The organism is Micromonospora sp. HM134, assembly GCF_007833915.1.
In the GTDB taxonomy this organism is placed as follows: Bacteria; Actinomycetota; Actinomycetes; order Mycobacteriales; family Micromonosporaceae; genus Micromonospora; species Micromonospora wenchangensis.
On sequence record NZ_CP041061.1, the window covers coordinates 2629467 to 2860152 of the forward strand.

The 230686-nt window shown below is 71.1% G+C and carries 154 protein-coding genes, 1 tRNA gene, 5 pseudogenes and 2 riboswitches (1 of these 162 running past the window's edge); of the genes and pseudogenes, 89 read left to right on the forward strand and 71 right to left on the reverse strand.

Annotation, left to right across the window (positions count from 1 at the left end; all coding sequences use genetic code 11):
- From FJK98_RS11745 to FJK98_RS11825, 17 genes are all read left to right on the forward strand, one after another.
- Nucleotides 1-1276, forward strand: the 3' portion of a protein-coding gene (locus FJK98_RS11745; protein ID WP_168222427.1) for an ABC transporter substrate-binding protein. The gene continues 308 nt to the left of window position 1, outside the view; the window shows 1276 of its 1584 coding nt (coding positions 309-1584); the start codon falls outside the window, past its left edge; its stop codon occupies nucleotides 1274-1276.
- A 114-nt stretch (nucleotides 1277-1390) separates the two neighbouring features.
- Entirely contained in the window at nucleotides 1391-3451 is a 2061-nt protein-coding gene (locus tag FJK98_RS11750) for a hydantoinase/oxoprolinase family protein (RefSeq protein WP_205789419.1), read from the forward strand.
- Nucleotides 3448-5478, forward strand: a complete 2031-nt coding sequence (locus FJK98_RS11755; RefSeq protein WP_145919055.1) for a hydantoinase B/oxoprolinase family protein — start codon at nucleotides 3448-3450, stop codon at nucleotides 5476-5478. The genes FJK98_RS11750 and FJK98_RS11755 overlap by 4 nt, the downstream gene beginning before the upstream one ends.
- A gap of 90 nt (nucleotides 5479-5568) precedes the next feature.
- Complete coding sequence (eutM, locus tag FJK98_RS11760; protein WP_117230296.1) at nucleotides 5569-5868, forward strand: ethanolamine utilization microcompartment protein EutM; 300 nt, start codon at nucleotides 5569-5571, stop codon at nucleotides 5866-5868.
- A 36-nt stretch (nucleotides 5869-5904) separates the two neighbouring features.
- The gene (locus FJK98_RS11765) at nucleotides 5905-6690 is read left to right on the forward strand and encodes a hypothetical protein (protein ID WP_145919056.1); all 786 of its coding nucleotides are present in this window, start codon (nucleotides 5905-5907) and stop codon (nucleotides 6688-6690) included.
- On the forward strand, nucleotides 6687-7847 hold the full coding sequence (locus tag FJK98_RS11770; protein ID WP_145919057.1) for a class I SAM-dependent methyltransferase: 1161 nt from the start codon (nucleotides 6687-6689) through the stop codon (nucleotides 7845-7847). Before FJK98_RS11765 ends, FJK98_RS11770 begins: the two co-directional genes overlap by 4 nt.
- A gap of 1 nt (nucleotide 7848) precedes the next feature.
- Nucleotides 7849-8481 carry a hypothetical protein gene (locus tag FJK98_RS11775; RefSeq protein ID WP_145919058.1) on the forward strand — a complete coding sequence of 211 codons (633 nt, stop codon included), beginning with the start codon at nucleotides 7849-7851 and terminating at the stop codon, nucleotides 8479-8481.
- A gap of 19 nt (nucleotides 8482-8500) precedes the next feature.
- Complete coding sequence (locus FJK98_RS11780) at nucleotides 8501-8788, forward strand: EutN/CcmL family microcompartment protein (protein WP_145919059.1); 288 nt, start codon at nucleotides 8501-8503, stop codon at nucleotides 8786-8788.
- Nucleotide 8789: 1 nt separating this feature from the next.
- On the forward strand, nucleotides 8790-9317 hold the full coding sequence (locus FJK98_RS11785) for a BMC domain-containing protein (protein ID WP_145919060.1): 528 nt from the start codon (nucleotides 8790-8792) through the stop codon (nucleotides 9315-9317).
- Nucleotide 9318: 1 nt separating this feature from the next.
- Nucleotides 9319-10143, forward strand: coding sequence for an alpha/beta fold hydrolase (locus FJK98_RS11790; protein WP_145919061.1), 825 nt, complete (start codon nucleotides 9319-9321; stop codon nucleotides 10141-10143).
- On the forward strand, nucleotides 10136-11557 hold the full coding sequence (locus tag FJK98_RS11795) for an FAD-dependent oxidoreductase (RefSeq protein WP_168222428.1): 1422 nt from the start codon (nucleotides 10136-10138) through the stop codon (nucleotides 11555-11557). Before FJK98_RS11790 ends, FJK98_RS11795 begins: the two co-directional genes overlap by 8 nt.
- Nucleotides 11558-11747: 190 nt before the next feature.
- On the forward strand, nucleotides 11748-12920 hold the full coding sequence (locus FJK98_RS11800) for a CaiB/BaiF CoA-transferase family protein (RefSeq protein WP_240762761.1): 1173 nt from the start codon (nucleotides 11748-11750) through the stop codon (nucleotides 12918-12920).
- Nucleotides 12921-12931: 11 nt separating this feature from the next.
- Nucleotides 12932-13570: an isochorismatase family protein gene (locus tag FJK98_RS11805; RefSeq protein ID WP_145919064.1), complete on the forward strand. Its 639-nt coding sequence runs from the start codon at nucleotides 12932-12934 to the stop codon at nucleotides 13568-13570.
- The gene (locus tag FJK98_RS11810; RefSeq protein WP_145919065.1) at nucleotides 13570-14583 is read left to right on the forward strand and encodes an ABC transporter permease; all 1014 of its coding nucleotides are present in this window, start codon (nucleotides 13570-13572) and stop codon (nucleotides 14581-14583) included. Before FJK98_RS11805 ends, FJK98_RS11810 begins: the two co-directional genes overlap by 1 nt.
- Entirely contained in the window at nucleotides 14576-15442 is an 867-nt protein-coding gene (locus tag FJK98_RS11815) for an ABC transporter permease (protein WP_145919066.1), read from the forward strand. The genes FJK98_RS11810 and FJK98_RS11815 overlap by 8 nt, the downstream gene beginning before the upstream one ends.
- Nucleotides 15439-16479, forward strand: coding sequence for an ABC transporter ATP-binding protein (locus tag FJK98_RS11820; RefSeq protein ID WP_145919067.1), 1041 nt, complete (start codon nucleotides 15439-15441; stop codon nucleotides 16477-16479). The genes FJK98_RS11815 and FJK98_RS11820 overlap by 4 nt, the downstream gene beginning before the upstream one ends.
- Complete coding sequence (locus tag FJK98_RS11825) at nucleotides 16476-17435, forward strand: ABC transporter ATP-binding protein (RefSeq protein ID WP_145919068.1); 960 nt, start codon at nucleotides 16476-16478, stop codon at nucleotides 17433-17435. The genes FJK98_RS11820 and FJK98_RS11825 overlap by 4 nt, the downstream gene beginning before the upstream one ends.
- A gap of 33 nt (nucleotides 17436-17468) precedes the next feature.
- Here FJK98_RS11825 and FJK98_RS11830 read toward each other — a convergent pair whose 3' ends face one another.
- Nucleotides 17469-18125 carry a GntR family transcriptional regulator gene (locus FJK98_RS11830; RefSeq protein WP_145919069.1) on the reverse strand — a complete coding sequence of 219 codons (657 nt, stop codon included), beginning with the start codon at nucleotides 18123-18125 and terminating at the stop codon, nucleotides 17469-17471.
- Between the two features lie 75 nt (nucleotides 18126-18200).
- Here FJK98_RS11830 and FJK98_RS11835 point away from each other — a divergent pair, with 75 nt between their 5' ends.
- Together FJK98_RS11835 and FJK98_RS11840 are read left to right on the forward strand one after the other, a co-directional pair.
- Nucleotides 18201-19109, forward strand: coding sequence for a hydroxymethylglutaryl-CoA lyase (locus FJK98_RS11835; RefSeq protein WP_145919070.1), 909 nt, complete (start codon nucleotides 18201-18203; stop codon nucleotides 19107-19109).
- A gap of 209 nt (nucleotides 19110-19318) precedes the next feature.
- A complete protein-coding gene (locus FJK98_RS11840; protein WP_168222429.1) occupies nucleotides 19319-20374 on the forward strand; it encodes an FAD-dependent monooxygenase in 1056 nt (351 codons plus the stop codon).
- 48 nt (nucleotides 20375-20422) lie between these two features.
- On the opposite strand, the gene FJK98_RS11845 is transcribed toward FJK98_RS11840, so the two are convergent.
- The 18 genes from FJK98_RS11845 to FJK98_RS11930 form a co-directional block, all read right to left on the reverse strand.
- Nucleotides 20423-21298: a TauD/TfdA family dioxygenase gene (locus tag FJK98_RS11845; RefSeq protein ID WP_145919072.1), complete on the reverse strand. Its 876-nt coding sequence runs from the start codon at nucleotides 21296-21298 to the stop codon at nucleotides 20423-20425.
- A 21-nt stretch (nucleotides 21299-21319) separates the two neighbouring features.
- Entirely contained in the window at nucleotides 21320-22015 is a 696-nt protein-coding gene (locus tag FJK98_RS11850) for a hypothetical protein (protein ID WP_194820794.1), read from the reverse strand.
- Entirely contained in the window at nucleotides 21978-23045 is a 1068-nt protein-coding gene (locus FJK98_RS11855; RefSeq protein ID WP_145919073.1) for a GSCFA domain-containing protein, read from the reverse strand. The genes FJK98_RS11850 and FJK98_RS11855 overlap by 38 nt, the downstream gene beginning before the upstream one ends.
- Nucleotides 23042-32218 (reverse strand): non-ribosomal peptide synthetase, encoded by a 9177-nt coding sequence (locus FJK98_RS11860; protein WP_145919074.1) that lies wholly within the window; start codon nucleotides 32216-32218, stop codon nucleotides 23042-23044. The genes FJK98_RS11855 and FJK98_RS11860 overlap by 4 nt, the downstream gene beginning before the upstream one ends.
- The gene (locus tag FJK98_RS11865; RefSeq protein WP_145919075.1) at nucleotides 32218-36267 is read right to left on the reverse strand and encodes a non-ribosomal peptide synthetase; all 4050 of its coding nucleotides are present in this window, start codon (nucleotides 36265-36267) and stop codon (nucleotides 32218-32220) included. The genes FJK98_RS11860 and FJK98_RS11865 overlap by 1 nt, the downstream gene beginning before the upstream one ends.
- The gene (locus FJK98_RS11870) at nucleotides 36264-49763 is read right to left on the reverse strand and encodes a non-ribosomal peptide synthetase (protein ID WP_168222430.1); all 13500 of its coding nucleotides are present in this window, start codon (nucleotides 49761-49763) and stop codon (nucleotides 36264-36266) included. Before FJK98_RS11870 ends, FJK98_RS11865 begins: the two co-directional genes overlap by 4 nt.
- A 194-nt stretch (nucleotides 49764-49957) precedes the next feature.
- Complete coding sequence (locus tag FJK98_RS11875; RefSeq protein WP_145919077.1) at nucleotides 49958-50605, reverse strand: SpcZ; 648 nt, start codon at nucleotides 50603-50605, stop codon at nucleotides 49958-49960.
- Nucleotides 50602-53859 carry a non-ribosomal peptide synthetase gene (locus FJK98_RS11880; protein WP_145919078.1) on the reverse strand — a complete coding sequence of 1086 codons (3258 nt, stop codon included), beginning with the start codon at nucleotides 53857-53859 and terminating at the stop codon, nucleotides 50602-50604. Before FJK98_RS11880 ends, FJK98_RS11875 begins: the two co-directional genes overlap by 4 nt.
- A gap of 1 nt (nucleotide 53860) precedes the next feature.
- Nucleotides 53861-59335 carry a non-ribosomal peptide synthetase gene (locus tag FJK98_RS11885; RefSeq protein ID WP_145919079.1) on the reverse strand — a complete coding sequence of 1825 codons (5475 nt, stop codon included), beginning with the start codon at nucleotides 59333-59335 and terminating at the stop codon, nucleotides 53861-53863.
- 21 nt (nucleotides 59336-59356) lie between these two features.
- Nucleotides 59357-59575, reverse strand: a complete 219-nt coding sequence (locus FJK98_RS11890) for an MbtH family NRPS accessory protein (RefSeq protein WP_145919080.1) — start codon at nucleotides 59573-59575, stop codon at nucleotides 59357-59359.
- A 70-nt stretch (nucleotides 59576-59645) separates the two neighbouring features.
- Nucleotides 59646-60944, reverse strand: coding sequence for an MFS transporter (locus FJK98_RS11895; RefSeq protein WP_168222431.1), 1299 nt, complete (start codon nucleotides 60942-60944; stop codon nucleotides 59646-59648).
- A gap of 272 nt (nucleotides 60945-61216) precedes the next feature.
- Complete coding sequence (locus FJK98_RS11900; protein WP_240762763.1) at nucleotides 61217-61834, reverse strand: class I SAM-dependent methyltransferase; 618 nt, start codon at nucleotides 61832-61834, stop codon at nucleotides 61217-61219.
- Between the two features lie 174 nt (nucleotides 61835-62008).
- Nucleotides 62009-63067 (reverse strand): hypothetical protein, encoded by a 1059-nt coding sequence (locus FJK98_RS11905; protein WP_145919083.1) that lies wholly within the window; start codon nucleotides 63065-63067, stop codon nucleotides 62009-62011.
- A 125-nt stretch (nucleotides 63068-63192) separates the two neighbouring features.
- Nucleotides 63193-63435 carry an acyl carrier protein gene (locus FJK98_RS11910; RefSeq protein WP_145919084.1) on the reverse strand — a complete coding sequence of 81 codons (243 nt, stop codon included), beginning with the start codon at nucleotides 63433-63435 and terminating at the stop codon, nucleotides 63193-63195.
- A gap of 113 nt (nucleotides 63436-63548) precedes the next feature.
- Nucleotides 63549-64616: a nitronate monooxygenase family protein gene (locus FJK98_RS11915; RefSeq protein WP_145919085.1), complete on the reverse strand. Its 1068-nt coding sequence runs from the start codon at nucleotides 64614-64616 to the stop codon at nucleotides 63549-63551.
- Nucleotides 64600-65457, reverse strand: a complete 858-nt coding sequence (locus FJK98_RS11920) for an aminoacyl--tRNA ligase-related protein (protein WP_145919086.1) — start codon at nucleotides 65455-65457, stop codon at nucleotides 64600-64602. The genes FJK98_RS11915 and FJK98_RS11920 overlap by 17 nt, the downstream gene beginning before the upstream one ends.
- Before the next feature lie 50 nt (nucleotides 65458-65507).
- Nucleotides 65508-66392, reverse strand: coding sequence for a diiron oxygenase (locus FJK98_RS11925; protein ID WP_145919087.1), 885 nt, complete (start codon nucleotides 66390-66392; stop codon nucleotides 65508-65510).
- The gene (locus FJK98_RS11930) at nucleotides 66389-67798 is read right to left on the reverse strand and encodes a condensation domain-containing protein (protein WP_205789420.1); all 1410 of its coding nucleotides are present in this window, start codon (nucleotides 67796-67798) and stop codon (nucleotides 66389-66391) included. Before FJK98_RS11930 ends, FJK98_RS11925 begins: the two co-directional genes overlap by 4 nt.
- Nucleotides 67799-68427: 629 nt before the next feature.
- Between FJK98_RS11930 and FJK98_RS11935 the strand changes: the two genes are divergently transcribed.
- The 3 genes from FJK98_RS11935 to FJK98_RS11945 all read left to right on the forward strand — a co-directional run bounded on the left by FJK98_RS11935 (nucleotide 68428) and on the right by FJK98_RS11945 (nucleotide 72840).
- On the forward strand, nucleotides 68428-70353 hold the full coding sequence (locus tag FJK98_RS11935; protein ID WP_145919089.1) for an ABC transporter ATP-binding protein: 1926 nt from the start codon (nucleotides 68428-68430) through the stop codon (nucleotides 70351-70353).
- Complete coding sequence (locus tag FJK98_RS11940) at nucleotides 70350-72137, forward strand: ABC transporter ATP-binding protein (protein WP_145919090.1); 1788 nt, start codon at nucleotides 70350-70352, stop codon at nucleotides 72135-72137. The genes FJK98_RS11935 and FJK98_RS11940 overlap by 4 nt, the downstream gene beginning before the upstream one ends.
- A gap of 238 nt (nucleotides 72138-72375) precedes the next feature.
- The gene (locus tag FJK98_RS11945; RefSeq protein WP_205789421.1) at nucleotides 72376-72840 is read left to right on the forward strand and encodes a hypothetical protein; all 465 of its coding nucleotides are present in this window, start codon (nucleotides 72376-72378) and stop codon (nucleotides 72838-72840) included.
- 146 nt (nucleotides 72841-72986) lie between these two features.
- Here the strand turns inward: FJK98_RS11945 and FJK98_RS11955 are convergent, their stop codons facing one another.
- The gene (locus FJK98_RS11955) at nucleotides 72987-76049 is read right to left on the reverse strand and encodes an AfsR/SARP family transcriptional regulator (protein ID WP_168222433.1); all 3063 of its coding nucleotides are present in this window, start codon (nucleotides 76047-76049) and stop codon (nucleotides 72987-72989) included.
- A 223-nt stretch (nucleotides 76050-76272) separates the two neighbouring features.
- Between FJK98_RS11955 and FJK98_RS11960 the strand changes: the two genes are divergently transcribed.
- Entirely contained in the window at nucleotides 76273-77241 is a 969-nt protein-coding gene (locus FJK98_RS11960) for a hypothetical protein (protein WP_145919092.1), read from the forward strand.
- A 169-nt stretch (nucleotides 77242-77410) separates the two neighbouring features.
- On the opposite strand, the gene FJK98_RS11965 is transcribed toward FJK98_RS11960, so the two are convergent.
- Nucleotides 77411-81631, reverse strand: coding sequence for an FG-GAP-like repeat-containing protein (locus FJK98_RS11965; protein ID WP_168222434.1), 4221 nt, complete (start codon nucleotides 81629-81631; stop codon nucleotides 77411-77413).
- Between the two features lie 403 nt (nucleotides 81632-82034).
- Here FJK98_RS11965 and FJK98_RS11970 point away from each other — a divergent pair, with 403 nt between their 5' ends.
- The 5 genes and pseudogenes from FJK98_RS11970 to FJK98_RS11990 all read left to right on the forward strand — a co-directional run bounded on the left by FJK98_RS11970 (nucleotide 82035) and on the right by FJK98_RS11990 (nucleotide 86736).
- On the forward strand, nucleotides 82035-82328 hold the full coding sequence (locus tag FJK98_RS11970; protein WP_145919094.1) for a hypothetical protein: 294 nt from the start codon (nucleotides 82035-82037) through the stop codon (nucleotides 82326-82328).
- Between the two features lie 247 nt (nucleotides 82329-82575).
- Entirely contained in the window at nucleotides 82576-83724 is a 1149-nt protein-coding gene (locus FJK98_RS11975) for an IS3 family transposase (protein ID WP_145919019.1), read from the forward strand.
- Nucleotides 83725-83848: 124 nt separating this feature from the next.
- Nucleotides 83849-84748 (forward strand): annotated as a pseudogene (locus FJK98_RS11980) (ATP-binding cassette domain-containing protein); the annotation flags it as partial.
- Between the two features lie 144 nt (nucleotides 84749-84892).
- Entirely contained in the window at nucleotides 84893-85078 is a 186-nt protein-coding gene (locus FJK98_RS33955) for a hypothetical protein (RefSeq protein ID WP_240762765.1), read from the forward strand.
- Nucleotides 85079-85524: 446 nt separating this feature from the next.
- Nucleotides 85525-86736: a pectate lyase gene (locus tag FJK98_RS11990; RefSeq protein ID WP_145919095.1), complete on the forward strand. Its 1212-nt coding sequence runs from the start codon at nucleotides 85525-85527 to the stop codon at nucleotides 86734-86736.
- 132 nt (nucleotides 86737-86868) lie between these two features.
- On the opposite strand, the gene xylB is transcribed toward FJK98_RS11990, so the two are convergent.
- A complete protein-coding gene (xylB, locus tag FJK98_RS11995) occupies nucleotides 86869-88266 on the reverse strand; it encodes a xylulokinase (RefSeq protein ID WP_145919096.1) in 1398 nt (465 codons plus the stop codon).
- A gap of 120 nt (nucleotides 88267-88386) precedes the next feature.
- Nucleotides 88387-89367, reverse strand: a complete 981-nt coding sequence (locus FJK98_RS12000) for a YafY family protein (protein WP_145919097.1) — start codon at nucleotides 89365-89367, stop codon at nucleotides 88387-88389.
- Here FJK98_RS12000 and FJK98_RS12005 point away from each other — a divergent pair.
- From FJK98_RS12005 to FJK98_RS12020, 4 genes are all read left to right on the forward strand, one after another.
- Nucleotides 89323-90369, forward strand: a complete 1047-nt coding sequence (locus FJK98_RS12005) for an alpha/beta fold hydrolase (RefSeq protein WP_240762767.1) — start codon at nucleotides 89323-89325, stop codon at nucleotides 90367-90369. The two genes, FJK98_RS12000 and FJK98_RS12005, sit on opposite strands and share 45 nt — an antisense overlap.
- A gap of 350 nt (nucleotides 90370-90719) precedes the next feature.
- Nucleotides 90720-91895 carry a Cmx/CmrA family chloramphenicol efflux MFS transporter gene (locus tag FJK98_RS12010; RefSeq protein ID WP_145919098.1) on the forward strand — a complete coding sequence of 392 codons (1176 nt, stop codon included), beginning with the start codon at nucleotides 90720-90722 and terminating at the stop codon, nucleotides 91893-91895.
- A 119-nt stretch (nucleotides 91896-92014) separates the two neighbouring features.
- The gene (locus FJK98_RS12015) at nucleotides 92015-92452 is read left to right on the forward strand and encodes a hypothetical protein (RefSeq protein WP_145919099.1); all 438 of its coding nucleotides are present in this window, start codon (nucleotides 92015-92017) and stop codon (nucleotides 92450-92452) included.
- 279 nt (nucleotides 92453-92731) lie between these two features.
- The gene (locus FJK98_RS12020) at nucleotides 92732-94219 is read left to right on the forward strand and encodes a thrombospondin type 3 repeat-containing protein (RefSeq protein WP_145919100.1); all 1488 of its coding nucleotides are present in this window, start codon (nucleotides 92732-92734) and stop codon (nucleotides 94217-94219) included.
- 62 nt (nucleotides 94220-94281) lie between these two features.
- Here the strand turns inward: FJK98_RS12020 and FJK98_RS33960 are convergent, their stop codons facing one another.
- Nucleotides 94282-96858, reverse strand: a complete 2577-nt coding sequence (locus FJK98_RS33960; RefSeq protein WP_240762769.1) for a LuxR family transcriptional regulator — start codon at nucleotides 96856-96858, stop codon at nucleotides 94282-94284.
- A gap of 760 nt (nucleotides 96859-97618) precedes the next feature.
- Entirely contained in the window at nucleotides 97619-98251 is a 633-nt protein-coding gene (locus FJK98_RS12030; RefSeq protein WP_370517041.1) for an alpha/beta fold hydrolase, read from the reverse strand.
- Here FJK98_RS12030 and FJK98_RS12035 point away from each other — a divergent pair.
- Both FJK98_RS12035 and FJK98_RS33965 read left to right on the forward strand, forming a co-directional pair.
- Nucleotides 98142-99212: a helix-turn-helix transcriptional regulator gene (locus FJK98_RS12035; RefSeq protein ID WP_145919102.1), complete on the forward strand. Its 1071-nt coding sequence runs from the start codon at nucleotides 98142-98144 to the stop codon at nucleotides 99210-99212. The two genes, FJK98_RS12030 and FJK98_RS12035, sit on opposite strands and share 110 nt — an antisense overlap.
- A gap of 85 nt (nucleotides 99213-99297) precedes the next feature.
- A pseudogene (locus tag FJK98_RS33965) lies at nucleotides 99298-99424 on the forward strand (IS5/IS1182 family transposase); the annotation flags it as partial.
- Between the two features lie 126 nt (nucleotides 99425-99550).
- Here FJK98_RS33965 and FJK98_RS34800 read toward each other — a convergent pair.
- The 8 genes and pseudogenes from FJK98_RS34800 to FJK98_RS12080 form a co-directional block, all read right to left on the reverse strand.
- Nucleotides 99551-100081 (reverse strand): annotated as a pseudogene (locus tag FJK98_RS34800) (N-acetyltransferase family protein); the annotation flags it as partial.
- A gap of 83 nt (nucleotides 100082-100164) precedes the next feature.
- A complete protein-coding gene (locus FJK98_RS12050; RefSeq protein ID WP_145919103.1) occupies nucleotides 100165-101646 on the reverse strand; it encodes an NAD(P)/FAD-dependent oxidoreductase in 1482 nt (493 codons plus the stop codon).
- 17 nt (nucleotides 101647-101663) lie between these two features.
- Nucleotides 101664-103493: an ABC transporter ATP-binding protein gene (locus FJK98_RS12055; protein ID WP_145919104.1), complete on the reverse strand. Its 1830-nt coding sequence runs from the start codon at nucleotides 103491-103493 to the stop codon at nucleotides 101664-101666.
- Nucleotides 103490-104260, reverse strand: a complete 771-nt coding sequence (locus FJK98_RS12060) for a class I SAM-dependent methyltransferase (protein WP_145919105.1) — start codon at nucleotides 104258-104260, stop codon at nucleotides 103490-103492. Before FJK98_RS12060 ends, FJK98_RS12055 begins: the two co-directional genes overlap by 4 nt.
- Nucleotides 104257-104823, reverse strand: a complete 567-nt coding sequence (locus FJK98_RS12065; protein ID WP_145919106.1) for a hypothetical protein — start codon at nucleotides 104821-104823, stop codon at nucleotides 104257-104259. Before FJK98_RS12065 ends, FJK98_RS12060 begins: the two co-directional genes overlap by 4 nt.
- Nucleotides 104820-106706 (reverse strand): alpha/beta fold hydrolase, encoded by a 1887-nt coding sequence (locus FJK98_RS12070; RefSeq protein WP_145919107.1) that lies wholly within the window; start codon nucleotides 106704-106706, stop codon nucleotides 104820-104822. Before FJK98_RS12070 ends, FJK98_RS12065 begins: the two co-directional genes overlap by 4 nt.
- Nucleotides 106707-106811: 105 nt before the next feature.
- Nucleotides 106812-107039 (reverse strand): hypothetical protein, encoded by a 228-nt coding sequence (locus tag FJK98_RS12075; RefSeq protein WP_145919108.1) that lies wholly within the window; start codon nucleotides 107037-107039, stop codon nucleotides 106812-106814.
- 38 nt (nucleotides 107040-107077) lie between these two features.
- Entirely contained in the window at nucleotides 107078-107302 is a 225-nt protein-coding gene (locus FJK98_RS12080; protein ID WP_145919109.1) for a hypothetical protein, read from the reverse strand.
- Between the two features lie 159 nt (nucleotides 107303-107461).
- Between FJK98_RS12080 and FJK98_RS12085 the strand changes: the two genes are divergently transcribed.
- From FJK98_RS12085 to FJK98_RS12095, 3 genes are read left to right on the forward strand one after another with little or no spacing between them, the layout of a single operon-like run.
- On the forward strand, nucleotides 107462-107938 hold the full coding sequence (locus FJK98_RS12085; protein WP_145919110.1) for a helix-turn-helix domain-containing protein: 477 nt from the start codon (nucleotides 107462-107464) through the stop codon (nucleotides 107936-107938).
- Nucleotides 107928-108440 carry a hypothetical protein gene (locus FJK98_RS12090; protein WP_145919111.1) on the forward strand — a complete coding sequence of 171 codons (513 nt, stop codon included), beginning with the start codon at nucleotides 107928-107930 and terminating at the stop codon, nucleotides 108438-108440. Before FJK98_RS12085 ends, FJK98_RS12090 begins: the two co-directional genes overlap by 11 nt.
- Nucleotides 108441-108455: 15 nt before the next feature.
- Nucleotides 108456-109634 carry an MAB_1171c family putative transporter gene (locus tag FJK98_RS12095; protein ID WP_145919112.1) on the forward strand — a complete coding sequence of 393 codons (1179 nt, stop codon included), beginning with the start codon at nucleotides 108456-108458 and terminating at the stop codon, nucleotides 109632-109634.
- 257 nt (nucleotides 109635-109891) lie between these two features.
- Here the strand turns inward: FJK98_RS12095 and FJK98_RS12100 are convergent, their stop codons facing one another.
- Complete coding sequence (locus FJK98_RS12100) at nucleotides 109892-110449, reverse strand: dihydrofolate reductase family protein (RefSeq protein WP_145919113.1); 558 nt, start codon at nucleotides 110447-110449, stop codon at nucleotides 109892-109894.
- A gap of 108 nt (nucleotides 110450-110557) precedes the next feature.
- Nucleotides 110558-111067, reverse strand: coding sequence for an AAA family ATPase (locus FJK98_RS12105; protein WP_145919114.1), 510 nt, complete (start codon nucleotides 111065-111067; stop codon nucleotides 110558-110560).
- Between the two features lie 501 nt (nucleotides 111068-111568).
- Between FJK98_RS12105 and FJK98_RS12110 the strand changes: the two genes are divergently transcribed.
- Nucleotides 111569-112510, forward strand: a complete 942-nt coding sequence (locus FJK98_RS12110; RefSeq protein ID WP_145919115.1) for an AEC family transporter — start codon at nucleotides 111569-111571, stop codon at nucleotides 112508-112510.
- 114 nt (nucleotides 112511-112624) lie between these two features.
- Here FJK98_RS12110 and FJK98_RS12115 read toward each other — a convergent pair whose 3' ends face one another.
- On the reverse strand, nucleotides 112625-114022 hold the full coding sequence (locus tag FJK98_RS12115; RefSeq protein ID WP_145919116.1) for a transposase: 1398 nt from the start codon (nucleotides 114020-114022) through the stop codon (nucleotides 112625-112627).
- Nucleotides 114023-114235: 213 nt separating this feature from the next.
- Nucleotides 114236-114538 carry a hypothetical protein gene (locus FJK98_RS12120; RefSeq protein WP_240762773.1) on the reverse strand — a complete coding sequence of 101 codons (303 nt, stop codon included), beginning with the start codon at nucleotides 114536-114538 and terminating at the stop codon, nucleotides 114236-114238.
- A gap of 79 nt (nucleotides 114539-114617) precedes the next feature.
- Here FJK98_RS12120 and FJK98_RS12125 point away from each other — a divergent pair, with 79 nt between their 5' ends.
- The 3 genes from FJK98_RS12125 to FJK98_RS12135 all read left to right on the forward strand — a co-directional run bounded on the left by FJK98_RS12125 (nucleotide 114618) and on the right by FJK98_RS12135 (nucleotide 117716).
- The gene (locus FJK98_RS12125) at nucleotides 114618-114929 is read left to right on the forward strand and encodes a hypothetical protein (RefSeq protein WP_145919117.1); all 312 of its coding nucleotides are present in this window, start codon (nucleotides 114618-114620) and stop codon (nucleotides 114927-114929) included.
- A 66-nt stretch (nucleotides 114930-114995) separates the two neighbouring features.
- Complete coding sequence (locus FJK98_RS12130) at nucleotides 114996-115583, forward strand: ATP-binding protein (RefSeq protein WP_145922705.1); 588 nt, start codon at nucleotides 114996-114998, stop codon at nucleotides 115581-115583.
- A 681-nt stretch (nucleotides 115584-116264) separates the two neighbouring features.
- Complete coding sequence (locus FJK98_RS12135; protein ID WP_145919118.1) at nucleotides 116265-117716, forward strand: RCC1 domain-containing protein; 1452 nt, start codon at nucleotides 116265-116267, stop codon at nucleotides 117714-117716.
- Between the two features lie 428 nt (nucleotides 117717-118144).
- On the opposite strand, the gene FJK98_RS12140 is transcribed toward FJK98_RS12135, so the two are convergent.
- Entirely contained in the window at nucleotides 118145-118657 is a 513-nt protein-coding gene (locus tag FJK98_RS12140) for an O-acetyl-ADP-ribose deacetylase (protein ID WP_145919119.1), read from the reverse strand.
- A gap of 501 nt (nucleotides 118658-119158) precedes the next feature.
- Here FJK98_RS12140 and FJK98_RS33170 point away from each other — a divergent pair.
- A complete protein-coding gene (locus FJK98_RS33170) occupies nucleotides 119159-119323 on the forward strand; it encodes a hypothetical protein (RefSeq protein WP_168222436.1) in 165 nt (54 codons plus the stop codon).
- Nucleotides 119324-119450: 127 nt separating this feature from the next.
- Nucleotides 119451-119609: a hypothetical protein gene (locus FJK98_RS12145; RefSeq protein ID WP_194821458.1), complete on the forward strand. Its 159-nt coding sequence runs from the start codon at nucleotides 119451-119453 to the stop codon at nucleotides 119607-119609.
- A gap of 511 nt (nucleotides 119610-120120) precedes the next feature.
- Here the strand turns inward: FJK98_RS12145 and FJK98_RS12150 are convergent.
- Both FJK98_RS12150 and FJK98_RS12155 read right to left on the reverse strand, forming a co-directional pair.
- Complete coding sequence (locus FJK98_RS12150) at nucleotides 120121-121377, reverse strand: hypothetical protein (protein WP_145919120.1); 1257 nt, start codon at nucleotides 121375-121377, stop codon at nucleotides 120121-120123.
- Nucleotides 121378-121819: 442 nt separating this feature from the next.
- A complete protein-coding gene (locus tag FJK98_RS12155) occupies nucleotides 121820-122626 on the reverse strand; it encodes a hypothetical protein (protein ID WP_145919121.1) in 807 nt (268 codons plus the stop codon).
- A 921-nt stretch (nucleotides 122627-123547) separates the two neighbouring features.
- Between FJK98_RS12155 and FJK98_RS12160 the strand changes: the two genes are divergently transcribed.
- The 3 genes from FJK98_RS12160 to FJK98_RS12170 all read left to right on the forward strand — a co-directional run bounded on the left by FJK98_RS12160 (nucleotide 123548) and on the right by FJK98_RS12170 (nucleotide 125001).
- A complete protein-coding gene (locus FJK98_RS12160) occupies nucleotides 123548-123952 on the forward strand; it encodes a VOC family protein (protein WP_145919122.1) in 405 nt (134 codons plus the stop codon).
- Nucleotides 123949-124230, forward strand: coding sequence for a helix-turn-helix domain-containing protein (locus FJK98_RS12165; protein ID WP_145919123.1), 282 nt, complete (start codon nucleotides 123949-123951; stop codon nucleotides 124228-124230). The genes FJK98_RS12160 and FJK98_RS12165 overlap by 4 nt, the downstream gene beginning before the upstream one ends.
- 108 nt (nucleotides 124231-124338) lie before the next feature.
- Nucleotides 124339-125001 carry a hypothetical protein gene (locus FJK98_RS12170; protein WP_145919124.1) on the forward strand — a complete coding sequence of 221 codons (663 nt, stop codon included), beginning with the start codon at nucleotides 124339-124341 and terminating at the stop codon, nucleotides 124999-125001.
- A 224-nt stretch (nucleotides 125002-125225) separates the two neighbouring features.
- Here the strand turns inward: FJK98_RS12170 and FJK98_RS12175 are convergent, their stop codons facing one another.
- Both FJK98_RS12175 and FJK98_RS12180 read right to left on the reverse strand, forming a co-directional pair.
- Nucleotides 125226-125930: a hypothetical protein gene (locus FJK98_RS12175; RefSeq protein WP_145919125.1), complete on the reverse strand. Its 705-nt coding sequence runs from the start codon at nucleotides 125928-125930 to the stop codon at nucleotides 125226-125228.
- 295 nt (nucleotides 125931-126225) lie between these two features.
- Nucleotides 126226-128379 (reverse strand): 2Fe-2S iron-sulfur cluster-binding protein, encoded by a 2154-nt coding sequence (locus FJK98_RS12180; protein ID WP_240762775.1) that lies wholly within the window; start codon nucleotides 128377-128379, stop codon nucleotides 126226-126228.
- A gap of 170 nt (nucleotides 128380-128549) precedes the next feature.
- Here FJK98_RS12180 and FJK98_RS12185 point away from each other — a divergent pair, with 170 nt between their 5' ends.
- Nucleotides 128550-129179: a TetR/AcrR family transcriptional regulator gene (locus FJK98_RS12185; RefSeq protein WP_145919126.1), complete on the forward strand. Its 630-nt coding sequence runs from the start codon at nucleotides 128550-128552 to the stop codon at nucleotides 129177-129179.
- A gap of 86 nt (nucleotides 129180-129265) precedes the next feature.
- Here FJK98_RS12185 and FJK98_RS12190 read toward each other — a convergent pair whose 3' ends face one another.
- Nucleotides 129266-130537: a DUF4153 domain-containing protein gene (locus FJK98_RS12190; RefSeq protein ID WP_168222437.1), complete on the reverse strand. Its 1272-nt coding sequence runs from the start codon at nucleotides 130535-130537 to the stop codon at nucleotides 129266-129268.
- Nucleotides 130538-130616: 79 nt separating this feature from the next.
- Between FJK98_RS12190 and FJK98_RS33175 the strand changes: the two genes are divergently transcribed.
- On the forward strand, nucleotides 130617-131051 hold the full coding sequence (locus tag FJK98_RS33175; protein ID WP_168222438.1) for a hypothetical protein: 435 nt from the start codon (nucleotides 130617-130619) through the stop codon (nucleotides 131049-131051).
- A 52-nt stretch (nucleotides 131052-131103) separates the two neighbouring features.
- Nucleotides 131104-134760 carry a PD40 domain-containing protein gene (locus tag FJK98_RS12195; protein ID WP_145919128.1) on the forward strand — a complete coding sequence of 1219 codons (3657 nt, stop codon included), beginning with the start codon at nucleotides 131104-131106 and terminating at the stop codon, nucleotides 134758-134760.
- Nucleotides 134761-134890: 130 nt separating this feature from the next.
- Here FJK98_RS12195 and FJK98_RS33555 read toward each other — a convergent pair whose 3' ends face one another.
- The 3 genes from FJK98_RS33555 to FJK98_RS12210 form a co-directional block, all read right to left on the reverse strand.
- The gene (locus FJK98_RS33555; protein ID WP_205789574.1) at nucleotides 134891-135223 is read right to left on the reverse strand and encodes a hypothetical protein; all 333 of its coding nucleotides are present in this window, start codon (nucleotides 135221-135223) and stop codon (nucleotides 134891-134893) included.
- A gap of 193 nt (nucleotides 135224-135416) precedes the next feature.
- Complete coding sequence (locus FJK98_RS12205; RefSeq protein WP_145922707.1) at nucleotides 135417-135944, reverse strand: DUF6244 family protein; 528 nt, start codon at nucleotides 135942-135944, stop codon at nucleotides 135417-135419.
- Nucleotides 135945-136192: 248 nt separating this feature from the next.
- The gene (locus tag FJK98_RS12210; RefSeq protein ID WP_205789422.1) at nucleotides 136193-137341 is read right to left on the reverse strand and encodes a glycosyltransferase family 4 protein; all 1149 of its coding nucleotides are present in this window, start codon (nucleotides 137339-137341) and stop codon (nucleotides 136193-136195) included.
- Between the two features lie 306 nt (nucleotides 137342-137647).
- Here FJK98_RS12210 and rfbB point away from each other — a divergent pair, with 306 nt between their 5' ends.
- Both rfbB and FJK98_RS12220 read left to right on the forward strand, forming a co-directional pair.
- Complete coding sequence (gene rfbB / locus FJK98_RS12215) at nucleotides 137648-138664, forward strand: dTDP-glucose 4,6-dehydratase (protein WP_145919130.1); 1017 nt, start codon at nucleotides 137648-137650, stop codon at nucleotides 138662-138664.
- A complete protein-coding gene (locus FJK98_RS12220; RefSeq protein WP_145919131.1) occupies nucleotides 138661-139515 on the forward strand; it encodes a sugar nucleotide-binding protein in 855 nt (284 codons plus the stop codon). The genes rfbB and FJK98_RS12220 overlap by 4 nt, the downstream gene beginning before the upstream one ends.
- A 268-nt stretch (nucleotides 139516-139783) precedes the next feature.
- Here the strand turns inward: FJK98_RS12220 and FJK98_RS12225 are convergent, their stop codons facing one another.
- Both FJK98_RS12225 and queC read right to left on the reverse strand, forming a co-directional pair.
- On the reverse strand, nucleotides 139784-140533 hold the full coding sequence (locus FJK98_RS12225; RefSeq protein ID WP_145919132.1) for an FkbM family methyltransferase: 750 nt from the start codon (nucleotides 140531-140533) through the stop codon (nucleotides 139784-139786).
- Between the two features lie 78 nt (nucleotides 140534-140611).
- Entirely contained in the window at nucleotides 140612-141334 is a 723-nt protein-coding gene (queC, locus tag FJK98_RS12230; RefSeq protein ID WP_145919133.1) for a 7-cyano-7-deazaguanine synthase QueC, read from the reverse strand.
- Nucleotides 141335-141598: 264 nt separating this feature from the next.
- Between queC and FJK98_RS12235 the strand changes: the two genes are divergently transcribed.
- The 4 genes from FJK98_RS12235 (at nucleotide 141599) to FJK98_RS12250 (ending at nucleotide 144555) form a co-directional block, all read left to right on the forward strand.
- Complete coding sequence (locus tag FJK98_RS12235) at nucleotides 141599-141961, forward strand: 6-carboxytetrahydropterin synthase (protein ID WP_145919134.1); 363 nt, start codon at nucleotides 141599-141601, stop codon at nucleotides 141959-141961.
- A gap of 154 nt (nucleotides 141962-142115) precedes the next feature.
- Nucleotides 142116-142724, forward strand: coding sequence for a 7-carboxy-7-deazaguanine synthase QueE (locus FJK98_RS12240; RefSeq protein ID WP_370517079.1), 609 nt, complete (start codon nucleotides 142116-142118; stop codon nucleotides 142722-142724).
- Nucleotides 142721-143293 carry a GTP cyclohydrolase I gene (gene folE, locus FJK98_RS12245; RefSeq protein WP_145919135.1) on the forward strand — a complete coding sequence of 191 codons (573 nt, stop codon included), beginning with the start codon at nucleotides 142721-142723 and terminating at the stop codon, nucleotides 143291-143293. Before FJK98_RS12240 ends, folE begins: the two co-directional genes overlap by 4 nt.
- Nucleotides 143294-143316: 23 nt before the next feature.
- Nucleotides 143317-144555, forward strand: coding sequence for a glycosyltransferase (locus tag FJK98_RS12250; protein WP_168222439.1), 1239 nt, complete (start codon nucleotides 143317-143319; stop codon nucleotides 144553-144555).
- 47 nt (nucleotides 144556-144602) lie between these two features.
- Here FJK98_RS12250 and FJK98_RS12255 read toward each other — a convergent pair whose 3' ends face one another.
- The 3 genes from FJK98_RS12255 to FJK98_RS33560 form a co-directional block, all read right to left on the reverse strand.
- A complete protein-coding gene (locus tag FJK98_RS12255; protein ID WP_240762776.1) occupies nucleotides 144603-147428 on the reverse strand; it encodes a LuxR family transcriptional regulator in 2826 nt (941 codons plus the stop codon).
- Nucleotides 147429-147532: 104 nt separating this feature from the next.
- Nucleotides 147533-148492, reverse strand: a complete 960-nt coding sequence (locus tag FJK98_RS12260; protein WP_205789423.1) for a class I SAM-dependent methyltransferase — start codon at nucleotides 148490-148492, stop codon at nucleotides 147533-147535.
- A 91-nt stretch (nucleotides 148493-148583) separates the two neighbouring features.
- Nucleotides 148584-149042 carry a hypothetical protein gene (locus FJK98_RS33560; RefSeq protein WP_205789424.1) on the reverse strand — a complete coding sequence of 153 codons (459 nt, stop codon included), beginning with the start codon at nucleotides 149040-149042 and terminating at the stop codon, nucleotides 148584-148586.
- 150 nt (nucleotides 149043-149192) lie between these two features.
- On the opposite strand from FJK98_RS33560, the gene FJK98_RS12270 reads away from it, so the two are divergent.
- On the forward strand, nucleotides 149193-149414 hold the full coding sequence (locus FJK98_RS12270) for a hypothetical protein (protein ID WP_240762777.1): 222 nt from the start codon (nucleotides 149193-149195) through the stop codon (nucleotides 149412-149414).
- Between the two features lie 818 nt (nucleotides 149415-150232).
- Here FJK98_RS12270 and FJK98_RS12275 read toward each other — a convergent pair.
- Nucleotides 150233-150814, reverse strand: coding sequence for a TetR/AcrR family transcriptional regulator (locus FJK98_RS12275; protein WP_145919138.1), 582 nt, complete (start codon nucleotides 150812-150814; stop codon nucleotides 150233-150235).
- 86 nt (nucleotides 150815-150900) lie between these two features.
- Between FJK98_RS12275 and FJK98_RS12280 the strand changes: the two genes are divergently transcribed.
- Together FJK98_RS12280 and FJK98_RS34805 are read left to right on the forward strand one after the other, a co-directional pair.
- Nucleotides 150901-151647 carry a siderophore-interacting protein gene (locus tag FJK98_RS12280; protein ID WP_205789425.1) on the forward strand — a complete coding sequence of 249 codons (747 nt, stop codon included), beginning with the start codon at nucleotides 150901-150903 and terminating at the stop codon, nucleotides 151645-151647.
- Between the two features lie 93 nt (nucleotides 151648-151740).
- Nucleotides 151741-151845, forward strand: a pseudogene (locus tag FJK98_RS34805) (IS5/IS1182 family transposase); the annotation flags it as partial.
- Nucleotides 151846-152059: 214 nt separating this feature from the next.
- Here the strand turns inward: FJK98_RS34805 and FJK98_RS12295 are convergent.
- Nucleotides 152060-152533 carry a hypothetical protein gene (locus tag FJK98_RS12295; protein ID WP_240762779.1) on the reverse strand — a complete coding sequence of 158 codons (474 nt, stop codon included), beginning with the start codon at nucleotides 152531-152533 and terminating at the stop codon, nucleotides 152060-152062.
- Between the two features lie 651 nt (nucleotides 152534-153184).
- On the opposite strand from FJK98_RS12295, the gene FJK98_RS12300 reads away from it, so the two are divergent.
- The 14 genes from FJK98_RS12300 to FJK98_RS12365 all read left to right on the forward strand — a co-directional run bounded on the left by FJK98_RS12300 (nucleotide 153185) and on the right by FJK98_RS12365 (nucleotide 173854).
- The gene (locus tag FJK98_RS12300) at nucleotides 153185-153463 is read left to right on the forward strand and encodes a hypothetical protein (RefSeq protein WP_145919140.1); all 279 of its coding nucleotides are present in this window, start codon (nucleotides 153185-153187) and stop codon (nucleotides 153461-153463) included.
- Nucleotides 153464-153589: 126 nt separating this feature from the next.
- On the forward strand, nucleotides 153590-154108 hold the full coding sequence (locus tag FJK98_RS12305) for a SigE family RNA polymerase sigma factor (protein WP_145919141.1): 519 nt from the start codon (nucleotides 153590-153592) through the stop codon (nucleotides 154106-154108).
- The gene (locus tag FJK98_RS12310) at nucleotides 154108-154590 is read left to right on the forward strand and encodes a hypothetical protein (RefSeq protein ID WP_145919142.1); all 483 of its coding nucleotides are present in this window, start codon (nucleotides 154108-154110) and stop codon (nucleotides 154588-154590) included. Before FJK98_RS12305 ends, FJK98_RS12310 begins: the two co-directional genes overlap by 1 nt.
- A gap of 1403 nt (nucleotides 154591-155993) precedes the next feature.
- Nucleotides 155994-158783, forward strand: coding sequence for a helix-turn-helix transcriptional regulator (locus FJK98_RS12315; protein ID WP_240762781.1), 2790 nt, complete (start codon nucleotides 155994-155996; stop codon nucleotides 158781-158783).
- A gap of 81 nt (nucleotides 158784-158864) precedes the next feature.
- On the forward strand, nucleotides 158865-159101 hold the full coding sequence (locus FJK98_RS12320) for a DUF5988 family protein (protein ID WP_145919144.1): 237 nt from the start codon (nucleotides 158865-158867) through the stop codon (nucleotides 159099-159101).
- Between the two features lie 142 nt (nucleotides 159102-159243).
- Nucleotides 159244-160737 (forward strand): acyltransferase domain-containing protein, encoded by a 1494-nt coding sequence (locus FJK98_RS12325; RefSeq protein ID WP_168222441.1) that lies wholly within the window; start codon nucleotides 159244-159246, stop codon nucleotides 160735-160737.
- A complete protein-coding gene (locus FJK98_RS12330; RefSeq protein ID WP_145919146.1) occupies nucleotides 160734-166673 on the forward strand; it encodes an SDR family oxidoreductase in 5940 nt (1979 codons plus the stop codon). The genes FJK98_RS12325 and FJK98_RS12330 overlap by 4 nt, the downstream gene beginning before the upstream one ends.
- Before the next feature lie 16 nt (nucleotides 166674-166689).
- Complete coding sequence (locus tag FJK98_RS12335; protein ID WP_145919147.1) at nucleotides 166690-167709, forward strand: 3-oxoacyl-[acyl-carrier-protein] synthase III C-terminal domain-containing protein; 1020 nt, start codon at nucleotides 166690-166692, stop codon at nucleotides 167707-167709.
- Between the two features lie 3 nt (nucleotides 167710-167712).
- The gene (locus FJK98_RS12340) at nucleotides 167713-169155 is read left to right on the forward strand and encodes a cytochrome P450 (RefSeq protein ID WP_145919148.1); all 1443 of its coding nucleotides are present in this window, start codon (nucleotides 167713-167715) and stop codon (nucleotides 169153-169155) included.
- 11 nt (nucleotides 169156-169166) lie between these two features.
- Nucleotides 169167-170309, forward strand: coding sequence for a Rieske 2Fe-2S domain-containing protein (locus FJK98_RS12345; protein ID WP_145919149.1), 1143 nt, complete (start codon nucleotides 169167-169169; stop codon nucleotides 170307-170309).
- A 51-nt stretch (nucleotides 170310-170360) separates the two neighbouring features.
- Nucleotides 170361-171254, forward strand: coding sequence for a 3-hydroxyacyl-CoA dehydrogenase family protein (locus FJK98_RS12350; protein ID WP_240762783.1), 894 nt, complete (start codon nucleotides 170361-170363; stop codon nucleotides 171252-171254).
- Nucleotides 171251-171553, forward strand: coding sequence for an acyl carrier protein (locus FJK98_RS12355; RefSeq protein WP_145919150.1), 303 nt, complete (start codon nucleotides 171251-171253; stop codon nucleotides 171551-171553). The genes FJK98_RS12350 and FJK98_RS12355 overlap by 4 nt, the downstream gene beginning before the upstream one ends.
- Complete coding sequence (locus FJK98_RS12360) at nucleotides 171543-172673, forward strand: acyl-CoA dehydrogenase family protein (protein ID WP_145919151.1); 1131 nt, start codon at nucleotides 171543-171545, stop codon at nucleotides 172671-172673. Before FJK98_RS12355 ends, FJK98_RS12360 begins: the two co-directional genes overlap by 11 nt.
- A 71-nt stretch (nucleotides 172674-172744) precedes the next feature.
- Nucleotides 172745-173854 carry an HAD family hydrolase gene (locus FJK98_RS12365; RefSeq protein WP_240762785.1) on the forward strand — a complete coding sequence of 370 codons (1110 nt, stop codon included), beginning with the start codon at nucleotides 172745-172747 and terminating at the stop codon, nucleotides 173852-173854.
- Nucleotides 173855-174067: 213 nt separating this feature from the next.
- Here the strand turns inward: FJK98_RS12365 and FJK98_RS12370 are convergent, their stop codons facing one another.
- Together FJK98_RS12370 and FJK98_RS12375 are read right to left on the reverse strand one after the other, a co-directional pair.
- Nucleotides 174068-174538: a hypothetical protein gene (locus FJK98_RS12370; protein WP_145919153.1), complete on the reverse strand. Its 471-nt coding sequence runs from the start codon at nucleotides 174536-174538 to the stop codon at nucleotides 174068-174070.
- Nucleotides 174535-175131: an RNA polymerase sigma factor gene (locus tag FJK98_RS12375; RefSeq protein ID WP_240762787.1), complete on the reverse strand. Its 597-nt coding sequence runs from the start codon at nucleotides 175129-175131 to the stop codon at nucleotides 174535-174537. Before FJK98_RS12375 ends, FJK98_RS12370 begins: the two co-directional genes overlap by 4 nt.
- Before the next feature lie 181 nt (nucleotides 175132-175312).
- On the opposite strand from FJK98_RS12375, the gene FJK98_RS12380 reads away from it, so the two are divergent.
- Both FJK98_RS12380 and FJK98_RS12385 read left to right on the forward strand, forming a co-directional pair.
- Nucleotides 175313-175645 carry a Fe-Mn family superoxide dismutase gene (locus FJK98_RS12380; protein WP_240762789.1) on the forward strand — a complete coding sequence of 111 codons (333 nt, stop codon included), beginning with the start codon at nucleotides 175313-175315 and terminating at the stop codon, nucleotides 175643-175645.
- A gap of 5 nt (nucleotides 175646-175650) precedes the next feature.
- Nucleotides 175651-175920, forward strand: a complete 270-nt coding sequence (locus tag FJK98_RS12385; protein WP_145919154.1) for a superoxide dismutase — start codon at nucleotides 175651-175653, stop codon at nucleotides 175918-175920.
- Here the strand turns inward: FJK98_RS12385 and FJK98_RS33975 are convergent.
- The 4 genes and pseudogenes from FJK98_RS33975 to metE all read right to left on the reverse strand — a co-directional run bounded on the left by FJK98_RS33975 (nucleotide 175896) and on the right by metE (nucleotide 180095).
- Nucleotides 175896-176084, reverse strand: a complete 189-nt coding sequence (locus FJK98_RS33975) for a LysE family transporter (RefSeq protein WP_370517043.1) — start codon at nucleotides 176082-176084, stop codon at nucleotides 175896-175898. The two genes, FJK98_RS12385 and FJK98_RS33975, sit on opposite strands and share 25 nt — an antisense overlap.
- Before the next feature lie 172 nt (nucleotides 176085-176256).
- A complete protein-coding gene (locus FJK98_RS12395; protein ID WP_145919155.1) occupies nucleotides 176257-176769 on the reverse strand; it encodes an acyl-CoA thioesterase in 513 nt (170 codons plus the stop codon).
- Between the two features lie 115 nt (nucleotides 176770-176884).
- Nucleotides 176885-177105: riboswitch (cobalamin riboswitch) on the reverse strand.
- A 133-nt stretch (nucleotides 177106-177238) separates the two neighbouring features.
- A pseudogene (locus FJK98_RS34810) lies at nucleotides 177239-177379 on the reverse strand (ECF transporter S component); the annotation flags it as partial.
- A 478-nt stretch (nucleotides 177380-177857) separates the two neighbouring features.
- Nucleotides 177858-180095: a 5-methyltetrahydropteroyltriglutamate--homocysteine S-methyltransferase gene (gene metE, locus FJK98_RS12405; protein WP_145919156.1), complete on the reverse strand. Its 2238-nt coding sequence runs from the start codon at nucleotides 180093-180095 to the stop codon at nucleotides 177858-177860.
- 113 nt (nucleotides 180096-180208) lie between these two features.
- Nucleotides 180209-180422, reverse strand: a riboswitch (cobalamin riboswitch).
- 295 nt (nucleotides 180423-180717) lie between these two features.
- Here metE and FJK98_RS12410 point away from each other — a divergent pair.
- The gene (locus FJK98_RS12410; protein ID WP_145919157.1) at nucleotides 180718-181395 is read left to right on the forward strand and encodes an HNH endonuclease family protein; all 678 of its coding nucleotides are present in this window, start codon (nucleotides 180718-180720) and stop codon (nucleotides 181393-181395) included.
- Nucleotides 181396-181718: 323 nt separating this feature from the next.
- On the opposite strand, the gene FJK98_RS12415 is transcribed toward FJK98_RS12410, so the two are convergent.
- The 3 genes from FJK98_RS12415 to FJK98_RS12425 all read right to left on the reverse strand — a co-directional run bounded on the left by FJK98_RS12415 (nucleotide 181719) and on the right by FJK98_RS12425 (nucleotide 184348).
- Nucleotides 181719-182081: a hypothetical protein gene (locus tag FJK98_RS12415; protein ID WP_145919158.1), complete on the reverse strand. Its 363-nt coding sequence runs from the start codon at nucleotides 182079-182081 to the stop codon at nucleotides 181719-181721.
- A gap of 25 nt (nucleotides 182082-182106) precedes the next feature.
- Complete coding sequence (locus tag FJK98_RS12420) at nucleotides 182107-183321, reverse strand: extracellular solute-binding protein (RefSeq protein ID WP_145919159.1); 1215 nt, start codon at nucleotides 183319-183321, stop codon at nucleotides 182107-182109.
- 262 nt (nucleotides 183322-183583) lie between these two features.
- Nucleotides 183584-184348, reverse strand: a complete 765-nt coding sequence (locus FJK98_RS12425) for a hypothetical protein (RefSeq protein ID WP_145919160.1) — start codon at nucleotides 184346-184348, stop codon at nucleotides 183584-183586.
- A 352-nt stretch (nucleotides 184349-184700) separates the two neighbouring features.
- On the opposite strand from FJK98_RS12425, the gene FJK98_RS12430 reads away from it, so the two are divergent.
- The 6 genes from FJK98_RS12430 to FJK98_RS34545 all read left to right on the forward strand — a co-directional run bounded on the left by FJK98_RS12430 (nucleotide 184701) and on the right by FJK98_RS34545 (nucleotide 199485).
- On the forward strand, nucleotides 184701-194432 hold the full coding sequence (locus FJK98_RS12430) for a pre-peptidase C-terminal domain-containing protein (RefSeq protein ID WP_145919161.1): 9732 nt from the start codon (nucleotides 184701-184703) through the stop codon (nucleotides 194430-194432).
- A gap of 59 nt (nucleotides 194433-194491) precedes the next feature.
- Nucleotides 194492-194932 carry a hypothetical protein gene (locus tag FJK98_RS12435; protein WP_145919162.1) on the forward strand — a complete coding sequence of 147 codons (441 nt, stop codon included), beginning with the start codon at nucleotides 194492-194494 and terminating at the stop codon, nucleotides 194930-194932.
- A gap of 3 nt (nucleotides 194933-194935) precedes the next feature.
- Nucleotides 194936-196423, forward strand: coding sequence for a hypothetical protein (locus FJK98_RS12440; RefSeq protein WP_205789426.1), 1488 nt, complete (start codon nucleotides 194936-194938; stop codon nucleotides 196421-196423).
- A 386-nt stretch (nucleotides 196424-196809) separates the two neighbouring features.
- Nucleotides 196810-196937: transfer RNA gene (locus FJK98_RS33180), tRNA-OTHER, on the forward strand.
- 55 nt (nucleotides 196938-196992) lie between these two features.
- Nucleotides 196993-199152, forward strand: coding sequence for a hypothetical protein (locus FJK98_RS12445; protein WP_145919163.1), 2160 nt, complete (start codon nucleotides 196993-196995; stop codon nucleotides 199150-199152).
- 207 nt (nucleotides 199153-199359) lie between these two features.
- Nucleotides 199360-199485 (forward strand): hypothetical protein, encoded by a 126-nt coding sequence (locus FJK98_RS34545; RefSeq protein ID WP_255470169.1) that lies wholly within the window; start codon nucleotides 199360-199362, stop codon nucleotides 199483-199485.
- An 85-nt stretch (nucleotides 199486-199570) separates the two neighbouring features.
- Here FJK98_RS34545 and FJK98_RS12450 read toward each other — a convergent pair whose 3' ends face one another.
- From FJK98_RS12450 to FJK98_RS12465, 3 genes are all read right to left on the reverse strand, one after another.
- Entirely contained in the window at nucleotides 199571-201472 is a 1902-nt protein-coding gene (locus tag FJK98_RS12450; protein WP_145919164.1) for an alpha-L-fucosidase, read from the reverse strand.
- Nucleotides 201473-201522: 50 nt separating this feature from the next.
- A complete protein-coding gene (locus tag FJK98_RS12455) occupies nucleotides 201523-202992 on the reverse strand; it encodes an arabinofuranosidase catalytic domain-containing protein (protein WP_145919165.1) in 1470 nt (489 codons plus the stop codon).
- A 1315-nt stretch (nucleotides 202993-204307) separates the two neighbouring features.
- Nucleotides 204308-205366, reverse strand: coding sequence for a LacI family DNA-binding transcriptional regulator (locus FJK98_RS12465; RefSeq protein ID WP_145919166.1), 1059 nt, complete (start codon nucleotides 205364-205366; stop codon nucleotides 204308-204310).
- Between the two features lie 597 nt (nucleotides 205367-205963).
- Between FJK98_RS12465 and FJK98_RS12470 the strand changes: the two genes are divergently transcribed.
- From FJK98_RS12470 to FJK98_RS12500, 7 genes are all read left to right on the forward strand, one after another.
- Nucleotides 205964-207352: a glycoside hydrolase family 43 protein gene (locus tag FJK98_RS12470; protein ID WP_145922713.1), complete on the forward strand. Its 1389-nt coding sequence runs from the start codon at nucleotides 205964-205966 to the stop codon at nucleotides 207350-207352.
- 14 nt (nucleotides 207353-207366) lie between these two features.
- Nucleotides 207367-208731: a glycoside hydrolase family 43 protein gene (locus FJK98_RS12475; protein ID WP_145919167.1), complete on the forward strand. Its 1365-nt coding sequence runs from the start codon at nucleotides 207367-207369 to the stop codon at nucleotides 208729-208731.
- A gap of 80 nt (nucleotides 208732-208811) precedes the next feature.
- Nucleotides 208812-210149, forward strand: a complete 1338-nt coding sequence (locus tag FJK98_RS12480) for a cellulose binding domain-containing protein (RefSeq protein ID WP_145919168.1) — start codon at nucleotides 208812-208814, stop codon at nucleotides 210147-210149.
- A gap of 108 nt (nucleotides 210150-210257) precedes the next feature.
- Nucleotides 210258-211541, forward strand: a complete 1284-nt coding sequence (locus FJK98_RS12485) for a cellulose binding domain-containing protein (protein WP_145919169.1) — start codon at nucleotides 210258-210260, stop codon at nucleotides 211539-211541.
- A 90-nt stretch (nucleotides 211542-211631) separates the two neighbouring features.
- On the forward strand, nucleotides 211632-214403 hold the full coding sequence (locus FJK98_RS34645) for a cellulose binding domain-containing protein (protein WP_145919170.1): 2772 nt from the start codon (nucleotides 211632-211634) through the stop codon (nucleotides 214401-214403).
- 211 nt (nucleotides 214404-214614) lie between these two features.
- Nucleotides 214615-216636, forward strand: coding sequence for a family 43 glycosylhydrolase (locus FJK98_RS12495; RefSeq protein ID WP_145919171.1), 2022 nt, complete (start codon nucleotides 214615-214617; stop codon nucleotides 216634-216636).
- 368 nt (nucleotides 216637-217004) lie between these two features.
- Nucleotides 217005-218471: an RICIN domain-containing protein gene (locus FJK98_RS12500; protein ID WP_240762791.1), complete on the forward strand. Its 1467-nt coding sequence runs from the start codon at nucleotides 217005-217007 to the stop codon at nucleotides 218469-218471.
- 298 nt (nucleotides 218472-218769) lie between these two features.
- Here the strand turns inward: FJK98_RS12500 and FJK98_RS12505 are convergent, their stop codons facing one another.
- The gene (locus tag FJK98_RS12505) at nucleotides 218770-219600 is read right to left on the reverse strand and encodes an oxidoreductase (protein WP_145919172.1); all 831 of its coding nucleotides are present in this window, start codon (nucleotides 219598-219600) and stop codon (nucleotides 218770-218772) included.
- A gap of 106 nt (nucleotides 219601-219706) precedes the next feature.
- Between FJK98_RS12505 and FJK98_RS12510 the strand changes: the two genes are divergently transcribed.
- Entirely contained in the window at nucleotides 219707-220282 is a 576-nt protein-coding gene (locus FJK98_RS12510) for a TetR/AcrR family transcriptional regulator (protein ID WP_145919173.1), read from the forward strand.
- A 245-nt stretch (nucleotides 220283-220527) separates the two neighbouring features.
- Here the strand turns inward: FJK98_RS12510 and FJK98_RS12515 are convergent, their stop codons facing one another.
- The 5 genes from FJK98_RS12515 to FJK98_RS12535 form a co-directional block, all read right to left on the reverse strand.
- Complete coding sequence (locus tag FJK98_RS12515; protein ID WP_205789427.1) at nucleotides 220528-221247, reverse strand: beta-ketoacyl synthase; 720 nt, start codon at nucleotides 221245-221247, stop codon at nucleotides 220528-220530.
- Between the two features lie 198 nt (nucleotides 221248-221445).
- Nucleotides 221446-222660 (reverse strand): TIGR02679 domain-containing protein, encoded by a 1215-nt coding sequence (locus FJK98_RS12520; RefSeq protein ID WP_145919174.1) that lies wholly within the window; start codon nucleotides 222658-222660, stop codon nucleotides 221446-221448.
- 3 nt (nucleotides 222661-222663) lie between these two features.
- Entirely contained in the window at nucleotides 222664-227652 is a 4989-nt protein-coding gene (locus tag FJK98_RS12525) for an SbcC/MukB-like Walker B domain-containing protein (RefSeq protein ID WP_145919175.1), read from the reverse strand.
- On the reverse strand, nucleotides 227649-228932 hold the full coding sequence (locus FJK98_RS12530; protein ID WP_145919176.1) for a DUF2398 family protein: 1284 nt from the start codon (nucleotides 228930-228932) through the stop codon (nucleotides 227649-227651). Before FJK98_RS12530 ends, FJK98_RS12525 begins: the two co-directional genes overlap by 4 nt.
- Nucleotides 228929-230476: a DUF2397 family protein gene (locus FJK98_RS12535; protein WP_145919177.1), complete on the reverse strand. Its 1548-nt coding sequence runs from the start codon at nucleotides 230474-230476 to the stop codon at nucleotides 228929-228931. Before FJK98_RS12535 ends, FJK98_RS12530 begins: the two co-directional genes overlap by 4 nt.
- Between the last annotated feature and the right edge of the window lie 210 nt (nucleotides 230477-230686).

Genomic DNA, 230686 nt, shown 5'->3' on the forward strand with positions numbered 1-230686 from the left:
TGAGGCCAAGAGCCAGTTCGGCAACACCCTGACCGCCGAGGACGTGAAGTGGTCGGTCGACCGGATGGTCAAGAGCACCGGTGTGCCGATCGCCAAGATCCTGATGGGGGTCGGTGGCTGGGACATCGCCAACCCGATCACCGTCACCGACGACAGGACCTTCACGATCAACGTGGCCAAGCCGAACGCGGTGAGCGTCACGATCCTGAGCACGTTCTTCATGACGATCTACGACTCGGTGGAGGCCAAGAAGCACGCCACCGCCGACGACCCGTTCGCCTACAAGTGGCTGGGGGAGAACACCGCCACCTTCGGCGCCTACCAGGTGCGGTCGTTCGACCCGGGCAAGGAGGTCCGGCTCACCGCCAACCAGAACTACTTCCGGGGTGTGCCCAAGGTCAAGGACGTGGTGGTGCGGGCGGTCGCCGACACGTCGAACCGGCTCCAGCTGGCCCAGAGCGGCCAGGTCGACGTCGCCACGGCGATGACCTTCGACCAGCTCTCGTCGTTGAAGAACAACAGCGACGTACGACTCGAACGGGTGCTCTACCCGAACATCGACGTGCTGGTGCCGAATCTCAAGGCCAAGCCCTTCGACGACAAGCGGGTCCGCCAGGCACTCTCGTACGCCATCGACCGCAAGGCGATCGTCGACTCCGCGTACCAGGGCTTCTCGGTGGCCTCGACCGACTTCATGCACGACGACTTCGGCGCGCCGGCGGCGGGTCAGCCCCTGACCACCGACGTCGACCGGGCCAAGCAGCTGTTGGCCGAGGCCGGACTGCCCAACGGGTTCCCGATGGAGCTGGCCTACAACGCGGCCAACGTCGGCGCGCACAGCGAGCAGGTGGCCGTGCTGCTGCGGTCGCAACTGGCCAAGGTCGGCATCGACGTGAAGCTGAACAACGTGGCGTCCGGTGCGGACTTCGACACCGCCAAACGCGAGGGCAAGCTGCAGACCTGGCTGGCCACCAGCACACCGCTGATCCCCGACCCTGCCTACTACCTGCAGGTCTTCTACTCCACAGGTGGTCTGACCAACCTGCAGAACTACAGCTCACCGACGCTCGACGGCCTCTCCCGCAAGATCCTCGAAACCCAGCCGGGAGCCGAGCGGGAGGCGTTGGTCAAGCAGGTCAACGACTTCATGGTGGGCGACATGCCGGCCGTCCCACTGGTCGACGCCCAGAAGTACTACGTGTTCAAGAAGAGCGTGACCGGGTTCGTGAGCTACTCCCAGGGTCACGTCAACTACTACGACATCTCCATCGGCTAGCCCGGGCGGGTGTCCCCGCCACCGCGGTGACGGGGACACCCGCCCAGCCGGACGCCCACCGAGAAGCTGGAATATCCGACGAAACCGGCACTCGAGAAAGCAGGATGTTCACTGATGTACCGACTAGGCGTTGATGTCGGTGGCACGTTCACGGACGTTCTTCTGATCGAAGAGGCGACCGGGAGGACCCGCCGGACGAAGGTGCCCTCGACGCCCCAGGACCAGTCCGTCGGGGTGCTCGAAGGCGTGACCCGGGTGCTCGCGGACGCCGCGGCCCGTGCGGCGGACGTCCGCCAGTTCCTGCACGGAACGACCGTCGCCACGAACGCGGTGCTGGAGCGGCGTGGGGCCCGGGTGGGCCTGGTGGTGACCGTCGGCTACCGACAGGTCCTGCACATCGCCAGGTCCTTCGTGCCGGGCGGACTCGGCGGCTGGATCGTCTGGGACCGGCCGGCCGAACTGGTTGCGCTGGAGGACGTCCGCGAGGTCGGGGGCCGCCTGGATGCCCGGGGTGAGGAGATCGAACCGTTGGACGAGGCGGCCGTGCGCGACGCGGTCCGCCACCTCGTCGAGCGCGGGGTGGACGCCCTCGCCATCGGCTTCGTCAACTCCTACGCCAACCCCGCCCACGAACTGCGGGCGGCCGAGATCGCCGTGGCCGAGGCACCCGGCCTGCCGGTCTCCACCTCCGCTGGGGTCCTCCCCGAGTTGGGCGAGTACGAGCGGACGCTGACCACCGTGGCCAACGCCTACGTCCGCCCCGGTGTCGGCTCGTACCTGCGCAACCTGAGCGTCAAACTGACCGCCGAAGGGCTGGTCGGTGAGCGCCGGGTGCTCCGCTCCGACGGCGGTCTGATGACCTTCGAACGGGCCGAGGACATCCCGGTCAGCCTCCTGATGAGCGGTCCCGCCGGAGGGGTGGCGGCGGCGGTGGCCCTCGGGCCGGCGGCCGGCCACCCGGACCTGCTCACCCTGGACATGGGCGGCACCTCCACCGACGTCGCCCTGATCGAGAACGGCACCCCGGTCATCCGACGCGAGACGACGGTGGCCGACCTGGCCGTCCGGGCCCCGTCCATCGACGTGCAGACGGTCGGCGCCGGTGGGGGTTCGATCGCGCACGTGCCCGAGCTGACCGGCGCGCTGCGGGTCGGACCGGCCAGCGCCGGTGCCCTGCCCGGCCCGGCGACCTACGGTCGTGGCGGTGTGCTTCCCACGGTCACCGACGCGAACGTGGTGCTCGGCTACCTCCCGCACGCGTTGCTGGGCGGTGCGATGCCACTCGACGTCGACAAGGCCCGCACGGCGGTAGGCTCCGTCGCGTCCCGGCTCGGGGTGTCCGTGGAGGCCGCCGCCGCCGCGATCGTCGACATCGTCAACGAGAACATGCTCGGTGCGCTGAGGCTGGTCTCGGTGCAGCGCGGTTACGACCCGCGGCGGTTCGCGCTGTTCGGCTTCGGCGGTGCCGGCCCACTGCACGTCAACGCCCTGGCCAAGCTCCTCGGATCCTGGCCGGTGGTGATCCCCCAGTCGCCGGGGGTGCTCTGTGCCTACGGAGACGCCTCGACCGGGGTCCGGGCAGAGGCGAACAAGTCTCTGGTGCGCCCGCTCGACGACCTTGACGAGGAGCACCTCGGGCGCGAGTTCGCCGAGCTGGCGGCCCGTATCGGCGCGGAGTTCGACCGGGCCGAGGTGCCCGCTGAGGCTCGCACCATCCGGTACGAGGCGGACGTCCGGTACCACGGCCAGGGCTTCGAGGTCTCCGTCGACGTCGGCTCGTCCCGGCGGGAGGCGCTGCTTCCCAAGCTGCGCCACGGCTTCGACGAGGCGCACCGGCGGCTGTTCGGCTTCGCCCTCGACGAGCAGCACGAGATCGTCAACATCCGGGCGGTGGGGGTCTCGGACGCCGAACGGATCAAGCCCGTCGAGATCGAGCAGGGTGACCGTGATGCGTCCCGGGCGGTGATCGGCCGGCAGCAGGTGTACGTCGACGGTGGTTGGCAGGAGGCGTCGCTCTACGACCGGACGGCGTTGCGGGCCGGCAACGAGCTGCCCGGGCCGGCGATCGTCGTCGAGATGGATTCGACCAGCCTGGTGCTGCCGGGCTGCGTCGCGCGTGTCGACAGGCTGGGCAACCTGCTCATCCTGCCCGCCGAGGAGGGAGTGGCGCGATGAGTGCGGTCATCGTCGAGACCCCACGTCCGCAGGGTCCGGTCGGGGTCGAGACCGCGGTGCTCGACATCGTCGAGAATGCGCTGCGCAACGCCCGGTTCGAGATGGACGCCGTGGTCCTGCGGACCGCGATGTCGCCCGGCATCCGGGAACAGCACGACGCCTTCCCGCTGATCGCCGACCGGCACGGTCGGATGGTCGCCGGCCAGTTCGGCTCATTTATCGACGGTTTTCTGTCTGGATACGACGGAACCGTCGAGGAGGGCGACGTCTTCTTCACCTCCGACCCCTACGCCTGCGAGGGCGCCATCAGCCACGCCAACGACTGGCTGGTGCTGCTGCCGATCTACTTCGAGGGGTCGCTGGTCGGCTGGGCGGCGATGTTCGGCCACATGAGCGACGTCGGGGGCAAGGTGCCCGGCAGCCTCCCCACCGACGCGGTGTCGATCCACGAGGAGGGGGTGATCGTCCCGCCGGTGAAGCTGCTGCGGGGCGGCACGCTCGACCAGCAGCTCCTCGACACGATCCTGAACCAGGTTCGCCTGCCCAGCTGGAACCGGGCGGACCTGAACGCGGTGCTGGCCTCCTGCCGGACCGCCGAGACCCGGGTACGCGAACTGTGCGAACGGTTCGGCGCGGACACCTACCTGTCGACGCTCGACCTGCTGCTGGAGCGCAACCGGCAGGCGATGGCGAAGCTCTTCCGCCAGGTCGTCCCGGAGCAGCCGGTCACCTTCGAGGACTTCGTCGACGACGACGGGCGCGGTCAGGGGCCGTTCCGGATCCGGTGCACCCTGTGGCGTACCGGCGACCGGGTGGTGCTCGACTTCACCGGGACCAGCGAGCAGGCCGAGGGCTCGATCAACTTCTTGCTCAACGAGAACGTCCTGCGGATGTTCTTCGGGGTCTACACGATCATGGCGGTCGACCCGATGATCCTGTTCAACGACGGGTTCTATCCCCTGGTCGACGTCCGGATCCCGGAGGGCAGCCTGCTCAAGCCCCGCCGACCGGCGGCCATCTCGTGCCGTACCCACGCGCTGGGCCGGCTCTTCGACGTCCTTGCCGGACTGCTCGGGCAGTGTCAGCCGGAGTTCCTCGCCGCCGCCGGCTTCTCCTCCAGCCCGCACCTGATGTACTCCGGGCTGGACCGTTCCGGCACCTGGTTCCAGCTCTACCAGATCGGCTTCGGGGGCGTTCCCGCCCGGCCGGTCGGCGACGGCTTCGACGGGCACTCGATGTGGCCCTCGTTCACCAACGTGCCGAACGAGTACCTGGAGGCGTACTACCCGCTGCGGATCGAAGCCTACGAGTCGGTCCCGGACTCCGGGGGTGCGGGCCTGCACCGGGGCGGCAACGGCATCCGGGTCGGCTACCGGTTTCTCGAACCGGGCGAGGTGTCGATCCACGACGACCGTTGGTTCACCAAGCCCTGGGGGGTGCTCGGCGGTGAACCGGGCGAACGCGGGACCAAGATCCTGGAGCGGCCTGACGACTCGCGGCAGGTCGTGCCGGCCAAGTGCGATCGGCTCGCCGTGCGCCCCGGTGACCTCCTGCACTTCGTGACCTGGGGTGGTGGCGGCTGGGGAGACCCGCTCGAACGGGACCCCGAACTGGTTCGACACGACGTCGAGCGGGGCCTGGTCACCGCCGAGGGTGCCCGACGGTACGGGGTGGTCCTCACCGGCGGTGCCGTCGACCTCGACGGCACCCGCGCGTTGCGGGCACGGTTGGCGGCCGGCCGGGGGGAGCTGCCCCGCTTCAACCGGGGCGGCACGCTGGAGGAACTGGCCGCCAGGTGCCTGACGGAGACCGGGCTGGCGGCCCCGCGTGATCCGTCGCGGACGCCACGGCCGCAGGAGCCGACCGCCGGCCCGCCCGCCGTGGCCACCCGGGTCCGACCGACCGCCGCGGAGGCGGGGCCGGGCGGCGGGCGGCCCGCCGGGTCGACCGCCCGGCCGGAGTCGGCGGCGCAGTCGCCGCTGGAGGTGTTCGTGCATCACATCGCCCGGCAGTTGACCGGGCGATGATCCACCACCGCTTCGGGCCGCTACGGCCCTGGGCGAACGACGGGCACCCGCCCGTCGACGAACTCTCGAAGGAGAACTGTCATGGCTGACCTGCAGATGTCCGCGCTCGGCATGATCGAAACCCGTGGCCTGGTCGCGGCGATCGAGGCCGCCGACGCGATGGTCAAGGCTGCCACCGTGGTCCTGGTGGGTACCGAGTACGTCGGCGGTGGCCTGGTCACCGTGGTCGTCCGGGGTGACGTCGGTGCGGTCAAGGCCGCCACGGACGCCGGGGCGGCCAGCGCCTCCCGGCTCGGTGAGGTCGTCTCCGTGCACGTCATCCCGCGTCCGCACGGCGAGGTCGAGGCGATCCTGCCGACCGGGGCGACCCGGGGTGGAACGAAGGCCTGACCGGGGCCGCCGCGTGCTCACCGAAGGAGTTGACACATGAGTCGGGTATGGACTGCTGTCGATATCGAAGACGTCGCCCGATCGCACGAGCCGCGCGAGATCCTGCTGGGCCCGCGTGACCTGATCTCGCCGCACGCGGCGGACATCGCCCGGGGCCTGGGCATCGACATCCGCCGCGCCGGGCAGGACGCGCCGACGACACCAATCGGGCCGGTCCGCGACGACGACAAGGCGGCGGACGGCCCGGGCGCGACGACGGGTGGATGCGACGACGCCGACGGCTGCTCGTGCGGCTGCGAGGGTGCGCAGGAGGCGGAGCGGACCATCCGTACCATCGCCGCCGCCGTCCAGTCGGCGAACCCGGACGCGGACGCGTCGACGGTCGCCAACGAGACCCTGCGGGCGCTCGGCGCGTTCGGTGGGCCCGGGGTGGGCAGCCCGGAGCAGGCGCAGCCGCTGCCCGGGCAGCAACTGCCCAAGAAGGCCAAGGGGGCACGTCCCCAGTTCTTCGCGGAGCCGGGCATGGAGGCCGTCGTCTCGACGCTGGTGACCCTCTCGTCCGAGGTATGGGTGCTGCGCGAGCGGGTGATGACGCTGGAACAGCTGCTCGCCGACCGGCGCGTGCTGGACCGTGGCGCGGTGGACGACTTCACCGTCTCCGCGCAGGACGCGCAGGTCCGCGACACCGAGGCGGCGGCCTTCGTCGCCCGCGTGCTGCGGGTCTTCTACGAATGGCGTGAGGAGATCGTGCGGGAGGAGACCCCGGAGTCGTACCGGGAGGTCATCCGACGGGCTTTCACGCAGGTGGGGGAGGGACAGTGAAGCAACAGCAGCGGCACGGCCTGTTGCCGCAGGAGAACCACGACGAACTCGCCCGGGAGAACTTCGTCCGGGCACTGAAGTCGCACATCTCCACCGACGTGACGCCCGGGGTGCGGGAGCTGTACGTGCACCGCGTGGCACCCCGGTACCAACGCGAGATGGGAGTCGCGCCCCGGGACCGGGAGACGGTGCGCCGGGTGATGGAACCGGAGCCGTACTACCAGCTCTGGAGCTCCGTCCGCCGGGCGAGCCAGGATCTGCTCTGGAACGTGGTGTCGGACAGCATCGCCCGCCAGCTCGACGACCTGAAGGCGCGGGCGGACACCGCAGGGCGGAAACTCGGTTCGCTCGAACTCGATCCCGACTTCACGCTGCCCTGGTACTTCTGGGGCATCGACATCCACGCCATGCCCGGTGGCTACCGGGGCGAGTACGCACCGGACGACCTCACCGTCGGGGCCCTCTACGACCGGGGCGTCTACGTGTACGCCATGGGCCAGATGGGTGCGCTCAACGACGACTACGGCCAATCCGTGGTCAACAACTACCTCAAGAAGGAGCACCGGGACTTCCGTCCCCGCCGCATCCTGGAGGTCGGATGCGGGGTGGGCAACTCGACACTGCCGTACGTCGAGGCCTACCCGGACGCCGAGGTGCACGGCATCGACGTCGGCGCGGCCCTGCTCCGGTACGCCCACGGTCGGGCGGAGTCCCTCGGCCGGAAGGTGCACTTCTCGCAGCAGAACGCCGAGGCGACGACGTTCCCCTCGGGCCACTTCGACCTGGTCGTCTCACACATTCTGCTGCACGAGATGCCACCGGACGCGGTCCGCGCGGTCCTGAAGGAGTGTCACCGGCTGCTGGCCCCCGGCGGCATCATGATCCACGCTGACTTCCCGGGCTACGCGGGGCTGGACCCGCTGGTGCAGTTCCTCATCGACTGGGACACCTGGAACAACAACGAGCCCTTCTGGGGCCCGATGCGGGACATGGATCTCGTCCAGGCCGCCCGGGACGCGGGATTCACCGGCGACTGCTCGGAGCTGTCCTGCAAGCGGGAGTGCGTCGAGGAGGTCACCGCCCCGACCGGTCGGGTGCTACAGAGCGGCGAGCGGCAACGCAGTGGCACCCTCGCGCTGCTGGTGGGCAGGCGCTGACATGCCGCACAGCAATGTTGAACTGCGGACGTACGCGTTCGTGGACCGGCTGCAACCGCAGATGGCGGCCCTGCTCGGTAGCGTGATGTCGGGGGACCCCGTCGTCGAGGGGATGTCCCAGCTCTATCTGGAGATCTCCCCGGGCAGTGACGTCTACGCGCTGGTCGACGCGGCCGTCAAGGCCGCCGGGGTCCGTCCCGGTTCCCAGGTCGTCGAGCGGCAGTACGGCATGACGGAACTGCACTCGGTGTCGCAGGACGCGGTCCACCAGGCCGGCCGGACCATCCTCGACCTGCTCAAGATGACCGAGGCGGACGCGCGACCGGCGGAACTGGTGTCGGCCAAGATGATCTCCAACATCGACGCCTACCAGGCGCAGCTGGTGAACCGCTCCCGCAAGGGTTCGCTGCTGGTGGCCGGTGAGTCGATGCTCGTCGTCGAGTGCGAGCCGGCGGCCTACATCTCGGCCGTCGGCAACGAGGTGGAGAAATCGGCGGACATCAAGATCGTGGATGTCCGGGGGGTCGGTCAGTTCGGCCGGCTGTGGGTCTCGGGCCTGCACTCGGAGGTCGACTCGGCGCGGGACGCCGTCCGGCAGGCCTTCGACACCAAGCCCTGGTCCAAACGACGCTAGTGAAACGAGGTGATCCGGAGTGCGTATCGCCCGGGTGATCGGATCGGTCGTCAGCACCGTCAAGGCCGACGCACTGACCGGAGCCAAGCTGCTCGTCGTCGTGCCCCTGGGGGAGACGCCCGCTGCGGAGCCGTTCGTCGCGGTCGACACGGTCGGCGCCGGTCGGGGAGAGGTCGTCCTCATCGCCACCGGTGGAGCCGCGCGGCTGGCCGATCGGCAACCCACCCAGGCGCCCGTGGACTCCACCATCGTCGCGATCGTCGACCGGCTGGAGACCGACACATGGGTCAACTACGTAAAGGACTGACGTGGACCTCTGGGATGCGGGTGCCCTCGGCGTCGTCGAGACGCAGGGACTGGCCGCCGCGATCGTCGCCGTCGACGCGATGACGAAGGCTGCCGAAGTGACAGTGATCGGCGTGCGACGAATCGGTGGCGGTCTCGTCACGGTGTCGTTCATCGGTGACATCGCCTCGGTGACGGCGGCGGCCGAGAGCGCCCGGCAGGCCGTCACGGCAACCGGTGGGTCGCTCACCTCGACCGTCATCGGCCGACCCGCCGTGCCGGCGGATCTCTTCCGAGACACCGCCCCGGGCGAGCAGCGCCCGCCAGCCACCAGCGCGGCCGAGGCGCCGAGCCCGCCGGCTGAACCCGCCGCACCCGAGCCGACCGGCCCACCGGACCGGGCCACGGGCACCGGCGATCCCGGCGCGAGCGGCACCGTCCCGAAGCGGCGGGCCACACGGCCGGGCACCCGCAAGCGGCCGGCGCCACCGTCGACCGGCGGGCCCGGACCGTCACCCGGCGCACCGACCGACCAGCCAGGAGGGACGTGACATGCGCGGATACGTCGGCCCGGACGGTGCGCAGATCCACTACCGGGCCAGCGGCGTCCAGGGGCCCACGGTGGTGTTGTTCCACGAGTCGCCGCAGGCGTCCAACGTCTTCGCCCCGGCCATGCCCGCCCTCGGCCGGTCGCTGCGCGCCTACGCCTTCGACACCCCCGGCTACGGGCTCTCCGACCCGCCCCCGCATCCCCTGGACATCCCCGGCTACGCCCGCCTGCTGCTGCAGGCGATCGACACGCTGGGCATCGAGACGTTCGCCGTCGTCGGTCAGCACACCGGCGCCTCCCTGGCACTCGCGGTCGCCCACCTCGCGGCGCCCGGCCGGGTCACCCACGCGGTCCTGTCCGGACTCGTCCTCGACCGGGCCGAACGTGAGGAACTGGGTGCCTCGTGGGCGCCGGACCGGCCGATCGATCCGGACGGTGGGCACCTGCGGGACCTGTGGACGCGGTACGCGCAGCTGTGGGAACGTCCCCCGGAACTGGTCAACCTCGCCGTGGCGAACATCGCGTCGGTCTTCGGCAGGTACAACTGGTCGTACCGGGCCGCCTTCGGGTACGACCCGGTGGAGCCGTTGCGGGCCCTGCCCTGCCCGGTGCTGCTGCTGACCGCCGAACGGGACATGCTCGCCCACTGCGACGCGCTCGCGCTGACGATCCGTCCCGACGCGAAGGCCGTCCGGCTCACCGACACCACCGGCCAGCTGCCGTGGCGGGTGCCGGAGGAGTTCGCCTCGGTGCTGTCGTCCTTCGTCACCGGTCCGGAGCCACCGACCCAGCGGCCGTCTCCGACTGAGGAGGGGCGTCGTGGCTGAGGACGCCGATGTGCTGGTCATCGGGGCCGGCACCGCCGGCCTGCCCTGCGCGGTCGAGGCCGCCCGGGCCGGGCTGCGGGTCGAGCTGATCGAGGCGGACGCCGACATCGGCGGCACGCTGCGGGTGTCGGCAGGGCACCTGAGCGCTGCGGGTACCCGCCGGCAGCGGCGGGCGGGCATCGACGACGACTCGGACCGGCACTACGCCGACGTGCTGCGCATCGGACACCAGCAGGGGGACCATGCCCTCATCCGGCTCGCCGTCGACGAGGCCGCCGGGGTCGTCGACTGGTTGGACGACAACGGCTTCCCGTTCGCCCCCGGCACGCCGGTGGTCTACCACGGGCACTCGCCGTACTCCCGGCCCCGGACGTACTGGGGTGTCGGGCACGGGCGGTCGATCCGCGAGACGCTGCGGCCCATGCTCGACGAGCAGGTGGCCCGGGGGAGGATCCGGCTGCGGCTGCGTTCCCGCGCCGAACGCCTGACCAGCGGGGGCGGGGCGGTCACCGGTGCCGTCGTGCGCACCCCCGAGGGGCCCCGGGAGCTGCGCGCGGGCGTCACGGTCCTCGCCTCGGGCGGCTACGGGGCCAATCCCGACCTGTTCGCCGCGCTGACGCCGGGCGGACCACGCCTGGTGACCAACGCGGTCCCGACCTCGACGGGTGCCGCGATCGACATGGCGGTGCCGCTGGGGGCGCATGTCCGCTTCGGCGACCTGCACACTCCCCGCCTCGGCCTGCTCGAACGCCGCTCGCAGCCGGGTCGGGTGGACTTCTGGTCGGAGCTGGCGAGCCTCGCGCCGGCGGAGCGTCCGCCCCGGGAGATCTGGGTGAACGCGGCCGGGGAACGCTTCGTCGCCGAGGACCTCGACGACGTCACGCGCCACGAGCGGGCCGTGCAGGAACAGCGCGGGGCCGAGTTCTGGATCGTCGGCGACGAGGCCGGCGTGGTGGCGGGCGCGCCGTTGGTGCCGGCGTGGGACGCCGGGCGGTTTCGGGCCGAGGTGGCCCGGGGGGACACCGCCTGGGTCGCCGACGACCTCGTGGGTCTCGCCCGCCGGGCGGGGATCGACCCGGCAGGGCTGGCGCGCACGGTGCGCGAGTACAACCTGGCGGTCGACCGGGGCGAGGATCCGTGGGGGCGGCAGGCCCTCGACCACCGGATCGGCCGACCGCCCTTCTACGCGGTGCGGTCGGTGGCCGCGCTGTTGTGCAGCTTCGGCGGATTGGACGTCGACACCGGTCTGCGGGTCCGGCGTGCCGGTGGCGGTGTGGTGCCCGGGCTGTTCGCCATCGGGGAGGCCCTCGGGATGGGGGCCACCAGCGGGGCCGCGTTCTGCGGCGGGATGGCGGTGACCCCGGCGCTGGCGTTCGGGCGGCTGCTCGGCCGGCGGCTGGGCGGGCAGACGTGATCACCGCAGCCTGATCCCGACTGTTCTGTATGCACGAATGTCCGACTGTGTACCCCCTTGTGTTCACGACTAGGAAAAACCGTTGTTGACAGCGAGTGGGATTGAGTTGTTGTATACAACGACCACTCGGCGGTTGCTATGAGAGGTGTTCATGTCCAGCGATTTGCACCCCGACGGACCGCTTCACGGCGTGCGCGTGGTCGAGTTCGGCTCCCTGCTCGCCGGCCCCTTCTGCGGCCAGCTGCTAGCCGACTTCGGCGCCGAAGTGATCAAGTGCGAGCCACCACGCCAGGGCGACCCGATGCGCGACTGGGGTCAGGAGAAGCCGCACGGCAAGTCGCTCTGGTGGCCGATCGTGGCGCGCAACAAGAAGTCGGTCACCGTCGACCTGCGGACACCCGAGGGGCAGGCCGTCGCCCGGCGGTTGATCGCCCAGTGCGACGTGGTGGTCGAGAACTTCCGCCCCGGCACGATGCAGCGCTGGGGACTCGGCTACGAGCAGCTGTCGGCGGACAACCCCGGCCTGGTCATGGTCCAGGTCTCCGGCTTCGGGCAGGACGGCCCCTACTCCGCACGACCCGGCTACGGCTCGGTCGGAGAGGCGATGGGTGGCCTGCGGTACGTCGTCGGCGACCCCCGCACCCCACCGAGCCGGGTGGGCATCAGCCTCGGCGACTCGCTGGCCGGCACCTTCGCCGCGCTGGGCGCGCTGCTGGCGCTGCGGGTGCGTGACCGGACCGGCCGCGGTCAGGTCGTCGACTCCGCCATCTACGAGGCGGTGCTGGCGATGATGGAGTCGCTGCTTCCCGAGTACGCCCTGGCCGGTCACGTCCGTGAGCGCACCGGTGCGATCCTGCCCAACATCGCCCCCTCCAACGTCTATCCGACCCGCGACGACGGGCTGGTGCTCATCGCGGCCAACCAGGACACCGTGTTCCGGCGGCTGGCGACGGCCATGGAAATGACGGAGCTGGGCACCGACCCGCGCTTCGCCACCCACGCCGCCCGGGGCCACCACCAGGCCGAGCTGGACGGGATCATCGCGAAATGGTCTGAGCAGCACGACACCGAGCAGCTGATGGCGGTGATGGTGACGCACGACGTGCCGGTGGGCCAGGTCTACCGGGCCCCGGAGATGCTGCGCGACGAACACTTCGCCGCCCGCGAGGCGATCGTCCGGGTCGCGCACCCCGAGTTCGGCGAGTTCCCCATGCAGAACGTCGTACCGCGGCTGTCGGCCACTCCGGGGCGGGTCAGGTGGACCGGGCCGCAGCTCGGCGAGCACACCGACGAGGTCCTGGCCGCCGTCGTCGGCCTGACGACGGCGGAGATCGACGGGCTGCGCACCAGCGGCGTGATCTAGAGGCGGACACGGTGAATGACCTTCAGGTGGACTACCGCAGGGCCGGCTTCGGCGCGGACCTCGGCCGCGGCTCACGCCGGGCACTGCTGCTGGTCGACTTCGTGCAGGCCTACCTCGACCCGGCGTCGCCGCTGTTCGCCGGTGACCAGGACCCGCCGGCCCTGCGGGCCTGCGCCACCCTCCTGGACACCGCCCGGCGCACCGGCGTACCCGTGATCCACACCCGCGTCGAACTCGCCCCCGGTAGCCAGGACGGCGGCCTGTTCGTGCGGAAGGTGCCCGCCCTGAGGGTCTTCGAGCGCGGCGGCGCGTTCGCCGTCGCGCCGCCGCGACTGGCCCCGGCCGCCGGCGAGACGGTCGTGACCAAGCAGTACGCCAGCGCGTTCTTCGGCACCAGCCTGGCCAGCACCCTGCGGGTGCTCGGGGTGGACGCCCTGCTCGTCGGCGGCTGTTCGACCAGCGGCTGCGTACGGGCCAGCGTGGTGGACGCGTTGCAGCACGGGTTCGTTCCGCTCGTCGTCGCCGACGCGTGCCTGGACCGGGACCCACGCCCACACGAGGCCGCGTTGTTCGACCTCGGCGCGAAGTACGCCGACATCGTCGGCCTCGACGAGGCGACGACGCTGCTCGGCTCGGCCGGAGGTGTGTGATGCGGGTCCTCGGCTACGCGCGACGGCGGGTGCTGTTCCTGCCGCTGGGGCTGCTCTCCGTCATCGCGCTGGCGTTCCTGCTGGTCAACGCGTTACCGGGCAATCCGGTCGGGGTCATCGCCGGGCCGGCCGCCTCACCGGAGGAACTGGCCGAGATCGAGCGGCGGCTCGGCCTGGACCGGCCGATGTGGGAGCGGTTCGTCGACTACCTCGGCGGCCTGCTCCGGGGCGACCTCGGTTCGTCGTACTACACCGACCGGCCGATCCTCTCCGAGATCCTGCGGTTCGCCCCGGCCACGCTCGAACTGGTCCTCCTCTCCCTGACCGTCGCCGCGGTCCTCGGCGTGGGGCTCGGCACGCTGGGCGCCTACTACAAGGGCACCATGGCCGACCGGACCTCCCGGTTCGTCATCACCACGTTCCAGTCGATCCCCGACTTCTTCCTGGCCCTGCTGCTCATCTACCTCTGCTTCTACCTGGCCGGGTGGGCACCGGCACCGGTGGGTCGGCTCGGCCTGATGGACGAGCCACCGCCGACCGTGACCGGGGCCCTGCTGCTCGACTCGCTGCTCGCCGGTGACATGGCGATCTTCCGGTCGGCGCTGGCGCACTCGATGCTGCCGGTGCTCACGCTCGGGATCTACTACTCGGCGTACTTCGCCCGCAGCACGTACGCCTCACTGGTGCCGGCGCTGGAGTCCAAACAGGTCGAGTTCGCGCGGGCCTGCGGCCTGTCCGAGCGGACCGTCCTCGCCTACGCCTTCCGCCAGGCGCGGACCCCGATCCTGACCTACGGTGGCATCCTGCTCGCCGCGCTGCTCGGCGGCGCGGCCATCATCGAGACCATCTTCTCGTGGGGTGGCTTCGGGGAATGGGCGATCGACTCCATCCTCCAGCTCGACATGCCGGCCGTGCAGGGCTTCATCCTGGCCGCCGGCCTCGGGACCCTACTGGCCTTCACCGCACTGGACATCCTGGTCGCGGCGCTCGATCCGAGGGTGCGTTATGACTGAGACGCTGACCGCAGACCCCACCACCGTCGTCGCACCGGCGGCGACGCGACGGCGCAGGAGCGGCCGGCGACTACGGCTGTGGATACCCACCGGCATCCTGACCGGCATGCTGGCGGCCGCCTACGTCGCGCCGCTGCCCTACGACCCGGCCGTGCCGCTGCCCGACACCCTCGCGGCACCCGACGGCGAGCACTGGATGGGCACCGACAAGTTCGGCCTCGACGTGTTCAGTCGCCTGGTGGCCTCGGCGGGGGTGGACATCCCGCTGGCGCTCGCCGGCATGCTGATCTCCCTGGTGATCGGCGTCCTGCTCGGGCTGGCCGCGCTGCACCGGGGCCCCTGGGGTGAGCGCGTCGTCCGCGCGCTCGACGTGTTCCAGGCCTTCCCGTTGCTGATCCTGGCGATCGCCCTGGTCGCGCTGATGGGCAACAACATCGAAAACGTCGTGGTCGCCATCGCCATCATCAACGTCCCCCGGTTCGTCCGGCTGGTCCGCAGCGAGGGCCTCACCATCCGGGAGAGCCGCTACATCGAGGCGGCGCACGCCATCGGCGCGAGCGGACCCCGGGTGATGTTCCGGCACGTCCTGCCGAACATGACCGGCATCATCCTCGCCCAGGCGTCCCTGGCGGTGGCGCACTCGATCGTGGTGATCGCCTCGCTCTCCTTCCTGGGCATCGGCATCAACGCCGCCGACGCCAGCTGGGGTGCGATGATCCAGACAGGAGCGCAGAACATGACCACCGGCCAGTGGTGGGTCTCGGTGTTCCCGGGACTGGCCATCTTCCTGACCGTGCTGTGCTTCAACGCCATCAGCGACGAGTTGCAGGACTCGTTCGGCCGGGCGAGGCAGCGATGAGCGCCCTGGACGCACTCCGCCGGTCGCGTACCCGGTCCGCCGTGCCGGACGCCGGCCGCCCCGAGGGTCGCCACCTGCTGGAGGTGAGCGGGCTGACCACCCGGTTCGACACCCCGGCCGGCCTGGTGCACGCGGTCAACAGCGTCGACTTCCACGTCGACCGGGCGGAGATCGTCGGTGTGGTGGGCGAGAGCGGGTGCGGCAAGTCGGTGACCATCCGGTCGATCCTCGGGCTGGTGCGCCCGCCGGGGCGGGTGGTCGACGGCACCGCCCGCTTCAACGGTGTCGACCTGCTCGCACTCAGCGGCGCCGAGTTACGCCGGCTGCGGGGCAAGGAGATCGGCTTCATCGCGCAGAACCCGTTCAGCGCCCTCAACCCGGTGATGCGGATCCGGCGGCAGTTCGCCAAGATCATGGCGGCGCACGGCGTCAGGTCCGAGGGCGAGGCCCACGACCGGGCCCGCGCCGCACTGGCCGACGTCGGCATCGCCGGCCCGGACCGGGTGCTCGACGGATACGCCCACCAGCTCAGCGGCGGCATGGCCCAGCGGGTCGTCATCGCGATGGCCATGCTGCTCAACCCGACCTTCGTCATCGCCGACGAGCCGACCACCGGCCTCGACCTGACCGTGCAGCGGCAGATCCTGGACCTGATCCGCGCGATGGTGAAGGAACACGAGCGTTCCATGCTGTTGGTCACCCACGATCTCGGCGTGGTCGCCCAGTACTGCGACCGGGTGGTGGTGATGTACGCCGGCCAGGTGATCGAGCACGGCACCGTCCGGGAGGTGCTGGGCACGCCCGGCCACCCGTACACGCAGGCGCTGATCCGGGCCATTCCCCGACCGGGCCAGCCCTTGGTGCACCTCACCGGGCGGCTGCCGGACCTGGTCGACTACCCGGCCGGGTGTCCCTTCCAGGCACGCTGCCCGCACGCCTTCGACCCGTGCGCCCGGGTGGTTCCCGAGCCGGTGACGACGGCGTCCGGTCACACGTACCGCTGTCACCTGCCGCAGGAGAAGGAGGCCGTACGGTGAGCCTGCTGGAGTTGGCGGAGGTCAGCAAGGAGTTCCACCTCGGCGGCGCCACCACCGTCTACGCGCTCGACGACGTGTCGTTGACGGTGGACGCCGGGGAGACCCTCGCGATCATCGGGGAGAGCGGATCCGGCAAGTCGACGCTGGGCCGGCTGGCACTGCGGCTGATCGAACCGACCCGGGGACGGGTCCACTTCGAGGGCGCCGACGTGCTGGCCCTGCCCGCCGCCGAACTGCGGAAGATGCGCGCGAAGCTTCAGATCATCTTCCAGGAGCCGTTCGAGTCGCTGAACCCCCGCATGCGGGTGGGCGACATCGTCGGTGAGCCCCTCGCCATCCACCGGCCCAGGACCCCGGTGCGGGAGCGTCGGGACCGGGTCGCCCGGGTGATCGAACAGGTCGGCCTCTCGCCGGACATGGCCCGGCGGTATCCCGGCGAACTCAGCGGTGGACAGCAGCAGCGGGTGGGCATCGCGCGGGCCATCGTGACCGAACCGTCCCTGATCGTGCTGGACGAGCCCACCTCCTCGCTCGACCTCTCGGTGCGCGCCCAGATCCTGCAACTCCTCGCCGACCTGCAGGCGGAGCTGGGCATGGGATACCTGTTCATCTCCCACGACATCCACACGGTCCGGTACGTCAGCGACCGGATCGCCGTGATGTACCGGGGACGGGTCGTGGAGACCGGCCCCTCCGAGCGGGTGTTCGCCGACCCCCAGCACCCGTACACCCGGGCCTTGCTGGCCGCGGCGCTGCCCGTCGACCCCGACCAGGAGCTGCCGCCGGCGCGACTGGTCGGTGACCCGCTGAGCCCGACCCAGCTCGTGCAGGGCTGCGTGCTGTACGGACGGTGTCCGGTGGGTGAGGACCGTTGTGTACAGACTGAGGTGAGGCTGACCCCGATCGACGTTGGCCGCGAGGTGGCCTGCATCAAGCCGGGCGCGCCGGGGAGCTGACGTCGGCTCCCCGGCGCGGGCCGGCCGCCCCGCTCAGAGGTCGGGGCTGTTCACCATGGCGTCCAGCAGGACCCGGCGCGCGGCCAGGACGTGGGCCCGCATGGTGCTCGACGCCCACTCGGCGTCGCGGGCCTTCAACGCCGCGACGAGGTCGCGGTGGTGCGCCATGCTGCGGGCCAGCGCGTCCGGGGTGTAGAGGCGGAAGGCCCGGACGATCAGCGGCACCTCCACGACCGCTGACAGCAACGAGGTGAGCCGCTGGCTGGCGGCGGCGCCGATGACGATGGCGTGCAGTTCGGAGTTGAGGGTGGCGATCTCGTCCAGGTCCTGCGGGCTCATCCGTTGCGCCCGCTGCTCCATCTGGTCACAGAGCAGGCTCAGCCGTGGCAGGTGCTCGGGGTCGATGCGCTGGGCGGCCAGGGCGGCACCGTAGCTCTCCAGCCGGGCCCGGATCTCGTAGGTCTCCTGGAGGTCGCTGAGCGACCACTCGGCGACCCGGGCCCCCCGATTGGGCTGGAAGACGACGAGGCCCTCTGCGGTGAGCCGGCGCAGGGCCTCCCGGATCGGGGTCCTGCTCACCCCGAACTGCCGGGACAGCTCCACCTCGCCGAGCCGTTCCCGAGGGCGGATCGCGCCACTGAGAATCGCCCCCCGCAATGCCTCGTAGGCATCCTCTGCGGCATTCGTCACTCGTGCCTCCGTGATGTGAGCGGCGTGCGGCAGTTCTCCTTGCCGCCTACCCCGACGGCCTGAGATTGTATACACATGATGGTGAACGTGGTGGAGGTGTCCCCTCGGGACGGCCTGCAGAACGAGTCCGAGATCCTGCCGACGTCGAGCAAGATCGAGTTGATCCGGCGGTGTGTCGACGCGGGTGCCCGACGTGTCGAGGCGGTGTCGTTCGTCCGCCCGGACCGGGTACCCCAGATGGCCGACGCGGAAGCCGTCATGGCCGGCGTGCCCCGGCGCAGCGACGTGTCGTACATCGGCCTGGTGCTCAACCGGCGCGGGCTGGACCGCGCGCTCGCAACCGGGGTCGACGAGGTCAACTGCGTCGTCGTGGCGACGGAGACCTTCAGCCGACGCAACCAGGGTGCCTCCGTCGACGCGATGGTCCGGGCCTGGTCCGACATCGCCGAGGCCGCCCACACGGCCGGCCTACGGGCCAGCGTGACGGTGGCCGCCGCGTTCGGCTGCCCCTTCGAGGGAGACGTCGCCCCGGCGGCTGTCGGTGACCTCGTCCGTCGGCTCGCCGCCAGCGGACCCGACGAGATCGCGTTGGCCGACACCATCGGGGTGGGGGTACCCGTGCAGGTTCGGGAACTGGTCGCGGCGGCGATCACGGCGGCTCCGGGCGTACCGCTGCGCGCCCACTTCCACGACACCCGCAACACCGGCATCGCCAACGCCCTCGCGGCGGTCGAGGCCGGTGTCACGGCGCTCGACGCGAGCGTCGGCGGCATCGGCGGCTGCCCGTTCGCCCCCGCTGCGACCGGCAACGTCGCGACCGAGGACCTGCTCTACGCCCTGGCCCGCTCCGGGCACTCGACCGGTCTCGACCCCCGCGGCGTCACCGAGACGGCGGCATGGATCGGTGCGCAGCTCGGCATGACCAGCCTGCCGGGTGCGCTCGGTCGGGCCGGCTGGTTCCCGGGACCGCCCCCGCAGGGCTGACCGGTGTGATCGCCGACCAGCCACCCGCCCCATCCCGCCGGGCGGGCCGCCCGGCACCGGTCACACGGTACGTCCCACCGACACGCCGGATCGGTGCGCGGCGGAGATTCGGGACTCCCTTGTGGTCTCGCCGGAATGGGAGACTGGGGCGTGCCGCGTCACGCCGTCGGAAACCCAGCGGAACACCACCGCGTCAGTTCGGTGCCGGCGTGATCGCGGGCCACTGGGAGGTCGTCGTGGTCGGCGGCCGGATCGCCGGGGCGTCCACCGCGTGGGCGCTCGCGCCGTACGCCGAGCGGGTCCTCGTCCTGGACGCCTCGCGGCCCACCACGTTCTGGCCGCAACAGTCCACCTGGGACCGGTCCGGCAACCTCGCCTGGTCCGCACTCGGCCTGCTGGAGACGGTCCTGGCCTGCGGTGCCCCGCGTACCTACGGCGACACCCAACGCATCGGCGAGGACGTGGTCGAGCGGGTCTACCCGTGTGAGGACGCCTATTCGTTCCGGATGAGCGTGCCCCGCGAGGTGCTGGACCCGGCGCTGCTGGCCGCAGCGCGCAGCCGGGGCAACGTCACCGTGTCGCGTCCGGCCCGGGTGCGGGACCTCACGATCGAGGCCGGCCGGGTACGCGGGGCGACCGTGCGCCACGGCGCGGTGGACAGCCAGGTGACCTGCGACCTGCTGGTGCTCGCCGACGGCCGGCTGTCCCGCAACGCCGAACGGGTGGGGGCGGTCGCCTACCGGGTTGTGGAGTCACCGTGGTTCGCGCTGCTGGCGTACTACGAGAACCTGCCGCTGCCCACCGACCGTTCGTACTTCTCCCTGCAGGACCGCAGCGTGCTCATCTCGACCCCCTGCGGTGACGGGCGGTGGTGCGTGGCGCTGGATCTGCACCAGAGCCTGATCGACGCGACCGGGCAGCACCCGGCGCGGTCGTTCGAGCGGCTGGTGCGCGACGACCCGTACCTCGGCCCGGCCGTCGCCGCCGGCCGCCGGAGCACCCCCATCGGCGGTGCCGGGCGGATGCGGATGCTGCGCCGGCCGATGAGCGGGCCCGGGTGGTGCCTGGTCGGCGACGCCGGATACCACCTGGACCCGGTCACCGCCCAGGGCACCCGGGCGGCCCTGGTGACGGCCCGGATCCTGCGCGACCGGGTCGCCGGGGCCGGCGGCGTGCGGGGCGCGGACCTGACCGGTCTGACCGAGGAACGCGACGGCGCTCTCGACGACGACTGGGCCTACACCGAGCAGATCGTGCGCGGCTGACCCGTCGTCGAGCCGGCGTTCAGCTGCGGCCCGCGACCCCGGGGGCGGTCATCCGGCCGGCCGGGTGCCGTTGACGGTCACCCGCTGGCCGTAGCGGGAGTGCGGGTAGTAGTCCCACACGGCGTGGTGCTGGGTGCAGCGGTTGTCCCAGAACACCAGCGTGTTGGGTGTCCAGCGGACCCGGCAGCTCAGGATCGGCTGCTGGGCGACCCAACCGAACAGCATGTCCAGCAGCGCCCTGCTCTCGTACCGGGAGAGCTGCACGATGTGCGAGGTGAAGCCGGCGTTGACGAAGAGCAGCCGACGGCCGGTCTCCGGGTGGCGTACGACGACCGGGTGTTCGCTCTTGGGCACGACGTACTCCGGCGGGGGAGTGTGACCCTGCCAGGGGATCAGCCCGTCGTGGATCGCGGTCAGGCCGTCGAGGAAGGCCCGCATCGGTGGGGAGAGCATCTCGTACGCCAGGTGCATGTTCGCCCAGAGGGTGTCGCCGCCGACGCCGATCTGCGGTGTCCGGGTGACGTAGAGCATCGAACCCAGCGACGGTTCGGCCTCGGCCGTGCCGTCGGTGTGCCAGTCCTCGCCGGCCACGAAACGGGAGTCCGGGCCGGCGCTGATCTCCAGGATGGCCGGGTCGCCGCCGTCGAGGTCGGCCAGGGGCTGCTGGCGCAGCTCGCCGAAGTGGCCGGCGAAGCGTTTGTGTTCCTCGGCGGTGAGCACCTGGTCGCGGAAGACCAGCACGTGATGGGTGAGGAAGGCGCGCCTGATCTCGGCCAGTTGCTGCTCGGTCAGCTCGCCGGCGAGGTCGACGCCGGAGACCTCCGCGCCGATGACCGGGGAGATCGGTTGGACGGTGATGGTGTCGTAGTGCTCGGGCGGGCGGGTGGTCGCCCGCTCGACGGCGGCAAGGACGTGCTCTTCCACGTGCTCCTCCTGATTCCGGTGTCACAGTCCACGGGCCAGCAGATCGGCCACGATCAGCCGGCCGAAGGCGAGATTGCCGTGGATCGGGTCGTCCGGCTCGCAGAACGCGGCGCGTTGCCGGCCGGCGGCGTCGGTGACCCGTGTGCGGAGGTCCACGATCTCCACGCCCAGCCCGGTCAGCGCGCGGCGGATCGTCTCCTGGGCCGCCGCGAAGACCTGCGGGTCGGACATCCCCGGCACCCGCTGCGGTGGCAGCACCGCGAGGACGCGCAACCCGAGGTCGCGGACGTGGCGGTAGAAGGCGAGCGCGTCGCGGGCCATGGCGCGCACGATGTCGTCGAAGAGGCCGCCGGTGAGGAAGCCGGCCGGGAAGTCGCCGTCGCCGGTGCGGTAGATCTGCCAGTTCGCCGTGGTGGCGTAGAAGTGGATGCTGAGGCCGAAGGTCGAGACGAGCGGGACGGCGAGCCGGCCGAGGCGGGGCACGCCCGCCGCGGTCAGGAAGCTGCGGTGGTGTTCCTGCACGGCGGTGTCCCGGAACACCACGTCGTCGTCGTGGGCGTCGAAGAAGCCGACGGTGAAGTCCCGGCCGGAGCCGACCGGCCCACCGACGAACGGCAGCCCGGCGGCGGTCGCCGCCCTGGCGATCGGGCCGGCGTGCGAGTCGCCGAGCAGCAGGAACCTAGCCGGCGCGGTAGTGGTCGAGGACGGCGTCGTCACAGAACAGGTCACCTCCGTCGGGGGCGTCGGCGCGCCGGTCCGGTGCCGTGGCACCGATCCCGGTCGGCCCGGTCGGGTTGCGGTCGCGGGTGAGGGCGGCGAAGAAGTGACGCATGACGAAGGAGACCCCTGCCGGCGTCACGGTGCGCAGGTTCGGCGCGAAGAAGACCCCCCGGAACGGGAAACCGGTGATCAGCTCGTACGAGGGGAAGTAGTCGACGTGGTCGTGCTCCTGGGCCAGCTGACCCGCGGCGGCCCGCAGCACGGACTTGGAGTACCCGGTGGCGGCCAGCACGTGCGCCCCGGTCGCCGTGGCGGTGAGCGGCACCGGCGACACGGTCAGCAGGACGGTCAGCCGGGGGTTGGCGGCGCGCAGCGACGCGACGGTGGCGGTGAGGTCCCGGTGTACCTCGGCCACGGTGAAGTTGTGGAAGGCGTGCCGCCCGGCGTCGAAGGTGCCCCGGACGGTGCCCGGGCAGACCGGGTAGACGGTGCCGGTGGCCACGTCGCGCCAGGCCTCGGTCAGGCCGAGGGTGAAGATGAGACAACCCGCCCCGGCGACCGTCCGCCGGATCGCGGCCAGGGTCGACCGGCGGGCGGTCAGGGTCGCCTCCGCCGATTCGTAGCCGTCGGGTTCGACCGACGGACGGTACGGGTCGAAGTAGCGGTCACCGTCGCGCCAGACCTCGTCGGGCCCGGTGTCGTCGGTCAGCGCCCAGCTCAGCCACTGCCGCAGGGCGGCGGCGGTGTAGACGGTGCCGGTGCGGAAGGAGTACGCCCCGTAGTGGCGGGCCCGGCGTTCGGCCGTGGTCAGCCCCGGCGGCGGCAGCTCGGCCTCACCCCAGTTCATCCCCTCGTCGCGCAGGGCGGGACCGAGGTGGCGGGCGAAGCACGAGCCGGCGGTGAGGACCGGATCGTCCTGGGCGATGTCGAACTTCGGTGTCCACACCTCGTCGATGGCCAGCATGTCCGGTTCGGCGACGGCGGACCGCCAGAACGACCGGGCGGGCAGCGCGCCGTACGGGTTCATGGTGCTCCCGTCAGGTCGGTGGACGGGTGCGCGCCGCCGATGGCCTCGGCCACCGGCCGGACGTGTGCTGCCGTGACGATGCCGTGGTGGGTGGTGTCCACGACGTGCCACCCGAGCGTGGGCAGGTGGGCGTGCCACTGTCGGGCCTGCTCCTGCGGGGTGGCCGGTGCCGGCAGGTCGGGCGTCGGCCGGCCGGCGAGCCAGAGCCGGGCGGGTGTGCGGGTCAGCCGGGGCGGGGTGTGCTGCGCCATGCTGGCCAGGTTGGCGCGGCAGCAGCGCGCCAGCGCGTCCGCGTACGTTGTCGCCGCCGTGTCGGCGTCGGCGGCCCCCAGTTCGTGGGCGAAGAGCGTGGCGAGGTGCTGCTCGTCGTACGCCCGGAAGGTGGGGGCGGCGTCCGGTGGTGGCGGGTCGATCAGGTGGAGCTGGTCGGCGGGCTGGCCGGCCACCTCGGCCTCGGCGGCCATGCCGAGGGCCACCCACGCCCCGAACGACCACCCGCCCAGCTGCCAGCGCCACCGGTCGCGGGGGAAGCGTTCGCGCAGCGCGGCGTGGTACCGCGCGGCCCGCTCGGTCAACGACCAGGCCGGTTGTCCGGGGTGGGTCAGCGCGGGATCGGCGATGACGCAGACGGTGAGGTCCGGGTCGAGCGCCGACACCAGTGACCGGTAGGCCTGCACGTCGCCGCCGACCGGATGGACCAGGCAGAGCACCGACCGTCCCCGGCCCGGCTGCCAGAGTTGCACCGTCACGGCGGCTTCGGTGGTGTGGGCGGGGTCGCCGAGCAGGTCCAGCACCTCGGTCAGGCTCACCCGGTGGCTGAGCTGGGACAGGCTGAGGCTGACCCCGAAGTGTCCCTTGACCTCGTCGATCAGGTCGAGCAGCAGGAGCGAGTCGGCACCCAGGTCGTAGAGGGACGCGGCCGGGTCGAGCCGGTCGGTGCCGAGCCGGTCGCGTAGCCAGTCGCTGATCTCGTCGCCGGCCGAGAGGGGCGGTGCGACGGGCGTCGCCGCCGGTGCGTCGGCCGGTGGCGCGTAGAACTGGGGTGCCCGGTCCAGGGCGGTGGTGCAGACGAGCAGCTGCGGCAGTCGCAGCCGCAGGGCCTGCGCGACGATCCGCAGCGCCTCGTCCACGTGGAGGCCGACCGCCAGGTGTGCCCGGTGCCGGGCGTCGGTGGGCAGCGCGTCGGTGGCCAGGCCCACCTCGGTCCAGACGTCCCAGTCGAGGCAGATCCGCAGGGTACTGTCGGTCGGGTCGGTGCGGTGCCGGGCGAAGCCGTCCAGCAGCGCGTTGCTGGCGGCGTAGTCGAGTTGGCCGACCCCACCGAGCTGCACCGCCATCGACGAGCAGTAGACGACGAACGCCGGCCGGTGCCGCGCGACGAGCCGTTCCACGAGCAGCGCGCCGTGGGTCCGGGCGGCGGTCGCCCGTCGCATCGCGGTCGGGTCCCGCCGGCTGATCAGCGCGCCGGCCGCGACTCCGGCGGCGTGGACCACGCCGTCGAGACGTCGGGTGCCGAGCCGGGTCACCAGGTCGTCGGGGTCGGCTTCGGCCAGGTCCACCTCGACGAGGTCGACGCGGTCGGCCCACGGCGTCAGGTCGGCAGGTACCGGCCCGTGTCGTGCCAGCAGGACGACCCGGCTGTCATCCTGCTGCTCCAGCAGCCAGGAGGCGATGCTGCGTCCGATGCCGCCGGTGCCGCCGAGGATCAGGTAGGTGGCCGGACCGGACGGCAACGCCGGTGCCGCCGGCCCGGTCGCCGGGTGGACCGGCAGCAGTGCCTGCTCCCACCAGTAGCCGTCCCGCAGCGCCAGTCGCGCCGGTGGCGGGGTCCCGTCGGTGAGCAGGGCCGCGAGTGCCGGCGCCCAGTCGGCCGGATCGGCGGCGGGCAGGTCCACCCAGTGGCTGTCGACGTCGCTCTCCTGCGGTGCGACCGCGCACACCCCGGCGAGCAGGGTCAGCTCCGGCCGGCGTACGTCGCCGGACACGGGTTGGGCCTGCCGGGACAGCCACCAGGCCCGCAGCCGGGGCCGGTGGGGCAGGCCGGCGGCAGCGGCCAGCAGCGCCGCCGGGGTGTCCACGCAGGCCCGGTACGCGTGGTCCAGGGTGTCCGCGTCGACCTGCCCGTCGACGGCCAGCGGCAGCGTGTGCAGCCACTGCACACCGGTGCGCGCCGCGTCCGGTGCGGTGGCGTCGGTCAGGATGGTGAGCAGCCGGCGTAGCGAGTCGGGATCGGCGGGATCAACCTGGTAGCTGTCGGGTCCGAGGCGGGCGAAGCCGGTGGCGGCGGTGACGGTGACCACCCGGGCGTGGGACGCCGCGAAGGCGCGCAGCGCGGCCGGCGGTGGTGGCTCCGCCGCCATGATCACGAGCGTCTCCGGGCGGCGACCGGCGGGTGTGGTCCCGGCGTGCCGCCAGCGCACCCAGTGCGGCTGGTGCAACCACCCGGTCTCGGGTAGCCGCGCCGGCCACCCCTGGTCGACCGTCGTGTCCCGGGACGACGACGTGCCGGTCGGTCGGGTCGGGGCGGTGGGCGGTGTCGGCGCGGCGGCGCGGGCGAAATCGTGGTCCCGGAGCGCGAACGCCGGCGGCGGAAGGTCCCAGGGCGGCTGGGCCGGTCCGGCCGGCCAGCGGACCGGCCGGCCGGCCAGCCACGCGGCCACGAGGTCGGCCGGCGACGCCCCGGTGACCTCGACGGGTGCCGCCTCGACGGGGGTGACCTCGACGGCGGTCACGGTGCGCAGCCAGGCCACGGCGGCGGTCACGTCGGCGCAGACGGCGGCGGCCCGCCAGCGGCCCGCCGCCCGCCCGGCCTGCAGGTGACGTCGCACCCGGGGATACGTCTCGGGTCGGGCGGTCAGGTAGTCGGCGAGGCGGTCGGCGTCGGTACGCAGGGCGGCGGCGCTGCCGCTGCCGAGCACCACCACCGGCACCCCGGCACCGGGTGGCGTCGCCGGGTGGGCGCCGGCCGGTGCCTCGCAGACGAGGTGGGCGTTGGTGCCGCCGATGCCGAAGCTGCTCACCGCCGCCACCCTCGGCCGGTCGACCGGCCAGGGGCGGGCCTTCGCGGGAACGTAGAACGGGGCCGGATCGGGGCCCAGCCGGGGATTGAGGCGGCGGAAGTCGACGTTCGGGGGGATCCGCCCGTGGTGCACGGCCAGGACGGCACGTACCAGGCCGACCACGCCGGCCGCCGCGCCGAGGTGGCCGAGTTGGCTCTTCACCGAGGTCAGCGCGGTACGCCCCGGCTCGGCCAGGTCGTACGCCTGACGCAGCGCCGCCACCTCGACCGGGTCGCCCAGTTCCGTGCCGGTGCCGTGCGCCTCCACGTAGCCCACGTCGCCGCTCGCGTGTCCACTGCGACGAAGCGCGGTACGGATCACCTCACGCTGCCCGGCGACCGACGGGGCGGTGAAGCCGAGTTTGTCCGCGCCGTCGTTGTTGACGGCCGAGCCGGTGATCACCGCGTAGACGGTGTCGCCGTCGCGCCGGGCCAGCCGCAGCGGTTTGAGGACGACCACCCCCACCCCGCTCGCGCCGACGGTGCCGGCGGCGTCGTCGCTGAACGGCCGGCAGTGCCCGTCGGGGGAGAAGATGTGCTGCGGCTGGTAGCGGTAGCCGGCGGTCAGCAGCGGGTCCACCAGCACCCCGCCGACCAGCATCACGTCGCTGTCGCCCTGCCGCAGCAGCCCGGCGGCGAGGTGGACCGCGACCAGGGAGCTGGCGCAGGCCGCCTGCACGGTGAACGCCGGCCCGGTCAGGCGCAGGTGGTAGGCGACCTTGGTGGCGAGGAAGTCCTTCTCGTGGTGCAGCGCCCACTGGAAGGGATCGGGCAGCCGTGCCGGGTCGGCCTCGCGCAGCATCGTCTGGAAGTAGGTGTTCTCGCCGCAGCTGGCGAGCAGCCCGACCCGCTGCCGCGCGGGATCGGCGATGCCGGCGTGCGCCAACGCCTCGACACAGCTCATCAGCAGGTGCCGTTGCTGCGGGTCCATCAGCCGCGCCTCGTGGCGGCTGATGCCGAAGTGTCCGGGGTCGAAACCGAGCAGCCCGGCCAGTTGGCTGCGGGCACCGACCAGGCCCTCGGCGGCGTCGAAGTGGACGATGCCTCGGTCGCCGGCCTCCACCATCGCCCAGAACGCGGCGAGGTCGTCGGCGCCGGGCAACCGCACGGCCATGCCGACCACGGCGACCGGCTCGTCCGGCGGACCCCCGGCGGATTCGTCCCGGCCGGCCGTCTCTGGTCCGGCCGTGTCCTGCCCGGCCGTGTCCCGGGCCGGATGGTCGGTCCCCGGTCGGGTCGACCCGGTGACCCCCTGCTGCGCGGTGAGGAACCGGGCGAGACGGCGGATGGTGACGTGCTCGAAGAGGGCGGGGATGGTCAGCGGCAGCCCCTCGGCGACGCCCCGCAGGTGGAAACGCATCAGGTCCAGGCTGCCCGCCCCGGCGTCGAAGAAGCGCTGGTCGGGTGCGATCGGTGCCCCGACGACCTCCACGAAGAGCCCGGCCAGCCGCGCCTCCAGGGCCGACACGGCCACCGCCGGCGCGGCGCGTCCCGGCTGCAGCTCCCGGCCCGGCGCGGTCAACGCCCGGCGGCGGTCCAGCTTGCCGCTGGCGGTACGCGGCAACTCCGGCAGCCACCGGAACCGGTCCACCCGCACGTAGGCGGGCAGCAGCGCCGCGAGATGACCGGTCAGATCCTCAGTGGTCGGCGGGTCGGCCCGCACCTGCAGGCAGGCCACCAGCCGGGACCGGTCGCGGACGACCACGGCGTTGACCACCGCCGGATGGGTGAGCAGCGCCGCCTCGACCTGACCCAGCTCCAGCCGGTGCCCGCTGACCTTCACCTGCTGGTCGTCGCGGCCCAGGTAGTGCAGCAGGCCGTCGTGGTCGAAGCGGGCCCGGTCGCCGCTGCGGAAGAACCAGCCGAGGCCGGGCAGCTCGACGAAGCGGGCCCGGTCCAGCGCCGGGTCGTCCAAATAGCAGGGGGCCACCAGGTCCCCGCCGATCAGCAGTTGCCCGGGGCAGTCCGGCGGCACCACCTCGTCGGCCGGGTCCACCACCCGCAGCCAGGTGTTGGTGACCGGCCGGCCGATGGCTGGGCGGGCCGGCCAGGTCGCCGGGTCGCCGTCGAGGCACAGGCCGCTGACCACGTGGGTCTCGGTGGGGCCGTAGTGGTTGAACAGGCGGGCGTCGGGCAGCCCGGCGAACCAGCGGCGGATGCTGTCGGTGCAGATCAGTTGTTCGCCGGCGGTGACGACGTCGCGTAGCCGCGACGGAAACCGCCCGAGGCGTACGCCGTGCTCGGCCAGGAGTTGCAGGGCGACGTACGGCAGGAAGAGCCGTTCGATGCCGGCGGTGTCGAGGTGCTCCAGCAGCGCCGGCATGTCCTGCCGCCACCCGGACCGGGGCAGGTGCAGGGTGCCGCCGCCGCAGAGGGTGCCGAAGATCTCCTGGAAGGAGACGTCGAAGGAGAGCATGGAGAACTGCAGGGTCACCGCCGCGTCCGCCAGCCCGCCGGCCCCGCCCTGCCAGCGCAGCAGGTTCACCAGCAGGGCGTCGCTGACCTGGACCCCCTTGGGAGTGCCGGTCGAACCGGAGGTGAACAGGGTGTACAGCGGCCGGCCGGCGTACGACGGGGCGACGGGTTCGGTCGCGGTGGACAGGACCACCGGGTGGCGGGGGTGACCGACGTCGTCGATCGCGTCGAGCGCGGGCCCGTCACCGGGTGCCAGCAGCACACAGCGGGGACGGACCTGGCTCAACACCTGACGCAGCAGCGTCGGCGGGTAGGCCCGGTCGAGCGGCACGACCGTGAGGTTCAGCCGGGCCGCCGCCAGCAGCGCCACCACGTGCTCCACCGACGGTTCGAAGAACAGGGCGACGTGGTGCCGGCCGTCGGCCGGCACCGGATGCCGTCGGGTCAGCTCGGCGGCGAGGCCGGCGGCGTACCCGTCGAGGTCGGCGTAGCTGAGCCGGCGGTCACCGGCGACCAGCGCGGTCGCGGCCGGCTGCGCCCGCACCCGCCGGGCGAAGCTCTCCGCCACCGTGGGCAGGTCCAGGGGGGTACGTACGCCCCGGCCCGGGTCGGGCAGCGCCCGCCGGTAGGGGCGTACCAGCTCGGCGAGGGTGTGCGTGCCGGTGCCGGTCAGCGCGTCCAGGCCACGCCGGAACAGGTCGGCGGCGGCGGCGACGTCGGCTTCGGTGAAGTGGTCGTCGGCGTACTCCCAGAGGCAGTCGAAGCCGCCGTCGTGGGCCACGACGGAGAGGGTGAGCGGGCACTTGGCGTCGGTGGGGGCCAGCCACACCGGACGCGACGTGCAGCCGCGCAGCGCCAGTGTGGAGAAGTCGGTGTTGTCCAGGACGAAGAGGAAGTCGAACAGGGGCGTGTCGGTGCCGAAGTCGTGGTCGGCGACGGCGTGCGCGAGGGCCACGTCCTGGGCGTCGAGCACCGGGCGGATCGCCTGGGCCTGCCGTCGTAGCTGCGCCCGCAGCTCCTCCCGGGGTGCCAGGGCCAGGGGCAGCAGCACGGTGTTGGCGAACATGCCGACGCTGGCGTCGAAGTCGGGTACGGGTCGGTTGGCCACCGGGCTGGCGACGCGCGGGTGGGTGCGTCCGGTGATTCCGTGCACGGCCCACCCGAAGAGGGTCAGCAGCAGCGGGAAGCGGGTCAGCCCCAGTTCGTCGCCGAGCCGGTCGAGGGCGGTGCGGTCGGCCGCGTTGATGGTGGTCCGCAGCAGGTGGTCCCCGCCGTCGCCGCGCTGCCGGCCGGGCCGCAGCGGTGCGTCGGTCTCGTCCACTGTGGCGTAGTGGTCGCGCAGGGCGTCGCGATGGGCCCGGTAGGTGGGGTGGGTGAACCAGTCGGCCTGCCACCGGGCGTAGTCCAGCGGGGTGGCGACCGCCTCGTCCTCCTCGACGGTCGTGCCGTCCAGCGCCGCCGCGTAGGCGGCGGACAGGTCACGGAACAGCATGTCGAGCGACCAGCCGTCGACCGCGATGTGGTGCAGGTGCAGCAGCAGTACCGAGCCGTCGTCGTGGGTCAGCCGGTACGCCCGCAGCAGGCGCGGCTGACCGAGGTCGAAGGGGACGGCGAACAGGGTTCGTGCCTGTTCCCGCCAGCCGGCCGGGTCGGCGTCGTCGGGTTCGCGCCACGGGTCGTAGGGTTCGGCGACCTCCTGGCGCAGCCCCTGCGGGGTGGCCCGGAACGCGGTCCGTAGCGCCGGGTGCCGTGCCACCACCCGGCGTAGCGCCCGGCGCAGCGCGTCGACGTCGACCGGGCCGCGCAGCTCGAAGGCGAGCCCCACGTGGTAGGCGGTGGAGGACGGTGACCGTTGCTGCAACAGCCAGAGCCGCTGCTGTTCGGAGGTGGCCGGCGCGGTACGGGCACCGGCCGGGGCGGGTGGCGCCGGGTACGGCGAGCCGGTGGTGGTGCCGGCGGTGGCGACCGCTGCGGCCAACGCGGCGAGATCGCCGTCCAGCACCGCCGCCGGTGGCACCTCGCGGCCCCAGCGACGCTGGATCGCGAAGCGTAGCCGCAGCGCCTTCAGCGAGTCGCCACCGCTGGCGATCCACCTGTCGTCGGGTCGCAGGTCCGGCACGCCGAGCACCTCGCCGGCCAGATCGAGGACGGTCCGCTGCCATGCTGTGACGGGCGTGCCGGTGGGGTCGTCGTCGCGCCAGGGCGGGTCGTCGCGGCGCAGCAGCGCAGCGGAGTCGACCTTGCCGTTGGGGGTCAGTGGCAGTGCCCCGACGCGGTACACCCGGTGCGGGCGCAGGTACGGCGGCAGGGTCGCGCTCAGGTGCCGGTCGAACTGCGCGAACGACAGATCGGCGTCGGTCACCACGTACGCCAGCAGTTCGTTGGTGCCGTGGGCCGGGTCCCGTCGGGTGCACACGTACGCCTGCCGGACTCCCGGGTGGGTGAGGATCTGCCGTTCCACCTCACCGGGTTCGACCCGGAAGCCCCGGACCTTGACCTGCCGGTCGACCCGACCGACGTACTCGATCAGACCGGCGGGGTCGGCGCGCACCAGGTCCCCGGTGCGGTAGTGGCGGCCGACGCCGCCGTCGAGCCAGGGCAGCCGGACGAAACGGGCGGCGGTCTCCGTGGGCAGGTCGCGGTAGCCGGCCGCCAGCGCCTCGCCGCCGAGGTACAACTCGGCGACCTCCCCGGGGGCGGCGACCCGGACGCCGTCGACGACCAGGTGCGCGTCGGTGCCCGGCAGCACCCGGCCGATCGGCACCACCTGCGCGTCGAAGTCACGCGGCACGGGGTGGCACAGGGCGAACGTGGTCGCCTCGGTGGGTCCGTAGACGTTGTGCAGCCGGGTGCGGCTGGTGGGGTTGTCGCGGTACCAGCGGCCGATCAGCCGGGCGTTGAGCTGCTCGCCGCCGACCAGCACCTGACCGACCCCGGCGAAGCAGTGCGGCAGTTCGTCGACGACCGCGTTGAACAACGCCACCGTGATGAAGAGCGTGTCGATGCGTTCCCGGCGCAGTGCGGCGTCGAGCAGGTGCGGTGTCGTCGCCGTCTCGTCGTCGAGGACGACGCAGCAGCCGCCGGTCAGCAGCGGCACCCACACCTCGAAGCTGAGCGCGTCGAACGCCGGGTTGGCCAGGCTCGCGTAGCGGGCCGCCGAGGGCAGATCGAGGTAGCCGGGCCGGGCCAGCCGCAGGATGCCCGCGTCGCGCACCTCCACGCCCTTGGGTCGGCCGGTGGTGCCGGAGGTGTAGAAGACGAACGCGACCGGCGCGGGCAGCGGCTCCCCGGGCGCGTCGGGTGGGGTGTCGGTGGACAGCAGCGTCCACACCGGCAGCGGCCGGATGCCGTCGGGAAGGTCGCCGGGCGCGTCCGGGCCGTGGACCACGGCCACGGCGGCCGAGTCGCGCAGCATGTGGTCCCGGCGTGCGGGTGGACTCTGCCGGTCCAGTGGCACCACGGTCGCGCCGAGCCGCAGGATGCCGAGCATGACGCCGACCAGTTGCCAGCCACGCGGCAGGTGCACCGCGACCGCCTGCCCGGGGCGGACCCCGGCCCGGTGCAGGGAGCGGGCCACCCTGGCGCTGGCGGCGTCCAGGTCGGTGTAGCGCAGCCGTCGGTCGCCGTCGACCACGGCGACCGCGTCGGGGGTACGACGGGCCTGGGCGAGCACTGCGGCGGCGAGACCTCCGTGGGCCATCACACCTCCCCGGGGGCCGGCGTGCCGGCGTGCGGGATCCGGTCCACCTCGCCGCACAGCAGCGCCGCGACCTGCGGCACCACCGCACCCTCCAGGATGTCCCAGTGGTCGCAGTGCACCTGCGTCAGCAGGAAGTCGGTGGCGTTGCGGCGACGCCAGAAGGCGCGTACCTCCCGCAGGAAGCCCTCCTCGCGGCCGGCGGTGGCCTGCAACAGCACCAGCCGGGCCGGTGACGCCGGCGTCGGGTAGTCGCGCATGGTCGACCGGTTGTGGTTGTAGATGCGGTGGTACTGGTCGATCTGCTCGTCGTCGATGCCCGGGTACATCCCGTTGAACTTGACGAGCTTGTCGCGGAACTCGGCCATGTCCACCGGTTCGATCGCGCCACGGTGGGCCGGGTCGTCCGTGCCGAGCGTGTCGAGCAGGACCACGCTGAGCCGGTCGTGCCCGGCCAGTGCCAGCCGGCGTCCCATCTCGTAGGCGACCAGACCGCCGTAGGACAGCCCGGTGAGCACCACCGGCCCGTCCAGCAGGTGCGCGACCTGCCGCAGGTACGCCTCGGCCATCGCCCCGACCGTGGGCAGGAACTCCTCACCCGGGTTGACCCCCGGGGACTGGACGCCGTGCACGCCCAGGGACTCCGGCAGTGCCTTGGCCAGCGCCAGGTAGCAGAACGCGGTGCCACCGGCCGGGTGCACGCAGATGACCTGCCCGCCGCCGTCGCCGGCCCGGAACTCGATGAGGTTGCTCGGTGGCCGGCCCGCCGCGCCGCGCCGCAGCCGGCCGCCGAGCGCCTCGATCGTGGGGTGCAGCATGATCTCGTGCACCGGCAGCGGTTCGCCGAACGCCTCGCCGATCGCGTGCGCCAGTTTGATCGCCGAGATCGAGGTGCCGCCCACGTCGAAGAACCGGTCGTTGATGCCGATGTCCGGGTGCAGCAGCAGACGCTTCCAGATCTGGTAGAGGGTCAGTTCGATCTGGTCGCGGGGGCTGGCCAGGTTGACCTGCCAGGGCGCGTCGGCCCGGGCCCGCCGCAGCACCTCGGCCCGGTCGAGTTTGCCGTTGACCGAAAGCGGTAGCCGCGGCAGCTCCACGAACAGCGACGGGATCATGTAGCCGGGCAGCCGCTGCGACAGCTCCTCACGCCACTCGCTGACCAGCAGCGGGGCCGCCGCGTCCCGGACGACTGCGGCGACCAGCCTCGGTTCGCCGGTGTCGGAGTCGACCAGCACCGCCGCCTCGCGTACGTCCGGCCGGTCCAGCAGCGCGGTCTCGACCTCGCCCAGCTCGATGCGGAAACCCCGGATCTTGACCTGGCCGTCGCGCCGGCCGAGGTACTCGATGTTGCCGTCGGGCAGGAAACGGCCCAGGTCGCCGGTGCGGTAGACCCGTTCGCCGGCAACGAACGGGTCGGGAACGAACCGTTCGGCGGTCGCCCCCGGCCGGCCCAGATAGCCCCGGGCGACCCCGACGCCACCGATGTGGATCTCGCCGGTGACCCCGACCGGCACCGGCTCCAGTCGCTCGTCGAGCAGGTAGACGCGGGTGTTGGCCACCGGCCGGCCGATCGGGCACTGCCGGGCCCACGGCTGCGGGTCGAGGTAGGCGGTGCTGTAGACGGTGGTCTCGGTCGGCCCGTACCCGTTGAGGACCCGCAGCCCGGGCCGGGCCTGCTGGATGCGGTGCAGGCCCCGCTCCGGCAGCGGTTCCACCCCGACCAGCAGGTGGCGCAGCGTCGACCCGGCCAGCCGGGTCACCGGGTCCTCGTCGAGCCACCGGACGAACGCCGGCGGCAGGTACGCCTGCACGACGCGGTGCTCGCGCAGCCACCCCATCAGGGCCGTCGGGTCACCACGCAGCGGTTCGGGTACGAGGTGCAGGGTGCCACCGGTGGTCAGCGGCAGGAAGATCTCCTGCACGGAGACGTCGAAGCCGACGCTCGACCACAGGGCCGCCGACGCCCCCGGGACGGCACCGAACCGCGACACCCAGTCGTCGAGCAGGTTCGTGATGCCGCCGTGCGCGACGGCGACGCCCTTGGGCCGGCCGGTCGAGCCGGACGTGTAGATGACGTAGGCCAGGGCGGCGGGGTGCACCGCGACGTCGGGGGGCGTGTCGTGGCGTCCCTCGGCCTCGACGGCGGCCAGGTCGTCGTCGCCGAGCACCAGCGCCGGGGCGGCGTCGGCGACCATGCCGGCGAGCCGCTGCGCCGGCAGCGCCGGGTCCAGCGGCACGTACGCGGCACCGGCCTTGAGCACGCCCAGGATGGCGACGATCAGCCCGGCCGAGCGGCGCGCCCGCAGTCCGACCACCTGGTCGCCGCGCACGCCCCGGGCGATCAGGGCGTGCGCCACCCGGTTGGCCCGGCGTTCCAGCGTGGCGTAGTTGATCCGTTCGTCCTCGTCGACCACGGCGGGCCGGTCGGGGTGCTGCCGCGCCCGCGCCGCGATCCGCGCCACCACGTCCGCCGGCCGGGTGGGCGCTCGCCCGGTGTCGTTCCACTCCACCAGCAGGCGGTGCCGCTCGTCGGGGCCGGGCAGCCGCAGCGCGCCGACCGGCGTGGCCGGGTCCGCCGCCACCTGGCCGAGCAGGTGGACGAAGTGGCCGGTCAGCCGGGCGATCGTCGTCGCGTCGAAGAGGTCGGTGTCGTACTCGACGACGACGTGTAACGCGTCCGGGTGCTCCATCACCTCGACCGACAGGTCGAACTTCGCCGCGCCGGTGCTGCTCGACAGGGGCCGCAGCGCCAGCCCCGGCAGCTCCAGTTGGCCGCGGGGGATGTTCTGCAGCACCAGCATCACCTGGAACAGCGGCGAGTAGCTGCTGTCGCGCTGCGGGTTGAGCGCGTCCACGAGCTGCTCGAACGGCAGGTCGGGATGGGCGTACGCGTCGAGTGCGTGCCGGCGGACGTCGGCCAGCAGCGCCGCGAAGGACTGCCCCGGGTCCAGCCGGTTGCGGATCACCACCGTGTTGACGAAGTGGCCGATCAGGCCCTCCACGTCCCGGTGGTTGCGGTTGGCGAACGGGGTGCCGACACACACGTCGTCCTGCCCGCTGTAGCGCCACAGCAGCACCGACAGGGCGGCCATGAGCGTCATGAACAGCGTCGCGTCGCCCGCCCGCCCCACCTCCCGCAGGCCGTGCAGCACCGCCGCGTCCACCGTCGTGGCGTGGCAGTCGCCCCGGTAGCGCTGCACCGCCGGGCGGGGCCGGTCGGTCGGCAGGGCCAGCAGCGCGGGCGCGCCGGCCAGCGTCCGCGTCCAGTAGCCGAGCTGACGGTCCCGTTCACCACCGTCGAGCTGCCGGCGCTGCCAGAGCACGTAGTCCGGGTACTGCACGGGCAGTTCGGTCAGCGCGCCGGTCCCGCCCCGCGTGTACGCGCCGTAGAGCGTGGCGAGTTCACCGAGCAGGATGCCGACGGACCAGCCGTCGGCCACCATGTGGTGCACGGTGAGCAGCCAGCGGTGCTCCTCGGGGGCCAACCGGAGCAGGCTGCTGCGCAGCAGCGGACCGGCCGCCAGGTCGAACGGGGTCCGCGCCTCGACCACGGTGGCCTCGTCGGCGTGACGGGAGCGCTGCGGGCCGGGCAGCGCGGTGAGGTCCGTGACCGGCAGGGTGACCGGCCCGGCCGGCCGCACCACCTGGCAGGGTTCCCCGTCGACGAGCGTGAAGACGGTGCGCAGCGCCTCGTGCCGGCGCACCACCTCGGTCAGGGCGCGGGTCAGCGCCGCGGTGTCCAGCGGGCCGGTGAGGTCGAAGGCGATCGGGTTGTTGTAGAACGGGTTGCCCGGGGCGAGCTGGTCGAGGAACCAGAGCTGCCGTTGGGCGAACGCGACCGGCACCGGCATCCCGGGGTGCGGCCGGGGGTCGATGGTGTCGGTCGCCGGGCCGGCCAGGATCGCGAGCAGCTCCTGTTTGTGCCGCTTGACCTGAGCCAGCAGGTCGGGGGTGAGGATCTCCCGGGAGCCGGTGAGGCGCAGGCGGTCGCCGTCGACCCGCAGCCCCACCGCGTGCCGGTGCAGCGTCGCGAGCAGGTCGACGGCGTTCACAGTTCCACCGTGATCGTGTCGGCGGTGGCGGGCCCGGTGGTGTCCGCTGCCGGTCGTCCGCCGCCGACCAGCGTGTAGACCAGCCGGTGTGCGGGGCCGAGGTCGAACAGGGCGGCCAGCTCGGTCGGGTCCAGCGCACCGATGCCGCACAGGCCCAGACCGTGCTCGGGGGCGGCCATCGTCAGCAGTTGCGCCATGGCGCCCGCCTCGATGGCGGTGAACCTTCCGCTCTGCTCCTGGTACAGCGGCTCGATGGCCGCCTCCTGCGCCACCAGGAACAGCGCGAACGCGGCGGCCTCGAAGACCGGCCGGTTGACGAAGTAGTCGAAGGCGTCGGGGCTCAGCGTGCGGTCCCGGCCGAGCGCCAGCAGCCGGTGCTCGGTGGGGTCGTGGTAGTACGCTCCGCCCGGCACCCCGTCGATGCGTCCCGCCTTGACCAGCACGTACGTCTGCACGGCGTAGGTGCTGCCGGCCGAGCCGTACTGGAACACCGCCCGGCCGTCGACGGTGCGTCGGGTGAGGGTGGCCAGGAGCCGGCCGAGCGCCCCGGCCGGCAGCGGGTCGGCGGTGAAGCGGCGCACCGAGCGGTGGTCGGTGTAGCGCCGGTCGTAGGCCGGGTCGGCCGGTGCGGCCAGCGCGACCGCCGGGGTGCCGGGCGGGACGTCGCGGTGACCCCGGCCGGCTGCGGTGAACGCGGCGCGGGCCACCGGGTCCTCGACCACCGTGGCGGCCTGCCGGGTGGGCGCGGCGACGGCCTGTCCGGCGGTGTGCTCCCGGAACATCCGCAGCAGGTCGCCGAGGGTCGGTTGGCCCATCAGCCGGGCCAGCCTGGGTCGGAAACCCAGCTCGCCGGAGAGGGCGTTGGCGATCCGCACGATGTCGATGGAGGTGGCGCCGAGCATCAGCAGGTTGGCGTCGGGCGCGATGACGGGCAGGCCGAGGATCCCGGCGACGATCTCCACCAGCCGGTGTTCGGCGGCACCGGTGAGCGCCGGTGCGGCGACGGCCGCGTCCGCCGTCGGCGCCGGGTCAGGGAGCAGGCTGCGGTCGACCTTGCCGTTGGCCGACAGCGGCAACGCGTCCAGGACGGTGATCGACGACGGCACCATGTACGCCGGCAGCGCCCGCTCCAGGTGGGCGACGAGTACGGCCGGGTCGGGCGCGGTGCCGTCGGGCACCACGTACGCGGCGAGCCGTTTGGTGCCCTGCGCCTCGCCCAGCAGCCGCAGCGCGGCGGCACGTACCGTCGGGTGCGCCTGCAACGCCGTCTCGATCTCGCCCAGCTCGATGCGGTAGCCGTGCACCTTGACCTGGCCGTCCTCCCGGCCGAGGAACTCGATCGTGCCGTCGGGACGCAGCCGGCCCAGGTCTCCGGTGCGGTAGAGCCGGACGCCGGTGACCGGGTGCACGACGAAACCCGCCGCGGTGGCCTCGGCGTCCCGCCAGTAGCCCTGCGCCAGTCCGACGCCGCTGATGTAGAGGTCACCTGTGGCCCAGGTGGGGCGGGGCCGCAGCGCCTCGTCGAGCACGTGCACCCCCTGGTGGGCCAGCGCCCGGCCGTACGGGATGCTGCGCCACGCCGGGTCGACCTCCCCGACCGGGTGGTGGATGGACCAGATCGACGCCTCGGTGGCCCCGCCGAGGCTCTCCACCCGGATCCCGGGCAGCGCCGCGCGCAGCCGGTCGGGCAGGGCGAGCGGTATCCAGTCACCGGAGAGCATGGCCAGCCGCAGCGACGTGGGCAGCGGGTGGCCGGCGTCGGCGTGGTCGAGCAGCAGGCCGGCCAGCGCCGGCACCGAGTTCCACACGCTGACCCGGTGGGTGCGGGCACGATCCGCCCAGTGAGCCGGATCGCGGGCCAGCTCCGGGTCGAGCGTCACGACCGCCGCGCCGGCCGCGAGCGTGCCGAAGATGTCGAAGACCGACAGGTCGAAGCTGAGCGCGCTGACGGCCAGGACCCGGTCGGTCGGCCCGACGGCGAACCGTGCGGTGACGTCGAGGAGGGTGTTGACCGCGCCGCGGTGGTCGATCGCCACCCCCTTCGGGACGCCGGTCGACCCGGACGTGTAGATCACGTACGCGAGGTCGGTCTCCGCCAGGTCCACCGGCCGCACCGGTGGCCCGCCCGCGCCGAGGGTGGTCGCGTCCACCACCAGCCGCTGGGTGCCCCCGGGCAGGGGCACCCGGGCCGATTCCACCAGGACCAGCTCCGCCCCGGCCCGCTGGAGCACCCGGGCCGTCCGCTCGGTGGGCCACTCCGGGTCCAGCGGCAGGTACGCGCCGCCGGCGTACAGGACCGCGAGGGTGGCGACGACCTGCTTCCAGCCCCGGTCGAGCAGCACCGCGACGAGCTGGCCGGGGCGCACGCCCCGGTCCTGGAGCCGTCCGGCCAACCGCCGTGCCTCGCCCTGCACGCTGGTGTAGTCGAGTTGCCGGTCCACGGCGAGCACCGCGGGCGCGGTGGGGGTCGCCGCCGCCTGCCGGTCGACCAGTTCGTGCAGGAGGGCCCGGCCGGTCGGCGGGGCCGCCGGCACCGGCGGGGCAAGCGGTCCGTCCACCGTGGTGTGCCAGGCTTCCGGGATCTCCAGCCGCCCGAGCAGCGCCCGGTACGCGGCGAACATCTCGGCGACCAGGCCGGCGGGGAACAGTTCGTCGATGCTGTCCCAGTTGAGGTGCAGCCGCCCACCGGCCTCCACGACCGTGTGGTCGATCCACACCTGCGGGGTCTGGGTGATGCCGTGGACGACCTCGCCGCCGAGCGCCGCCGCGAGGCCGCTGTCGCCGACGTCGGGGGCCGCCTCGGCCAGCGTGCTGTTGAACACGACCGGCAGGGCCGCGTGGCGGGTGCCCCGGGCGCGGGCGAGTTCCCGGTTGACCCGGACGCCGCTCGCCGCCGCGTGGTCGATGTCCTGCCAGAGCTGCTCCTGCACGGTGCGGGCCCGGGTGACGAAGTCGACTCCGGGCGTCACGTCGACCTCCAGCAGCACCAGGGAGGTGAAGTCGCCGATCACCGTGTTGATGCCCGGGTGCAGCGGCAGCCGGTTGAACAGCGGCAGGCTCAGCGTGAACCGTGACCGGCGGCTCCACCGGGCCAGCACCTGGGCGAACGCGGTCACCAGCAGCACCGACGGGGTGACTCCGTGCCGGCCGGCGGTCTCCTTCAGCCGACGCCACCGCGCTGCCGGCACCACCTCGTCGTAGCGGGTGAACCGGGGCTGTCCGACGCTGTCGGGCTGCCGTCGCAGCGGTAGCTGCGGTGCGGGCGGCAGGGTGGCGACCCGCTGCCGCCAGTAGTCGAGCGCCCGCTGGTAGCGCGGCGTGTCCCGCAGGGCCCGTTCGGCCAGGACGTAGTCGCGGAACGTCACCGCGAGCGGGGGCAGGTCGACGTCCGGGTCCGCGTAGAGCAACGCCAGTTCGTGTTCCAGGATCTGGCCGCTGGCCGCGTCGAGGATCAGCGCGTCGATGCTGACGTGCAGCCGGGTCTCGTCGTCGAGCAGCGTCACCGCGAACGCGAACAGCGGCCAGCGCCCGGCGTCGAGCACCTGGTGGGACATCCGCTGCCGGGTTTCGTCGAGCCGCTGACGGGCGGTGTGGGCGTCGAGGCCGCGCAGGTCCTGCCGGGCCATGACGTACGGCGGCACGTCCGCCAGGACCTGCTGGACGCCGTCGTGGAAGACCGCGCGGAGCATGTCGTGGCGGTCGATCAGCCGGTGCAGCGCCCGGGTGAAGCGGTCCTCGTCGAAGTCACGTAGCCGCAGCTCGCTGTAGCCGTGCGCGCCGACGCCGCCGAGTTCGAGGGTGGAGCCGCGGCCCACCCAGTACGCCTCCTGGATGTCGGTGAGCGGGAACGGCTCGTGCCGGCCGGCCGGGTCGGCGACGAGCGGTGGGAAGACGTCGACGGTGGGGGCGTCGGGCCCGGCCAGCTCGGCCGCCAGGTCCGCCAGGACCGGTTTGCGGAACAGGGTCCGCAGCGACAGCCGCGCCGACATCCGTTCGTTGATTGCGTGGACGAGCCGGGTCGCCAGCAGCGAGTGCCCGCCGAGGGCGAAGAAGTCGTCGTGTGCGCCGACCCGGTCGCGGCGCAGCACCTCGGCCCAGATGGCGGCCATCCGGGCTTCCCGCTCGTCGCGGGGCGCCACGTAGGTGGTGGCGACGTCGGCCTGCTCGGGCGCGCGCAGGGCCCGCCGGTCCAGTTTGCCGTTGGCGGTCAGCGGCAGCCGGTCCAGCACCACCCAGCGGGTCGGCACCAGGTGTTCGGGCAGCCGACGCCGCAGCTGGTCGCGGGCCGCCTCGGCGGTGACGTCACCGACCAGGTAGCCGACCAGGTGCGGGTCGCCCGGAGTGTCCTCGCGCAGCAGGACCGCAGCTTCGCGGACCCCCTCGACGTGCCGCAGGGCGCTTTCCACCTCACCGGGCTCGACCCGGAAACCACGGACCTTGACCTGGTCGTCGACGCGCCCGGCGAACTCGATGGTCCCGTCGCTGCGACGGCGGGCCAGGTCGCCGCTGCGGTACATCCGCTGGCCCGCCCCGGCGAACGGGTCGGGCAGGAACCGGGCCGCGGTCGCCGCCGGCTGGTTGAGGTAGCCCCGGGCCAGGCCGGCACCGCCGATGTACAGCTCGCCGAGCACGCCCGGCGGCACCGGTTCGCACCTGTCGTCGAGCACGTAGAGGAGGGCGTTGGCGATCGGCCGGCCGATCGGTGGCAGCGCCGGCCAGTCGGCCGCCGCCGCGGTGGCCAGGGCGTGCTGGCTGACCACGTGGGTTTCCGTGGGGCCGTACTGGTTGTAGAGGTACCGGCCGCCCAGCCCGGTCACCAGGGCCCGGACGTCGTCGTTGACCCGCAGCGCCTCGCCGGCGGTGACGATCTCGCAGCCTTCGGCCAGCGGGGCGTCGCCCGTGGTGAGGCCGGCCATCTGGTGCAGCACGGCCGCCGGCAGGAACGCCCGCCGCACCCCCTGCCCGGCGAGGACGTGCCGCAGCTGGCCGAGGTCGCGGGCGTGGTCCTCGCCGATCAGCACCAGCGTGCCGCCCTGACCCAGGGTGCTCCAGATCTCCTGGGCGGAGACGTCGAAGCCGATCGAGGCGAACTGGAGCACCCGCTGGGGCACCGGGCTGCCGGGTGCGGCGTAGCGCAGCTGCCAGTCGATCAGGTTGTCCAGGCACCGCCAGGTCTGCGCCACGCCCTTGGGGCGGCCGGTGGAGCCGGAGGTGTGGATGACGTAGGCGAGGTGGTCGGGGCGGGTGCCGGGGTCGGGGGCGGTGGTGGGGTGTCCGGTGAGGTCGGTGGTGTCGAGGTTGATCAGTGGGGTGGTGGTCAGGCCGTCGAGGGTGGCGTGGGTGGCGGTGTGGGTGAGCACGGCGACCGGTGCGCCGTCGGCCAGCAGGTGACCGAGGCGGTCGGTGGGGTGCGCCGGGTCCAGGGGAAGGTATGCGCCGCCGGCCCGGGCGACGGCCAGCACCGCGACGATCAGCTCCGGTGACCTGCGCAGGCAGACGGCGACGAGGGTGTCGGGTCCGACGCCGTGGCCGCGCAGGTGGTGGGCGAGTCGGTTGGCGTGGGTGTCGAGGTCGCGGTAGGTGAGCGAGGTGTCCTCGAAGGTGACCGCGACCGCGTCGGGGGTCGCCGCGACCCGCCGGGCGACGCGGGCGACGACGCCCAACTCCACCGGGGACGGCACCGCCTGGCGCAGCGCCTGTGCGCGCTCCCGTTCGTCGAGCAGGCTCAGCTGGTCGATCGGCTGGTCGGGGTGGGTGACGAGTTGGCTGAGGACGTGCCGCAAATAGCGGATGTGCCGCTCGGCCGTCGTCGCGTCGAACAGGGCGGTGGCGTATTCGAGGCTGCCGGTGATCCGTCCGTCGTGTTCGGCCAGGGCGAGGGTGAGGTCGAACTTGGCGGTGGTGTGGGGCGGCGGCAGGGCGGTGACCCGCACACCCGGGAGGGTCAACTCGCCGTCGTCGGTGTTCTGCCAGGCGAACATGACTTGGAACAGGGGGGTGTGGGCGAGGTTTCGGGTGGGGTTGGTGAGTTCGACGATGTGTTCGAAGGGGAGGTCTTGGTGGTCGAGGGTGGTGAGGGTGAGGTTGCGGATGTGGTGCAGGAGTTGGGTGGTGGTGGGGTTGTTGATGAGGGTGATGCGGAGGGGGAGGGTGTTGACGAAGAAGCCGATGAGGTTTTCGAGTTCGGTGCGGCGGCGGTTGGCGGTGGGGGTGCCGATGGTGAGGTCGTGGTGTCCGGTGAGGCGGGACAGGACGATGGTCCAGGCGGTGAGGAGGGTCATGTAGAGGGTGCTGCCGTGGCGGGTGGTGAGGGTTTTGAGTGCGGTGGTGAGGTCGGTGTCGATGGTGATGGGTAGGTGGTTGCCGTGGTGGTCTTGTTCGGGTGGTCGGGGTCGGTCGGTGGGTAGGGGTAGGAGGGTGGGGGTGTTGGTGAGGGTGGTGCGCCAGTAGTTTTCTTGGTGTTTGAGGGTGTCGTCGGTGAGCCATTGGTGTTGCCAGGTGGCGTAGTCGGCGTACTGGATGGGCAGGGGTGGCAGCGGGTCGGGACGACCGTCGTGACGGGCGGCGTAGAGCGCCCCCAGATCGCGGATCAGGACGCCGACGGACCAGCCGTCGGAGACCACGTGGTGCATCGTGACGAGCAGGACGTGCCGGTCCGGGGCGAGGGTGACCAGGCGGCCCCGGATCAGGGGACCGGTGGTCAGATCGAACGGGGCGGTGAACTCCTCGTCCTGGAGGCGGGCCAGGGCGGTGCCGGCGTCGGGTGCTCCGGTGAGGTCATGGGTGTGCAGGGTGAACCCGGTGCCGGGCGGGTCGATGTGCTGGTGGACCTCGGCCCCGGCGGGCACGAACCGGGTACGCAGCGCCTCGTGCCGGGCCACCAGGGCGTCCAGGGCGGCCCGCAACGCGTCCCGGTCGAGCCAGCCGGCCAGCTCCAGGGCCAGCGGCATGTGGTAGGTGTGGCCGAGCCCGCCGAGCCGCTCCAGGAACCACAACCGTTGCTGCGCGAAGGACAGCTCCAGCGGGGCGCTGCGGTCGGCCGGGTGGATCGGCGGCAGCACGTCGCGGCCGTCCGGGGTCAGCCGGGCGACGAAGGCACCGAGGGTCGGCGCCGCGAACAGCGCCGCCGGTGACACCTCCCGCCCCAGCACCTGCCGGATCCTGGCCACCAGCCGCATGGCCAGCAGCGAGTGGCCGCCCAGGGCGAAGAAGTCGTCGTGCCGGCCGACCCGCTCCAGCCCCAGCACCTCGGCCCACAGGCCGGCGACCATGCTCTCCAGCAGGCCGACCGGCTCGACGTGCCCCCGCTGCCCGAACGCCTCCCCGTCCGGTGCCGGCAGCGCCGCCCGGTCGAGCTTGCCGTTGGGGGTCAGCGGCCACGCGGCCAGCCGCACGTACGCCGCGGGCACCATGTGGTCGGGCAGTTCACCGGCGAGCCGGTCACGTAACCGGGCGGCGTCCGGCACCGACGACCCGGCCAGCACGTACGCGACGAGCCGCTGGTGGCCGCCGGCGTCCGGGCGCGCCACGACGACCGCCTCCCGCACCCCCTCGACGGCCGCCAACCGGGCCTCGACCTCACCCAACTCGACGCGGAAGCCCCGGATCTTCACCTGGAAGTCGTCACGGCCGAGGAACTCCAGGTTCCCGTCCGGCAGGCGACGCCCCAGGTCACCGCTGCGGTAGAGCCGTTCACCCGGCACGAACGCGCTGGCGTGGAAACGTCGGGCGGTCAGCTCCGGCCGGTTCAGGTAGCCACGGGCCACGCCCGCCCCGCCGATGTGGATCTCACCCACCACCCCGTCGGGGACCGGCTCACCCTCGGCGTCGAGCAGGTAGACCCGCACGTTGGGCAGCGGCCGGCCGATCGGCAGGCAGGTCGCCTCGTCGAGGCCGTCGGTCGGGAGCACGTAGCAGGTGCTGTCGACGGCCGCCTCGGTGACGCCGTACGCGTTGACGATGCGCACCCGGGGGCCGCACACGGCGCGTAGCTGGGCGGCGTTGGCGGCGGTCCAGGCGTCCGAGCCGCAGACCACCGTCTCCAGCCCGGCGAGGCTCCCCCCGGTCGACCCCAGGTGGGCCAGCAGCGGGATGAGCACCGCCGGCACGAAGTCGGCGAAGTCCACGTCGTGCCGGCGCAGCAGGGCGTCCAGGCCGGCGCTGTCCAGCAGCAGCGGACGCGGGCAGAGCACCAACCGCCCGCCGAAACCGAGCGCCCGCACCACGTCGGCGGTGAAGACGTCGAACGAGAAACTCGCCATCTGCAGGTGCACCAGACCCGGACGCAGGTCGAACAGGTGCTCCCAGGCGGCGGCGACGGCCATCAGCTGCCGGTGCTCGACCAGCACCCCGTTGGCGGTGCCGGCGGTGCCGGAGGTGTAGATCACGTACGCCAGGTGGTGGTCGGCCAGCCCGTCGACGACCGGATCGGACGCCGGCCCCCGCGCCCACGCCGTCGCGTCGAGGTCCAGGTCGACCACCGGGGTGTCGATTCCGGTCAGCGCGGCGTGCAGCCGCTCGCGGGCGGGGCCGTGGGTCAGCGCCGCCACCGGCGTGCTGTCACGCAGCATGGCGGCGAGCCGGTCGACCGGGTACGCCGGGTCGAGCGGAAGGTAGGCGCCCCCTGCCTTGAGGACCGCCAGCAGTGCCACCACCGAGTCCGGTGACCGTTCGACGCAGATCGCCACCAGCCGGTCCGGGCCGACGCCCCGGGCGCGCAGGTGGTGGGCCAGCCGGTTGGCCCGGCCGTTCAACTCGCCGTAGCTGAGCCGCTCGTCGTCGAGGACGAGGGCCACCGCGTCCGGGTCGCGGGCCGCCTGGGCCTCGACGAGATGGTGCACGCAGCGCCCCGGCGGGTACGCCACCGTGGCGTCGTTGCCCTCCTCCACCAGCCGGCGTCGTTCGCCGGGCGGCAGCACGTCCAGCCCGGCCACCGTGGCGTCCGGGGTCCGCTCCAGCGCGTCGGCCAGCGTGTGCAACGCCCGCTCGACCATCGCGCAGACCCGCTCGGGCGTCACCCCGGTCGCGGCGGCGACGGTCAGCACGACGTCGTCACCCAGGTCGTCGACGTCCAGGGCGAGCGGGTAGTTGCCGCGTTCCTGCGCGGTCAGGTAGGTCAGGTCGTCGGCGTCGGGGGCCGGCGTGGGAAGGTCCGACTCGGCGAGCACCTCGGCGTGGCGGTAGTTGAGCAGGGCGGTGAACAGGGGCGCCGGGGGTGCCACCGCGCTGCACGACTGCGCCGACGCCAGCGACGCGTGCTCGTAGCGGATCAACCCGGTCAGCGTCTCGTGGGTGCGCCGCACGCAGTCCGCGGCGCCGGTGTGGTCGAGGGTGATCCGCAGAGGGAGCGTGTTGAGGAACGGCCCGAGGATCCGGTCGTTGCCCGCGCCGCCGTCGAGGCGGCCGGAGAGCACGGTGCCGAACACGACGTCGGGCCGGCCGCTGGCCCGGGCCAGCACCTGCCCCCAGGCGACGTGGAAGAGGCTGGTCACCCCGACCTGGAGGGTCTGGGCCCGGTGCCGCAGTCGCCGGGTCAGCGCCGTGCCGAGCCGTACCCGGGCGTCGCGCATGCTGTGCCCGTCGCCGTGGATGTCGCGCAGGCCGAAGGGCACGGTCGGGCTGTCGACGTCGGAGAGCATCCGGCGGAAGAACGTCTCCTGCCCGGCCCGGTCGGTGTCGTGGCGGATCCGGGCGACGAAGTCGCGGAAGGGCAGCGGCCGGGGCAGCCGGTCGCCCGCGCCGGCGAGGTACGCGTGGACCTCGGCCCGGAGCTGTTTGAGTGAGGTGTTGTCGTCGATGATGTGGTGGATCAGCTCCACGGCCAGCCACCCGCCGTCGCGGGGGTCGCGGGCGACCAGCAGCCGCAGCAGGGGCGCCCGGTCGAGGGGGAGCCGACCGTACCGCTGGTCGACGTGCTCGCGGAGCTGCCGCAGCGGGTCGTCGCCCGCCGGGTCGAGCGGGACCTCCTCCACCGGCAGGGCGGCCCGCCGCCACACCACCTGCACCGGCTCGGTGATCCCGTGCCACACCACCCCGGTACGCAGCACGTCGTGCCGGGCGATCACCGACTCCAGCGCGCTGCGGTAGCGGTCCAGCCGGTGCCGGTCGGCGAAGCGCAGGACGGTGGTGACCAGGTAGGGGTCACGGTCGCGGGCCATCAGGTGGTGGAAGAGCATCCCCTCCTGCACCGGGGCCAGCGGGTAGATGTCCTGCACGTTCGGGGCCCCGCCGGCGACCGTGGCGACGACCGTGTCGATCTCCGGCTGGCTGAGCCGGACCAGCGGCAGCAGGTCCGGAGTGATCCGTTCGCAGCCGGCCGGGATGGGCTGCCCGGTCTCGTCGGCCCGGTCCGCGTCGGCACCGACCGCGGCGGCCAGGTCGGCCAGGACCGGTGCCCCGAAGAAGGTGCGGACGTCCGCCGTGAGGCCCTGCCGGCGCATCCGCTCCAGCACCCGCAGGGCCAGCAGCGAGTGCCCGCCCAACGCGAAGAAGTTGTCGTGCCGGCCGACCCGTTCGACGCCGAGCACCTGCGCCCAGATGGCCGCGAGCGTCTGCTCCACCGCGCCGACCGGTGCGGTGTAGTCGGGGGCGGCGAAGGCCGACCCGTCCGGGGTGGGCAGCGCCCGGTGGTCGAGTTTGCCGTTGGGGGTGAGCGGCCACTCGGCGACCCGCACGTACGCGGCGGGCACCATGTGCTCCGGCAGGACGGCGGCCAGTCGGGTGCGCAGCGCCTCGGCGGTCAGCCGACGCACCGACGCGGTGAAGTAGCCGACCAGTCGCGGCTCCCCCGTGGTGTCGGTCGTGACCGTCACGACCGCGTCGCGGACGCCCGGGCAGGCGGCCAGGCGGGCCTCGATTTCGCCCAGCTCGACGCGGTAGCCCCGGATCTGCACCTGCGAGTCGTTGCGGCCCACGTATTCGAGGCTGCCGTCGGGGCGGTGGCGGACGAGGTCACCGGTGACGTAGAGCCGGTCCCCGGCCACGAACGGGTCGGGCCGGAAGCGTTGCGCGGTCAGGGCGGGACGGTTGAGGTAGCCGCGGGCGACCCCGGCACCGCCGACGTGCAGTTCACCGACGACCCCGGGTGGCACCGGTTCACCCCGCCCGTCGAGCACGTAGAGGCGCAGGTCCCCCAGGGGCCGCCCGATCGGGCTCACGCCCGCGCGTTCGGCGTCGGCCGGGGTCAACGGCCGGTAGGTCACGTGCACGGTCGTCTCGGTGATGCCGTACATGTTGACCAGTTCGGTGTCGCGGTTGCGGGGGTCGGCGTACCAGGGGCGCAGCATCGTCGGGTCCAGCGCCTCGCCGCCGAAGACCACCGTGCGTAGCCGGTGGGGCCGGCCGCTGTCGGCCTGCGCGGCGATCAGGCCGCGGAACGCGCTGGGGGTCTGGTTGAGGACGGTCACGCCCTCGTCGCACAGGAGCCGGTGGACGTCGGCGGGGGAGCGGGTGGTGAGCCGGGGGACGATCACCAGTCGGCCGCCGTGCAGCAGCGCTCCCCAGATCTCCCACACCGAGAAGTCGAACGCGAAGGAGTGCAGGAGGCTCCACACGTCGGTCGGGCCGAAGTCGAACCAGCCGGCCGTGGCGGAGAAGAGCCGGGTCACGTTGGCGTGGGTGACCATGACGCCCTTGGGGCGGCCGGTGGAGCCGGAGGTGTGGATGACGTAGGCGAGGTGGTCGGGGCGGGTGCCGGGGTCGGGGGCGGTGGTGGGGTGTCCGGTGAGGTCGGTGGTGTCGAGGTTGATCAGTGGTGCGGTGGTGAGGCCGTCGAGGGTGGCGTGGGTGGCGGTGTGGGTGAGCACGGCGACCGGCGCGGTGTCGCCGAGCAGTTCGGTGAGGCGTTCGGTGGGGTGGGCCGGGTCGAGTGGCACGTACGCGCCGCCGGCCTTGAGGACGGCGAGGAGGGCGACGATCAGCTCCGGTGCGGGGTGCAGGCAGACGGCGACGAGGGTGTCGGGTCCGACGCCGTGGCCGCGCAGGTGGTGGGCGAGTCGGTTGGCGTGGGTGTCGAGGTCGCGGTAGGTGAGCGAGGTGTCCTCGAAGGTGACCGCGACCGCGTCGGGGGTCGCCGCGACCCGTTCGGCGAACAGCGCGGGGATCGTCCGTTCCACCGGACGGGCGGTGGTCTCGCTCCACGCGGTGAGCAGGTCGCGTCGCTCGACCGGGTCGAGCAGGCTCAGCTCGTCGACCGGCCGGTCGGGGTGGGCGACGAGTTCGGTGAGGACGTGCCGCAGGTGCCGGATGTGCCGCTCGACCGTGGACGCGTCGAACAGGGCGGTGGCGTACTCGAGACTCCCGGTGATCCGTCCGTCGCGCTCGGCCAGGGACAGGGTGAGATCGAACTTCGCGCTGGTCCACGGGCTGCGCAGCGCGGTCACCTCGACACCCGGCAGGTCCAGGCTGACCTCGTCGGTGTTCTGCCAGGCGAACATGACTTGGAACAGGGGGGTGTGGGCGAGGTTTCGGGTGGGGTTGGTGAGTTCGACGATGTGTTCGAAGGGGAGGTCTTGGTGGTCGAGGGTGGTGAGGGTGAGGTTGCGGATGTGGTGCAGGAGTTGGGTGGTGGTGGGGTTGTTGGTGAGGGTGATGCGGAGGGGGAGGGTGTTGACGAAGAAGCCGATGAGGTTTTCGAGTTCGGTGCGGCGGCGGTTGGCGGTGGGGGTGCCGATGGTGAGGTCGTGGTGTCCGGTGAGGCGGGACAGGACGATGGTCCAGGCGGTGAGGAGGGTCATGTAGAGGGTGCTGCCGTGGCGGGTGGTGAGGGTTTTGAGTGCGGTGGTGAGGTCGGTGTCGATGGTGATGGGTAGGTGGTTGCCGTGGTGGTCTTGTTCGGGTGGTCGGGGTCGGTCGGTGGGTAGGGGTAGGAGGGTGGGGGTGTTGGTGAGGGTGGTGCGCCAGTAGTTTTCTTGGTGTTTGAGGGTGTCGTCGGTGAGCCATTGGTGTTGCCAGGTGGCGTAGTCGGCGTACTGGACGGGCAGGGGTGGCAGCGGGTCGGGACGACCGTCGTGACGGGCGGCGTAGAGGACGCCGAGTTCCCGGGTGAGGATTCCCAGCGACCAGCCGTCGGACACGATGTGGTGCATCGTCAGCAGCAAGACGTGCCGGTCCGGGCCGAGGACCACCAGCCGGCCACGGAACAACGGACCGGCCGCCAGATCGAATCGGGCGGTGCTCTCCTCCCGCTGTAACCGGGCCAGCGCGGCCGGGGCATCGGCGTGCCCGGTCAGATCGTCGTAGCGCAGCGGGAACCCCACCCCGGGCGGGTCGATCTGCTGGAACGCCTCGTCACCGTCGCCGACGATCCGGGTACGCAACGCCTCGTGCCGGGCCACCAGGGCGTCCAGGGCCGCCCGCAACGCGTCCCCGTCGAGCCGGCCGTCGAGTTGGAGGGCCAGCGGCATGTGGTAGGCGTGACCGACCCTGCCGAGCCGCTCCAGGAACCACAACCGCCGCTGCGCGAACGACAGCGGCAGGAGACCGGACCGGTCCGGCAACCGCTCGATGTCGGCGGGTGTGCGGGGCGGCGGGACACGACCGGGAGTAGGGAGACGGGTCGGGCTGTCGTGCGGCACAGGTGCCCCCTCGGGTCCCCATCGGCTCGCCACGCCATCTGACATCGGCCAATGTGGATCCACACTAGATCAGTCGACCGGCCCAGACCAGGGACCGACGGGCAGGACCCGCCACCTCAGTCCGGCACCGCCCGCAGACTTTCGGTCAACGCCCCGACCAGCCGTCCGTACGCCGCCCGACGGACGTCCGGGGCCGCCGCCACGTCGGCCCGGTTCGCCACCGCCAGGGTGTACGCGCGCACCAGTGCGGCGGGATACGCCCGGGCGAACGCCTCCCCGTCCATCAGCGCCAGCGCACCGGCCAGGGCGTCGGCGTTGGCGACGGCGTTGGCATCGGCGAACGCCTCGACGCCCGCCCCGGCGCTCAGGTCGGCGTACTGCTCGGCGAACGCGACCACCTCGTGCGGGGGGTAGCCGTTCGCGGTCGCGTAGGCGTGGGCGTTGGCGTACGCGACCGTGCGGGCCTCGGCGTACGGGTAGGCGGCCCCGTACAGCTCACGCAGGGCGGGCCGCAGCGCGTCGCGCCACCGGTCCACCCCGGCCCGGTCCCCGGCCAGCGCCCGCCGCAGCAGGTCACCGACCACCCGGCCGGCGTCGCCCGGCGTCGAGACGAGCATCCGCGCGGCCGTGTCGTACACCACCCGCACCGGCACCCGACCGGCGAGCCGGTCGAGTTCGACGTCCACCCGCTGCCGCCAGTGCGTCGGGTCGTCGCCCTCGGCCAGCGCGGCGAGCACCGCCGCCAGCCAGGCCGGCGTGCTCACCCGTCCCACCGCGACGGCCGGTCCATTCCGGCGAGCAGATCGTCGACGTCGTCGTCGGTCAACGTGTCGAGGTACCCGCCGGTGTCGCCCCCTGCGGGCGTCGTGCCGGTGCGGGTGGCCCCGGCGGCGGTGACCGCCGCGGCCAGGCCGGCCACGGTCGGGTCGTCGAAGAGCGTCCGGACCGGCAGGTCCACCCCGTACGCCGTCCAGATCCGGGCCATCAGCTGGGTGGCCTTCACGGAGTGCCCGCCGAGGGCGAAGAAGTTGTCGGCGACCCCGACCGGGTCGGGTAGATCCAGCAGGTCCGCCACCAGCACCGACAGTTCCCGCTCCACCGGGGTACGCGGGGCGACCGGCGGCGCGCCGGCGACGGCACCCCGCTGCGGCGGGGGCAGGGCGCGCAGGTCCAGCTTGCCGCGAGAGGTGCGGGGCAACTGCGGCAGCGCCACGAAGACCGCCGGCACCATGTGCGCGGGCAGGAACCGCCGCGCGTACGCGGACAACCCGGCCGGTGCCTGCGCCGCGCCCGGTTCACCGACCACGTACCCGACCAGCCGCACGTCGTCGTGCTCCCCGTCGGAGACGGCCGTCACGACCACGTCGCGGACCTGCGGGTGACCGCGCAGCACCGCCTCGACCTCCGCCGTCTCGACCCGGAACCCCCGCACCTTCACCTGCCGGTCGGCCCGACCCAGCGGCACGATCCGTCCACTCGGCAACCACCGGCCCAGGTCACCGCTGCGGTAGAGCCGCCCGCCCGGGGTGAACGGGTCGGGCACGAACCGTTCGGCGGTCAGGCCGGGCGCCCCGACGTAGCCCCGGCCGACGCCCGCGCCGCCGATGCAGATCTCACCGACCACACCGGGCGGCACCGGGCGCAGCCACCGGTCCAGCAGGTACACCCGGCTGCCGGCGACGGTGTGGCCGAGATCCGGCGGCGTCGACCCCGGCGGCACCTGCGCCCCGGTCGAGTAGACGGTCGTCTCGGTCGGGCCGTACAGGTTCCACAGCCGGCTGCCCGGCCCGGTCACCGCGTCGGCGAGGGCCCGGGGCAGCGCCTCCCCGCCGCTGAGACGCAGCCGCACCCCGGCCGGCACCCCGCCGGCCGCGACCAGCATCCGCCAGGTCGTCGGCGTCGCCTGGAGCATGGTGGCCCCGGTGGCGGTGAGCAGCCGCCGCAGCCGGTTGCCGTCGATGACGTCGTCGTCGCCGGCCACCACCACCTCTGCCCCGCACAGCAGCGGCAGCAGCAGGTCGAGCAGGGCGATGTCGAACGCGAACGGGCTCACCGACAGCACCCGGTCGGCCGGTCCCAGCGGGATCATCTCGCGGAACGCGTGCAGCAGGTGTGCCACCGCCCCCTGGGTGACGGTCACCGCCTTCGGCCGGCCGGTGGAGCCGGAGGTGAACAGCACGTACGCCGCCGCCGACGGTGGCACCACGCACGGCGGCGGCACCGGCGGGGCCCGCGTGGGCTCCGGTGCGGCCAGGTCGAGCAGGGTCACCGTCGGGGCCAGTTCGGCCAGCAGCGACGCGGCGACGGCGCTGCGGTCGGTGACGACGACCCGTACCCCGGCGTCGGCGAGCATGCCGCGTAGCCGCGCCGGCGGGTGGGTCGGATCGAGCGGCAGGTAGGCCGCGCCGATCCGCCAGACGCCCAGCAGCGCCGGCAGCGGCCGGGCCCCCCGGGGTAGCACGATGCCGACGGTGTCCTGGGCCCGTACGCCGAGCCCCCACAGCCCGGTGGCCACCCGGGCGGTCAGCCCACGCAGCGCGGTCCCGGTGAGGCTCACGTCGTCGCCCCGGATCACCATCCGCTCGCCCGGGTCGATTCCGGCCACGAGCGCCGCGGCGGTGCTCCCCGGCGGCGGGACCGAGCCGGTCCGGGGAGCCGGCCACACCCCGGTGACGAGGTGCGCCGTCGCCGGGGACAGGACGTCCACGTCGGCGACGCGGGTCTGCGGTGCGGTCGCCAGTGCGGTCAGGATCGCGGCCAGGGCGTCGGCGAACCGTGCCGCGCTGTGCGGGGTGAACAGGTCGGTGAGGTACCGCAGGCGCACCGTCAGCTCGTCCGGGCCGGCGACGGCGGCCAGTTCCAGCTCGAACTTCCCGGTGCCGGTGGGCACCAGCTCGGGCCGCCAGCGCAGCGCCCCCCGCCCGAGCGGCGGCAGCGCCTCCTCGACCGTGCACATCACCTGCACCAGCGGCGCCCGGGACGGCTGCCGTTGCGGGCGGCACAGCTCGACGACCCGCGCGAACGGCAACTCCTGGTGGGCCTGCATGCGGGCGGTGGCGGCGTGCAACCGGTCGAGCAGTTCGGTGAGCGTCGGGTCACCGTGCAGCGCTGCCCGGACCGCGACGGTGTTGGCGAACAGGCCCAGCATCGGCTCGGTCTCGATGCGGGTACGCCCGGCCACCGGCACGCCGACGAGCACCTCGTCCACGCCGCTCACCCGGGACAGCAGGGCCGCGTACCCGGTCACGAGGACGGTGAACAGGGTGCTGCCGTGTGCCCCGGCCAGGCGGCGCAGCGCCGCGGCCAGCTCCGCGTCGACCGGGACCGCCACCTCCGCGGCGGCCGGCGACAGCCGCCCGGGGTACGGGTGGTCGACCGGCAACGGCACCTCCGAGGGGGCGCCGGCGAGTTCGGCCGACCAGAAGCGCTCCGCCTCGGCGTGGCCGCCCGCGTCGACGTTCTCCCGTTCCCACAGGGCGAAGTCGGCGTACTGCACCGGTGGTTCGACCACGGCCGGCGGACGGCCGGCGCACAGCGCCTCGTAGTCGGCGTACAGCTCGTCCAGGAGCAGCCGCAGTGACCAGCCGTCGACGACCGCGTGATGCGCCACCAGGGCCAGGACGTGCCGCTGCGGACCGAGGCGCAGCAGACGGGCCCGGGCCAGCGGGGCACGCTCCAGCGACATCGGCAGGCGGGCGTGGTCGCGCGCCGCGATCCGGGCCGCCGCCTCCCGGTCGGCCTCGGGCAGATGGTCGAGGGCCACCACCTCCAGGACGGGTGCGGGGGCGTCGTCGTGGATCACCTGGATCGGCCGCCCGCCGTTGGCACGGAAGGTGGTGCGCAGGATCTCGTGCCGCGCGACCGCCGCCGCCCAGGCCCCGCCGAGAGCGGCGGTGTCCAGCGGGCCGTCGAGCCACACCGCCGCGCCGACGTGGTAGGTCGGCTGGCCCGGGTCCAACTGGTCGAGCAGCCACATCCGCCGCTGCGCCGCCGAGGCCGGGAACTCGAAGACCGCCATCTCAACGCCCCTGCCCGTCCACGGCGACGACCCGCAGTTCCGCCGTGTACCGGCCGTCGGGCCCGGTCAGCCACAGCTGCTCCGGTGTCGGCAGCATCTCCACCACACCCACCCCGGCGTCGTCGCCGCCGTGGCGGCGGGCCCGGCGGACCGCACGGGACACCAGGTCCACCGAGGCCAGGCTGGTCAGGTCGGCGTGCACCGGCTTGCGTTCGCCCGCGCAGCGCAGGAACACGTGACGCGGCAGATGGTGGGCGGCGGCCCAGGCCCGCACCTGCCGGAACCGCAGCGCCTCGTCGCGGGTGTCGGCGAAGGCGAGGTCGGCGGCGGTGAACGTCCACGCCTCCCGGCTGACCACCAGCGAGTCGACGGTGACCCTCGGCTGGTGTGCGGCCGGGGGCAGGATGCGGAACAGCTGGGACAGCCCGGCGCCGACCACGTCGCCGAGGACGTCCATCAGGTCGCCGTCGAACCGCCCGTCGCGTGACCGTACCCGCAGCCCGCCGGCCGTACCGACCAGGTCGCACTCGCCGACCCGCAGGCTGCGGCGCGGGTCGTGCCCGAACGAGTCGTGCGCGAACACCAGCCGCACGTCACCCGCGCCGGTCAGGGCGTTGCTCTGCCGGGTCGGCACGCCACCCTCCTGGCCGGTCTCGGCCGGATACACCACCCCGGTGCCCACGTCGTGGCCCATCGCGGCGCGCAGCGCGTCCGCCTGCGGGTGACAGGCCACCCAGGTGGCGTACCGCAGGGTGTTGACCCCTGGATGCAGCTCACCCAGGACCCATTCGTCGCCGGCGCGCATCAGGTCCGGGCTGTGCTGCCGTGCCGTCGGCCAGCCGGGCCGCCCCGCAGGGAAGGCGACGGCCACCGCCGGGGCCAGCTCCGCCGCCGTGAACCTGACCCGCCGCTGGCCCGCCGGCAGGGTCAGCACGTCGGCCCAGCGGCGGTGCAGCGCACCGGTGAGCAGGGCGGTCAGCCGCTGCGGCGGGTGGAAAAGCGCCTCGCCGGCCAGCAGCCAGAAGTCGACCAGCGGGATCACGTCGGTGCCCAGTTCCGTCGCGCGACGCCGGTAGATCTCGGTGCACAGCCGCCGGTAGAGCGTCGCGCCGGCCGCCGTGAACCACCGTGCGGCCTCCAGCACCAGGGCCAGCGCCGCACGGATCGGGTCGAGGCCTGCCTCGCCGACGGCGACGGTGCCGGCCCGCAGGCACTCCTCGTAGACGGGGGTGCGCCCGGCGTACATCGTGCCGGCGCGGCGGGCTGCCGGGACACCGGCCAGCCGTTCGAACGTGGCCTCCAGGTGGGACATCGCGGCGGTCACCCCGTCCGGGTCACCGGCGGACGCGGCGAGCGCGTCGCGGGCGGCGCACAGGTCGTCCAGGGCACCGAGGGCGGGGGTGCGCACCTCGTCGTCGGTGACCCGTTCCAGCAGGGTGCGCAGGGTCCGCTCGGGGTGGGTGTCGTGTGGTGCCGGCTCCGGCTGCCAGGCGATCCGGTGGGTCGCGGCCAACGTGTCCAGGACCTCGTGCACCTCCCGCGTCGTGCGCAGCCCCGACCCGGGGTCGGCCAGCACGACGGCGGCGACCGAGTTCGCGTCGCGGATCCCGTCGCAGGCACGCAGCACCGCCGCCTCGGTGTCGCCGACCGTGACCGGCGCGGCGAGCGGCACCCGCAGCGTCGTCCCGGTCAGGTCCAGGAAGGGCATGACCCGGGGTACGAGCCACGGGCGCAGCCGGACCGCGTACGGGGCGAGCACCGCCGCGACCGCCCAGCCCTCCAGGTAGACCGTCCGTCGGGCGAGGAGCGCCGGCGGGTCGGCGGGGTCGACCCGTACGCCCGCACCGGGCTCGATCCGGGCCCAGCCGACCGGCCCGAAGAAGCCGATGGTGTCGTTCTTCAGGCAGTAGCGCTGCAGGTAGCTGGTGACCAGCGCCTCGTGCTGGCGGTGCCTGGTGTTGCGGGTCCGGTGGTCGGGGCCCCGGCGCAGCAGCGCGTCGACGCCGGTGCGCAGCGCGTGCGGGTTCTGCCAGGCCACCGCCTCGCGGAAACGCGGGTGGGCCGCCACCGCGTGCAGCGCGGCCGTGAGCCGCCCCACCGCGTCCGGGTAGACGGCCGCGTACGCCGCCTCCGCGTCGGCGAGGCCGGCCGGGTCCCCGGCGGCGGCCACCACCCGGTCGGCGGCGGCGGCGAGTTCCGCGTCGCCCAGCGCGGCCATCAGGTCGGCCGGGAGACCGGCGCCCCGCAGGCAGACCGTCCGCCACAGGGACCACCCGTCGGTCAGCCGGGTGAGATGTCCGGGCCGGTCCCGCCCGGCGAGGTGCGCCACCCGCTCGCGGCGCACCAGCGCCGGCCCGCTCTGCTGCCCCCGGCCCTCCACGGGTGCGACCGCCGCGTCGAGCCATGCCGCCGTCGCGGCCAGCGTCGGCGCCCGGTAGAACAGGCCCACCCCCGGCTCCACGCCGAACGTCTCCCGGATGCGGAACATCAACCGGGTGGCCGTCAGCGAGTTGCCGCCGAGGGCGAAGAAGCTGCTCTCCCGGCCGATGCCCGCGGGTGGCCGCCCGCCGGGCAGCAGCCGGGACCACAGCCCGGCCAGCCGGTGCTCGGTCGGTGAGGCGGGGCCGGCCAGGTGCGGGGTCGCCCCGGTGAGGTCGGGCACCGGCAACGCCGCCCGGTCGACCTTTCCGTACGCGGTCGTCGGCAGCCGGTCCAGGACGGTGAACACGGCGGGCACCAGGTGCGCCGGCAGCCGGGCGGCGACGTGGTCACGCAGACCGGCCACGGTGGGGACCGCCGCGCCGGCCGGCGTGACGTAGCCGGCCAGGTGCCGCTGCGTCCCGTCGTCCAGGACACCCACCGCCGCCGCCCCGACCGCCGGATGGGTCCTGAGCACCGCCTCCACCTCGCCCGGTTCGACCCGGAACCCCCGGATCTTGACCTGGTCGTCGCGGCGGCCCAGGAACTCCAGCACCCCGTCCGCGCGCCAGCGGACGACGTCACCGGTCCGGTAGAGCCGCCCGCCCGGCACCTGCGGGTCCGGCACGAACGCCCGCGCGGTCGCCGCCGGATCACCGAGGTAGCCCCGGGCCAGCCCGTCCCCGCCGGTGTACAGCTCGCCGGCGACCCCGACCGGCACCGGCCGGCCGTCGGCGTCGAGCACGTGGACGGTGGTCTGCGGCACGGGACGGCCGATCGGCACCCGGTCACCCACCGGCGCGGTGCCGCTCATCCGGTGGCAACTGGTCAGCGTCGCGTTCTCGGTCGGCCCGTACGCGTTGACCAGCGGAAGCCCGTCACGTGCGGCGAGCACGGCACCGACCGTGCCCGGGTCGGCCACGTCCCCACCGGTGAGTAGCTGCCGCACTCCCGCCAGCGCCGTGACGTCGGTCTCGGCGAGCTGCCGGAACAGCCCGGCGGTGAGGAAGGCGACGGTGACGCCACCGTCGCGGATCAGCGCGGTCAGGGCGGTCAGGTCCACCGGGTCCGGCGGTGCGACCACCGCGGTGGCGCCGGTCAGCAGCGCACCCCAGATCTCCCAGGTGGACGCGTCGAACGCGGTCGGGGCGAACTGGAGCAGCCGCTCGCCGGGGCCGAGGGTGGCGAAGTCGGGGTCGGTCACCAGCCGTACCACGCCCCGGTGGGTGATGCCGACCCGCTTGGGTGCGCCGGTCGAGCCGGAGGTGTGCAGGACGCAGGCGAGCTGCAACGGATGGATCCGTGGCGGCGGACCGGCGGGCACCGGTTCCCCGGGCGGCGGGTCGACGTCCAGCACCCGGACCGGGCCCAGGTCGGGCAGGCCGGCGGCGGTCGCCGGGGTGGTCAGCAGCAGACGGGTGCCGCTGGCGGCGAGGAGGCCCGCGATCCGGGCCGGTGGTGCGGCCGGGTCCACCGGGAGGTAGGCCCCGCCGGCCTTGAGGACACCGAGCAGAGCCCGGATCAGTGGTTCGCCCCGGGGGAGCAGCACGGCGACCGGGCTCTCGCCGGTGACCCCGTGCCCGCGCAGCGTCCGGGCCAGCCGGTCGGCCGCGCGGTCCAGTTCCGCGTACCCGATCGTGCGGCCACCGACCGCCAGCGCGGTGGCGTCCGGGTCGTCGGCCACCCGGGCCGCGAAGACCTCGGGGATCGACGCCTGCCGGGGATAGGGCCGTCGGGTGGTGTTCCAGGCGGCGCGCAGCGGCGCTTCGGCGGCGGCACCGAGATCCAGGTCGGCCAGAGCGGCGTCCGGCCGCTCGGCCACCTCGCACACGGTGCGGTGCAACTGGGCGAGGATCCGCCGGGCCGAGACGTCCAGCAGCCGGGTGGCGTCCCACGTCACGCCCAGGCGCAGCTCCGGTTCGTCGAAGGCGTGCACCGTCAGGGGATGACCGGGCATCCGGTGCACCCGCGCGGAGCGTCGGGCCGGCTCCGGTCCGCCCTCGGCCAGGGCGGTGGCCAGGGTCTGCCGCTCGAACACCACGAGGCTGTCCAGCAGCGGCGTGTCGGGTGTCAGCCCCGCCTGACCGAGGATGTGGTGCAGCGGGGTGAGCTGGTGCTCGCGGAGCTGCCGGATCCGGTCGGCCACGTCGGCGAGCAGCTGTCGCACCGGCCACCGCCGGTCGAGCCGGACCCGCAGGGGCACCGTGGTGAGGAGCAGCCCGAGGATCTGCTCGGCATCCGGGACGCTGCCGTACCGGCAGGATCTGGTGACCGCGACGGTGACGTCGTCCACCCCGCCGTACGCGCCGCGCAGCAGCGCCCAGGCCGCGTGGACCAGCACGCCGACGCTGACGTCGGCATCCGCGGCGGCGGCGCGGACCCGGTCGGAGTCCGGCCGGGTCAGGACGATCTCGTGCGACGCCGGCACGCTGCGCGCGCTCGCGTCCCGGGCGGCGTCGATCCGGCCCGGGAGGGCCCGGGGGATCGGGGCGTCGGCGAGGTACCCCTTCCAGAACGCGTCGTCGGGGGCCGGGTCGCGTGCCTCCCACCAGCGCACGAAGTCCACGAACGGCGGCCGGTGCGGCGGGTGCGGCAGCCGGCCGGCGCGACGCGCGGCGTAGTCGGCGAGGATCTCGTCGAGCAGCATCCGGGTGGAACGGCCGTCGAGGACCGCGTGGTGGAACGTGACGACGACATGGTGGTCGCCCAGGACGGTGACCCGCAGCAGGGGTGCCCGGCCGACGTCGAAGGGCTCGTGCCGGTCGGTGGGGAGGAAACCGTCGACAGTCGTCTCCCGCCACCGCAGGTCGGGGGTCACGGCGGGGTGGACGACCTGGACCACACCGTGCTCACCGTCGACCTCGAAGGCCGTCCGCAGCACCGCGTGCCGGCCGGTCGCGGCCTGCCAGGCGGCGACGAACGCGTCCCGGTCCGGCGGACCGTCCCAGGCGAGGGTGACCTGCTGGACGTCGACCCCGGCGTCGGGCTGCCGGAGCGTCTGCAACACCATCCCGCGTTGCACGGCGAGGGCCGGATACCGCTGGAGACTGCCGTTCATGCGCCCTCGCCCGTCACGACGTCAGCCGGTGGTGGCGTGCTCGTCCATCCACCGCCGCAACGACAGCGGCCGCATGTCCGTCCACACCTCGTCGATGCGGGCGAGGCACTCGTCGCGTGACCCGGTGGTGCCCTCGCGACGCCAACCGGCGGGCAGTTCCCGGTCGTCCCACCAGATCGAGAACTGTTCCTCGTCGTTCACGACCACGGCGTACGTCCGGGTGTCGTCGTCAGCGCTCATCGGACCCCCTTCCGCCCGAAGGATTTCAACGCGTCGATGTGCTGTCAAGGAGTCCGCCGGTCCGGCGTCGTCAGCGCGAGACGGGGCGTAACGCGGTGCCGGCATCGGGATCGGGTCCCGCCGTCGCCGCGCCGGTGTGCCCATCGGTGCGGGGCGTGCGGGCCACCCAGCCGACGACCGGCCCGGCGGCGAGCGCACAGCCGACGAAGACCGCGGCGACGACCCACCAGCCCCAGCCGCCGGTGCCGACCGCGAGCAGGGTCAGGCCGACCGGGGCGAAGACGTCCGCCGCCGAGTTGATGGTCTGCGCCGTGCCGAGGTACGCGCCACGCTCGGCGGCGGGCGGCACCGTGGTCTGGAAGTACCACAGCGCCGCCGAGAACCACAGTTCCGTCGTCGTCACCAGCACCACGACCCCGATCAGCGCGACGACGGTCCACCCGCCGCCGGTCCGCCCGGCGACTGCGGCAACCGGGCAGGCGACCGCGGTGACCAGGGCGCCGCGGCGGATCAGGCGGGCCGCGCCGGGAAGCGAGTCCGCACCCCGCGACGCCGGCACCTGCAACGTGATCACCAGAACCGTGTTCAGGGCCAGCATCGCGCCGAGCAGCGGCTTGGGAGCGTCGGTGTGGGTGATCGTCCACAGCGGCAGGATCTCGATGAGGATCACCGCGTGGAACATCATGACGGCGAGGAGCACCGCCGACGTCACGTAGGGCACGTCCCTGAGGACCGCCCACCGGGAGGTGCCGGCCGTGCGTTCGTGCCGCACCACCGGCGCGGCCGGCAGCCGGGCCACCAGGACGGCGTTGAGCAGTGACAACGCCGAGTTGAACAGCACCATGGCGACCAGCGCGGCGGTCGAGTCGAACGCCAGCGCCAGCGCGCCGAGGCCGGTGCCGACGGTGAACCCGGCGTTGAGGTAGGAGCGTGCGTACGCCATCGTGCGCACCCGGTCCGCGGCCGGTAGGGCGGCGGCGGTGTAGATGGTGCGCCCGGCGTTGGCGAACGAGGCGGTGACAGCGGCCACCACCATCAGCACCACGAAACCGGCGAAGGACGTCACGAGCGGGTAGGCGGCGAACGTCACCGCCGCGCCCAGCGCACCGACCGTCCAGGACCGCTGCCCGCCGATCCGGTCGGCCAGCGTGCCCAGCGGCAGCGAGGTGACCACCCCGGCGAGCCCGGCGACCGAGAAGCCGATCCCGATCTGCACCGGGGTGAGCCCGAGCACCTCGGTGAAGAACACGATGCTGCCGCTGAGGAACGTGCCGCTGCCGACAGCCACCATGGCGGTCTGGTAGGCGATCGCCCGGGGCAGCCCGGGTGGCGGCAGGAGCCGGGACACGGCGAATCGGTGACCGTCCATGGTGTCGGTCAGGCTACCCGGGCTGCGGGGCGAACCCCACCGCCGTCGACTGCGCATCCTGACCGGCGCGCTGCCGAACCGGGCGTGGTCCCCGTCGGACAGGATCGTCGTGCGTCCCTGGACCCGCACAGAACTCTCCGCCCACCACCCGATGTTGCCGGTTGGGGGGCCACGACCGGTTCGGCGCGGGAGGCGCCCCGTCACAGCCGTAGGTCGCCGCGTCCTCCAGCAGTACCGAGCCGGCGGCGCGGGTCTCCCGGGCGGCGACGAGGTCAGATCAGGACAAGGAGGTCCATCCAACTGGTGGCAGGTTCGGTGGGGTCAGCCTCGGCGGCGGCGCGGAGTCGGGCGAGGCCGCGGGCGTAGACGTCGTCGGGGAGGGCGCGGAGCTTGGAGTCCGCAGCGCGGCGGAGCCCGTCGGCGTAGGCGGTCAGGGTGGGTGCGCTGCGTTGCGGCAGCGGGCGGAGCGAAACCTGGGCGAAGCCTGCCGTGGCGAAGGCCGCGCAGACCCGGTCGACGGTGGGGTAGTTGTCGACCAGACCCGCTGTCTCGGGGAAGAACCGCACCCGCAGGTCCCGGTCGCAGCGGCCGGGGAAGGAGTTGCGAATGAGCACCGGAGCGCCTGGTTTGAGTGCCCGGCGTAGCTCGCGGGCCGATGCCTCCAGATCGTCCAGATGGTGGATCACGGAGCCGAGCCATGCCGCGTCCGCGCAGCCGTCCGGGACCGGCAGCGACTCCGCCTTCCCGTCGAGCGCCCGGATCTCCTCGGACGCAGGAATCAGCGCCCGCATCGCTGCGGCCGGCTCGACGGCCAGCACCCGGACTCCGAACCAGGCGTGGAATGCGCTCGCGAACGCTCCGGTCCCCGCACCCACGTCGAGCACCGTCATGCCAGGTGCGAGACCGGCCGCTGCGGACACCGCGGTACGCCATGCATCCAGGCCCTCCCGTGGGACCTCCCGAGCCGCCTGATAGTCGGCGGCTGCCTGGCTGTCGTAGCGTGTTTCAGCCATGCTCGTCTGCTCTCCGTGCTCCACGTCCGACGTGCTGCCTACAGGTGTCGATCAATGCCCGGACAGTCTCTCGGTGATCTCCCCGAGTTCCGCGTCTGCCTCGCCGAAGACGGCGTAGAAAAGCCAACCGCGAGGAGGAACCAGTGTGCTGGCCGCCAGCGGAAGGATGCCGTCACGGCCACTGGTCGCGAGCCGTCCCGCATCATCCAGCAGGTGGACCAGTCGCTCGAAGTAGTCGTCGCCGCCGATCCGGACGAACGCCAGACGCAACCGCACGCCCAACTGCTGGGCGATCATCCCGGGCGAGAGGCGGGCGTTGACCTCCAGCACCGGGATCAGCTCCCCCGACGCGGTGGTCATCGAGTCGACGGACAATGGCCCGCGATAGCCCTCCGCCGCTGCGGCCCGGGCCACCGCCTCCACGCATGCGCGGTACTCCGCACGGTCGAGCCGCTGCATCAACTGCGGCGTCGGAGACGACGAACCCCGGTAGGAGTGACCGACGTTGAGGATCTGGCGAACGCCGTGCCACACCAGTTCCCCTTCCGGGTCGATCGTCAGATGCGCGGCGAAGTCGTCGGACCGTTCGTACAGCGGCTGGACCACCAACTCGATCATGTCCGCCGGTCGCCGACTCAGGCTGCGTTCGACCAACGCGAGTCTGGTGGGTGAGTCGAGGATGACATTGCCCTGCCCGGACACTCCATAGGGGTCTTTGACCACGCACGGCAAGACCGCCGCCTCGCGCAGTTCCTGCAGCGAGGTGACGACCCGTCCGGAGCCGGGTAGCCCCAGCCGCGTCGACCAGGTCTTGGAGTTGACCAGCCGGACGGCGTTCAGGTCGGGCAGCGCCGCGTCCAGTCCGAGGCTCCTGACCGCAGCGGCCGTCCCCGGCAGCACCGCATACGGTTCGGGCCTCGCGCCGGTGAATCCCGGCAGGCCGACGACAGCCAGGCGCTCCTCGACGGGGAGCGCCAGATCGCCGGGAACCGGCAGGTGCCGGGCACCGAAACCTGCGGCACGCATCACCTCGCCGAAGGCCGCGGGCGGCTGGTAGTGAGTAAGCAGCACGTCATCGGGGCGGCAGAGGACGGCCTGTAGCTCATCCATCCCCCGCAGCAATCGCTCGGCGTGTGGATCGCGGAGGGCTGGCAGCCGCGCCAACCCGGTCGGCCGCCACCGGTGCTCCGCGTCACAGCTGCCGAACCTGACGACCGGGGCCGCCGGGGCAACAGTCACGACGTGGTTCCGGCGTCGGGACGCAGGAAGCGGTGCTCGATGCGTTCCAGGGTGCGGAAATCGTCGACGCTCACCTCTTGCAGGTCGATGGGCCTCCCGGAGAGGTCTTCGAGCAGGTAGATGAACTCCAGGAAGTCCAGGGAGTCGATGAGCCGGGCCTCGATCAGGTCCTCCGTCGGGCTGGGCTCGCGGTCGAGTTCGGGGTTCTTGGTCTGGATCCATTCGGCGATCCGCTTCACGACTGCTCCATGTTGTTTGTCGAACGGTGGGATGACGGATCCGAGGAGCCAGACCTCGGTCAACAGCGGCGGCGGCCCACTCCCCGTCGGGGGTGACGGTCAGCGGCCACTGGTCATCGCGGCCTCCCGATCGGGACCGGGACGGCCGCTGCCGTCCCGTCTTCGCGTAGGGCGGCGAGGGCCGCGGCGAACTCCGCGCGGAAACCGGCGACGTAGGCCGCGGCCGGCCGTACCGTCCGGAGTGCGGCGCACCCGAGGCCCGCATACCGGGCCATCTGCTCGACGTGACCCTCGGCCTCCTCCGTGGGTGCGGCGGCGGAGCCTCGCGGGACCGGTCGGCGTTCACCCATCACGCTGGTCCAGGCGATCAGCGTCGCGGGCAGCGGCTGCGGCGCGTCGGTGACGGGGCTGCGCAGCACCCGGTGCGGACGTCCCGGCCAGCCGATCGAAAAGCGGTCGGTAACGACGGTGTCCTCGGCGCCGGCCTGCAGGAGTGCCGCCTTGTAGGAGGGGTGCGCGGCCGACTCGGCAGTGACCACGAACGCTGTGCCGCACAGCGCGCCGGACGCACCGGCGCGCAGGGCATCGAGCAGGTCGGCGCCGGTGGCTATCGCGCCGGCGACGAACGCCGCAGGCTCCTGGTCGTACTGGGCGAGCAGTTCGCGTATGCCCAGTATCCCGAGGTGGTGGCCGCCGGCCTCGATGCCCTGGAGCACCACGCCGTGCGCGCCCAGTCCGGCCGCGACCGACGCGTCGGCGGCGGTGCCCACCTGGATCAGCAGGCGGTGTCCGGCGGCCAGCACCCGTGCCGCCTCCGGCTCGGGGAGCAGGCCGTAGCTGTTCAGAAGAAGTGGCCGGTCCGCATTGGCGAGCAGCGCGCCCACCTGATCGGTGAGCAGCCGTCCGGCGACCTCGGGGATCACGTTCACCGCGAAGGTGCGCCTCGTGCGCGCGGCAGTGTCGACCACGAGTGCAGCGCTCTGCTCCGGGTTGCTCTTGTAGAGGGCGACGGTGCCGAGCGCGCCGCTGTCGCTGACCGCTGCCGCGAGCGCCGGCCCGGCGATGCCGCCCATGCCTGCCTGGATGAGTGGGAATTCGACTCCGAGGGCTCGCGCCCCCCGCTCCGCCGCCGCCGTCACCCTCGCAGCCGGAACATCGGGAAGGTCAGCCACGAACATCATGGACCTGCCGTAGCGCCTTCTGTGGCGTGCCGTGCGCCTGCAGCATCGCGTGTATCCAGCGTTCGACACCGAAAGCAGTGCAGCTGCTGTGTGCGACAACGCCGGCGCTGGTGATACCGAGCCGTTCGCCGAAGAAGTTGCGGTGCCTGTTCACCGACGCGATGGCGGTGCCGTCGGGAGCGACGAACTCATATTTGACGGGGTCGAGGGCCATCAGTTTGGCCCGGGAGCCGCTCTTGTCGTAGAACGGGTCGCTCGCGGGCTGGTACGACAGTTCGATGCCGAGTCGGCTGGCCAGAGTCTCCACGAGCTCCTTCGAGCGGGCCAGGTGTTCGCGGGCTCCCTCGGCGGTGCCGAAGTAGACGATCTCGCGCATATGGAAGCCCCAGAGGCGGCGCAGACCGTCGTAGTGGTCCTCGTTGCGGAAGCAGCGGCCGATCGAGGTCAGCCTCAGTCCTGGGCCGACATCCTGGCCTTGCAACGAGAGCAGCAGGCCGTAGCAGGTGGCCGACGGCAGCAGGTAGCCGGTGGGTCGAACCGGCTGCTCCGCCACCGGGGCCCCGGATGCCAGTGCCTCGACCGCACCGTCCGAAAAGCGGGCGGCGGTCACGCCGAGGTGCGGGAAGTTGCGGAAGTAGTCGAGCCGGGCCAGGCCCTCTGCGGGCAGAAGTGGCGGCCCGACCACTGCGGAGGCGCCGAGTTCGTCGGCCATGTCGGTGAACAGGGCGTCGAGTTCGAGCATGAGTGCGGCTCGCTGTGGTTCGAGGACGACCAGGCCGGGGCCGGGGTTCAGTAGGGTGAGATCTCCGGCCGGGGCGGCGGGTGGTGTGCGCAGTGCCATGGGTGACCTGCTCCTGTGGAGGTGGGCGGGACAGGGAGCGGCGGAGTCGCTCAGGCTGCGGCCTGGTCGAACAGGCCGATCCGACGGTAGAACGCGTCGGTACGGGCCGTGACTGCGTCGTGGGCGGCGCTGCGGGAAGGGTCGGCGAGGACACGGCTGCGGAAGGCGAACGGATTGGGAATTCCCGCGTTGCGGTAGGCGTCCACGCTGTAGAGCTGTTGTAGCGAACTCGCGATGTACCTCTCCACGTACTGACGGGCCACGGCGATCTCCTTGTTGTCGCCGTCCGCACGCAGTCGCACCCACAAGGCACGTACCAGTTGAGCACCGAAGGCGATGTGCCGGGACTCGTCCTGGTGGTGCACCCGGTTGATGGCGCGAATGGTCTCCGGGAGGGCGGCGTCGGCAGCCATCCTGCTGTTGAAGTGATCGACGATCTGTTCGAAGATCAGGATCCGGCTGAACACGATGAAGTTGTCCAGCAGAGCGGAGTGCTGCTCCTGGGGGAAAGCCATGGACCGGTTGGTGAACAGCTTTCCGCCGTAGCGTAGGCAGAACTCGGCGAAGAACCACATGTGCTCGTTTTCCTCGCCCAGGAAGTGATGGAAGAACGGGGTGGGGATCTCGAAACCGGGGGTGTGGATCCGCTGTACCACCTCCTGCATCAGCTCGCGGATCCCATGCACGTTGAGGCTGTAGAAGTTGATGCTCTCCCACTTCGACAGGGCGAGATACTGCTCGCGGTCCAACTCGGCGGCGGCTGCGGTGCCGTACACCGTCACCAGATCCTCGCTCATCCACAGCGCGCCCTCAGGGATGCTCTCGGGCCACTCGAAAGTCTGGTAGGGGTTGTAGTACTCGTCCTCGGCCGCTGCGGTGAGCCGAGTGACGGCGATGGCGACCTCGTCGTCCCAGATGGTGGCGTTAGTGGTCATCCGGCGATCTCTCCAAGCTTCTTCTCGGTACTGGTTGTCGCACGCGTCGAGCGGAAGCCCGCCAGGTCGAGAGTGCCTGTGGCGCTGTCGATCAGGAGAATCTCGAAGGCGCGCAGCAGGAGGTCGATGTCGTGGCGCGGTATCAGTTCGGTGTCGGCCATCAGATAGAGCAGGCAGGTGTCGGGCGCGTATCCGGTGTGCAGGAAGAAGGTGGCGTCCTGGCGCTCCCACGAACCCACGAAGGTGACCGTGGTGCGGCAGAGGAGCGCACGCAGTCCGTCCGGGCCCGCATCGGTGTGCGGTAGGTTCTCCCAACGGTCGTGCATACGTTTGTCGTTGAAGAAGCAACCGAGGTTGAGTGCGCCGTGGCTGCGTTTGCGCGCCTCGTCGAGAATCTCGTCCACGGCCGACGGGTCGTACTGGGCATGACGGTAGGCGTTCATTCCGGTCAGAAAGGTCCGGCGCACCGTCTGTTCAAAGGTGTCGTCGTCGACGTTCAATGCGAACAGCGCGTTCTCCACCATGGGGGCCACGAGCCGACGGCTGCGCTCGTCATGCCGGTTGACCGCGATGAGCTGCAGCGCCACGGTGTCGTGCCCGGTGTAGGCACCGAGTACGGCCGCCGTGGCGGCCAGCAGCACGGTGCCGGTGCTGACCTGGCAGCGTTCGGCAAGCACGGTCGTGGCGACCGCGACGGCGGGGGAGTTCATCCCCAGCCGGACGAAGCGCTCGGGTCTGCCCTCGCCGGTGACCGTACGAAACAGCGTCGGCGGCACGGTGTGCAGCGTTCGACGCCAGTACTCCGCCGCGGCCGCACCGCGGGCGGCACCAGGACCCTCCGTCTCAAAGCGTGCCTGGTCGAGCGGCTGCCACTGTGGTTCCGGGGGCCCGCTGCCGTCGAGCAGTTGCTGCAGATCGCGCTCCAGCTCGCGTACGCCCCAGAAATCGACAGCCAGGTGCGAGAACACCAAGACGGCGACGGCTGGACGTCCGTCCTGTAGGACGAGCGCGCAGCGGAAGGGCCATTCCTCGGCGTGGCGAAAGGTCAGGCCCACCAACTCTCGTGCCAGCTCGACGGCAACGTCATCGGCGGCGCCGGATGCTGCATCCGCCACCGTGAGGGACAGCGCGCCCTCTGCCCAGACCTCCTGGACGGGCCCGTCGCCCTCTTCGTGAAATCGGGTACGCAGCACTTCGTGCCGCGAGACGAATGCGCTGAGCGCCGTCTCGACCTGTTCGGTGGAGATACCGGCCGGGATCTTCGCGATACGGCGGATGTTGAAGTAGTGGGCATCGTCACCGAGCCAACGAATGGCCTTCCAGATGGCGCGTTGACCCCACGTCATAGGGGCGGTTTCGGATCGTTTTCCTCGGAACGTCAACGAATGGGCACCAGGGTGCTGCATTGCCAGATTCCTCAGGTCGGGCATCGCCCGGGGCGACGCGGGTGGAGGTGCCAAGATGACGGAAGAGCGATGTTGCGGCGACGGCCGGTGGTCAGCGCCGCACGGAAATCGCGGAGAATCTGGCATACCGGTCAGGCGCTGACGAGAAAGCGTTGGTAAGGGAGCGGGGTGCCTCGACACTGAGGCTGGGCTCGGAACGGCCCTGGGCTCGCGCACGAACTGTCTCCGGGTAGGGCGGAAACGTCGGCGAACAAGCCCGGTATCGCGGCGCACCACCTCCGATAACGCGAAGGGTGCGAAGCGGCCCGGACTGGACATTCGGAGCCGGACGAACACGGAGTGCAACGGTAACCACATCGATGCAGGTCTGTCTAGACCGATCCGTGTGACGGATCAGAGATCCAATCCGTTGTACAGAACCGCTAGATGACCATCAATGAAATTCTTGACGTCACACGAGGTCTGAGCCAGACTCTGGACCGCGAGCTTCCCCGGCTACAGTGGCGTTCCCGGGTTCGCGGGAGTCCGCTGTTTCCCTCCTCCGATCGCAATCGGATCCCGGCGAGATGCCCTTTCACCTGTGCCGTTTGCTCGTCCTGCGTGCCCTGACGTACTCGGGGGAGTTCCTGATGCCTTCCACGACGCCCGACCCGGGCGCCGGACCGCTTCGACGACGCGCCGTTCGATGGCTCGCCACTGTGCGGCTGCTGCGCTACGCACACCCGGGACTGATCGCCGGCGCGGGTGGGCTCCACCTTGCGGTCGGCCTGCTCCCGATCGCCTTCATCCTCGCGACAAGTACCCTGATATCGAGAATCCCTGATGCCATGTCAGGTTTCGGTGACCATGGTGGCATAGGTCGGATCGGTCTCGCGTTGATGCTGGCCGTTGCCGCTTTCGTGCTGCAACAGACTCTTGTCCCGTTCCAGTCGGTGCTGGCTGAACTGGTGATCCGTCAGGTCGACGGCGCGTGCATCGTCCGACTGATGGCGTGTGCGCTGCGTGATCTCCCGGCCGCGGACCTGGAGCGGCAGGAGGTGCTCGATGTGCTCTCGGACGCCCGTAACGGCTTCGAGCGGGTGGTCCCCACCCCGGGCGATGCCGCTGCCGGAACCCTGGCTCTGATCGCCCGCTACACCCAACTTGTCGGGGCTGCGGTCATGGTGTCCGTGGTATTGGGACCTGGCACCGGTGTGCTGGTGGCCGTAACGGCGATCGTGATCAGGTTCGGCCAACGCGGCTCGCTGAGCCGCTTCGGCGCGGTACGGGCGACCCTGGCCGGTCCGCGGCGGAGACTGTCCTACCTGCGGCGCACGGCGACCGGAACCGGGCTGGCCAAAGAGGCACGGGTGCTCGGCCTGGTCCCCTGGCTCCGGCAACGCCATGGCAAAGAGGCACGCGGCTACCTGGAGCCGCTGTGGGCGACCCGCCGCAGGCTGCTGTTCTGGCCTTTCGTCGCGCTGGCAGGGTTCGGCCTGCTCGGCGGCGGCGCGGCGCTGTCGGCCCTGGCCGAGGACGGCACGAACGGTTCGCTGACGCTGCTCCAACTGTCTGTTGCCCTTCAGGCCGTGCTGATTCCCATGCGCTTCGGCGTCTTCTTCCCCGAGAGTGACATGCAGACGCTCTACGGGTTGGCCGCCCACGACGCACTGACCCGCCTGGAGCAGGTCGCTGCGGATGGGGGCGGCCACGATCGGCAGTACGACCCCGGTCACGTACCTGATCCGGTCGAGGCCGTGCGCTTCGAGGGCGTCGGTTTCCGCTACCACGACGGTGCTCCCGCCGTGCTCGACGGGCTCGACCTCGAACTCGCACCGGGGACTTCGACGGCGATCGTCGGCCTCAACGGCGCAGGGAAAACGACGCTGGTGAAGCTCCTGACCAAATTGCACGAACCCACCAGTGGTCGGATCACCGCTGGCGGGACCGACATCGCCGGGATCTCGCCGTCGGCCTGGCACCGGCGCATCGCCGTGATCTTCCAGGACTTCACCCGCTTACACCTCACCGCGGCCGAGAACATCTGGCTGGGCCGACCGGACCTCCTCGGTGACCGCGACGCGCTCCACACTGCGGCCCGGCGCGCGGGCGCACAGGAGATCATCGACGGCCTCCCGCACGGCGTGGACACGGTCCTCAGCGCCGAGTACGAGGGTGGCACCGACCTGTCAGGCGGCCAGTGGCAGCGGATCGCTCTGGCCAGAGCCTTGCTGGCACTGGAGTGCGGGGCGTCCCTCCTGGTGCTCGATGAGCCCACCGCCCAACTCGACGTCCGTGCGGAAGCCGCGTTCTTCGAGCGTTTTCTGGACATGACCAAGGGCGTGACCAGCGTCATCGTCTCGCACCGCTTCTCCAGCGTGCGCCGAGCCGACCGCATCGTCGTGCTCGCCGACGGCAGGGTGGCCGAATCCGGCACGCACGAACAGTTGATGGAACTCAACGGAAGCTATGCCGAGCTCTTCAGGATTCAGGCGGAACGCTTCACGGCGGACGAAGCCGCCGACCCGTCGACGACTGAACGCCTCCTGCCGAGGATCGATGGAGCGGCCCGATGACCACGATCCTTGCGGTCCGACACCTTCTGTGGCTCGCCTTCCGCTGTGATCCAGGGCGTCTCGCGCGTGCCTCAGCGATGCTGGCCGCAGGATTCCTGTCCACCCCGTTGATCGCGCTATGCCTCAAGTCGCTCACCACCGCAGCGGTCAATCATGACTCGGGCACCGCCGCTCGGCTGGCGCTGACAACGGCAGCACTGCTGGTCTTCGAGCTGATGATGAATCACTTCGCCCACCTGTCCTACTTCGAACTGGGCGACCTCAGCGAGGTCGAACTCCAGAACGAGCTGATCACGCTCGCCCACGGTGTCGGCAACCTCGAACAACTGGACACTCCGGCCTACGCCGACACCCTCGCGTTGGTCCGCGAGGAACTTCCACGCACCCGCGCCTCCCTGGAGGCCGTTCTGCAGCTCGGGGGGTTGGTCCTGCAATTGGGCCTGACCGCGGTCCTGCTCGGCTCGCTCAACGCGTGGCTGCTTCTTCTTCCCCTCGCCGGAGCAATCCCCGTCCTGGCAGGCAACCGGGCTCAGCGTCTGGTGGATCGTGCGAAGGAGGACACCGCCGCGCTGACGCGTCTCGGCCGGCACCTGCTGGAGACCACCACCATGCTCGCGTCGGTCAAGGAGATCCGCCTGTCGGGTGCCGAGGCCATGCTGATCGAACGCCACCAGCGCGACTGGGCCACCACCACTACCGCGCTACGCAGGGCCCAGACCGGAGCCGCCCTGCTGCGTGCGGCGGGGCAGCTCACCTTCGCCGTCGCCTACGGCGGTGCGATCTATCTGGTGGTTCGGCAGGCGTTGCAGGGCGGCTCGGGGCTGGGCGACGTGATTCTGGTGATCGCTCTGGCCGCCCAGATTTCCTTCCAGGTGTCCAATGGACTCGGCCTGCTGACGATTGTCCAGGCGGCGGGTTGCACGATGGAGCGGATCCGGACACTCCGCACTGTCGCCGCCGCGTCGCCCGAATCTGCCGGACCCGGGTCGGGGAAACTGCCCGCCGTCCTCACTCGCCGCATCCGTCTCGACCATGTCAGCTTCCACTACCCGAACAGCGACCGGAAGGTCCTCGACGACGTCACCCTCGACATCCCGGCAGGCACCGCGCTTGCCGTGGTGGGCGAGAACGGGGCGGGTAAGAGCACCCTGGTCAAACTGCTGTGCGGGCTGTACCGGCCGACCTCGGGGAGGATTCTGGTGGATGACGTCGACCTCGCGTCCGCCGCCCCCGCCGGGTGGCAGCGCCGGGTGTCGATCCTCTTCCAGGACTTCGCCCGGCTGGAGCTGCGGCTGCGGGACAACACCGGCATCGGCGACCTCGACCGAATCGACGACGACCAGGCCCTGCACCAGGCGATCGACAGGGCCGAGGCGGCCCCCGTCCGGGCCCTGGTCCCCGACGGTCTGGACGGCCTGCTCGGCCGGGGGTACGGCGACGGCACCGAACTCTCAGGCGGCCAGTGGCAGAAGCTCGGGCTGGCCCGCACGCTGCTGCGCCGAGGCCCGCTTCTCGTCGCCCTGGACGAACCCGCCTCCGCCCTGGACGCGACCGCCGAGCAAGCGCTCTTCGAGCGCTTCGCCGACCTCGTCACGGAAGCCCGTGCGGACACCGGCGCGATCACCGTACTGGTTTCGCACCGCTTCTCCACCGTGCGGATGGCCGACCTGATCGTGGTCCTGGAACAGGGCAGCGTCTCGGAGGTCGGCACCCATGCGGACCTCGTCGCGAGTGGTGGCCTCTACGCGGAGCTGTACCACCTTCAAGCCCGTGCCTACGCCTGACCTCGGTCCTTCCGGGTGGTCGTTCGCGCGGGGATCGGAGGTGACGGTCCTTCATCGCGGTTGGTCCGGTCCGACACAAGCCGACGTACGAGCGATCATGGGACCGCGAGAACGTCGACGACCTGCGGCGGCTGGCCGACAGGGGCCGTGAGACGTCACGGTCGACGCGGCAGGCCGTCGTCGAGGCCGCTGGTCGGTCGGATCCGCCGTTGACTCTCCAGCGGCTTGAGACGTCAGGGTGGTGGTCGCCACCGCTCATCTGGCGCTCGTCGAGCGGCAGATGGGGCAGTCGCGTACCCGGCGTGCCGTGCTGCGGGCGGTGGTGCGGCAGGACAGCAACGCCGGGCAGGTGGGTCTCGTGCACCGACTGGCGTCGATGTCCGACGACGACCGTGAGCAACTCGTGGCGGAGTTCTGGGCCGAGGTCACCGAAGGCCTCGACGTGGGGGAGTCCGTCGACCACCTGCGCCCGTGGCGGCCCCGGCTGCCGGCGGACCCCACCGGTGAGCAGCTCGACGCGTGGATCGAGCTGGCCGACATGGTGCGCGACGCCGGGTTCCGGCGGGCGGTCCGCGAGTACTTCGGTGAGACCTTCGCCGACGCGGCGGACCACGGGGGATCGTCCTCACCGAGCTGGTGGCATGGGGCCGGCTGCCTCCCGGGATCCCCGGACGGCCCCTCCTGGTCGGGGGCGGGCTGTTGATGCTCGTGGTCGGCGGTGTGTGGGGTGCGGCCCTGCGGGTGGTACACCTGGCGGCGCGGCGCGCTGGGACCGGACGACAACCGCTGACCACCCGCACCGACCCGGCTCGGTGGTCGCCCGTCCGCACCCGGCACTGCTGACTCGTCTCACCGGTGGCCGGGCCCGCGCGTGGCGCCCGGCGGGGACTCCGACGCGAGAAGGGCGAGCAGCTTCTCGACGCGCTCCGTGCCCGGCTGGTGGCCGGTCCGGGCGTGTGACTGTGCCGCCAGCCGTGCGCTGCGCCAGGCGGCGGCCATGTCACCAGCCCGGTACTCGGCTGCGGCGCGGGCGGCGAGCGCCCGGCCTTCGAGCAGCAGATAGCCGCACTGCCGCGTGATGGACAGCGCCGCATGGCACCAGGAGGGTGCCGCAGGCTCGTCGACTTCGGCGAGGCTGACGGTGATGTCGGCCTCGATGTACCGGTCCGCGGTGGTGCGTGCCGTTCTCAGGGCATCCAACAGGGTGCCGGGTTTCCCCTCGACGATGCCCAGGATGTGGAGGGCGAGCGCTTCGACCCGGGGCTCGGCCGGCGAGCGCGCCATGTCGAGCGCCTGCCGGGCGAGGCTGGCGGCCTGCGGCTGGTCACCACGATCGCAGTGGACCCGGGCCAGCGCGCACAGGGTGGTGGCCCGGCCGCGGCTGCCCGTCTGCTCGTGGAGTTCCAGTGCCTCGGTCAGCGTCTGTAGTGCGTCGTCGGAGCGGCCGAGAAGGTGGTGGACGACGCCCAGGTTGCTCAGGATGAGGGCCCGGCTGGAGGTTGCCCCGCCCTGGTGTGCCAGGGTGAGCGCCGCGTGGTGATGGTCTGCGGCTTCGCGGAGTCGTCCGAGGTCGGCGCAGACCAGCCCGAGATTGTTGTGGTTGACGGCGACGCCTGCGGTCCGACCGTTGCGCCGGTTGAACTCCAGTGCCTGCTCCATGACCCGCAGGGCCTCAGCCGGCTGGCCGGTCATCCGGAAGACGGGGCCCAGGTTGCCCAGCGCGGCTGCCTCGCCGTCGTGCCATCCCGAACGGTTCGCGCAGTGCAACGCCAGCCGGTACTCGTCGATCGCCTCGGGGAACCGTTCCAGCCGCCAGTGCAGGGCGGCGAGACTCAGCCGGGCCGCCGCCTCGGCCTGCTCGTGCCGGTCGGCCCGGGCCGCGGAAAGACCGATCCCCGCGACCTCGGACCATTGCGTGGTGTGCATTCCCAGCCACAGGTATCCGCGTAGCGCGTCCGCCAGCGACCAGGCGACGGTGTGCAGTCCCTGGTGTGCCGCGTGGCGGGTCACGGCGACGAGGTTGTGCCGGTGCGCGTCGAGCCAGGCGAGAGCGTCGACGTGGGCGGCGAATCGCATCGGTGCACCGGCGGGCGCGGGAAGCTGCGTGGGCACGCGTAACACCTGGGGATACAGCCGGTCGGCTGCGGCGTACACGCTGAAGAGGTACCACGACAGCAGGTCGCCCAGTCTTTCCCGGTTGTCCTCGATCTCCGCCAGTTCGGTCACGTACCGGCCGAGCAGGTCGTGGGTGCCGAAATGACCCGGCGTCCGCTCCTGTGCCAGGTGCGCGTCGGCGATACGGGAGAGCATGTCCGCCGCCTCGTCGGCTCCGCACCGCAGCATCGCGGCGGCCGACTCCGCTGTCACGTCGCAGCCGGGCACCAGGCCGAACAGCCGGAAGAGCTGCTGGAGTCGCGGTGGCAGCGTCTGGTAGGAGGCGGCGAACGCCGAACGCACCGCCGTCTGTTCGTCGTCACGGACGGTCAGCATGGTCAGCGGGTCGCCCGCGCGGAGCCGCGCCAGGTACCCGCTGACCATCTCCTGTGGTCGGCCGTGCAGGTCTGCTGCGGCGATGCGCAGGGCCAGCGGCAGGTGTGCGCAGTCACGGGCCAGTTCCGTGAGAGCGTCCCGCTGCCCGGCGACCCGTTCCGCGCCGATGACGCGGGTCAACAGTTCGGTGGCCTCCTGCGGCGCGAACACGTCCAACGACAGCCGCTGCGCGTCGTGCCGGGCGGCCAGCCCGCCGAGGCGGTCACGGCTGGTCACGATCACCAGGCAGCCGGCGCCGCCGGGCAACAGCGGCCGGACGTGCCCGGTGTCGCGGGCGTTGTCGAGCAGGATCAGCACCCGCCGGTCGGCGAGTACGCTGCGGTAGAGATCCGTCGCCTCGTCGACGTCGTCCGGCACCTGGGTGGGCGGCACACCGAGTGCGCGGAGGCAGCGCGACAACGCGTCCAGCGGCGCTACCGCCGCTCCGGGGGAGTAGCCGCGCAGGTCCAGGAACAGCTGCCCGTCGTCGAAGAGGGGCCGTACCCGGTGCGCCCACCGGATCGCCAGCGCCGTCTTGCCCACCCCGGCCGTCCCGATGATCGCGACGACCGTCAGGGCGCCGCTTTCTTGGGCCTGGCTCAGCATCGTGTCCATCGCGGCGAGTGCGTTGCCACGGCCGGTGAAGGTGGCCAGGCCGGCGGGCAGTTGGGCGGGGCGCAGACCAGGTCCGGTCTCCCGGGTCGCTGGCGCGGGCCTGCCCGGCGGAAACTGTTGCCGCAACACCCGCACGTGGGCCTCCGCGAGCCGCGGTCCCGGCTCGATGCCCAACTCATCGGCGAGCAGGCGGCGGATCCGCTCGAACACCCGCAGCGCCTCGGCCTGGTGCCCCGACCCGGCCAGCGCCGCCATCAGCCGCACCGCGAGACCCTCGTGCCACGGGTTCGCGGTGACCAGCTCGCGCAACGGCGCCACCGCGGCGGCGTGCCGACCGAGCGCGAACTCGGCGTCGAACAGGTCCTCGGAGGCGGCGAGTCGCTTGTCGTGCAGGCTGGCGGCGGCTGCCGGTACGAACGCGGCGGACGCGCCCGCGAGCGCCGGGCCACGCCACAACGCCAACGCCTGCCGCAACAGGGTGGTGGCCCGCTCGTGCCGGCCGGAGTCGGCGTACCGACGCGCCGTTTCGGTCAGCCCGGAGAACACCGCCACATCCAGGTCGTCGCCGGCCAGCTCAAGTCGGTATCCCCCGGAGTCCGAATAGATTGTTTCGGGTATACCGGCCGCGCGGGTCAGTTGTCGTAACCGGGAGACGCAGACCTGGACCTGTGCCCGTGCGCGGGTGGGCAGAGCTCCGCCCCACAGCGCCTCGGCCAACTGTTCCGCCGACACCACCACGTTGGCGTTGAGCAACAGAAACGCCAGCACCGCGCGTTGCTGTGGTCGCCCCAGCGGCACTCGCTCGCCCCGCACCACGGCCTCAACCGGGCCGAGCAAGCGCCATGTCATCCAGCCCCCACATCGATGTATCGAACATGATTCTATGTGTCGCCGCCAGGGCGGCTATCGGATGGCTAGCCGATGGCAAGCGGGGCCGCGCAGCCTGATGGAGCCGGGCGGACGGCCCGGAATCCGAGATAAAGGAGCTTCAATGGGACGAAGAATCCGCGCGGTTCTCCTCGCGATGACGGCGCTCAGCATGGTCGTCGCATCGTCAGGGGTCGCGCAGGCCGGCGCGTCGCGGCAGCCGTCGCAGCCATCGCAGTCGTCACTGCGCGACGCACGGGCCGCCGCAGCGGCGTCGAACGGACTGGGCCCCGCCGCGAAGGGCGGGATCGGCACCGCCGCGGCGTGGTTCACCGGCACCGTCGCGGCCGGCGGCACCCAGGGCTGGACCTGGACCAACGCCCCGGCCGACGCCGCCTACGTGGTCGGCTACAACCCGGCCGGCGCCACCACCTCGGCCACCTGCCAGTTCGAGACGATCAGCAGCCGGTATGTCCAGCTGTCCACCGGGGAGCGGCAGTTCCAGTTCACCCTCAAGAACGTCGGTTCGATCGCCTGTGGTGCGACGGTACAACTGGCGGCGGTGACCAGCACGTCCCTGGTCTCGACCGGGGGCGTCAACCCGGGTGGCACCCAGACGTACCTCTGGAACGTCCCCTGGAACACCATCTGGGTGGCCGGTCTCAACCCGAACGGCGCCACGAGCTCGGCGGCCTGCCAGTTCCAGGTGACACGCATCTGGACCGTGCAGCCGGGCAGCTCGCTCCGGCAGATCTGGGTGGAGGTCAAGAACGTCGGGACCATCACCTGCCAGGCCGACGTCCGGCTCGGCTCCACCACCATCGGGTCGCAGTTCACCATCGGAACCGTGGGCGGCGGTGGCACCTGGTCCACGACCTGGAACAACGCGAATCCCGTCACCTCGGCCTACGTGATCGGCCCGTCGCCCCAGGGCAGCGCCCCCACCTACTGCCAGTTCGAGGTCACGCGCGTGGTCTACATCCAGCGCATCAACAGTGACGGCTCCTCGCAGCGTCAGCTCGCGATGTGGTTCAAGAACCTCAGCACGCTCTCGTGTGGCGGGCTCGCCTACCTGCAAACCATCGCGGCCTGATCCCGCACCCGTCCCCGCGGTCATCGCGCGACGACCACCGTCGTCGCGCGGTGGCCGCGCCCCCTTGTCGCCGCCACTCGTGCCCGGGCTCCGCGCGGACTGCTTCGCCGGGCACCGACCCAGGCCCGCCACCGCACGAACCTGGTCGGCGGCGGCTGCCCCGCCCGACCTAGCGGCGTAGCCAGGCCCGGACCGCGCTGTCGGCACCGACGATCAGGTAGTCGGCCCGACGGTCGCCGTTCAGGTCGGCCAGGCGGACCTGGTCACCGGAGGCACCGATGCCGGTGGCGATCTCCCCCGCGAGGGTCCACCCGCCGGCGGGATCGTTCAGCCAGGCCCGCAGCCGGCCCGCCTCGTCGACGGCCAGGTAGTCGGCGCGGCGGTCGCCGTTGACGTCGGCGAAGCGGACCTCGGCGTCCGTGGCCCCCACCCCGGTGGCGATCAGGCCCAGATCCCCCCAGGGCGCCCCGGAGCCGCCGCGGTTGTTGTGCCAGGCCCGCACCCGGCCCGCGGCATCGACCACCAGGTAGTCGGCCTTGCGGTCACCGTCCACGTCGGCGAAGCGCACCTGCGAACCGGCGACGCCCACCCCGGCCGCGATCTCGCCCACGGAGTTCCAGACCCACCGGCCGTTGCCGTCCTTCCCGCCGTTGAGCCAGGCCCGGACCCGGCTGGAGTCGTCCACCACCAGGTAGTCGACGCGGCCGTCACCGTCGATGTCGGCCAGCCGTACCCGGTCACCGGTCGACCCCACCCCGGGTGCCGCGATGCCCTGGTAGACCCAGCCCCAGTTCTGGTCGCCGTCCCGGCCGGCGTTCAGCCACGCCGCGATCCGGCCGGTCTCGTTCACCACCAGGTAGTCCTCGCGGGCGTCCCCGTCCAGGTCGGCGAACCGTACCTGGGCCCCGGGCACGCCGGCACCGGGAGCGACCGTTCCCTGCCAGGCCCACCGGTCGACGCCGCTGAACCGGTCGTTGAACCAGGCGGTGATCACGCCGTTCTCCCGGATCGTCAGGTAATCGGCCCGGCCGTCCCCGTTGATCTCGGCCACGGCGACCCCGGACCGGGCCACCCCGACACCGGAGGCGATCTCACCCTGGTACTTCCATCCGCCTACGCGGGTGGCGAAATCGTTGAGCCAGGCCTTGATCCGACCGTTGTCGTCGATGACGAGGTAGTCGTCGCGGCCGTCGGCGTTGAGGTCCCTGAGCACCAGCCCGTCCCGGGTGACTCCGGCGGCGGCGGCGACCTGTCCCTGACCGATCCAGGCCGACCCCGTGCCGCCCCGGTTGTTGAACCAGGCCGTGACCGTGCCCTGGTCGTCGACCACGAGGTAGTCGTCGCGGCCGTCGCCGTCCAGGTCGGCGAACCGCACCCGGTCCCGGGTGGCGCCGACGCCGGTGGCGACGACGCCCGCCCCGGTCCAGCGTGAACCGGTGCCGGGCTGGTAGTCGTTGATCCACGCGCTGACCCGCCCGGCGTCGTCGACCACCAGGTAGTCGGCCTTGTGGTCGCCGTTGAGGTCGGCGAAGCGCACCTGGTCGCGGGTCGCGCCCACTCCCGAGGCGACGACGCCGGCGTACTTCCAGCCCCATCCGTTCGGTCCCGGAGCGTTCAGCCAGCCCGAGACCTGGCCTCCGGCGTCGACCACGAGGTAGTCGTCGCGGCCGTCTCCGTCCAGGTCGGCCAGCCGGACGTGGTCCCGGCTCGCCCCGACGCCCGAGGCCACCACGCCGGCCCAGTCCCAGCCGTCGTCGCCACCGTCGCCCGGCGACGGCGTCTCGGCGGCACACGCCTTCGCGGTGCCGGACACGGTGGCCGGCGGGGCGATCCAGCGCTCGCGCAGCGCGTCGCCGATCGCCGCCCGCCACGCGGCGGCCATCTTGCCGAACCCGGCGGCGTTCGGGTGGAGGTTGTCGGTCATGTCGGCCGCGGTGACGGCGGACATGTCGACCGTCCGCACGTACCTGCCCTGCGCGCGCAGGTTCGCGACGATCCCCGGGATCTGCCGGTTGTAGTCCTGCACCCGCGCGTTGACGGCCGGATCCTTGGACAGGATCAGGGTCGCCACCAGCACGGTGGTCTCCGGGGCCTGATCGAGCACGTCCTCGATCAGCCCGCGCAGGCGCTGCGGGGCACCCTCGGCGCCCTCGGAGCTGCGCATGTCGTTGGTGCCGATGTGCAGGGTCACCACGTTCGGGCGGTAGGACGGGATCGAACAGCTCGTCGCCAGCTTGTCGATCTGGTCGATCCGCCAGCCGGGGTGACCCTCGTGGTCGGGGTCGGCGAAGTCGCCCTGGCGCATGGAGCCGACGAAGTCGAGCGAGGTCGTCACCGACTCCAGGGAGTCGAACAGCTCGCGCCGGTACCCGTTGTTCCCCGCCGCGCCGACGCCGTAGGTGATGGAGTCGCCCAGCGGCATCAACCGCAGGTCGGTGCTGGGATCGGAGCGTGGCGGCAGCCGGGTGGGGCGCGGCAGCGGGTCACGGTCCGGCGGGGTCGTCGGCCCCGGGCCCGGGGCCGGGCTCCGCGGACCGATGCGCCAGCGTTGGGAGTGGCTGTCGTCGCAGACGGCGGCGATAGCCGGGGCCTCGGCCCGGTCCGAGGCCTCCAGGCACAGGTGGGTGGCCTCGTTGCGGAACGTCACCTCGGTCGGGAGGTCCGGGTCGTCCGGTTGCGAGTCGGCGACGTACTCCACCCGCCAGCGGTGCCCCTCACCGTCGTTGGTGGATCCCGGGTCGTCGCAGCGGTAGACCACCGCCTGCTTGGGCTGCGCGTCGTCGTCGCTGCGGTAGACGTCGAGGCAGTCCTCGGTGGCGTGCTCGGGCCGTAGCCGGATGAGGTTGTCCGCCGGGTCCACGGTCTCGAGCCGCCAGCGCTGGTTGCTGACGTCCCGGGGCGGATAGGTGATCACGGGGGAGTCGTCCCCGGACAGTCCCCGGAAGACGTCGAGGTAGCTGCCGGAGGTGACGGACTGGATCGTCTGGTTGGTGACCGTCGTCTCCCACTGGCTCTCGGGGATGCGGGCGGCGACCTCCCAGATCCGCTGCGGCCTCTTGTCCGGGTCGCAGTACTCGGTGACCATCGGCTGGCCGTCGAGCTCGGGCATGCTCAGGCAGGCGTCCGGGTACGAGACGTTGCGCCACATGGCCGGGCCGCCCTCCGCCGGTGGGTCCTCGATCGCCCACCGGGCCCCCGGGTCGTCGCAGTCCACCGGCAGCACCGGGTTCAGCGTCCGGTCCTCCAGCGGCTTCGCCATGCCCACGCACTGTTTCGTGCGGCGGTTGCGCAGGACGTTCCAGAAGTCCTCGGCGAGCAGGTGCTCGAACACCTGGTTCTCGTTGTTCTGCCGCCGGTAGGCGACGAAGGTGCCGTTGGCGGTCTGATCCAGGAACTCACCGTGATCGCTACGGATCAGCACCGGGTTGACGTGGATCGGCCGGACCGGTGCCGGCGGGGTGCGTACCGTGTTGTAGAAGACCGGGCGGTGGTCCGAACGCGGTGTGTCGGGCGACCAGGCGACGAGACGCAGGCCGGGAACGTTGCTGACCGCGTAGTCGTATTCGCTCCGGCTACCCGTGCGGGAGTCGTAGTGGGTCCACTGTCCGGTGCGGAAGAGATGCTCGTCCGGCTCGAGGTGCAGGGTCTCGTCCTCCGCCTGCGCGGTGGTGCGGTTGGTGATGTCGACGTTGTAGTCACCGGCCAGCACGAAAGACTGCCCGGGCCCCATTCGGGCCCGCGCCCGGGCCAGCAGGTCCTGCACGTCTTTGCCGCGCGCGTGGACGTTGAAGTACCAGACGTTGCCGAACCGGAGCCCCAGCAGCGGCCGGTAGCGGTAGGCGTTCGGGTCGCCCGTAACGGGGTCCGCCCGGAAAAGGGGGTTCTCGACGACGATCACGTCGTCGGCGGGCTGGTCGGTGACCGTGACGAGGTTGACCCGGCCACCCTCCCAGAGCATCTCGTTGGTGCTCTCGATCCACTGGGGGTCGGTCTGGAAGAAGTAGACGTGGTGGAGGGGGCCGCGTGAGGAGCCCTCAGGGGCCCACCGGGAGTGCTGTACGTACTGGACACCGCGGGGCACGCTCGGCCGTCGGATCGCTATGTCCTCGACTTCCCCGTTGAAGGGAACGGGGAGGCTCGGTCCGGCCTCCTGGATCATGACCACCGGGAAGCGGGCCGCCATGTCGGCGACCTGGTGGCGCCACCGGTTGCCGTTGTCGCTGCCCTGCATGTTGTAGCTGACGAAGGGCGACAGGCCGTTGGGGTCGACGGCGTGTGCCGGCGCCCCACCGCCGATCGCCACGGCGAGGCCGGCCAGCAGGGCGGCGACCACTCCGGCTGCCAGGCTGCGACGGGACGCCCGTTGCGGCCGGCCGGTTCGGGCCGTCACCGATGGATGCTGGGACGACGACATGGACGCCTCCGCCTGCCGGGCCGGTCACGGACGGCCACCCGCTCGGCGCTCCTGCGCCGTCAGCGGGGAAGGCGGACGGCGGGGCCGGCGCGGTTTCCCTGCCGCCGGAGAGCGTATCGCCCGTCGCGTGATCAAGCTGACCCGCAAGGCTCGGCTCAGCGGTTGGAACGGACCACGGCGACCGGGCCGTCCGCCGATCCCGTCGACGGGGCTGGCCGGGAGCCGGCGAGGCTATGCCGCAACGAACTTGAGTTCGATGAACCCGAACCTCAATTGATGAAGCGAGGCCGAGAGCTAAGCGTGGACCGTCATTGCTATTCCGGCCGGTGCGGCTTGTGGCCACAATGGACGGAGCGCTAACTACTCCGAAGGGACCCCGGTGAACCGCCGACTTCTGTCCGTACTGACGATCGTGGCTGTCAGCCTCACCGGCGCGGCCGTGGTGGCCGCACCGGCCCATGCCAGCGATGCGCCCGGCTTCGTCTGCAATTTGACGCAGAACACCTGGCTGCGGGCCGCACCGCACGGCTACGTCCTGCGTACCCTGACCGCCGGTCGCGGGTTCCGCGCGCACGCGGGCTGGGGCGAGGACAACGACAACTGGGTCTACGGCCATGGCGCCGAGGACCCGTCGCTGGATGGCTGGGTCCCGCTGGGCAACACCACCTGCTGAGCGGACGCGACTGAGCGGAACCTCTGGAGCCAGCCGGTTGGATGCCCACGCACCAGACAGGTCGGACACGCTAGTGGCGCTGACCGGGAAAGGCGGCCGGAGCGTCGGCCACCCCAGGCGCGCGGTGGACGGCGATCGGTTGTTCGGGCGTGAGGTTCCCCCGGTGGCTCGGAGGCTTTGATGTTCCCCGGGTTCGGTGGAGTCAGGTTGGTTGACTCGTCAGGCTCGTCATTCGTTGAGGAGAGACGTGCCGAGGAGATACCCACCCGAGTTTCGTCGTAAGGTCCTCGATCTACTCAAGGCTGGCCGATCGGTAGCGGAGCTGGTCCGTGACTTGGACATCAGTGATCAGACGATCTACAACTGGCGCCGCCAGGAGCTGATCGACACCGGTCAGATGCCAGGCGTGAGCTCCGCTGACCAGGCGGAGCTGGTCGCCGCTCGGCGGCGTATCGCCGAGCTGGAGACCGAGTTGGCCGTGCATCGCCGTGCGACCGAACTGCTCAAGGAGGTGGTGCCCCCAAAAGGCCGGTACGCGGTCATCCACCGGATGGCCGCTGAGGGGTTGCCTGTCGAGGTCTGCTGCCGTGTGCTCGAGGTCTCGGCTTCCGGGTACTACGCCTGGCGCAACCGGCCACCGTCGCAGCGGGCGCTGCGGCACGCGTGGCTGACCGAACAGATCCGTGCGGTGCATCTGGCCTCCAGGGGAACCTACGGTTCCCGCCGCGTGCATGCCGAACTACGGCTGGGCCGTGGACTCGTCGTGGGCTATCACGCGGTCGAGATGCTGATGCGCCGCGCCGGCATCCGCGGGCTGCCCGGTAGCCGGAGGCCGCGGCCCAAGCACCAGACCCCAACCGCGGCGGACTTGGTCAACCGCGACTTCACCCGATCGTCGCCGAACCAGTTGTGGGTCACCGACATCACCGAACACCCGACCCGGGAGGGCAAGGTCTACTGCGCAGTCGTGCTGGACACCTTCTCCCGAAAAGTCGTCGGCTGGTCCATCGACGCCACCCAGACCGCCACCCTGGTGACCAACGCCCTGAGCATGGCCATCAGCAACCGCCAACCTACCGGCACCGTGATCCACTCGGACCACGGAGTCCAGTTCACCTCATGGGCCTTCACCCGCCGGGTCCAGGAAGCCGGCCTGGCACCGTCGATGGGATCCATCGGCGACTGCTACGACAACGGCATGATCGAGTCGTTCTGGGGCCGAATGCAGACCGAACTGCTCAACCGCCGCCGCTGGCGCACCCGCATCGAACTAGCCAATGCGATCTTCGAGTACCTAGAGATCTTCCACAACCGGCAACGCCGCCACAGCTCACTGGGCATGCTCACCCCGAACGAGTATGAGAGGCTCCACCCGATCGCCCTATCCGTCGCCTGACGCCAACCAACACGGCTCCGAGAAACCCGGGGAACATCACTTTGATTCCCGGGTTTCACGGGATTCTCCGGCGAACCGGGGGAACCTTACCGGGATGTCGAAAAGCCGCAGGACTCGGATGAGCCTGCGGGGGTTCCTGCTCGACCAGTACGACCGGGTCATGGCCGTCGGGACCGGCATCCAACTCGCCCTTGCCCGCAGGGTCACCACGACCACCACCATCGGCGCGGTGATCGGCGGCGTGGCGACCGCCGTGGTCTACATCCTGCTCGGTGTGCTGCTCATCGACGGGCAGATCCCCTCTCGCCGCCGCCGCGACCCGTGTCACCGCCGTCCAGTCCGCCCAACGGTCCCTCGCGGTGGTCACCTTCCAGATCGACCGCGTCTACACCGAAATACGCCAGGCCCGGACCGACCGGCTCTGGCAAGTCCACCCTCGCCGCCATGCTCGCTACCCTGCGCACCCCCACCGGCGGCGCCATCCACTACACCGGCCGACCGGACGGCGACTGGGACACCGATGCGCTGCGGGCGCGGATCGGGGTGATGACGCAGGACTACCACAAGTGGCCGTTCACCGCCGCCACGAACATCGCCGTCGGCGACGTCACCACCCACGCCGAGCAGACCCGCATCGAGGCCGCCGCCTCCCGCGCGGTCGCCCACGACATGATCACCGAACTCTCCCACGGGTACGAGACACTGCTCGACCGCACCTTCGCCGGCGGGCAGGACCTCTCCGGCGGCCAGTGGCAACGCATCACCGCCGCCCGTGGGTTCCTGCGCGACGCCGACGTACTGATCATGGACGAGCCGTCGTCCGCCCTCGACCCCCGCGCCGAGGACGCCCTCTTCCGAGCCATCCGGGACCGGCAGGGACACGCCATCACCATCCTGATCACCCACCCATGGCCACCTGATGGACGCCGACGGACGGTACGCGGAGCTGTTCACCCTGCAAGCCGCCGGCTACGACACCACCGGGTCCGCCGCGACGGTGCCCCGCCGAACCGTCACGGCATGACGGAGCACGCCATGACGAAGCCGAACCCCACGAAGCCGAACCCCACGAAGCCCTCGCCACCAACGCTGGTGATCATTCGGGGGAACTCCGGCAGTGGGAAGACCACGACCGCCCGCGAGGCTGCACACCGAACGCTACGCGGCCGTGCTGCACCAGCTCATCGACGATCATCCCGGCCCGGCCGCGGTGTTCTACCTGGACGTGTCCTTCGACGAGACCGTCCGCCGCCACCTCGGCCGTGAGGAGCCGATTCCCGTCACCCCCGACGAGATGCGCACCTGGTACCCACCGCGACCTGCTCGACATCCCCGGGGAAACCGTCATCGATGAGACCAGCACCCTCGCCCAGACGGTCACCGCCATCCCGCACGCCAGCGGCCTCACCACCGTCGCGCCGCAGACGCCCTGCCCACGACGACGCCCACACTGCGCCCGCACAACCGACCACACGGTCATGGGGGGTGGAGCCGGCGTGTTGGCTGGATCGGCCGGGCCGGGCGTGGCGGCCCAGCCTGGCCGAACCGCGATCCTTCGACGGCCGAGCACGTAGGGAGCATCCGCGGAGGCGCCCGACCGGACTGGGCCCTGTCCCGAAGTCGGTCACCGCCGGTCATTGATGTCGGCGAGGTGGGTGGCGGCTTCGTGGCGGGCGGCCAGTCCTTACGGGACAACTCCGACGAAGGTGGTGTGACCCTTGCCTCACCATCGACCAGTCTCTATTGTTGTTGGAAAGCGCTTTCCCGTCCCAAGTGCTCATGCTCGAAGGGTGAAATCAGATGAGACGCAAAGTCGCCTCGCGGTGGCTGGCCGGCGGTGTCACCGTGGTCGCAGGTGCCGTCGTCGCCCTGGCGCTGCAGATTCCCAGCGCCTCGGCCGCCACGAACCTGAGCCTCGGCGCCGGCGCCGACGGCTCCAGCAAGGCCAGTGGCACCAGCTACGGCAACGTCATCGACGGCAACGCCAGCACCTACTGGTCGCCGAGCGGCTCGACCGGCACGGTCTCGGTCAAGTGGGACAGCGCCACCACCGTGTCCTCGGCCGTCATCGTGCAGGCCTCGGGCGGCGGCTCGATCAGCGGCTGGCAGCTCAAGAACTACGACACGGGCGCCGTCCTGGCCAGCGGCAGCAGCGCCCCGAGCACCATCAACTTCTCCTCGACGTCGCTGAAGAAGGTCTCCTTCGTCATCACCAGCGCGTCCGGCACCCCGCGGATCGCCGAGTTCGAGACGTACTCCAGCGGCGGGTCGAACCCGACCACCGGTCCGACCTCCGGCCCCACCAGCGGTCCGACGTCCAGCCCGACCAGCAACCCGGGCACGCCGACCGGCGCGTGGCCGTCGTCGACCGGCTCGGTCAGCATCTCCGGCACGGTCAACGTCTCCGGCACCTTCGACGGCGGGATGAAGACCTACTGCTGCATCGGTGACGGCGGGCAGAGCGAGTCGCAGGACCCGATGTTCAAGATCGCCAACGGCGGCACGCTGCAGAACGTCATCCTCGGCTCGCCCGCCGGTGACGGCGTGCACTGCGAAGGCACCTGCACCCTGCGCAACGTGTGGTGGAACGACATCGGTGAGGACGCCGCCACCTTCAAGCAGACCAACGGCGGCACCTCGTACGTCATCGGTGGCGGCGCGCGCAGCGGCAGCGACAAGACCTTCCAGCACAACGGCAACGGCACGGTCAACATCTCCGGCTTCTACCTGAAGGGGTCCGGCAAGCTGTACCGCGGCTGCGGCAACTGCACCACCTCGTACACCCGCCACGTGCGCATCGACAACGTCCTGGTCGACGACATCGACATGCTCGCCGGCATCAACAGCAACTGGAACGACACCGCGACGATCACCCGTGTGGTCGTGATCGGTTCGGCCACCATCTGCGGCAAGTACAAGGGTGTGCCCAAGGGTAGCGAACCCAGCTACCTCGGTGAGGGCTGGAACGACGCCAACTGCAAGGTCAACAGGAGCGACGTCACCTTCCGGTAGCCATCCCGGACGAGTGGGGCACCCGCCGCCGGGCGGGTGCCCCACTGCGTCGCATCGGGCGGGATGCAACGCCTCCGACGTCCGCGACCGAGCAGCAGGAACGGAAACAGGAGGCCCCGGACGCTGTCAGCGTCACGTCAGCAGCGGGAGTGCCTGCTGGCGGACGTCGACGTAGCGTTCGTACACCCCGGGGGTGCCGGCGGCGGTGATCTCCTCAGCCTCGACCGGCCACGGCGGCGGCTCGGCGTCGCCGGACAGCGCCCAGGCCGCCTGCCGCGCCGCGCCGAGCGCCACGTACTCGGCGGGGCGCGGCACGCTCACCGGTGCGCCGAACAACGCCGGCGCTATTGCCCGCACCGCGCGGGACCGGGCCGCGCCACCGATCAGCAACACCCGGGCGACCGGGACGTCCTGAGCGCGGAGCGCGTGGAGGGCGTCGGCGATGCCGCCGAGCATGCCCTCCACCGCGGCCCGCGCCAGGTTCGCCGCCGACGCGTTCGCCCGCGTCAGGCCGGCGAGCAGACCGCGTGCGTCGGGCAGATTGGGGGTGCGTTCCCCGTCCAGGTACGGCAGCAGCGTCAACCCGCCCGCGCCGGGTCGTGCCGAGAGCGCCAGGTCGTCCAACTCGGCCAGTGACCGACCGAGCAGGTCGGCGACCGCGACGAGCACCCGGGCCGCGTTGAGCGTGCACACCAGCGGCAGGAACCGGCCGGTCGCGTCGGCGTACCCGGCCACCAGGCCGCTCGCGTCGGCGGTCGGTCCGTCACTGAGCCCGTACACGCACCCCGAGGTGCCCAGCGAGACCAGCACGTCACCCGGCCGCAGGCCGACGCCGAGCGCCCCGCCCATCGTGTCACCGGTGCCGGCCGAGAGCAGCGCGCCGGAGGCGGTCTCCCCGACCACCTCGGCCGGGCCGGCGACCCGGGGGAGTGCCACGTCCCGGCCGAAGGCCAGCCGCACCAGGTCCCGCCGGTACGCGCCGGCGGCCGGTGACCAGTAGCCGGTGCCGGACGCCTCGCCCCGGTCGGTCGTCGGCTCGCCGCCGTCCGCGCGCAGCCGGTGGGTGAGCCAGTCGTGCGGCAGCAGCACCGTGGCGGTGCGGTCGGCGAGTTCGGGCTCGGCGCGGGAGAACCAGCGCAGCTTGGTGACGGTGAAACTGGCCACCGGCACCAGCCCGACGGCGTCGGCCCACGCCTTCGGGCCGCCGAACTCGGCGGTCAGGTCGACGGCGGCGCGCGCCGAGCGGGTGTCGTTCCAGAGGATGGCGGGGCGCAGCACCTCGCCGGCCTCGTCGAGGCAGACCATGCCCTGCTGCTGTCCGGCGACGCCGATCGCGGCCACACCGTCCAGCAGGCCGGCGCTGGCCTGCTGGTATGCGGCCCACCACAACCGTGGATCGACCTCGGTGCCGTCGGGGTGTGGGGCGCGGCCTTCGCGGAGCACCTCGCCGGTCTCGGCGTCGCAGACCACGACCTTGGTCGACTGGGTCGACGAATCGACCCCGGCGACGAGGGTTCTCGCGCCACGCATGGCGGTGCCTCCGTAGCTCGGTGGGACCCGACCCTACGTCCGGCGACCGTATTAGTTCAATGGCTTGACAAAATTAGCCGTCGCGACAGCGGTGCCCCGACCGTGCAGCGCCGACCCCGATCACCGTTCTGCCGTCAGGGTTTCCTGCCGCTCCGGGCCGTACCGCTCGACGAGCACGGTGCCGATCGCGGACAGGTGGTCCAGCACCCCCGCAGGGCCGGTCACCTCCAGGTAATCGACCAGCCCGGCAAGCTCACCGGCGAGTTTGTGTTCGTCGTTGCCACGGATCACGACCTCGACGCGGCCGTCGGTCGTGGCACCTCCCACGTCGAGGCGGGCGCCGAACCCCATCCGGAGCACGCCGATCCCGTGGGGCACGCACCTCGCGTATGCCTCGACGGGTGTCCGCCGGCGTTCGACCTCGTCGGCGATCTCGCGCCAGCTCCCGGCGAGGTCGAAGTCCTCAGGCCGGTGCACCGGATCGGCGGTCGGGTCGACGGACGACACGCGGTCGATCCGGAAGGTCCGCCGGCCGGCCTCGGTGCCGGCGACGAGATACCACGACGGGCCTTTGGCGACGATGCCCAGCGGGTGGACGGTTCGTCCGGTGACGTTGCCGTCGCGGTCGACGTAGCCGAGCCGGACCTGGACGCCCCGGATCACCGCGTCCTGGAGTTCGTCGACGAAGCGCGGCGGTCGGGGTTCGACCCGGCTCGACCCCCATCGTTGCGGGTCCATGACGAGCGCCGCCGCCGCTGCTTCGGCCTGCGCCCGGAACGGCTCCGGCAGGGCGTGGACGAGCTTGCGCAGCGCCGCTTTCACGGCCGGCGTGACGGTCGAGGCCGGGCCGGCGATCAGGAACAGGGCGCGGGCCTCGCCCGCGGTCAACCCGGACAGGTCGGTACGGGCACCACCCACGAGACGCCAGCCGCCGCCCCGGCCCTGCACGGAGTACACCGGCACGCCGGCCATGCCCAGGGCGTCGAGATCGCGGCGGGCGGTGCGTTCGGAGACCTCCAACTCCCGGGCGACCTCCGCCGCGGTCACCTGCCCGCGATGTTGCAGCAGCAGGACGAGGGCCATCAACCGGTCGGCGCGCACCCGGACAACACTGGCACGGAAACCGGTCAGGAGATGACCGGTATCGGTCCGCAGGATGCCGACATGACATTCGACTTTCCCGAGCCCACCCACATTGCGGTCAACGGCGTGCACCTCGAAGTCTTCGAAGCCGGCCGGCAGAACGCGGGCAACCCCGTCGTGCTCTGCCACGGCTGGCCGGAACTCGCCTACTCCTGGCGCTACCAGGTGCCGGCCCTGGTTGAGGCGGGCTACCACGTCATCGTCCCGAACCAGCGCGGCTACGGCACCTCGTCCCGTCCCGCCGACGTGACGGACTACGACATCGCACACCTGTCGGGTGACCTCGTCGCCCTCCTCGATCACTACGGCTACGCCGACGCCACCTTCGTCGGCCATGACTGGGGCGCATTCGTCGTCTGGGGCCTGACCCTGCTGCATCCCGACCGGGTCAACGGCGTGGTGGCGCTGAGCGTGCCCTACCAGGAGCGCGGAGAGACGCCCTGGATCGAGGCCATGGAGGCCGGGCTCGGCGGCGACTTCTACTTCGTGCACTTCAACCGGCAGCCCGGCGTCGCGGACGCCGTGTTCGAGGAGGACACGTTCCGGTTCCTGCGGAACCTGTACCGCAAGAACCTGCCCCCCGCAGCGCCGCAGCCGGGCAACACGCTGATCAACCTCGCCCGGGCGGAAACCCCACCCGGGGAGCCCGTCATGAGTGACAGCGACCTGGCCGTCTTCGTCTCCTCCTTCGCGTCGACAGGATTCACCGGCGGCATCAACTGGTACCGCAACCTGGACCGCAACTGGCACCTGCTGGCCGACGTGGACCCGGTCATCCGACAGCCCACCCTCATGATCTACGGCGACCGCGACCCGGTCGCGAAGGCGGAGAGGCTGACGGCATTCGTGCCGAACGTGGAGGTGGTCAGTCTGGACTGCGGTCACTGGATCCAGCAGGAGAAGCCGCAGGAGACGACCGAGGCGATTCTGAAGTGGCTGGGCCGGCGGGGGACCGCCTAGCACCTCCGCTGGACACGCGTTCCACGATCCGAGGGATCGCGTGTGCTCGCCGCTGGTCATGTCCCCCCGGCGTGGTGGGTTGGTGGGGTCGCCACCAACCCACCCGCGAGCGTCGTCGTTGCGCGCCCACCAGCGACGACGGGCCTTTGGTAGCCTCGCGAGGTGAGTGCTCCCCAAGCGGACTGGTCAGGGCTGCCGGCCTCCCGGTAGCCCCAGATGCCCCAGTCCCTCCACTGACGATCCGCACCGATCCGGTCGGCGGCGACGTCGTTTGAGTTCCTGCGCATCCGAAGCACCGGCAGTGCCACACGCCTGCCACTCGTCACGTTCCTGCTTCGGAAGGCACGCTCATGCCCGTCCTCCTCTACCTGCTCGCCGTCGCGGTGTTCGCCCAGGGAACCTCGGAGTTCGTCCTCGCCGGCATCCTTCCCGGCATCGCCAGCGGCCTGGAGGTATCGCTCGGCCGAGCCGGGTTTCTCACCTCCGGCTTCGCCCTGGGAATGGTCATCGGCGCGCCGGCGATGGCCGCCGCTGCCCGCCGGCTCTCACCCCGCTGGACCCTGACCGGGTTTCTGGCCCTGTTCATCGCCGCGCACGTCATCGGCGCGGTCACCGACAGCTTCGCCATCCTGCTGGCCTCACGGATCGGAGCCGCGTTGGCGAATGCCGGGTTCCTCGCCGTCGCACTCTCGACCGTGACGCGCATCGTCCCAGCCGAGCGGCACACCCGCGCGCTGGCAGTCATCCTCGGCGGCACCACCCTCGCGCTGATCGCCGGAGTGCCCGCCGGCGCCTTCGTCGGCGACGTACTGGGCTGGCGTGCCACGTTGTGGGCCATCGCGCTGCTGTGCCTGCCTGCGCTCGTCGCGATTCTGGCGGCCACGCCGACCCACCCCCGGCAGAGCGCCGGAACGGGAGCCGGGAGCGCCATCGGCCGCGAGTTGGCGAGTCTGCGTCGGCGTCCGGCGCAGGTGAGCATCGTGCTGGCCGTGCTGGTCAACGCCGCGACGTTCGGCACCTTCACCTACCTGGCGGCGATCGCCACCGGGCCGGCCGGACTCACCGACCGCGCCGTACCGCTGCTGCTCGCTGTCTTCGGGATCGGCGCGTTCCTCGGTGTGAACGTGGCCGGGCGGTTCGGTGACCGGCACCGGCGACCCCTGATCACTGTCACCGGGCCGCTGCTCATGGCGGGCTGGGCGCTGCTGGCGTTCACCGTTGCCAGCCCCGTGGCGTTGTGGTTTCTCGCCCTGACCCAGGGCGCGTTGTCCTTCGCGTTGGGCAGCACGCTCATCGCCCGGATCGTCGCCACCACACGCGACGCGCCCACGATGGGTGGTTCCTTCGCGACCGTCGCGTTGAACATCGGTGCGGTCATCGGACCCATCGCTGGCGGTCTCACCATCGGAGCGCTCGGCGTGCGCGGCCCGATCGCCGTCAGCTGCGTGCTGGTGATTCTCGCCGTCGGCGTCTGGTCCACCTGTCGAGCTGCGCATCGGCAGGATCGAGGTTCACCGGGGCGGTGACACCGAATGGGCACGGGTGCACGCGGCGGGCGCCAAGGCGCAACGCTGTGGGGCCAGGGTCACCGGGCCCGCGATCCTCCTGAGGAAACGAGGATCCTGCCGCTCTGTAGCATGCGTTCATGTATGCGCTCTACGCCTGGGGAAACTTCATCAGCGAGGTCGGACTCGACCGGCGGCCGGCCTGGCTCGACCCGGCGGTGCTCCGCGGCGAACGACAGATCGTCGACGACAGCCTGATGATCGGCGACACCGACACGCTACTGGTCGACGGTCCCGGCACCCTCTTCGCGATCGATGACGACGACAAGAACCTCGTGCCCGGTAGTGAGCTCATCGGCCGCGACCTCAGCGGTGTCACGTGGCGGGTCTCCCGCATCCGCGCAGCCACCGACGGCACCCGCGAGGACGCCCTGCGCATCGTCGCGGCGGCCGAGGAGGATGGCGACTTCTACGAGGAAGACGAGCGGTACGAGTACAACTCGGTCCCGGTCGGCGAGATCGTCACCCTCTGGGAAGACGCTCACGGCCAGTGGACGCTGGCCCTGGTCGAGCTGTGAAACAGGGTGACCACGGACGGCACCGGCGTCAGCCGGACAGGCTGCCGTGCGCATCGTGACCAAGGCAGCCTGAGCAGGTAGGCAGGGGTGTCTCGGTGGTGCGGACAGGACGAGGCTCCCGGTAGGACAACAGTCGACACAACGTGAGCCTCGTTCCCCCGGCGACCAGACTCGGTGGTGGAACCCGGCGTCGCGCCCTGCCGGAACGGCGCGGTACGGCGGACGTTTGAGTACGCACTACTCAGGACATGCCTGCGACGGCTACCTAGGTTCGCCCTCATGATGTCCTCTCCCACTATCGCTTCCGCACATACCTGGTTCCGGCGCGCACTGACGACCATCGCCTGCGGTGCCCTTCTGCTCCCCACGACCCTCGCCTCGCCGGCCAGCGCCGACGACGATCGACGCCACGACCGGCTCTCCGACCTGCGGGTGTGCGACCTGTCCGCCTGCTACCTGGCGGTGGGGGTCGTGGACTCCGACGGTGACGGCGTCGCCGACGCCGACGAGACCGCCCTCGGCTACGACCCGCTCGACCCGGCGAGCACCCCGCCGCTGTCCCTCGTCCTGGACGCGACGATCGACGGGAAACTGCCGACCTACGAACTCGGGTACGGCACGTGGGCCGTGTTCCCGGAGGACTTCGTCAAGGGCCTCGAAAAGAAGTGGCTCAACCTGCAGGAACTGCCCGGGGGTATCGAGCCGAGCCTGCCGTCGGAGGTCTTCGGGATCCCCACCCGTAGGGGCAGCATCGCGCTCGCCGGGATCGACGACGGGCTGCTCAAGGGCCTCGGCATCGAAGCGCCGTGGAAGACCGGCCTGACCTTCGGCCTGACCCTCGACAGCGGCGGCAAGGAGATGGGGATCGACCTCGGCCGGTTCAACGGCAGCTGGTACGGCGCGTACGACGGTGTGACCGCCTGGTGGGCAGCCAGCCACGGCGGCGAGAAGAACACGAGCACCGACAACGGGACGAGGTACACGGAGTACGGCGACGGGTCCTCGTCGACTACCAAGGCCGGCACGCCGGGGTGCGAGGAACTGTGTACGTCGAGCAGCCGGACCGAGTACTACGACCCGGAGCTGAACAAGGCAGGGGAGTCGACCGACGAGGCGTACTACGACCTGAGCGGCAGGTACCACACCGAACGGACGCAGCGCGACCAGAACGGGAAGACCGTCAGGGAGACGGAAACCGTCCACACGAAGAACAAGGACGGCAGCACCACGATCACGAAGGACACCACCGAGTACGAGCGCGACAAGAACGGCAAGACCACCGGGACGACGAAGACCCGCACCGAGCGGACGGTCGACAAGAACGGCAAGGAGACCTCCTCGACCACCAAGACCCAGAAGTGCGACGCCAAGGGTGAGAACTGCACCGATGCGATGACCACCGGTGATGAGGGCACCGGCCTGGCCCTGCCCGGCACGGCCTGGCTCTCGCACAAGGAGGCGGCCGCCGCGCTCGACAAGCTGTTCACGATGAAGGGCTCGACGGTCACCCCGGTCCAGGACGCACCCTCCGTGATCGGCGTCCTGACCGACGACGACGTCAAGGCGGCCCTGCGCCACCGGGACCTGATCTCCCTGTTCGCGGGTGACGACATCAGCACCCACGTCGGGGCGACGGTCCTCGGGACCGGCTGGAACACCGCCGCGCCAGAGAGCCGCCCCGACCTGCCCAGTCCGCTCGACGGGGCGACCGGCGGCGGCGGGGCTCCCGGCAGCGGAGGCTGCTCCTCCGGCGGCGGTACCTGCTGAGAACGCTGTCCGACGGCGGTGCGGCTGTCGTCGCCGTGCCGTGCCGCCGTCGGACGGCGTGACTACCGGCGCGGGACCCCGTACCGGGCGAGGTCACCCCGGGAGTTGATCCCGAGCTTCGCATAGGCACGGGACAGGTGGTTCTCCACCGTCCGTACCGACAGGACCAGGCGCCCGGCGATCTCGGCGTTCGTCGCCCCGCCCGCGGCGAGCTCGACGACGAGGCGCTCACGGGAGGTCAGCGGGTCGGCGGGCACGGGTGACCGGCCCAACAGGGGGGTCGGCGGGTCACCCACCTGGTGCGCGAGCTCGTCGGCCCGTCGTCGGGCCGCCGCTGCGGTCCGGCCGGACGCGCACCGGGACGCCGCCGCCGCGGCCTCCGCCGCGTACAGGGGTGAACCGACCGCCTCGAAGGCCGCCGCGGCCTCCAGCAGGGTCGCGGGGCAGGCGCGTTCCAGCCCGGTGGCCAGGGCCAGCCGCGCCGCGCCGACCGGGGACCCGACAGCGAGTGACGCCAGCCGGGCGCGCACCCCGGTGCCGTCGTGCATCCGCAGGCGCTCGTGCAGGATCCAGGACTCGGCGGCCACCGCCCGTTCCCGCGCGGCCCTGGCCTGACCCTGCCGCAGCAGGTCACAGGCCAGGGCATGACGACCCTCGGCGTACGCGGCCCAGCCCAGCGCGATCGGCACGGTGTGGCGCAGGAACCCCAGGCCCGCCTGGGGTGAGCGCAGGTGTGTCACCCACGCCGGCTCCGGGGTCAGGCCGCGTGAGCCGTGGGCCACGGTCAGCACGGACAGGCTGACCCGGGTGCAGTCGGTCATCCCGGCGGCCACCGAGGTCACGAGGCTGCGCCGCGCCCAGAGTGTCGCCTCGTCCAGGTGCCCCGCCTGCAACCGGGCCGCGCCGACGCACACCGCGGCCCAGGCGCGCTCGAAGACCACGCCGTCGGCCAGCGCGCCGTGGTAGGCACGCTCGGCGGTGTGCGCGGCGTCGTCGAGCCGACCGTGCTCGCGCAGCGCGTGGCTCGCGTACACGAGCAGTTTGTCGCGGGTCCCGGCGGTCGCCTCCGGCCCGGCGGCCGTGACCTGGTCGAGCAGTTCCTCGACCACGGCGACCGCCTCGCCGGTCCGCCCGAGGTGGGCCAGGGCGTTGCTGCGGCTCGTCGCCAGCATGGTCCGGACCGGCAGCGGCAGCGTGGCGTCGTCCCCGATGACGGACGTGAGCGCCAGCGCCTCGTCCGGGAAACCGGCGTATGCCAGGGCGTCGGCCTCGGCGACCGCGAACAGGGCCCCGACCGGTGCGCCGGTGGGATAGCGGGCGGACTGCTGCCGCAGCACGTCCCGGGCGGCGGGCAGGTCGTGGCAGCCCCAGAGGATCACCTTGTGCAGGGTCACGGCGAGCAGGGCGGCGTCCCTGCCGGGTGGGGTGCGGCCCAGCGCGTCGCGCAGGACGACCACGGCCTCGTCGGCGCGCCCGGTCTCCCAGAGGTTGACCGCGAGGACGAGGGCGGCACCGACGGCGACCTCCGGGTGGGCGGTCCACACCTCGGGGACCCGGTCGAGGCACGCCCGGGCCAGCCGTACCGCGACGTCCGTCGCGCCGCCCGCGGCGGCGACCCGCGCTGCGGCCAGCAGCGGCCCCGGCTGCGCGGCCTCTCCGGCGTCCAGGCTCAGCACGGTGCACCGCACGTGGTCGTGTGGCGCGAGACTCCGGGCGACCGCGAGGTGCTCGCGGAGCACCGCCCGCCGACGGGCCGGCGACAACCCCTCCCACAGCACCTCGGCGAACAACGGGTGCACGAACCGCACGGTCTCGGCCGCCCAGACCGCGATCCCGTGGGCGACCAGGTGCTCGGTTCCGCCGAGGTGCCCGGCCTGGGCGATCTCGTCGTCGTGCGCCCGGCCGGTGGCGGCCAGGAAGCGGGCGGCGGCGACGGCGTCGTCGGGCAGGCCCGCCAGGCGGGCCGGCAGGAGGCTGCGCAGCCCGGTGGGGACGGGCAGTGGCCCGACGGCGTGCCAGCCGACCGCCGAGCGGTGCAACGCGCCGCTGCGCCGCGCGCCGTCGAGCAGTTGGGTGACGAACAGGGCGTTCCCGCCGGTCCGCCGCCACACGTCGTCGACGACCCCGGCGTCGACCGGCCCGTCGAGCAGCGCGTCGACCAGTTCCTCCGTGCGCGTCCGGTCGAACGGCGCGATCGGCAGGAGCACGGTGTTCGACGACGCCGCGAGCTCGGCCACGGCGGGCGGCACCCGACCGTCGGCGGTCCGCACGGTGCCGACCAGTGTGCGACCGGCGTCGCGGGCGACCCGTACCGCGACGGCCAGGGAGACCTCGTCACAGCCGTCCAGGTCGTCGACCGCGAGCACGGCTCCGGCCGGGACCGCCTGGAGCACCTGGGCGACCATCTCCGGAAGTGACGTCGTCGCAGGGTCGACCAGGTGCGCCAGGGCCGCCAGCGGGACGTGCGACAGTCCCCGCGTGCCCCAGGCGCGGACGGCGGGAACAGCGGTGGACACGGCGTCGAGCAGTCGGGTCTTGCCCACGCCGGCCTCGCCGGTGACCAGGACCACGTCCGTCTGTGGATCGTGTACCGCAGCGAGGACGTCGCTGAACTCCCCGGCCCGGCCGATCATCGTCATGCCGGGATCATCTCCCCATCCCCTGGTGGTGCGTGAAGCGTGCGGCTGGTCCACTCGTGGTGGCAGCCGGCACTGTGCTGCCTGCATTGTGGCCTCGGTGAACCGGTACGCCAACAATGCGCCTCCATCGCAATTCCGACTGGCCGGCGGGGGTGACCACGGTGTCCGCCGCCGGGTCCATACGCGATCGTATGTTCTGGCCAGGTTCTGTCGGAATTCTGGGTAAAGGAAAACGCCGCGCCGAATTGGCGGGATTGGCCCGGCATGCTCGATCTGCGTCCGCCAGGGAATCCGACGTTGGCCGGGCATCAAACAACAACGATATTATCGATCACATTAGATTTCCGGACTGTCGAAGGGACGAATATGTCTACATTGGTTCGCGCGGCCATCGCGGCTGCCGCGCTCGCATTCGTCGTCGCCGGTGCCCAGGCGGCGCTGGCGTCGGCGCCGTCCGGTGACGTGGTTGCCATGTGCGCCCACGCACCCCGGGGCTGCCACAGCTGACCCACCCTGCTGCGGCCGTCGCTCGACCTGCGGAATCGGGTGGTGCCTCGCCTGAGGTGCCACCCGATGTCCGTCGAGGCGGGCAGGGGCGGCCGGCGCGGGTGGTCCGCTCCGGGGTCACCGTGCCCGGCACCGCACTGCGGCGGGAGTGTCAGTCGGGTGACGACGGCCCGGCCGAAGTGGCCGGGGGCCGGACCGCGCCCTGCGGTGCCGACCCGGAGGACTCGGCATCGCTCACGACCCCGCAGTACGGCTACCGGACCAGTACGGCGGTGCGGAGTCGTTCCGGGGCCTCCAGTTGTGGCAGATGACCGGCGTCCGGCAGCAGTGTGAACCGGGCACCCGGGATGGCATCGGCGTAGGCGCGGCCGTAGGCGGCCGGCGCGATGCCGTCGGACGCGCCCCAGACCACGTGGGTCGGCACGTCGATGCCGGCGAGCCGATCGCGCAGGGCCGGGTCGATCATCCGCATCCCCGTGTACGTCCGCAGCGCCGACAGATCGGGCCCCGGACGATCCGGGTCCAGCGGGATCCGGGCGGGGTCGTGGAAGGACAGCGCGGCAAGTCGCTGCGGGGTCAGCCCGGACACGTCACTGAGCGGTTGCTCGGGCACGTCGAGCCCGACCGCGTTGACCAGCACCACCCGGCCGACCCGTGGGCTACGCAGCGCCGCCATCTCGGCTGCGGTCCATCCGCCGATCGAGTTCCCGATCACCGTGACGTCATGGATGTGCTCCTTTTCGAGCAGCCTGTCGTAGTGTCGGGCGAGCGCGGCGATGCTGTCCAGGCCGGCCTGTGGGGGCGTTCCCGCGAACCCCGGGTGCGTCGGCACGATCACCCGCGCATCGGGAACCGTGGTCCGCAGTAGCTCCCCGAAGGGCGCCATCGTGTGCGGCCCGGCGCCGCCGTGCAGCAGTAGAAAGCTGGTATCGGTCACCCACCCAGAATTCGGTGCCGGGGCTGCTGCCGGGAGAGGATGGTTCATCGTGGGACCCACACCAACACCCTCTTCGCCGACGTCGAAGGCCCGCCGTGCGGCCCTCGCGGACTTCCTGCGCACGCGCCGCGCGGCGCTGCGCCCAGTCGATGTCGGCCTGGATCCGGGTCCCGGCCGCCGCCGCACCCCGGGTCTGCGCCGCGAGGAGGTCGCGCAACTCTCGGGTGTGGGTTTGTCCTGGTACACGTGGCTCGAGCAGGGCCGCGTCGTCACTCCGTCCGGGCAGGTACTCCTCGCCCTCAGCCGCGCCCTCGCCCTCACCGCCGCGGAGCGCGACCACCTCTTCCACCTCGCCGCCCTGCCCCCACCACCCCCCGGCGACGCCCCGGTCGACGCCGACACCACCGCGTTGATCGACGCCCTGCTGCCGCACATCGCCTTTGTCCTGGATCCCCGCTTCGACGTGGTCGCCCACAACCGCGCCGCCGCGCTGATCATGGCCGGCCTGGTCGCCCCGGTCTCGAGCCGCCGCAATCTGCTGCTGTGGCTCTTCGACCCGGTCACCTGGCCCACCGCCCCACCCGCGTGGCACCGCAACGCCCGCGCGAACATGCTGGACTTCCGCAGCGAGTTCGACCGCCACTCAGGCGACCCCGCCTTCGTGACCCTGGTCGAAGAGCTCACCACGACCAACCCCGTGTTCCGCAGCTGGTGGGCCGACCACGACGTGCAGGTCCTGGAGCCCACTCGCAAGCTCATCCCACACCCGACCCTCGGCCCCCTGGCCTTCCTGTCCACCCAGACCCGCCCCTCCCACGCCCCGTGGCTCCGGCTGCGGATCCTGGTCCCCGCCGACGCCGGGACCCGGGCGGCCCTCGTTGCGGCATCGGCCGGGTCGGATCCGCTCTGACGGGGGTACCGACCGCCGACCGTGCCGACCGACGTACAGCCGGCTGACGTTGCTTCAGTGGCGACGGGCCCGCCGCTGGCCCGGCGGCGTGAACGTGCGGGTCGTTGCCGGGGCGGCCGGGGCGTCTCGTCTGGGCCTCAGCCGCGCAGCCCGGGTCGACCCACGACCTGACCGCCGCCCGCACCCTCGGCATCATCGACGCGCTGACCCAAGGCCTGACTCAGGCGTTGTTGCAGGACCTGGCCTGGCCATGATCCGGATGGCCTGGCAACGTCGAATGCCTCGGTCGCAGTGAAACCCTCCTTTTCGTAGTAGCGGACCAGCGCCCGGTCCGGGCCTGCGTAGCAGTCGACTCGTAAGAGGTCCACGCCGGCGGCCCCAGCGACCGTACGAGCGTGTTCGAGCAGCTGGCGGCCGATCCCGCGCCCGGCACAGGCCCGATCGGTCACCAGTAGCCGAACGTAGAGTTCAGGTTCCGTCGCGGGTGGCACGTAGTCCGGCGCTGAGCCGACGGCCACTGCGCCGACCACGATGTCCGTGCTGACCGCCACGTACAACTCCCTACCGGCGGCCATGCCCGAAATGGCAGCCGTGGACCGTGGGTTGGCGGAGTAGGGTTCGACTCCCCACTGCCCGGTGCGGCCTGCGGCGACCAGCCATGCGACTGCGCCGTCCATCAAGCCGACAACCGCAGACACGTCGTGTTCGTCTCCGGGGCGAATCGATACCTCACCGCAGCGCACATCCATGCCGGCATCATCGCAACAACCGACGCTCTTGGGGTGTTCGGTGATGTCGGCCAGCCGCAACCGGTTCGGGCCGTGGGCGGGTGCGCTCAGCCATCGCCTGTCCGGCGGTGCGGGCCTCATCGACCAGGAACCGGTACCCGAACTCCGGGTCGTCGCGGTGCCGACCGACGCCCGCCCGCCTCGGTCGACGCCGCCCGGACCGGTCAGCGTCCGCCGCGGATCAGGTCGAGGGGGGCGGTGCGGATGCCGAACTGCTGCCGCAGGGCGCGGCCGGCGGCGTGCAGCCCGGACATGCCGTGCACGGCCGGGCCGGGTGGGGTGGAGGCCGAGCAGAGGTACACGCCGGGCAGCGGGGTCCGGTACGGGTCCCAGCGGGCCGCCGGCCGCATCACCAGCTGCCACCCGGTGACCGCCCCGCCGGAGATGTCTCCGCCGACGTAGTTCGGGTTGTGTGCGCCGGCCTGCGCCGCCGGCACCACGTGGGTGGCCAGGATCAGGTCGCGGAAGCCGGGCGCGAAGCGTTCCACCTGGGCGATGATCTGGTCGCTGACGTCGCGTGGGGAGCCGTTCGGCACGTGCGCGTACGTCCAGAGCACCTGCTTGCCGGCGGGTGCGCGGGTCGGATCGACCACGCCGGGCTGCACCGCGAGCACGTAGGGGCGTTCCGGGTGCCGGCCGCGTACCGCAGCGGTTTCGGCGATCCGGGCCTCGGCGGCCGAGCCGACCAGGTGCAGGGTGCCGGCGCGGGCGCAGTCCGGCTCCGCCCACGGCACCGGCCCGGAGAGCGCGAAGTCGACCTTGCACGCGGCCCCGCCGTACCGGAAGGAACGCAGACTGCGCGCGTAGCCGGCGGGGAGCCGGTCGCCGGCGATGCGCAGCAGGCCGGCGGGGGAGACGTCGAGCAGGACCGTGCGGGCCGGCGGCAGTTGGGCCAGGTCGTCGATCCGGTCGCCGGTGACCACCCGGCCGCCGAGTTGCCGTAGCCGGTTCACCATCGCGTCGGTGATCGCCCGGCTGCCACCTGCGGGGACCGGCCAGCCGACCGCGTGTCCGAGGGTGGCCAGCAGCAGGCCGGCCCCGGCCGGGGCGAGCCGGCGCGGTGGGGCGATCGCGTGCGCCGCCACCCCGGCCAGCAGCGCGGCGGCCTCCCCGGTGCGGAACCGGGCCGCCGCGGCCGGGGTGCCCTGTTCCAGGGTGCGGAGCCCGAGCAGCAGGGCGGCGAGCGGGTCGCGGGGCACCCTGCGCAGGTCGGACATGGCCGTGTCGACCACTCCCGACCAGCGTCGGACCAGCGGCCCGAGCAGGGACCGCCAGGCCGCCCCGTCGGGACCCAGCCCCTCGGCGGTACGGTCCAGGTCCCGCCAGGCCAGCGCCGCCCGTCCCCCGTCCAGCGGATGGGCGTACGGGATCTCCGGCTGCAACAGCCGTACGCCGTGCGCGGTCAGGTCGAAGGCGCGGAAGAAGGGCGAGGCGAGGGCCATCGGGTGCACCGCCGAGCAGACGTCGTGGTGGAACCCGGGCAGGGTCAGCTCCTCGGTCCGGGTGCCCCCGCCGGTGGTCCCGGCGGCCTCGTGAACCTGGACGCTCAGCCCTGCCGAGGCGAGCACCAGTGCGGCGGCCAGCCCGTTCGGGCCGGAGCCGACCACCACCGCGTCGAGCCCGCCGGCTGCCGTCTGTGCTCCCATGGTGTGCCCTCCCGTCCTCAGACCAACGCCTGTTCCGCAGCCAGGCTGGCGTAGAGCGCATCGGTGCGGACCAGTTCCGGATGCGAACCCACGGAACGGGCCGTGCCATTCTCCAGCACGACGATCTTGTCGGCGGCGAGGACCGTGGAGAGCCGGTGCGCGACCACGACCACGGTGGTCCGGCGGGAGATCTCCTGGATCACCTCGCGCAGGGCGGCCTCGTTGGCGGCGTCCAGTTGCGAGGTCACCTCGTCGAGCAGCAGCAGCCGGGGACGGCGCAGCAGGGCGCGGGCCACCGCGATCCGTTGCCGCTCGCCGCCGGACAGGGAGAGCCCCCGGTGCCGGATCGGGGCGTCCAGGTCACCGCCGAGCCGGTCCAGCAGGGTGCTGAGCCGGGTGGTCCGCAGCACCGCCCGGATCTCCTCGTCGGTGGCGCCGGGGGTGGCGTACGCGACGTTCTCCCGCAGTGTCCCGGCGAGCACCGCGACGTCCTGCTCGACGTACCCGATGGTGGCGCGCAGCTCGGCCAGCGGCCAGTCGGCCAGCGGCCGGCCGTCGACGAGGATCCGGCCCTGTTGCGGCTCGGTGAAGCGTTCGATCAGGGCGAGCACCGTGGTCTTGCCGGAGCCGGAGGGCCCGACCAGGGCGGTCAGCCCGCCCGCCGGCACGGTCAGGGTGAGGTCGCGCAGGGCCGGTTCGTCCCGGTCGGGGTACCGGAAGCTGACCTGTTCGAACACCACCTCCGCCGGTTCGGGAGCCGACCGCGCCCCGGTCGTGGTGGTCGGCCCGCCGGTTCCCGTCGGCCCCGTCGGCACCCCGGCTCCGGCCGTCGCCGGGACGCCGGCCCTGACCGGTGGCGCGGGGGGCAGGTCGATCGGTTCGGTGGGCAGTGCGTCGATCTCGGCGATCCGGGTCAGCGCCGCCCGCCCGATCTGCAGGTAGGTGCCGGCGCCGACGAGCTGCATCACCGGGTGGCTCAGGTAGGCCACGTAGAGCAGGAAGGCCACCAGCGCCGAGACCGGCATCGCGCCGCTGGCCACCCGTGCGCCGCCGACCCCGAGCACGACCAGGAACGCGACCTGGATGGCCAGGCCGGCGCTGGTGCCGGCGACCGAGCCCCAGCGGGCCAGGCTCACCCCCTGGCGGTACGCGGTCAGCGCCGCCGCGTCGATCCGGGCCGCCTCGGTGGCCTCGGTGCCGGAGGCCTTCATGGTGGTGAACGCGCCCAGCGCCCGTTCCAGGGCGGCGCCCATGTCGCCCACCGACTCCTGGGAACGCAGCGCGGCGGCACGGATGCGGGGCATCAACAACCCCATGATGACCACCAGGAGCACCACCACCACGGCGGTCACCCCGAGCAGGGTCAGGTCGACCACCGCCATCAGTGCTACCGCGCCGAGCAGCATGACGCCGCCGGTGAAGATGTCGATCAGGGACTGGCTGGCGATCTGCCGCAGCAGCATGGTGTCCCCGGCGACCCGGGCCAGCAGGTCACCGGGGGCCTGCCGCTGCAACGCCGGCACGGTCAGCCGCAGCAGGTGCCGGACCAGGCCGCGCCGGCCGTCCAGGGCGACCGCCTCGGCGGTGCGCAGGATCAGGTAGTTGCCGACCCCGAGCAGTACGGCGGCGATGATCACCAGCCCGGTCAGCACGACCAGCGCCCGACCCACCCCCTGACCGGCGGTGAGGCCGTCGATGAGTGCCTTGGCGGCCAGCGGCTGGGCCAGCCCGAGCAGGCTGGAGGCGAGCAGCAGCACGGCGGCGGCCACGAACGGACCCCGGTGCGGCCGGACGTATCCGGCGATCATGCGCAGCCAGTGCCGCTCACCGGCGGCCGGGGTGCTCACCGGTCACCCGGGGCGCGGTAGACGTTGACGTACATCGGTTCCGCGCCGGTGAACTCGGTGCCGGCCCAGTCGCTGTGCCGGGCCACCCGGACCAGTCCGGCCCGCTCGGCGTACCCGTCGACCTCGTCGGGGGTGGTGAGCCGGCTCAGCTCCGAGGCGATCCGGGACCGGCCCTCGGAGATCCAGATGTGCGCCAGGTGCCAGATCCCGTTCGCCACGTCGATGGTGGAGTACGACAGCAGCCCGGTGTCCCGGCCGGGGTAGGGCACGAAGAAGGAGTCCCGGGCCCGGCCCTGGTTGAGCACGGCCAGCGCGAACTGCGGGTTGTGGGTCTCCACCACGAGGAGCCCGCCGGGGGCCAGCCGGGCGGCGGCGGCCTGCACCGCCCGTTGCTGTTCCTGCGGGTCCAGCAGCATCGACAGGGTGCCGCAGACGCAGTAGACCAGCCCGTACCGGCGGTCGTCGGACCAGTCGCGGATGTCGCCGTGCACCGGGGTGACCGGGCAGGGTCGCTCGGCCAGGGCGGCCCGCAGCGCGTCGAGCATCTCCGGTGACGAGTCCACCCCGACGATCTCGCCGACCCGGTCGGCCAGCGGCAGGGCGATCCGGCCGGTGCCGACGCCGAGCTCCAGGGTGGGTGCTCCGCCGCCCGGGTGCAGGCCGGCGAGGTACGCGACGGCCGGCTCCGCCGCCGCCCCGCCGGGGAAGAGTTGGTCGTAGAAGTCGACGAACTGGCGTCCGTAGCCGCTGTCGGCGATCTCAGTCATCTCGGGGTGCCCTCCGGCAACGGTTCGAACGGGGAGACCAGCAGGTAGTCCGGCTGGTGGGATTCGTCGTAGCCGGCGCTGCGGGCGATCACGAACTGGAATCCCCGGGGTACGTCCGCGCCGGCGTACTGCCGGCGTACGGCGTGCGCGACGAAGTCCCGCAGCACCTCGTACGGCGCGGTGGCGGTGATCTCGACGCCGGGGGTGCCCAGGTGCACGATCAGGTCGGCACAGATGTCGAAGATCGCCTTGTCCTGCCGGCGTTCCGGGAACCAGACCACCTGCCGCCAGTGCCGGCGCGGGATGTGGGTGGTCTCCACCCAGCGGGTCTGCGCGCCGTCGGCGGTGAGCACCCGGTGCAGGACGTGGAAGTCGTGCTGCGCCGGTTCGGGGGCGAAGAAGCGCCAGTTGCCGATGAGCAACCCGGGTACGTCGTAGCGGCGGAACCGGTCGAAGACCTGTTGCGGGTGCTGGCTGAGCACGGTCACCCCGAACCAGCCGACCAGGCCGGCGGTGATCGCCGTGGTCAGTGGCCGCAGGTCGGAGCCGACCCGGCGGCTCATCGCCGGACCTCCGACCCCGGCGCGGTGACGTCGTCGACGAACGCGGTGAGGATCGTGGCGACCTCCGCGGACCGGTCGGCGTCGGTGAGGATCTCGTCGTGGTCGGCGTCGGCGATCAGGTGCCGCTGCGCCCGGGGTGCCGCGGCGGCGAACTCGTCGTGCAGGTCGGCCTGGACGGCGTCGGCCCGCGCGGTCCGCCCGGCCGTCACCACCACCAGCGGTACGTCGATCCGGGGCAGCCCGGTGCTCTCATCCTCGAAGCGTTCCTGCACCACCCGCCACTCCCGCCGGGCGGCGGCCCACAGTTCCGGGTCGCGGTACTGGGCCAGGGCCAGCGGGCGGACGGACTCGGGCAGCCGGTCGATCCAGGGGGCCCGGGGCAGCAGCGAACCGAACCCGGCCCGCAACGAACCGGGCATGATGGCCAGGGTGCTGGTCAGCGCCCGGCCGCCCTCGGCCTGCCGCAGGGAACGGCGTAGTTCGGCGGGGTGGCTGGAGTCGACCAGGGCCACCCCGCGTACCTGTCCGCCGAGTTGTTCGGCGGCGAGCAGGGCCAGGTAGCCGCCGAGTGAGTGGCCGACCAGGACCACCGGGCGGTCGCCGGCCACGTGCCGGGTCAGCTCGACCAGGTCGTCAACCATCGTCTCGAACCGGTACTCCCCGGTGCCCCGGTAGCGGCTGGCGCCGTAGCCGGCCCGCTGGTAGGTGACCGTGGTGAACCGGTCACCGAGCGGACCGGCGATCCGCTCCCAGTGCTCGGCGGTGGCGGCCATCCCGCTCTCCAGCACCACCACCGGCCCGTCACCGCCGGACCCGCCGGACCGCGCCTCAGCCCCGCCGGACAGCGGGTTGCCGGCGTACCGGTAGGACAGGACGTTTCCGGCGGCGGTGGTGACGGTGCGCTCGTCGCCGCGCCCCCGCTCGATCAGCCGACGCCGCCGGATCCGGGCGACCTGGCCGGCGGTGAAGAGCACCAGACCGGCGGTCGCCGCCACGGCGGGCAGGGTGTCGTCGCGCCGCACGCCGGCCGCGTCGCCGGTGCGTTCCCGGGGCCGGGTGGTGTACGCGACCGCCGGATAGGTGGAGGTGAACGCCCAGAAGAACCGGCCGAGCCCCATCACCCGCGCGTTGACCAGGTGAAACGCCCCGGCGGTGGCGAGCAGGTACGGCGCGGGACGACCCTTCGCGGCGTAGGCCAGCGGGAACGCGCACTCCATCGCCAGCACCCCGTGGGCGGCGAGTTTCGTCAGCCGGGGGTAGCGGCGCATCAGCTGCCAGACCTGCGGGTCGCCGTAGGTGAGGGTCCGGGTGATGCCGGGCAGGGCGCGTCCGCTGCGCCAGGTATCGCTGGGCAGCTTCGCCCAGCCGGAGACCGTGTACGACAGCACCGACTGCAGGGCGACGAACCAGAGGCAGGCGTCGACCACGGCTGGCCGGCGCTGGCCGGCGCGGGCGGCGGTGGTGAGCGCCTGGACCAGGAAGGAGACCTGGTCGGCGCCGTCGCTGCCGTAGAGGTGCTGGGCGTGCAGCGCGGCCTGGCTGCCGGTGAGCACCGCGTTCGCGGCGACCCGCTGCCGGCGGCCCAGCGGCAGCCAGAGCGCGGCCGCCGCGACGGCCCGGCTGACGTGCAGCGCGGTGGCCACCCGGTCGTTGGCGGCCAGGTCCAGGGCCCGGGTCAGGCGGGGGGCGTGCTCGTGGAAGGTACGCCGGTTCACCGCCCAGTTGTTCGCCCCGCCCCGCTGCCGGTCCCGGCGGCGGGTGAGGTATTCCAGGCTGGCGAAGAGGTGGGTCACCGAGCTGATCCGCTCGGTCCAGCTCAGCACGGCGGAGCGGTCGAACGTGGCGGGCGGCCGGAGCCGGCGGTGCCAGGGTGCTCTCTTCATGGGTCAGCGCTTCCTGATGGTGCGGGGAGGACCGGGCGGGACGGGTGGGCCGGTGGACCGCCGCGGCGGTCCACCGGCCCGGGTGCTGCTACCGCGATCGCGTCATCACTTCGGGACCGGCCGGGTCCCGCCGAGGTTGCGCCCGGCGACGTAGCCGGCGCCGAAGAGCGCCGCCACCGAACCGACCAGGCCGACGCCGGCCGCCACGCTGACGATGGTTGCCGGAGTGGCCAGCACCGGCATCCCGCCGACGTGGTTGCGTGCCTCGTCGCTGTGGATCGGGATGGTGGCGAGGGCGGGGTCCGCGTTCACCCTGTTGGCGAGAACGGACATGGATCACCTCCTGAACGGGGGTACGGGTTGTCGGGCGGCTACTTCGGCTGTGGCCTGGTGCCCTCGGCCATGTTGCGGGCGATGCCCACCATGTAGCCGGCGTGGAACGCCACGGCGCCGACGGCGACGCCGAGCGCCACCGCCGTCGGGGTGGCGAGCACCGGGGTGAGTCCGGCCAGCCCGTGGGCGGTCCGGTCGGCCTCGGTGAGCTCACCGAACATCTCCAGGGAGATGTCGTTGGTGTGGTCGACGAGTGCGGTCATCTGGTTCACCTCCTCCGGAAGCTCTCAGCCAGTGTGAAAGGCGGCGCGCACGCCGTTCATCTCAGCTAAAAATCATGAATCGCTAGGATGTCCGAGGGGGTCGCCGCCGTCAACCACGGGAAACGGGGTCCACCCGATCCGACGAGGGGAGGGCACCACATGGACCACCCGAGCACGGGCACCCTCGCCGAAAAGATCAACAGACTCTTCGAGATGGTCCGCCGCCCCGACCGGGAGCAGTACCGCAACGAGGAGGTGGCCACCGCCTGCCGCGCGGCCACCGGGGAGAGCTTCTCCACCACGTACCTCTGGCAGTTGCGCAACGGCCGGCGGACCAACCCCACCAAGCGGCACCTGGAGGCCCTCGCCCAGTTCTTCCAGGTGCCGGCGGCGTACTTCTTCGACGACGAGCAGAGCGCGCGGATCGTCGAGGAGTTGGAGCTGCTCGGCGCGCTGCGCGACAGCGCCGTCCGGCAGATCGCGCTGCGTGCGGTCACCCTCTCCCCGGAGGGGCTGGACACCATCAGTGACATGATCGAAGCCATCGGGCGGCGGGAGGCACGCCGCGCCGGGCCGGCCGGCGTGCAGCTGCCCGGGCCCGGTACGGGCGGGCCGGTGGAGCGCGATGGCGGTTGATCGGGGCATGTGGCGCCGGTGTCAGCGGATCGTCGACGCGCTGTCGATCCCGACGCCGTTCGAGCCGACCCGGTTCGTCGACGCGCTGGCCCACCAGCGGGGCCGACCGGTCGAGCTGGTGCCGATGCCCGGTGGGGCCAGCCAGTGCGGCGCACTGGTCGCCACCGACCAGGCCGACTACCTCTTCTATGCCACCAGCACCACCCGGCTGCACCAGGAGCACATCCTGTTGCACGAGGTCGGGCACCTGCTCTGCGGCCACGTCGACGACCGCTCGCTGGCCACCCTGCCCGCCCTGCTGCTGCCGAACCTCTCCACCGACCTGGTCCGCCGGGTACTCGGCCGATCCGACTACTCGGCCGACCAGGAGCAGGAGGCCGAACTGGTCGCCTCGATGATCGCCCACCGCGCCCGCCGGGGCCCGACCGGCGGCACCGGCCCGGTCACCCCCGAGGTCGCCGACGGGCTGGCCCGACTCGGCTCGATCTTCGACACCGGCTGACCAGGGCCGGGCACCATGCTGACCTGGCTCAACTTCACCGCCCTGGCGCTCGCCGTCGTGGTCGCCGCCTACAAACTCATCCCGGTACCCGGCCGTCGGCGTGCCGCCGGCACCCGCTACCTCTCCGCCTTCTTCCTGTGCATCGGCCTCGGCCTGGCGGTGATGGCCCACCCGGTCCTGATCGCGATCAGCCACGTCGAGCCCGTGCCGAACCTCAGCCGACTGCTCGGCAACGGCCTGGAGATGCTCGCCGCGTACTTCCTCGGCGCGCTCGGCCAGAGCATCGCCCGCCCTGCCGGCACCCGCCGCTGGCTGCGCCGGCACGGTGCCCTGCTGGTCGGCGCGGTCCTGGTGATGGCGGTGCTGCTGGCTTACGCCGACACCACCTTCACCCTGAACTTCGTCAACGCGTACTCACGGGATCCGGTCGTCGTCGGCTACCTCGTGGTCTTCTTCAGCTACATCGCGGTCTGCCTGACCACCTTCATCACCAGCGTGGGCGGCTACCTACGGCACGTGCCGGCCGGCGTCCTACGGACCGGGCTCAGCTTCGTGGTCACCGGCACCGCCCTGGGCATCGTCTGGGCGGCCTGGTCCGGAGTCCGGCCGGTCGTCACCCTCCTCACCGGCCGGTCCCTGGCCACCACGCTGCCGATCGGCGCCACCCTGGGCTCGGTCTGCATGCTGCTCTGGCTGATCGGGGCGACCCTGACCGCCTGGGGCGACCGGATCACCGCGCCACTGCGCTGGCTGCGCGCGCTACACCGGCTGCGCCGGATCGACCCGCTCTGGCGGGCGCTACGGACCGCGCTGCCGCAGATCGCCCTCAACACCAGCGGCGGCTGGCCGTTGCCCGGCGCGGAGTTCGCGCTCTACCGCCGGGTGATCGAAATCCGCGACGCGCAGCTGACGCTGCGTCCCTACGCCCATCCCGACGTGCCCCGCTGGATCGACCCGGCAGCGGACCCGGCCACCGTGGAAGCGGCGGTGATCGCCGCCGCCCTCGTCGGACACGCGCACCGCCGGGACTACCGCGCCGAGCACCCGTTCCAGGACGTGGACGCCTCACTGGCCTCGGAGAGCGCCTGGCTGGCCCGGGTGGCCCGGCAGTTCGCCACCTCGACGGAGGTGGCCCGGGTCCGCCAACTCGCCGCCGCCGAAGCCACCAGGCCCCGGAACGCCGACCAGGCGTAGGCCCCTTGCCGTGGGGTTTCGGCCGGCCCGTGAGGCTGCGCGGTCCCTTCGCCCGCGTCAACCGTCGGCGGCCCCCAGGCACCGGCCAGAACCGACGGCCCGGTTTGCCGGAATGCCAGTGTGGCTGCCTGATCCCAAGACGCATCGCCACCGGCGACTGCCCGCACTGACCCAGCACCGTGAAGTGACCCCCTGAGACCGGACCTCCTCCTGACTTGGCATCCTGCCGGCTGTGGACGATCCCGGGACTCCGGTGATCAGTCTGCGCGGCGGTAATGCACGGCCACTACCCCATTGCGCATCGGCTTGGCCGAGAGCAGTTCGAGCCGGCGGGTGCTGGGCAGCCCGCCCTGGTACAGGGTCGGGCCGTGACCGGCGATCCGAGGCTGAACGAGCATCCTGTACTCGTCGATCAGGTCCAGCCGGTCCAACTCGGTCGCGAGGTTGCCGCTGCCGAGGAGGACCCCGTCCGGGGTCGCGTCCTTGAGCTTCTGCACGCCCTCGCGCAGATCGCCGGCGATGTGGTGGCTGTTGGTCCACGGGAAGTCCGTGCGCGTCGACGACACCACGTACTTGGGTTTGGCCTCCAGCTTGGCCGCCCACTCCTGCATCGCCGGCGGCGCCTCCTGGTCACCGCGGGCGACGGCCGGCCAGGCGCTCTCCATCATCTCGTAGGTGACCCGACCCCACAGCATCGCCCCGGCCTCGTCCATGAGCCGGATGAAGAAGGCGTGCGTCTCGTCGTCGGCGATCCCCTCCTGGTGGTCGGCGCAACCGTCCAGGGTGATGTTCAGACTGAAGGTAAGCAGTCCCATGACCGGCGAGTCTAACGCCGGTGACGCCACGGTCCGGGCGCGACAGGCAATTCGAGAACAACGCCGGAGGTAATGACAAGAGTCGTCTACCGACGAGGTGCTGTTACCTCACTGTGGTGACCGATCCGGCTCCGGCGGGTACGAGGTGGGCAGCGTCCCGTTCGCGGCAGACTGGTGCCCTTCCCTGACCAGGCCTTCGATGGTGTCGGCCAGGTCGGAGACTCTCCGACGTCCGTCGAGTTCGATGGTGGCTCCCCGTCTGAGCAGTGGCTCGACGGTCTGGACGTAATGCTCGATCTCCGCCTGCTGTTCGGGCGTTCTTCCATAGGGGTTCGTTCGGCAGGTGACCCGTTGGAGAAGAACCTCCAACGGCGCGCTGAGCAAGACGATGTGGTGAAAGCGGTGGTAGAAGCGGACCTGGTTCTCCACCGTCCCGGACACGATCAGATCGCGGTACCGGTCAAGCAACCGGCTCATTCGCGGCTCGTCCCAGGTCCCGTCGGGCAGTTCCCAGCCGCCGTAGTCCGTATCGACAGTGCGGAAACCCCGCAGGCGAAGCTCGTCGAGGACCGTGGTCTTGCCCGCGCCCGACATGCCGGTCACCAGTACCCGTGCCACGTCCGTACGGTAGCGGGCAGCGCGACCGACGACAGGAACTCCTCGCGATCCACCGTGCGGTACGCGGATCGCATGACACGAGACCACGCCCTACCACCCAGACGGTTGCGGTGGTGAGCCCGTTGCTGACCGAGCCAACAAAGGCTCGCCGGGATCTGCGTCCGGATTGACCCGTGGACGCAGTGGCCCATAACGGAGGCCCGGCCGGAACGGTGTGGCTGACACCAACGAACCCACACCACCAAGAGGATCCGAGTTACACCGTTCGTTCGACAGGCCCTAGGGTGGCGAGCGACCAGACACGAGCCAGCCAGTGGCAGGCTCCGGTGGCGATCGTGCCGTGGGTAACGCGGATCGAGGCGATGCTGATGGCGGGGCACAGGGGGACGCCGACCATCGAACGCGGCGATCCCTCGTCCTCCCGGCGGGAAGGCTGCCGTGGGTCGCAACCAGACAGCTGGACGCCCGCCGTTGCCTGGGCCGGCGGCTGGTGACACCCGGATGAGCCTGGTGTCGGCGTTCGTGCCGATCTGGATTCTCACCGTGATCGGCTATGCGGCCTGTCGATGGGGACTGCTGGGCGAGGCGGGGGCGGCGGTGCTCGGCCGCTTCGTGTTCCAGCTGGCGATGCCGGCCGCACTGTTCCTGGCACTGTCCCGGATGCCGCTGTCCGGGTTCGCCGGCCCCCCGCTGCTCGCCTTCGCGGCGAGCACCGCCGCGGTGGTCGGGTTCGGGTGGTTCGGTGCGAGCCGGCTGTTCGGCCGCGAGCCTGGCGAACGACCTATCTGGGGCATGGCCGCCGGGTACGTCAACTCGGCGAACCTCGGCATCCCCATCGCCACCCAGGTACTCGGCGACGTGGCGTTCCTGGCGCAGGTGGTGCTGCTACAGGTGCTGGTGGTGGCACCCGTGATCCTGGTCGCACTGGACCGGCACCGCGACCCCGCCGGGCGGATACGGGTCCGCCGGATCGCCTCCCTGCCGGTACGCAACCCGGTGATCCTGGCGTCGCTGCTCGGTGTCGCCTGTTCGGCTGCCGGCCTGCGGCTGCCGTCGGCGGCCGACGCGACACTGACTCTGCTGTCGGGCGCCGCAGCTCCGGCCGCCCTGGTCGCGCTCGGCGCGTCGCTGCACCACACGACGCCGTCGCGCGACGATCGGGCCGCGCCGGCTGGCCGGGCCGCGCCGGCCGAGCTGGCCGTGATCACCGCGCTGAAGCTCGTCGCGCAGCCGGCCGTCGCGTACGCGGCAGGGCTGGCCCTGCACCTGCCCGCGCCGCAGCTGCTCGCAGTGGTGGTGTGCGCGGGCCTGCCGACAGCGCAGAACACGTTCATCTTCGGCCAGGAGTACGGCGTCGGCGAGGCGGTGACCGGCCGCGCGGTGCTGCTGACCACGACACTGTCGCTCGCCACCCTGGCCGCGGCAGCGGCCCTGCTCAGGTAGGTCCGTCGACGGAGACGTCCGGTAACCATGCTGAGCGACACCGACCGTGGCGCTGGCGGCCGGACCTTCCGATCATCGCCCGGCGAACTGGTCCGGAGTATCTGGTCGGGGGGCCTAGCCCAGGATCGCCTCGATCAGGCGCATGGTGCCGTCACGCTCCCAGGTCGACTGGTAGTTGGCGACGGTCGGGCCGGGTGGATAGTGCGCCGGCATGTTCGCCCAGGTGCAGCCGGTGCGTCTGCGGTGGTAGATCGCTTCCACGATCAGCCGGCGGTCGTGCAGCCGGCTCCGGTGCGAGTCGCCGCCCGGCAGGATCGCCTCGACCTGCCGCCACTGCTCGTCGGTGATGCCGACCAGAGTCGACCGTCCGCGCTGCTCGCCCCGCTCGGGCCGGCGGGATGGTGGTCGCGGCACCTCGACGGCTCTCGGTGCCTCGACCGGTTCCGGCGGTTCCGCACCGCCCTGCCGGCTCTCCCTGGACAGCAGCCGGGCCCGCACCGCCGCCGCGATCTGTTCCCGAACCGGCAACGGCTGGGCCGGCGGATATCCGGTGAAGCCGGGTTCGAGGGCGGCGGTGAGGAGCCCGCATGCCTGGCGGAGCTGCTCCCACTCCGGGGCGAGGGCCAGCAGGTGGGCGGTCTCCGGATCGTCGGGCTGCCCCTGCGGCCCGCCGAACGCCTGGAGGCGACCCAGGATCACCGGTTGACGGTGGGCGTACCAGGCCAGGACGCGGGCGATGGCATCGTGCACCGACGACCGGTACTCCTCCTGGTACGGCCCGGCCAGGTTGAACGCGTACGCCTGCGTGTTGTAGTCGGCCATGTCGGCGGCGAGGTCCGGGCAGTCCGCCAGCGCCTGCGGGAACTGGGCGGGGTCCAGGTAGTCCAGCCACCGGGGCGCCGGCTGGTCGCCGCCGTCGGGTGCCGGGTCCCCGGGCTGACCGGGCAGGTCCGGTTGCGCGACGGTGGCGGTCAGATACCACTGCCGCAGGTGCTCGTCACAGGCTGCGGCGAAGTACGGCAGGTACGCCTCGGCGACCTCGCCGGCGAGGGCCTCGGCGGCGACCGACCAGAGGGCGAACGTGAACCCGGTGTCCACCTCGAACACCTGCGCCAACCGGGCGACCAGCGCGTACATGTCGTCGATCTGTGCGAACTCCGCGACGAGCGTCGGATCGACTTCCCTGAACGCCACCGCCAGGGGGTGGTCGACCCACGGCGGCCGGACGGTGTCCACCAGCGCGACGACGAGGTGGTCCCGGTCCAGCTGCCCACTGGCGTGCTGCTGGAGCAGCGTGATCGTGGCCAGGCTACGGCGCAGCTGGTCGACGCCGGTGTGGGCGGCCTGCTCGTCGGCCCAGGCATGGAACATCGCCAGGCAGGTGCCGTTCTGCTGGGTCTCGGCCCAGGTGAGGCGCTGGAAGTACGCCGGCTCGTGCTCGGCGATCCAGGCGAAGGTCGTAGCGAACGTGTGTTGCCATGGCGCCGGCTGGACGTTCTGATGGGGATGCACGCCTGTCTCCCGGTCGGTGGGCGGGTCCGCACCAGCGTGCGCCGGATCTGCCGGCCCGTTCCCCGGTCGCCGGCCGGTCCTGCGGGCAGTCCGGGTTGCCCCTACGGGCAGCGCGGCGCCGGCCAGTGCGGGCGCGGCGACGTCGAGACGCGGTGCCCACCGCTGAAGGCCAGTTGAACAGATCCGTCTAGACGAGTAAGTCCGACGTCCGGGTCAGTGGTCGTAGGCGATCAGGGACCTGGTCTCGGGCTGGCCGGTGGCCCGGTTGTGCCGGATCGCGGTGGTCGTCGCGAGGATTCGTTGCGCGACCCACAGGTCAGTGTCCGCAGCGATCGCCCGGATGGCGCGTTTGAGCAGTGGTACCGCCGCCCGGAGGCGTTTGTTGTAGCCGGACTCGGGCAGGTACGGAAACGCCCCGGGCAGATGCCCGGGGACGAACCGCAGCCAACGGACCTCGGAACGCACCCCGAGCAGCACCTGCGCGACCGTCAGGGTCAGCAACTCCGCGTCGGACAACGTCGGTGGCTGCCCGGTCCTCGCATGTACAGTGCGGTCAGAATGGTGTTGAGGTCTGTCGTCACGCGATGATGGTGGCGTGAAGGCGATCTACCCTGACGACGGCGGTGGCGACCGAAAGGCGGATCCCGGGGCCGTGCCCGGTCTGCGCCCCGCGCCCGAAGCTTCGGCCGACGCCGCGTCCCGCACGCTTGAGGTCGATGGGGAGACGTTTGTGCTCCGCTCGAACGGGCTGGGCGGCACCGACTACGCCTGGGTCAGCGGGCCGAACCCCGGCTACGGTTTTGGCGTCAGCCCGACGACGAACCTGTCGCTTGACGAGCACACCAAGAACATCCGTGACTTCCTGAACACCGTCGACCCCGGCACCGGATACATCGAAGACGAGTGAGCCGGTACGACGGCTCGGCCGTGCCGGCGTGAGCCTATGATCAGCGAGATCGTGAAGGGTGGGGCAATGAGGGTCGCGATCTCCGGGACGCACGGAATCGGAAAGACCACCCTTGTCGAAGCGTTGTGTGCGCGTCTGCCGGGACATGCCATGCTCGACGAGCCGTACTACCTCCTGGAGGAACAGGGGTACGAGTTCGATTTCCCGCCGTCGCGGGAGGACTACCGGGCGATGCTGGCCTGCTCGGTGCGGAGCATGCGGTCGCCGTCACCCTCCAAGGTCGTGTTCGACCGCACACCGCTCGACTATCTCGCCTACCTGGCCGCGAGCGGAGCGGACCCGGTGGAGGAGGCTGACGCCTCCGCGTTACGTTCCGCGTTCGCGACGCTCGATCTACTGATCATCGCGGTGATCACGCCGGAGAGCGAGCGGGTTCTGCCCGCCCCGGAGCTGCCCGGCCTCCGCTCGCGAATGAACGACGCGCTTCGGGAACTCGTCTACGACGACCCCCTCGATGCCTGGAACGACACTCCTGTCCTGGAGTTGAGTGGACCGCTCGACAACCGGCTGAAGGCGATCCTTGACGTCCTCGAACCACCAGCGGCGGGTCCGGGGACGACCGAAGGCGGTGCAGGAAGGCCCTGGCCAGGGTGACGATGCGCCCCTGCCCCGTACGACGCACCACCTGATCGCGCACCCCATGTGGTGGATCCGGACGTTGTCGGGGATCTGGAGCCCGGTCGGAGTGCTACCGAGGCTTGACGGTCACCGCGGCACGACGCGACGGATCGCCGCGATCTGGCTGGCCAGTTCGGAATCGTGAGCGATTGTCATCGAGCTCAAGGGCTCCTGAGTAGGTGCTCAGCGGCGTGTCGTTGCTTCAGGCAGGACGGAGCCCTCCGGGTGGGGCAGCGGTTGGCCAAGACGCGCTGCCAGGCGCGGGGGCATCATGGCTGTTCCTGCGAGCATTCCGCTGTCCACGTGCAGTCTGACCTGCCTGATCACGCGATCGAGGCGGGTGCGCGATGGTTCGACGCGAGAAGAACACGCGACCGTTCGCGAGTATCTAACTTATTCGACTCCGCTATTTATCTCCGCGTTGCATGGGTCTATATTCTGGGTCACGAATCCCTGTTGCTTGAGCTGCTTGCCAGGGAGGTGAGATCTACTCCAATTCTCGTGGCATCCCTCCCGCCCCTCACCCCTGTCCCCGTTCTGGTCTTGCCTGTGCGGCGTGCCGGATCCGGGGTCTGTGCAGCTGCGCGCCTGATCCGCCGTCAAGGTCCGGGCAGTCAGGTGGCCAGGAATTGAATTTGCCTCGGTCAGGAGAGGGAGATGGGTGGATTCTGTTTTCCCGAAGACATGTCGGCCGTGATGATCGGCACTGCCCGACGCGCTGCCGTCACTGGCGTGCTGGTGGTGCTGGCTCTGGTCGTGGTAGTCGGTGACGCCTCGGTCGGTGGGGCGAGGGAAGCGCCGGCCAGTCGAGCCGCTGCGCCTGTGGTGGCCCAGCGACCAGTGGCCCAGCAGGCTCCGGCCGAACTCGGCGCAGTGACCGCCATCGCCGCCGGCTACGGACACAGCCTTGCCCTGCGCTCGGACGGCACCGTCCTCGCCTGGGGCGAGAACAGTGAAGGTCAGTTGGGTGACGGCACCCTCGATCCGAGTGTCACTCCGGTGCGGGTGTGCGCCGTCGGTCAGGTCGCCCCCTGCACCCGGTTCCTCACCGGAGTGATCGCCATCGCTGCCGGGTTCGTGCACAGCGTGGCCCTGCTCCGGGACCGCACGGCCGTCGCCTGGGGCCAGAACGTGACAGGCCAGCTTGGCGACGGCACCTTCACGAATCGTTCGGTTCCGGTGCGGGTGTGCGGGGTGGGGGAGGCCGCGCCGTGTGGCCAGTTTCTCAGCGGGGTCAGGGTCGTCGCCAGCGGCGGCGGCGGCCACAACCTCGCTCTGCTGGGTAATGGTGCTGTCGTCGCCTGGGGTTCCAACACCTTGAGTCAGCTCGGTGATGGCACCTTCACGAATCGTTCGGTTCCGGTACGGGTGTGTGCGGTGGGTGAGACCGCCCCCTGCGACCGGTTCCTGACGGGGGCCAGGTCCATCGCGGTAGGGGAAGATCACAGTCTGGCCGTGGTGGGGACCGGCCACGCCGTCGGCTGGGGTTTCAACGGCGCCGGTGAGGTCGGCGATGGCACCAACGACGAGTTCCGTCCTATTCCGGTGCGGGTGTGTGCGGTGGGGGAGACCGCCCCCTGCGACCGGTTTTTGTCCGGGGTGAGCGCCGTAGCGGCCGGCACTTTCCACAGCATGGCGTTGCTGGGCAGCGGCAGTGTCGTTTCCTGGGGCTACAACGTCGAGGGCCAGGTCGGTGACGGCACACGCGAGAACCACCGGCTCGTTCCGGTGCGGGTTTGTGCGATGGGGGAGGTCGCACCCTGTGATCGGTTTCTGTACGGGGTGCGGCACATCGCCGCGAACGGCTTTCACAGTATGGCGCAGCTGAGTAGCGGAGGCGTTCTGACATGGGGCTACAACGGCCGTGGAGAACTCGGCGACGGTACCCGGGTGAATCGTCTGACGCCGGTGCGGGTGTGTGCGGTGGGGGAAGTCGCGCCCTGCGGTCGATTTCTGATCGGAATACGGGCGATCGCCGCCGGCATCGCCCACAATCTGGCGCTACAGCCGAACTACACCGTCGTCGCCTGGGGGTTGAACAACTACGGTCAGCTTGGCGACGGCACTACTAGTGACCGTCCCGTTCCGGTGCAGGTCCTGGCATCCTAGAGTCCCGACAAAGTCGCCAGGTGATGCCAGTGGTGCCAGCGGGCGGGTGCTGTCTCGGGCGTGATGTCGGTTGGCTCGCGGCACGCGGTCAAAAGTGGCTGAGGTCCCTACGGCAGGCCGGCGCCACCGTGACCGGCCGGCTACGGCGAAGGCGTGAGCGAGCGGCTCACCACCCTGGCCGCTGGCCGCATCGACCGGGCTCTGGACGCCACCCCGATCGCTGGCCGGGCCGACCGCCCCGGCGAGGCCAGACCGTCCGGTAGTGCGCTGCCGGCCTTGATCGACCTGATCGGCGACCCCGACCGGGTCCTGACCATCTCGGACTTCGCCGCCGCGGCTGAACTCGGTACCCGGAGGCTGCGTAAACGGACTGAACGCCAGGTGCGGGCGCGCTCACCGGATGGCGAAAAACGCCTCGTCCCGGCCGGTCAGTCGGCTGTGGCGGTCAGCGCGGCGTGCAGGTGCTCCCGGGTGTCGTCGTCGAAGGCGACGAGTCGTACCCGGTGCACGTTCGTCGGCGTGGACCTGAGCGTCCCCACGGCGATCCGCGCCGCCCGCTCGGCAGGGAAGCCGTACACACCGGTGGCGATCGCGGGGAAAGCCACGGTCCGGGCGCCCAACTCGTCGGCGACCTGCAGACTCCTGCGGTAGCAGGAGGCCAGCACCTCGTCCTCGCCGTGGCCGCCGCCCTCCCAGACCGGCCCGACCGTGTGGATGACGTGCCACACCGGCGGGTCGAGGTCGAACGCCGACGTCGGCATCGCCTCACCGGGCGGGCAGGGGCCGATCGCGCCTCCCGCCCGGGCCAACCGGGGACCGGCGGCGCGGTGGACCGCCCCGTCGACACCACCGCCACCCAGCAGCGACTCGTTCGCGGCCGTGACGATGACGTCCACGTCCTCCCGCGTGATGTCGCCCAGCACCACCTCGATCGTCGCCACAGCAGAATCCTGGCACACATCGGACGACCACGTCGTCACGACCGCGCCAGCTGTGTCAACCACCGGTCACGGCACGCGGCCGCTCCGTCGGCCGACCAGCGCGACCCCACCCCCGCCGCCGGCCGGCGGTGTTGATCCGGGCCAGGATGCCGTTCTCCAGGGCCGCCCACGGGGCGCCGTCGGGTCCGAGGGTGATGCCGTGCGGCTCGGAGCGCGGGGTGGGCAGGTCATGGACTTCGATCGTCCCGTCGGTGGTGACGGAGCCGACCCGGCTACCTGCCCACTCGGTGAACCACAGGTCGCCGCTGCCGCTGGTGGTGATGGCGTGGGGGCGACCTGCGCGGTCGGGTAGCGCAAACTCGTCGATCGTGCCGTCGGGGGTGATCCGCCCGATCTGGCCGGCGGCGATCCCGACGACCAGACGGCTGGTCGGGGCCGGCGGTGATCCCCACGGGGGCGGCGGCTTGCGTGGGTAGCGGGTGCATGGTGACGGTGCCGTCGGTGTCGATCCGGCCGATCGCGTTCGCCTGGTTCATCGTGAACCACAGCGCGCCGTCGGGCCCGGACGCGATGCCGTACGGCCCGCCGTCGCGGCTGGGTACGGGCAACCGGGTGGTCTCGCCGTCGGTGGTGATCCGGCTGACGCGGTGGGCCGGGACTCGGTGATGGCTTCCTCAAGCTGGCGGTCGATGCGCAACCGTTCGAGGATGCGTTCATCATCGAGGACCTCCCCGCCACACCCACGACCCTCGACTGGGTCTACGTGAGCCCAGCGCTCAGGTTCGGCGCACAGATGCCCGCCGAACGACTCGGTCGTTATCGGCTCGGCGACGAGGTCGTGGTGCAGCCCGAGGACGGCGGCAGAATCTCCGCTGCGGACTACGCCCTCGGCTTCGTCGACCTCATCGAGAAGGGCGACCACCACCGGACACAGGTCAACCTCGGACACTAGTTCGGCAGTTCAGCGGGGTGATCGACGCATTGGCGGCGTCGTCCTGCGGATGACGGTGGTGCCGTCTGTCCGAGCGAGGCGAGGATGAGTTCCCGGGTGGCGTGGACCGTGGGGGAGTAGCTGCCCGGGTCCCGGCCGATACGCTCCGTGCCGGCGCGCATGACGCCGCTGAGCAGTTCCACCACGAGGTGCACGTCGCCGACGTCGCGGAACTCGCCGCGTTCGATGCCGTCGCGTACGACGTTTTCGACCTCGACGACTATCGCGTGGAACGGGCTGTCCGGCCCCTTCGGCAGGTCGGCGAACGGCGGGCCGGAACATCAGTTGCAGGACCTGGTCCTGGAACGCGGCCAGGACCGTCTCGATGATCTCCCGCATCCGCTGTGCAGCCGGTTCGGTGCAGCGTGCGGCGATCGTAGCCACCCGCTGCACCGTGGGCTGACCCACCCGCCGGCCGCGGCCTGCGCGACCGAGGGCTCACCTCAGCCCGACGACGTACGCCTCAACGGCGCTACGTGATGTCGAACAGCTGCTTCAGCCGGGCCTCGATCAGGGGTCGGCCGGCGGTGGACACGTCGTAGTGGCCGGCTCCTTCGAGGACGGCGAGGTTGATGTCGTTGTCGTTGATCAGCATCTTGTTGACGGTGTCGTAGGTGACCGTGGCCGGGCTGGTGATGTCGTCGGTGCCGTACAGCCAGAGAATCGAGCCCGGCAGCGTCGAATTCTCCAGCCTGTCCTGGTTCTCCGCGTAGAACCGCTTGTTCTCCGGCAGCGAGTTCGGCGTGTCGCCGCGGATGCCGGGGTAGGTGGTCAACCGGTGCGCCGGGGATGCGTTCAGGTAGTTCTGGATGTCCCGTTTGACCAGGGCGTTGAGATCGTCCAGGCAGGTACGCCAGTTGTCGCGGTAGAACCTCAGAATGTTGGGGCCGTAGATCGTGGCGGGGTCGATGTCGTAGCCCGCGTAGCGTGCGGTCCTGGTGAAGTAGATGGTCTCCGCGTTGGCGAAGACGAGTTGTTCGATCTGGTGTTCCGTCGGCGGGAGCCCGGACCGCGAGGCCGCCGCGATGTCGTTCCACAGGACCCGGTTCATGGCAGGCACGTCCGGCACCGGAGCGAGGGTGATCGTGCCGCGGTACTCCAGGTCGGGGTCGGCCATGGTGGCCCGGTCGGAGTAGTACGCGGCGGCCAGAGCGGCGAAGCCACCTTCCGACCAGCCGGCCGGCACCCACTGACCCGACAGTTGGTCACCGAGAAGCCGCTGCGCGGCCACCGCGGCGAAGACCATCGAGTTTCCCTCGCTGGACAGCTCGTAGTAGCCGTGCCCCTGCGGGACACCGTCGGCCACCGGGCCGAGTCCCTCGTAGTCCGGAGCGATCACGGCGATGTTCATCTTCAGGATGGACGCCAGCAGGGAAGCGTTCGGCCCGTCGGCCCACCGGCCGTGCTCCTGGAGTTGCACGCTCGGCGCGCACTCCGGGGCCCACCCGACGGTGCCGTGCCCCCACACCACGAGCGGCCACCCGCCGGCCGGAGGTGCCTGCGCGGGCAGGAACAGCATGGCGGTGGCGTTGATCTGGCCGCCCCGGATACCGGGCATGCGGTAGACGACGAGTTGACCGTCGGCCACGTCGGCGATCACCGACGGCACGTTACGCAGCGGCGTGGGGGCGCCGACCACGTCCCCGTCCGCGGCCATCTCGACGGTGCCGGTCGGACCACCATCGGCACCCCACGCCGGGGTGACGGGGAGCAGCAACCCCACCAGCACCACGACGACCGGAAGTCCGCGCCGGACATGACCACGCCGTCCGCGTGATCCGATGGGGCAACTGATCATCGTGCTCCCGTCGTCGTGAGTTCCCGCGACCGCTCCCGCAGGGGTCATCCACCGCCACCGACGCGGCCCGTCGCGTCGTCCGCGCACCACCGGCAGGCCCTCCGGCTGTCGGGAGGACGTGCCGTCAGGTGTGACGGGCCCGCAGGCCGGATCCTCCGGACCCGGTGCCTACGGGTCGAGAATAAGCCGGTGCGGTCGGATCAGAGGGTGTTTTCCGGCCCGGCCCGGCCCGGCGACCGGCCTGTCCGGCTCCACGACCACCCACCGGGCCGTACCCGGGCGGCCCACCGCCACGTCGCGCCCGGCCCACGCCGTGCGGGGCACCTCTACCCGGCGATGTCCTCCGTCACCGGGTCGACCCGACCGACCGGCATCATCCGGGCGACCCGGCGGAAGGCTCGCTCAGGAGCACGACGGCCATGGCACCCTGGCCCTCACCGAACTCCCAGCCGGCGATCACCCTGCTGCCCGGCAGGTCGGCGATCGGCTGCACGTCGCCTGAGCATTCACCGGGGCCGAGGTAGTACGCGCCGGTCATCCGTGCCCAGTGGGCGTCGAGGCACAGCCCGCGCAGGTGCCGCCGGAGCGCGTCGTCGCCGATCTGGTCCAGGGTCGATTCCCAGCGGGGGTCGACCACACTCACCTCGGGCTCGACGTACCCGTGCCGCACGAGGCTGTCGCCGATGTCGCACAGGCCGTCCGGAGCGCTCATCGTCCACGTCGCCGCGCGCATCGCGTCCAGCAGCGAGCCGTCCGTCCGTGGCCGCAGGAGCAGATGGGGGTACCGCCGGTAGCCGTCGGGGCTGAGCTCGTCGAGACTCAGCGAGCCGGCCTGGAGCGCCCGGCCGATGTCCCTGCCCCACACCACGGCCCGGCCGTTGTCGGTCGTGGTGGTGATCAGCGGCTGGAGCGCGGCCGGCCGCACGTCCGTGGCGATGAATGCCGACCTGGGCAGGTCGGGCACCCAGCGGTCCGGATAGAGCCCGTCACCGCCGAGGTCGCCTGACCTCCCGTTGACGTCGGCCACGAGTTCTCCGGGATCGAGGTCCTCGATCGCCTCGCCGGCGGTCTCGTCGTCGTAGTGGAAGACCGCGTACGTGCCCGCCGTGTCGAACTCCGCCAGCGGCCGGCCGAGTAGCAGGCCGAACGCGTGACCAAGCAGGTCGTCCCAATGGGACACACCGTCTCCTTCGGGTAGCTGTTGCCCAGCGCGACCGGCGACCGGGGACCGCTGACAGGAGATGATGCCAGCCCCGCATCCGCGGCTGCACAACGCAGGTACGCCAGACAGTTCCGCCCCTGCCGTTCGCGCCCCGTGATCCGTTCGTCGCCCGGTCAGCGCAGCCGCACACGCCAGCGGCACCACCGCACCGCAGGCGGGCCGGGAATCTGCGCGGTCACCGCTGCGTGAGGTCCGCGCACCACCAGCGAGCCATCCGACGTGCAGGACGAACGGAACACCGTCCGTCGTACGGACTGCGCGGCCCGCAACGACGCATCGCCCCCGACCACCGAACCGGGCAGCGCCTTTCCGCCGTCCGGCTCGGCACCACCTTGTCCGCACGACAGATCAGCAGCCGCTCCTGTGGGTGCCAGCAACGTCCTCTCCGCGTACGCCCTGTACGCCGGCAAGGTGCCTGCCACCTCGATGCAGCTACTCGCCTACATGGCCGCCGTGTCGAGAGACGACGACGCCCGCCCCTGGTTCGGGCGGGGCCACCACGCCCTCGCCGCGTCCGCCCTCCGCCGGGGCCGGACCGGACCCCTCACCCGGGCCGACATCAAGGCCGTCGAACGGGCCACCGGTCCCCAGCACCGACCGGAAGGCGTCCCTACGGCGCGACGGCACCCACACCGTCCGGTACCGCCTGCACCTCGACACCCCCCACGTCCCCCGGATATCGGGTGACAGAGGAGCCAGGAGGAACCACGAGGAGCGAGGCGACCCGGGAAGCACCTGACAGAACCTTGTGGCCGTGGTGCAGGCCGCCGCTGACGCCGCACGCGGTGGCCGACGACATGTCGACGCAGGCAGTCGCCGACCCTAGTGCGGGGCGAACACCGCTTGACGGTTCACTTGCATTTTGCAAGTATGGCCCGCATGAGCCTCTTCATCACCTGCCCGGTCGAGAGCGTCGAGCGCGCAACCGCCTTCTACACCGCCCTCGGCTGGACCCTCAACGCCGAGATGTCCGACCACAACGTGTCGTGCTTCGCGATCGCCCCGGAGCAGTACGTCATGCTCGGCAGCCGCGAGATGTACGCGAGCGTCGGCGGAGTCGAAGAGCTGATCGGCGGACCTCAGACGCCCTCGAAGGTCACGGTCTCGTTCGACCTGGGCAGCCGGGAGGCGGTCGACGAGCTCGTCGACCGCGCCGGCGCTGCTGGCGGGCGGATCGGTGACACCGACGACTACCCCTTCATGTACCAGCGCCAGTTCGACGACCCCGACGGCTACCACTACTCACCGTTCTGGATGAAGGCGGACGCCGATCCGACCGCGTGAGCGACCTCGCCGCGGCCCTCGACATCGTCGGAGCACGATGGGCCCTGCTCATTGTGGAACGGCTGCTCGACGGGCCACAACGCTACGGCGATCTGCAACGCGACCTCGGCGTGCCGACAAACATGCTCGCGACACGTCTGCGCGAGCTCGAAGCGGCTGGCGTGCTGATCCGCCTGCCCCTTCGACACAACACCCGGGCCTACGCGCTGACCGATCGCGGCTTCGCCCTGCGCGAGGCGATCGTCGCACTCGGCAACTGGGGCAAGTGCGACACCTAGTAGGGCGGCCGCCGCTCGGATCATCGCCAGAGTTCCAGGACGCGCGACGTCGGCACTGCTCAACCCGATCGTTCACGGGAGGCGGAGTATGCAGGGCACGGTAGAGAGATGACTGCTACCGCAGGCGGTCCGCTGGTACGAGACATGACGCCGCGCCAAGCGGTCGACTTACGGGTGCACCACTGGCTGATGATCGTGGGGGCACTCCTCACCGCCGTAGCCCTCCTGCTGTTGTCGCTTCTTCCTGACCCGCCTGCCGAGGCCGTCGCGATGTCGGCGTGGGTCGAACACGGCCACTCGTTACTGTTGTGGAGCAACGAACTGCTGTTCTTCGCGGTCATCTGCTGGGGAGCCGGTGCGCGCGGTCCCTTCAGCGCGGGCCGGGCCGGCCCGTCGGCGCGGATCGACGTGGGAGGGACCGCTCTCACGGTCGCCCTCGTCGCGCTCGTCGTCGTACTGCTCGCGGTGGGGCGTCTTTCTCGCCTCCGTCATCGGCGCCGAGAATTCCGGCGACGCGACGGAAAGGACGAGTACCACTGGCGGCGGACCCCATTGACCGTGAGTGTGATCAGTCTGGTGTCGGCCGGGTCGTCGTCGGTGGCGTCGGCGGCGCAGATCGTCAGGACGGCGAGGGCGGCCAGGACGAGGCGGCCTGTGCGGACTCACGCGGCTCTCACGGCAGGCCGCCGGTCCTCGGGTGCACTCCAGCAGCATCCAGACGTCGAACCCGCCGTCGTCCGCTGTGATCAGGGCCTGTCGGTAGGCGAGTAGGCCAGGCCCGTGCTGCTGGAGCCCTCTCCGTTGAATTGCCGGGCGGCCTCGCCCGTTCCGCTCCTGCCTGCGGCAACGTCTTACCGACGGCGTCCACCAGGCCGCTGACCCGCACGCCGAGATCCCCGCCGCGGCTACCAAGGCGGCTTGCGGGTGCTGCGGGACCGGCTCGGCATCAACCGAGTGGCCGGCCAGCGATCCAGCTCGCGCTTGCTCGTTTCCGGCTACAGTCCGACCTTTCCCGTTGCCCAGTAGGGCCGCGTGGTGATCGCGCGTCGGTCGAGGAGGCCTGCGCCGACGAGTGCTTCTCGTTGGCATTGGATGGACTGGGCATGCCCGAGCAGGAGCGCGCCGTCGATACCAGTGAGTTCCTCGCGGCGAATCGACTCGTCGAGCCACGAGCGGATCGTGGCCCCAGGATTGTCTGCGAGCGCGGCGAGGAATCGGTAACGCGGCCATCGCTCACGGAGCTGGTCGACCGCGTCGGACGGAGCCTCGACCAGAACGGTCGGCGCGTGAGGGTCGGCGCTGGCGACGGCATCGACGGTTCCGAGCGCGGAGCCGTCGCCGATGAGCAGCCGCCGAGTGCCAGTCATCCTCAACGGGACGTAGCGACCGGCCAACAGCGTGGTTTCCGTCCCTGGGCGCAGGTTCTGCAGCCAGCGCGCACCCGGTCCGTCGCCGTGCAGGACGGCGAGAATGGTGATGCGGTCGGCTGCTTCGACAGTGCGGACGTTGTAGCGGCGTCCCTCTGTCGGAGTGGCGCGAACCTGCACCTCGTGGCCGGGCTGCCACCCGCCCGCCGGCGGCTCGGCGTGAAACTCGACTTCCAGGAAGTGAGGCGCGATCTGCGCAGCACGCAGCACGCGCGCTCGACGCCCCATAAAGGTCTCGGCGAGTTTGCCGACGAGGGCCGGTGCTTTAGGCATGAGCGTTTCTCCTTACGAGGGCTCAGGGCATTCGCGGTGGGACGGGCCCTGGTGAGCGGGGTTGTCATTCAGCGGCGGGGCCGAGCTGGTTCGCGTCGAGCGCGGTTGTGCTGCGGGAGATGGCCGGCCGGCAGCAGCTCTCCTCCGTGGAGGTCGGCGAAGACGAAGGGCAGGACGCCGATCATGGTCAGTGCGACTCCGCCGGCGACCACGAAGCGCCCGTCGAGTCCCCAGCCCGGGCGTGACCACCACGCCGTCGACCTGCAACCCCGACGATCTGCCACCGGTGTCCAGATCAGCCTCGGCCACTCGTCGTGGAACGCCCCTGGTCGGCGACGTCGACGGTCACCGCGGACAGGGGCTGGCCGACACACGTCAGGGTGTAGCCGGCCGCCCGCTGCTGCGGGGTGAGACAGTTCGGCTCGCTCAACACGACCTCGCCGTGGCGAAGCCGCACGACGCACTCGCCGCAGCTGCCGACTGTGCAGGAGAACGGCAGGTCGATCCCGGCGGCGAGACCCGCGTCGAGCAGACTCTGGCCGGGCTCGACCGTCCCCGTACCGACGGTCTGCCCGGCCGCTTCCACGGTCATCGGCTGCGGCGTGGTCGTCGCGATCGTGGTGCCGGCACCCGAGGTGAACGTCTCGTGGTGCACCCGCGCGTCCGGCACGCCGAGGCCCGCCAGCACATTCCGCACGGTGCCCATGAGCGCCTCGGGACCGCAGACGTAGTAGTGGGCGTCGGCGGCCGGCGTGCGGCCGGTGAACCAGTCCACCAGGCGACCCGCGTCGAGTCGGCCGTCCCGGCCGGTCAGGACGTGGGTGACGGACAGCCGGTCGGGGTGCTCCGCGGCCAGCCGGTCGAGGTCGGCGGAGAAGATGACCTCGCCGGCGTCCCGGCTGCTGTAGAGCAGCGCGATCCGGTCACGGCCGGCCCGGTCGGCGAGCCGCGTACGGATCATGCTCATCATCGGCGTCACGCCGCTGCCGGCGGCGACGAGCAGCATCTCGGCCGGCGGCTCGGCCTCGGTGTGGAACGTCCCGGACGGGCCACGCAGGGCCAGGCGGTCCCCGACGCGCAGCACCCGGTGCACGTGGCTGGACAGCCGACCTCCCTCGACGTGCTTGACGGTGACCTCCAGCCGCGTCGCCCCCGGCGCGGACGAGGCCGAATAGGCGCGCCGGACCGGGCGGCCGTCGACCTCGACGACGAGCGTGAAGTACTGGCCGGGCCGGAACGCGAAACCGCCTGGCCGCCCGGCGGCGTCTTCAAGGACGAGCGTGACGGTGGTCGGCGTCTCCCGCCGTATCTCCACGACGCGCACCTCCCGTAACGGACTCCCGGCCCGGTCGCCGTCGGGTCGCCGCCCGTCCGCGATGTCGGCGTAGCCCTCCTTACGCAGCCCGGAGCGGTAGGCGCGGCGCATCACCACCCGCAGCAACCGCGACAGCCCCGGGATCGCGCCGATGACCCTGACCAGCACCGCAGGCGGCCCGCCCGGCGCGGTCGCCGAGCCCGCGGCGAGATGCTCCAACGCGATCATGGTGAGATCCGGCGCGGTCCTGCGGTCGAGGTGTGCGCCGGGATGCCACAGCCGGGCCCGGGCCACCGCGTCGCTGCCGGCCACCTCGGCGTGCTCGACGTCGATGACGAGCGCCGCGTGCGGTGCCAGCCCGCGCAGCGCGAGGGTCCGCAGCAGGGCCGGGTCGTCGGTTATCCCGCCGCTCCCGCGTACGTGCAGCACCCCGCTTCGGCCGGGCACGAGCGCGGCGAAGGCGAGCCGCTCGTCCTGCAACAGGTTGTGCAGCGTGTCGGCGCGCTTGTTACCCCTGCGGTCCGGGAGCACGAGCGTCCGACCGTCGAGGACCCGGACCACCGTCCCCTGGTCGCCTCGGGGACTGGTGTCGCTGCCGCCCTCGGCATCCCAGCTCGACAGGGCGAGGAACGGCGCTGCGGCCAGGAACTCGGCCACACCGGGTGCCCCCAGCGGCTCGTCGGCGGCGATCTGCGGGGCCGGCGCGGTCGCGGTGGGTGGCTGCCACAGGCCGGAACGGAGGACAGCCTGCGCGCAGTGCACGTACGCCTGCCTGATCGCCACCGTGGTCTGTGCTCCCTGCTGGGAGGTGACCGTGCCGTTGACGCGCAGGACCTCGCCGACGCCGGGCATCAGGAAGAACATCGACGCCGGCCCGGGGGCGGCGTCGGCCCCGGGGAGGGCGAACGAGATCCGCGTGGGGGAGTGGACGTGGGCGAACCCGGCGACACCGCCGACGAACGTCGTCCGGCTCGTGCCGCCGGTGTCGCGGTAGCCGAACGCCGCGATCGGGCTGTGGGCCAGGACGGTGCGGCAGCCCGCGTCGAGGGCGCCGACCTGCTTGAGCATGACCGCGGAGGGCGGGCGGCCGACGAGCGCCTCGACCTCGTCCACGGTCGTGAGTCGATGCAGCACTACGGTTCCTCTCAGCCGGGCGCGGGGTGAACCACGTAGCCGGCGCAAGGTGCCGTCGGCTGTCGGTGCACCGAATCGACGACACCTTGTTTCAGCAGCTCAGGGCACTATTATGAGCAATAGCTCAGTTCTTTGCCTACTCGCTTTCCGCGCCCCGGAAGGACCATCGGATGCCGTCAGCCGACCGTCGTCTCCAGCCTCGTCGCGAGCCCCGCCAGGTGCGGGCCGAGCTCACCCGGGAACGCATCCTGGCCGCCGCTGCTCACATTTTCAGCGAGTACGGCTACGCCGCCGGCACCACGAACCGCATCGCCGAACGGGCCCGGATCTCCATCGGATCGCTGTACCAGTACTTCCCGAACAAGGACGCGATCCTCGCCGCGCTGCTGGTACGGCACATCGACCGCGGCACCTGGACCCGGGCCGACGAACTCGACCTGTCCCCGGGCACCCTGGCAGCGACGGTCCGGGCCCTGGTCCGCGACGCGATCGACAACCACAGCGAGGACCCACAGCTACTGCGCATCATGATCGAGGAAGCACCGCTGTCACAGGAGCTGCTCGACACCATCGACCGGCACGGCAAGCAACGCGTCACCCAGATCCGCGACCTGCTCGCCCTGCACCCGGACGTCCGCGTGACCGACCTCGACACGGCAGCCGAACTCATCGTGTTCACGGTGGAGATCAACACGCACAAGCTGATGGCCGACCCCCGACCGATCCCGGTCGAACGATTCGAGCGCGAGCTGGCGAACATGGTCACCCGGTACCTACGCGGCGATCGACATGCGGAATGACTGCCACCGGCGTGCAACCGGGGCCGGCCCCGGTCCAGCTCGCCATCTGGACGGACACACACGCAGAGCGTCGTCAGGCCGGGAGCTCAGTCAGCGTCAGGCAGGTCGTACCGCCCGTACGCCGCCGAACACGGACCCAGGGCCTCATCGCCGAGGTGGGCCCGGGCGGTGGCGCGGCCCAGGTTCCACTCCTGCCACGCGTCGCGCCGGTCGGACCCCGACGAGGGCGCCGAGCCGCCGGTCAGTTCGTTGGTGATCGCGGCCAGCGCGCAGGAGCGGTACGGCTCCGGCAGCTTCCGCAGCGCCGGAACGGCGTCGGCGGACAGGGTGCTGAGGTAGTGCACATCGATCCCGTGCTTCGCGAACCGGTTCACGTTCTGTTGGGCGATGAACGCGTCGGGATTGAGCACGGCCAGGCCGATCAGCGCGCCGACGGCCGCGGCGAGGGCGGCCCGGGGCACCCATCGTCCCCGCAGCTTGATCCCGGCCACCAGGATGAGCAGGAAGAGCACTCCCAGCCACAGTTCGCCGACGGTCACCAGCAACCGTTGCCGGGTGAACCCGTACGCCTGCTCGTAGGCCGCCATCCGGGAGAGGGCCGAGGCGACGATGACCAGGGTCAGGGCCGACAGCAGCCCCAGCAGCGTGCGCAGCAGCACCCGGTCGGACGCCGTGGCCCGGGGCGCGATCTGGGCCGCCACGCCCACCACGATCACGGTGAGCCCGGTGACCACCAGTAGCTGCCAGAAGCCGGCTCGGGCGTACTCGGCGTACGTCAGCCCGGCGGTCTTCGCCACGTGTTCACCGCCGCCGAACAGGACCGTCGCCTGGACCGCGACGAAGCCCGCGAACAGCGCGACCAGCCCGCCGACCGGAAGGGCCCACTCGACCCGCCGGACCAGCCCCAGCCGCGACCCCGGTTCGGGCACGGTCGTGCCGGTCAGCAGGCCGTAAGCCGCGACCGCCGTCACCACGACGGCGGCCACCGCCGACCCCAGCCACCGCACCAAGCTGCTTCCGTCGACCGACGGGATCAGCACGGACAACACCTCGGCGAACGCCGCGTCCGCCTCGGCCAGCAGGAACCCGAACACGGCCAGCAACGCCACCGCTACCAGCCCGGCGATGATGGTCCGTCGGGCCGCGCCCCGATCCTGAACCTGGATCCTGATCGCGTCCCTGAGCAGCCATCGCAGCGCGGCCGGCACCGAACCGACCACCCGTAGCGGGGCGGCCACCAGGCTGCCGGCCGACCAGCGATCGGCCAGGGCCACGCAGCCGACCACCCCAGCGGCAAGCATGCACAGGACGAACAGCCACTCCGCCGCGCGCACCGCGCCCACGGCGATCAGCGCCACCACGGCCACGGCTTCGCCGGCCCGGACCGCAGTACGACCGGACCACACAAAACCTCGGCCGGCCGAGACCACTATCGCGGTGGCGACGGCGAGAGCGGTCAACAGCCACCCGATGCCCGGCCGGTCCCACGACAGCGCGACGGCCGCCACGATCGCGGCGCCCGCGGTGGCGGTGATCGCCGCTCGGGGCCGTGGCGCGGGCGTGGCTCCGGGCGGCCCGGACTCGGGCGACGAAGGCTCGGTCGAGGACGACGCTGAGGACGACGGCTCGGGTGGCTCGCCCGGTGGTGGCGTGTCGGTCGTGTCGGGCAACGACATCAGATTCCCTTCGGACGCGGTGACGCGGCTTGCGGATCTGTGTCTAGTGGGCGGCGGGTTGTCCGGCTTCGGGAGTGCGGTATGGACAAACAACAGTGGACAACCGATTCGGCCGCTTCTGTGGATCGAGGTTGTCCGGTTTCCGGATGCGGGAACTAAACAACCGCCGACCAGGCGATTCGACGACGGCCGCTGATAGCATTCGCATCTGTCGTTGGGGGTGGGAAATGCCGCGTCCGGAGCGTCCGGTGGATCCGGGCGAGGGGCCGGCGCAGCGGTTCGCCGTCGCCTTACGGGAGCTGCGGCAGTCAGCGGGCAATCCGACGTACCGCGTGTTGGCCAAGCGGGCGCACTACTCGGCAACCGCGCTGGCGCAGGCCGCTGCGGGTGACCGGCTGCCGACCCTGGCGGTGGCGGTGGCGTACGCCCGCGCCTGCGATGGCGACCCCGAAGAGTGGACGGCCCGCTGGCGGAGCGCGGTCGCGGAACTGGACGCTGCGGCGCCACCGGCGACCGGTGCCTCCGATCAGGTCGGGGACCGGCCGCCGTACCTGGGCCTGGCCGCCTACGGACCCGACGACGCGGACCTGTTCTGCGGTCGGGACCGCCTCGTCGCCGACCTCACGGACCGGCTGGCCCGGCACCGGTTCGTCGCGGTGGTCGGGCCGTCGGGCTCGGGTAAGTCGTCCCTGCTGCGGGCCGGTCTGCTGCCGGCCTGGTGCGCGAACGAGGAGCTGCGGACCGTGGTGATCACCCCCGGTGCCCACCCGGTGCGGGAGCTGGCGGACAACCCGGTGGCGGGCGTCGACGTTCTGCTGATCGTCGACCAGTTCGAGGAGGTGTTCTCCCTCTGTGCGGACGAGTCCGAGCGGGAGACCTTCATCCGCGCGTTGCTCGCGGTGGCGGGCGAGGTGGGCGGCCGCACCCGGGTGGTAATCGGGTTGCGGGCCGATTTCTACGCGCACTGCGCCCGCGTGCCCGAGCTGGTGGCGGCGCTGCAGGACGCGCAGTTGCTGGTCGGCCCGATGACGCCCGAGGAGCTGTCGGTCGCCGTCACCGAACCGGCGGCCCGGACCGGGCTGATGGTGGAGAAGACCCTCGTCGCCACGATCATCGCCGAGGCGGCGTCCCGGCCGGCGGTGTTGCCGTTCGTCTCCCACGCCCTGTGGGAGACCTGGCGGCGGCGGCGCGGCGCCGGACTGTTCCTGGCCAGCTACGAGGCGGCCGGCGGCCTGGACGGCGCGCTCGCGCAGTCGGCCGACCGGGTGTTCGGGGAGCTGGACGAGGAGCACCGCCGGGCGGTCCGACGGATCCTGCTGCGGCTGACCGCGCTGGGCGACGGCACCGAAGACACCCGCCGGCGGGTCGCCCGCGCGGAACTCGGCGACGACGCCGTCACCGCGCACGTCCTGGAACGACTCGCGGCGGCCCGGCTGGTGACGATCGGCGAGGACACCGTGGAGATCGCCCATGAGGCGCTCATCCGGGGCTGGCCGACGCTTCGGGACTGGCTCGCCGCCGACCGCGAGTCGCTACGCGCCCACCGCCGCCTCACCGGTGCCGCCACCGACTGGGCGACGCACGGCGAGGACGACGCGTTCCTGTACCGGGGCAGTCTGCTCGCGGGCTGGGCCGACCGGGACACCGAAGCCCTCAACGGGACCGAACGCGATTTCCTCGCCGCCAGCCTGGCCCGGCAGACCCGCGAGCACACCCGCCGCCGGCGGCGGCTGCGGGTCACCATCGGCAGCCTGGTCGCGGGCCTGGTCACGGTCAGCCTGCTGGCCGTCCTCGCCGTGGTGCAGACCGTCACGGCGAATGCCCAACGTGACCTCGCCGTCGCCGACAGTCTGGCCGCCCAGTCGCGCGCGGTGCTGGCGACCCGGCCTGACCTGGCGAACCTGTTGGCGCTGGCCGGGCTCGGCCACTCCGTGACGGCGCAGACCGTGGCCAGCGCGCAGGCGGCACTCTCGGCCCCGATGCACGTCGCGCGGCCACTGATCGGGCACTCCGGCGCGGTGACCGCCGTCGGGTACAGCCCCGACGGCGGCACCGTCGCCACCGGCGGCGACGACGGCACCGTACGGCTGTGGACCGCCGGCCCGACCGCCGTGCTCACCCAGGGCAGTGCCGTGACGGCGATCGCCTTCACCCGGGACGGACGCCTGCTGGCGACCGGGGGAGTCGACGGCACCGTGCGACTGTGGGATGCGACCACCCACCGACCCCTCGGCACGTTGACGGGTCGCGCCGCAGTCAACGCGGTGGCCTTCCATCCGGACGGTACGACCGTCGCGACCGGGCACGCCGACGGTGCCGTCCGGCTCTGGGACACCCGCACCGGCCTTTCCCGGCCCGTGCCGGTCGGCCACGACGGCCCGGTGAACGCGGTGACCTTCGACCGCACCGGGCTGATCCTGGCCACCGGCGGGGACGACAACACCGCCCGGCTGTGGAACACGGCGACCCGTCAGACGACGATCCTCTCCGGCCACACGGGCGAGGTCTTCGCGGTCGCACTGAGCCCGGACGGCACGACCCTCGTCACGGGTTCCGCAGACGGCACCGCGCGGATCTGGGACGCCACGACCCACGAGTCCCGGGCCAGTCTCGTCGGGCACACCCGCGTCGTGCGGGCCGTGGCGTTCGGAGCCGACGGCCGCACCGTGGTGACCGGAAGCTGGGACGGCACCGCGCGGATCTGGGACACCACCACGCACCAGCCCCTGGCCACCCTCACCGGCCACACCGACGAGGTGCTCGCCGTGGGGACGAGTCCCGACGGTACGACCGTCGTGACCGGCAGCCGGGACGGCACCGCCCGCACGTGGGACACGAGGACGAGCCGGTCCGTCGCCACGCTCGGGGGCCACACCGGCTACGTCGACGCGGTGGCGTTCAGCCCGGACGGCCGGACCGTCGCCACGGGAAGCAGGGACGGCACCGTCCGCCTGTGGGACACCGCCCGGCACGGTCAGCTCGCCGTCCTCGACGCCCGGGCCGGCTTCGTCTTCACCGTGGCGTTCAGCCCGGACGGTACGACCCTTGCCACCGGGCACAAGGATGGCCGGATCCGACTCTGGGACACCAGCACCCGCCACCAGAAGGCCACCCTCACCGGGCACACCGACGGCGTCGCCTCCGTCGCGTTCAGCCCCGACGGCCAGCTCCTGGCCAGCGCGTCCACCGACGGAACGGCCCGGTTGTGGGACCTGACCACCCGACGTGCGTCAGCCGTGCTGACCGGCCACACCGGCTGGGTGGACGCCGTGGACTTCAGCCCCGACGGCAGCACCGCCTCGACCGCCTCGACCGACGGCACGGTCCGGCTCTGGGACTCTGACGCCGGCAGCACCATCGTCACCCTGGCGCCCGGGGCCGGCCACCTGAACGCGGTGGCGTTCAGCCCGGACGGCCGGACCCTCGCCATCGCCCCCGCCGACGGCACGGCCCTGCTGTGGGACGTTGCCGCCGGTCGCGTGGCGTCCGTCCTGACCGGACACACCGCAGAGGTGAACGCGGTCGCGTTCAGCCCGGACGGACAGACCATCGCCACCAGCAGCCGGGACGGCACCACCCGCCTGTGGGACCGCGACCGAGGCCGGACGATCGTCGGTCTCGCCGGTCACGTCGGCTGGGTCACGGCGGTGGCCTTCAGCCCGGACGGCAGGACGCTGGCCACCGCCTCCTGGGACCACACCGCCCGCCTCACCCCCACCCCGGACACCTGGCCCGCCGAGCTCTGCCGCCGGGCGGGACGGAACCTGACCGACGGCGAATGGGCCTACCACGTCGGGTCGGAGCCCTACCGGCGTCTCTGCCCCGAGCTACCCTCCGGCCAGGGAGCCGACCCCACCGCGCCCGCATCGACCTACCCCGGCCTCTGGCCTTCCGCCGGTGGCTGACTGACTCGGCGCCTGCGCTGTTGGTGAGCGGCGCTGGTGCGGTGCCATGACGGCGTCGGGGTACCGGGCCATCGCCTGCCCGGGGCGGTGGCCCGACCACGTGTACATCACCGGCCGGAAAAGGAACTCATCATGACGGCGTCCGGGGAGCAGGTCGTCCCAGCACCGGTCGAGGACGCGATCCGCGCTCACCCTGCCATTCGGGAGTCTCACCATGATCGAGGAGGCACCGCTGTCGCAGGAACTGCCCGACACCATCGACCGGCACGGCAAGCAACGCGTCGCCCAGATCCGCGACCTGCTCGCCCTGCACGCGGACGTCCGCGTGACCGACCTCCTTGTTCGGATCGCCCGTATCGCCTGTGTGTCGTCGTGCGCCGGCGATCTCCTGTGGCGTGGTGTTCCGGTGGACCCGGTAGCTCTCTCCGGCGACCAGATCGGCGCATTCGTTCCCAAGCTCCAACGGACGCCGCCCCGTGTCGTCCGACCGAGCAGGAGTCCTGGTCCTCGGGCCGGTGGGAGAGCCTCCGTGTACGGGCGGGACCAGGGATCACCGCTGCTGCGGCCACCCGACGTGATGTCGCCGACGGCACGAGGTGTGGACGGCGGGTCACGGAGACAGGTAGGGCTGGTCGTCGGCTGACCTCCAGCCCCGGTCAGTTTCCCGCTGATCCCACCCTCTGTGCTTCGGCGATCGCCGCCTCGATGGCCTGTCGTGCGCCGCTGGTGCGGGCGACGACCTGCATCAGGACCTGCTTGATGCCGTCCAGTGCCTGTAGCAGGGGTCCGGGTTGGCCGCCCTGGAGGATCGTGGTGACGAGCTGTTGCGTCTCACCGATCCGGGTGATGGCACCGCCGGCCGCGTCGCGGGCGCCGCCGACGGCGCTCTGCACGGGCGTCAGTGCGGCGATCGTCTCCTGCGGGGTGGCCTGCTGGGGTACGGCGGCGACGGCCTTCGTCGCCTCACCGATCGACCCCCCGAGCCTCCCCAGACCGCCCTGTACATCCGAGAGAGCACTACGCACCCGGGCCACGCCCGCCGCGACCGCGAGGAAGCCGGCGCTCGCGGCCCGCAACGCCACCTCCTGCGCCTGCCGGTCGGCAGCGGCCGTCAACCCCTGCGCCCGCTCGACGCCCGCCATGAGGGCCTTGAGCTCACCGGTGATCTTCTCAATGTGTGACACGTGGGTGACGTCCCCAATCGATGACGGCCAACGGTGCACCTGACGCTACCGAAAGCACTGCGGGCTCACCAGAGACAGCAGCAGACCCGTACACGGTCAGCTGTCGGTCGCCTCGTCAAGCTGCCTGCGCAGATCGGCTGCCTCCTCGCTTCGGCCGAGTCCGCCTCTTCCTCGGGCGTCATGGCTGGGATCCCCGCATGCCTCGTTGAACCCATCCAGGCGACGGGCTCGCCCGACGAGCGGTCAGCTCACGCAGTGCCCATGGTGATCCGCAGGAACTCCTCTGCGACGGCCGTCGGCGTCTGGGTAGCCACCTGCCGGGGTGCCTGCCGCGACGCCCGATGGTAGGTATCCCGGTCCGCCAGCAGATCCGCCGTCGCACGCCAGAGCCGGGCGGGCCCGCTGTCCAAGTCGATCATCTCAAGAGCCGCGCCGGTCAGCGCGGGAAGATGTCCGAAGCCGCCGACCACATTCACACTCACGATCCGTCCGGCCTCGCCGACCAGCACGGGAAGATGACCGAAGCCGTAACCGACGACCGGCGTACCCATCGACAGCGCCTCGGCCGCGACGTTGCAGAACGTCTCGGGACTGGTGGACGGCACGAGCACCACCGATGCGCCCCCGAGAAACGGCTGCGCGTCGGTCCAGGAAATGGCAGGCAGGATCTCGACACCCGGCAGTGTCGCGGCCAGTTGCCGGCACTCCGCGATCATGTCGCGCTGCATGCCGGGCCACAACTCGAAAGCCGCCTCGCCGAGCACGATCTCCACCTGCCGACCGAAACCCTCCGGATATGCCCGCAACAGGTCCGCCACTCCCTTGGACGGGTCGGCTCGAGCGAGGATCCGAACCGGCCCCGTCTGCCGCAGCTGCTCACGCACGGCGTGGTCGGGAGGGTTGCCCGGGCACAACAGCGCGTTGGGCAGGGAGTGCCAGCCGGCGGAGTCGAGACCGGCCCGTGCGGCCTCGTCGATCAGAAAATCGCTGATGGAGATCACGGCGTCGGGCTTGAGCGCCAGACTCTTCGCCATCGGTTCGTCGACGCGGAGGAAGTAGACCATCAGCGCCGTACGGACTCCGGCCGGCGCCGCACCGAGATATCCGAGGCCCACGCCGGCATCGGTCCAGCAGGCGACATCGATGTCGTGTTCGACCATGAGGCTCAGGACCTCCTGCCGGAGCGGATCCGGGTCGTCCGGCATGACGTTCACGTCGTCGAACACGACCGGGGGCGACAGGGTCAACGTCTTCAGGCGCACTGTGTCCGGCCCGTCCGCGGCGGTCGGCGGACCGGCGGCGATGATGATCGCGCGGTGGCCGAGTTCGCGCAGGCCGTCGGCGAGTGACGCAATCCCGCGCTCCACGCCGGCGGGCTCGTCCGGATTGTGCGTCAACAGGACCAAGGCTACATTCACGGGTTCTCCATAAGTAGAAGGAACTAAGGGGCCGGCCTTGTGACGTCATCGTCGTCGCCGGTCGCCGGGCGGCGCATCACGGGCTCTGACCGAGAGGTCGGCGACGCACCTCCGATAGGACGGCGCTGACAGCGGCACGGAAGTCGCGCCGTACCGGCGGGCCGAGTCTCGGTCGGAGTTGGGGCAACACTTCGGGGGCGGCCGAGATGTGAGTGGCCGCGGCCGGCGACCATGATGGTCGGGACTGGACGGGGAAAATCGCTGTTTCGAGGATGGTGTGCGGCTGTGGACAGAGTTCTGGTCACCGGTGGCGCGGGGTTCATCGGCTCGCATTTCGTTCGGCGCCTACTACGCGACGAGAACATCTCCCGCGTGACCGTGTTGGATGCGCTTACCTACGCCGGCACGTTGTACAACCTGGACGGTGTACTGAATCATCCGCGGCTATCGTTCGTCGAGGGGGACATCCTCGACGGCACTGTGGTCGCTGACCTGGTCGCAACCCACGACGCTGTCGTCCACCTCGCCGCCGAGTCACATGTCGACAGGTCATTCGAAACGACGGAGAAGTTCGTCGCCACCAATGTGCAGGGCACCCGTATGCTGCTCGATGCCGCAGCGCAACTGGGCGTACGGAAGTTCGTGCACGTGTCGACCGACGAGGTGTACGGACCCTTGCCGACCGGGACCGCCTGCGAGAACGACCCGCTCCGGCCGACGAATCCCTACGCCGCGACCAAGGCGGCCAGTGACATGGTCGCGAACTCGTACTTCCACACCTACGGCGTACCGGTGTGCATCACCCGGTCCACGAACAACTACGGCCCGGGTCAGCACCATGAAAAGATCGTCCCTGCCTTCGTGACGAGCCTGCTCGCCGGGGGCCGCGTCGGCATCCACGGCCATGGTGAGCACATCCGGAACTGGCTACACGTCGAGGACAACTGCCGTGGCATCGAACTGGTGCTCCACAAGGGGATCCCGGGCGAGATCTACAACATCGGCGGCGGCACGGGGCTCACCAACAACGAGTTGGCCCGGACCGTCCTGCGCGCCTGCGGCGCAGACTGGAGTTCGGTCGACTACGTTTCCGACCGCAGGTCCAACGACATCCGATACTCGGTGGACTGGACCAAGGCCGCCCGGGACCTCGGCTACCGGCCGATCCGGTCGCTCACCGAGGGCTTGGCCGAGACCGTGCAGTGGTACCGCAGGCACCCCGACCGCTGGGTGGCTTCACCGACAGGCTCCGCCCAGGCGGCACAGGACACCACCCCCGACGTGGTGTCACCGGTCCCGTGAACGGCCGTTTGCTGATCACCGGCGGCAGCGGAACGCTCGGCCGACACCTGTTTCGCCGAGCCGTCGCGGCGGGCTGGGACGTGGTCGGCACCTATGTCGCGACACCGACTGAGACCGCGGACCAGCAGCTGGACATCTGCGATCCGGCAGCCATACGAGAACTTCTGCGCCGGATCCGGCCGGACGTGGTCATCCACGCCGCGGCTGCCCGCGACCGAAACGACTGGGTAGCCACCGCCGACGGAGCAGCCAACGTCGCCGTCGCCACCGCTGGTGTTCGACTCGTGCACGTGTCCAGCGATTCGATATTCTCCGGGCGGGCGACCCACTACACCGAGGACGCCACACCCGATCCGATATACCCGTACGGTGCTGCGAAAGCAGCCGCCGAGACCGCTGTCCGAGCGGTGCACCGCAACGCCGTCGTCGTCCGGACCTCGCTCATTCTGGGCGACGGACGTGGCGACCATGAGCGGTTGACTCACGATCTGGCCGCTGGTCGCATCCATGGCGGACTGTTCACCGACGAAGTCCGCAACGCGGTGCACGTCACCGACCTGGCCGAAGCACTGGTCGAACTGGCCGCCAGCAGCTACCGCGGAATTTTGAACGTAGCGGGCGCAGATGCCGTGAGCCGGTATGAGCTCGGCCTGCTGGTGGCGGCGCGCGACGGCCTCGACCCGGCGACAATCAGGCCGATCCGCAGCGCTAATCCCCAGCGACCGGCCGAGATCCGATTGACCATCCAGCGGGCGCAGACGCTCCTCGGTACCCGGCTGCGAGGCGCCCATGAGTTCCTCGCCGAACCCCTCGACACACGGCCTGCTGTACCCCGGGCACGCCGTGCATGATCGCGCGAAAGCCGCAGGCCGGGCTCGCGTCGCCGGTATTCCCCGCAGCACCCAGGTTCGCCGTACCGGGCCGGACCGCCAGTGTGCCGGCGACCGTCATCGTGGTCCCGTCGATCGTGGTCATCGGCAGGGCCGCCGGCGCTCGGCGTGCTGCGCGGTGGTGACCGCCGGGCCGCGCGGCAGCTCGAACAGCGCCGGCGACGGCGCCGGCCCGAGCCGCTACCGGCACCGGTTCCCGTACTCACCTCGGAAAGCCGGTCGCGACGGCTCAGGGAGCATGGCGTACCGCAGCGACCAGGAATGTGCGGATCTCGGGTGGGATCAGGGGTGACGGCTCGACGGCCACGGTGAAGTCGTGCGCCTCGAGCAGGGCGGTGACGGCGGCCAGTCGACCATCGAGGTCCTGGACCTCCAGGAGGAACTGGTCGATGAGTGCCCAATGGTGACGATCGATCCCGTGGAGGACGTCGAGTTCGGCACCTTCGACATCGATCTTCACCAGGCCGACGTGTTCGTCGGGGGAGAGGTAGTCGGATAGGCGGTCGACCTGCACGGACACCGGCTCAGCGCGGTAGTGGCTCCGAATGAACTCCTCGGGAGCTTCGTGGGAGAGGACTGCGATCTGCAGCTCCTTGTCAGCCGGATAGCGGGTGGAGTTGCCCGGCGCCAACGGGTAGTACTCGAACACGGCTCGTTCCTGTTGGGTGCCGAGTGCCCTCTGGTGCACTGACACCGCCCCGAGCTGCTGTTCCTCGATGTTCCGGCGCAACGCCTGCACCAGTTGCGGCATCGGCTCGAATGCGCGTACCCGCGCGTCAGGGAACTTGCGCTTCAGGAAGAGGGTGAAAAGCCCGATGTTGGCGCCGACGTCGATGACGATCCCGTCGGGCTCGATCTGGACGCCGTCGTAGCATCGATGGGAGAAGATCTCGTCGTACTGCCAGCGGGCTTCGGCTTCGTACGGCGCCCATACGGTCAGGCGGTCATCGAGAGTGAATGGGCGAAGCTCGGTCACCATACCTCCAGGTCACGCGTCCGGCCCGACGACAGGGGGACGCCTCGATGAACAGGTGCAGCACCGGCGTGACGTGTGTGGTCACCGTCCCGGGTGGGCGAACTGCGTGACATCGTCGAGATAGTGGGTCGGATCCGGCACGCCAGCCTCACGGAACGCTTCCCGGCGCTCGTAGCACGTTCCGCACGTCCCGCAGTGCTGGTCGCCGCCCTTGTAACAGGACCAGCTCAACGACAGTGGGGCACCCAGCCGGGTGCCGTGTGCCGCGATCTCCGCCTTGGTCCAGGTCATGAACGGCACCTCTACCCGCGGAGTGGGGAATCCCTCGTTGGCGACGGTCACCAGTTCGCGAAGGGCCGTGACGAAGGCGGGACGGCAGTCCGGGTACACGAAGTGGTCGCCGGAGTGCATGCCGAGCGCCACCACGCCGACGCGGTGGGCGACGCCGACGGCGACCGCGACGTTGGCCAGGATCGCGTTGCGGTTCGGCACGACCGTGGCGCGCATGGACGCCTCCGCGTAATGACCGTCCGGAACGGTCACGGTGTCATCGGTCAGCGCCGATCCAGGGAGCAGCCCGCCCAGACCGCTGAGGTCGACCACTTGGTGCACTGCACCGTAGTGATCGGCGATCGCCCGAGCCGAGTCGATCTCGCGGCGATGCCGTTGACCGTAATCCACGGTGACAGCGATCAGGCTGAATCGCAGTGCTGAGTAGTACGCCATGAGAGTGGTGGAGTCCATTCCTCCGGAAAGGACTATGAGGGCGGAGGAAGAGCCCGATCGATTCTCGTCGTGGGTCATCGGATACCTCCAGGTGCGTCGACACGAACAGGTGCAGTCGGCCCGAAAGTGCGGGGCCCGAACGGTGCTGTGCTGCATCACTGTCGTCCGGGCCGGGTCGGCACGCATCACGGCGGACGACCGAAGTTTCCGAGCCGAGCCACCGAAGCGGCCGAGCCGCCAGCGCCCCGTCGCGTTCTACGGTCGGCCGACCTGAACCTCTCGGTCAACGCCGTGATGCAACGGGACGCCGGGGTCGGCCATTGTTGGCGCAGGAGGTTCGACATGACATTCCGCATCAGCAAAGAGTTCCACTTCTCGGCGAGTCACTCGCTCGCCGGCCTGGCGGCAGAGCACCCGTGCAGTCGCATGCACGGACACAATTACATCGTGGAATTGGAGCTGACCGCCGACCGGGACGCCTTGAGCGACGTCGGCTTCGTCCGTGACTACGGCGACCTGGCCCCCTTCTCCCGATGGCTGGATCAGGAGGTCGACCACCGTCACCTGAACGACGTGGTGGACCGGAACCCGTCGGCCGAGAATCTGTCCCGCTGGATTTACGACAAGTGGCACGAGCGCTATCCGGAGTTGTCCTCGGTTCGGGTGTCCGAGACGCCCAAAACCTGGGCGGAGTACCGCCCGTGAAAGCCCGTGTGGACGAGAACCGGGAGGCAGGTGATGCCGTGGTGGAGCCGATACTCGTCGTGAACGAGATTTTCGGCCCCACCTGAGCGCCGTTCAAGGCGAGGGCCCGTCGTCAGGCCGACGGTGCGCCTTCCTCCGACTGGGCGGCTGCAACCTGTCGTGTCACTGGTGCGACACGCCGTACACCTGGGACTGGACCGGTGCCGCCGACACGGGAACGGCCTACGATCCGCGGGTCGAACTGCACCGGATGCCGTGGCGCACCGTGTACGACCGGTTGGCGGCGATGGATGTGCCGCTGGTGGTCATCTCAGGCGGCGAACCGCTCAATCAACAGGCCCGCCTGCGACCGTTGATCGCGGCGTTGACGGCGGACGGCCACCGCCTGGAGATCGAGACGAACGGCACCGTGACCCCGGCCGCCGCGCTGGTCGACCTCGGTGTCCGGTTCAACGTCTCCCCCAAACTGGCCCACGCAGGCGACCGGGAATCGCGCCGGCTGCGGCCGGAGGCGCTGGCCGCGCTGGCCGCCGTTCCCGGAACCGCCTTCAAGTTTGTCTGCCGCTCGGTCAGTGACCTCGACGAGGTGGCGACCGTGGTGGCAGCCTACGGAACCCGACCCGTGTGGATCATGCCGGAGGGACGGACGGCGGACGACGTTGCGCGGGGGCTGCAAGAACTCGGCGACGAAGTGGTCGCCCGAGGCTGGAATCTGACGACTCGGCTGCACATCGCCGTATGGGGCGAACGGAGAGGGAAATGACAACCACGGAGAGGGAATCCGGCGCCCAGGACCCGCTGGAGCACATTGCCCGGCAGTTGCTGATCGAGATCGGAGAGGACCCGGACCGCGACGGCCTCAAGGAGACACCGGCGCGCTTCGCTCGCTGGTGGCGGGAGTTCAGCAGCTACCAGGCCGGCGACGTGGACACCCGCTTCCCGTTGCGGACCGACGGACAAATCATCATGGTCTCGGACATCAAGGTGTGGTCGCTGTGTGAACACCACCTGCTGCCGTTCTCGTGCTCGCTGACCATCGCCTACCGGCCCGACGGCGACGTGCTGGGCCTGTCGAAGTTCGCGCGCATCGCGCACCGCCACGCCCACCGACTACAGGTGCAGGAACGCCTCGTGCAGGACATCGCCACCGAAATCACCGCGATCACCGGTTCCGTCGACATCGCCGTGATCGGTCACGGCGAGCACCTGTGCATGAGCATGCGGGGGGTGCGCACCACCGCCCAGATGACATCCTCGGTGTTCCGAGGCATCTTCCAGGAACACGGCCCGGCCCGGCAGGAACTGGTGGCCTCCGTCTTCCCGCGGCGCTGAACCCCGCCCGGAACGGAGCACAGGTGAACATCGCCGGACCATGGATCTCAGTCGTCATCCCGACGTACAACCGGGCGGACCTGCTCCGGGGAACTTTGGAAGCGTTGACCGCCCAACGGATGCCGGCGGGCACCGTTGAGGTCATCGTCGCCGATGACGGTTCCTCCGACGACACCCGCGACGTCGTACACACCTTCGCCCACAGGCTTCACCTGCGGTACCACTTCCAGCCGGACCGGGGATTCCGGGCCGCGGCGGCACGCAACCGAGGTGCCCGGCTGGCGTCGGCACCGGTGCTCGTCTTCGCGGACAGCGGCATCCTGCCCGGCCCGGACTTCCTGTCCTCCCACCTTGAAGCCCACGCCACGGGGCCCACCGCAGTCATCGGATACACCTTCGGCTACCGGCCGGGCGACCCGACGCCCGGCCTCGCCACCGCCCTGCGGACCACACCGGTGGCGGAAGTGGTCCGACGCTACGGCGACGCGGCGACGTTCCACGACATCCGGCATCGAGCGTTCGAACGCTTCGCGTTCGACCTGGACCGCACCACCGTGCCCTGGCAGTGGTTCTGGTCGCTGAACTGCTCGGTGCCGGCAGACGCGTTCCGGGCCGTCGGCGGATTCGACGAGAGCTTCCGCAGCTGGGGTGGCGAGGATCTGGAACTGGGGTTCCGGCTCTTCCGGCACGGCCTACGGTTCCAGATCAACCAGGACGCGTGGGCGGTCGACGTGCCACACCCGAGATCCGCCGACCTCGATCAGGCCAGCAACCTGACGAACCTGATGACGTTCCTACAGCGTCACCCTGAACCAGTGGTTGAACTCCTGTTCAGCTGGTTCAGCCGGGAACAGCCCGGCTTCCAGATCAACCACCAATGGAACGTCGAGGACGAGTACCGGGCCCTGAACGCGGCGACCGTCGAAGCCCGGAGACGATCGGTCGTCGATGAACTCGACCACGAGGCCGCCATGCTGGGGGACGCCACACGCGTCGCGGTACTGGGTTGCGGCCCGGAGATACCGGACCGGCTCGCCGACGCCGCCCTCTTCGACTTCGACCCACAGGTGGTCGACGCCCTGGCCGGCCGGGGTCGCCGCGTCGGCCATGCCGTCGGACTCCACACACTGCTGCCGGACAAGGCCGTGGACCTGGTGATCGTCACATCACGGTTGAGTGGTCCGTGCGAACGCTGGCACCGCGAAATCCACGCCGAAGCACACCGCATCGGCCACACGGTCCGGACCCACACGCCCGGATGACGCTGCGGCGAGGGCCGCCGGGCCACAACGGCCCGGCGGCCAGCTCGTCAGCTCGACGGGCGACCACGCGCCGGCAGACCATCGGCCAGCAGCGGCCAGAACGCCGGGTCCCGAAACAACTGCGGTAGGTCGATACGCCCGGTGATACCGAGCTTGCGGTATGCGCTCGACAGATGCAGCTCGACCGTCCGCCGAGTGATGTGCCGCGTCTGAGCGATCCCATTGTTGGTGGCACCCCGGATCGCGTCGATGAGAATCTGCCGCTCCCGACGGGTCAGAGTGAGCACACCTCGCAGGGACATCTGCCGTGGTGCCCGCTCATGCGCGACGAGCAGCTGTCGGCGCGACCGCAACGCCAAGGCGCCGGCGGCGCACCGGTCGGCGATATCCACCGCCTGCGTAAGAGCGGCGATCGCCTCCTGACGGGGCAGCGATCCGCTCGGCGCCGAACCCAGATCGGCGAGCGCATGTGCCGCGTCCAGGCTTTCCTCCTTACTCAGCAGAGCCACCGCCTCGCGCAGCAGACGATGCTTCTCCGCCGTCCCGCTGGCACACGCCTGGGCCCGCAACGCCCGGCCGCGCTCCAGCGGCGACCCGACCGCGTCGGCGAACCTGAGCTGGGCACAGGCTACCCGTACGGCCTGCCGTCGACGCCCCACCGCCACCAGCAGGTCGGCACCGTACCGGCGCCACATGAGACTCCCCGGCAGCCGAATACCCGCCTGGTACGCGCGGGCTCGCAGGTCGGCGAGGTCCCGGCGGGCTCCGGTAAGGTCACCGTCACCGGCCCGCATCCGGGCCCGGGCCAGCAGCAACTCACAGTAGTGCCAACCGGGCGGCAACTCGTCGACCAGCCGGTAGCGACGCAGCAGAGCACGCGCGTCGTCCAGCTCACCGCGGCTGACGTGTACGTCGGCGAGCAGACCCACCAGGATCACGGTGATCGGATCATGCGACGCATCCGGCCCCTCTCCCTGCTCCCACAGCGCGTCGTTGAGACAACTACCGGCCTCGTCCAAGTCTCCGACGGCCAGCGCGATCCGGCCCCGGACCGAGGCCAACCACCCCTTCGGTGACGACTGGCCCTCGGACTCCGACCGGTCGAACCGGTCAAGCCAGGAGATCGCCTCGTGATGATCGCCGGCGTCCGCAAGCACCGCCAACGCCGCGGTCCGTGCCAGCGGGTGAAGTTCCAACCCCGCCCCGTCCTGCCCCAATGCCTGCCGGGCCTCCCGCACCGCCGCCCGCGGGTCCGAATCGACGAGATAGCGCAGGAAAGCATCCAAAGCAGACCACGCGGTCTGCACGGGCCGCCGGTCGGCGTCGTCGCCCTCAAGCACCGCCATCGCATCCCGTGGACCCAGCAGCCCCTGAATCCGCCGGCGCACCTGCACCGGACGGCCAAGGAAAGGCCGGTGCAACTTCCGGTACCCCTCGGCCCAGCCCTCGAACACCGTCCCGCGGACACTCGTAGCGATCCGGTCGAGCAGGTCGTGCTGGTGTGCGCCCAACTCCATCTCGTACAGGGCACGGCCGATCTGCCCAAGCATCCCCGCCACCACGGCGCGGTCGTTGTCCTCCGACAGCACCGCGACAGCCGCGCGCAGCCCGCTCTCCGGATCCCGCCGGATCTCGAGACGAGCGAGCCGGAGCATGGCCTCCCGGTGCTGCGTACCGGTGGCGACGCGGGCCGCCAGTTCCAGACAGCGTCCTTCGACGCCGTCCGCGCCGGTCTCCCGGGCATGATCGGCGGCCTGCAGGAGGACCTGAGCCGGCCACGACCCGCTCGGCGCAACCGTCGAGGCAGTCAGGTGTGACGCGATGCGATCCGCCGGAGCGTTCAGGGCGAACAGGTACTCGGCGATGCCGAGGTGCGTCGCACTACGGGCCATCGCCGTCATCGACGCCGCGATCGCGGTACCCAGGGCCGGGTGCCGCAGCGGAAGACTCTCGGCGTCCCCGATCAACCTCATGCGGATCAGCAGGTCCAGAGCGGTCAGCACCTCATGGACGTCGAGGCCGGTGAGGTGGGCGACCAGCGCCGCATCGACACCGCCGTGGCCCTGGGCCACCGCGATGATCTCCACGATCCGCATCAGCGCGGTCCCCAGCCGGTTCAACCGCCCGCGCACCAGCCGCAGGGCGTCGTGCAGTACCACCTCGTCGACCCTGTGCGGCAAGCCGGAGCCGGCGGAGCGGCTGCGCAGGACCTGGGCGAGTTCCCCGATCATGTACGGACTGCCGCCGCACCACCGGTGGACCTCGGCGACGAAGCGTCCGGGCGGCCGGGACGGCAACAGGGCGCACAACAGGTCGCCGGTCTCCGCCTCGGTCAGCCCGTCGAGTTCCAACCAGGTCGCGTCGGTCAACATCTCCGCCAACTGCTCGGGCGCGGTGGGCGGCTCGCCGGCACGGACCGACACCAGCAGAAGGATCGGTAATCGCGCGCACGCCTCCAACACCTGCCGCAGCCACTGGAGCGCCGGACGGCCGGCATACGTGATGTCGTCCACCGCGACGACCAGCGGCCCCCGCCCAGCCAACGCGGCGACAGCCGCCCGTGCCACGGACACCTGCCGGTCGCGGTCTGCCCAGTCGTCTGTTCCGGTGGGTTGCCATCCCAACAGGGGTGGCCGCGTCCGGCAGGTCGACCGCCGCGCATCGGATACCGGTGAAACCTCTTCGGCGAGGCCCCGGAGAAGGTCAGTGACCAGCGCGGTCGGCACCTGACGGTCCGCCAGCCGGCAGCGGACGCGGACAGCGAACCCGCCTTCCCGGCGGCAGGATCCCACGAACTCGTCGAGCAACGCGCTGCGGCCCACTCCGGGTTCGCCGGTGACCGCGACGCGGACGAGCCCCGCATCGGCACTCACCACCCTTGCCTGCCTCAGCGCCCGCAAGTGGGCCAGTCGCCCCACCAACCGGGGTGGACTGTCCACGGGCCACAAGCCGCTTTCTCCAGTTTCTGGATCGGCGGTCAAGCGGACTCCCCAGGCCGGGCGACGAGGACCAGCCCTTGATCCCCTATGGCATGGGGTCGTCGGGCGAAATGGCGGCCGAGGGCCGGCACGAGAGCCTCCCGCATGTCGGCGGCACGCGGATGCCCGTCGTACCAGAAATCCACCAGCAGGTCCGCGGCGGAGCGGATCCGCTCCGCCAGACTCGGTTCCGTGAAGTGCAGGGCGGCTTCGGTGCGGCTCAGGGAGAACCGGCCGAAACCATGTTCGGAGAGCGTCTGGGCCGCGGTCGCGAGCAGATAGCCCTGGTGATCGTGGGATTCCCCGGCGATCGGCACGCAGACCTCGTTGAGGAGGGCCACCAGCTCGTTGTCCGGGGATCCGCCGATGAGCACCACCTTGGCCTCGCCATGCGTGGGGTCGCACACCCGGGCGATCTCCCGCACAGCCTTGACCGGATCGTCGACGTAGGGCAGAACCCAGGCGGAAAACACCGCGTCGAAGCTGCCGTCCGCAAACGGCAACGCCTCCGCCCGTCCGGGATGGACCTCCAGTTCACCCACGTCGGTGCCGCCCACGCCCAGTCGCAGCCGCTCGACACGGTTGACGTGCGGCTCGACGGTGACGCATCGACCGAGGTCGCCTGCAACGGCACGGGTGATCTCCCCAGTACCACCGCCCACGTCGAGGACCTGACGGTTACCCGTCAGGGCCGCTCGGACGACGGCCATCTCCTCCCGGCGCTCCAGCCGATCGACAAAGTTCTGCCAGCCTCCGGCGCTCAACCGATGCGGTCCCCGATAGCGCTGCGGTGTCCGGTCCAGGGGGCCACACCAGGGGTGTGTCCGAACCTCGGCCGCGCTGAGGGTGACCGCTGCCGCACGCGCCCCCTGCTGAACAATCATGATCTTCTCCTCACGCGATCCGGAACCTCCGGCTTCGGCCGCGCACCCACTGACCGCCGAGATCGGTACCTTCACACAGCCTCCTCAGATGGCGGTGTCGAGTCTTTCGATCAAGCCGGCGAGAGACATCTGTCAATTGACGTACTCTCCCGGTGGCTCGGCGGCCTCACGCCGCCTGACGATCTCCACCGGCATCGACTTCCCACACGCCCCCCAGGCCACCCAGTCCCGCCGCCGCAGACGCCGCCTCGACCAGCCGAAACGCTTCACCACCGAGACCGTCTAGGCCATCTCCGACCTCCGCATCCACCAGGCGAGACCAGCACGACCGGCCGGCTGGATCCGTAGCCACCGGCCGAGCGGGAACAAGGTCCACTGGATCCACGACGTCACCTACGACGACGACCGGTCCCAGATCCGCACCGGCACCGGACCCGAAGTGATGGCCGCCCTCCGCGACGCCGCCATCGGCGCCCCACGCCTGACCGGAGTCACCGACATCGGCGCCGCCAACCGACATCACGCCCGCGACAACAACCGACCACTGGCACCACTCGGCATCACCTAACGACTTCGCCGGAGCCTCGGGATACGCCCGATGACGCAGATCCAGTCGCGGGTCCACTCACTGATGCCCTGCGGGAGTGCGCTCTGATCCCATAGGTGTCGGGGCGGGCCGTTCTATCGGAAGCGGCCGGTCGACACCGGCTGCTTCCGGTGGCGCAGCGGATCGCCGACATCGCCGAGCAGACCCCGCACGGGCAACGGCGCTTCGGTGTTCGAGTACGTGCAGGACCTGCCACAAGCGTTCGCGATCCCCATCCAGTGGGTCGTCCAGTACCCGGGGATGCCGCTGGATCAGCTCAAGGCCGGACTCGGCTCGTTCCATCCCCCTCAGGGCTGTACCCGGCTGCGCAACCATCCCAATCTGCTGAGCATCTGCGAGAAGGTCACGGCCGACTCACCGACCCGCGAGATGACCGTGCACGGTCACTAGCGGCATCCCCGGGACTGTTCGTTCAAGCAGTCGCTCATCACCCCTGGAAGGATCGCAGCATTCCTGCGGCACGCGGCCCATCCAGCGACGCAGCAGCTGTTTGGCGCGACTCCCGGCTCTCGGAGCAGGTCCAGGTGGCCGTGCGGCTCAGGGGCCGGGCCCGGAGGATCCTGCGTCGGTAAGTCGACCGGATCGACTTACCGACTGTGGCGACGCGAGTGATCCTCATGATTGGTGCATCGCTCCTGCCATCATTGCCGGGTGGTCACCGCTGGCGTGTCGTCCTGAAGCAGCCGACCTGTAAGCGGCGAAACCTCGACCTGGCGAGACCGGAAGCGGCATCGTGAAAGCAATGTCCTAGGACGCTCTGGAGGGTGTGCTGCATCAGCCTCCTGGCCTGCACCATCGAGGGACTGGCAGTTGGTACCAACGGAACAGGGCTGGGATGGGCCTCGGTCGCGCAGGTCGCTGGCAATGATCCGTTCGGCCGGGTTGACTCCGGGTGCCGCGCACGGCCCCCGCGCCGCGGGGGCATCCGCAATTTCGGGGCACGGTCACGGGAGTGCCGTATGGAGACCTGAAGGGGCCTCGGCATTGCCCGGTGCTGTTTACGATTGAGGCTTACCGCCTGCGGACGACACCGCCGAGGGTGCGGTGAGCGGTCAAGCGGAATTGAGCTTGGCCGCGCTGCCGTCACCCCTTCGCCGCTTTGGGTGTGTTACCCGTGTCATCACTTATCGGGCACACATCCTTGTTGAGATCGCGGCACTGAGCCTCTTCGCCGGTGGTGAACTCGCCCTCCGCGAGGACTCGCTAGGTCACAGGCCGTCCAGCAGCACCTTGATGACCTCCATCAGCTGCTCGCGCAGCTGGTCGGCCGGCATGTCCTGATAGTGGTCCGACAGCATCACCAGGGGGCCGAAGATCGCGCCCAGGGTGCTGCCGAGCCGGACCCTGACCTGCGGGTCGAGCGCCGGGTCGGCGAAGAGAGCCGACAGCTTCGTGTTCTGCGCCGACAACCGGGCGCCGACCTCGGGGTCGTTGGCGAACAGCGCGTGGAAGACGTCCTCGTTGCGTTCCAGGACCACGAGCATCTGCCGGTGCCGCAGGGCGATGTCGATTATCTGCGGCAGGGCCCGCTGCCAGGCGCCCGGGTCGGTGCCGGCCACCACCAGCCGGTCGGACGCCTCGGTGAGTACGTCGAGGGCCCGGCCGATGACCGTGCGGGCGATGTCGTCCTTGGCGTGGAAGTGGTGGTACACCGCCGCTTTGCTGACGCCGAGCCGCTCCGCGATGTGCCGCAGCGACGTGCCCTGATAGCCCTGGCGGGCGAACAGCTCGACGGCGACGTCCACGATGCGCTCCCGCATCGGCTCGGCAGTGGGGCTGGCGGAGGTCACCGCCACAGGGTATAACTTGCCGATCGGCAAGTCTTGCCTTGTCGATCGGCAAGGAACAGCCTGGACTCCGATGGTGAGGACCGATTGTGAAGAGTCGTCTGCTCGACCGCCTGCTGGTCGCCGCCCAGGTTCACGGGGTCGAGCCGCTGGGTCCCCGCCTACGGCTGGTGACGCTGACCGGGCCCGATCTCGCGGGTCTCGACTGGCTGCCCGGCCAGCACGTACGCCTGCAGCTCGCCCCGGGGCCGGCCGCCGTCGACTGGCTGGTCGGCACGCTGCGCACCTACACGGTGTGGAGCTACCAGGACCAGACCATGGAACTGGTCGTCTTCGACCACGGGGACGGCCCCGGCGCGCAGTGGGCACGCACCACCCGGCCCGGCGACGAGCTGATGCTGATGAAACCGCAGGGCACCTTCGTCACCGCCCCGGCCCCGTACCACCTCTTCGCCGGGGAGGAAACCGCACAGGCCGCCTACGGTCCGATGCTGCGCGCACTGCCGGCCGACGCCCGGGTCTTTGGCCGGTTCGAGATCGACTCCCCGGACGAGCGCCTGAACCTGACCGACTCCCACAACGAGCGCCTGGACCCAAAGATGCTCAGGGACCTGGAGTGGAGCTACCGCCGGGGCCGGTCCGCGGCTTCCTCCGAGACACTGGTCGAGGCCGTCCGCGGACTGGAGCTACCCGCCGAGCCCGGCCGCGCCTACCTGGCCGGAGAAGCCCGGACGATCCAGCTGATCCGCCGCCACCTGGTCAAGGAGCGGAACTGGCCGCGCCGCAACGTGATCACCAAGCCGTTCTGGACCCCCGGCCGCAAGGGGATGGACTAACCCATCGTTCCTTGAACCCCGCATGTGAGTTCTCGGCGTTAGATGCGTTCCGGTGGTGGGTCTGCCCCAGATCCAGGGTCGCCGCCGAGATCACGAGGGATCGACGTGGAGCAGGTCAAGCGCACCGACACCACGGCCGGGTTCGTGCCGGTGAAGCGGCGGTGGGTGGTGGAGCAGACCAACGGCGCGCTCATGCTGCTGGCAGTGGGCGCGGATCAGGTCAGCGAGGTGGTTCAACGATCGGTTGGACAACGGAATCGAGGCGGGGTGAGACAGCGACGAGGCTCCCGGTGAGGCATCTTTCTTGGTCGGTCGCTGTCCTACCGGGAGCCTCACCGCAACCCGCCGTCGGGGCACCCGAACCCATCCCCACCAGTACAAAGCCGGTTGAAGAACGCTCAATGGCTTCGGATCAGGTCCGCTTGCGGCGCGCGATCTCGTCAGAGAGCTGCTGCACATCAGCGGGGTCCGCGCCCCGGGCAAGGGCGACGTAGTGGTCCATGACGGCCGGCCGGTAGCGCACGGGCAACGTCTGCCCCGGGGCGAGTCGGGTGAGCTCGGTGATCGTGAGACCTTCGTCGGCGATACCGCGGAACGAGACGCCGTCGGCGGTCTCCACGTCGAACATCAGGACCACGCGAGGGTTGCTGTTCACCTCCCGCCAATCGACGAGAACACCGAGCGCAAGCGCCCCCGTACGCAGCTCCGCATTGCGCTTCCGCGCATCACTGCTCATCAGCGGGTTCGGGGCGATCCCGGGGAAGTCGGGCCCGACGCCGAGCGACTCCCGACTCAGGTCGGGCCTGAGCTGGTCTATCTGAGCGCTGAGGTTGTTCGTCGAACCGACGATCCTGCCGACCACCGCGTCGAACATCCTGCCGAACATCCTGGCCCCTCCCTCACACCGGTGCCGGAATCTCGGCCTGGCGCTCCGCCTTACCACGATTGTATGGCGGCCGTTCCCGAGCGCCATCGCACCGCCCCGTCTCGATGGGGCCGCCGTCTGTGTTCGCGGACGGGCTCGGTCGTGGGCAGCATCTGGACTGACCAAGAGACCTAGACCGAACGTCAAGCGTCAGATGGGACGGATCTGTCAAGCAAGCGGTGGGACCACGACCGGCAGCCCGAGCCACGGCCGGGATCCTCGCCCCCCGTCCGTCAGCGCTGCGGACACCGTGCACCGCGACTCCCGCGGCTACGACAGCGGGACGGAGATCAACGGTCGGTCCGTCGTCACCGACACCCTGCCGAGAAAAAGTTCCGGGTGACGGCAACCTACGGGCGGTGGATCGCATGTACCCGGATGTCAGCAACGATCACCACGATCCATAGGGGTCCGGAAATGTCTGCACGTCGTCTTCTGCCGCTTCCCGCTGTCACCGTCCTGTTCGTACTCGCCGCCTGCTCCACCACGGAGGCACCCACGGCCGGCACGACCGCATCTGCTCCTGCCCCGGCGGCAGCCAGTGCCAGCTCGACCGCATCTGCCCCGGCCACGGCCGCCCCGGCGGACGGCACCCCCGCTGTCAAGCCCACCGTGACCGCCAAGGCGGCCGGGGGCGTCAAGAGCGCCGACTGCCCCTCGGGGACGGATCTGCAGAAGCTGGTCGAACTGCCGAAGGGCATGACCTTCGGCAGCGTCGAGTGCGTGAAGGACTGGGCGGGAGCCGTCCCGCAGGGCCCGAAGACCGGTGACGGCGTCTACCTGTTCCACTACACGGCCGGTACGGGCTGGAAGTACTACGGCGAGGGCAGCGGATACGACTGCAAGGACCTCGGCCTCACCGAGCCGGCGCCGTTCTGCATCTCCGGCTGACCGCAGGGACCACGTTTGCGTGCTGTGGCGCACACTGGCTACGGTGTGCGCCACAGTCAGCCGGCCGCACCGACGCCGTCGCGCCCTGACAACCTGTGCCGGTACGTCGGGGGATGCGAGCGGGGCATGGCGGACTCGATCGACGATCAGTTCCGGGAGTTCGTCCGGACCCGCTCGCCGGCCCTGCTCCGGACGGCGTTCCTGCTGACCGGCGACCGGCACCTCGCCGAGGACCTGGTGCAGGACGCACTGGCCCGGACCCACCGGGGCCGGCGGCGGCTGCACGATCCGGGGCACTTCGAGGCGTACACCCGCACCGCGATGTACCACCAACAGGTGAGCTGGTGGCGGCGACGCAGGGTGGCCGAGTCCCTGCCCGGGGAACTGACCGACGTGGCTCAGCCCGGCAGTGACCACGCCGGCCGTACCGACCTCAAGCTCGCCCTGCACCAGGCGCTCGCCCAGCTCACCCAGCGGCAGCGCGCGGTGCTGGTGATCCGCTTCTTCGAGGACCGCAGCGAGGCCGAGGCCGCGCAGCTGTTGCAGTGCTCGGTCGGCACGATCAAGAGTCAGACCAGCAAGGCACTGGCCCGGATGCGGGAGATCGCGCCCGAGCTGCTCTCGGCCGTGATGGAGGAGGCCTGATGACCGACAACCTCGGGCCGCTGCGTCAGGCCATGTCCGAGCTGAGCGAGCACGGCGGCAGCGCCGACCTGTACGAGGGGACCCTGCACAGGTCGCGGCGGTTGCAGCGGCGGGCGACCGTCACCACCGGTGCCGCAGCCGCAGCGCTGGTGTTCGCCGTCGGCGGTACGGTCGCCTTCGCCGTCAACCACCGGCCCGACCCGTCGGCGCCTCCCGCAGCCGCCCCCGGGGAACCCGACTGTCCGTCGATCGAAACCCTCGGGGATCTGGTCGAGCTGCCGACGGACTGGTCCTTCGCGTCCACCGGTGTGCAGTGCGCGCAGACGTGGGCGGCGGTCGAGGTGAAGCGTCCGGCCGGCGGCGACGTCCGCTACCTGTTCCACTACACGGCCGACGCGGGTTGGCGGTACCAGGAACAGGGCACCGAATGGGACTGCGCGGAGCTCGGCCTGACCCGGCCGGCACCGTTCTGCACCTTCTGATCAGCAGGCCTGTCCCGTTCGTCGCTGTCTCGTCCCGAACCGTCACCGTGGCCGTCCCGCCGGGTTTCTTGCCTTGAGGTGAGTGGCGTCCTGGCATGACGGTCCGACGCGACTGTTCCTGTCAGCCGCCCGGACAGCGGTTGTCTCCGCCGCTGTGTTCCACGCAGTGCCCCGGCGGGCCGGGCGGGGGAGGGGCCGTGACCCAGACCCAACCGATGGCGACCATCCCCGGGCCCCGCCCCGCCCCGGCACAGATACGACGCCGGAGAACTCGTTTCCGGGTACGACGGGAAAGCGGACGGGGTTGGCGAACCGGAAGGTGCCGGAGCGTTGCAGGATGTCGATCGGGTCGAGGCCGACCGCGCGGACGTCGACGACCACGTCGTGGGCCCCCGGGACCGGGTCGCGGCGGTCACCGAGACGGAGAACCTCCGGGCCACCGAATCCGGTCAGCTCGTACGCGCGGCTCGTGCGATGCGGACCGTGCCTGGGTGGAGAGGTGTGCGGGGGGAGCGGTGTTCCGGATCCGTTCACGTCCGGCGACTACGGCGACCCGCGACCGATCATGACGGCCGTCGTCGCCATGCGCCGCGCCCGCCATCTCGCCGGAACCCAGCAACTCGCAGCGGAGAAGCTGCTGTGGTGGTGATCCGGTCGGCGGTGTCCGCTGAGCCGGGGCGAGGGGGATCGGGAGCGGTCCATGGTTGTTACCGAAGGTGCGTGAAGATTCACTCAGGGCTATCGGATTTGACGGGCGGCGATGTAGCATCGAACTCGGCCTTGGGAGATCAAGTCTCTTTTCGAGGTCGTGATTGGCGTGCTGATTCGGCGACCTCGCCGGACTCGATGCGAAGGCGGGCAGGAATTCGGCAATCCCCTCGCGATGACGATGTGAATTCATCCTGTCGGCCTCGCGTCCTCGGGCGCGCTGACGGGGCTGCCCGGTGATCCTGTTCTGCCCGTCCACCGTCGCCGCACCGACCGACCGTCATGAATTAACCTGACCGAAACGTATTGTGCGATCCGGTAACCGCACTGGTAGTGAACCTGAGAAGTGGTCCCCTGTGAACCCGACGAGTCTCCCTTGATTTTCCGACCACTTCCTATGAGGATGGCTATCATGGGGTGTTGTAGTCGCGCTATCAGACATTTATGTGATCTGGCGGAGGTCGATCAAGGTCGCCTGCCAGCGTATTGCGGCCCGGTGCAGCGGTCGCCATAGAAGTTGATTTACCGGCCGACGCGGTGTGATGCGAGTCGGCTCGTCCAGGACAAGGATATCCGTCGTCGGAGAGACCGCCGGCGGCAATTCACCCTCGATGGGAATGCTGAGAATAGGCCCGGAGTCCGGGTCCGAGGTATGGGTCGGGCGAGAGCGTGAGCTGAACCTCACGCAGACAGCGTTGACCCGGCTGGGGCGGGGGACCGGCTCGGTGCTCCGGCTGGTCGGTGAGCCGGGCATCGGCAAGACTTCACTGCTCACCATCATCGCCCAGGCCGCGGCCGACTGCGGCTACCAGGTGTTCCACGCCGTCGCCGACCAACTCTCCCACCAGTCACCACTGAGCGTCCTGCTCGCCTGCCTCGGCGTCCGCCAACGGCCCGACGACCCCACCCGAGCGGAGATCACCCATACCCTGCTCGCCCAACCCCCGGCCTTCCCCGCCACCGGCTCGACCCTGGCCGTCGTGGCCGAGATGCTGGTCTCCCTCGTCGACGACCTGTGCGCGGCGGGCCCCACCGTCCTGATCGTCGACGACGCCCATTGGATGGACGAGCCGTCGACCGTGGTCTGGCGGCGCTTGGCCGCGAGCGCGGAACACCTGCCCCTGCTCCTGGTCGCCGCACACCGTCAGGACCCGTCCCGCCCGACCCACTCGCCAGCCGGCACCGGCCGGGGCCACGAGCACCTGCTGAGCCTCACGCCGCTGGACGACACGGAGGTCTCCCAGCTCCTGACCGGGCTGCTCGGAGCGCCCCCCGGCCCGACCCTCAGCCGGTGGTCGGGCGCGGCGGTCGGCAATCCGCTCTACCTGCACGAGCTGGCCGACGTCCTCGTCCGGGAGGACCTGGTCCAGGTCGTGGCGGGACACGCGGACCTACGTGACGACGACGACCGGATCCCCCCGGCCCTCACCGCCGCGTTGACCAGCCGGCTTGGTCTGGTGCCGGACGCCGGGGACGTGTTGCGGACCGCCGCACTGCTCGGTACCGAGTTCACCGTCACCGACCTCAGCGTCGTGCTGGGTCGGCCGGTGCGGGCCCTCGCCGACGTGGTGCAAAGGGCCGTCGCGGCCCGCATCCTCGCCGGCTCCGGACAGCGGATGACCTTCTGCCATCCACTGATCCGCCAAGCCCTGCACGACGCCGTCGCGCTGCCGCTGCGCCGAGCACTACACCTCGACCTGGCCCGGGAGTTGGCCGCCGCAGCCGCCGAACCACTCACCGTGGCACACCAACTGGAAGCGGCAGGCGGCGTCGAGAACCGGTGGGTGCCCGACTGGCTCCAGAAATCCGCCCACACCCTGACCCACGCCGACCCGGCACTCGCGGTCCGGCTGCTGCGCACCCAGCTCGGACAACTCCCCGCAGACGACCCGCACCAGGCCCCACTGAGCGTCGCGCTGGCCCGCTCACTACAGATGCTCGGCCGGTGGGAAGAGGCCGCCGACCAGGCCCGCCAGGCCCTCGCGTCGTCCACCGGACTGGACGCCCACGGCGAACTGCACTGGCTGCTGATCCGCGCGCTCAACAACAGCGGGAAGACCGACGAGGCCGCACTGATCCTGCGCCAGACACTCACCCGACCGGCGGCGATCCCCGAACCCTGGCACGGACGCCTCCTGGGCACCCTGGCCCTGATCAGCCGGGCCGGCACCGGCGGACCGAGCGAAGCCGAGACCCTCGCCGGCGAGGCCCTCGACGCCGGCCGCCGCTGCGGCGACGACTGCGCGATCGCCGGCGCCAGCGTCGTGCTGTCCCTCACCCGGTCCGACCGGCGCGACCACCCGGCCGCACTCCGGTACGCCGAACAGGCGCTCACTGCCCTCGTCGGTCACCCCGACCATCCGGAACTGGAGATGTTCGCCCTGCACTGCCGCGTCGTGAGCCTGCAGAACATGGCCCGGTGGCGGGAAGCCGACAGGGTGCTGCGGCTGTCGCGGGAAATCCGCCGCCGCGCCCACGACGTCGCCGCCGCGTCCATCGGCGTGACCGAGGCGATGCTGCACTACTGGGTCGGCCGCTGGGACGAGGCACTGACCGCACTGACCCCGGTCGCCGACGACCCCTGCGGCCCGTTCTACCCGGGCCTGCACCGGGGCGGACCCGCGCTGCTACGGCGGGGCGTCACCGCGCTGATCGCCGTTCGACGCGACGACCGCGCGCTCGCCGAAACCCACCTGCACTCCGACCCGGCAATGCCCGCCGACCACAGTCCCGCCGAGGACACCGAAGGATTCCTCCTCGCCGCCCGGGCCGTGCACGCCGAACAGCAGGGCGAACCGGAACGGGGCACCGCCCTACTCGCCACCATGCTGCAGCACCGCCCCGACACCGCCGCCGGCCCCCACCATCCATGGTTCGCCGACCTCATCCGGATGGCGTCAGCCTGCACGGACACCTCCACCGTGACGGCCACCCTCGAACTGACCCGCCTCTGGACCGAGGCCGAGAAGACACCGGGACGGGCCGCGCCCATGCGGCAACGCTGCTTGGGCCTGGCCACCGAGGACCCCGAGCCGCTGCGCACAGCCGTACAGCACTACCGGTCAGCCGGCCCCAGAACCGAGCTGGCGGCCACCCTCGAAGACCTCGCGGTGGTCCTGGCCGGCCACGGCGCGACCACCGAGTGCCGGGCCGCCGCCACCGAGGCGATCGGCCTGTACAGCCGGATGGGCGCGACCTGGGACGTCCGCCGCACCGAGGCGCGGCTGAGGAACAGGGGAGTGCGCCGAGGGGTCAGCGGCCCCCGCGCACCCCGGCCGGTCTCGGGCTGGGCGGCGCTCACCGCCACCGAACGGCGCGTCGCCATGCTCGTCGCCGAGGGTCGCTCCACTCCGGAGATCGCCGCCACGATGCTCCTGACCCGCCGCACCGTCCAGACGCACATCTCCCGCGCCCTGCACAAACTCGGACTGCGCAGCCGCAACCAGATCGCCCGGGAGGTGCTGCGCAACGCCGGTGCCCGATGACGGATGACTCGCCGACCTTCCGTCGGTTTTCTGCGTCAGCTGACGCATGTCTCATTCGTCCACCCCGGGAAAGCTGTCCGCATGACCGTCCCCACCCAGCCGGACGACACCACAGCCCCCCACGCCACGATCCTGATCGCCCTCGAAGGCGGCCCGGCGAGCCTGCCACCCGAGCTTCGCAGCCAGCGGATCTCGCCGGACGCACCGAAGGTGAAGATCCCGCACAACGGTGGCTACGAGCACTTCGAACGCCCCGACGACAGCGACGCTGAGCCGCTGGTCTTCCGCTGGGCGTACCGGTCCCGCATTGCGGAGTAGCCGGCCGGGAACCTGCCCTGCCCCGAGCGGCCCGGGTCGGGGCGAGCCCGTCCGGACCCGCAGGCCGCACGTCGTCGATTGTCCCTGCGCCGTCACGGCGCGCCACAGCCCGACCAGCGGGATGGAAACGAGGGTGACGCACATGGTGGATTCTGTCTTCGTCATGCCCGGCACGGTGGCTGCCCCCCGTACGGGCACCCTGCGCGACCTGCACAGCCGCTACGAAACGGTCCGCGAGGCGCTGACCCTGATCGACAAGGCGGCCCGCGAGTTGGGGCTGCCCGACATCAGCACCCGGCTGATCGAGGACGCCGCCGGCGAACGCCCCTACAGCCCCGAGGTGCACTACCTGGAGATCTTCGCCGTCAGCCTCGCCACGTACCACCTGCTCGTCGCCGAGGGCGTCGAACCGGTGGCGATCGTGGGACAGAGCATCGGGGAACTGTGGGCCCTGGCCGCCGCCGGACACGTCTCCGTCGGCGACGCCGCCCGCCTGGCGGTGGCCCGGTCCCAGGCACTGACCCGGCAGGCCTGGCCGGGCACCATGCTCGCCGTCGGGGTCGACGGCCGCCGGGCGGAGTCACTCGCCGGACTCATCGGCCACCCCCACCTGGTGCTGGCCTGTGAAAACACCCCCCGACAGAGTGTCCTCAGCGGACCAAGGCAGCAGATCGACGAGGCCGAGCGGGTTGCCGAGGCGCTCGGCTGGCCCAGCGTCCGCCTCGACGTCCCGCACCCCACCCACACCCCGGCGGTCGCCCAGGCCGCCCGGGACCTACGGGCCACCGCACCCCGCGTGTCCTACGGCGGCGCACGGTGGCGGGTGTCCTCACCATGGCTCGGCCGCGACATCGGCGACGAGGACCCGGTCGAACTGGTGGCCGGCGCACTCACCGCCCAGGTCCGGATGCTGCACACGGTCCGCGCCCTGCACGCCGCCGGCGCGGACACCTTCATCGAATGCGGAGAATGGCCGGTCGTCACCCGGTTCGTCGAGGCGTCGGTCCCGGGCGTCCAGGCGGTCGTACCGCTGAGCGAGCACGACCCGGTCGCGGCCGTCCGGGCGCTGGTCGCCAGCCGCACCGACACGGCCCCACGCCCGGTACGGACGCCGGTGCCCCCACCTGTCCCGGCGTCTCCCGCGCCGCCCGTCGCGCCCGCGCCGCCCGTCGCGTCCCCTGCGCCCGTCGCGTCCCCTGCGCCCGTCGCGCCTGCGCCACCCGTCCCGGCTCCCGCTGTCGCGGCACCGCCACCCCTGGCGGCCCCCACCCCGGCCGTCCCGGCTGCGCCGTCCGTCCTGACGCCGCAGGCACCGGTGACACCGGCCTCCCCGCTCACGGTTGACCCACCCCGGCCCGCACCGGACGCCGACCGGCAGTACGCGACGGTCCTGGCCGAGATCCGCGCCCTGTACGGCGACTACCTGGGCTACCCGCCGGAGCTGCTCGGCGACGACGACGGCCTGGAATCCGACCTGGGCGTGGAGTCCCTCAAGCAGGTCGCCCTGCTCAGCCGCGTCGCCGACCGGTACGGCCTGCCGGACCTGCGCGCCAACACCTCCCTGCTGACCGTCGGCACCCTCAAGCGGATCGCGCAGGCCGTCGTCCAGGCGCAGGCAGAGGCGACCGCCCGATGACCGACACACCAGCCCTGCACGGCCGGGTCGCGTTGGTGACCGGCGCGGCCAAGAGCCTCGGCGCGGACATCGTCCGTCGACTCGCCGCCTGCGGCGCACACGTCATCGTCAACTACTTCCACTCCGTCGAACAGGCCGAACTGCTGCGCACCGAACTGGCCGAAGCCGGCCTCAGCGCGGAGTTCATCCGGGCCTCGGTGGCCAAACGCGGCGAGATCGACCGGATGTTCGACCTGATCCGGCAGCGCCACGGCGGCCTCGACTTCCTCGTCAACAACGCAGCCGGCGGCGCGTTCCTGCCCCTGTTCGACGTGGACGACACCTACTGGCAGCGGGCCTGGTCCACCAACGTCATGGGCGCCTACCACTGCTCCCGCCGGGCCGCCGAGCTGATGACCGGCCGCCCCGGAGCAGCCATCCTCTGCCTGTCCAGCGTCGGCGCCCACCAACCGGTCCCCGGCTACGGCCCCGGCGGCGTCACCAAAGCCGCCCTGGAATCCCTCGTCCGGTACCTGGCCCTGGAACTCGCCGACCAGGACATCCGCGTCAACACCGTCCTGCTGGGCTCCGTGGCCAGCGAGATCGTCGTCAACCTCGACGACCCGGCCGCCGCACTCGGCGACTCGCCGCGCTCCAGCGACCTGACGCGCCGCACCATCTCCACCCCCGAAGCGGCCCGGCTGCTCGTCCACCTCCTGCACCCCGACACCGGATTCATCACCGGGCAGACCCTCGTCGCCGACGGCGGCATCAGCATCGGCGGCATGCAGGGCCTGCGACTGCACAGCAAGCTCGCCGCGCAGGTCGGTGTGCCTCCCCGAACCCTGCCACCGCCCCCCACCACAGCAGCCAGCGTCGCCGAACCGGCACCGTCCACCACCGAGGCCGCCCCCGAACCGGCCCCGGTGACCACCGTGACGCTCACCGAACCGCAGCCGGCACCCGCCGCCGCGACACCACGCCCCGTGGACGACCCGCAACCGCACCGTCCACGGACCGGCCCCGACGAACACGACCCGGACGCCATCGCGGTGGTCGGCCTCGGGGTGGTCCTGCCCGGCACCAACAACCCCGCCGACCTCTACGACCGGCTCCGGGAAGGCGCCCTGCTGGCCAGCGAACCCTCCGCCTTCGACCTGCGGCACTTCTGGTCGGCCAGCGCAACCGACACCGACAGCTTCTACATCCGGGAAGCCGGCTACGTGCAGGGGTTCATCCCCGACCCCGCCTCCGTCGCCGAACCCGACGGATTCCTGGGACACCCCGGCTGGCCACGCACCACCCGCTGGCTGCGGCACTGCACCGTCCAGGCCCTGACCGGAGTACACCGCCGGCCCGACGACAGGTGGCTCGCCGCGACCACCGGCATCCACGACCAGACCGGACTCGGCACCCAGGGCGTCGTTCTCGGCGACGAATACCAACGCCTCATCCGCGACGCCATCCACCGCAGCGGCGACGACGACTGGCTGGCCGAACTCGCCGACCACGCCATCAGCGCCCACTACAGCGGCGACGGCGGCAACCCCCTGGCCTACCTACCCGCCTCGGTCTCCCGCAACGCGCTCCGTGGCCTGATCCCACACGACGCCCAACACCTGACCCTCGACGCGGCCTGCGCCACCGGACTGTTCTGCCTCGACGCCGCCGTCAAAGCCCTCCGCGAGGGAAGCTGCGACGTGGCGCTCGTCGGCGGTACCTCGGTCATCGAACCGATCGGCTTCACCCTCTTCTGCCGGGCCCAGGGCATCACCGCCAGTGGCCGCATCCGCCCCTTCGACCAGGCAGCCGACGGGACACTGATCGGTGAGGGCGCCGTCATGCTCGCCCTGAAACCGTATGCCCGCGCGGTAGCCGACGGCGACCGGATCCACGGCGTCGTCCTCGGCACCGGACTGGCCGCCGACGGCCGGGGCAAGGGCATCCACGCACCCGCCACCCGGGGACAGGAACTGGCGATCAGCCGCGCCTGGGCCGACGCCGGTGTCGACGCCGCCGACGTCGACTGGGTGGTCGCCCACGGCACCGGCACCCCCGTCGGCGACGAGATCGAACTGCGCTCCCTGCTGGCACGGCTCGGCGAACGGGACCGGCCGTGCCTGCTGACATCGAACAAACAGGTCTTCGGTCATACCGGCGTCCTCGCCGGACTCGTGTCGGTGGCGCACGCGCTGGTCGCCCTCGCCCACCGCACGATCCCCGGCCACACCGTCGTCACCGACCCCCACCCGCTGCTGGGCGACGGCACCCGACTCACGGTGCCGGTCACCGACGCACCCTGGCCGGTCGACCAGAACCGCCCACGAATGGTCGGAGTGTCCTCGTTCGGCCTCGGTGGCGCCGACGCCCACGTGGTGCTCGCCGACCGGATACCGACGACCCGACCCACCCCCCGGCCGCCGGTGACCCACCACGCCCCCGACGCCGAAGACCTGGTCGTCGTCGGCTGGAACACCCACCTGCCCGGCCTGGACCGCGACCGGGTGCCCGCCTGGCTCGTCGGCGACGGCCCCACCCCACAACCCAGCTTCGGCAGCCCCTACCCGCTGCCGTCCCCCCTCGACGTGCGGATCCCACCCCGCACGATGCGGCACATGGACCCGGCCCACCTGATGATGCTCCAAGCCCTCGGGCCGCTCCTGACCGACCTCGGCGAACCGGGAACCACACTGCGGCCGACCACCGCGATCCTGGTCGGGGCGAGCCTGCCGACCACGCACAACGCCCGCGCCGCGCTACGGGTCCACGCCCAGGAGTGCGCCGCCACCTTCGATCTGCTCCCCGACCCCGGGCAGGCCCAGACACTGCGGGAGTACCTCGCCAAGGCCCTCGCCGACGCCGGCGACGTCGTCCCCGACGAACTGAACGAAGACGACTTCACCGGCGCCGTGTCCTGCATCCTGTCCGGCCGGGCCGCCAACTACTACGACTTCCGGGGCTTCGGCACCAGCGTCTACGCCCACCGCGACTCCGCCCACTGCGCACTCGACCTGGCCCTGCGCCAGCTCCGCCACCGGGCCTGCGACCTGGCCCTCGTCGGCGCGGTGAGCCTACGGCCCATCAGCGGATGGGACCGGCACCTCGACAGCCTCGTCCCGGCGGGCCGCACCGTCGCCGAAGGCGCCGCCGTCGTCGCCGTCGCCCGCCGCTCCACCGCCCGGGAGCACGGCCTGCCCATCCTGGGCACCCTCGGCACCACACCCGAGGCCACCACCGACGACCCGGCACCCACCCTGCCCGCCGCAGCCGGCACCGACCGTACCTACCTGGCCCTGGACGCCCTGCTGGCGGTACTGCGGGCCGTCGTCACCGGCACCGACACCCTCGTGTCACCGGCCGCCCCCGGGTCACCATCGATCCGCTTCACCGGACCGACCGGCCCCGACCCGAACGGGGCCGTCGCGGAACCCGCCGAGCAGGCCATCGGCCGCCGACGGACCCTCCACCTGCAGCCGCTGACCCCACCCGACCCCGACGGACCCGCGATCCCCGCCGGAAGCATCGTGGTCACCGACACCCCGGACCTCGCCGCCGCCGTCACCGGCCCCGACATCGCCATCTGGTCACCGGGACCGGGAGTCGACACCGCCACCCACGTACCACCCGACGCCGCCACCGACGCCCTCGCCGGCCTACCGTTCGTCCCCCGCCACATCCGGATCCTCACCCGCCTGCAACCCCCCGGCGACGACACCGACGACACCGAAGCCGCCCGCCTGGAGGACCTCCAGGACCTCGCGTTCACCACCATCCAGGCCGCGCTGCCCGCCCTACGGGCCGGCGGAACACTCGCCGCCGCGCTGCTCACCGCACTGCCACAGGCAACGACCCACCCCCTCGCCGGCCTGTTCACCGGGCTCGTCCGCTCCGTACGGGCCGAAGTGCCGCAGTGCAGCGGCAACACCCTGATCACCGACACGTCGCACACCCCGACCGCACTGGCGCAACTGGCCCGGGCCGCGACCGCCCGCGTACCGACGCACACCCTCGCCTGCCACGGACAAACCTGGTACCAACTCGCCGTCGCCGACGACGAGCCCGCACCCCGGACGCAGGAAGCCGCCCTGCCCCCCGGCGCGATCGTGGTCGCCTTCGGCGGAGCCCGGGGCATCACCCCCGAAATCCTCGACGCCGTCGCCCGTACCACCGACCGACCCCACCTGTACCTCATCGGCCGCACCCCGCTACCGGACACCGACGACGAACTGCCACCCCAGGCCGCGTTCATCGCCGCCGGCCGCCGCGAGAACCCCGACGCGTCACTGCGGGACCTCAAGACCGCCTACGAACGCGCCCAGGCCCGCCTGGAGGTCCGCCGGACCGTGCAGCGACTCACCGAACTGTGCGGATCCGACCGGGTCCACCACCGCGTCGGCGACGTCCTCGACCCGCAACGGACCACCGCGGTCCTCGACGAGATCATGGACCGGCACGGACACATCGACCTGCTCATCAACACCGTCCTCGACCTACGCTCCCGGGCCCTGCACGCGAAAACCCTGACCGACTTCCGCTCCGTACGCGCCACCAAAGCCACCGGCTACCGCAACCTCAAACGCGCCCTGACCGGCCGGCCACCCCGCATCTGGTGCAACTTCAGCACCCTGGCCACCCTCGCCCCCGCCCCCGGAGACGTCGACTACTGCGCCGTCAACGAATACCTGGCATACGCGAGCGCCTGGGCCGACCGCAACGCCCCCGACGGACACCGGGAACTCGCCATCCTCTGGAGCGGCTGGCGGGAGGTCGGCGTCGCCAGCAGCACCGCCATGCGGGAAACCCTGCGCCGTAACCGGATGGACGCCTACATCAGCAGCAGACAGGGCGCCGCCCAGTTCCTCGACGCCGTGACCCGCCCCGGCAACGGAGCGGCGGTCTTCTTCATCCGCGACGAGGAACGCATCCTGCTGGGGGAGCGGGGCATCAGCACCGACGCCACCGGCGGCCCGCTGCCACTGCCCGCACCCGACGCCCCGCCACCCACCCCACCCGACCCGTCCCTGGCCACGCCACTGCTCGACGGCGTGCTGCTGCGCGGCCACCGCTGGGCGGTGTTCACCAAAACCTGGGAACCGCACACCCTCGCCGAACAGGACGGCCGGTGGATGCGCCACCACCGGGTCAACGGAGAGTACGTCCTGCCCGGCACCTTCGCCCTCGAAGCCGCCGCCGGCGCCGCCGGACACCTCTGCCCCGACCTCACCGTCACCGGATTCCGGAACCTGGTCTGCCGCACGTCGGTGACCGTCCGGTCCGCCGGACCACCCCGCACCATCACGGTGGACGCCCGGCTCACCGACCGGTCCCCGGACCGCGCCGTCGTGGCGGTCCGGATCACCACCAACCGGATCGGCCGCAACGGCAAGGTCCTGCGCTTCAACGACCTGCTCTGCGAAACGACAGTCGTGCTCACCGACCGCCACCCCCCGCTGCCCGCACCGACCGACGAGGCGACCCACCGCCCCGAACCGGACTTCACCATGCCGGTCTACTCCGCCGACCTGCCCATCACCCTCAGCGGCCCGTTCGCCGGAACCAGCGACTACGCCCGCGGACCGGACGGCACGAGCGCCACCTTCCGCCTCGACCACCAGGCGTGGAGCCCGGCCCTGGCCGGCATGACCGTACCGGCGATCCTGCTGGACGCCATGGTGCACCTGCTGCTCCTGCCACCCCACGGCGACCAGCCACCCCAGGTCGGCCCGATGGCCGGCATCGAGACGGTGGACCTCGGCGGGCCGGGCAACGACTGCCAACTCAGCGCCGCCCACCCGACGATCCGACTGCACTGCCGCTTCGCCGACGGCACGCTGACCGCATCAACCCCCCACGGCCACGTCCTGGCCCGTATCACCGGGGTCAGCGCACACGCCACCGACCACAGCGGGAGGTTGATCCGGCCGCACGCCGACACCCCCCAGCCGGCCCTTCCCTGACCCCGAGGAGACAACGGTGCTGTGGCACGACATCACGATCGCCGGAACCGGCTCCTGGATACCCCCGATCCGACCCGAACACGACCCGTGGGACGGCACCCGGACCCGCCAACCGTCCATGGCCGCCACCAACGGATTCACCTCCGCAGCCGTCTCCAACGGACAGACCGCGACCCAGATGGCGGCGCGGGCCGCCCTGCTGGCACTACGCCACGCAAACGTCGCCAGCAGCGACGTGAGCCTGCTGGCCCACGCCACCTTCCAGGACGAGGACCACTACACACCCGCGCCCTACCTGCTGCGGGTCCTCGGAGCCACCCGCAGTACCGGCATCGAGGTCGGCGCGGCCAGCGACGGCGGCGCGGCCGCCCTGGTGACCGCCGCCGAACACCTGACCGCCCAGCCCACCGCCCCGGCGGCCCTGGTGACCGCCGCAGCCCGCTTCCCCCACCAACGATGGGCCCACGTCCGCGACATCGGCTACGTCGCCGGCGACGCCGGAGCAGCCGCCGTGCTCACCCGCGGCACCGGCTTCGCCCGGCTCCTGGCCACCGCCCAGGCCACCGAACCACAACTGGAGGTGCTCACCCGCGCCGGTGAGGACGACCCCGCCGCCGGCGCCGGACGACGCTTCCTCGCCGAACAGACCGGACTCCTGCCCCACATCGACACCCTGCGACGCCGCACCCGCCACTGCGTCGACACCGTCCTCGACGAGACCGGCCTGACCGCCGCCGACGTCTCACACGTGGTGGCCATCGCGATCGGGTCAGCCGTGCTCGACCTGGTGCTCTCCGGACCCCCGCTGCACCGCCGGGCCACCGACACCAACTGGACCTTCGGCCGCCACCTCGGCCACGCCGGCCCGTGCGACGTCCTGCTCGCCCTCGACCGGATGTTCCGCACCGGCGCCCTCCGGGTCGGCGAACGCGTCCTCGTCGTCAGCTTCGGCCTCGGCTTCCGCTGGACCACCGCCCTGCTCGAGATCACCCGACCGCCGCCCGGCGCGACGACGGCAGACCGGAGAACGAGGTAACCCATGACCGAGGCGACCACAACGACCACGACCACCAGGTCCGTTCCCCTGGCACCGGGCGCACTGCCCCTGCTCGGCCACGCACTGCCCCTGCTCCGGGACCCGCTGGCCTTCATCCGCTCCCTGGCCGGATACCCGACGATGGTGCGCGTCCGGTTGGGCCCGACCTCCGCACTGCTCATCTGCGACCCGACCCTGACCCGGCAGATCTTCGTCAACGACCGCACCTTCGACAAGGGCGGCCCGATCTACGACCGGATCCGGGAGGTCATCGGCGACGGACTGTCCACCTGCCCGTACCCGCTGCACCGGCGACAACGGCGGCTGTGCCAACCGTCGTTCCACCCACGACGCCTGCACGGCTACGCGGCCGTGTTCGGCCGGGCCTCCGACGCCACCGCCGGCTCCTGGCACGACGGCCAGGTCCTCGACGTCACCCGCGAGATGATGACACTGACCACCCAGGCCACCATGGAGACGATGTTCAGCGGGTCCCTACCCGCAGAAACCCTCCGCCGCGCCCTGGCCGACACCAACACCGTGGTCAGCGCCTTCTTCCGCCGCATGATGACCCCCGCCCTGCTGCGCCGGCTGCCGACCCCCGCCAAACGACGCTACGACCGGGCCCGGGCCCGACTCTTCGCCACCATCACCGAGATCGTCGCCGCCCGCCGCGCCGACCCCACCGACCACCACGACCTGCTCTCCGCGCTGGTCGCCGCAGTCGACGTGGAAAGCCTCGACCACGAGCAGCAGCTCAGCGACTCCGAACTGGCCGACCAGGCCCTCACCTTCTTCCTCGGCGGCATGGAAACCACCGCCATCACCCTGGCCTGGGCGCTGTACCTGATCGCCACCCACCCCGACGTCCAACACCGCCTCCACGCCGAAACCGACACCGTCCTGGCCGGTGCTCTGCCCGGCCCCGAACACCTGCCCCGCCTCGACCTGGCGGCCCGGGTGGTCACCGAGACCCTCCGGCTCTACCCGCCCGCCTGGATGATGACCCGGACCGTCACCGGCGACGCCGAACTCGACGGGGTACGGCTACGCCGCGGCGACACCCTCGTGCTCAGTCCCTACCTGATCCACCGCCGACCCGACCTGTACACCGACCCGACCCGCTTCGACCCGGACCGCTGGCTCGACACCTCACCCGACCGGGCCGGCTACGTCCCGTTCGGCGCCGGCGCACGCAAGTGCATCGGGGACCAGTTCGCCCTCACCGAGGCGACCCTCGCCCTGACCGCCGTGGCGGCCCGCTGGGAGTTGACCCCGGTCAGCGACGAACCCTTCCAACCCAAGGTGGAAACCAGCCTGAGCTCACGCGGGCTGCGCCTACGGCTACGGCGTCGCCCGACGCCGACCACCGACACGCCGTCGGCCGCCACCTCGCAGCCCGCACCCGTGCCGCCGGGCCCCGGCGTCTGCCCGGTCGCCCACTAGGAGAAACAACCATGAAAACACTGGTCAAAAGCCTGCTCCGCAGCCACGAGATCCGCCGACACACCGCCGCACCGGCCGACCGGCTCCACCCGCCCACGCGTCCCGACCCGAACGGATGGTTCTGCGTGGCCTTCTCCGACGAGGTCCGCCCCGGAACCATCACCACCCGCCCACTCATGGGCGGCGAGGTCGTCGTCTACCGCACCCCTCGCGGGTTGCTGCGCGCGGTCCGCCCCCGCTGCCCCCACCTCGGGGCGCACCTGGGCGTCGGCAGCACCCTCGACGGTGAGGAGATCGTCTGTCCCTTCCACCGGTTCGCCTTCGACCCCTCCGGGGCCTGCGTACGGACCGGATACGACCTGCCGCCGCCCAAGGCGACCCTGACCCAGTTCCCGGTCTGCGAGGCCAACGGATCGATCTACGTGTGGTGGCACGCGCTCGGCCTCGCACCACAGTGGCAGGTGCCGGACTTCGGCATGGACGACCGGCAACCCTTCAGCCACGACACCTTCGACATCGCCGGCCACCCGCAGGACGTCATCGAGAACGCCTTCGACTGGGGTCACCTCCCGGCGCTGCACGGACTGCGGGACCTGGTCATCGAGGGAACACCGGTGATGGGGGAGCCGATCAGCACGGTCACCGCCACCGCCCGGGGCACCGTCATGCGCCAGATCCGCCAGTCCTACACCCTCACCGTGATCGGACTGGCCACCATCGCGGCCCGCACCCGGTTGCCCAACGGCGCGGGCGACCTCCACGTCATGCTGCACGCCACCCCCACCACCCTGGGCCGGATCCACCTACGGTTCGGCACCAAGCTGGAACTGGCCGGTCTGCCGTTCCTGCCCGAACGGGCCGCCCGGGCCACGGCGATGCCCGTCGCCCGGCTGCTCAGTGCGATCGCCCAACGGGTCGCCTCCGTCGACACCGGCGCGGACCTGCTGATGTGGCACCACCAGGAGCACGTCGAACAGCCGAAGCTCGCCCGGGGGGACGGCCCGATCGGTCGCTACCGGCAGTGGGCACGACAGTTCTACACCGACCCCACCCCGCCCGGCGGCACCGCCACCGAGGCGACCACCGTCAACGGCTCCGCGCCCGTCAACGGGGCATCCATCGACGAGCGGAAGGCGGACCACTCCGAGGTGTGACCGCAGCCGCCGTGGCCCGCGAACCGGGCCGGGCAACGAAGGGAGACCCAGGTGACGGGGCAGAACCCAACGCCGGACACCACGCCACGACTGGCGGTGCTCGGCGCGGGCGTGATGGGAACGGGCATCGCCGCACTGGCCGTCGGGCACGGCATCGCCGTGTCGATCATCGACGTCGACCGGCGGCGGCTGGCCGAGGCCCCCGCCCGCGTCGACCGGCACGTCCGCACCGCCCGACTGATGGGAGCCCTACCGCAGGACGTACGACCTGCCCCGCTCGACGTCGGACCGTCCCTCACGGACGTCCCGACCGGGCGGACCAGCACCCTCACCGCCGTGGTCGAGGCGGTCACCGAGGACCCGTACGCCAAGGCGAAGGTCCTCGCGGACGTCTCCGCCCTGGTCACACCCGGCACGCCGGTGGTGTCCAACACCTCGTCCATCCCCATCGACGAACTCGCCCGGTCGGTGGCGCGACCGGAGGACCTGATCGGCAGCCACTTCATGAACCCGCCCTACCTGATCCGCACCGTCGAGGTGATCCGGGGCCCACGCACCGGCCCGCACACCCTGGACGCGGCACGCCGGCTGCTCGCCGCCCTGCGCCGGGAACCGGTGGTGGTCCAGGACGCCCCCGGCTTCGTCACCAGCCGCATCCTGCACCCGATGATCAATACTGCGGTCCGGGTGGTGGCCGCCGGCACGGCCAGCGTCGAATCCGTCGACCGACTCCTACAGGGATGTCTGGGCCATCCCACCGGCCCGCTGCGCACCGCCGACCTCATCGGCCTGGACAACCTGGTCGACTCCCTGTGGGTGCTGCACGAACGGACCGGCGACGAGAACTGCCGCCCCTGCGAGCTGCTGCTGACCAAGGTCCGGGCCGGACACCTCGGCCGCAAGAGCGGGCAGGGGTTCTACCACTACGAGGGAGACCTGCGATGACTGTGCCATCTGACCAGGACGTGTCGGACACCGGTAACCGTGTCGACACCGTCGCACCGGAGCTGGCGCGCTTCCTGACGGCACGCACCGGGCGGTCCTGGCCACCGGACGAGGACCTCTTCGCCACCGGCGGGCTGTCGTCGCTGTTCGCGATGGAACTGGTGGTGCACCTGGAGCAGACGTACGGGGTCACCGTGCGCGGCACCGACCTGAGGCTGGACAACTTCCGCACGTTACGCCGGATGGTGGCCCTGGTCGACCGGCTCCGCACCGGCGAACCCGGCGACCATGGCGCCTGAAACCACCACCGCACCCGCCGTCACCCCCGCCGACGCCGCCACGATCGTCGCCCGCCTGGTCGGGGACCGGGCAGGCGACTGGGACCGGGCGGGCCGGATACCCACGGAGGTGCTGCGCGAACTCCACTCCGCCGGCCTGCTCGCCCCCCAGGTCCCCACCGGCTACGGCGGACCAGGCTGGAACAGCCTGGACACGGGCCAGTTCACCGCCCAGGTCGGCAGCCTGTGCAGCTCCCTGCGCAGCGTCATGACCTCCCAGGGCATGGCGGCCTGGACCGTCGAGCGGTTGGCCGACCGGACCCAGGCCGGATCGCTGCTGCCCCGCCTGGCCTCCACGGACATGGCCGCCGTCGCCTTCACCGAACCGCAGGCGGGCAGCGACCTGTCGGCCATGACCACCACCGTCACCGTCACCGGCGACACCCTGCGGCTGCACGGCCACAAGGTGTGGGTGACCGCCGCCGACCACGCCGACCTGCTCCTGACCTTCGCCCGACTCGGCGACCAGGCAGCCGTGGTCGTGGTGCCCCGGGCCACCCCCGGGGTCCGGGTGCGCCGGCGGGCGGAGCCGCTGGGATGCCGGGCGGCAGGACACGCCGACGTGTGGTTCGACGCGGTACGGCTGCCGACCAGCAGCCTGCTCGGCGCCGGCGGACAGTCGATGTCCCTGCTGGTGACCACGGCGCTGAGCTACGGCCGGATATCGGTCGCCTGGGGGTGCGTGGGGATCCTGCGCGCCTGTCTGTCGGCGGCGACCGGGCACGCCGGTACCCGCCACCAGTTCGGCCGCCCACTGGCCCGACATCAGCTCGTCGCCCGCCACCTGGCCGACCTGTGGTCCGCCGAGCAGGTCGCCACCCGCCTGTGCGAGCACGCCAGCCGCTGCTGGGACACCGGCTCGCCCGACGTGGTCACCGCCACCGTCCTGGCCAAGTACGTCAGCTCCCGCAACGCCACCCGGGCGGCCGCCGACGCGGTCCAGGTCCTCGCGTCGGCCGGTGCCGTCGACGGACACCCGGTCGCCCGCGCGTACCGCGACGCCAAGCTCATGGAAATCATCGAGGGCAGCACCGAGATGTGTCAGCTGATGCTGGCCGACCACGCGGTCAACCGCCGATGATCCCGCCGCCATCCCGGACACCCACCCCGTCGTTCCCCACCGCCGACGAACGCCAGCCCGAAGGAGTCGACGTGACCCACGAGGTCCCGACGGTCCCACCCACGACCGTGAAGTGCCTGGTCTGGGACCTCGACGACACCCTCTGGCAGGGTGTCCTGCTGGAGGATGAACAGGTCGTGCTCCCCGACCCGATCCGCGCCGTGATCACCGGGCTGGACGCCCGGGGCATCCTCCAGTCGGTGTGCAGCCGCAACGACCACGAACCGGCCTGGGCCCGGCTCCGTGCGCTCGGCGTCGCCGAGTACTTCGTGGCACCGCAGATCGGATGGGGACGCAAGTCCGACGCCGTCCGGCGCATCGCCGACCACCTGGGCTTCGCGCTCGGCACCATCGCCTTCATCGACGACCAGCCGGCCGAACGCGCCGAGGTCGCCTTCCACCTCCCGCAGGTACGCTGCTACGACGCCGGTACGGCCACCACTTTGCTGGACCGCCCCGAGTTCACTCCGACGTCGGTGACCGTGGACGCCCGCCGTCGCCGGCAGATGTACCAGGCCGGCCAGCGGCGGGCCGACGAGCAGGCCCGGTTCACCGGCCCGGCACAGGACTTCCTCCGCTCGCTGGAACTGGTGATGCGCATCCGGCGGGCCGACGCCGCGACCCTGTCCCGGGTCGAGGAACTGACCCTACGGACCAGCCAGATGAACGCGACAGGCGTGCACTACCCCGACCGGACGCTGCGGACCCTGATGGCCGACCCCCGCTACGAGGTCCTGGTCACGACGCTGACCGACCGGTTCGGGCCGCACGGCGCGGTCGGCGTGCTGGTTCTGGAGAAGCACCCCGGGGTGTGGCACCTGCGGCTGCTCGCCACCTCCTGCCGGGTGGTGTCCTTCGGCACCGGCACGGTCCTGCTGACCTGGCTGGTGGACCAGGCCGCCCGCGCCGGGGTGCACCTGATCGCCGACTTCCGACCCAACGACCGCAACCGGATGATGGAGGTCGCCTACCGGTTCGCCGGCTTCGACGAGGAGCCCTGCGCGTGCCGCGACCGCATCGCCGTCGACGCCGACCGCGCCGTCCAGCGACTGCACCTGGTGGCGCGCCGGCAACCCGCGCCGTCGGCGTTCCACCTGACCGCCCCCGACCTGGCCGGCCCGGCATCCGTCAGCGCGGTTTGACCGCCCACACCCGGCCTCCACCGACCCGACAGCGGTGGGGGAGTCAGGGTGATGCCGTCGGCCATCGAAGCAGACACGCGCCCCCGTTGGGCGTCCCGGACCACGGCGGTGATCCGGACCCCGACGGTGTCCGCGTCACCGGCGGCCGGGTCGACCTGCGGCGCAGCAGGCTCAGGCGCGGCCGATGGACGGTCGAGCCGTTGGGCGGGCTGATCAACCGTTCCGGCGTTCGAGCTCGTCCCAGCGGGCGAGCAGTGCCCTGCGGTAGGCCCGGGCCCGGGCGAGCAGCACGCTCGCCACGACGGTCAGGGCCACGCCGAGACCGCCGACAGCGAGAATGCCCACGGGCCCGGCACGCATGACGGCGACACTCACCATGCCGACCGTCATCAGGACGCTGAAGGTGACCGCGAGCCAGGCGGCGATCACCCGGTCGACAGCGAACAGCGGGCGGCGGGCCAACGCCCAGCCCGCGAACCCGGCCCACGCCATCCCGACACCGATCATCGCGACGAACGCGATCCTGGTCCGTAGCGGCAACTCGCCGGGTTCGGTGGCCAGCAGCAGGCCGATGGTCACGGCTGCGGCCAGGCCACCGAACCCGGCCACGAGGAGGCCGACGCGTCGCGGCAGCGACAGCCCCCGCATGACGTCGTCAGGGCCGTACGAGGGTCCCTCGGTCATCCCGAATATCCCTTCTCAATCATGTGGTCACGCAGCATCCGGCGTGCGCGGAACAACCGGGACTTCACCGTCCCCACCGGGACTGCCAGCACCTGCGAACACTCCTCCAACGCCAGGTCGTAGAGATAGAACAAGATCAGCACCTCACGTTCGCAGACGGGCAAGCCGGCCAGGCCGTCAATGACCTGCGCCTGGTCCAACACCGCGGCGACGTCGTCGTGCCCCACCTGCTCACCGTCGGGCGGATCGGCTCGGCGGTACGTGTCCCGCAGGTGATCCATCACCGAACGCCGAGCGATCGTGAACAGCCACGGCGCGAACCGATCCGGCTCCTTGAGGGCCGGCAGAGCCTTCAGCACACCAGCCCACACCTCCTGGCTCACATCGTCGGCCAGGCCGGCCCGGTCGAGCATGCGCCGCACATAACGCCATACCGGCTCGTGCCAGTACCCGACCAGCTCGGCCAGCGACCGTCGGTCTCCCAGCTGCGCCCGCACAACGAGTAGTGCGTCGCGTCTGACCCGATCCACATCGTCTCCGCCCGTATCGCCCACCACACCCTTACAGTCGCCCGGCAGGCCGCCGAGGTTCACGGCATCCGCTCGTCGCCCAGGTGCAGCGCGGGCCGTGTCGCACGGCTGCGCCGCCGCGTGCTCACCGATCGGTTCTCGATGCGGTCGACGCCTGCCCCCACATCGCGACCGACTTTGTTGCAAGCACTCGATCTTCTGGAACAACCTCTCCCCGCACGGCGGCGACCGCCCCGACGGGGAGTTGGCGGCGGCGATCGAGGAGCACTTCGGCTCGTTCGAGGGCTTCGCGGGGCAACTGTCGGCGGCGACCAAGAGCGTGCAGGGCTCCGGCTGGGGCGTCCTCGCGTGGGAGCCGCTCGGTCAGCGCCTGATCGTCGAGCAGGTGTACGACCACCACGGCAACGTCGGGCAGGGCTCGACGCCGCTGCTGGTCTTCGACGCCTGGGAGCACGCCTACTACCTGCAGTACCGCAACGTCCGCCCGGACTACGTCGACCGGCTGTGGGGCCTGGTCGACTGGGCCGACGTGACCGCCCGCTTCGACGCCGCCCGCGCCACGGGTCCCACGCTCTGAACCCGGTGAGCGCACCCACCCCCGCCGCAGCGGAGCTGGTCCAACGCGCCGCCGGGGTCATCGCCGCCACCCACCGCGGCGACCACGCCGGCGCGGAGGAACTCCTCGCCGCGTTCTCCGGCGAGCAGGCCAGAACCCTCGGTTTCTACCTGCTCGCCGACCTCGCGCTCGGCCTGGTCCGGGCCGGCAGCGGGCAGTCCATGGACGAACTGGTACGGGAGCTGTCCTTACTCGTGGCGAACACCGCCGGTCAACCACCGCCGGCTGCGGCCTGACAGCGGCTGTTCCGCTCCGCCGTGGTGGAAGCCGTCGCCCTGCCGTCGCGGAGGGCCCGAACCCCGAGGACGATCAGATACGCCGCCCCGGCCCAGCGGATCGCGGCGAACAACACCGGCGACGCGGAGACCACTGCGGCGAGACCACAGACCACCGTCGCCACATGTACCGCCTCGCCCGGCCGCGACCCCGAGCGCGGCGACCGCGCCGGCCCGGGCGCCGTAGCGGGTCGCGTTGGCCAGGACGAACATCATGTCCGGCCCAGGAGTGACCATGAGGACGGCGATGGCGGCAAGGTAGCCGGCCAGGGTGGCCACGGACAGCCCGAGCACCACTCAGCCCTCCTCAGCACCGTCGAGCAACGCCCGCCGAAGAGCGAGCCGGTGCTCCCGCCGGATCTGCGCCTCCCGGTAACGACGCCGGTCACCATCGGTCTCCGGCAGCAGCGGCGGCACGGCTCGCGGCTGACCGTCGTCGTCGACGGCGACCATCACCAGGTGGGCGGTGGCCACGTCCACCGGCGGTACCGCCCGGTCCCAACGGTCCGCGCTGACCTTGACGGCGACCTCCATCGAGCTGCGGCCGGCCCAGGTGATCCGGGCATCGACGTGCACGACGTCGCCGACCCGTACGGCCCGTAGGAAGGCGGTCTCGTCGATGGCGGCGGTGACCGCCGGGCCGTCGGAGTGTCGGGCGGCGACCACTCCGGCGACGGAGTCGATGAGGTTGAGGATCCGACCGCCGTGGACGGTGCCCATCAGGTTGGTGTGGTGCTGGTCCATGATCTGCGACAGGGTCAGCCGTGACGCCGACGGGGGCCGGCCGGTGAGTGTGGTGCTCTCGTGCATGGTTCATCCGTCCTCGGGAAGCACACCGACCGACCAGCCGGCACGCACGTCGAGGACACACCGCAGCGCATCACCCGCCCGACCCGCCCGCGAGGTCGACGGCAGCGCACCCACCTCGTGGATGCGCAGCGCGGGCAGGTCTTCGGACTCGTGGGCGTGACCCGGACACCCCGGATCTCCTACTGGCCGTCGCTTCCCAGGCCGTGCGGCCCAGTGCTGATGACGGCGGTCGTTCCCACTCACCGCTGCGGGGCAGTCCCGGATTCCCACCGGGTTCCCTCTTACGACGCCCAGGCGTGACGAACGTCCGGGCGAACCAGCGCCAGCAACAGCCTATCCGCGACCGGTCAGTCCACCAGCCGCTCCGGGGCCTGATGTGACCCACCTCCCTGACCGCCCGCCTCGGCGGTGGCGGACGGACCCGGGTCCGGTCGCACCGCACCCCGCCGGCTGCGGCGCGGGTGCGGCCAAAGGTGACGGGTGCGCCGAACGCGGCCCGCCGGGCGGCCCGCCGCAGTCCGGCCAGCACCGCCGGGCCGGCCAGCACGACCGCCACCGCCGTCGTGATCGCCCGCCCGGTGTCCCAGCCGAACGTCGAGGTGACGGCCGTGGACGGCGACCTTCTGAGGGCGGGTCGACCATCGGCGACAGCACGACATCCGGTGCTGCGTGCGACCGCACCGCCCCTGCCGAGTTCTTGCGACTCAGCAAAAGGAGACTCCGGTGCAAGCGTCACCAGCGCAAGGGCCCCATCGGTCATCCTCCGGTGCCGCGACTGCGGGCATCATCGAGGAACCAGCCGAGCGGACCGGCCAGTTAGACGCCCTGAACAAACTGCTCAGCGACATCCGGCAGATCCTCGACGCCACGCAGAGCTGCTGCGCGGCCCGGCGTGACGCCGACAGACGGATCAGGGAGCTGACAGACACCCAACGGACCTGACAACCGTCGACCGTTTCCGGACCGACACCGCGCCACGCACTCCGATGATCTCCCGAGCCGCTCGATCTTGCCGGCGGACCGGAGAGGCCGGTCTACTCGACGCGCTGTTCCGGGCGGATCCCGCAGGTCCGCCCGGAACAGTCCGATCAGCTCGCGCGGACCTCGGCGGCGGCGGCGACGAGGTGTCGGAGGGTCGCCTCGACCTCGGGATAGGTGCGGGTCTTCAGGCCGCAGTCCGGGTTGACCCACAGCCGTCGGGCGGGCACGGCCGTGACGGCCCGGCGGAGCGCGTCGACCACCTCGTGGTGGGGTGGGATGCGGGGCGAGTGGATGTCCCACACCCCGGGGCCGACGCCCCGGCGGTAACCGATCGCGGCCAGGTCGTCGAGAACCTCCATTTTCGACCGGGACGCCTCGATGCTGGTGACGTCGGCGTCGAGCGCGTCGATGGCGGTGATCACCTCACCGAACTCGCTGTAGCACAGGTGGGTGTGGATCTGAGTGTCGTCGGCGACGCCGCCGGTGGCCAGCCGGAACGCGCCGACCGCCCAGTCCAGATAGGCCTTCTGGTCGGCCCGACGCAGCGGCAGGGTCTCGCGGAGGGCGGGTTCGTCGACCTGGATGATCCGGATGCCGGCGGCCTCCAGATCGTGGCATTCGTCGCGCAGCGCGAGTGCCACCTGGTCGGCGGTGTCGGCCAGGGGCTGGTCGGTGCGGACGAACGACCAGGCCAGGATGGTGACCGGGCCGGTGAGCATGCCCTTGACCGGACGGTCGGTCAGCGACTGGGCGTAGGTGGACCACGCGACGGTCATCGGTGCCCGGCGGGCCACGTCACCGTGGATGATCGGCGGTCGGACGCAACGGGACCCGTAGGACTGCACCCATCCGTGGGTGGTGGCGGCGAAACCGTCGAGTTGTTCGCCGAAGTACTGGACCATGTCGTTGCGTTCCGGCTCGCCGTGCACCAGCACGTCCAGGCCCAGCCGTTCCTGCAACCGGATGACCTGCTCCACCTCGGCGCGTATCCGCTGCGTGTAGCCGGCGTCGTCGAGAGTGCCGGCGCGGTGCGCGGCGCGGGCCCGGCGCAGCTCGGCGGTCTGCGGGAACGAACCGATCGTGGTGGTCGGCAGGTCCGGTAGCGTCAGCCGTTCCTGCTGGCGGGCGGCCCGCCCGGCGTAGTCGCCACGGTGCCGGTCGGCAGGGCGCAACGCCGCCAACCGGCCGCGCACGTCGTCGTGCCGCCACGCCGGCGGGGCGGGCGGCAACGGGGCCGGCAGGCTGGTGGTGCCGTCGCGTAGCGCCCGCCCGAGCAGGACCACCTCGTCGACCTTCTGCCGGGCGAACGCGAGCCGCGCGGACAACTCCGGGTCGAGGTGGGTCTCGGCCGACAGGTCGACCGGCACGTGTAGCAGCGAACAGGAGGTGGACACCGCCACGTGGTCGGCCAGTCCGGCGACCGTGGCACCGGCGGCGACGGCCGCCCGCAGATCCGTGCGCCAGATGTTGCGTCCGTCGACCAGGCCGGCGACGACGGTCGTGCCGCGCAGGGGACCGGCGGCGGCGAGCCGGTGCAGGTTGCCCGGGCCGGCGACCAGGTCCAGGCCGATCGCCTCGACCGGGGTGTCCAGCAGGGCCGGCAGGGCGTCGCCGAGGTCACCGAAGTAGGTGGCGACGAAGATCCGGGGACGGTGTGGCAGTTCCCCGAGACGTCGGTAGGCGTGCCGCAGGCCGTCGATCTCGGCCGTGGTGCGGTCGGCGACGTAGGCGGGTTCGTCCAGTTGGACCCAGGCCACGCCCGCGTCGGCCAGGGCGGTGAGGATCCGGGCGTACGTGTCGACCAGGTCGTCGAGCCGGGCGAACGGATCGTCGCCCTTGGCCAGCAGCAGGAAGGTGGCCGGACCCACCAGCACCGGTCGGGTGGCGATGCCCAGGTCACGTGCCTGCGCGTACTCGCTCAGCGCCTTCGCCGGGTCCGCCGCGAACACGGTGTCGGGCTCGATCTCCGGCACCAGGTAGTGGTAGTTGGTGTCGAACCACTTGGTGAGTTCCAGCGCTGGTGCGGCATCGACACCACGGGCCATGGCGAAGTAGGTGTCGAGTCGACCGAGGCCGAGCCGGGCGAACCGGCGGGGGACCGCCCCCACCGCGACGGCGGTGTCGAGCATGTGGTCGTAGTAGGAGAACGTGTTGGACGGGATCGCATCGAGGCGGGCGTCGCGCAGCGTCCGCCACACCTCGGCCCGCAGCCCGACGGCCACGGCCTCCAACTCGGTGGCGTCCAGCGTGCCGGCCCAGTACGCCTCGACGGCCTTCTTCCACTCGCGGTGGGCGCCGATACGGGGATAGCCGAGCACGGTGCTCTGCCCGAATGAGGTGGTCACAGATGGTCCTTCCCTCGCGGTGTCCGACGACCACCCGAGAGGAAGACGGATACGCCACGGCGTAACCGGCATTCCGCCCTGGCCCTCCCGAGAGGCCGCCGACGGCGCGCACCGGCGGCACGCGCAGCGCTGGCAGGTCTTCGGACTCGTGGGCGTGACACAGGGTCGCCTACTGGCCGTCGCTTCCCAGACCTTGCGGTCCAGTGCTTCGTTGACGGCGGTCGTTCCCACTCACCGCTGCGGGGCAGTCCCGGTCTCACACCGGGTTCCCTCTTACGACGTCTCACCCGCGCACGGGAGAGACGAACCAGCACTGCCCGCGATCCTACGGGCACCACGACGATGCCTCGGCCCGGGGTGCGGATCAGAAGGTCAGGAGTTCGACTCTGCTGGGACAGGGGCGTTCGGTTTGCCGTCCAGTACGCAGTTCCGCATTGCGCTTCCGTGCATCACTGCTCAGGAGCGGGTTCGGGGCGACTCCCGGGAAGTCGGCCCGACGCCGAGTGACTCCCGACTCAGGTCGGGCCCTCCGGGCGGGTCTTCACGCGGATGCCATCCCGCTGTCACCTTCCATCGAGGATGATGATTGCATCTGTCGTCGATGGTGACCGGGAGGCGTGGCATGTCAGGACCGACCACGAAGACGTCCGGGCCGGCCCGGCCCCGGGTGCGTGCCGTGACCTTGGCACTAGCCACGTTCGTCGGCGCAGCCCTCTCGGCGGGCATCGGGGGGACGGCGTCGGCGACGCCGCCGGGGATCCCGTCGAAGGCGACCGCGCAGGCGCAGCTCAACGCCCTCACCGTCGCCGCCGAGGGCTCCACCAGCGGCTACTCCCGGGACCTGTTCCCGCACTGGATCACCGTCAGCGGCAGCTGTGACACCCGTGAGCAGATCCTCAAACGCGACGGCACGTCGGTCGTGGTCAACTCCTCCTGCCAGGCCACGTCGGGGCGCTGGTACAGCCCGTACGACGGGGCGACCTGGACCGCCGCGTCGGACGTGGACATCGACCACGTGGTCCCTCTGGCGGAGGCGTGGCGCTCCGGGGCGAGTTCCTGGACGACCAGCCGCCGGCAGAGCTTCGCCAACGACCTGTCCGGCCCGCAGCTGATCGCGGTGACCGACAACGTCAACCAGTCCAAGAGCGACCAGGACCCCTCCACGTGGCAGCCTCCCCTGTCGTCGTACCGGTGCACCTACAGCAAAATGTGGATCACCGTGAAGTACACCTGGGGCCTGCGGCTGCAATCGTCGGAGAAGTCCGCCCTACAGACCATGCTCAACACCTGCTCCTCCTGACCGCCCGCCCGATCAGCGGCTGCGTCGGGCAACGCACCGGGTGACCGGAGCGGCAACGTGCAGGGGGGCCGGCAGTCCCGCCGAGGGCTTCGGGGAAGCCGCTCACCGTGGCGACACCTCGACCTGACCAGGACCCGCAGCACCCCCGCCACCCCGATGTCCTAGGACGCTTTAGGAGTGCCGCTCCTCAGCGGCCAGGCCAACGCCTGCCTGACGGACATCGTCACCGCGTACCTGGTGCACGGGCACCTGCCGAAGCACGACACGGCCTGCCAACAGCGCCGCTGGCGCGTCCCTCCGGTAACTGCCGACACGACAGCCGTTCACCGACCGGGCGGCTGCCCGGTGGTGCCCGCGGCCTCCGGCTCCGCGGTGTCCCGCGCCGGGCCGGCCGCGGCGTCCGGGCTCGCGGCGGTCTGCAACTGGTACGACCGGTAGGTCAGCCAGAGCGCGACCAGCCCGGCGACGGCTGCCGCCACGCTGGCGATCTGGTCGGCCAGGTCCGGGCCGAGCGCCAACACCCCGACGACGATGACCAGGACCGCCAGCCCGCCGAGCGCCACCGTGCGGACCTGCTGCCTGGCCAGGTGTGCCGTCCAACGGCGCGGAATCACCCTGATCACCAACTCCGCCAGGATGATCCCGGCCATCACCAGGATCGGCACCTGCCACGGCTCGACCTTCACGGACCCTCCTCCACCCGGTCTCCGGTCATGCGAGCGCCGCCTTCATGGCGGCGATGAACTCCGAGGTCAGGTCGGACTCACCGCGGAGCATCCGGGCGACGTGGTCGACGAAGACCTCGGCGAACGCGCGGTATCCCGGGTGCATCGGCCGGGGCCGGGCATTCTCCACCGCACCACGTAGTGCTTCCAGGTGCGGGATGACCGCCTGGAGGTTCCTGTCGTTGTAGGCCTCGGCCAGGGTCGGGGCGAAGCCGTGCCCGGCGAGGACCTTCTGGGCTGCGGTGCCGGTCATGAAGTTGATGAACCGGAGGGCCTGGTCGGGGTGGGGACAGGCACGCGCCAGGGCGAGGCTCTGGCCGCCGAGCACCCCGGACGTCAGCGGGTACACCTTGATCTTCCCGGCCAGCAGGTCAGGGTCTTTACGCTGCTGGAGTTCGCGGTACTTCACCGGCCAGTTGCGCATGAACGTCGGCCGGCCCTCCACGAACGTGTCCAGGCTGGCGTTCTCGTCGCTGGAGCGATTGACCTTCCCGGCCACGATGGCCGCCTGCAACGGTTGTAGCGCTCTCTGCCAGGGTTTCAGCTCGAACAGGATCTCACCGGTCGCGCTGAGCAGGTCAGTGTTCACCGACAGCGCGTGCTCCAGGATGTTGACCAGGAAACCCTCGTTGTAGTTGGACGAGTTGGGGCGCAGTTGGCCGACGAACGAGCCCTTGTCGGCAAGGGTGCCGAGGACCGTCGACAAGTTCACCACATCGGGCTGCTCGGTCCCGGGGTCGCGCCAGAACAGCATGCCGACATCGGTGTTGAGCGGCGCGGCCCAGTAGCTGTTCGAGGTGTCGTCGACCTGGTGGAGATCCTTCACCGACGTCAGGAAGTTCGGGTCGGTCAACCGGATCGGGGTGATCAGCTTCTGCGCGGCGAACTCGGGGATGTCGACGACGTCCAGGTTGAGGATGTCGGCACTGCCATTGCGGGCCGCCGTCAACAGCCTCGTGCGTTCATCGCCTGATCCACCCTCGACCTCGTCGGTGAACCGGGCCGGGGTATCGGGGTTGGCCTGGTTCCACATGTCCATCAGCAGCTTCCGTGCCCCGGTGGGGTCGGCCCCGGTGGCGAGCCGAAGCTCCACCGGTGGCGGGCGGTGTCCGCCCGGCAGCAGGTAGACCGCCGAAGCGCTCACTGCGCCGCAGGTCAGCACCCCGCTGAGAAAGGAGCGCCGCGAGTACTGCTCGGGCATGGTGCGGACTCCTTCGATCCAGGCCGGTCACACGTACGCAACGAGTCATTCATCACGTTACGCTTTGGCGCTGATAAATGCCGGGCCGGGCGGGAGCGGTCGGCGAAGCTCGTACTGTCGGAAACCGGATCGAGCGGCAGGGACGGCATCGGTGACCCCATGTGCCGACGCAATTATCGGCACTGGGATATGCGGCGACGAGGCGGCGTTGTCGGACCGCCGGATCGGCGGGACACGTCACGCCACGTCGACCGGCCACCTTCTACCCGGCGCCCCACCAGGCCAGCAGACGCCGCGCGAAGGCGCGGGTCTCGACGTCGCCGACGGTCATCCCGAAGTGGCCGCGGATCTCAGCCGCCAGGTACCCGCTGAGATCCCCCGCGCCGGCACCGGCGGACAGCCTCGACAGCAGCGGTGCGATCAGGCAGTCGTACTCGTCGACGTTCGCCCGCAGGTCGTGGACGCCGATGAAATCCCAGGCGTTGAGCAGCCGGCGAAGGCCGGCCGTGCGCTGTGCTGCGCTGCCGTGGGCGAGGCTCGTGAGGTCACCCCCCGGCGAGGCCGGCACGCGGGACAGGTGGTCACGGCACAGCAGACGGACCGAATTCGCCAGTTCCCGGTTGCCACGTTCCCCGTCCTGATCCCACTCGTCGGCGAGCACGTGCAGGTCCGTGAACGGACTGTGTCGGATCTCGTCGAGATCCCCACGCTCGCAGACGAAGGCGGAAACACGCTCGCTGACGGTGCGTTCGTCGATCGCACCGTCGACCAGCCGTTGCGCCAGCGTGGCCAGCCAGGTGTCCGCGGCCTCCGCCGCGGACGGAACGCGTACGCCCATCTCGTCGAGGGCGGCGGGGAGCAGCTCGCCGATCAGTCGGGTGTCGGTGCCGTCGAGCCCGGCAACTTCCCGCAGGGCCGGCCCGTCGTGCCCGTCGGCGAGCCAGTCCGCCGCGTACCAGGGCATCCGCTCGACGACCATGCGGCCCAGCACGTACTCGGCGGCAACCAGGTCCGGCGGCCTGCTCACCGGCCGGTCGCTGTTCCCGCTCGACCGTGCGGATCGGCGTGAGTGTCGCTCTGCCATGCCCTATATCCCCTCCGAGCCGACACGTCGACCGCTCATGCCACATACGGTGCCAGTGCTGACCATCCCTCATCAATCGGCAGAGCCCTGACCTGCCCACTTTTGCCCGTGATCGGACTACACAATCAACTGTCCTATAGCTGACACCTCCGGCGGGCCGCCCACCGTTTCTGCCGGTAGATGACCCGATCACCGTGGGTGATCAATGCGGGGGATGCGCTGTTCACCCGGCCATCTATTTCGGTTGATGGATGTCGCCTATCTTGCCACCAGAAGTTGCGTCTGAGGAGGCAGCATGTCGGGACCGCTCGACCGCCGCACCATCCGATCGAGGGTCTGGGCAGGTGCCCGGCTGCGCTCGACCGCGACGCTCGCCACCCTCGTCCTGCTGCTGGCCTTCGCCGTCCGGGCGGACCTGCCGGACATGGTCCCGGCCTCGGTCTCCTGCGACTCCATCGGCTACGCCTACGACGCCGCCGGACAACTGGCCGGGGTGCAGGACCAGGGCGGCCGGACCGCCCGCTACCGGTACGACCCCACCGGCAACACCACCTCGGTCAGCAACGACGGCACCCCCGCCCCCGCCCTGGCCCTGCTGTCGGTGGTGCCGGCCCGCGCCGCCGTCGGCACCGAGGTGACCCTGGAGGGCGGCTGCTTCTCCACGGTGGCGGCCGAGAACACCGTCGCGTTCAACGGCGTCCCCGCCACCGTCACCACAGCCACCGGCCGGCGTCTGGTCGCGCGGATCCCCGCCGCAGCGACCACCGGCCTGGTCACCGTCACCGTCGGCGGGGTCACCGCGACCAGCCCACAGTCCTTCGTGGTCACCGGGCCCGACGAGTCCGCGCCCACCGTCACCGCCGTGACGCCTTCCGTCGTGACGCCCGGCAGCACCGTCACCGTCACCGGAACCGGCTTCGCCGCCCAGACCGCCGACAACGCCGTCACCCTCAACCGCACCCGCGCCTTCACCTCGACCGCCGCCTCCGGCAACCTGACCGTCGAGGTCCCCACCGGCGTCGCCTCCGGCCGTATCGGCGTCCGCACCGCCCACGGCAGCGGGCAGAGCGCCGCCGACGTGTTCGTCGCGCCCGCCCCCTACACCGTGGCCGACGTGGCGCACACCGCCCGGGTCGCGCTCGGCGTCACCACCTCCGTGCCGATCCCCAGCGCCGGCGACATCGCGCTGGTCGTGTTCGACCTGACCGAAGGACAACGGGCGAGCGTGCAACTCGCCGACGGCACCTTCGGCTCCTGTGGCATCTCCACCGCCAAACTCCTCGACCCGTTCGGGCGTACCGCGACGTCGGCCGGGTGCGTCGGGGCCACCGGCTTCATCGACACGGTCACCGCCCGTACGGCGGGCACGTACACGCTGCTGCTGGCGGCGGCGAGCGCGGCCACCGGCTCGATCTCCGCGACCGTACGGGAGGTGCCGGCCGATGCCACGACCGACACCACGGCCGGCGGCGAAGCGGTCACCGTCACCACCACCGTGCCCGGGCAGAACGCCGCCGTGACCTTCGCCGGCAGCACCGGACAGCGGGTCTCGGTCAAACTCGGCGGTGGCACCTACGGCACCTACAACGCCGCCGTGACCCTGCGCAAGCCGGGCGGCGGCACGGTCGTCTCCAACGGCTCCTGCGGCACCGCCTGCTTCCTCGACACCACCGTGCTGCCGACCCAGGGCACCTACACCCTCGTCGTCGACCCGCAGGCCGCCGCCACCGGGGCGATCACCGTCCAGGTGTACGACGTGCCGGCCGACGCCACGGCGGCCACCACACCCGGCGGCCCGCAGGTCACGGCGACCACGACGGTGCCCGGCCAGAACAGCGTCATCTCGTTCCCCGGCACCGCCGGCCAGCGGGTCCTCGTCCAGCTCACCGGCGGAACGTACGGCACCTACAACGCGTCGGCGGTGGTACGCAAACCGGACGGCTCGAACCTGACCGGCAGCGGATACTGCGGCCAGTCGTGCCTCTTCGACACCACGGTGCTACCCGTCGACGGCACCTACACCATCCTGCTCAACCCCGACACCAGCTACGTCGGCGCGGTCACCGTGCAGGTCCACGACGTCCCGGCCGACACGACGGCGACCGCCACCCCCGGGGCCGGCGCGGTCACCGTGAGCACCACCGTCGGGCAGAACGCTGTGGTCGCATTCGCCGGCACCGCCGGGCAGCGGGTGTCGGTGCAGTTCACCGGTGGCACGTACGGCACGTACAACGCGTCGGCGGTGGTGCGCAGGCCGGACGGGTCGAACCTGACCGGCAGCGGGTACTGCGGCGGGTCGTGTTTCTTCGACACGGTGACCCTCCCGGTCGACGGCACCTACACCATCCTGCTCAACCCCGACGGGGTCACCGTCGGCCAGGCTGCGGTGCAGGTCCACCTGGTGCCGGCGGACGCCACGGCGACCGCCAGCCCGGGCGGCGCCCCGGTCACCGTCACCACCACCGTCCCGGGGCAGAACGCCGTGGTCGCATTCGCCGGCACCGCCGGGCAGCGGGTGTCGGTGCAGTTCACCGGTGGCACGTACGGCACGTACAACGCGTCGGCGGTGGTGCGCAGGCCGGACGGGTCGAACCTGACCGGCAGCGGGTACTGCGGCGGGTCGTGTTTCTTCGACACGGTGACCCTCCCGGTCGACGGCACCTACACCATCCTGCTCAACCCGGACACCACCTACCTCGGCCAGGCCACCGTCCAGGTCCACAACGTGCCGGCCGACGCCTCGGCGACCACCAGCCCCGGTGGGGCGGCCGTGTCGGTGACCACCACCGTCCCGGGCCAGAACGCGACCATCGCCTTCCCCGGCACGGCCGGGCAGGTCGTCACGGTCACCCTCAGCGGCGGCACCTTCGGCACCTACGACGCCGGCGTGACACTACGCGCCCCGGACGGCTCCACCCTGGTCAGCGAGAACTACTGCGGCACCAGCTGCTCGTTCAACGCGATCACCCTCCCGACCAGCGGCACGTACACCGTGCTGGTCAACCCGACCGGCACCACCCTCGGCGCGATCACCGCCCGCGTCTACGACCTGCCCAACGACGCGGTCGCCAACACCACCCCCGGCGGGGCGGCGGTGTCGGTGACCACCACCGTGCCGGGACAGAACGCCGTCGTGTCGTTCCCGGCGAGCGCGGGGCAGCGGGTGGCGGTGCAGCTGTCCGGTGGGACGTTCGGCTCGTCCGAGGCGACGGTGACGCTACGTCGTCCCGACGGCAGCACGGTCGTGTCGAACACCTCCTGCGGCACCTCGTGCTTCCTCGACACCGCCACACTGCCGGCGGCCGGCACGTACACCATCCTGGTCGACCCGAAGGGCACAGTCGTCGGCGCCATCACCGTCAAGGTGCACGCCGTACCCGCCGACACCACCGCGACCACCAGCCCCGGCGGGGCGGCGGTGTCGGTGACCACCACGGTGCCGGGACAGAACGCCGTCGTGTCGTTCCCGGCGAGCGCGGGGCAGCGGGTGGCGGTGCAGCTGTCCGGTGGGACGTTCGGCTCGTCCGAGGCGACGGTGACGCTGCGCCGTCCCGACGGCAGCACGGTCGTGTCGAACACCTCCTGCGGCACCTCGTGCTTCCTGGACACCGCCACCCTGCCGGTCGAGGGCACCTACACCCTGCTGGTCGACCCGAGGACGACCGCCGTCGGGACGCTCACCACCCGGGTGTACGCCGTGCCCGCCGACACCACCGCGACCACCAGCCCCGGCGGGGCGGCGGTGTCGGTGACCACCACCGTGCCGGGACAGAACGCCGTCGTGTCGTTCCCCGGCACCGCCGGGCAGGTCGTCACCGTCAGCCTCACCGCGGGCGCGTTCGGCGGCGGCAGCGTGACCGCGACGCTGCGCGCACCCAACGGCAGCGCGGTCAGCTCCTCGTCCTGCGCGACGAGCTGCTCGTTCAGCTCGGTGCCGCTCACCACGGCCGGCACCTGGACGATGCTGGTCGACCCGGCGGCGGCGGCCGTCGGCAGCCTCACCGTGCAGGTGTTCGACGTGCCCGTAGACGCCACCGTCGGCACCACCCCCGGCGGCGACCCGGTCACCGTCACCACCGTCAGCCCCGGGCAGAACGCCGTGGTGACGTTCCCCGGCACCGCAGGACAGCGGATCCTGGTGCAGGGCACCGGCGGCACGTACGGCACGTACAACGCGACGGCGATCGTGCGTAAACCGGACGGGTCGAACCTGACCAGCAGCACGTACTGCGGTGCGACGTGCCTGTTCGACACGACGGTGCTCCCGGTCACCGGCACGTACAGCATCCTGATCGACCCGGCCTCCACCTACACCGGCGCGCTCACCGTCCGGGTCCACGACGTGCCGGCCGACGTCACCGCCGACACGGCCCCCGGCGGAGCCGGCGTCACCCTCACCACCACCGCTCCGGGGCAGAACGCGGTGCTGTCCTTCACCGGCGCGGCGGGTCAGCGGATCGTGGTGCAGGGCACCGGCGGCACGTACGGCACGTACAACGCGACGGCGATCGTGCGTAAGCCGGACGGGTCGAACCTGACCAGCAGCACGTACTGCGGGGCGACGTGCTTCTTCGACGTCACCACCCTGCCGGTCGCCGGCACGTATAGCATCCTGCTCAACCCCGACGCCATGTACACCGGCGCGGTGACCCTCCGGGTCTACGACGTGCCGACGGACACGACGGTCGGCACCACCATCGGCGGCCCGGCCGTACCGGTGACCACCACCGCTCCGGGGCAGAACGCGGTGCTGTCCTTCACCGGCGCGGCGGGTCAGCGGATCGTGGTGCAGGGCACCGGCGGCACGTACGGCACGTACAACGCGACGGCGATCGTGCGTAAACCGGACGGGTCGAACCTGACCAGCAGCACGTACTGCGGGGCGACGTGCTTCTTCGACGTCACCACCCTGCCGGTCGCCGGCACGTACAGCATCCTGCTCAACCCCGACACCATGTACACCGGCACGGTCTCCCTGCGGATCTACGACGTCCCGGCCGACGCGGCCGCCGGCACGACCCCGGGCGGCAGCGCGGTCACCCTGACCACCACCGCCCCCGGCCAGAACGCGGTGCTGTCGTTCCCCGGCACCGCCGGGCAGCGCATCGCGGTGCAGGGCAGCGCCGGCAGCTACGGCACCTACAACGCCACGGTGGTCATCCGCAAGCCGGACGGCACGAACCTCGGCAGCAGCGCGTACTGCGGGGCGACCTGCTTCTTCGACGCCGTCACCCTGCCGGTGGCCGGCACGTACAGCATCCTGCTCAACCCCGACGGCATGTACACCGGCGCGGTCACCCTCCAGGTCCACGACGTCCCGGCCGACGCCACCGCAGCCGTCACCCCCGGCGGTGCGGCGGCCACCCTGACCACCACCGTGCCCGGCCAGAACGCCACCCTCACCTTCCCCGGCAGCGCCGGCCAGGTGGTCACCGTGGCGATGACCGCCGGCACCTACACCCGCTACAACGCCACGGTGGTCATCCGCAAACCGGACGGCACGAACCTCGGCAGTAGCGTGTACTGCGGCGACACCTGCACCCTCAGCGCCGTCACCCTGCCGGTGGCCGGCACGTACACCGTCCTCGTCGACCCGTCCGCGGGCACCGTCGGCACCATCACCGGCGAGGTACGGCTGCCGGCCGCAGCCGCACCCGCGACGAGGACGCCGTCGACGAAGACACCGGCCCGGCCCGCAGGCGACCCCACCGAGGCATGGACCCCGGACCGGTTCAACCTCGCCGGCGAGGACTGGTCAAGCCACCGCACCGGCGCCCACGGCCACCTCCAACCGACACTGCGGGCCGACCGGGGCGTCACCGCCCTCGCCGGGCAGGCCCTGCTGCTCAACGGCCAGCCGCTCACCGACGTCACCCTCACGGTGGGCCGGCGCAGCACCCGCACCGACGCCACCGGCCGGTTCCTGCTCACCGGACTCACCGCCGGCCACCACGTCCTGGTCATCGACGGGAAGACGGCGAGCCGCCCCGGCCGGGCGTTCGGCCGCTTCGAAACCGGGGTGGACCTGCGGGCGGGGGAGACCACCGAGCTGGGTTACCCGATCTGGATGACCCGCCTCGACACCGCCAACAGCGTCCGCTTCCCCTCACCCACCCGCAAGCAGACCGTCATCACCACCCCGGCCATCCCCGGTTTCGAGGTGCGGCTGCCCCAGGGCTCGGTGATCCGCGACCGGGCCGGCAAGCGGGTCACCGAACTGTCCATCACCGCCCTGCCCGTCAACCAGCCGCCGTTCCCGCTCCCGGCCGGGGTACGCACCCCCGTCTACTTCACCGTGCAGCCCGGCGGCGCGGTCATCCTGCCCGAGGGCGCCCAGATCATCTACCCGAACACCCAGGGCCTCGCCCCCGGCAGCCGGCTCGACTTCTGGGACTACGACCCGGGCCGCCGGCCCTGCGTCAAGACGCCGGTGAAGTCCTACCCGAAGAAGCCCACCACCACGGCGAAAACCCCCGCCGTCTGCGCGGTCACCGGCGCGCAGGCCGGCTGGTACATCTACGGCCACGGCACCGTCACCCCCGACGGCCGGCAGATCATGCCCGACCCCGACGTGCGGGTCTGGGAATTCACCGGGGCGATGTTCAACGGCAGCGGCAAACGCCCCGCCGGCACCGGCCCGGGCGAGGACGGCGACGACGGCGGCGACCCGGTCGACCTGGCCAGCGGCCTGTTCGTCGACGAACACACCGACCTGACCGTCAACGACGTACTGCCCATCTCGATCACCCGCACCTACCGGCAGAACGACACCCAGAACCGCGAGTTCGGCATCGGCGCGAACTTCACCTACGGCATCTTCATCAACTCCAAGCAGGAGTACGTCGAGGCCGACCTGATCCTCCCGGACAGCGGCAAGGTCCACCTCGTGCGGACCAGCCCCGGCACCGGCTGGGTCGACGCGGTGTTCACCGCCGTCGACACCACCGGACCGTTCCGCGACGCGGTGATGAGCTGGAACGGCGACGGCTGGGACCTCGTCCGCACCGACGGCATGGTCTACGTCTTCGGGGAGAACACCCCACTCCAGTCCATCCGGGACCGGCACGGCAACCAGATCACCCTCACCCGCGCAAGCGGCGGACAGGCCGGCGACATCACCCAGATCACCTCGCCCAACGGCCGCTGGATCAAGCTCAGCTACACCGCCGGCCGGGTCACCCGGGCCCAGGACAACGCCGGTCGGGCCGTGCAGTACGGCTACGACTCCGCCGGCCGGCTCACCACGGTCACCTCGCCGGGCGGCCGGACCACCACCTACACCTACGACACCGCGCACCGGATGACCACGGTCACCGACGCCCGGGGCATCACCTACCTCACCAACAGCTACGACTCCGCCGGCCGCGTCGCCACCCAGACCATGCCCGGCGGCGTCACCTACGGCTTCACCTACACCACCGACTCCGCCGGCAAGGTGGTGAAGACGGCGGTCACCGAACCCGACGGCAGCATCCGCGAGACCCGCTTCGACACAGCCGGCCGGGTGACCACCGAGACCACCGCCGCCGGCACCACCCACGCCCGCACCTCGACCACCACCCGCGACCCCGCAACCCACCTGCCGACCGCGCTGGTCGACCCGTACGGACGGCGCACCACCCTCGGATACGGACCCGACGGGCAGCTCACCGGACTCACCACGCTCGCCGGCACCGCCGCCGCGCAGTCCGCCACCCTCACCTCCGGCGGGCCGTACCGGCAGCTCACCTCGGTCACCGACGACCAGGGCCGCACCACCCGGATGCAGTACGACGACCGGGGCGACCTCACCGCCGCCACCGACGCCGCCGGCCGCACCCGGCACTACACCTACAACACCGCCGGCCAGGTCACCGCGTTCACCGACCCGCTCGGCAACACCACCCGCTACACCTACGAACACGGCGACCTGGTCGCGGTGACCGACCCGCTGGGCAGGACCACCCGCAGCTTCATCGACGCCGTCGGCCGCCCGGTCGCGGTCACCGACGCCAACGGAGTCCTGGAACAGGTCCGCTACGACCCGGACAACCAGGTCGTCACCAGCACCGACGGCCTCGGCCGGGCCACCACCTTCAGCTACGACGGCAACGGCAACCTGACCACGGTCACCGACGCCCGCGGCAACAGCACCGGCGTCACCTACGACAGCTCCGACCGCCCCGTCACCGTCACCGACCCCCGCGGCAAGCAGGCCCACCAGACCTACGACGTGCTCGGCCGGGTCGTCTCGGCCACCGACCGGCGCGGCAAGACCACCGTCACCGAGTACGACGTCCTCGGCCGCACCACCTTCATCGGATACGGCGCCACCGCCGGCCCGACCTACGAGAGCACCAAACAGTTCAGCTACGACACCCTCGACCGGCTCACCACCATCAACGACTCCACCGGTGGCCTGCTCACCCTCGGCTGGAACGACCTCGACCAGGTCGTCAGCGTCGCCGGCCCGACCGGCACCGTCGGCTACAGCTACGACGCGGCCGGCCGACGCTCCGCCATGACCGTGCCCGGCCAACCCGCCGTCTCCTACAGCTACGACCCGACCGGACTGATCGAGCAGATCACCCAGGGCGGCACCACCGCCACCTGGCAGCGGGACGCCGCCGGCCGCACCACCCGGGTCGACCAGGCCGGCGTCACCACCCGGTACGCCTACGACGCCGCCTCCCAGCTCACCCGGCTGTCCTACGAGACCACCGGCGGGGTGCCGATCGGCGATCTCCGCTACGGCTACGACGGCACCGGTCGGGTGGCGAGCCTGACCGGCAGCCTCGCCCAGGTCACCGTCCCCGCCACCGGGCCGACGGCCAGCTACGACGCGGCGAACCGGCTGACCAGCCGAGGTGGGCAGACGTTCGGCTACGACGACGAGGGCAACCTGACCGGCGACGGCGTCCGCGGCTACACCTGGAACGCCCGGGGTGAGCTGACCGGGGTGACCGGGCCGGGCCTGACCACCGCCTACGGCTACGACGCCGCCGGCAGGCTGGCCAGCCGGACCGCCGCCGGAGCCACCACCACCTTCGGCTACGACGGCCCGAACCTGGTCCGGGAGCAGACCGGTGCGGCGGTGGCCGACCGGCTCACCGCCGGGCTGGACCAGACGCTGACCCGCACCGACGCCGCCGGCGCCCGGGTGCCGGTCACCGACGCGCTCGGCAGCGTGCTCGGCCTGGCCGACGCCGCCGGCACGCTGACCACCCGGTACACCTACGACCCCTTCGGTGCGGTCACCACCAGCGGCGCGACCAGCGGCAACACCCAGGGCTTCACCGGCCGGGAACGCGACGCCGACACCGGGCTGACCTACCACCGGGCCCGCTGGTACAGCCCGGAGACGGGCCGGTTCCTCAGCCAGGACCCGGCCGGGTTCGGCGGCGGCAGCACCAACCTCTACACGTACGCCCTCAACGACCCGGTCAACCTCTCCGACCCCAACGGCGAATTCCCGATCGTGCCGATCCTGATCGGGGCGTTGATCGGCGGTGCCTCCTCGGTCGGCATCGGCGCGGGCCTGGCCGCGCTGACCGGCCGCAAGTACAGCATGGGCGACGCCCTGAAGGACTTCGCCATCGGCGGCGGACTGGGGGCGCTCACCGGTGGCCTCGGCGCGTACCTCAAGGCCGGCAGTTCGGTGTGGAAGCTCAACCAGTTCGAGCGCGGCCTCGCCATCGAGGCCAAACTCGGCGGCAACCTGCCCCGCGGCTTCCCGACCATCGACCGGTTCGCCAACGGCACCGCCACCAGCATCAAGAGCATCGACCTCACCGCGAAGAGCTACCAGAGCGCCGGCCAGCTCACCAGCCGCCTTCAGGGCTACGTCGACAAGGTGGCTGACTTCGCCACGAGCAGCAAGGTGGACTGGGCCCACAGAACCATCAGACCGGGGGAGGTCACCGCCCGTGAGTTGGAGATCGCCGTCCAGCGCGGCGCGGCCACCGGCGCCCAGCGCAACACGCTCAACCAGATTGTCCAGTACGGTGCCCAGAAGGGGGTGACCGTGCGGATCATCCCGATCAGATAGGCCGCCATGGGCGTTCCACAGGCAGCCCGGGGGCGTCCCCCTCTACACCGAGGACACCGATGACCAGACTCGCTGCACTCGACCTGCGCAGAGGGCGCTACGTCGCATACTCCTCCTCGCTCTGCACCGACGGCATGTGGATCGCCAACGGCGTCTTCGACATCCTCGACACATCGACTGGAGATCGAGAGCTGGGCGCGGCGATGCGCCGGATGCTCGACGCTTCCCGCACCGGCGTACCAACCCCCGATCTCCGGGTGGCGTCGCCGCTCGCGCCGGTCCTCGACGCGCTCGGGGCCCGCTCCTACGCCATCTACGCCAAAGGCACCCGCCACGTCGGCGTCGAGTGCGACGCCGACGTGGTGCTGGTCAGCCCCACCCGAAACGGCGGAGCCCGGGAAGGCTTCGTCGAGCTCACCGAACACACGGTGCGGCTCACCACCCCCGACGACGAAGAACTCGGCGAGGCGCTGCGCGGCGCGCTCGACCGGTCGAGCTGAGGCATGAACGACCACCCCCGACTCAGCCGCCGCACCATGCTGGCCGGCGGCGCACTGGCCATGGCCGCCTCAGCCCTCGCCGCCTGCTCGGCCGACGCGCGTACCCCGGCCCGCCCGGCCGCCCCCGACCCGGCCGCAGGGCTGCCCGACATCCAGTTCGACGTGGCCCGGTTCAGCGCACCCGAGCAGTCCTCGCCCACCGGCGGCCCGTTCGTCATGCCACCGGTGCACACCGTCTACCTGACCGCCGCACTGTCGCGCACCCCCGACGGCGACGACCAACGGGAACTGACCCGGGTGCTCGCCGCCCTGGAGTCCCGCTACCCGTTCGGCGCGGCGAACCTGATGACCTTCGTCTCCTACGGCCTGCCCTACTTCCGCCGCCTACCCGGCGGTCTCACCGGCGACCTGGTCGGCACGCACCTGCCCCGCCTGCTCGCCGACCCGACCCGCTCGGTGCTGGATGAGGCCGTCCCCGCGCCGACCGACGTCCACCCGGACAACCCCACGGTGACCAAGAAACGGTTCACCGTGCCGGTCCGGATCGAGACGAACGACCTGCTGTTCACCGTCCGCAGCGACCGCGCGGCGGTGATCCAGGACGTGCTGGCCTGGTTCGACGGCAACGGCACGCTCGCCGGCCGGCCGACACCCCCGCCGGCCTTCGCCGGACTGCTCACGATCACCTCCAGCCGGCACATGTTCACCCAGGTCGGCCTGCCCCGCTCGGTGGCCGAACAGAACCAACTGCCGTACGCCCGGTTCATCCAACCCGACTCGCCGATGTGGATGGGCTTCTCCGACCAGCAGGTCAACGCGTCCGGGCCACCGGAGATCTGCACCTTCGCCGGCCACCCCTCGGCCCGGCTGAGCACCGCCCGCCCCGGCGACTACCTCGACAACGGCAGCATCCAGCACCTGTCACACGTCATCCTCGACATGCTCCAGTTCTACGACATGGCCGCGCCGGGCACCCCGCCCAGCGACAACGGCAACTTCACCAAGCGGGTGCAGTACATGTTCCACGCCCCACCGGTGCACCCCGGCAACCCCGACCAGCTCACCGACGGCGGCGGACCGTCGTTCCTCCCCGCCGAGAACCGTGGCCCGGACTACGCCGAGCGCACCGCCCGGGGGATCGGCCTGCCCCGGGGCGAGCGACGGATGGGCCACCTGTCCACCCTGCAGCGCAGTTCCCGGGCATCCGACGGCACCCCCATGCACCTACGGGTGGACGGCCCGGGCTTCGACCCGATGGACACCCCGGACGGCAGCAGCCAACCGAAGCTGCACTTCAGCGTCTTCGTGCCGACCGCGGACTTCTTCGCCCGGATGCGACGCAGCCAGGCCTCGGTGGACCTGGTACGCAAGCACCGGGTGGCCGAGCAGGACAACGGCCTGGAACGCTTCCTGACCTGCACCCGCCGACAGAACTTCCTGATTCCGCCCCGGCGACACCGGGCCTTCCCCCTCGTCGAACTGGCCGACTAGCACGCCAGCCGCACCGGCCCGATCTTCAGCTTCCGCAGCTCATCACCATGATGGGCACCCCCGGCGTCGACCCGGGTACCCGCTCGGGGTCAGACGCGGGCCGCGGTCGCCGCCACGATCGCCGCGAGGTCGGCGGGCGTCGACGGGAACGAGGTGCCCGCTGCCCGGGAGCAGGCGCTCGTAGCGGTCCCCGTCGCCGCTCAGGACGTTCTCGGCGAGACCGTCCGGCGCCCTTCGGCGTCCAGGACTGCGGCCCCCAGCGGCAGCGAGGCCCCGGCCCGACGGGCGGCCACCGCCCGGATAGACCCCCGCCTGATCCGGCCCACCCGGCGGAGACGTCGAATCCCGGTAGCCATGTCGACCCGGCTCATGGATGATCGACATCTGGGTCGCTAGCTCAACTGGCTAGAGCATCCGACTGAGTAGCGCGTCCGCCCTCCGCTGTGCGGCGATGGCTGCGCTTCCTTCTCCCTGTTGGATCGGAGGGTTCGGGGTTCGAGTCCCCGGCGACCCACTGTGCCACTGCTGCGCGCCGCCACCTGCCGCAACCGACCGGAACGGAGGAGCACGTGATCGAGAAGCTGATCATCCAGAAGACCCTGCGCGTACCGGCGAGCACGGCTGCGGCCGGCGACGGCACGACGGTGGCCCGGCAGCTGGACGCGACGCTGCTCGATGTCGGGTTCTCCGCCTCGCGGGCCCTGCTGGAGCACGTCGGCGCCCTGGCCCCCGCACCGGCGATGGACCTCGCCGCCACGGTCGTCTCGGCGGTACGCGAGCTGGTCGGCGATCACGTCCAGCACAACGCCTACTTCATCGGTTTCCCGCACGACGTGCCGGACACCATCGAGTTCTGGGTCGACCGGCTGCGGGCGGCCGTGCTGACCGGCGGGGGCACGGCGACCGACGCGCAGCTGCGCCACGCCGCCGTCGCGGGCGGGGTGAACCTGCTCGACCTGCCGGCCTACGGCACCTACCAGCACACCTACGCGGAGCTGCTGGCCGCGCACGACACGTTGGTCACCGCGGCCGGTGACCGGGTGACCCTGCTGCATCTCGGTGACACCTCCGAGGTGGAGGCGGCACGGCTCTACCTGGCCCTGGCCGGCAGCCCGACGCCGCACGGCGAGGCCGACCTCGCCATCCTCAGCGAACTGGCGGTGGCCTGTGCGGACGGCGCGCAGCCGACCGAGATCCCGGTACGGGAGAACCGCGCCGTCCTCAACGGGATCCGGCTCGTCCTCGGTCGGCCGCTGGTCGGCGTGGACACGACGACCGACGTGCTGCGCCTCGCCTGCCAGGTCTCCGGCGGAGACGTCTCGCTGGCGACGCCCACGCGGTTTCGTGCCTTCCGCCGTCCGGAGCGGCGGATGCTGTTAGCCGCGCTGAACGAGGTCGTCGCCGCGCACCCCGACAAGCTCGGTGACGTCGCGCGCTACGCGGAGCGCTGGAAGCGGCTCGGGGAACGGCTGCACCCCCACGAGTACGACCAGTGGCCGCACGCGCAGGAGGTGTTCACGGTCGCGCGCGGCCAGCGGCGGGTGCACAACCTCGCCGGCCGCGCGGAGACGGCGATCCGCGCCGGTGCCATCGGCCCGGCCGCATCGGTGCTGTCGGCCGCGCCGGGCCTGCTCCTGCGATCCGCCGACCGGCTGCTGCGGCTGGCGTCACCGTCGGAGCGGACCACGGTCGTCGACGCGGTCACCGGCGCGCTCGGCTCGGCATCGGGCCGGGTGCTCCTGTCGCTGCGCGAGCACGTCGACAACCGGTTGACCCCCGCCTCGGCCCGGATGTACGCGAGCCGCTCCCGTACGGCGTGGGTCGGCCCCGACGAGCGGCCGCCGCTGCCGGCCGCGTTGGTGGCCGAGTTGTCGTCGCTGCTCGACGCCGAGATCAGCGCCCGGCTGCCGCAGTGGCAACGACCGCTGGTGGTGGACCCGAAGGTGCTCGACGTCGCCCTGCCGCTGTCCGGCAAGGCCGCCGAGGGTGGGTTCGCGGTCATGCCGAGGGGCTCGCGGGCATCGGTCTCCGGTGAGGTGCTGCGCTTCTTCACCTACTGGCGTCAGACCAGCCGCCGCACCGACTACGACCTGTCGCTGCTGCTGCTCGACGACCAGTTCCACAGTTCGGGTCAGGTGTCCTGGACGAACTACCGGCACGACGGCGTGGTGCACTCCGGCGACGTCACCGACGCGCGCAACGGTGCGACCGAGTTCATCGACGTGCCGCTGACCGTCGGTGGACGGTACGTGGTTCCGCAGGTCAACATCTACGCGGGGGAGTCGTTCGACGAGGTCGCCGAGTCGATGTTCGGGTACCAGACCCGGACGCGGGACCAGGGCGGCGCACCGTTCGACGCCCGGACCGTGCGGGCGCGGTCGCACCTGCGCGGTCAGGGTCGGGTCGCGCTGCCGATGGTGTTCACCAGGAACGAGCGTGGCTGGCAGGCGGTGTGGCTGCACCTGTACCTGGGGGGATGGCCGTCGTTCAACCGGGTGGAGGGCAGCACGTTCACCACGGCCGACCGGGTGCGGGCACTGATGGAGCGGCGGTACCTCACCGTGTCGTACCTTGTCGACCGGTGGCGCACGCGGGCCGAGGTGACGGTGTGGGACGGCCGGCCGCCGGACGAGCCGGTCACCTTCGTCGGCATCGAGGCGCCGGAGAACCTGCCGGACGGATCGGAATCATTTACCCTGGGTCGACTCAACGAGTTGATCCCTGAGTAAGCGGCGACAGTCGAGGCCATGCGGGTGCTTCCTGCTACTCCGTTCGATTCGGGACCTCCGCGCAAGCGGAGGATCTGGTATTCAGCCCCCGCGCTCTCCTCGACGTCCGGCCACTCTCCTTCTTCCCAGCTTGACACGAAGAGCAGATCCGGCACGTGTTCGCCGACTGTCGGGTTCGCCGGTCGTCTGGTCGACTGGGCGCGTGACATGCTGCGCACCACCGTGGAGATCGTCCGCAAGCCCGCCGACCAGCAGGGGTTCGTCGTGCACCGCCGCCGCTGGGTGGTGGAGAGGCGTCAGGCGCGATGGCGGCGGGTCTTCTCGATGTGGTAGCGGCCGGCAGGCGCGGGGAGCCCCGGGTGGGGCCGACGCCGAAGATCGGCACCGGCCCCACCCGGGGGTCGCCGGCCGTCAGGGCCTAGCTGGTGGTGCAGGTGATGCTGGCCGGCGGGTTGTTGGTGCCGTTCCACGTCGCGGTGAAGCCGAACGTGGTGGAGGCGCCTGCGGCGAGCGTGCCGTTGTAGGCGACGTTGGCGACCGTCACGTTCGCCCCGCTCTGGGTGTGACTGCCGTTCCAGATCTGGGTGATCGCCTGGCCGTTGGGAAAGCTCCAGGAGACCTTCCACCCGTTGATCGGCGACGCCCCGGCGGTGACGGTGACGTCGGCCTGGAAGCCACCGGCCCAGGAGTTGGTGATGGTGTACTTCGCCGTCGCCTGGCCGGCCGGCGGCGCGGTGGTGCCGGTCGGCGTCGGGGTCGGCGTCGCGGTGGGGGTCGCGCCGACGAAGGTTAGCTTGACCACGTACGCGAGTGCGTTGTACGGAGCGCTCGCCGAGGGCATGGCGACGTGCAGGCCGGACCCGTCCTGGGTGGGCCGGGGCAGGTTGACGTACGTGCCGGCGGTGGAGCCGAGCAGCTGCACGCCGGTCAGGTTGCCCAGGTTCACCCGGCTCGACGTCATCGTCGAGATGGTCAGGGTGCTGCCCGGCCAACCCAGCACCGTCGCGTACAGGACGGTGTTGTTCTTGTTGCGGGTGAACCGGATGTCCCGGTTGGTGCCCGCGCGTGGGGTGACGAAGGACCCACCGCCCATCTGGGTGGGTCCCTCGCCGTGGACGGACCAGGCCCGGGTGCCGTAGATCGACTCGCCGAACCGCCTGAGGTGGTCGCCGATGCCCCGCAGGATCGTCTGCTGCCCGGAGGGGATGACACCGTCGGCCGTCGGCGCGACGTTGAGGACCATGGTGCCGTTCTTGCTGACCCGGTCGATCAACGCGTGCAGCAGGGCGGTGGTCGAGTAGTAGCCGATGCCCTGGGTGTAGCACCAGCTGCTGCTGGAGACGCTGTCGTCGGTGAGCCAGTACGGGGACTGGATGCCCGCCGGGCCGCCCCGCTCGAAGTCGTAGACCTCACCGCGGTTGTTGAACCCGTCCTTGTAGGTGACCACCACGTCCCGGTTCCACGTGACAGCGTTGTTGTAGTAGTACGCCAGGAAGTCCAGTCGCCGGGCCTCGTCGATCCGGCCCAGGTAGAGGTCCTGCCAGATGAGATCGGGCTGGTAGCCGTCGATGACCTCCCGCAGCTTGTCGGTCCACAGCTGCTGCTCGGTGGCGTTGTCGAGCTGACCGTAGAGCTTGCGCAGGGTGGTGCTGGACTGCTGCGGCACGTACTGGTAATAGCCGCCGAAGTTCCACTGGTGGTGCAGCGAGACGAACAGCTTGAGACCCTTGGCGCGGATGGCGTCGGCGTGCAGCCGCAGCAGGTCCAGCTTCGGGCCGGTCGCCACGGAGTTCCACTCGTTGACCCTGCTGTTCCACATCGAGTAGCCGTCGTGGTGCTCGGCCACCGGGCCGGCGAACTTCGCCCCGGCGTCGACGAACAACTGGGCCCACTCGTTGGGGTCCCAGTTGCCGCCGGCGGATCTGAGCTTCGGCGCGAACTGCACCCAGTTGCCCGCCTTGTCGCGGGCCCCGTTGATGAAGTTGTGGTACGGCCAGGCCGCCGGATCGCCGTACGCGCTCTTGTGATGGTTGTTCTCGTACGAGCCGTTGTTGTACATGTTGCGCGGGTACCACTCGTTGCCGAACGCGGGAACGGTGAACGCCCCCCAGTGGTAGTAGATGCCGAACTTGCCGTCCTGGAACCACTCGGCGGCCGGTGGGTGCTGGTCGACCGAGGCCCAGGTGGGCGTGTAGCTCTGCGGCCCTGCCGTGGCCAGGGCGTTGCGGACGCCGAGCAGGCCGGTGGCGGCGGCGACGCCGGTGGCGCCGCCCGCGACGAGCAGGCCGCGGCGGGTCAGTCGAAGCGAGGACGAGGACATTGGACGGTCTCCTGCCCGGACGGTGGTGGGATGACCTGCCGCAGAAGGTGTCACCGGTAGCCGGCGGCGACGATGTTCGCCTGGACGGCGTTCTCGGTGGCGTCGGTGGGGTAGCCGGCGGTCATCACGCCCTCGTAGAAGGTGCCGGCCGCGCCGTGGCTGTTGTCGCCGCCGATACCGAGGATGATCGCGCCTTCCTTTTTCATCGGGTTGTAGCCCGCCACGTTGGGGCGTGCGCCGTTGTAGAAGGTCGACAGGCTGCCGGACTGGGCGTTGCCGCCACGGATGGCCCAGTGGTTGGGCTCGCCCTTGACGATGGCGGTGAGGTAGCGGTGGCTGATGCTGGGGTCGTTGGCGTTGTACTTCTGGTTGACCCCGGAGAAGAGGCCGTTCTCGAGGTCGGCCATGATCCACGGGCCGTTGCCGGCGCCGTAGCCCCAGACCTTGTTGTTGCCGAAGTAGATGGCCTCCATGGTGCCGTTGCCGTTGTCCCGGCTGTTGGTCTCGGCGTTGCCGTAGTCGAAGCAGCAGCCGCCGTTGTAGTGGGTGCCGTCGAGGATGGCGTACATCCCCTCGGGTTGGTCGCCCTTGGCGATGCCGTTGGTGGTGTTGTTCCGGTAGCCGGTGCCGGGGGCGACGAACACCCCGTACGCCTTCTGGCCGTTGAGCGTGGTGGGGGCGGCGGTGGCGTTGGCGAGGTTGTCGTATCCGCCGGGGGCGGGGCCGGGGAAACCGCCGGGAGGCGCCTGGGTGAGGTGGTTACCGCGGCCGCTCTGGTCGTAGATGATGGTGATCAGGCAGGTGGTGTTGGCGCAGAAGGTGTCCTGGGCGGCGGCGTTGGCGACTCCGCCGGCGGTCAGTGGGGTGATGTTGCGGGTGGTGTTGTCCGAGGCGCGGCGGACCTGGTAGAGGTTGCCGGTGTACGCGGCGTACAGGGCCCGGGTGGTGCTGTGCGCGGCCACGCAGGGCGTGTTGCCGGCGGCGTAGAGGTCGCAGGGCAGGCGGGTGCCCGGCGGCGGCGTGGTGGGTGGGGGCGTGGTGGGCGGAGGGGTGGTCGGCGGCGGTGTGGTGGGTGGCGGTGTGGTCGGGGTGACGCCGCCGGTGCAGGTCGTGCCGTTCAGCGTGAACGTGGTGGGGGCCGGGTTGCTGCCGGTCGCCGCGCCGTTGAAGCCGAACGAGGTGCTGCCTCCGGTGGGGATGCTGCCGTTGTAGGACACGTTGGTGACGGCGACCTGGGCGCCCGACTGGGTGTAGGAGCCGTTCCAGAGCTGGGTGACGGTCTGGCCGGCGTCGAAGCTCCAGGTGAGCCGCCAACTGGTGACCGGGTCGCCCAGGTTGGTGATGGTGACGCCAGCGCCGAAGCCGCCGGGCCACTGTGAACTGACCGTGTAGGTGACCTGGCAGCCGGCGGCCGCCGCGGACGCCTGGGGCGTCCCGACTGTGCCGCTGCCGATGAGCACCAGCGTAGCCAGGGCCGCGACCGACCCCGAGGCTTGACGCCAGACAGTGCCACGTTTCATGGAGTCCTCCAGATGTGGACGAGAGTTCACGGGCCCACTCGGGGTGGGTCCCTCCGGTTCGCCGCCTGTCGGGCCCGAACTCCGGCAGGCAGGAGCAACCGTGCAGCCCGGTGAGTCCGCTGGTCGGTGCCGTCGGGGCTGGCGGCCCGGACGCCAGGGCCAACGGTCAGCCGAATCGGCGGCAGAGGGCGTGACCCACACTGCTGCACTGATGAGCAAGTTAACGTTCACATACGAGCGTGTCAATGGATATGGCGACCGGGGTCCACCCTGCTCTCGACCGCCTGCTAGGGGAGCGAAAGACCCATCCACCAGGGAAAACGAATGACGGTGGCGCTGCGTCCTGGAGCTGATCGGGAAGAACGACAGCTTTCGCGAGTGGTGGGGGTTTCGCATCGGCGGCGGGCCGGACGTGCGAAATCGTGCCGATCGGAGTGTCCCGTGTGGGTGGGAAGCCGGGCTGGGGTGCCCCCGGCGGGCGGTTTGCCGTCGTCGGGCAGCTCCAGAGTGCACCGACGGCTAGGTTGATCCGAAACTGTTAACGCGGGCATTCTCGCCCCTGGGGGGTTGGACCTGGGCGGGTTCGGCCGCATGTTGGCAGGCAGAGATGCATTTCAGCACCTTCAGGGGTGCCAGGCCGCAGGGACTGCGGCCGACGATCGAGGGTTTAGAAGTTTCGAGAAGATTGGTGTCCCATCTTGACGGGCGCCGCATCCATCCATAAAGGTCCATGTGGGCAGTCGCATCCTCGCCGCCGTGCCGGCGGGCACAGGCGGACTGGTCGCAACCGCCGCCCACGCCGTCGCAGGCTGTCGGGTCGACTACCCGGTCACCAGTGCCTGACCGGGTGGCTTCGGCGCGGCGGTCACCAAACAGCGATCGGGTCCCTTTGTGCCGACTCGCACCGGTGTGCAACCGGGACTGATGACGTTCGGTGTTGGCAGCCGGCGTCCGCGCTCCTTCGACAGAACTGGGGCCGCACGGTCGCGGCCAATCTCATCCTGTGCCGATGCGGTCCTGCTCGTTAGACCTACTGCACTTTTCGACCAAGCCAACCGACAAGCACGCCGACAGAAGGGGCCCGCACCGTGGCGATCAGTCGACGAGCACTCGTCAAGGCCGTGGCCGCGTCCGGTGCGCTCACCGCGGCATCGGTGGCTGGGCTGCCCGGTGTTGCGTGGGCGGCGAACACCGCGTACGCGTTGGCCTACTTCACCGAGACGCCGAGCTTCCAGGGCGCGGACTACGGTCCCGTCCTGGCAGTGATCCAGGACGAGCCACGGTGGGTGGCCCGCTGCCCTGCGCAGTTCTTCGGTCACGTCGGAGGAGCCGACGATCCGGAGCCGGGCGGGGCGGTGCTGCCACGGGCGACGAGAGTCGTGCCGACCTCGTATCGTTCCTGGCTGAGCGACCGGCCATCGACCATGGTCAGCGCGAGTCGGGCGGCGGTGGCACCGATCTCGGCGAACGGCTGCCGCACCGTGGTCAGCGGCGGAGCCAGCCACGCCGCCGATTCGACGTCGTCGAAGCCGACAACGCTGAGATCGTCAGGGATCCGCAGCCCCGCCTCCCGCGCCGCCACGTAGACGCCCATCGCCTGCAGGTCGTTGCCGCAGACGACGGCAGTCGGCGGATCCGGGCGGGCGAGCAGCTCGGCGCCGAGGTCGCGGCCGTCCTCGACGGTGAATATCCCGTGCCGTTCGAGGGTTGCGTCGAACGGGACACCGGCGTAGTCCAACGCGGCCCGGAAGCCGTCCAGACGAGCCCGTGCGTGCAGGTCCCTGACCGGCCCGGTGAGCACTCCGATCCGCCGATGACCGAGGTCGAGAAGGTGCTGGGTGGCGGCGACGGCACCGCTCCAGTTGTTCGACCCGACGGCGGGGGTGGGAAACAGGCTCCCGATCGGGTCGACCGCGACGAGTGGTGTCCCGGCCGCCGCGAACTGCTCGCCGTCCTCGGCGGTGAACAGGGAGAACATCGTGATGACGGCGGCTGGCCGCCGCAGCAGCAGCGGCGCCGCCCAGGGTTGCCCCGCTCTCAGGTGCTCACCCACATCGGTGAAGCCGACCGTGTAGCCGCTGGCAGAGGTGACCCCCTGGACACCGAGCAGGATCTCCATGGCGATCGATGACAGCATCTGGTGGAAGACCACCTCGATGCAGAGGGCCGTGCCGGTGGTCTCCCGCCGTCGGTAGCCGTGGTCGCGGAGCAGTGCCTCCACCCGCTGCCGGGTCTGTTCGCCCACGCCGCGACGGCCGTTGAGGACCTTGGAGACCGTGGGTGGGGAGACGCCGGCGAGTTCGGCGATCGCGGCGATGGGCAGGTCACCGCGCCGGAGTCTGCGGAGTGGCTGCTCGGGGCCTTTCTCAATCACGAAGGAAGTCTATGGGTCGAGGTGCGGGGGTTGACCAGTGCCGCTCAGGCCGCCGGACCGCCGCCTTGTCGTCTGTCGACGACTGCGGTAGGCGCGAAACCGTTATCGATAACATTCGAAAGTCCCGATGGTGGATCGCGTCGTCCTCGAATCGGTTCGTAGCAGGTGAAAGAGGGTGGGACACCGTGCGGGCGGCGGTTTCGGGGGTTTCGACCGACCGTCAACGGCTGGGAACTTTCGCGAAATCTGATCGTCACATCTTGACGGCTGAGACAGCCATCCACGAGAGTCCATGTCAGGGAATGTGACGCGCGGTCGGGAGCCCGGGCGTCGGTGGACCCTTAGGTGAGGATGCCTGGGCAGCATCCTGTGAACGCTAACAGAACGGCGGTTCCACCTGGCGCGAACCGGCGTTCGTCGGCATCCGGGCTGATGGCTGCCGGTATCGATGGCAGCCGGCGTCCGCATCTCCTCCAGCGAGACCAGGGTCGCGATGGTGGCGGCCGGCCGCACCCTGCCCCGCTGCCGCTCCGCCGCTCAGACGTACTGCATTTTCGCAAATGGACGACCAAAACGATGGCAGAAGGGTTCCGTATCGTGGCGATCAGTCGACGAGCACTCATCAAGGCCGTGGCCGCGTCCGGTGCGCTCACCGCGGCATCGGTGGCTGGGCTGCCCGGTGTTGCGTGGGCGGCGAACACCGCGTACGCGATGGCCTACTTCACCGAGACGCCGAGCTTCCAGGGCGCGGACTACGGTCTGCACCTGGCGGTGAGCCGGGACGGTCTGAACTGGACACCGTTGAACCAGAACAATCCGGTGGTGACCCCCACCCAGGGGCAACTGGGCCTGCGTGACCCGTTCGTGTTGCGGAAGCAGGACGGCACCTTCGTGGTGTTGGCCACCGACCTCAAGGGCACCAACTTCGGCCTGAACAGCCAGTACCTGCACGTGTGGGACTCGACCAACCTGACGAACCTCACCGGCTACCGCCGGATCAGGATGCACACCCTGCCCAACTCGCACACCTGGGCACCGACGGCGTTCTGGGACGCCGCCCGGGGGCAGTACGCCATCGTCTACTCCTGCAACAGCGGCGGCGACGTGCTGATGGTCAACTACACCAGCGACTTCGTCAACATCGGCCCCCAGCAGGTGTTCTTCAGCCCCGGGTTCGGGGTGCTCGACGGCGACGTCGTCGTCGACGGCGGCACCACCTACCTGTACTACAAGAACCTCTCCACCGGTCTGCTGCACGGCGCGCGCTCCTCGACCGGGGCGCCGAACAGCTTCACCACCTACACCAGCGGGCTGCGGATGGGCAACGCGATCGAGGCACCGCTGCTGGTGAAGAACAACGACGGCAGTGGCTGGCGGCTCTGGGGTGACTCGTTCAGCCCGGTCAACGCCGACTACTACATCTGGTCCACCTCGAACATCGCCGGCAACTCGTGGACGGCGCTGAACCAGCGGGACTACACCCCGCCGCTGAACGCCAAGCACGGCTCGGTCGTCGGGATCAGCGACGCCGAGTACAACGCGATGGTGTCCCGGTGGGGCACCCCGAACTGGGTGCGGCTCAAGTCGTCGAACCTGCCGGACTACTTCGTGCGGCACAGCAACGGCGTCGGCCGGATCGACCCGTTCCCGTTCGACCCGTACCAGGACCAGTTGTGGCGGATGGTGGCAGGTCTGTCCGACTCCGCGGGTGTCTCGTTCGAGTCGGTGAACCGACCGGGGAACTTCCTGCGGCACAGCAACTACGCCATCCGACTCGACCCGAACGACGGGTCGGCGACGTTCCGGGCGGACGCCACCTTCCACCGTACCGCCGGCCTGGCCGACGCGGCGTGGACGTCGCTCCGGTCCGCCAACTTCCCCGACCGGTATCTGCGGCACGCCGGAAACGTCCTGCGGATCGACCCGCTCAGCGCCGGTTCGAGCGTGACCGACCGGCAGGACGCCACCTTCCGCATCACGTCCTGAGCGAGGAGAGCACCGTGACGAGAAACCTGCTGCGACGTGGCACCGCGCTACTCGCCGGCCTGCTCTGCCTGGTGGTGCTGACGCCGGTGGTCAGCCGCGCGGACAACCCCGTCGTGCAGACCATCTACACCGCCGACCCGGCCGCGCTCGTGCACAACGGCCGGGTCTACCTCTACACCGGCCACGACGAGGACGGCTCGACTTACTTCACGATGAAGGACTGGCGCGTCTACTCGTCGGCCGACATGGTCAACTGGACCGACCACGGCTCCCCGATGAGCCTGGCCACCTTCAGCTGGGCCAGCGCCGACGCGTGGGCCGGCCAGACCGTCTACCGCAACGGCCGCTTCTACTGGTACGTCCCGGTCAAGAACCGGGCGACCGGACGGATGGCGATCGGCGTCGCGGTCGCCGACAGCCCCACCGGCCCGTTCCGCGACGCCATCGGCCGGCCACTGGTGGAGAACGGCGAGATCGACCCGCACGCCTTCGTCGACGACACCGGACAGGCGTACCTGTACTGGGGCAACCCCAACCTGTGGTACGTGCGGCTCAACACCGACATGACCTCGTTCTCCGGCGGCCCGACCCAGATCCCGCTGACCACCGCCGGCTTCGGCACCCGCAGCGGAAACACCAGCCGCCCCACGCTGTACGAGGAGGCGCCCTGGGTCTACAAGCGCAACGGCGTCTACTACAACGTGTTCGCGGCCGAGTGCTGCTCGGAGTTCATCGCCTACTCCACCGCTCCCGGCCCGACCGGGCCGTGGACCTACCGGGGGACGATCATGCCCCGGCAGGGGACCAGCTTCACCAACCACCCCGCCGTCATCGACTTCAACGGCGGCTCGTACTTCTTCTACCACAACGGCGCGCTGCCGGGCGGCGGCGGCTTCACCCGCTCGGTGGCGGTGGAGAAGTTCAGCTACCGGGCCGACGGCACCATCCCGACCATCAACATGACCACCTCCGGCGCCCCGCAGGTCGGCACCCTCAACCCATACCTACGCCAGGAGGCCGAGACGATCGCCTGGTCGGTCGGGGTGGAGACCGAGCCGTCAAGCGAGGGCGGGATGAACGTCGGCTGGCTCAACAACGGCGACCACATCAAGGTCAAGGGGGTCGCCTTCGGCACTGGTGCCACCTCGTTCACCGCCCGGGTCGCGTCGGCGACCACCGGTGGCCGCATCGAGGTACGGCTGGGCAGCGCCCCCGGTACCACCGTGGGCACCTGCACCGTCCCGGTGACCGGCGGCTGGCAGACCTGGACCACGGTCACCTGCCCGGTCAGCGGCGCCATCGGGACCCAGGACGTGTACCTCAGGTTCGCCGGCGGCAGCGGCAACCTGTTCAACGTCAACTGGTGGCAGTTCCGCTGACGCCCCGCTCCGCCCCGGCCGTCCGTCCCACCGTGGCCGGGGTGGGACCACCTCCACCCCCACGTACGAGGAGACACCTGATGACAGGACGCAGATCGAGACTCGGGTCGGTAGCCGCGGCGATGCTGCTGGCCCTGGGCCTGGGCACCGCGATGGTCAGCGGCGGCCTGGGCGCCTCCGCCCGCGCCGCGGACGTCGGGACGACGGCCGCGACGGCCGGCTGCGGCAAGGCCCCGACCCTGGCCAGCGGCACCCACACCATCACCAGCAACGGCAAGAACCGCAGCTTCATCCTGCGGGTGCCCGACGGCTACGACGCCAACCGGCAGTACCGGCTGGTGCTCGGCTTCCACTGGGTCGGCGGCACCGCCACCGACGTCGCCACCGGCCAGACCGTGCAGCGCGACGTGTGGTCCTACTACGGCCTGCAACGGCTGGCGAACAACAGCACCATCTTCGTCGCGCCGCAGGGCCTGAACAACGGCTGGGGCAACGCCGGCGGGGAGGACATCACCTTCGTCGACAACATCCTCAGCCGGGTCGAGGCCGGCCTGTGTGTGGACACCACCCAGCGGTTCGCCCTCGGCTTCAGCTACGGCGGCGCGATGAGCTACGCCGTCGCCTGCGCCCGGCCCACCGTCTTCCGGGCCGTGGCGGTCTACTCCGGCGGGCAGCTCAGCGGGTGCAGCGGCGGCACCCAGCCGATCGCCTACTTCGGCGCGCACGGCATCCGCGACGGCGTCCTGAACATCGCCGGCGGACGCACGCTGCGCGACCGGTTCGTCCGCAACAACGGCTGCACTGCGCAGAACCCGCCCGAGCCGAGCCAAGGCAGCCTGACCCACCGCAGCACCACCTACTCGGGCTGCCGGGCCGGATACCCGGTGGTGTGGGCGGCCTTCGACGAGGGGCACATCGCCGCCCCGCAGGACGGCGCACCCGGTGACAGCGGCACCCGCACCTGGCTGCCGGCCGAGACCTGGCGGTTCTTCACCCAGTTCACGTCCACCACGCCCGCACCCACCACCCCCGGCCCGACGACCCCCGCACCGACCACGCCCGGCCCGACCACGCCCGCGCCGACCACCCCGCCGCCGGCCGGCGGGGGCTGCGCGGTCACCACGACGGTCAACGCGTGGAGCACCGGCCTGACCGAGGACCTCACCGTCACCAACACCGGCAGCACCCCGGTCAACGGCTGGTCGCTGGTCTTCACCCTGCCCGGCGGGCAGAGCATCACCTCCGGATGGAACGCCACCTACACGCCCGCCTCCGGCCAGGTCACCGCCCGCAACGTCAGCTACAACCCGACCATCGCCCCCGGCGCCTCGGTCAGCATCGGCTTCCAGGCCAACCACACCGGCAACGCCGCCGCACCGACGGCGTTCACCCTCAACGGCGTCACCTGCACCAGGTAGCCGACCGGTCGCGGGCGGGTTGTCCCGGCCCGCCCGCGACCTCACCGGTGTCCGGGACGCAGCCGTCTGAGCAGGGACCCCGCACAGGACCGATAGAGGAGTCATGACATGGCAAGACGTTCGTCCATCGTCGGCGCGCTGGCCACCGCGGCGGTACTCGTCGCCGCGCTGGCCGGCGCCGCACTGACCGGTGGCCCCGGTGCCGCGTCCGCCGCCGGGGTCAGCCCACTGGCCGCGACAGCGGGCTGCGGCAAGGCCCCCACCCTGGGTAACGGCACCTACACCATCTCCAGCGGCGGCAAGAACCGCAGCTTCATCCTGAAGCTCCCCGACGGGTACGACCGCAACCGCCAGTACCGGCTGGTGTTCGGATTCCACTGGTGGGGTGGAACCGCCGTCGACGTCGCGACCGGTCAGACGGTGCAGCGCGACGTCTGGGCGTACTACGGCCTGCTGCGGTTGTCGAACAACAGCACGATCTTCGTGGCACCGCAGGGCATCGGCAACGGCTGGGCCAACACCGGCGGTGAGGACGTCACCTTCGTCGACGACATGCTCCGCCGGATCGAGAGCGACCTGTGCATCGACACGACACAACGCTTCTCCGTCGGCTTCAGCTACGGCGGCGGCATGAGCTACGCCCTGGCCTGTGCCCGGCCGAACGTCTTCCGCGCCGTCGCGGTCCAGTCGTCCCCCGGCACGCTCAGCGGATGCAGCGGCGGCACCCAGCCGATCGCCTACCTCGGCGTACACGGTATCGGTGACAACATCGCCAGCGGACGGGCGCTGCGGGACCGCTTCGTCCGCAACAACGGATGCACGGCGGCGAGCCCGCCGGAACCGAGGGCCGGGAGCCTGACCCACACGGTCTACAGCTACTCCGGCTGCCGATCCGGCTACCCGGTGGTGTGGGCGGCGTTCGACGGTGGGCACATCGCCGCGCCGCAGGACGGTGCCGGCGGTGACAGCGGCAGCCGGACCTGGGTCCCGGGCGAGGTGTGGCGGTTCTTCACCCAGTTCGCCGGCACCACCCCGACCACGCCCCCCACCACTCCGCCGACGACGCCACCCACGACGCCGCCGACGAGCCCCGGGCCGGGCGGGTGCACGGCCAGCTACCAGACCGTCGGCCAGTGGCAGGGTGGCTTCCAGGGTGAGGTCACGGTGACCGCCGGCGCCCGCGCTATCACCGGCTGGCGGGTCAGCTGGACGCTCGCCAACGGGCAGAGCATCACCCAACTCTGGGGCGGGCGCAACACCCCCGCCGGCAGCACCCAGAACGTCACCAACGAGGCATGGAACGGCAACCTCGCCGCCAGCGCATCCACCACGTTCGGCTTCACCGCCGGCGGCTCAGCGACGACACCCATCCTCACCTGCACCACGACCTGACAGACCGCAGGCGCAGCCCGACCTCGCCCCGGTCACCCCGGCGAGGTCGGGATGTCGTCCCACCCGTCCCGGCCAACGAAGGAGGTAGCAATGAAGATCAGGAGTCTCGTCCTCGCCGCCGTGCTGGCGGGCACGGGTGGGCTGGTGGCGACCGCCGCCCAGGCCGCCGCGGGCTGTCGGGTCGACTACACGGTCACCAGTTCCTGGCCGGGTGGCTTCGGCGCGGCGGTCACCGTCACCAACCTCGGTGATCCGATCGACGGGTGGCGGTTGTCCTGGTCGTACGCCGCCGGGCAGACGGTCACCCAACTGTGGAACGGCACAGTCAGCCAGTCCGGAGCCCAGGTCACCGTCACCAACGTGAGCTACAACGCGACTATCCCCACCGGCGGGAACGCGGCGTTCGGCTTCAACGGCTCGACGCCCGGCAGCAATCCCGTGCCCACGGCGTTCACCCTGAACGGCACCGTGTGCACCGGTGGGGTGGCCACGCCCACCCCACCGGAGACACCGGCCACGCCCACCCCGACCCCCACCACCCCGTCCCCGACCGCCCCACCGGACGGGTCGGTCGCACGGGAGAAGATCAACCTCAACCGGAGTTGGAGGTTCATCCGTGCGGACGTGTCCGGAGCCCAGAACCCTGACTTCAACGACAGCACCTGGGTGCCGGTGGCGTTGCCGCACGACTTCGACGCCCCCTACGACGTGGGCGGCACGACCAACGGACAGTCCTTCCACGTCGGTGTCGGCTGGTACCGCAGGCACCTGACCGTGCCCACGTCGTGGAGCGGCCGGCGGGTCGAGATCGAATTCGAGGGTTCGTTCTCGGTCACCGACGTGTGGGTCAACGGAACCAGGGCCGGCACCCACCGTGGTGGCTTCACCGGGTTCACCTTCGACCTCACCAACGCGCTGCGCACCGGCGACAACGTGCTGGCCGTACGGGTGGACAACGGTTGGCGGGCGGACCTGGCCCCGCGCACCGGTGACCACCAGTTCAGCGGCGGCATCTACCGGGACGTCTTCCTGAACGTCACGAACAACGTCCACGTCGCCTGGTACGGCACCTTCGTCACCACGCCCGCGCTGACCAACCCGACCTGGGACACGAGCAACGCCGCCTACTACCGCAACATCGACCCGTCGCAGTATCCGAGCGAGACGGACCTGCGCGCGAACCTCGCCGCCCGTCGGTCGAACGTCAGGGTGCAGACCGAGGTACGCAACGACAACGCCTCGCCCATCGACGTCTACGCCCGCCAGGAGGTACGCCGGCAGGGGTCGAACACCGTGCTGGCGACCTTCAGCTCGCCGGTGCGGACCCTCGGCGGGGCGGCCTCGACGACCCTCGACGCGCTCAGCGGCAGCCTGTCGAACACTGCGGGCATGATCCAGGCTCTCGATCTGTGGGCACCGAACAATCCGGCGCTCTACACCGTGACCACCTCGCTCGTCACCGACACCACGGCGGACGGGGTGATCGGCAGCGGCACGATCACCGACACCTACCGCACCACGTTCGGTTTCCGCAGCGCCCAGTGGAAGGTCGACGGCTTCTACCTCAACGGTACGAAGACGCTGCTGTTCGGGGCGAACGACCACCAGGACCACGGTGGATGGAGCAACGCCGTCACCGACTCGGGATTCGACCGCGACGTGCGCTACCTCCGCGAGGCCGGCATGAACTTCGTCCGGGGCTCGCACTACCCGCACGACCCGTCCTTCGCCGACGCCACCGACCGACTCGGTCTCATGCTCTGGTCCGAGAGCACCTTCTGGGCCACCGCGACCGCTGGCCGGGAACCCACCCCCACCGGCCGGTACAGCGACTACCTGGCGGACGGCTACCCGCAGAAGACGACCGACCAGGCCACCTTCGAACAGAGCGCCATGGACGGCCTACGCGACATGATCAGGGTCAACCGCAACCACCCCTCGATCATCAACTGGTCCATGGGCAACGAGGTGTTCTTCACCGCCTCGGGCACCCTGAGCAAGGCCAAGGCCCTGGTAAGCCGGATGCGGGACTACTCCCACCAACTCGACCCGACCCGCAAGGCCGGGATGGGCGGCGTCCAACGCAGCGCGCTCGACCAACTCTCCGTCTGCGACATCGCCGGCTACAACGGGGACGGTGGAAAGATCACCAACACCTGGATGCCGAACGTCGTCTCCGAGTACGGGTCCTACACCTCCGACCGGCCCGGCACCTACGACCCGACGTACGGCGACGTCAAGGACCCGACCGACGGCACCCGGTTCAAGCTCACCACCGGCAGCGCGGGACTGGCCATCTGGGCGGGCTTCGACCACGGCACGATCATGGACGCCAGCTTCGCCCGGATGGGCATGATCGACTTCTACCGGCTACCGAAGAACCAGTGGTACTGGTACCGAGCCAACAAGGCACGCTGGTCGAGCAGCGCCAACCTCGCCGACCCCACACCGGCCGCCCGCGAACAATCCACGAGCGGGACCGCGACCCGGATGACCCTGGAGCCCGGACGGTACGCCCCGACCACGATCACCAACGACGGCACCACGGACACCCAACTCGTGGTGACGATGCGTAACGCCGCAGGCACGTGGGTCAACAACACCCGCGCCGTCACACTGACCGTCACCAGCGGTCCCGGCATCCTGCCCGGCGGCAAGTCGTACACCTTCACCCCGGGAACCCAGACCTTCGACGGCAAGGCGGCCATCGAGTTCCGCTCCTACTATGCCGGCACCACGACCATCACCGCCCGATCCGCCGGGCTACCCGACGCCACCATCACCATCACCACCACCGACACGGTCGGCGCCGGTGGCGAGACCGAACCCGCCAACTTCGGCAACGCGGCCCTCTGGGGCTGAGCCGGCGCCTGCCCCCACACCGCGCGGGGGCAGGCGGCACGCCCGCAGATCACCCGACCGCAGCAACGAGAGACGACCAAGGTCGTGCCAGTCGATGGTGTCGTCTCCCGGTGACGGCCGGGGTTCTGTGGGCAACTGACCGACCTGTCGGTGGGTCCGAGCAGTGCACCCATTCCCACTCATGATCGACGTACCTGTTGGGAGGATTTCCATGCAGCGCACCCGCTACCGGCTCGGCTTGGCGGCCGCGACAGTCGTCGTGGTCACCGGGGCCGGCGGGCTCGTGTCCGCCTCGGCCTCGGCCGCCGCCGGTTGTCAGGTCACCTACACGGTGACCAGCCAGTGGTCCGGAGGATTCGGTGCCGACGTGACGGTCAAGAACCTCGGTGACCCGGTCAACGGCTGGCGGCTGGCCTGGTCCTTCGCCGCCGGGCAGAGCGTCACCCAACTCTGGAACGGCACGGTCAGCCAATCCGGCACCCAGGTGACCGTCGCCGACGCCGGGTGGAACGCCAGCATTCCGACCAGCGGGAACGCCACCTTCGGTTTCAACGGCACCTGGACGACGTCCAACCCGGTCCCCGCGAGTTTCGCCCTGAACGGCACCACCTGCACCGGTACCGTCACGCCGACCACAGGTGGCCCCGTCCCCACCACCACCGCGCCCCCGCCGACGACGTCGCCGCCGACGACGCCACCGTCTCCCACGACTGGCCCGTGGCCGCCGTCGTCGACGTTCACCAATCCGGTGCTGTGGCAGGACTTCGCGGACATCGACATCATCCGGGTCGGCGACGCCTACTACTACTCGGCATCCACCATGCACTACTCGCCCGGCGCGCCGATCCTGCGCTCGTACGACCTGGTGAACTGGGAGTTCGTCGGTCACTCCGTGCCGAACCTGGACTTCGAATCGAACAACTACAACCTGACCGGTGGTCGGGCGTACGTGAAGGGGATCTGGGCGTCGGCGTTCAACTACCGGCCCAGTAACAAGACGTTCTACTGGATCGGGTGCACCGAGTTCAACCGTACCTACGTCTACACCGCCACCAATGTCGAGGGCCCATGGCAGAAGCGGTCCCGGATCAACAACTGCTACTACGACGCCGGTCTGCTGATCGACGACAACGACACCATGTACGTGGCGTACGGCAGCACCAACATCAGCGTCGCCCAACTGTCGGCCGACGGCCTGTCCCAGGCACGCGCCCAGCAGGTGTGGACCTCGCCGTCGAACATCGGCTACATCGAGGGTGCCCGGTTCTACAAGCGCAACGGGTACTACTACATCTGGCTCACGAAACCCGCCAACGGTCAGTACGTGCTGCGTTCACGCAGTCCGTTCGGTCCGTACGAAACGAAGGAGGTGCTGCTGAACCTGCCCGGTCCGATCCAGGGCGAGCCGGGTTCGGTGCCGCACCAGGGCGGGATGGTGCAGACCCAGAACGGTGACTGGTACTACATGGCGTTCATCGACGCCTACCCCGGCGGGCGGATTCCGACCCTTGCCCCGATCACCTGGAACGCGGACTGGCCGGTGCTGCAGACCGTCAACGGGCGGTGGGGTGCGAACTACCCGTACCCGAACGTGCCGCGCCCGCCCCGGCCGGTGAAGCCGATGATCGGCGCGGACACGTTCGCCGGCACCACCCTGGGACCACAGTGGGAGTGGAACCACAACCCCGACAACACCCGCTGGTCGGTCAACAACGGACTGCGGTTGCAGACCGCCACCGTGACCAACGACCTCTACCAGGCACGCAACACGCTGACCCACCGGATCCAGGGACCATCCTCGACCGCGACGATTGAACTGGACCACTCCGCCATGGTCAATGGCGACCGCGCCGGCCTGGCCCTGCTACGGGACTCATCGGCCTGGATCGGGCTGCGCAGGGACAACGGCACCACCAGGGTGGTGATGACCGACGGATTGACGATGAACAGCAGTTGGCAGACCACCGGCACCGGCACCGAACGGGCCAGCGCGCCGATCAGCGGCACACGGATCTGGCTACGCGTCAACGCCGACGTCAGACCCGGCGCCGGACGACAGGCCCGGTTCTCCTACAGCACCGACGGCAACACGTTCACCAGCCTCGGTCCGGCGTTCACCCTCAACCACGCCTGGCAATTCTTCATGGCGTACCGGTTCGCCATGTTCAACTACGCCACCCAGTCGCTGGGTGGCGCGGTCACCATACGGAAGTTCGACCTGACCACACCTTGACCCGGGCGGACCTCCGGCGACGGGAACGGCGGGCCGGCGCAGGCCACCACCCTGCACCGGCCCACCGCATCACGGCGACGAATCAGCGTTGGCCCGCAGGTCACGTGCCCGGGTATCTGACGGTCCTTGATCACGGATAGGGACCAGACGATCTCCGAGTCAAGGGCAGATGGCCGGGCAGCTTTCCACGCTCGGTGCCCAGCTGCCCGGCCCCGGCCGCATGGTCGGCCACTGGTTACGGCAGTGCCTCAGCCTGAGGCGGTGTCGACTCACCGGCCGTGTCGACGGCGTATTCCTCCGCCCACTTGGCGCCCTCGGGCGTGGACGCCACAGCCATATCACTGATGTACCACTGACAGGAGCGATCAATGGCATTCATCAATCAAGTAAGGCGACAACGCAACTGGCCTACGACGATGTGGGTGCTGTTGGCGGCGGTGCTCGCCTCAATGGGTGCAGTAGTGGTCCCGAGCGCGCACCCGGCAGTGGCGTCCACGAGTCAGTTCAGGGGCCTGAACTGGGCTGACAGCCGGGACAATTTCGTCAACGGAGTGGTGTACGTTTCCGGTCTCGGCTCAGCTGACACCTACACCTCGGCATCGACGGTGGCGGACCGGGTCATCGGCCAGATGTACGCCATCACTGGCGCCAATACGGTGCGGATGCCGATCAATGAGCCGACAGTGGCCAGCTACTGGGGAACATACACCGGTGCGATCGACAATGCGCTCAGCAAGGGCAAAGTGATTCTGGCGTACTGGGCGCACAGCGGCGGCCGCCCTTCGAACATGACCGCGTTCCACCAGATGTGGGACACCGTGGTGGCGAGGTACGGCAGCAACACGAACGCTTACTTCGAGGTCATCAACGAGCCGTGGGGCTACAGCGCGACCGACCTGAACAACATGTACTACACCTGGTTGAACCGGTACTTCAACATACCGCGCGGCCGCATTATCCTGGACGGCACCGGATTCGCCACCAACGTTGTCGTAGTCGGCAACGACGCTCGCCTGAACGGCACACTGCTCGGGGTGCACGACTACACGATGAACGTGACTCCTCCCTTCGAAGACGAGACGTCGTGGGCGAACCACATCGCCGGCTACGTCGGGCAGCACGCCAGCCGGACGGTCGCGACCGAGTGGGGCGGGCCGATGCGACGCGGCGTCAAGGACGGCATCGAGTACGACCCGATCGACTACAGCGTCCCGAGCGGGTCCTTCTTCGCCGACTACCTGCGTGGCGTGAGCAGCTACCTACGCAGCGCAGAAATGGGCAGTGTGTTCTGGCCAGGCCTGCGTGACAATGACTGGTACAGCATGACCAGCAAGAGCGGCAGCGGTTCGAACATCAACTTGTCGCTGGTCAACCCGTCCGGCCTGACCCGACTCCGATATGCGTGGGGAGTCGGTGACGGGGGCGGCACGTACGTTCGCGTCCGCAACGCGAGCACGAGCCTGTACATCGATGGCATGGGCAACACCAACAACGGCGCCAACGCGACCGGGTGGGGCGACAGCAGCAGCACGAACCAGCAGTGGGTAATCGAGAACAGCGGTACCTATGTGCGCATCAGGAATCGGACAACCAGTCTCTACCTGGACGGCATGGGACGCACCGCCAACGGTGCCGCGGTCGGCCAGTACGCCAGCAGCACCAGCGCCAACCAGCAGTGGACCGTGCTCACTGCCGCCAACAACGTCCGGATCAAAAACCGGGCCACCGGCATGTACATCGACGGCGTGGGCAACAGCACCAACGGTGCCGTCCTCGCTCAGTACGGCGACACCGGCAGCCTTAACCAACAATGGACGATTACCGCTGTCGGATGAACGCCGACGCTGTCTACCAACGACTGTTAGGACATCGTGGGTGCGAGATCGCAGCCACCGGCGGCGCAGCGGGGACTGCGTAGATCCACGCAGTCCCTTGGAGGGAGCCGATGTCCCTGGCCTGGAGGTTCTCGTCCTACGTGGAACCGGAGCGCTGCTGCTTGCATGCGACGGGACCTCGACCCTGCCGGGGACATCCCCGGCCTGGTCCGCCAGATCAGCGCTGGACGTGGCTGCCTGAACCAGCGACATGCCGCATGGGTGTCGAGTCCCTCGCTCGTACGGGCGGAATCGGGTGTCAGGTCGGTACACCGCTGGCGCGGGCGATGAGTGTGTCGAAGGCACGGTCGGGAAGGAGGCTCCTCGCGGCGATGAGGGGGCGAGCACCGAAGCCGACGGCGTAGCGGGTGCGGGGCCGCTTGGCGGTAACGGCCCTGCCGATCGCGTCGGCGATGACCTGAGGAGGTGAGTTGCGTCGGGCGTTAGCTTCCGAGCTGAGGCTGCTGGCCACCGCCGTGGCCTGCGCGGTGTATGCGCCGCTGCCGGAGGTCTTCTTGAGATGGTCGGCGGCGATTGCGCCCCACTCGGTCTGGATACCGCCGGGCTCGATGACCACGACGTCGATCCCGAACTGTTTGACCTCAAGCCGGAGACAGTCGGAGAGGGCCTCGAGGGCGAACTTAGTTCCGTGGTACCAGCCGCCGAGCGGGGTGTGGATCTTTCCCCCCATCGAGGTGATGTTGACGATGGTGCCACTGCGTCGCGCCCTCATGGAGGGCAGGGCGAGTTGCGTCAGACGCATGGCACCGAAGACATTGACCTCGAACTGACGGCGGGCCTCGTCGAGCGACACGTCCTCGATCGCGCCGTACGAGCCGTACCCTGCGTTGTTGACCAGAACGTCAAGCTGCCCCGTCTCTTCGATGATCCTCGCAATCCCGCTGGTCATGGACGCGTCATCGGTCACGTCCATCGTCAGCGGACGTACTCCGCGGACAGCTAGCGGTCGCAGGCGATCGGCGCGACGGGCGGCACCATACACGGTGTAGCCGAGTTCCTGCAGTAGCAGTGTGGTGGCCTCGCCGATGCCGGACGATGCTCCGGTGACGAGCGCGGTCTTGTTGGTCATCCCAGCCCTCCATCCGATAAAGTGAACCTCGGTTCACGGCTATCATGAACCATGGTTCAGCTTAACGCAAGCGCACGCTCGCCCCGTCCCCGCTCGGAGACCGACCGTGACCAACACCAGACCCCCACGCGCCGACGCCATCCGTAACCGCACGAAGATCCTCGACGCCGCCCGCAACCAGATCACCCTGCACGGGCCGAACGTCGGCATGACCGAGATCGCCGCCGCAGCCGGCGTGGCCGTCGGGACCCTCTACCGACACTTCCCAAACAAGGCGGACCTAGTCGCGGCAGTCATCGCCGAGTACACCGCCCACGTCGCCGACGACGCCGAAGCCGCCCACCGACGGGCCGCCGCCGGCTCACCCGCCCTATGCGAAATCACCACATTCCTCGGCAACGTAGTCGAGGCATCCGCAACCAACCACGGCGTCAAGGCCGCCGCCCACGCCCTCGGGGCATACCCCACCGACACCACCGCCGAACAGCGCGCCAGCACCGCCCTGGCCAAGCTCATCGAACACGGAAAGGCCGAAGGTCAGATTCATCCCGACATCACCGTCGACGACATCTACCTCCTGGTCGCCACCGCCCCCACCGACCAGCCGCCAGCCGTCCGCACCCGCTGGCTCGCCCTCGTCCTCACCGGCCTCACCACGCAACCCCGCGCCGCCGTCGCCTGAGGGGCAGGCCGTCACCACGGTGAAAGCGTTTTTCCACACATGGGCACTGGCGGTCGCGTACTGCCGCATGAACCGCACCATGCGGCAATCGGCCCGCTGTTCGGGCATCGCGCCCTGCCACCCATGGGGTAACCGACACCATAGGCCCCTGCTCACCCCGAGGCGCAACGCCGACTCGCCCGCCCCGCCGAGCCGTAGCCGCCTACCGAGGGGCCCGTCGCCGGGCGGTCTGGCGGCGGCCGGAGTCAGGTGACGGCGATGACGAGGGCGGTGTTGTGTCCGCCGAAGCCCAAGGAGTTGGAGACCGCGGCAGTGCCCTGGTTCTTCCGGGGCAAGTCAACGACGACGTCCAGGTCGACGGCGGGCTCCACCGCCTGCACGTTGGCGGTGGGTGGTATGAGGCCGTGCCGCAGGGCGAGAACGGTGTACACGGCCTCGATGGCACCAGCGGCACCGAGGGGATGGCCGGTCACCCCCTTGGTCGAGGTGATGACCGTGTCCCCACCGAATACCCGCCGCACGGCGGCTGCCTCGGTCACGTCGTTAAGCGGAGTGGACGTGCCGTGCGCGTTCACGTGGCCGATGTCGTCGCTACCCAGTCCGGCCTCGGCCTGGGCGGTGCGCACGGCACGCTCGACGCCGGCACCGTCGGGCGCAGGGGTGGTCGCTTGGTAGGCGTCGGTGGACGCACCGTAGCCGAGCAGGTGGGTTCGTGGCCGGACACCCCGGCCGCGGGCGTGTTGTTCGGTCTCGAGCACCACGACGCCCGCGCCTTCCGCCATCACGAAGCCGTCGCGCTCGACGTCGAACGGGCGGGAGGCACCGGCCGGGTCGTGCCTGCGGGTGGACATTGCCTTCATCCGGGCGAACGCGGCGGCGAAGTACGGGGTGACGGCGGCATCGGTGCCGCCGGAGCACCGACCGCGCGGAAACCACCGCGCCGCGACCCCTGAACGGGGCGTCACGCTGCCGACGATAGGCGGCCCGAAACCAATGCCCGCGACACCATGTGGGCCGCAAAAAGCGGCAGCTACTTGCAGCCAAAAAGCTGGCACCGCACCTGGAGGAAACGCTCGGATATGCGCGACCCGGACGTGCGGCACCGTGCCGCGACCGACGAGGCACGATCAACGGGTAGGGCGGTGCCGCCGGTCCACGCGGGGTCAGAGCCGGTGAGCAGCGAGGATTCTCGCGAGAAGGACGTCGTGTTCCTGGAAGACCGGGGTCGCTGCGCCAGCGCACGTGGGGGACTGCTCACCTTCGCGCGGCCTGGGCCGGGGTGCAGCCGGCGGGTGATGCCGAGCTTCGGAGGCGACGTCGTCATCCATCGCGACGATCTCGGCACCGTAGGTCGACGCGACGACTGCGGCGATCTGCTTTCCCGCGGGGTCGATGTCACCGGCGTACCGCAGACGCACGCCGTGCGCGACAGCGAGTTGAAAAAACACATGATCGATCGCGCGCAACTGGCCGCTGGTACAAGCGATCGGTTGCCGCACCCCGGCAATGAAAGCGACCTCCATGACCGACGGGTTCTCCACGACCGTCAGGGTTTGCGGCGCGAGAATGGGCGGATGATGTACAAGGTCGAGCAGGGTGAGCGCCACGGGCGCTGGTGAATCACGCAGCCGTCGGTCGATCGGCCCGTCGCCGACAGCCTCGACGTTGAAGAGCAGGACGGTCGCGTACAACCGGTCCGCAATGACACCGACGGTGGCCAGCAGCGCGCGTACCAGATCCGGCCGACTCGGCTCGCTTTGGCCGGTGCGTTCGGCGACGGCGGCCACGAGGCGGATCCCGTTGAGGGTGGTCAGGTCGAAATAGTGCGGGTCGCCGGTGATGTCGTGGGCGAGCTTCGCCAAAGGCACCGGTGGCCGGGCCGGAAGGCGTCGCAGCGCTGCGGCGAGCGCCGCGATGCTGTGCCGGACCTCGGTATCGTCCTCGCCGACGCCGCTCACCCGCATCCGGGCGACGAGCTGCGGTACGTCGGGAAGCTCCTCGGTCGCGTACTGCCACAGCCGCGCACGACGGTCCGCCGCGGCCAACGCAGCGGCACTACGGTCGATGACCGGTTCCCCCACCGCCTTCTCGACCAGTGCGACGAGCGCTTCTCGATCGATGCCGAGCACGGCGAGGAGCTCTCGCAGCGGGACCGTGGCGGTATCGCCGGACACGGTGACGGCGGATGTGCCGCGGCGCCGACGAACGGAGGTGTCGAGCCAGGTCCGCAGTTGCGCGATGCCGGCCGTGCTCAGCGTCGGGACCCGAACCGTGTTGATCGCCTCGGGACGGGCACCGGCGCACAGACGTCCATGGACGGCGCGCCACAGAGGACGCAGGTCGACGTCCTCCGCCAGGTAGGTGAGGTCAGCCGGCATCGTTCAGTGCCCCACCGGCGTCGTGCTCGCGGTAGGAACGGCGAGGGGGAGGGGCGTCGGTTCCCCGCTACCCTTCCACAACCACGGGACGGTCACACGGTGCCGGCCGTCGGTGATGACTTCGTGAACAACGACGCTCTGAGCTTCGCGTTTGATCAGCGGGGCGATGGTGGGCGTGGTCGCAAGGACGTCGAAATCCCAGGTTCGCAGCAGGGTGAGGATCTGGCGCAGGTTACGGTCGTCGAAGGCGGCGTCGATCTCGTCGATGGACAGCAGGCGAGGCCCCTGGTAGGTGTCGCCGGAATACATCGACCAGGCCGCGGCCAACAGCGGGAGCATCGTCGCGAGACGGGATTCACCGGTGGACAGGCTCTTGAGCGGGTTGGATCGGGTGTTGACCGGCTTGAACTGGTCGGCACCGAAGCTGCTGTGCGTGACGCTGATCTCCCAATGGTGCCAGGAGCGGTAGTCGAAGGTGTGGGCGACACGTTCGGCCCAGGTTTCCTCGCCGGCATCCTCCATCCGTTCCCGCAGGATCTCATACATCTGATCGAAGACCTCGTCGGAGGGCGGCGCTGTGAGCAGGGCGACCATCTGCTGGGAGTTGCCGTCGTCGCGAACCTTCCAGTCGACCTGCACGCCGACGCGGGCCACACCGGTCCGAACGTTCTCAAGGGTGGCCCGAATCTGCCGAACCAGTTCCCTCGCCGCCTCACGGCGGGTCTGGATGTCACGCCGCAGCTGGGTGAACATCGACGTCTTGAGCGTCGCTTTGACGTCCTGACGCAGATCTCGTTCGAGGCCTTCGGCCGTAGCGCGGAGCGTCTCAGCGGCTTGCCGCAGATCCTCGCCGACCGCGGCGTTAGGTGCAGCGAGCGTGACACGCCGCCACTCCGTGCCCTCAAGGGTGGTGCTGTCGAGCTGCTGGTCGAACTCTGCGAGGGCCTGGTTGACGGACCGCATCGTGCTCTCAAGCTGCTTCTGCACCCGTTCCCGAGCGATCCTCAGGGTGTCCATCCGGGCGCTGGTGGTGGGTTTGCCGGCAAGCAGCTGACGCGACCAGGTGAGCGCGGCGGTCAGGTTGGCCGGCCGGTTGTCGCCATCACGCGGCAGCGTCTGCGGCACTTCGGCGAAGCCATGGGTGATCAGCAGACACATTCGATCGAAGCAGTCGGTGCGGTGCTGATCCGCCTCTCGACGACGCGGCGCAATCTTCTCAAGCGTCGTGGCGGCGGCAACCGCAGCATTGTCATGCGTACGGAACTCGGCCTCGCGTCGCTCGACCTCGGCCAGCTTGTCGGTCAGTTCGTCAGCGAGCTGGTCTTTCGTCTGCCGTAGCTCGGCATATTCCGCCCCGTACAGCGTCCGAGTCTGCTCCACCCGGGCGTCCAGCTCTTCGGCGGCGAGCCGGATCTGGCCTGCGGCGGCAACCGCCTTCTGGAACCGGATGGCGACCCGGTCCGCGGCCCGCTGCTCGCGCTGGGCTGTCGCCAGCAAGTCGAGGGCCCGCTGCCCGGCGCTCTGCCAGTCCCCGATCTGCTGCAGCAGGGCAGCGATCAGACCCCGGTGCCGCCGCAACACTTCTCGGTCGGTTGGCAGGACAGCGCCGTCGGGCAGCGTCGCAGCAGTATGCAGTGCGCGCAGCGCCACGCGGACGCGGTCACTGGAACGCTGGTGCCGGCGGCGATGCTCATCGACAGAGGCGCGGGCGGCGACCTCGTCCCGTTCGGCGACGTCCTCATCACGGATGGTGCGACGCAGATGCTCCACGTCGGGGAATCGCTGTTCCTCAGCGATGCACAATTGCTGAGCCGTCCGGGCCTCATCGCGTCGCTCAGTGGCCTCCGCCAACTCTCCCCGCGCGGTGGCCAGGGCAGCGCTGGCATCGGACTCATCCCGCCTCGATCGTTCTAGTGCGCCAGACGCCTCTTCACGTCGTCGGAGGGCAGTCTCCACCGCCCTGTCCACGCCATTGCGGACAGCATCGAACTCGGCGAGCAGCCCGGTGAGCTGCGCTGCGGCGTTGGCCAGTGCCTGCGTGGTTTGCTGCTGAGCTTTCGCGACGCCGAGCTGCAGTTGGCTGACCTGCGCGCGCGCCATGGCAACCGCGTCGGCGGAAGGGAAGTCATCCCGCTCCCGCAGAGACGCGCGGACAGCGGCATCAAGGTGTGCAACGTGTTGCTTCTCAGCCTCAAGGTCGTGACGCGCGGTGCCCAGCCGCTGTTCGAGGTCGGCGACGAGCGCGAGCCGCGCCCGTTCGCGGGCGACCCGGCCGATGAATGTGGCCCGGTAGTTCGGCGGAGCCGACGCGATCACATTGCCGGTGCGCAGGTGCCCGATGCTGAGGTCGCTGCCGGCCAGGTCGACCGCAACGGCCCGCAGCAGCCATTCCACGTGCCGCGGGTCGGCACCCGAGCCGTCCTCCGCAACGAGAATGTCGGCCAGACTCTGCCCGCCCACGGGACCGTCACCGGCGAGCACCAGGTCACCGTCACCGACCAGGCGGTCCGCAGTGATCAGCGCGTCCAGCAGCCCCGCGGTCAGCAACGCACCTTCGACACGGTCGGCCTGTTCTGCACTGATGTGCTCGGCGAAAGCAACGGCGGCCCACAACGGCACGCCACGACCCGGATCGCGGGGCGCCCGCCACGGCGGCGCCTGCGGCACCGGCAGCTGCCGTCGGGCCTTTTCGAGCTCGTCCTCGATCCCGGTGACCCGTTGCCTCGCAACCTCGACGGCACGCTCTGCCTCGGCGATCGCGCCTTGCAGACCGTTGACGGCCGCCGAATGGGCCCGTTCCAGATCGAGGAACGGCTGCCGCAGATCGATGGCATCCGGATCGTCGGGCAGGCTCACCGTACGGCCGTTGAGGTGGACGAGCCCGGTGCGCCACCCGGCCACCTGGCGGCTCCACTCGGATGCCGCCTTGGCGGCGTCCACCCGGCCGGCCGCCAGAGCGTGCTCAGCGGCGGCGGTGACGGCGTGGGCAGCGTCCACGGCCGCGTCATGATCGGCTCGGGCCTGACGTGCCTGTTCGTCCACGGCCGCACGGTCGAGGTCAGCCTGCGCCTGCGCGTTCTCCAGCGCACGTTGGGCCTGATCGGCGACGTGTTCGGCCCTATCCCGAGCCTGCGCGGCCCGGTGTGCCGCACCCTCGGCAGCGTGCACGAGGCGGGTACCGTGCACGACGTCCTGATCCCTGGCCGCCAGGGCGATCCGTTCCCGCGTTGCGGTACCCGCCTCATGCAGCCAGGCAACCAACCGGTCGGGGGCGATGCGGTCCTCGGCGTCAATCGTCAGGTCCGCCGCAACGGACGGAAGCTGGACCCGGCCACCCTCCCACCGGTCCAATGCGTCGAGTAGGTCCTGCTCGGCGGCACGACGTTCGGCACGGGCATCGCCAACGCGGTCGGCGGCACGGTCCTGGGCCTCCTCGGCGGCCCGGAGATGCCCGGCCTCGGTCCGTTGTTCGACCTGCGCTATGTCATGTTCGTGCAGCATCGCGTCGATGCCGTTGAGAGCCGTCTCGCGCGCCTCGATCCAGCCGCGCGGAGTTTCAGCGATCTGTGCGAGGTCAATCGTGGGTGGGTCCCGATCGAGGCTGGTGGCTGCCGTCACCTGTTCGGTGACCTCGGCGAGACGATCGACGAATGCATGCGCCCCGACATCGCCGGCTGTCGCGCGTAGACGCGAGCCGATCCCAGTCAGATGGCGCTGACTGTTGCGGAACTGATCGGCGCACTCCACTGCCTGCTGGGTGGCCTGTTGTGACTCTTCCTGCAAGTCCAGACCGGCCGCTTCCAGCTCGAACTGCTGCTTGCGTAGATCGGTGAGGCGTTCTTCGAGATGCGGAAGCTCGGCGCCGGCATGCTCACGCAGCGCCCCCTCGGCAGCCTGGAGCCGGCCGCGAACACCGGCGATCTCGCGGCGCAGTTCCTCGCGCCGGGCCTGCACGCGCGCCACCTGTGCCTGCGCGTCCGCCAACTGCTGCTCGGCGGCGCGCGCCTCGCGGGCGTGATCGTCGAAGACCGTCTGGGCATTCGCCAGGCGGGCGGCTTCCTCGGCGATAATCGCGTCAATGTAGCGCTGGTACTGCTGCTCCGATTGTTCCAGCTGCCGAATCTCGGCACGGGCCTGCTTCAGCTGTGCCTCAAGGTCAGCGATGCGTTCCATCGTGTCGGCGATGAACTGCAACGCGCGAGGATCCAGCGCCGGAAGCGCCTCGGTCAGCACCGCGCGCATCTGATTCGGGGAGATCGCCTCTGCGGTGCGGACGCTGCGCAGGCTGCGTAACACTCCGACGAGCGCGTCGAACTGCACCGAGTCCAACGGCGCGAACAACGTCGTACGGATCGCGTCGCGGTACTGGTTCTCCTCGGCAAGGTTCACATAGTCCCGGACCTTCAAGATAAGACGGTCATGGGAGGTGAACAATCGGCCGTCCGCGGCGCCAACCTGCTCGGCGAGCCCTTCGACCGGTACCGGGTCCCGCTGTCGAGCGAGGAAGAGGTCGGTTCCGACGCGACCCGGCATGATGAAGAACGCCTTCTGCAAGCCGCTGCTCTGCGAGCGCAGCCACAACCCGGTCGTCAGGTAGCGAACCTCGCCGGTGCCAGTATCGCGGTAGCCGTACTCCAGCCACCACGCTCCGGTACGGTCCTCCTTGGCGTTGCGGTCGGTATGCCGGTCTATCAGCGTGCCGACGGCCTCACCAGACACCGACAGCGCCTTCTGCGACACCTCGCCGTCGAGCAGGACGGTGACCAGCATCGAGGCGGTCAAGGACTTACCAGATCCGTTCGGCCCGGCCAGCGCCAGCCAGCCATCGGCGAACATCAGCGTCTCATCGGTCCACGCCCACGAGTTCACCGCACCGGCCCGGGTCGGCTGCCACCTGTCGGCAGCGACCGGTCCGTCGTTCCAATCCGCCACCGGGCCGGCATCGTCGCTTCTCCCGATCGGCTGTCGACCCGGGTGCGCGATGAGGCTCACGCCGGCTCCTCCCTCGGGTCCGAATCGGCTTCCGTGCGGTGGCGGCCCGGACGAGCAGGCTGGCCATGTCGTGCCCGCACGCGCCACAGGTGCACGCCCGGTGTGACCTGCCACCGGTCCTCATCACCCGTGACCCGCAGCAGGCCGGCGGTGACCAGTTCCCCAGCAGCGGCCCGGGCCAGAACGGGCAGTCGTTCGGCATAGCCGGCCGCCCACCGCGGCATGTCTCGACGGATCTCCTCGAACATCGTCGTAATCTCCCCGGCGGTTACCTCGGACGCGCCGTGATGCGGCAGGTGCGACAGCAGGGCCAGCGCACCCTGCCGCTCTGTCTTGCGGCCCTGCGGGAAGTCGAAGTCAGAGGCGGTTCCCGTCGGGTCGGTGATCTCCCACCAGTCACGGCGAACGCTGGCGACCAGCCCCAGCGCGGCGGCGATGTTCAACGCGCGTTCCCGGCCGGTCGAGGTGGCGAGGTAGCCGACCGGATTCGGGTCGTTGTCCGGGTCAGCGACAGGGTCGTCCACCACTCGCCGCAGCGCGGTCAGCCGGCGCCCCTCCACGCTGGCCTGCCGTTGCGCGACGGCGTCCGGCTCGGCATCCGGAAGTGAGATCGCTGTCAGCGTGGCGACGTGCTGATCGGGGGCCCGGGCGCTCAACGACAACAGCGTCGGTGACAGCGAGGCGAACTTGTTAGCGAGGCTGTCTCGGTCAGCGGTGATGAACACCTCAGCGTTCTCGTCTGTCACTGCCCGGTCCAAGTCCGCGTCGACGCCGATCTCCCCGTCGACCTGCAGCAGCTTTATCGCATCCACAATGTTCGCCCGTGCGGCCTGTGCTTCACGCTTGCTGACCCCGTCCGTCGCCACGATCCGGAAAGCCGGTAGCCGACCCGTGGCCGCCTCGGCAGCGCACACCTGAGCCACCGACTGCAACAGCTCGCGCAGGCTGATCCGCGGACGCCGCCACAGCTGTTCACAGACCAGCGCGGCCAGCACCAGCACCTCAGCGGGAGCCAACTGGCCTCGTCCACTTCGCCGCTGCAGCCGCGGCCCGCGATCCCCGGGAACATCGTCCCGGCGCTTATGCAGCCGCACCATCCCACCAACGTCGTGAATGTGCAGGGTCCACCCCAATTCCGTCCGGAAGAAGTCGGTGAGCTCCCGCCGGCCGCGCAACACCACACGGTAGCGAACCGGGTCATCGGCCGAAGAGATCCGGCAGGCGAGAATCAGGTGACGTGCCGCATCGGCGAGATCCGGGTCGAGAAGCCGTTGGGTCATGCGGCACCCTCCCTCGTCACAACCTGCAGACCCTGAGCGACTTCGGACGGCGTCACGGTGATCAAGAGTTCCGGCGCCACCAGAGTCCCTTCGGCAAACCGGACCGGCAGGTGCGTCTCGGGACGGCCCAACCTGACCCGGACCACCACGCTGGCACCCTCGGCGTGAGCCTCGCCGTATCCGGTAGCGGCATCAATCGTGTTGCGCGCTACTTCGATCGCACCGAGCAGGATCATCAACGCCGGTGTCTCCAGACCGGTGAAATGGCTCAGCGGCACTTCGCCGTCGGTGACCAGCAACGCGCTGAACCGTCGCCGGTTCGCCGCAGTGGCTCCGGCCTTCTCCAAAGCGGCAGCACGGGCAGCACCGGCATCCGGGACCTTGCGGGGACGGCCGCTGGCGCGACCGACGCGTTCGTGCTCGCGCAGGATCACATCCACCTGGTGCCGGCTGGTGCCACCGGCTGCCGGGGTGGCGTGGGCGACGTCCTCCTCGGTCGTCCCGACGACCGCATGTACGGCAGGCCACTGGCCGAACGCAGCGGCATACACGCGGCGCGCGGCCTCGTCGTCCGGCTGGGCGTACAAGCTGTAGGCGAGTTCCCGGAAGTCGGCGGCCAGATCCGAGCCACGCCGCAGCGCTGTGTAGCGTCGATCGATGGCCACCAGGAGGGTGTGCACGGCACCAGCCGCCGAGGAGATCAGCCGCTGCACCGAACCCGAAGGGGCGAACCAGGCGGCAAGGTCGGACAGCCGACGCACCCGCTCGTCGATCCAGTCCTGCTGATCGCGGGTGTCGAGCAGGCCCGCGTGCATGGCGGCGGTCTCGACCAGCGGCCGGTGCCCGACCGACTCCAAGTCGGTCAGGGCCGCCTCGACCCGGCGCAGCGCTCGCCCGTACTCACGCGGGAACTGTCGCAGGGCCTCGATCACACGATCACGGTTCTCCCCGAACAGCAGATCGTCGGTGACATCAGACTGCACCATCTGCGCCAGCGCAGCGTAGAAGTCGGCGGTGACACGCTGCATCTCGTCCAGCCTCGTCCGGACGTCATCCAGATCGGTCGGCAGCAACCCAGCATCGGAAGAGAGATGCTCGATCAGATCACGGACCGTGCGTTCGACGCTGTCGAGAAGACGGCTCGGCAGTTGTAGCGCCCGCCGCGAGTCGACGACAGCCGTGCGCACCGCGGCCACCACGGCCCGGCCGATCTTGGTCAGAGCCCACGCCTCCTGCCGGCGGACCACCGCATCCAAACCCGCGTTGAGCGCCGCATAGTCCCGGAATGGCTCGACGAGATGCGCGCTCGTCAGGTAGTCGAGCACCGTGCGCAGCTCGAATTCGGTCATCTGGTCACGAAAACCGACGTCGCGCATCTGCGCGGCGATGTCGGCCGGCGTCGACATCGGGGCGCGTGTCGCCAACTCCTCCAGAGCTGCCAACACTGCCGTGTTGCGCTCGCGCGCCAGGTCCTCGGGTTGGCCGAAACACCGCCACACGACCGGATCGATGTCCTGCCACCACAGCCGTGGCGGGTTCGGCACGCAGTTCCTCCCACAAGACCATTACCTACCTACCGCGCCCTCGGCGCGGCACTCACCAACACTCCTCGCTACTCTCCGAGACGCACCAGTGACCGACGCCGCAAGATTACGGTCTTCAGGGGACGAAGCGCAGCCCCTGCGCCCAGGAATCGACAGCCGTCGACCAGGACAAGCTTGCCGTCAGGACGTGCGAACAGACGTTGCCGCGCC

What these genes read in the sequence shown, in the direction of transcription:
- FJK98_RS12455 (WP_145919165.1), bottom strand. Translation starts at nt 202,992, where the DNA reads ATGAAACGTGGCACTGTCTGGCGTCAAGCCTCGGGGTCGGTCGCGGCC.
- FJK98_RS11935 (WP_145919089.1), top strand. Translation starts at nt 68,428, where the DNA reads ATGCCTTCCACGACGCCCGACCCGGGCGCCGGACCGCTTCGACGACGC.
- FJK98_RS12325 (WP_168222441.1), top strand. Translation starts at nt 159,244, where the DNA reads ATGGTGGATTCTGTCTTCGTCATGCCCGGCACGGTGGCTGCCCCCCGT.
- FJK98_RS12520 (WP_145919174.1), bottom strand. Translation starts at nt 222,660, where the DNA reads ATGCCGGCTGACCTCACCTACCTGGCGGAGGACGTCGACCTGCGTCCT.
- FJK98_RS12060 (WP_145919105.1), bottom strand. Translation starts at nt 104,260, where the DNA reads ATGACTGAGATCGCCGACAGCGGCTACGGACGCCAGTTCGTCGACTTC.
- FJK98_RS12430 (WP_145919161.1), top strand. Translation starts at nt 184,701, where the DNA reads ATGTCGGGACCGCTCGACCGCCGCACCATCCGATCGAGGGTCTGGGCA.
- FJK98_RS12030 (WP_370517041.1), bottom strand. Translation starts at nt 98,251, where the DNA reads ATGGCGCCCTTCGGGGAGCTACTGCGGACCACGGTTCCCGATGCGCGG.
- FJK98_RS12110 (WP_145919115.1), top strand. Translation starts at nt 111,569, where the DNA reads ATGAGCCTGGTGTCGGCGTTCGTGCCGATCTGGATTCTCACCGTGATC.
- FJK98_RS11835 (WP_145919070.1), top strand. Translation starts at nt 18,201, where the DNA reads ATGATGGTGAACGTGGTGGAGGTGTCCCCTCGGGACGGCCTGCAGAAC.
- FJK98_RS12495 (WP_145919171.1), top strand. Translation starts at nt 214,615, where the DNA reads ATGCAGCGCACCCGCTACCGGCTCGGCTTGGCGGCCGCGACAGTCGTC.
- FJK98_RS12305 (WP_145919141.1), top strand. Translation starts at nt 153,590, where the DNA reads ATGGCGGACTCGATCGACGATCAGTTCCGGGAGTTCGTCCGGACCCGC.
- FJK98_RS12185 (WP_145919126.1), top strand. Translation starts at nt 128,550, where the DNA reads ATGCCGTCAGCCGACCGTCGTCTCCAGCCTCGTCGCGAGCCCCGCCAG.
- FJK98_RS12100 (WP_145919113.1), bottom strand. Translation starts at nt 110,449, where the DNA reads ATGGGACTGCTTACCTTCAGTCTGAACATCACCCTGGACGGTTGCGCC.
- FJK98_RS12435 (WP_145919162.1), top strand. Translation starts at nt 194,492, where the DNA reads ATGACCAGACTCGCTGCACTCGACCTGCGCAGAGGGCGCTACGTCGCA.
- FJK98_RS12015 (WP_145919099.1), top strand. Translation starts at nt 92,015, where the DNA reads ATGTATGCGCTCTACGCCTGGGGAAACTTCATCAGCGAGGTCGGACTC.
- FJK98_RS12090 (WP_145919111.1), top strand. Translation starts at nt 107,928, where the DNA reads ATGGCGGTTGATCGGGGCATGTGGCGCCGGTGTCAGCGGATCGTCGAC.
- FJK98_RS12480 (WP_145919168.1), top strand. Translation starts at nt 208,812, where the DNA reads ATGACAGGACGCAGATCGAGACTCGGGTCGGTAGCCGCGGCGATGCTG.
- FJK98_RS11765 (WP_145919056.1), top strand. Translation starts at nt 5,905, where the DNA reads ATGAGTCGGGTATGGACTGCTGTCGATATCGAAGACGTCGCCCGATCG.
- xylB (WP_145919096.1), bottom strand. Translation starts at nt 88,266, where the DNA reads ATGCGTGGCGCGAGAACCCTCGTCGCCGGGGTCGATTCGTCGACCCAG.
- FJK98_RS12330 (WP_145919146.1), top strand. Translation starts at nt 160,734, where the DNA reads ATGACCGACACACCAGCCCTGCACGGCCGGGTCGCGTTGGTGACCGGC.
- FJK98_RS12370 (WP_145919153.1), bottom strand. Translation starts at nt 174,538, where the DNA reads ATGACCGAGGGACCCTCGTACGGCCCTGACGACGTCATGCGGGGGCTG.
- FJK98_RS11930 (WP_205789420.1), bottom strand. Translation starts at nt 67,798, where the DNA reads ATGCAGCACCCTGGTGCCCATTCGTTGACGTTCCGAGGAAAACGATCC.
- FJK98_RS12175 (WP_145919125.1), bottom strand. Translation starts at nt 125,930, where the DNA reads ATGCCTAAAGCACCGGCCCTCGTCGGCAAACTCGCCGAGACCTTTATG.
- FJK98_RS12485 (WP_145919169.1), top strand. Translation starts at nt 210,258, where the DNA reads ATGGCAAGACGTTCGTCCATCGTCGGCGCGCTGGCCACCGCGGCGGTA.
- FJK98_RS11855 (WP_145919073.1), bottom strand. Translation starts at nt 23,045, where the DNA reads ATGAACCCGTACGGCGCGCTGCCCGCCCGGTCGTTCTGGCGGTCCGCC.
- FJK98_RS12095 (WP_145919112.1), top strand. Translation starts at nt 108,456, where the DNA reads ATGCTGACCTGGCTCAACTTCACCGCCCTGGCGCTCGCCGTCGTGGTC.
- FJK98_RS12020 (WP_145919100.1), top strand. Translation starts at nt 92,732, where the DNA reads ATGATGTCCTCTCCCACTATCGCTTCCGCACATACCTGGTTCCGGCGC.
- FJK98_RS12345 (WP_145919149.1), top strand. Translation starts at nt 169,167, where the DNA reads ATGAAAACACTGGTCAAAAGCCTGCTCCGCAGCCACGAGATCCGCCGA.
- FJK98_RS11885 (WP_145919079.1), bottom strand. Translation starts at nt 59,335, where the DNA reads ATGAACGGCAGTCTCCAGCGGTATCCGGCCCTCGCCGTGCAACGCGGG.
- FJK98_RS12310 (WP_145919142.1), top strand. Translation starts at nt 154,108, where the DNA reads ATGACCGACAACCTCGGGCCGCTGCGTCAGGCCATGTCCGAGCTGAGC.
- FJK98_RS12160 (WP_145919122.1), top strand. Translation starts at nt 123,548, where the DNA reads ATGAGCCTCTTCATCACCTGCCCGGTCGAGAGCGTCGAGCGCGCAACC.
- FJK98_RS11940 (WP_145919090.1), top strand. Translation starts at nt 70,350, where the DNA reads ATGACCACGATCCTTGCGGTCCGACACCTTCTGTGGCTCGCCTTCCGC.
- FJK98_RS12075 (WP_145919108.1), bottom strand. Translation starts at nt 107,039, where the DNA reads ATGTCCGTTCTCGCCAACAGGGTGAACGCGGACCCCGCCCTCGCCACC.
- FJK98_RS11810 (WP_145919065.1), top strand. Translation starts at nt 13,570, where the DNA reads ATGCGGGTCCTCGGCTACGCGCGACGGCGGGTGCTGTTCCTGCCGCTG.
- FJK98_RS12530 (WP_145919176.1), bottom strand. Translation starts at nt 228,932, where the DNA reads ATGACCCAACGGCTTCTCGACCCGGATCTCGCCGATGCGGCACGTCAC.
- FJK98_RS12395 (WP_145919155.1), bottom strand. Translation starts at nt 176,769, where the DNA reads ATGCACGAGAGCACCACACTCACCGGCCGGCCCCCGTCGGCGTCACGG.
- FJK98_RS12450 (WP_145919164.1), bottom strand. Translation starts at nt 201,472, where the DNA reads ATGTCCTCGTCCTCGCTTCGACTGACCCGCCGCGGCCTGCTCGTCGCG.
- FJK98_RS11905 (WP_145919083.1), bottom strand. Translation starts at nt 63,067, where the DNA reads ATGGATGAGCTACAGGCCGTCCTCTGCCGCCCCGATGACGTGCTGCTT.
- FJK98_RS12235 (WP_145919134.1), top strand. Translation starts at nt 141,599, where the DNA reads ATGACATTCCGCATCAGCAAAGAGTTCCACTTCTCGGCGAGTCACTCG.
- FJK98_RS12410 (WP_145919157.1), top strand. Translation starts at nt 180,718, where the DNA reads ATGTCAGGACCGACCACGAAGACGTCCGGGCCGGCCCGGCCCCGGGTG.
- FJK98_RS11990 (WP_145919095.1), top strand. Translation starts at nt 85,525, where the DNA reads ATGAGACGCAAAGTCGCCTCGCGGTGGCTGGCCGGCGGTGTCACCGTG.
- FJK98_RS12420 (WP_145919159.1), bottom strand. Translation starts at nt 183,321, where the DNA reads ATGCCCGAGCAGTACTCGCGGCGCTCCTTTCTCAGCGGGGTGCTGACC.
- queC (WP_145919133.1), bottom strand. Translation starts at nt 141,334, where the DNA reads ATGACCCACGACGAGAATCGATCGGGCTCTTCCTCCGCCCTCATAGTC.
- FJK98_RS12355 (WP_145919150.1), top strand. Translation starts at nt 171,251, where the DNA reads ATGACTGTGCCATCTGACCAGGACGTGTCGGACACCGGTAACCGTGTC.
- FJK98_RS12065 (WP_145919106.1), bottom strand. Translation starts at nt 104,823, where the DNA reads ATGAGCCGCCGGGTCGGCTCCGACCTGCGGCCACTGACCACGGCGATC.
- FJK98_RS12135 (WP_145919118.1), top strand. Translation starts at nt 116,265, where the DNA reads ATGGGTGGATTCTGTTTTCCCGAAGACATGTCGGCCGTGATGATCGGC.
- FJK98_RS12130 (WP_145922705.1), top strand. Translation starts at nt 114,996, where the DNA reads ATGAGGGTCGCGATCTCCGGGACGCACGGAATCGGAAAGACCACCCTT.
- FJK98_RS11915 (WP_145919085.1), bottom strand. Translation starts at nt 64,616, where the DNA reads ATGATGTTCGTGGCTGACCTTCCCGATGTTCCGGCTGCGAGGGTGACG.
- FJK98_RS12050 (WP_145919103.1), bottom strand. Translation starts at nt 101,646, where the DNA reads ATGGGAGCACAGACGGCAGCCGGCGGGCTCGACGCGGTGGTGGTCGGC.
- FJK98_RS11790 (WP_145919061.1), top strand. Translation starts at nt 9,319, where the DNA reads ATGCGCGGATACGTCGGCCCGGACGGTGCGCAGATCCACTACCGGGCC.
- FJK98_RS12010 (WP_145919098.1), top strand. Translation starts at nt 90,720, where the DNA reads ATGCCCGTCCTCCTCTACCTGCTCGCCGTCGCGGTGTTCGCCCAGGGA.
- FJK98_RS11820 (WP_145919067.1), top strand. Translation starts at nt 15,439, where the DNA reads ATGAGCGCCCTGGACGCACTCCGCCGGTCGCGTACCCGGTCCGCCGTG.
- FJK98_RS11925 (WP_145919087.1), bottom strand. Translation starts at nt 66,392, where the DNA reads ATGACCACTAACGCCACCATCTGGGACGACGAGGTCGCCATCGCCGTC.
- FJK98_RS12070 (WP_145919107.1), bottom strand. Translation starts at nt 106,706, where the DNA reads ATGAAGAGAGCACCCTGGCACCGCCGGCTCCGGCCGCCCGCCACGTTC.
- FJK98_RS33960 (WP_240762769.1), bottom strand. Translation starts at nt 96,858, where the DNA reads ATGACGATGATCGGCCGGGCCGGGGAGTTCAGCGACGTCCTCGCTGCG.
- FJK98_RS12360 (WP_145919151.1), top strand. Translation starts at nt 171,543, where the DNA reads ATGGCGCCTGAAACCACCACCGCACCCGCCGTCACCCCCGCCGACGCC.
- FJK98_RS12085 (WP_145919110.1), top strand. Translation starts at nt 107,462, where the DNA reads ATGGACCACCCGAGCACGGGCACCCTCGCCGAAAAGATCAACAGACTC.
- FJK98_RS11860 (WP_145919074.1), bottom strand. Translation starts at nt 32,218, where the DNA reads ATGGCCCACGGAGGTCTCGCCGCCGCAGTGCTCGCCCAGGCCCGTCGT.
- FJK98_RS12080 (WP_145919109.1), bottom strand. Translation starts at nt 107,302, where the DNA reads ATGACCGCACTCGTCGACCACACCAACGACATCTCCCTGGAGATGTTC.
- FJK98_RS12225 (WP_145919132.1), bottom strand. Translation starts at nt 140,533, where the DNA reads ATGGTGACCGAGCTTCGCCCATTCACTCTCGATGACCGCCTGACCGTA.
- FJK98_RS12440 (WP_205789426.1), top strand. Translation starts at nt 194,936, where the DNA reads ATGAACGACCACCCCCGACTCAGCCGCCGCACCATGCTGGCCGGCGGC.
- FJK98_RS12145 (WP_194821458.1), top strand. Translation starts at nt 119,451, where the DNA reads ATGCCCGCCGAACGACTCGGTCGTTATCGGCTCGGCGACGAGGTCGTG.
- FJK98_RS11755 (WP_145919055.1), top strand. Translation starts at nt 3,448, where the DNA reads ATGAGTGCGGTCATCGTCGAGACCCCACGTCCGCAGGGTCCGGTCGGG.
- FJK98_RS12505 (WP_145919172.1), bottom strand. Translation starts at nt 219,600, where the DNA reads ATGACCAACAAGACCGCGCTCGTCACCGGAGCATCGTCCGGCATCGGC.
- FJK98_RS34545 (WP_255470169.1), top strand. Translation starts at nt 199,360, where the DNA reads ATGCTGCGCACCACCGTGGAGATCGTCCGCAAGCCCGCCGACCAGCAG.
- FJK98_RS11890 (WP_145919080.1), bottom strand. Translation starts at nt 59,575, where the DNA reads ATGAGCGCTGACGACGACACCCGGACGTACGCCGTGGTCGTGAACGAC.
- FJK98_RS11920 (WP_145919086.1), bottom strand. Translation starts at nt 65,457, where the DNA reads ATGGCACTGCGCACACCACCCGCCGCCCCGGCCGGAGATCTCACCCTA.
- FJK98_RS12340 (WP_145919148.1), top strand. Translation starts at nt 167,713, where the DNA reads ATGACCGAGGCGACCACAACGACCACGACCACCAGGTCCGTTCCCCTG.
- FJK98_RS11900 (WP_240762763.1), bottom strand. Translation starts at nt 61,834, where the DNA reads ATGACGGTGCTCGACGTGGGTGCGGGGACCGGAGCGTTCGCGAGCGCA.
- folE (WP_145919135.1), top strand. Translation starts at nt 142,721, where the DNA reads ATGACAACCACGGAGAGGGAATCCGGCGCCCAGGACCCGCTGGAGCAC.
- FJK98_RS12320 (WP_145919144.1), top strand. Translation starts at nt 158,865, where the DNA reads ATGACCGTCCCCACCCAGCCGGACGACACCACAGCCCCCCACGCCACG.
- FJK98_RS12295 (WP_240762779.1), bottom strand. Translation starts at nt 152,533, where the DNA reads ATGTTCGGCAGGATGTTCGACGCGGTGGTCGGCAGGATCGTCGGTTCG.
- FJK98_RS12170 (WP_145919124.1), top strand. Translation starts at nt 124,339, where the DNA reads ATGACTGCTACCGCAGGCGGTCCGCTGGTACGAGACATGACGCCGCGC.
- FJK98_RS34645 (WP_145919170.1), top strand. Translation starts at nt 211,632, where the DNA reads ATGAAGATCAGGAGTCTCGTCCTCGCCGCCGTGCTGGCGGGCACGGGT.
- FJK98_RS11880 (WP_145919078.1), bottom strand. Translation starts at nt 53,859, where the DNA reads ATGGCGGTCTTCGAGTTCCCGGCCTCGGCGGCGCAGCGGCGGATGTGG.
- FJK98_RS11775 (WP_145919058.1), top strand. Translation starts at nt 7,849, where the DNA reads ATGCCGCACAGCAATGTTGAACTGCGGACGTACGCGTTCGTGGACCGG.
- FJK98_RS12500 (WP_240762791.1), top strand. Translation starts at nt 217,005, where the DNA reads ATGGCATTCATCAATCAAGTAAGGCGACAACGCAACTGGCCTACGACG.
- FJK98_RS11895 (WP_168222431.1), bottom strand. Translation starts at nt 60,944, where the DNA reads ATGGACGGTCACCGATTCGCCGTGTCCCGGCTCCTGCCGCCACCCGGG.
- FJK98_RS12035 (WP_145919102.1), top strand. Translation starts at nt 98,142, where the DNA reads ATGCTGTCCAGGCCGGCCTGTGGGGGCGTTCCCGCGAACCCCGGGTGC.
- FJK98_RS12005 (WP_240762767.1), top strand. Translation starts at nt 89,323, where the DNA reads ATGTTGCAGCAGCAGGACGAGGGCCATCAACCGGTCGGCGCGCACCCG.
- FJK98_RS11960 (WP_145919092.1), top strand. Translation starts at nt 76,273, where the DNA reads ATGGGACGAAGAATCCGCGCGGTTCTCCTCGCGATGACGGCGCTCAGC.
- FJK98_RS11750 (WP_205789419.1), top strand. Translation starts at nt 1,391, where the DNA reads ATGTACCGACTAGGCGTTGATGTCGGTGGCACGTTCACGGACGTTCTT.
- FJK98_RS11815 (WP_145919066.1), top strand. Translation starts at nt 14,576, where the DNA reads ATGACTGAGACGCTGACCGCAGACCCCACCACCGTCGTCGCACCGGCG.